A 225,141-nucleotide genomic window follows, 5' to 3' on the forward strand; every position below is an offset into this window, starting at 1 on the left:
CCTCGCAAGCGCCACGGCTTTCGCACCCCTGCCGAGATGCTCGAGAAGATACTGACCAAGACCGCTGACAACCACGGTGTTGCGTGACTACCTAGATTCCGCCGGTCGACGTAGGTCTTGAGGCGAGCGGTGGGTGCCCAGCTCTGGTGGTCGACGGCGATCAGCCGGCCCTCGGCGTCGGCCGAGAGCCGGACCCGCTGCGCGCTCGCCGGCCGGTGGCCGACGCTGCGGAACATCTGCTGGCGCGTCATCGCGTACTTCACCGGGCGGCCGGGCAGCAGCCGGGCGGCCATCGCGACCAGCACCAGGTGCGGGTGTGGCCAGCCCTTGGTGCCGAACGAGCCGCCGACGTAGGGCGAGACCACCTCGAGCTGGCCGGGCAGCAGGCCGAGGACCGGGCCGAGCAGCGCGCCGAGCAGGCCGGTGCCCTGGTTGGTGTCGAACAGGGTGAGCCGGGTGGCCCGCGGGTTGACGGCCGGGACGTCGTGCCAGATCGCAGTGACGGCGTGCGGCTCGATCGGGGAGTGGAACTCCATCGGCGTCGTGTAGTCGGCCTCGACGAGGATGCCCTCCTCGAGGCCCCGGTCGACGTCGCCGCGCTCGTAGTAGCCGTGCTTGAAGGCGTTGACCCGGCGCGGCACGAAGGACTCCGGGTGGTCGATGGCGAAGCCGAGCTCGGCCGGCTCCTCGTCGTACTCGACGTGGACCAGGCCGGCAGCCTCCCGCGCCACCTGCGGGGAGTCGGCGACGACGGCGCCGACGAGCTCGCCGCGGTAGGAGACCTTGGGCGACTGCAGGATCGTCAGCGCCGCATCGGTGCGCACCAGGATCCGCGGCGCGTTGGCGTGCGTGAGCACGAGGCGTACGCCTGGGAGGGCGCTCGCCGCCGCGTCGTCGATGCGGGTGATGCGACCGCGCGCGATCGTGGAGACGAGGGGGAAGAGGTAGGTGGGCTCCTCGACCGGCTGCTCGTAGGCGTAGGGCGCCGAACCGGTGACCTTGAGGGGCGCGTCGACACGCATGCGGTCGCTGCCGATGGCGGGCCGCGCCGTCTCGGCGGATGCGTCCGTCCGGACCGGGGGGAGGGTCGTGGTCATGCCGCGCTCCCCTCGGCCAGCCGGGCCAGCGTGTCGACCACCGTGTTGCGGACCAGCGGGACCTTGAACGCGTTGTCGCGCCCGGGGCGCGCCGCCTCGAGCTCGGCCTCGATCGCGCTGCGGTAGGCCACCTCGGTGGCGGGCTCCCCCCGCAGCGCGGCCTCGGCGACCAGCGCCCGGTGCGGTTTGTGCGAGACCCCGCCGAGCGCGAGCCGGACGTCACGCACCACGCCGTCCTCGACGTCGAGCGCCGCGGCGACCGAGACCAGCGCGAAGGCGTACGACGCCCGCTCGCGCACCTTGCGGTAGCGCGACCGGGTCGCCATCGGCAGCGGCGGCAGCTCCACGGCGAGCACCAGCTCGCCGGGCTCGAGCGTGGTGTCGAGGTCGGGCCGGTCGCCGGGCAGGCGGTGGAGGTCGGCGAACGCGATGCGACGCTCGCCGCTCCGGCCGGCGACCACCACCTCCGCGTCGAGTGCGGCGAGGGGCACGCAGAGGTCGGAGGGATGGACCGCGACGCAGTCGTCCGAGGCACCGATGAGCGCGTTGTGGCGGCCCAGGCCCTCGACCGCCGAGCAGCCGGTGCCGGGCTCGCGCTTGTTGCACGGTGTGGTGAGGTCCTGGAAGTAGACGCAGCGGGTCCGCTGGAGCAGGTTGCCGCCGGTGGTGGCCATGTTGCGCAGCTGCCCGGACGCGCCGGCGACCAGCGCCTGGGTGACGAACGGGTAGCGGGTGCGCACGAGCGGGTGGGCGGCGAGGTCGCTGTTGCGCACGCCCGCACCGATCACCAGGCCGCCGTCCTCGCGCTCGCGCACCTCGGCCAGCGGCAGGCGGGAGATGTCGACGAGGCGGTCGGCCTCGCGGACGCCGAGCCGGAGGTGGTCGACCAGGTTGGTGCCGCCTGCGAGGTACACCCCGCCGTCGGCGGCGAGCGCGATGGCGTCCTCGACCGTGGCCGCTCGCTCGTAGGCGAAGGGCTTCACGCCGCGCCTCCTTCAGACGTGGCGCCGGCGCGCGCCACGTCCTGGATGGCCTCGACGATGTTGACGTAGGCCCCGCAGCGGCACAGGTTGCCCGACATCCGCTCGCGCACCTCCGCATCGGTGAGCTCGACGCGGGTCTCGGCCACGTCCGGGCTGACGTGGCTGGGCATGCCGGCGCGCACCTCGTCGAGCATGGCGACCGCGGAGCAGACCTGGCCGGGGGTGCAGTAGCCGCACTGCAGCGCATCCCGGTCGGCGAACGCCTGCTGCATCGGACCGAGCCGGTCGGGAGTGCCGAGGCCGGCCGCCGTGGTCACCACCGCACCGTCGTACGACGCCGCGAGCGCGAGGCAGGAGACGATGCGCCGCCCGCCGGCGATCACCGTGCACGCGCCGCACTGGCCGTGGTCGCAGCCCTTCTTGACCGACGTCACGCCGAGCTCGTCGCGCAGGGCGTCGAGCACCGTCACCCGCGGGTCGAGGTCGAGCTGCCGGTCGGCGCCGTCGACGGTGAGCCGGACGCTCACCTCGTGTGCTGTCATCGACCGTTCCTCTCGAGGGTCTGTCGGTGGGACCACGGTAGAGGGGTGGTGGGCACTTATCAACTGTCTGGTTAGTTAGTATCTCGGGGGTCGCGCACCTGCGGGAAGGCTCGCATACTGGGGAACGTGGCAGTCGTCGACGACGTCCTCCCACTGGGTGACGAGCTCGAGCGGTCCTACGTCGTGCAGGTCAGGGGCCGCCTGAAGCTGCGCGTCGGCTCGATCGTCTATGCCGCCTTCTCGACGGACGGGTCGGTCATGGGCTTCGCGTTCCCCAAGGAGGAGCGGCAGGCCCTGGTCGACAGCGACCCGCGCTTCCAGCTGCCTGACGCCTCCGACATGCGCTTCAACTGGGTGCACGCGACCCTGGCCGAGCTCGACCCGGTCGAGGCGCGCGAGCTCGTCGTCGACGCCTGGCGGATGGTGGTGCCGCACAAGGTCTCCCGCGCCTACGACGAGGCGCACCCCCGGGGGCCGGGTCCGCCCCGGCCGGACCGCCAGCGCACGTCGTAGGCGGCCTCGATCCCCAGAATGGGGCAGGTCGACGCGATCGGACGGCCGGGACGTCGAGCGCTCCTACCGTGGCGGGGTGGAGGGGGACTCAGCGGCAGGCTCGGGGGGAGACGGACAGGGATGAAGGCCGCCGTCGTCGTGAGGCGCGTGCTCCTCGGTGCTGCCGTCGTGGCCGCCGTGGGGGCGGTGGTGCTCGTCCGCTTCTGGGGCCCGCGCGAGCCGCAGCCGGCGCCCGACACGGCCGCCGAGTCCGTCGCGCCCGGCGAGCTCACCGCGGCCGCGGGCCAGCGGGTGTTCCTCGGGCACATGTCGATCGGGTGGAACCTCCTCGACGGGCTGAAGGAGCTCTACGCCGACAAGGACGTGCCCGAGCCCGACGTGGTCCAGGTCGCCCTCGACGCCCCGCCGCCGGACCTGCCGGCCGGCCAGGGGGCGATCGTCCATGCCGAGATCGGCACCAACGGCGACCCGCTCGGCAAGATCGAGAACTTCGACACCGTGATGCGCGGCGGGATGGCCGACACCGTCGACGTCGCGCTGGTGAAGCTCTGCTTCACCGACATCACGGCCGGGACCGACGTCGACGCCGTGTTCTCGGCCTATCGCACGACGATGGACGACCTCGAGCGTGACTTCCCCGACGTGCGCTTCGTGCACACCACCGTCCCCCTGACGGCAGCGCCGTCGGGGATCAAGCAGCACCTCAAGGTGGTCGTGCGCGGCGACGACAACGCGGCGCGCGAGCGCTACAACACGCTCGTCCGCGAGGCCTACGGCAACGACGACCTCTTCGACATCGCGGCGGCCGAGGGCACCGCGGCCGACGGGGTCCGCACCGCCTCGCTCGCCACCGGCTGGGCCGACGGGGACCGCGAGCACCTCAACCAGGCCGGGTCCGCGATGCTCGCGGCCCGCTTCCTCGACGTACTCACGCAGACGGAGGACGGATGAACACCCTCGAGCTGACCGAGCCGGCACTCTTCCGGCACCACCTGGCCCGTCTCGAGGCCGAGGTGTCGATCCTCCCGGACCACCCTGAGGAGACGCCCGACTCGACGCTCCGCGCGCTGTGGTCGATGGCTGCCGGCACCCCGCTCTCGGTCGTGGCGGCCGCGGATCGCGACCTCGCTCCGCTCTCGGCCGAGGGCGAGCGCCTGCTCGCCGCACTGGTGGAGCGTCGCGTCACCGGCTCCCCGCTCGCGCACCTGACCGGGCGGCAGAGCTTCATGGGGGTCGAGCTGCTGGCCGGGCCGGAGGCGCTGGTGCCCCGGATCGAGACCGAGATCCTCGGTCGTACGGCGCTCGACCTGGTCCGCGCGACCGACGGGTCGACCGTCATCGACCTCTGCACGGGCGCCGGCAACCTCGCTGCAGGCGTGGCGGTGGCGGCCCCGCACCTCACCATCCACGCGGCCGACCTGTCGACCGCGGCCGTCGGTCTGGCGCGCGCCAACATGCTCTTCATCGACGCCGCCGACCGCGTCACCCTGCACGAGGGCGACCTGTTCGACGCGCTTCCCGACGACCTCCACGGCACCGCCGACGTGGTGATCTGCAACCCGCCCTACATCTCCTCGGCGAAGGTCGGCGAGATGCCCGCGGAGATCTCCGAGCACGAGCCCCGCCTTGCCTTCGACGGGGGCAGCCTCGGGTTGTCGATCGTCGGGCGGCTGGTGCAGGAGGCCCCCGCGTGGCTGCGGCCGGGTGGCTGGCTCTGCTTCGAGATCGGTCTCGGCCAGGGTCCCTACTGGCAGAAGAGGGTGCTCCGCTTCCCCGGGTGGGCCGAGGTCGGTGCGGTCGAGGACGACGAGGGCAACGTCCGGGTGGTCACCGCGCGTCGCGAGTGAGCCGCCTCAGCGCGACGCTCACGTCGCTGACACGACCAGCGCGGGCGTCCGGCGCAGGACCGTCACCATGGCGGCCGCGGCCAGGAGGAGCACGGTGGTGAGCGCAACGACACCGGGCCAGCCGGCGAGGGTCCAGGCCGTGCTGCCGAGGTTGCCGAAGACCGACGAACCCACGTAGTAGGCGAAGAGGTAGAACGCCGCCGCCTGCCCGGTGCTGGCGCCGGCGAGGTGGGCGCGCGCCGTGACCCAGCCGCTCGCGAGGCCGTGCACGCAGAAGAAGCCGACCGTCAGCACGGCCATCCCCAGCACGATCACGGGGAGCGAGCTGCTGAGCGTGAGCCACACCCCGACCAGGGCGAGCCCGCACCCGGCGGGGATCGTGGCCCGGCGCCCGATCCGGTCCGCGATGCGTCCGGAGGCCGCGGAGCTCACCGAGCCGAGGGCGTACACCAGGAAGACGAGGCTGATGGTGCCGACCGAGAGGCCGTACGGCGCCGAGCTGAGCCGGAAGCCGAGGGCGTTGAACACCGCGACCAGCGATCCGACGGCGCAGGCCCCCAGCAGGTAGAGGGCCAGCAGGGCGCGGTCGGCCAGCGCGCCGTGCGCCATCGCGAGGACGGCAGCGGGGCTCGCCGGGCGGGGCACGAAGTTCCTCGAGGCGGGCAGCATCCGGGCCACGACCAGTGCGCTGGCGAAGGCGAAGGCTGCCGCAGCAGCCAGGCCCCAGCGCCACCCGGCGAGGTCGGCGATCGGCGCGGTGACGAGCCGGCTGGCCATGCCGCCGAGGGCGGTGCCGCCGATGTAGAGGCCGAAGGCGCGTCCGTGCGCGGACGGGTGGACCTCCTCGCGCAAGTACGCCGTCGCCACCGCCGGCAGGCCGGCGAGGGTCACGCCCTGCAGCATGCGCAAGCCGACCAGCACGTGCCAGGTCGGCGCCAGCGCGCACCCGAGCGCGACCACCGCGGAGGTCCACAGGGAGACGTGGACCAGGCGGGTGCGCCCGACGGCCTCCGAGACCGGTCCGGCGACCAGGAGGGTGACCGCCAGCGCGGCCGTGGTCAGCGAGAGGGCGAGGGTGCTGTGGCTCGGCGACACGGCGAAGACGTGGACCAGGTCCGGCAGCAGCGCCTGGACGTCGTAGAGCAGCACGAAGGTGGCCATGCCGGCGGCGAACATCGCCGTCATCACCCGGCGGTAGCCCGCGGTCCCCGGCACGTACAGCGATGCCGCCGGGGCGGCCGGCACGGGGCGGGGACGGTGCGGAGCAGAGGTGGTCACCGCTCGATGGTCCGCGTCGAGAAGACATACGTCCAATGTCGTCTGCGGGTGATGTCCATACGTCAGGCGTATGGTGGCGCGCGTGCTGATCCGCGACCTCGAGTGGCTGCTGGCGCTGGCGGAGCACGGCCACGTCACGGACGCTGCGGCCGCGCTCGGCACCAGCCAGCCGACCGTGTCACGCGCGCTGGCACGCATCGAGGGCGAGCTCGGCGTCCGGGTCTTCGAGCGGGTGCCGACCGGCATCGTGACCACCGCCGACGGCGAGCTGGTCCTGGAGTCGGCGCGGGAGCTGGTCGCCGGCCACCAGCGGCTGCGGGCGACGCTGGCCAACCGGCTCGACCCCGACACCGGCGTCGTACGCCTCGCGTTCCTGGACTCGATGGCCACCACCGTGCTGCCGCGGCTGCTGCGCGGCTTCCACGAGCACGCGCCGCGGATCAAGGTCGTGCTGAGCCAGGAGCCCGCCCACGAGATCCGGCGCGACCTCGACCACGGGGCCGCCGAGCTCGGGCTGACCATGGCGCGCCCGGAGGACGGCTACGCCCGGCTGCCGGTGCAGGAGGAGCGCCTCGTCGTCGTCGTGCCGCCCACCCACCGGCTGGCCCGGCGCAAGCGGGTCGACCTCACCGAGCTCGCCGACGAGGAGATGGTGATGATCCCGCCGGGCTTCGGGCACCGGGCGCTCGTCGACGAGCTGCTCGCCGATGCGGGCGTCGCACCCCGGGTGTCCTTCGAGAGCGCCGACCTGGCCACCATCGAGGGACTCGTCGCCGCCGGCCTGGGCATCGGCGTCGTCCCCGTCGCGTTCGCCGGGGTCTCCGGCACCGTCGGGCTCACGCTCACCACCCCCGCCGCGCACCGCACCATCTCGCTGGTCTGGCGCACCGACCGACCCCTCGCCCCGCCCGCCCAGCGCTTCCTGGACTTCGTGCGCACCTGGGCCTGAGGCGGCGGACGCGCCCGGCACGTGCCTCCGGGCACATTGTGGGTAAAGCGGCGGCGGCTCCGGCCGAGGGGGTTCATTCGCGGCTCGGCTGTGGGTACGGTCACGAGGATCTCTCCGCCGTGAGGTGGATCGTGCCCCACCGGCAGCCGGCGTGGACCACCCCCTCCGCGCCACCACCGCGACGACGGTGACGACCCCTGTCTCGACGCGTGCCGCGTGGCGCTCGTCGAGGACGTCTGCGCGACCTCACCCCCACTGCAAGGAGCTCCACCATGTCCCCACTCAGGCGCTTCGGCCCTGTCGGCCTCGCGCTGGGCATCACTGCCAGCCTCTTCGCCGCCGTCGGGTACGCCGCCGCCCCCGCGGCGGCGCCCGTCCCCACCTGCGCGGAGCCGACGGGATCCATCTCCGTCGCCGAGCTCTACGCCTACGACCGCTGCCGCTTCGACCGGCTCGAGGCACTGCTGGCCAACCACGACGCACCCGAGGGCACCCCCACGCCCACCCCGACACCCACCCCAACGCCGACGCCGACGCCAACGCCGACACCGACGCCCACCCCCACGCCGACACCGACGCCCACCCCGACACCGACTCCGACCCCCACCCCCACGCCGACCCCGACCCCCACACCGACCCCGACCCCCACACCGACACCGACGCCCACCCCGACGCCCACCCCGACACCTACGCCGAGCCCGACGGGCTTCCCGAACGCGTCCAGCACGGGCGTCCCGGCCGGGGTCACCCTGGAGCCGTACACCGGGCCGTGCATCTTCCGTGAGTCCAACGGCTCGTCCGCGGTGATCGACGGCAAGGACGTCCGCGCGAAGTGCAGCGAGCTGGTCGCCTACCACCCGTTCGCACTCACCATCCGCAACAGCCGCGTGCCCCGCGTCGAGGTGACCGACAGCGGTCAGAGCCTCGACATCCGCGACAGCGAGGTCGTCGCCGGGAGCTGGTCGGACGGCGCGCTCTGGGGCTCGAACATCACCGCCACGCGGGTCGAGGTGACGGGCGGCCAGCACTCCGTGCACTGCATGGACAACTGCACCATCGTCGACTCCTGGCTCCACGCCCAGTACAACCCCGACGGCGGCAGCGCCCACACCAACGCCTTCCTCACCAACGGCGGGGAGGGGATGGTGCTGCGGCACAACACCTTGCACTGTGACTCGATCCTCAACCGGACCGACGGCGGCTGCACGGCCGACGTCTCCCTCTTCGGAGACTTCGGCCCCGTGCGGAACGTGCTCGTCGAGGACAACCTGCTGAAGGCGAACGACTCGTCCATCTCCTACTGCGCCTACGGCGGCTACTCCCCGAGCAAGCCCTACCCGGTCGCGACGCAGATCCGCTTCATCGACAACGTCTTCGAACGCGGCCCCAACCGCCGGTGCGGCGTCTACGGTCCCGCGACGTCCTTCCAGACGTCGGCAGCCGGGAACGAGTGGCGTGGCAACGTGTGGGACTCGGGAGAGCCCGTCCCCGCGGCCTGATCACGACCCGGTCGGCCCCAGCCACCGCCGGATGTAGGTGGCGGGGTCGACCGGTTCCGCGTGAGTTGCCCGGTTCTCCTCAGATCCCGCGCCGGCCTGCCGATCGTGAGTACGTGACTACCCTTCCGTTCGTCGACCCGGCGGACCTGCTGGCCTCCGCCGAGTCCGTCGAGCCGCTGCCCCACACCGTCGCGCGACTGGCCACGCTGGTCGCGGACCCGGACTCCGACATCCGCGAGATCAGCGAGACGGTGTCCCTCGACGTCTCCCTGACAGCCGACCTGCTCCGACGGGCCAACTCCGCGGCCCTCGGCCACCGCGGAGCCATCACGTCGGTGCGCGACGCCGTCGTGCGGCTCGGTCCCAGCACCCTGCTGTCCCTGACCCTGGCCTCGCGCGTCGGCAGCAGGATGCTCAAGGCGCTGCCGGCGTACGGCCTCCGGCCCGGCGCGCTCTGGGAGCGCTCCGTTGCCGCGTCGATCGCGGCCGAGGCGATCCGCTCCCGGGCACGCGTGCCGGTCCCGGCCGAGGCGGGGACCGCCGCGCTGCTGCACGACTTCGGCATGGTCGTGCTGGCCCAGCACTTCGGGAAGCAGATCCTGGACTCGCTGGCCCTGGCCGCCGCCACCGACGGCACGGACCTGCTCGAGACCGAGCGGGTGGTCTTCGGGCTCACCCACGCCGACATCGGCGGCACGGTCGCCGAGGCGTGGGGACTCCCGCTCTCGATCGTCGACGGCATCCGGGACCACCACGAGGCACGCGACGACCTCTCCGCCGTGAGTGCGGCCGTGGGGCTCGCGTGCGCGATGTCGTTCGAGATCACGACCCAGGAGACGGACCCGGAGGAGCTGGAGATCCAGGCGGCGCGACGACGCCGCGAGGCCGCACCCCTCCTGCGGGTCCTGAAGCTCCAGCCCGACGAGTACCACGACATCGTGGCGATCTCGCGTGAGCGCTACGCCGAGGTCGCCGAGCGCTACGGCGCCTGATTCCGCCACGCGGAGCCGCCGGCCTCCAGGGCGTGACGGGGGCGACGTCCTCCGGGCGCGCTCGGCGTGGAGAGGTGTGCTCACGCACGGTCGCGCGCGCCGTCGGTGTCAGCCCTGGGCCATGTCCACGAAGCGCGAGTAGTGGCCCTGGAAGGCGACGGTGAGGTCGCGGGTGGGGCCGTTGCGGTGCTTGGCCACGATCAGGTCGGCCTCGCCGGGGCGGGTCGACTCCTTCTCGTAGACGTCGTCGCGGTGCAGCAGGATCACCATGTCGGCGTCCTGCTCGAGGGAGCCGGACTCACGCAGGTCGCTCATCATCGGGCGCTTGTCGCCGCGCTGCTCGGGACCACGGTTGAGCTGGGAGAGCGCGATGATCGGGCACTCGAGCTCCTTGGCGAGGAGCTTGATGTTGCGGGAGAACTCCGAGACCTCGAGCTGGCGGGACTCGACCTTCTTGCCCGAGCTCATCAGCTGCATGTAGTCGATGACGATGAGCTTGAGGTCGTGGCGCTGCTTCAGGCGCCGGGCCTTGGCCCGGATCTCCATCATCGTCATGTTGGGGCTGTCGTCGATGAACATCGGCGCGCCCGAGACCTGGCCCATCTTGCGGGCGAGCTTCTCCCAGTCGTCGTCGCGCATCGTGCCGTTGCGGATGTGGTTGAGCGGGACCTTCGCCTCGGCCGAGAGCAGACGCATCATGATCTCGGAGCGCGTCATCTCGAGGCTGAAGAAGACGCTCGTGAGGTTGTTGTGGATCGAGGCGGCGCGGCAGAAGTCGAGGGCCAGCGTCGACTTTCCCATCGCGGGGCGGGCCGCGACGATGATCATCTGGCCGGAGTGGAGGCCGTTGGTCAGGTCGTCGAGGTCGGCGAAGCCGGTGGGCACGCCGTAGAGGCCGGCCTCACGGTTGCCGATGGCCTCGATCTCGTCGAGAACGCCGCTCATGATGTCGCCGAGCGGGGCGTAGTCGACGCTCGCGCGGCGGTCGGTGACCTTGTAGACCTCGGCCTGGGCGTTGTCGACGACGTCGTCGATGTCGCCCTCGCCGGCATAGCCCAGGGAGGCGATGCGGGTGCCGGCCTCGACCAGGCGGCGCAGGATCGCCTTGTCGCGCACGATCTCGGCGTAGTAGCCGGCGTTGGCCGCGATCGGCACGTTGGCCGAGAGGGTGTGGAGGTAGGGGGCGCCACCGATGCGCTGGAGCTCGCCCCGCTTCTGCAGCTCGGCCGCCACGGTGATCGGGTCGGCCGGCTCGCCGCGGCCGTAGAGGTCGATGATCGCGTCGTGGATCACCTCGTGGGCGGGGCGGTAGTAGTCGACGCCCTTGATCACGTCGACGACGTCGGCGATCGCGTCCTTGGACAGCAGCATCGAGCCGAGCACGCTCTGCTCGGCGGCGTTGTCCTGGGGAGGGGTGCGGTCACCCGCCGAGCGGGGCGACGCGCCGGGCTCGTAGGCCGCGGGACCGTCGCCCCAGGCCTCGTCGGTGTCCCCCTCGAAGGCGATGCTCACCGGTGCTCCTCTCACTGCCACTGACCGCTGACCACTGCCCACGACGGTAGGCCCGGCCACCGACATCCACCGTCCTCGAGGGACGGTCGAGCGGGTGCCCGGACCCGAGCGGACGGCATCGTCCGCTTCACTTCCGCGCGAGACCGTACGTGCTCGCACGGCGCCATGGGAAGTCGACGACACGAAGTTATCCACAGGAACTGTGGACAACGTGGGGAGGTGGGTGGACGACACGCGGCGGGCGGTGCACATGCCGTGGACACAGGTGTGGATATCGGCGTACCCCATCTGGGTCAACCGCCTCTGACCTGCACAAACGCATTCCACAGTCTGTGGAGAGAAAACTCTTGGCCCGTGGGTTCGTTCACCTGTCCGTCATCTGGAGGATGCCGGTTGCTTTGTCGACACGGGCAGGAGACGTCCGCCACTTCACCATCATCCACACGGATCTACACAGGTAGTCAGATCGGACTATGTACACCCCCGGCGCCCGTCAGTATGTGGAACGCGAGTGTGGGCTCGCGACCTGGAGTTCCTAGGGTTGGGCCGTGAACGCCACCGACCGGGAGATCCTGCGCCTGGCCGTGCCGGCGTTCCTGGCGCTCGTCGCCGAGCCCCTCTTCCTGCTCTCCGACGCCGCGATCGTCGGCCACCTCGGCACCCCCGAGCTCGCCGGGCTCGGCGTCGCCGCGGTGATCCTGCAGACCGTCGTCGGGCTCTGCGTCTTCCTGGCCTACGGCACCACCGCGAGCGTCGCGCGCCACCTCGGCGCGGGCGACCTGCGCGCGGCGCTCGCCCAGGGCATCGACGGGGTCTGGCTGGCGATCGTCATCGGTGCGCTCGCGACCGTGCTCGGCGTCGTGCTCACGCCGACCCTCGTCGGTGCCTTCGGCACCGGGACCGCAGTCGCCGGCCACGCGGAGACCTACCTGGCGATCGCCTTCCTCGGCACCACGCCCCTGCTCGTCATGCTCGCCGCCACCGGCGTGCTGCGCGGGCTCCAGGACACCCGGACCCCGCTGCGGGTCGCCGTCGTCGGCAACGGGCTCAACATCGTCCTCAACCTCGTGCTGGTCTACGGGCTCGACCTCGGCATCGCTGGCTCGGCCATCGGCTCGGTGCTGGCCCAGGTCCTCTCCGCGGCCTGGCTGGTGGCGGTGGTCGTCCGTGCGGCCCGCGAGCACGACGCCCCGCTGTTCCCCGACCTCCCCGGCATCCGCACCGCGGCCCACGCCGCAGTCGCGCTCGTCATCCGCACCCTGGCCCTGCGCGCCTGCCTGCTCGTCGGGACGTACGCCGTCACCCGCGTCGACAGCGGGGCCACCGACGTCAACGTCGCCACCCACCAGGTGGCGATCACCCTGTGGAGCTTCCTCGCCTTCGCCCTCGACGCGATCGCGATCGCGGCGCAGGCGCTCACCGGTCGCTCGCTGGGCCGTGGTGACGTCGAGACCACCCGCCAGCTGACGCGGCGGATGGTGCGGTGGGGGTGGGGCAGCGGGATCGTCGCGGGCGCGGCCCTGGCGCTGTCCTCGCCGTTCATCGGCGCGCTGTTCACCACCGACCCCGAGGTGCGCGACCGCCTCGTCCCGGTGCTCCTGGTCGCTGCCGTCGGGCAGCCCCTCGCCGGGCTCGTCTTCGTGCTCGACGGAGTGCTGATCGGCGCGGGCGACGGTGCCTACCTCGCCTGGGCCGGGCTCGTGGTGCTGGCGGCGTACGCCCCGGCGGCGCTCGTCGCGGCGACCCTCCCTCACGGGCTGGTGTGGGTCTGGGTGGCGATGACCGTCGTGTTCATGGGCGCGCGCGGCGTGCTGCTGTCGTGGCGGGCCCACGGGGACCGCTGGCTCGTAACCGGAGCGACGCCGGTGCGTTGAGCCTCACGGAGGGAGCGCGCACGGGTGCGCGCACCAGAGGGAGGGCACCATGACCACGCACCGCGTACGCCGCTCGGCGGGCGCAGCAGCGCTCGCGCTCGCGGCCTCGACACTGCTCACGATGGGTGCGGCACCCGCCGGGGCCACGCCGGGCTGCACCGACGAGAGCCAGCCGAAGGACCCGATCCTCGGCCTGCCGACCGGCGACGGCTGCGACGACGACACCCCGCCCGACACCCTGCTGACCGCGTCGGCGCCGCCCAATGCGGCCGGCCTGGTCGCCACCGCGTCGCAGACCTTCACCTTCGACTCCCGGGTGTCCGACGGCGACTCCGGACCGTTCGGCTTCGAGTGCAAGCTCACCGGCGGTCCGCAGGCCCACGACTGGCAGGCCTGCGCGAGCCCGGTGACCCTGACCGGCCTGGCCGACGCGTCCGCGGGCAGCTACGTCTTCGAGGTCCGCGCCGTCGACCTCGAAGACCGCTCCCGGACGCCGGACAACGTGCTCGTGCCGCCCACCGTCACCGACACCCCGGACGAGGACCCGACACCCGCCTCCGTCGCGTGGGGCCAGGACACCAGGGCGCCGTTCGTCTTCGTCAGCCGTGGGGCCTACGACGAGGACACCCCCACCCAGCCCGTGATGACCTCGGCCACCGTGCCGCTGCGCCTCAACAGCAGCGAGCCCAGCTCGACGTTCGAGTGCACGGACAACGGCACACCGACGACCTGCACCGGACCGAAGTGGGAGCTGGCCAGGCCGCGACCGGGCCGCCACGTCGTCACCGCGCGCGCCATCGACCGCGCCGGAAACGCCAGCGCCTGGTCGAAACCCGTCGAGTTCTTCGTGCCCGACAACCTGACCCGCAGCCGCGGGTGGCGCACGGTCCGCGGCGCCGGCTACTTCCGCGGCGACGCGCTCCGGACCGAGAAGCGGGGTGCCCGTCTCGTGCTGCCCCGCGCCAAGGTCGGTGAGCTGCGGCTGATCGCCCCGACCGGGCCGGGCCTGGGCAAGGTCCGCGTGCGGGTCGGCCGCCGGGACTGGCACGTCGTCGACCTCGCGGGACGCCGGACGGCACTCACGCAGCTCACGGTCATCGACCGCTACTCCGGGATGCGCTCGGGCCGGATCACGATCGAGTCGCTCAGCAGCAAGCCGGTCGTCGTCGACGCGGTGGTCGCACGCCCGAACCGATTCCCGCCAGCCGACTGAGCCGGGGGCACCCGGACATGCAGGACGGCCCGCCGCCTCCGAGGAGGCAGCGGACCGTCGTGTGCGTCAGTCGGCGATCAGGCTGTGATCAGGCCGGGACGACGTTGAGGGCCACCGTGGCGGACACCTCGTCGTGCAGCTTGACCGACACCTCGTGCGCGCCGAGCGTCTTGATCGGGTTGGTGACCACGATCGTGCGACGGTCGACCTTCTCGCCCGAGACCTCGGTGACCGCGTCGGCGATCTCCGCGGTGGTGACGGCGCCGAACAGGCGACCGCCCTCGCCGGCACGGACCTTCACGTTGACCGCGTTGGCCTCGAGCTTGGCCTTGACGTCCTTGGCGTGGTCCTCGTCGCGCACGGCGCGAGCGGTGCGCGCCGTCTTGATCGACTCGATGGTCTTCTCGCCACCACGGGTCCAGCGGATGCCGAGGCCACGGGGAACGAGGTAGTTGCGGCCGTAGCCGTCCTTGACCTCGACCACGTCACCGGGGGCGCCGAGTCCGTCGACCTCCTGGGTCAGGATGAGCTTCATGTCCCGTGCTCCTCTCAGCGACCGGTGGACGTGTAGGGCAGCAGGGCGAGCTCGCGCGCGTTCTTGACGGCGATGGCCACGTCGCGCTGGTGCTGGACGCAGTTGCCGGTCACGCGACGGGCGCGGATCTTGCCGCGGTCGGAGATGAACTTGCGGAGCAGGGTGGTGTCCTTGTAGTCGACACCGGTCGCCTTCTCCTTGCAGAACTGGCAGACCTTCTTCTTGGGCTTGCGCAGAATTGCCTTGGCCATTGTGGTGCTCCCTTTCAGTGAGCCCGGCCCTGAAGGCAATCAGGGACGGAATGGTGATGGATGTTTCAGGTGATCCGGATCAGTGGATCGACGACGTCCGTCAGAACGGAGGCTCGTCGTTGCCGCCGTTGACCCCGGGCGTGGCCCACGGGTCGTTGGCGGGCGCCGACTGGCCACCACCCTGGGACTGACCGCCCTGGGACTGGCCGCCCCAGCCGCCGCCACCCTGCGAGGGAGCCGGGCTGGCCCACGGGTCGTCGGCCGGAGCCGACTGCTGCCCGCCGCCACCGCCGCCGCCACCCGAGTAGCCACCGCCACCCGAGTAACCGCCACCGCCACCCTGTCGCGTCGTCTTGGTGACCTTGGCCGATGCACTGCGCAGCGACGGGCCGACCTCCTCGACGTCGATCTCGAAGACGGTGCGCTTCTCACCCTCGCGGGTCTCGTACTGGCGGGACTTCAGGCGACCCTGGACGATCACGCGCATGCCCCGCTGGAGGGACTCGGCAACGTTCTCCGCGGCCTGGCGCCACACAGCGCACGAGAGGAACAGCGTGTCGCCGTCCTTCCACTCGTTGCTCTGGCGGTCGAAGGTGCGCGGCGTCGACGCGATCCGGAAGTTGGCCACGGGGGCACCCGAGGGGGTGAACCGCAGCTCCGGGTCGTCGACGAGGTTGCCGATGACGGTGATCGTGGTCTCGCCTGCCATGTCAGGTCTCCTCTAGATGTCCTGCTGGTGCCGAACTGATCCGGGTGCTCCCGGTGATCCGCCCATCAAACAGGCACTCACCGACAGCGGGAAGGGTCTTTCCACAGATGCCCGCGCGGGCGATCAGTGGGCGTCGGGACGCATGACCTTCGTGCGCAGGATCGACTCGTTCAGCGTGAGCTGGCGGTCGAACTCCTTGACCGTCGCGGGCGTCGCCGTCAGCTGGATGACGGCGTAGATGCCCTCGGCGTTCTTCTTGATCTCGTACGCCATCCGGCGACGACCCCACACGTCGACGGACTCGACCGAGCCGCCGTCCTTGCGGATCACGTTGAGGTACTTGTCGAGCGACGGCTCGATGGTGCGCTCGTCGAGACTCGGGTCGAGGATGACCATCACTTCATAGGCACGCATAGCGGTCTCCACCTCCTCTGGGCTAGAGCGGCCACGGGCTTTCCGTGGCAGGAGGGACTGTGCGTTCGCGGCGAAAGTACGACGTGGGTCGTGCGCCGCGTCTGGTGCTGTGTCGCCTGGTGGCAACCGGGGAAGACTACCAGCGGCGCACGCGCCCGCCGGAATCGTCGTACGTCCCGGCGTCGGGCCTCCAGGGTGGCGGCGGGTCGCCGAAGAACAGACCGGGACGGCGCGATGTGCCGCCACCCTGCCGCTGCGTCACGAGGGCGCAGCGTCGAGCTCAGTCGGCCGAGCGGCGGACCGCGGCGAGCGCGAGCCCGGCGATCGAGGCGAGGAGGGCGAGCCAGTAGCCGAAGCCGTGACCCTGGTCGATCGCGTCGCAGACGGTGTTGCCGAGGAAGGTGTCGTCGCAGCTGCCGCCGGGGGTGACGAAGAGCGCGAGCACGGTGCAGAGGACGGCGCCGGCGAACAGGGCGAGGACGGTCGTGCGCACGGCGACCGGGAGGGCTACACCGAGCAGCTTGGCGACGAGCACCGCGGCCCCGGCGAGCGCGAGGAGCGCGCCGAACCACCCGAAGAAGCCGTGCCACGCGCTGGCAGAGTCGCTGGTCGAGGTGCCGAGGATGTCGACCGACACCGTGTAGTAGGGCAGGAGCGAGCCGAGGAACACCAGGACGCCGGCGCCGATGATGCCGAGGTCGAGGCGGTCCGCGGACTTCAGCGTCTCGACGGCTTGGTTGGCCGACGCGGAGTCGAAGGACGGGCGGGAGGACGGGCCGGATGACGTGGGGGCGGCGGGCGTCGGCTCGGGCGTGGGCTCGGCGCCGGGCGTGTGGTCGGACATGGGTTCTCCCCCGTTTCGGTGGCCCGTGGCGGGCCGATCAGCGGCGAGGATCCCGTACGCACCCCGGCGCGGCAACACGGCGGTCCAGACCGGAGCGCGGCCGGGACTGCGGCACTTGACCTCCGTCCCCGCCTGTGGAGGACGCCGGCAGGGCCTCGCGGACGCGGCTAGCGTCGGGTGGTGCCCGCGACCGCACCCTCCGGACCTGCCGTGGTGGCGGGGCGTTACGTGCTGCTCGACCAGATCGGCTCGGGCGGCATGGGATCGGTGTGGCGGGCGTGGGACGAGCGCACCCGGTGCCACGTCGCGGTCAAGGTCCTGGGCCGCCACAGCGCGGCCCTGCTCGCCCGGTTCGTCCGCGAGCAGGCGATCCGGGTCCGGCACCCCCACGTGGTCGCACCGCACGGCTGGGCGGCCGAGGACGACCTCGTGGTGCTCGCCATGGAGCTGGTGCCCGGCGGGTCGGTGGCCGACCTGGTCCGCGAGCACGGACCCCTCGACGCCGGCACGGCCGCGCTGCTCGTCGAGCAGCTCCTCCTCGCCCTCGCCGCCGTGCACGCGGCCGGCCTGGTGCACCGCGACGTCAAGCCGGCCAACCTGCTGCTCGAGGCGACCGGAGACGCGCCGCCCCACCTCCGCCTCGGCGACTTCGGGGTGGCCGCGCCCGTCGCCGACCGGCGCTTCACCACGGTGCCCGGCGCCATCGGGACCGACGGCTACATGGCACCGGAGCAGGCGCGCGGCGCCCTGCCCGAGCCGACCCAGGACCTCTACGCCGTCGGCCGCGTCGCGCTCGAGATGGTGACCGGGCTGCCTCCGCCGCACCAGCAGGCGATCCCGTCGCACCCGCTGCGACCGCTCATGGAGCGGCTGCTCGTGGCCGACCCGGCCCAGCGGCCGGCCTCGGCCGAGGCGGCGCTGCGCCTGCTCCGACGACTGCCCGTGCCGCCGGCGGACTGTCCGCCCGTCCCCGACCGGCTGGGCCCGCCCCCGCGCCGGCGGCGTACGACCGGCGCGGTGGACTGGCTCGGCTGGGCCGCCGTCGCGGTCCTGGCCGGCGTGGTCGCCGGGTGTCTGTGGCTGCTCCTAGGCTGGTCAGCATGAGCCTCACCCCACGACGTTCCGCTCCCCCGCTCCGCTCCTCCGAGCAACGCCGCGGGGGCCCCGAGTGAGCACGCAGCTGTCCGTGGGCGCCCACGTCGACCAGACCGACCCGATCGCGGAGGCCGTCGCGCGCGAGACCACGCTCGTGCAGTTCTTCCTCGGCGACCCGCAGAGCTACAAGGGGCCCGAGGTGCGGTTCGAGGGTGGCGCCGCGGCCCTGCGCGCGGCGGCCGAGGAGGCGGGCGTCGACCTCTACGTCCACGCCCCCTACATCGTCAACGTCGCCACGACCAACAACCGCATCCGGATCCCGAGCCGCAAGCTCCTCCAGCAGCACATGGACGCCGCCGCCGAGGTCGGCGCCAAGGGCCTGATCGTCCACGGCGGGCACGTCAACAAGGACGACGACCCGTCCGTCGGGTTCGACAACTGGCGCAAGGCGATCGAGGCCACCGACCTCAAGATCCCGCTGCTGATCGAGAACACCGCCGGTGGCGACAACGCGATGGCCCGCCACCTCGACAGGATCGCGGGCGTGTGGGACGCGATCTCCTCGGCAGAGGGCGCCGACGAGGTCGGTTTCTGCCTCGACACCTGCCACGCGTGGGCCGGCGGCATCGACCTCGGCGACGCGGTGGAGAAGGTGCGCGCGATCACCGGCCGCATCGACCTGGTGCACGCCAACGACTCGCGCGACGACTTCGGCTCCGGTGCCGACCGGCACACCAACTTCGGCCACGGGCACCTGCCCGCCGACGAGTTCGCGGGCGTCGTGCGTGAGGCCGGGGCACCCGTGATCTGCGAGACCCCGGGCGGCGCCGCCGAGCACCTGGCCGACTTCGCCTGGCTCCGCGACCACCTCTGACCGCGCTCAGCCGACGGGCTCGGCGCTGACGACCACGTTGCTCCGGTAGGCAGTGCCGTCCCAGTCCTCGCAGGTGACCAGGACCAGTCGGGGCGCGCCGACCTGCCTGAAGATGCCTGCGCTGCGGTGGGCCAGCTCAGCACGCGACAGCACCTCCACCGACCGCACCTCGTAGGCCACGGTGCCACCGGTGCGCCGCACGCGCACGTCGTCGCCGGGGACGAGCTCGTCCAACCGGTCGAACGCGCCGCCACCGGTATGCACCGTGTGTCCGGTCAGCACCGCGGTGCCCGAAGGGGCTCCCGGCCTGGCTCCCCCGGTCCACCAGCCGACCCGGGTGGGGTCCGCAGGCGGGGTGAGCGAGTGCCCGTCGAGCCCGATGGGCGCCACGGCCGCACGCACGCCCAGGGCAGGTACGACGACCAGTCGGGGCCGTGCCGCTCGGTGCGTCACTGCGCCACCGTCACGGACGGCCGCGCGCGCCGAGGCGGGGGTGGACGCCTGCGGGACGGCCACCGTCCGCGGCGACGTCGCGCGAGGGGTCGGCTCGCCCCGCATGCCGACCAGCACCCCGGAGAGGATGAGGACCGGCGCGGTCAGCGCCGCCCCCATGTGGAGGAAGCGCTGACCGCGACGACCGCCCGAGATGTCAGCCACGGGCCCGTCGGGTCCAGGCCAGGCGGCCGCTCACCGCACCCAGGAGCACGAGGAGCAGCCCGAGCAGGGAGGTGCCGGGGCTCGCCGGCGATCCCTCGCCGTTCGCACCGGCGTTGACGGCCGTGGGCAGTGCGCCGGCCTCCTCGGCCGGGGCCGCCGCGGGGGCGACGTGCGTGTCCGCGAATGCCTGCTCGCCGAGGACCTCCGCGTCATTCGGCTGCTCGTGCGTGGCGTGGTCCTGCGGGGTCGCCTGCCCGTGGTTCTCGTGGTCGCCGTGCCCGCTCTCGGCCTGCGAGGGGAGGACCTCGGGTGAGGTGGGCGTGGTGTTGGTCGGCGTCGGAGTGGGCGTGGTGGTGGTCGGCGTCGGAGTGGGCGTGGTGGTGGTCGGCGTCGGAGTGGGCGTGGTGGTGGTCTGCGTCGCGGGCGCACAGTCCTCGACCCAGAAGACCTTGGTCTTGGAGTCGTTGCCGATCGAGCCAGGCGTGTGGATGGTCAGCTTCACGTGGTAGCCCTGCTGCGGGTGCGGGGCGCCGGTGAAGGACAGCGTGTAGGCCTGCGTGCCGTCGAGCCCCGTCGGCGTACCGGCACCGCTCGCGGGGTCGCCGCCGACGAAGACCTGCGACGGCCCGTCGACCACCATGCCGACGCCGGTCGTCGGCGCCTGCTCGGCGAACGTCACCGTGGACACGATGTCGGCCCCCTCGTCGAAGCCGTACCACTCGACCTGGAAGGTGCATCCCGGGTGCGGTGAGTTGTTCGGGATGCCGTCGAGCTCGCCGAGCGGGGCGATCTTCACGGTGCCGTTGTTGCCGGCAGGGTCTCCGTCAGTGCCGCCCTGGGGACCGTTGCCCTGGGGACCGTTGCCCTGGGGACCGTTGCCCTGGGGACCGTTGCCCTGGGGACCGTTGCCCGGTCCGGAGTCCGCGGAGGACGTGTGGCTCGCGTTCCCGTTCCCGTTCCCGTTCCCGTGACCGTGACCGTGACCGGGCGACGTAGCGGCGGGATGGTGCGCGTGGCCGGGCCCGGAGGTCTGCGGGGCCTGCGGGGCCTGGGGTGCGGGTGGCGTCGTGCTCGGAGCAGTCGGCTGCGAGGCGGTGTTGCCGTTTCCCTGGGTGAGGCCGTACGCGTTCCCGTTGCCCTGTGCGTTGCCGTTGCCGGGGTCGGCCGCAGCCGGTGCGGTGATGCCGAGACCGATTCCCAGACTCGTGGTTGCGGTGAGGATGGCCGCGGCCGCGAGTCGGGTGTGCAACCGGACGTGGTGGCCGGTTGCCGAGGTGAATCCCATGATTGCTACCTCCCTGGTGCCCACGAGCATGCTCGTGGGCGACGGATCGAGTGACGGTGTGGTCACGAGTCCGTTGCTCCCCCCCGAGCGGTTGCAGGTCGGATCGTGCTGCAACGCTCAACCACCGTCGACGCACGGGGTTACGCACCCGCCACCCCAGGGGGTGGAACGCCTCGACCGCGCCCGCGCACCGCGGACCCGGGGCGGTCGAGAACACCTCTGACGGCGACGCGACCACGGGCACGTCGAGGACGGCCTCGCCGACGAGGGGGTGCGTTCGCTCGGCGACGTCCCCGGGACGCACGCAGGGCGCGGCGAGCCCGGAGGACCCGCCGCGCCCTGCGCGGTGCTGCTACGTCTGGGAGGGCGGCGGGGTCTCCCCGCAGTCCTGCACCCAGAACACCTTGGTCTTCGTGTCGTTGCCGTGCGAGCGCGGCGTCGCGACGGTCACTCGCACGTGGAAGCCCTGCTGCGGGTGGGGGTCACCGGTGAAGGAGAGGGTGTAGGTCTCCCGGGCGTCCAGCCCGGTCGACGTCCCTGCGCCGGTGGCGCGGTCCTCGCCGACGAAGACCTCCGAGGTGCCGTCGACGGCCAGGCCGACGCCTGTGGTGGGGTCCTGCTCGGTGAACGTCACCGTGGACACGACGTCCGCCCCGGCGTCGTAGCCGTACCACTCGACCACGAAGGAGCACCCGACGTGCGGGTTGTTCTCGGGCGTGGTGTCGCTGTCCTCGACCTGGGCGATCTTCACGGTCCCGTTGTTGCCACCGGGGTCCCCGCCGGCCTTGCCGCCGGGGGCAGCACCAGCGGGAGCGGCGCCGACGGTGACGGCGCCGAGGCACAGGAGAGCTGCCGCGGCGAGACGCGGAGCGCCAAGGACGCGGAGGGGCTGGTCGGGGCGCATGTGATCTCCTGGCTGGGGCGACGCGGGTGGGGTCGCTGGTGGGCCTCGATGGCCGGATGGAGGGTGAGATGCCACCCCGCGGACTTCCGGTTCGGAAAAGTTCCGGAGGGGACGCAACCAAATCCGCGCCCGCTGCGTCTGTACTCGCAAGGGACCGGACACGTACGGGGGTCGTGTCTGGTCCCTTGTAATGTCTCGGAGGTGACGACGCCCCTCTCGCTCCGCCCGATCTCTGCGCAGGAGCACCGCGACTTCATCGCCGGCCGGTCGTCCGCCAGCTTCCTCCAGACCCCGGCGTGGGCGCGTGTGAAGTCGGAGTGGCGCAGCGAGTCCGTCGGCTGGCACCGGGGCTCCGAGCTCGTCGGCGTCGGCCTCGTGCTCTACCGCCAGCTCCCGAAGGTCAAGCGCTACCTCGCCTACCTGCCCGAGGGCCCGGTCATCGACTGGTCCGGCGACGACCTCGGTGCCTGGCTCGCCCCCATGGTCGCCCACCTCAAGCAGCAGGGCGCGTTCGCGGTGCGGATGGGACCGCCGGTCGTCACGCGCCGGTGGTCGGCCGAGGAGGTCAAGGGCGGCATCGCCGACGACGCGGTGCGCTCGCTCGGCGACGTACCCCCGCTCGAGCGCTCGCAGGAGGGTGCGCGCGTGATCGCGCAGCTCCACGAGCTCGGGTGGCAGCACCAGTCCGCCGAGGGCGGCTTCTCGGCCGGGCAGCCGCAGTTCAACTTCCAGATCCCGCTCGTCGACGCCGACGGTGCCCCGCGCTCGGAGGACGACGTCCTCAAGGGCATGAACCAGCTCTGGCGGCGCAACATCAAGAAGGCCGACAAGTCCGGGGTCGAGGTGACCCTCGGCGACGCCACCGACCTCAAGGCCTTCCACGACCTCTACGCCCACACCGCCGAGCGCGACCACTTCACCCCGCGCCCGCTGTCGTACTTCCAGACGATGTACGACGCGCTCAGCGCCGAGGACCCCGACCGGATCCAGGTCTGGCTGGCCCGTCACGAGGGCGACCTCGTCGCTGCGACCATCGCGATCCGGGTGGGCACCCACGCCTGGTACTCCTACGGCGCCTCGTCGACCGAGAAGCGCGAGGTCCGCGGCTCCAACGGCGTGCAGTGGGCGATGATCCGCCACGCCCTCGAGGCCGGCGCCCACGTCTACGACCTGCGCGGCATCACCGAGACGCTCGACGCCGACGACCCGCACGTCGGGCTGATCCAGTTCAAGGTCGGCACCGGCGGCCAGGCCGTCGAGTACGCCGGCGAGTGGGACCTGCCGATCAACCGCGCCATCTACAAGGCGTTCCAGCTCTACCTCGCCCGGAGAGGGTGACGGAGCCGATGAGCCTCACCCTCTCGGTCGACGGCGAGCGCTGGCGTGCCCACCTCCTCGCGACCGCGACGAGGTTCCCCGGCATCGTCCCGGTGGCCAAGGGCAACGGCTACGGCTTCACCCTCGGCCGCCTGGCCCGGCGCGCGCAGTGGCTGGCCGAGCACGCCGACGAGACCGGGGCGGCCATCGACCTGCTCTCCGTCGGGACCTACGACGAGCTGCCGGAGGCCGCGTCGCGGTTCGACGGCGACCTGCTGGTGCTCACGCCGTGGCGACCGTTCGGGGCCGCCCTCGAGCTCGACGAGCGGACCGCGCGGCGCGTGATCCACACGGTCAGCCGGCCCGAGGACCTGACCGCCCTGCTGGAGCGCGACCCCGCCGCGCGGTTCGTGCTGGAGCAGCTGACCTCGATGCGACGCCACGGGATGACGCGCCGCGACCTGGCCACGGCCGCCGAGGTGCTGGGCACCGGCCGCAGCGGACTGCGCGGCGTCGCCATGCACCTGCCGCTCAACACCACCTCGCACCTCGGCGAGGTCAACCGGCTCGTCAACGACGTCGTCGCCTCCGGGCTGACGACCCGCACGGTCTTCGTCTCCCACCTCACCCACGCCGAGATCACCACGCTGGCCGGCAGCTACCCCGACTTCACCGTGCGCCCGCGGATCGGCACCGACCTGTGGCTCGGCGACCGGGGTGCGCTCGCCGTCCGGGCCACCGTGCTCGACGTGCACGAGGTGGACCGGGGCGACACCTTCGGCTACCGCGGGCGCAGCGCCCCCAAGCACGGGCACATCGTCATCGTCAGCGGCGGCACCGCGCACGGCATCGGGCTCGAGGCGCCGACCGGTGACCAGTCGCTCAAGGCCCGCGCCGCCACCCTGGCGCGCGGCGGCCTCGACGCGGTCGGCTTCGTGCGCTCCCCGTTCTCCATCGACGGCAAGCAGCGCCTCTTCGCCGAGCCGCCGCACATGCAGGCCTCGATGCTGTTCGTGCCCTCAGGCGCGCGGGTGCCCCGGGTCGGCGAGGAGATCGAGGTCCGGGTCCGCTTCACCGCGACCGACTTCGACCGCGTCGTCATCGGCTGAGGCGTCGCGCAGCACCGCGACGGCCAGCCACAGCAGTCCGACCACCCGCAGCAGGATCGCCAGCCAGTAGGCACGGTCGTCGTCGGTGACGGTCGGCGCCAGGGCGTCGCCGAGCCACCAGCCCGTGATCGCCCAGCTCACCAGCTGGCAGCCCTGCCACACGAGCAGGTCGCGCCAGCGCCGCAGGGCGAGGGCGGCCAGCGGGAGCGCGAGCAGGGCCAGCTCCGGCGGCGCCGTCGGCGACACCAGCAGCGCGGCGACCATCATCAGCAGCCCGACCTGCGCGCACGAGGTCACGGTCGGTCGGGCCGCCCGGCGGACCACCCGGACGGCCGCGGCCGCGGCGACGACGAGCACCACCAGCGACACCGTCATCCGGAAGGTCCGCGAGCCCGGTGCCCCGACCTGGTGGAGGAGGAGCCAGGTCGAGCCGACGTCGGGGTCCTCGACGTGGCCACGACCCGGGAGGGTCACCACGACGTACGCCGCCGCAGCCGCGACGAGCGCGTCGACGCGGTCGCGCATCCGGCCACCGACCGCCACGACACCGACGAAGGCGACTGCGACGGGCAGCGCGAAGGCGGCACCGATGCCGGCGCCCACCCCGGCGAGCCACGCGCGTCCGGTGGTCCACCCCCAGAGCAGCACCGCCACCCCGACCGCGGCCACCAGCTCCCAGGAGAGCCAGTGCACCAGCAGGACCGGCGACATCGCCCATCCCGCGGCCGCCCACGGTCGGCGTACGTCGACACGGACCAGCACGGCCGTGGCGAGCAGGGCCAGTGCCGCGAGCAGGACCGCCAGCCCGGCGGTGGTCGAGACCGTCCCGGAGCCCGGGAAGAGCCCGGCCAGGCTCTCCAGCCACGTGGCGACGTGCGGCGGTGTGCTGGAGTCGGCGGGACGACCGGCCAGGGAGGTCCAGCAGAGCTCGGCGTAGGGCTGGGTGTCCTTGCTCCAGCCCGACGACACGCAGGCGCCCTTGCTGAGCATGCCCGCGCCCAGCACCAGGGCGGTCGCACCCAGGAGCACCCGCGTCGGGCTCCACCAGGGGTGCCCGGCGGCGTGCTCGCCGACCGGTCCCCCGACCATCTCCGAGAGCGCGGCCGCGACCGGGTCGCTGCGCGTCGGGGCCTCGACCGGGTCCACGGCCTTGCTCAGGGTCGGACGTCCAGGACGCCGAGCCGCGGCTCGAAGCGACCCGTCGGGGTGGTCGGGACCGGGGTCGTCGGCACCGGCGTGGTCGGCACGGGCGTGGTCGGCGTGGGCGTCGGGGTGGGCGTGGGGGTGGGCGTGGGCGTCGGAGTCGGCGTCGGAGTCGGGGTGGCCGTCTCGGTCGGCGTCTCGGTCGGGGTCTCCGTCGGCGTCTCCGTCGGGATGCCGCCCGTCGCGGTCTTGGTGGGCTTGCTCGGCTTCGGCGGCGGGGGCGGGGGCGACGGCGGCGGGGTGTACTCGTGGCCGTCCTCGGGTGCGTCACCGTCGACGTAGGCCGGCTCCGGGAAGTCCTCGACCTCCATCCCGTCCATCACCTTCTGCATGATGCCGGTCCAGGTCTGCGCGGGGTAGACGGCGCCGAAGTAGGACGGCAGCCACTCGTCGATGCGGTCGTCGCCGTCGCCGCGGACGTACATCACCGCGGTGGCCATCTGCGGGGTGTAGCCGGCGAACCACGACGAGGAGACGTACTCCTCGGCACCGCCGGTGGCGGTGCCGGTCTTGCCGGCGGCCGGGCGGCCGAGCGCCAGCGCTGCCTGGCCGGTGCCGTTCTGCACGATCTGCTGCATGACGTACGACGTGTCGGCGGCGATGTCCTCGTCGACGGCCCGGCGGGTGGCGGGCTTCCACTCGTAGATGGTCTTGCCGTCCTCGTCGACGACCTTCTCCACGACGTGCGCGTCGGCACGCAGCCCACCGTTGGCGATGGTGGCGTAGGCGTTGGCCATGTTGATCGGGCTGACCCGGCCCTTGCCCAGCGTGATCAGCGTGTCGGACGGGCTGAAGTCGACCGACTTGTCGGGGATGCCGGGGAACTTCCGCGAGGGCGTCTCGCCCGGGATGCCCAGCGAGCGGGCCATGTCGTAGATGGCCTGCGGGCCGTCCTCCATGGAGTCGGACATGTCGACGAAGGCGGTGTTGATCGACTCCTCGCCGGCGGTCACCAGGCTGACGGACTCGCCGTAGTCGTTGCCGAGCCCGTCGGAGCCGGTGCCCTCGTTGCGGACCTCGGTGCCGTCGGGGAACTCGAAGGGCGAGTTGCCCTGGAACGTGTCCTCGATCGAGAAGCCCTGCTTGAGCGCAGCGGCGACCGTGAGCGGCTTGATGGTCGAGCCGGCCATGCCCCCGGTGGCCGCCCAGTTGATCTGCGACTGGAGGTAGTCCTGGCCGCCGTAGAAGCCCCGCACCGCGCCGGTGCCGACCTCGATCGTGGCGGCACCGATGTGCAGCTGCTTGTCGCCGAAGCCGTCGGGCTTCTCCTCCAGCACCCCGGCCTGGACGTCGGCCATGACCTCGGGGTCGAAGGTGGTGGTGATCCGCAGGCCACCGCCGTCGATCTCCTCCTCCGAGGCGATGCCCTTGGACAGCAGCTCCTGCTTGACCAGGGCCAGCATGTGCCCCTTCTGGCCGCCGAACTGGCTCTGGGTGGCGATCTTGGGGAACTTCGGGAGCCGCTTGAGCGCCTTGTCGCGCTCCTCGGGCGTGATCGAGTCGAGGTCGGCCATGCTGTTGAGCACGTAGGCGTAGCGGTCCTTGAGGTCCGCCTTGGCCTCCTTGCCGTTGCGCGGGTCGAACTTCGTCGGGTTGTTGAGCACCGTCGCGAGGACGGCGGACTCCCGCAGGCTCAGCTCGGAGGCCGGGTGGTCGAAGTAGGCCTTCGACGCGGCCTGGATGCCGTAGGCACCGCGACCGAAGTAGATGGTGTTGAGGTAGCCCTCGAGGACTTCCTTCTTGCTGAGCTTCTGCTGGATCTTCAGCGAGACGATCGCTTCCTTGATCTTGCGCTTGTAGCTCTGCTCGCTGGTCAGGTAGAGGATCTTGACGTACTGCTGGGTGATCGTCGACGCGCCCTGGCGATCGTTGCCACGCGCGTTGGAGAACAGCGCGCGGAGGATGCCCTTGGGGTCGATGCCCTTGTCGGTCCAGAACGTCTGGTTCTCCGCCGCGACGACCGCGTCCTGCATCGTCTGCGGCATCTCGTCGAGCGGGATCGACTCGCGGTTCTGGTCCTCGTAGTAGGTGCCGAGCTGCTGCTCGCCGCCCTTGTAGTAGACGAACGTCGTCTGGGCCTTGAAGGCCTGGTTCTCGTCGGGGATGTCGATGGCCTGGTAGAGCACCACCACGATCCCGGTCAGGACCAGGGCGCCGACGGCGGCGACGATCGCGAGGACCTTGGCGACCTGGGCCGCCCGCTGTCGCGGCGTACGCCGGGGCTTGGGACGCCGGGTCTGTGCCTTGCCCGGCTGCCTCCTCTTCGCAGTCACCGGGCAAGAGTACGGGGGCTGCGCCCGATCCCTGATTCGTCACCAGCGGATATATCGGTACGATAGGTCACATGGCACGTCGTGGCGACACCATCGAGCTCGCAGTCCTCGGACTGCTGCACGAGGGACCCATGCACGGCTACGAGCTGCGCAAGCGGCTCAACCTGATGCTGGGGTGGGGACGCGTGCTGTCCTACGGCTCGCTCTATCCCGCACTGAAGAAGATGCTGCGCGCCAACCTCATCACCGAGGTCTCCGCCACCACGGCACCGATCAGCCGTCGGCCGCGCATCGTCTACGAGGTCACCCCGGCCGGCAACGAGCACTTCCAGCGGCTCATGTCGGAGGTCGGTCCGACGGCCTGGGAGGACGACACCTTCGACATCCGGTTCGCGTTCTTCTCCTCGACCGACATGGAGATCCGGCTCCGGGTCCTGGAGGGGCGTCGCTCTCGCCTGCAGGAGCGCCTGGCGCGCGTGCAGGGCGAGCTCGAGCGCACCCAGGCCGAGGTCGACCGCTACGCCGCCGAGCTCCAGCGCCACGGCGTGGAGTCCGTCGAGCGCGAGGTCCGCTGGCTCTCCGACCTCATCCAGGCCGAGCGCGGCGGCGACGATCCACCCGCGCACCGCACGGCCGGCACCACCTGAGTCGTCGCGACGAGCGCCTCGGGCGGGCGTCGCGGACGACACGCAGCTGCACCAGATCACGCAACCAGTTCAAGCCCCCAGTAGAGAGAAGGAGAGCCCCATGGGTTCGGTACGAGTAGGGATCGTGGGTGTGGGCAACTGCGCCACCTCCCTCATCCAGGGCGTTGAGTACTACAAGGACGCGGACGCCTCTGCGACCGTCCCCGGGCTCATGCACGTGCGCTTCGGCGACTACCACGTCAGCGACGTGAAGTTCGTCGTCGCCTTCGACGTCGACGACAAGAAGGTCGGCAAGGACCTCTCCGAGGCCATCAACGCCTCCGAGAACAACACCATCAAGATCGCCGACGTCCCCACGCTCGGTGTCGAGGTCCAGCGCGGCCCGACCCTCGACGGCCTCGGCAAGTACTACCGCCAGACCATCGAGGAGTCCGCGGCCGAGCCGGTCGACGTCGTCCAGGCGCTCAAGGACGCCGAGGTCGACGTCCTCGTGTCCTACCTCCCGGTGGGTTCCGAGGAGGCCGACAAGTTCTACGCCCAGTGCGCCATCGACGCGGGCGTCGGCTTCGTCAACGCGCTCCCCGTCTTCATCGCCTCCGACCCCGAGTGGGCCAAGAAGTTCGAGGACGCGGGCGTCCCGATCGTGGGTGACGACATCAAGAGCCAGGTCGGCGCGACCATCACGCACCGCGTGATGGCCAAGCTGTTCGAGGACCGCGGCGTCGCGCTGGACCGCACCTACCAGCTCAACGTCGGCGGCAACATGGACTTCAAGAACATGCTCGAGCGCGAGCGCCTGGAGTCCAAGAAGGTCTCCAAGACCCAGGCCGTCACGTCCAACCTCAAGGGCGAGCTCGCCGACAAGGTCAGCGACCGCAACGTCCACATCGGCCCGTCCGACTACGTCGCGTGGCTCGACGACCGCAAGTGGGCCTACGTCCGCCTCGAGGGTCGCGCCTTCGGTGACGTCCCGCTCAACCTCGAGTACAAGCTCGAGGTCTGGGACTCCCCGAACTCCGCCGGCATCATCATCGACGCCGTGCGCGCCGCGAAGATCGCCATGGACCGCGGCATCGGTGGCCCGATCATCCCGGCCTCGACCTACCTGATGAAGTCCCCGCCGGTGCAGATGCCCGACGACATCGGTCGCGCCGAGCTCGAGAAGTTCATCGCGGGCGAGTGACACCCGCGTCCCGCACCGGAGACGGGCAGGACGCACCAGCACCACCAGCACGGCCCCTCAGGTCCACGTCCCGGACCTGGGGGGCCGTCGCCGTGCGCGCTCAGCCGATGGCGGCGGCCACGACCAGGGCGGCGGTCGCCTTGGCGCGCTCGGGCGCGTCCGGGGACGCCGCGAGCGCCCCGTCCGACAGCCCGCCGTCGAGCAGCAGCGTGAGGGACCGGGCCAGGCCGGCCGGGTCGCTCGCGCCGGCCCGCTCGGCCAACTCGCCCACCCAGGCGCGCACCTCGTCCTTGTGCCGCACCGTGCGCTCGTGCACGGGCGACCCGGGCAGGGACTCGGCGGCTGCGTTGATGAAGGCGCACCCGCGATAGCCGTCGCGCCGGCACGCCGTGCCGAGCGCGTCGAAGAGCGCGACCAGCTGGTCCGCCGGGTCGGCACCGCCACCAGCGGCTGCCTCGCGCAGCTGGCCGCTCCAGACGGTGTCGACCTTGTCGAGGTAGGCCAGGACCAGCTCGTCCTTGGCCGGGAAGTGCTTGTAGAAGGTGGCCTTGGCGACCCCGGACTCGGCAATGATCAGGTCGACACCCACGGCCCGGATCCCACGGGCGTAGAAGAGCTCGAACGCGGTCATGAGGATCCGGTCCCGGGCAGCTGAGGTCGCCATGCCTTGAGTGTAGACAGATCTGTCTGCTAGCGTCCCGTCGGTATCCAGACAGGTCTGTCTGGTACTGGCGGAAGGAACACCCATGGACATCGCAGTGCTCGGCACCGGCATGGTCGGACAGGCGCTCGCCGGCGGCCTCACCCGGATCGGACACGCCGTCGTCGTCGGCACCCGCGACCCGGATGCGACGCTCGCGCGCACCGACCCGGACGGCATGGGCAACCCGCCGTTCGCCACCTGGCACGCCGAGCACACCGACGTCGCCCTGGCGACGTACGCCGACGCGGCCGCGGGGGCGGATCTCGTCGTCCTGGCAGGCAACGGTGCCGCCGCACTCGACATGCTGGCCGCCGCCGGCGCCGACCACCTGGCCGGCAAGGTGCTCATCGACATCTCGAACCCGCTCGACTTCTCGGCCGGGTTTCCGCCGAGCCTGTTCGTCAAGGACACCGACTCCCTGGGGGAGCGGATCCAGGCGGCGTTCCCGGAGACGAAGGTGGTCAAGTCGCTCAACACACTCACCGCGTCACTCATGGTCGACCCCGCCCAGCTGCCGGAGGGCACCACGGTCTTCGTGTCCGGGGACGACGCCCGGGCGAAGGCGACGGTGAGCGACATCCTCACCGCCCTCGGTCACACGGACGTGATCGACCTCGGCGGCATCGAGTCCGCACGGGGCACCGAGATGCTGCTGCCGCTCTGGCTGCGCACCATGGGCGCGCTCGGCACCGGCATGTTCAACATCAAGGTCGTGCGCTGACCGAGCCGGCTCAGGTCTCGCCGAGACCGTGCAGGTCCTTGGCCGTCGGACTGGTCGCGACGGACGCCGGGTCGGGGTACGTGCCGAGCAGGCGGTCGCTGGTGCCCGAGGTGGTCACCGAGAACCAGTAGTGCTCGTTCTTGTAGTGATGCAGCCGATGGTTGCGCCAGATCGCCTTGTAGGGGCGCGTGCGCGGCTTGTAGTCGGAGTGGATGACGTAGTGGGTCCACTCGTAGACGAAGAGCGCCGCCGCGAGCGTGACCACGAACGACAGCCGACCCGGCAGGTCGGCGCCCAGCAGGCCGCCGACGACGACCGGCAGGACCACACCGGGCACCGCGATCACCCACACGAGGGCGCGCCACGGGATGAAGACGAGGGGTACGTCGCGCGGGTCGGCGTGGTGACGCCGGTGGTCGCGCGCGAGCAGCGTGTCGACCTCGACGCCGGCGATGCGACGCGGGCGCCAGTGCAGGATGAAGACGTGGATCACCCACTCCACGACGGGGAACAGCGCGACGAAGGCCCCCGGGGCCAGGAGGTCCGACCACGACCAGGACCCCACCGCGACCCGCGCCGCGACCGCGGCGAGCAGGAAGGTGCCGATCATCCACGGCGAGGGGTAGCGCCAGAACGCGCGACCGGCCTGCGCGAGGGTCACCCGCGGCCTGCGTGAGAGCTCGCGCTCCGCGCCCGCCAGCCGCTGCTGCGCCAGCGCCTCCACGACGTCGCGCGGCGTCCGTGCCCCGGCGTCGCTCACGACTCCTCCGCCCCGACCTGGTCGATGGCCTCGAGCAGGCTCGACGTGGCGGCGCCGAGGAGGTCGGCCGCACTGGCCCTTGCCTGCTCACCGTCCCCTGCTCCGACGGCCTGCGTCAGTGCGGCGTAGGCCTCGACCCGGTCGACCTCGGCCGCCATCAGCGGTGCGAGCGCCTCGACCAGCGGGAGGTAGGCGGCGCGCATGCTGTTGAACATCAGCCGGAAGGTGATCGAGTCGGCCGCCTCGACGAGGTGCTCCCAGAAGGCGAGCGCCACGTGCTGGCGGCGTACGGGGTCGGCGTCGTCGCGCAGCGCCTGGACCGTGACCTCGAGGTCGGCGACGACGGAGCTGCCCCCGCGCTCGGCAGCTAGCTCGGCGATCTTCGGCCCGACGTGCGCCCGTGCCTCGAGGATGCTGCGGGCGACGGCGAGGTCGAGGCCACCACGTGCGAGCAGCAGACGGGGCAGCAGGTCGAGCCCGCCGAGGCGCCGGAAGTCGCGGACGGTCGTCGCGTCCCCCTGGCGTACGTCGACGTAGCCGGCGTGGGCGAGCCGCTGCATCGCCTCGCGGACCGCGGGACGCGAGACGCCGAGCACCTCCGCGAGCCGGCGCTCGCTGGGGAGCGTCTCGCCGGGAGCGAGACCGCCGTCGAGGAGCTCGCCGAGCAGCTGGTCGTAGACCTCGTCGGGCACGGACCGGCGGGCGACTGGCGTGAGCGGCATGCCGTCGACGGTAGGCCGCCGCGGTCAGGTGGTCAAGTGGTCAGACCAGTCACTCCTGACGCAATGCCCACCACTCACGCAGGGCGGCCTCGGCGTCCTCCGGCGACTTCGGGCCCTCGTCCATCCGCAGCTCGAGGAGCCAGGAGTAGGCCTCGCCGACCTCGCGGCCCGGACCGATCCCGAGGATGCCCATGATCTGGTTGCCGTCGAGGTCGGGCCGGATCGCGGCCAGCTCCTCCTGCTCGGACAGCCGCGCGATGCGTTCCTCGAGCGAGTCGTAGGTGCGGCGGAGTCGATCGGCCTTGCGCTGGTTGCGCGTCGTGCAGTCGGCGCGGGTGAGGATGTGCAGCCGGTCGAGCTGGTCGCCGGCGTCGCGGACGTAGCGGCGTACGGCACTGTCGGTCCACTCGCCCGAGCCGTAGCCGTGGAAGCGCAGGTGCAGCTCGACCAGCTTCGAGACCGCGTCGATGTCGTGGTTGGAGAAGCGCAGGGCCTGCATCCGCTTGCGGGTCAGCTTGGCCCCCACGACGTCGTGGTGGTGGAAGGTGACGGTGCCACCGGACTCGAAGCGTCGCGTCCTCGGCTTGCCGACGTCGTGCATCAGCGCGGCGAAGCGGGAGACGAAGTCGGGACCACCACCGAGGCGCTCCTCGAGGTCGATCGACTGCTCGAGGACGGTGAGCGTGTGCTCGTAGACGTCCTTGTGGCGGTGGTGCTCGTCGCGCTCGAGGGCCAGCGCCGGCAGCTCCGGCAGGACGTGGGCAGCCAGCCCGGTCTCGACGAGCAGGGTGAGGCCCTTGCGCGGGTGCGGCGCGCACACCAGCTTCACCAGCTCGTCGCGCACCCGCTCGGCCGAGATGATCTCGATCCGGCCCGCCATCGCGGTCATGGCGGCGACCACCTCCGGCGCCACGTCGAAGCCGAGCTGGGCGGCGAAGCGCGCGGCCCGCATCATCCGCAGCGGGTCGTCGGAGAAGGAGTCCTCGGGCGCGCCGGGGGTGCGCAGCACCCGCTCCGCCAGGTCGACGATCCCCCCGAAGGGGTCGACGAACTCGCGTCCCGGCACCCGGACCGCCATCGAGTTGACCGAGAAGTCGCGCCGGCCGAGGTCGCCCTCGAGGCTGTCGCCGAAGTCGACGTCGGGCTTGCGTGACGACGGGTCGTAGGACTCCGAGCGGTAGGTCGTGATCTCGACCTGCCAGGGCCCCTTGCGGCAGCCGATGGTGCCGAAGTCGCGTCCCATGTCCCAGACCGCGTCGGCCCACCCGGAGACCAGCTTCTCGGTGGTCTCGGGCCGTGCCGAGGTGGTGAAGTCGAGGTCGTTCTGCAGGCGGCCGATCATCGCGTCGCGCACCGGGCCGCCGACGAGCGCCAGCTCCTCGCCCGCGTCGGCGAACCGCGCGCCGAGCTCGTCGATCACCGAGCCGATCCGGTCGAGCTCCGCGCCCACGCGGCGCTGGATCTCCACGATCGTGAGCGGGGGCACAGCAGCGTCGGACACGACGGGCCAGTCTACGTGCCGGTCCGGCTGCGCCCAGCATCTACCATCGGTGCGTGCCCCGCCCGTCGTCGTTCCGTGCTGCCCTGGCGGGGCTCCTGACCCTCGGCCTGGCGAGCGGATGGGCCCTCGCGCCCGCGACCGCCGCCCCGGCCGAGGAGGGCGACCCCCTCGTCGTGCACATCGACTCCATCAGCCCCGTGCTGCCGCGCACGGGCGACGTGGAGATCACCGGCACGGTCACCAACGTCAGCGACGCGACCTACACCCGCGTCAACCTGCACGCGTTCTCGTCCGCCTCCCCCATCCTCGACTCGACCCAGCTCGCCGTCTCGGCCGCCACGGAGGCCAGCGCGACCGTGGGCGACCGGGTCACGGTGCCGGGCACCTTCGACACCATCGACGAGCTGGCACCGGGCAGCACCGAGACCTTCTCCGACTCGATCCCGGTGGAGCTGCTCCCCGCCTCCGGCGATCAGGGCGTGTACTGGATCGGCGTCCACGCCCTCGGCGACACCGCCGAGGTCCCGCGCGACACGGTGGCCGACGGGCGCGCCCGCACGTTCATCCCGGCTCGTCCCACCGGCGGGCAGACGCAGGAGGCGTCGGTCATCCTCTCGATCCGCGGCCGGGTCTGGTATGCCGCTGACGGCTCGCTCGGCGGCACCGAGCGGTGGGCGCGACGTCTGGCCGAGGGCGGCAGCCTCGACGGCGTCCTCGACATGGCGGAGTCGGCCGGCTCGACGCCGTACACCTGGCTGGTGGACCCCGCGGTCCTGCACGCGATCGCCCGGCTCACCGGCGGCAACGTGCCGCGTGGGCTCGGTCCGGACACGTCCGTGCCGGGCCAGGAGCCGACGGAGGAGGAGCCGGCCGGTGACGGGGAGGAGACCCCCGCGCCCTCGCAGACGCTCGCCCCCGTCCAGCCCGGCCAGACCGGCTCGGCCGACGAGGAGCTCGTCGCCGCGGCGAACGACTGGTTCGCGCGCTTCACAGCCCTGGTCGGGACGCAGACGGTCCTGACCCTGCCCTACGGCGACCTCGACGTGTCCGCAGCGGTGCGCAACGACCCCGACCGCTACGACGAGGCGGTGGCCCGCGGCAGCGAGATCATGGGTGCGCTGTCGCTCCGCTCGCAGGCGGCGGTGGCTCCCCTCGACGGGCACCTGAGCCCCGAGGCGCTGGCGCGGGTGGCGCCCGGGACCACGGTGCTGCTGGCGGACACCGCCTTCGCGCCGCCGCCGAGCACGCCGAGCTCGGTGGTGCGGCTGTTCGGCCGCGAGGTCTTCGTCACCAGCAGCGGCGCCGAGTCGGGCGGACCGGGACCGACTGCCGCCGACGACCCCCTCGCCCTGCGGCAGAGGCTGCTGAGCGAGGCGGCGCTCCGCGTGACCAGCGGCGACGACTCCCCCCTGGTGGTCACCCTGCCCACGGTGTGGCGCGGCGAGGACGCCCAGCAGTTCTTCGCCGACCTCGACCAGCCGTGGCTCGACGTGGTGCCCTTCGAGGACGTGGCTGACGGGGTGCCGGTCGACGTGCCCGAGTCGGACCTCGCCTACCTCGCGACCGACGTCGAGGACGAGCTCTCCCCGACCAGCTTCAGCGCGGCGACACGCGCGAGCGACGCCGCAGCGATCCTCGAGGACGTGCTGACGCTCCAGACCACCATCGAGACCCAGGTGGGCGACGAGGTGCTGGTGACCCTCTCCTCGCAGCACCGACCGCGACCCGGCCTGGCGATCGCGGCGGCCGGCCGCACCGAGGACGCCATCCGTGCCGAGCTCGGCAAGATCACGGTCGAGGCACCCAAGGCGGTCACCCTCGCCAGCGACAACGGGCCCCTGGGCGCCACCCTGGTCAACGGACTCGACCAGCCGGTGACGGTCAAGCTTGTCGCCACCACCGACGGACAGCTCACGCTCACCGGGGGTGGCGTGCGCGAGCTCGGGCCCGAGGCGCGGAGCGCGGTGCGCTTCGAGGCCAGCACCCGCCAGGCCGGCGTCCACCAGGTCCGCCTCGCCGTGACCACCGTCGACGGCGTGCCGCTGGGATCGGTCGACGAGCTGCCGATCCGCGCCGCCCGGGTGAGCGCGATCATCTGGATCGTGATGGCGGTCGGCGCCCTCGTCCTCCTCGGCATGATCGGCTACCGGCTGCCGCGGCAGGTCCGCGCGCGCCGGGCCGAGCGCGCCGCCGCGGAACGCGCGGAGACCGAGCGGGTCGTCGACGGTGAGGCGCCCGACGAGGCCGGGACCGCCGAGGCCCCCGCACGCCCCAACCTCGAGCCCAGGCACCCGTGAGCGGGTCGGATGACTGAGCAGAGGATCCTGGCGTCCTCGGCGGTGATGGCCGCCGGCACCGTCTTCTCCCGCGCCTCGGGCTTCATCCGCAGTGCCCTGCTGGTCGTGGCGCTCGGCGGCGTCCTGCGCGCCGACCTGTTCTCGATCGCCAACACCCTGCCCAACATGGTCTACATCCTGCTGGCGGGCGGCATCTTCAACGCGGTGCTCGTGCCGCAGCTGGTCCGCCGCATCAAGGCCGACCCCGACGGCGGGGACGCCTACGCCAGCCGCGTCATCACGCTCTCGGCCCTCTTCCTCGCCACCGTCACCGCACTGCTGGTGGTGCTGGCGCCGCTGCTGCTGCGGGTCTACCTCAGCGACCGGTTCCTCGAGCCCGACCGCGTCGCCCACCTGGAGTCGATCGTCGACCTGACCCGGTGGTGCCTGCCGCAGGTCTTCTTCTACGGCATGTACGTCCTGGTCGGGCAGGTGCTCAACGCCCGCGGCCGGTTCGGTCCGATGATGTGGGCGCCGATCGCGAACAACGTCATCTCCGTCGGCATCCTGGGCGCCTACCTGGTGGTGTGGGGGCCGGTCGGGGACGGACCTGCCCGCTACGAGGCGCTGGGGAGCGGGCAGGAGCTGCTCCTGGGGCTCGGGTCGACCCTCGGCATCGTCGCCCAGTGCCTGGTCCTGCTCCCCTACCTGCGGGCGTCCGGGTTCACCTACCGGCCCCGCTTCGACTTCCGTGACCCCGAGCTGCGGCACACGCTGTCCCTGGGCGTGTGGACCGTGCTGTTCGTGATCGCGACCCAGACGGCGTACCTCGTGGTGGTCAAGCTCGCCTCCGGCGGCACCGCCGGCGGTGGCCCGGGCACCGGCTACACCATCTACTCCGCGAGCCTGCTCATCATGATGGTGCCGCACTCGATCGTCACGGTCTCGCTGGCCACCGCGATCCTGCCGCGGCTCTCGTCCTACGCCCACGAGGGCCGGCTCGCCGAGCTCGGCAGCACGGTCGGCTCCACGCTGCGCACGTCACTGGCGCTGGTCCTGCCCTTCGCGGTGGTGCTCCCCGTCGTGGCCGGCGACGTGGCCGGCTTCGCGTTCGGCTGGGCGGGCGCCGAGGACACCGCGGCGAGCTTCGCGCCCACCCTCGCGCTGTTCGGCCCTGCGCTGGTCTTCTTCACCGTCCACTACTTCATGCTCCGCGGGTTCTACGCCATGGAGATGACGCGGCTGGTCTTCTTCATCCAGCTCGCGGTGTCGGCCACCAACATCCTCGTGGCGACGACGCTGGTGCCTCGCCGCCCGCCGGAGGAGACCGCGCCGATGCTCGTCGTCGCCTATCTCGTGTCGTACGCCGTCGGGGCGGCGATCAGCTTCGTCCTCCTGCGACGCACGGTCGGTGGTCTGCAGACGCCGCAGCTGGTCCGCTTCCTCGTGCGGATGCTCGTCGTGCTGGCCGCAGCCGGGGCCGCGGCCTGGTCGGTCGAGTGGGCCCTCTCGGGCCTCGGCGAGCGCCCCGGCCCGTTCCTGGCCCTGCTCCGTGGGGGCCTCAGCGGCCTCGCCGGCGCGGTCGTGCTCCTCGCCGGGGCGCGTGTGCTGCGGGTCCGAGAGGTGACCTCCGTGGTCGACACCGTCGCGGCGCGGCTGCGTCGCGGCTGAGACTCCCTACGATGACCCGAGAGGCGCGCACCGTCAGGACGCGGCCGCGAACGTGGGGAACGAGGTGAACATGTCGACGTCGATGCAGGCCGGCGACGTGCTCGCCGACCGCTACCGCCTCGACGACCTGCTCGCCGAGAACGGGTCTGGCCGGTTCTGGCGCGCCCACGACCTGGTGCTGCACCGCCCCGTCGCCGTGCACATCCTCGGCGCCGACGACGAGCGCGCCGAACCGCTCCTCGAGGCCGCACGCCGGGCCGGGCCCGTGATCAACCGCCGGCTGCTGCGGGTGCTCGACGCGGAGGTCGCCGACGGCCGGTGCTACGTCGTCAACGAGTGGGGCCAGGGCGACTCCCTCGACATCCTGCTCACCCGCGAGGGACCGCTGGCCCCGCGGCGCGCCGCCTGGATCGTCGGCGAGGTGGCCGACAGCATCGCGGAGGCGCACGCGGCCGGGCTCGCGCACGGCCGGCTGTCCCCCGAGAACGTCCTGATCGACCAGCACGGCCAGATCCGGATCATCGGCTTCGGCGTCGAGGCCGCCCTCGCCGGACTGCCCCCAGGGCGGATCAGCGTCGACGAGATCGACCTCGCCGGGCTGCTCTACTGCGCACTCACCGGCAAGTGGGCCGGGGTGTCCCGCTCCGCAGTCCCACCTGCGCCCGAGGTGCACGGCGCGGTGCTGCGCCCGCGACGCGTCCGGGCCGGCATCCCGCGTCCGCTCGACCAGCTCTGCGACCAGGTCCTCAACCCGCACGCCACGGCCAGTGGCGACCCGGTCCACCACAGCGCCCGTGCGATCTCCGACATGCTCCTCGGCTTCGTGGGCGACCACACCGGCGCGCAGGTGCCGGTCCAGGGCGTACGACCCGCCGTGACGCAACCGCTCCTGCCGACCGTCGCACCGGATCCGGCTCCCGGCGCCGAGCGCACCGCGGAGACCTCGGTGGCGGCTACCGACACGGAGCCTGACGCGGATCCTGGAGCGGAGGAGGTGCCGGCGGCCTCTGACGGACCGGACACCACCGTCGTGGCGCAGGCCGTGCCGCCCGCCGGCGCTGCCGACCCCGCTTCCGTCCCCGCTGAGGCCCCGGAGACGCCGAGCGCCCCGACCTCGTCGACGGACCTGCCGACCGAGGCCGGGATGCCGGTCTTCCACGAGGACGACGAGGTCGACTGGCTGCGCGCCCGCAGCGACAAGCCCGCCCCGCCGCCGCCGCTCGACGACCTGCCGCCCAAGCCGCTGTTCGCGCCCGACCCGCCCGAGGGCGAGCCCGTACGCCGTCCGCGACCGGGCAGCCGGGCCGCGACCGGCTCCGGCAAGGACTACTGGCCCTGGGACGCCTCGGACTCCGGGGTCCGACCGGTCTCCCGCGACACCGGGGCCTGGGGCTCGGGGTCGTGGACCGACGACCGCTGGGGCACCGGTGAGAGCCTCGACGACACCGGTGACCGGGTGCCGGGCCGCAGCTGGTTCCGCCTGGCCATGATCGTCGCGGTCTGCCTGCTCGTCATGGTCGCCGCAGTGGCGGCCTACCAGCTCGGCCTCAAGCCGCCCATGCCCGGCTCGGACGACGAGCCGAGCACGTCGAGCAGCCCTTCGGCGGCCGCGCCGCCCACCGCGTTCACCGGTCTGAGCGCCGACGACTTCGATCCCCAGGGTTCCGAGCCCCGCGAGGAGAACCCCGACCAGGTGGCCAACGTGGTCGACGGCGACCCCAGCACGACGTGGAGCACGTCGTCGTACCTCCAGAACTTCGGCCCCAGCGGGCTCAAGACCGGTGTCGGGGTGGTGGTCGACCTGGGCGCCGCGAAGGGTGTGCGCCAGGTCGTGGTGACGACCGTGGGTGGCCAGACGTCGCTGGCGGCCTACGTCACCTCGACGGCGCCGACGGGCATCAGCGAGCTCACCCCGGTCGGCACCGCCTCCGGCACGGGTGAGCTCACCATCAGCGTCGACGAGGCCGTCTCCGGGCGCTACGTCACGGTCTGGCTGACCCTGCTGCCCGAGGTCGACGGGGAGTTCCGCGGCACCATCGCCGAGGTGCAGGTGCTGGGATGACCATCTCGTGGCCCCGGGTCGTGGCCTGCGGATGAGCGACGACCGCACCGACCACGCACTGCTGCAGGCACACCTCGACGGTGACGCCGAGGCGTTCGGCGTGCTCTTCTCCCGTCACCGCGACCGGCTGTGGGCGGTGGCCCTGCGGACCATGGGCAACCCGGAGGACGCCGCCGACGGGCTCCAGGACGGCATGATCGCCGCGTTCCGGCGGGCCGGCTCCTTCCGCGGCGAGGCCGCGGTGACCACGTGGCTGCACCGCGTCGTGGTCAATGCCTGTCTCGACCGGCTCCGGGCCGCGAAGATCCGGCGGTTCGACGCCCTCCCCGACGACGTCGAGGACCGCGGCACGCTCGTCGCCACCGCCGAGCACGACGACCAGCCGGACGTCGCGGCGGAGGACGCCGAGCGGCGGCGGCGCGTGCTGGAGGCGCTGGGGACCCTGCCGCCCGAACAGCGCGCCGCACTCGTGCTGGTCGACATGGAGGGCTACCCCGTCGCCGAGGTGGCGGAGATGCTGGGCTGCGCGGAGGGCACGGTGAAGTCCCGGTGCTCGCGCGGCCGCACCAGGCTGGCCGCCCTGCTCCTCGACCTGCACCACCCGCCCGGTGACCGGCCTCACGGGAACCCGCCTCCCGACGGTCCCGTCCAACCCATGCTCCGGCCACGCGGCCCGCCTGCGCCCTGACTGATCAGCCCTGCCCGTCTTCCCGACCCCCCGACCGCGAGGAGGTGACCCGATGACCGACTCCCCCGACCTGACGCCGGAGCACGACGCCGTACGCCGGCTGCTCGCCGACGCCCGGCACGTCGGGCCCACACCGCCCGAGGTCGTCGCCCGCCTCGACGAGGCCCTCGCCGCCCTGGTCGCCGACCGGTCGACCGCCACCGCTGAGGTCACGCAGGATCTCGCGGGCTCCGGGGTGGACGATGGTCCGCGCGCTCCGGTGGTGGACCTCGCTGCCCGCCGACGCCGGTTCGTGGGCACCGGCCTGCTGGCGGCTGCGGCCGTGGTGGTCGCCGGCGTGGCCCTCGGACAGGTGCTGCCCGGGGGGCAGGGCAGCGACGACGCCGGGTCGAGCGCCGGCGGAGCCGACCGGAGCACCTCGATGGCCGAGGACGACGCCGGCGCCCAGGCGGACGGCAAGGCCGGCGCCTCGTCGAGCCAGGAGATGGCGCCGCAGAGCAAGTCCGCCAGCCCCTCCCCGCTGGCCGCCGTGCCCACCCTGTCCAGCACCGACCCCGAGCTCGCGGAGCAGGTCGAGGCGCTGCGCTCGACGCCGTCCTCGCCCCGCGCCGAACGGCGTCAGACGCTCGACCTGATGCGAACCTGCAGCGTCCCGGAGCTGGGCAAGGGACGCCGGGTGACCGCGCAGGTCGACGGACAGCCCGGCGTGGTGCTGTTCCAGCCAGCCGACGGTGTCGCGCAGGGCGTGGCAATCTACGTCTGCGGCACCCAGGAGCCGGTGCGCACCCTCACGCTGCCCGCCCCCTGACCCGCCGGCACACGGCAGGAACAACGCTGGCCTACGATCGGTTGAGGAGGGTGCACGTCCGGCGTGCCCCCGGCACCGGATCCCCCACCGCAATCGCAGGAGCAGCTGAACGCCCATGAGCACCTCGTCCGCCCACGCCGATTCGACACCGCGCAACGTCATCATCATCGGCTCCGGACCCTCGGGATACACCGCGGCCGTCTACGCGGCGCGCGCCTCGCTCAACCCCCTCGTGTTCGAGGGCTCGGTCACCGCCGGTGGCGCCCTGATGAACACGACCGAGGTGGAGAACTTCCCCGGCTTCCGCGACGGCATCATGGGTCCGGCCCTGATGGACGAGATGCGCGCGCAGGCCGAGCGCTTCGGCGCCGAGCTGGTCTCCGACGACATCGTCGAGGTCGACCTCACGGGCGACGTCAAGGTCGTCAAGACCGCCACCGACACCTACACCGCGCGCTCGGTGATCCTCGCCACGGGCTCGGGCTACCGCAAGCTCGGCCTGCCCCGCGAGGAGGAGCTGTCGGGCCGCGGCGTGTCCTGGTGTGCGACCTGCGACGGCTTCTTCTTCCGCGAGCAGGCCATCGCGGTGATCGGCGGAGGCGACTCCGCCGTCGAGGAGGCGACCTTCCTCACCCGCTTCGGCTCGAAGGTCTACCTGATCCACCGTCGCGACGAGCTGCGCGCCTCGAAGATCATGCAGGAGCGCGCCTTCGCCGACCCCAAGCTCGAGATGGTCTGGAACTCCGAGGTCGCGGCGATCAACGGCGCCGACAAGCTCGAGTCGATCACCCTGCGTGACACCGTCACGGGCGAGGAGCGCGACCTCGAGGTCACCGGCCTGTTCATCGCGATCGGCCACGACCCGCGCTCGGAGCTGCTCACCGGGCAGGTCGACCTCGACGACGACGGCTACGTCCTCGTCGACCACCCCTCGACCAAGACCAACCTCCCAGGCGTCTTCGCGGCCGGCGACCTCGTCGACCACCACTACCGCCAGGCGATCACCGCCGCCGGCACCGGCTGCGCCGCGGCGCTCGACGCCGAGCGCTTCATCGCGGCGCTCGACCACGAGGCCTCCACGGCGGGAGACGCGGCCGCAACGGTCGAGGCGATCGCCGAAGAGGTGCAGACCGCGGGCGCCTGACCACCCCGTACGACCCGCTCCCCGCGGGTCACCGGCCTCTGCGTGCCCGGTCGTCGTCGCCCTGTGGCTCTGTCGACGACCACTGCCCGGTGAACTACCCCCCGTGCCGGCGGCGTCGGGAACAAACTGTCAGACGCGTGGTGTTGACTCAGGACATCACCCGATGACACCTGACTTCCTGAAAGGGGCAACCGCAGTGGCCGACATCGCCGCCGTGACCGACGCCGAGTTCGAGGCGCAGGTCCTCAAGTCCGACAAGCCCGTCCTGGTGGACTTCTGGGCGGAGTGGTGCGGCCCGTGCCGCCAGGTCGCCCCGATCCTCGACGAGCTCAACAAGGAGCACGGTGACAAGCTCACCTTCCTGAAGATGAACGTCGACGAGAACCCCGTCACCCCCTCGTCCTACCGCGTCACCGGCATCCCGACCATCAACGTCTACCAGGGCGGCGAGGTCGTGAAGTCCATCGTGGGTGCCAAGCCCAAGGCCGCGCTCCTCAAGGAGCTCGACGGCATCATCTGAGACACGCAGCCGACCACGAGGAACGAGTGGTCGGCGTGGGCGTGGCCAGGTTGAGCAAGCGACACGATTGAGCGAAGCGAAGTCGGACGAGCGCGTCGAAACCCCTCGTGGGAGGAACAGTCCTCCGAGACGGAGGGTTTCGAGGCACGCTCCGCTCGCACCTCAACCGCCAAGCCGGTTCAGTCGCCCGAGGCGGCCCGCACCGATCCGATCGGGCGGGTCGCCTTGTGCGTGGGACGTACGACGCCCCACATCCGCTCGAGCGCGAGCTCGACCTCGTCCTTCCAGGACACCGCGTTCCGCAGCTCCATCCGCATCCGGGGCGTCGTCGGGTGCGCCCGCTGGGTCTTGAAGCCGACGCTGCCGAGGAAGTCCGCCGGCAGCACGCAGCCGTCCGCGCGGCCCCGGGTGTCGCCGTACGCCTCGATCGCGGGGTGGCCGCGCTCGACGAGGTCGGCGGCCATCGCCTGCACCAGCAGGCGACCCAGTCCCCCGCCGCGCATCGACGGCTCGATCCACGCCGTCGCGGCGACGATCGCGTCCGGTGACGTCGGGGCGGTGGGCAGCGCGGCGGCGCCGGGCAGGCGCGCGGCGGGGGCGTAGACGATGTGGCCGACCGTGCGACCGTCGACGCGCACGACCCGACCGCACGAGCCCCAGTCGCGCAGCACGCCGGAGAGCCAGCTCTCCTTCTCGGCGATCCGCTCGGCCTCGTCGAGGCGCGCCCGGTCGACGGGCGCGAGCTCCCAGAACACGCACGCCCGCACCGGATCGGCCAGCTCCGCGAGGTGGTCGACCGTCAAGCGCTCGGTCTTGCGGGACACGTCCTCGATGCTAGCCGCGTCGTGGGCCTGCGAGGATGGTGACGTGCGCCAGATCCGACAGAGCAAGAAGCTGCAGGGCGTCCGCTACGACGTGCGCGGGCCCATCCTCGTCGAGGCCCAGCGACTCGAGGCCGAGGGCCACCGCATCCTCAAGCTCAACATCGGCAACACCGCACCGTTCGGCTTCGAGGCACCCGAGCAGATCCTCGCCGACATGATCCACCACCTGCCGCAGTCCCAGGGCTACGCCGACTCGCAAGGCATCTGGTCGGCGCGGACCGCGGTCATGCACTACTACCAGTCGCACGGGCTGCGCGACGTCGGCGTGGAGGACATCTTCATCGGCAACGGCGTCTCCGAGCTCATCTCGATGGTGCTGCAGGCGTTCGTCGACGACGGCAACGAGATCCTGGTCCCCGCCCCCGACTACCCGCTCTGGACCGGTGCGGTGACGCTCGCCGGTGGCATCCCGGTGCACTACCGCTGCGACGAGGACGACGACTGGAACCCCGACCTCGCCGACATCGAGTCGAAGATCACCGAGAACACCCACGCGCTCGTCATCATCAACCCCAACAACCCGACGGGTGCCGTCTACAGCGAGGCGACGGTCAAGGGTCTCGTCGACATCGCGCGGCGCCACCAGCTCGTGGTGATGGCCGACGAGATCTACGAGAAGATCCTGTTCGAGGACGCCGAGCACCACCATGCGGCGGCCTACGGCGGCAACGACGTGCTGGTCCTGACGTTCTCGGGTCTCTCCAAGGCCTACCGGGTGTGCGGCTACCGCGCCGGGTGGGTGATGATCTCGGGCCCCAAGGAGCTCGCGACGGACTTCCTCGAGGGCCTCACGCTCATCGCCAACATGCGCATGTGTGCCAACGTGCCGGCGCAGCACGCGATCCAGACCGCCCTCGGCGGCTACCAGTCCATCGAGGAGCTCATCGGTCCCGGCGGGCGCTTCTACGAGCAGTCGATGCTCGCGCACCGGCTGCTCAACGAGATCCCCGGCGTCACCAACGTGAAGCCGCGTGGCGCCCTCTACTGCTTCCCGCGGCTGGACCCGGAGGTCTACGCCATCGAGGACGACCAGGAGTTCGTCATCGACCTGCTGCGCGCCAAGAAGATCCTCGTCACGCACGGCACCGGCTTCAACTGGCCGGCACCCGACCACTTCCGGCTGGTCACGCTGCCCGAGGCGAGCGTGCTCGAGGAGGCGATCGGGCGGATCGCGGACTTCCTCGCCACGCGGCGCTGACGTCCTGCCCCGACGGCACAGGTGCCGTGAGTCACCCCAGTGGCGTCTGGTGGGGCCCACCTCCGGCTCCGTAGGCTCCCCCCATGCGTGACCTCACCTACCCGCCGATCATCTGGACGGCGCTCGCGGGCTTCAAGGCGCTCGGCCAGACCTTCCAGATGAGCGGCACGGACCACGTGCCCCGCGATGGTGGGGTCCTGCTGGCCTACAACCACGTCAGCTACGTCGACTTCATCTACGGAGGCTTCGCCGCGCATCCCTCGCGCCGACTGGTGAGGTTCATGGCCAAGCGCGAGCTGTTCGACCACCAGGCTGCCGGCCCCCTGATGCGCTCGCTGCACCACATCGAGGTGGATCGCGGCGAGGGCGTGGCGAGCTTCCACACCGCGGTCGACTACCTGCGTCAGGGCGAGGCGGTGGGAATCTTCCCCGAGGCGACCATCTCTCGGGCCATGGAGCTGAAGGAGTTCAAGACCGGTGCCGTACGCATCGCGGCGGCGGCCGGCGTACCTCTCGTGCCGGTCATCCTCTGGGGCACGCAGCGGATGCTCACCAAGGACCACCCGCGCGACTTCTCCCGCGGCAAGACCATCGCGATCACCGTGGGCGAGGCCATGCACCCGACCGGCGACGACCCGGTCGGCGACACCGCCGAGCTCCGGCGCCGGATGAGCGGCATGCTGGCTGAGACGATCGCGTCGTACCCCGCCGCCGAGCAGCCGCCCGGCTCCTGGTGGGTCCCGGCCTCCATGGGCGGTTCCGCCCCCACGCTCGAAGAGGCCGAGGCGCTCGACGCCGCGGAGAAGCGCGAGCGAGCCCGCAAGCGTGCCGAGAAGCGGGCAAAGCGACAGAGCGACAAGTAGATCTGTCGACAGGTCTCTATGTCGTTTTGTCGACATTGAGCGTGAAAGGGTCGGCCTGAAAGCATCCGCCGGGGGTTGAGGTGCGAGCGGAGCGAGCCTCGAGACCACCTGCCAGGATCCAGACCCTCGGTGGTTGAGGTGCGAGCGGAGCGAGCCTCGAAACCACGGCACCCCTCGGTGGTTGAGGTGCGAGCGGAGCGAGCCTCGAAACCACGTCACCCCTCGATGGTTGAGGTCCGAGCGGAGCGAGCCTCGAAACCACGTCACCCCTCGATGGTTGAGGTCCGAGCGGCTCGAGCCTCGAAACCACGTCACCCTCGGTGGTTGAGGTGCGAGCGGAGCGAGCCTCGAAACCACGTGTCCGCTCAGATGGCCCCGCCTCCCACGAGGGGCTTCGACGCGCTCGTGTCCCTTCGCGAGCTCAGGGACGTCGCTTGCTCAACCTGGCCGGACCCACGCGACCTGCTCGTACCTCGCAGGCCGCTGGCCGTCTCAGATGGGTCGGTCCTCGCGGTTGCGGGGGTCCATGACGTCCACGATCCGGCGCAGGTCCTCGAGGCTGGCGAACTCCACGGTGATCTTGCCCTTGGCCTTGCCCAGGTCGACCTTGACCCGCGTCTCGAGCCGGTCGGACAAGCGGTCGGCGAGCTCGGCCAGACCGGGGGCCACCGGCTTGCGCCGCACCACGCGCGGAGCGTCCTCGGCCTCGACGCCCATGGACACGATCTCCTCGAGACCACGCACGGAGATTCCCTCGGCCGTCACGCGCGACGCGAGCTTGTCCTGCAGCCCCGGGTCCTCGACGGTGAGCAAAGCGCGGGCGTGGCCGGCGGACAGCACGCCGGCGGCGACACGACGCTGGACGGCCGGCGAGAGCTTGAGCAGGCGGAGCGTGTTGGAGATCTGCGGCCGGGAGCGGCCGATGCGCTGGGCCAGCTCCTCGTGGGTGCACCCGAAGTCCTCGAGCAGCTGTCCGTAGGCAGCCGCTTCCTCCAACGGGTTGAGCTGGGAGCGATGGAGGTTCTCCAGCAGCGCGTCGCGCAGCATGTCGGTGTCGTCGGTCTCGCGGACGATCGCGGGGATCGTGTCGCGGCCGGCCTCCTGGGAAGCGCGCCACCGACGCTCACCCATGATGAGCTCATAGGAGTCCTCGCCGTCCTTGCGGACGACGACGGGCTGGAGCAGGCCCACCTCGCGGATCGAGTGGACGAGCTCGGCGAGCGCCTCCTCCTCGAAGACCTGGCGAGGCTGGCGGGCATTGGGCCGGACCTGGCTGATGGGCAGATCGGCGAAGTACGCCCCGGCGACGGTTCCCCCGCCCGGCGTGCCGGCGTCTGCTCCGTCGTGGACCCTCGTGGGCGATGACGCCGAGGTGCCGTTCGACGACGGTGCGGTCGTGGTCGCCGCCGGGTCGGCGGACTCCGAGGCCGGGGCCTGGGACGGGGCGGTCGGGATCAGCGACCCCAGGCCGCGTCCGAGTCCTCGGCGGGGCGGGTTGGCGTTCATGGGGTGTCCTCGTGAGGTGGTTCGGGGGAGCGGAGCGCGGGAGTGGCCCGCAGCGGGGTGCTCGTGCGGGCGTTCGTCACCCGGGGGCTCCCTTGCTGGCGATCTCCCGAGCCGCCTCCAGGTAGGAGAGCGCACCCGCCGACGCCGGATCGTAGGTCATCACGGTCTGTCCGTACGACGGCGCCTCCGAGACCCTGACCGAACGGGGCACGGCGGTCTTGAGCACCTGGTCACCGAAGTGGCTGCGCACCTCGTCGGCGACCCCGGCCGCGAGGCGGGTCCGGGCGTCGTACATGGTCAGCAGGATGGTCGAGACGATGAGCTCGGGGTTGAGGTGCTGGCGCACCATCTCCACGGTCTCCAGCAGCTGTCCGAGGCCTTCGAGGGCGTAGTACTCCGCCTGGATCGGGATGAACATCTCCCGGCCGGCCACGAGAGCGTTGAGGGTCAGCAGCCCCAGTGAGGGCGGGCAGTCCACGAAGACGTAGTCGAAGCGCTCGTCACCGACGTCGTCCGCCGACCCGATCTGGGGGTGCGCCGCGATCGCCCGCGCCAGGCGCTGCTCGCGGGCGACGACACTGACGAGCTCGATCTCCGCGCCGGCCAGGTCGATCGTGGCGGGCACGACCCAGAGACCCGGCAGGTCGGCGCACTCGGTCATCACCTCGACGAGAGGCTGCCCGTCGACGAGCATGTCGTACGTCGAGGGCACACCTCGGTGGTGCTCGATGCTGAGGGCGGTCGACGCGTTGCCTTGAGGGTCGAGGTCGATGACAAGGACCTTCTGGCCGAGCTGGGCCAGTCCAGCCGCGACGTTGACTGTCGACGTGGTCTTGCCCACGCCGCCCTTCTGGTTCGCCACGACGAACACCCGGGTGGCATCGGGGCGCGGAACACCGTGACGGCGCAGCCCGCCGGAACGAGCCAGCACCGAGTGCTGGGCCGCTTGGGCGAGCGGCGTGGCGTGGTCCGTGAAGTCGGGCCCGTCGACGGCGATGTCGGCTGCGGTCCGGACCTGCCATGCGGGGCGGGTTTCACGTGAAACATCGCGCGCGGGCGTTTCACGTGAAACATCCACGCCGCCGGGCACCTGTGGATGAATCGCGTCATCCTGTGGAGAAACCCGCTCAGCAGGCGTGCCGGAGCCGGTGGAAAACTTTCCATCCGCATTGCTCTCGGGACGCCAGTCCGCGTTCTCGGTGCGACCGTCGGTCACCTCAGACACCTCTCACTGTGCTGCACGCCGCGAACGCCTCGAAGGGCGCCGCTTGGACTCACGGGCAAGGGGCCAACCTATCTGCGTGGGATCGGCCCAGGGGACACGGACCACCGTCGTCGGTGGGTCCGCCACACCGATACCCACTTCGAACACCTCTGGAACGCCGCATCGCCATCTGTGGAGGAACTCCTCAGCCTCTTCGACCTCGTCCTGGACCGAGCGGCCCTTCATCGCCATGAGTGCGCCGGTCGGCGCGACCAAGGGCATCGACCACCCGAGCAGCCGCACCAAGGGTGCCACGGCGCGAGACGTCACGACGTCGAACGTCGACACCCCGTGCAGATGCTCCGCGCGGCCCCGGACGACCGTGACGTGGGACAGCCCGAGCTCCGCGATGACCTCGTCGAGGAAGGTCGTCCGACGCAGGAGAGGCTCGACGAGCGTCATCTGCAGGTCGGGACGCGCAATGGCAACGACCAAGCCGGGGAGCCCGGCACCGGTCCCGATGTCGCACACGGTGGCGTCTGCAGGAATCGCCTCAGCGAGGACCGCCGAGTTCAACACGTGCCGTTCCCACAGCCGAGGCGCCTCTCGCGGCCCGATCAGGCCGCGCAGGACCCCTTCGGTCGCGAGGAGCTCGGTGTACCGCGCCGCGAGGTCGAGGCGCTCGGACGCGAACACCCTCCGCGCCGCTTCCGGCACGGAGGGTGTTTCACGTGAAACGTCGTCGCTCACGCCGGGAGGATCACCACGTGGCGCTTCGGCTCGGCGCCCTCGGACTCGGACGTGAGGCCGGCTGCGGCGACGGCGTCGTGGACGACCTTGCGCTCGAAGGCGCTCATCGGCTCGAGCGACAGGGACTCGCCCGACTCCTTCACCTCGGCGATCGAGGTCTCGGCCAGGGCCACCAGGCGCTTGCGCTGCTCCGCACGGTGGCCGCCGACGTCGAGCATGAGGCGCGAGCGCTCACCGGTCTCGCGGTAGACAGCAAGGCGAGTCAGCTCCTGGAGCGCCTCGAGGACCTCACCGTTGCGGCCGACGAGCTGGCTGAGGTCGGCGCCGTCGATCTGCACGCTGGCGCGATCACCCTCGACGTCCATGTCGAGGTCGCCGTCGAGGTCCGCGATGTCGAGCAGCTCCTCGAGGTAGTCGGCAGCGATGTCGCCCTCGTGCTCGAGGCGCTCGACCTTCGACGGACGAGCAGACGCGCCCTCGGTGGGCTCGCCGGCATCGCTGTCAGTGCCTTCGGTGTCGGTGCTCTCGGTGTCCGCCGGCTCGGTCTCGACGGCATCCGCGCCGGTCAACTGGTCGCTCACGTGTGTCTCCTGCTTGTCGTTGCGTCGGCGGCACCGCACGCGGTCCGCCGTGGAAGTCTGGGTCAGCGCTTCTTCTTCTTGTTGCGCTGCGCCTTGGTCTGCCGCTGTGGCTGCGCGCGGGGAGCCTTGGGCTCCTCCACGACCACCTCGGGCTCGGTGGCCGCCTGACCGGCGGGGACCTTGCCCTTCGCCCGGTCGCGCTCCTCCTTGGCCTTCGCGGCCGGGGTGCCGGGCGCCGGGTTGTTGCGGATCACGTAGAACTGCTGGCACATGGTCCAGAGGTTCGAGACCGTCCAGTAGACGAGGACGCCGATCGGGAACGCGATGCCGCCGACCGCGAACACCACGGGCAGGACGTAGAGCAGCATCTTCTGCTGCTGGGCGTAGGGGCCCGAGAGTGCGTCGGCCGGCATGTTCTTGCTCATCAGCTGGCGCTGGGTCATGAAGGTGGTGGCGGTCATCGCAAGCACGAGCACCGCGGCGACGACCATGACGCCCGTGACGCCGTCGTTGTTGAGGAACGTGCCGGAGACCGGGATCTTGTCGAAGAGCCTGGAGTCACCGAACTGCTTGGCGAGCTCCTCGTCGAGGAAGCCGTGCGCCTTGCCCTTCTTCGAGGCCTGGTCGAGCATCCGGAAGAGCGCCAGGAAGATCGGCATCTGCAGCAGGATCGGAAGGCACGAGGCGAACGGGTTGGTGCCCGAGTCCTTGTAGAGCTTCATCGTCTCCTGGGCGAGCTTCTCCCGGTCGTGCCCGTACTTCTTCTGCAGCTCCCGCACCTTGGGCTGGATGAGCTGCATGTTCCGGCTGGACTTGATCTGCTTCACGAAGAGCGGGATCAGCGCGGCCCGGATGACCAGGGTCAGTCCCACGATCGACAGGATCCACGCGGCGCCACCGGCCGGGTCGAGGACCGTGGAGAGCATCTTGTGGATGCCGACCAGCACGAAGGACACCGCGTAGTAGAGCGGCACCATGATCGCGTGGCCGATGGATCCGAAGAAGTCGAGCACTCATGCTCCTCGTGTTGCAGGGGACTCCGCGGCCGGAGTGGCGCGGGAGGGGACGGGGTCGTAGCCGCCGGCCGCCCACGGGTGGCAGCGGCCGATACGGCGCAGCGAGAGCCAGGTTCCCCGCACCGCACCGTGCACGGTGACCGCCTCGAGGGCGTACGCCGAGCACGTCGGGTGGTAGCGGCACACCTGGCCGTAGAGCGGGCTGATCGCGAAGCGCCACGCACGGATGAAGGCGATGAGGACGTGCTTCATGGCCTGCTCACGCGCTCGAGCGTACGGCCGAGGTCCGCGCCGAGCGCCGAGTAGGACGCCTCGGCGGAGGCGGGCAGTGCCCGGACCACGAGAGCAGCACGACCCGGAAGCGCCTCCAGCTGTGGAAGGTGCTCCCGGGTCAGATGGCGAAGTCGTCTCTTCACGCGCGTGCGTGTGACGGCGTTGCCCACGGCCTTGCTGACCGTGAATCCCACCTGGGGAGGGCCGGCGTCGGCGTCGGGGTCCCACGCGAGGTGGACCACCAGCGTCGTCGAGCCGGCCCGTCGTCCGCTGCGGACAGCGCGACGGAAGCCGTCGCTGTCGGTCAGTCGGTTGACGGTGGAGAGCACGGCGGGGTGCCGTGAGCCCTGGCCGTCAGACGGCCAGGCTCTTGCGGCCCTTGCGGCGACGGCTGGACAGGATCGAGCGACCGGCGCGGGTCCGCATGCGGAGGCGGAAACCGTGCACCTTGTGACGGCGACGGTTGTTCGGCTGGTAGGTACGCTTGCTCACGGCTATTTCTCCGAAGGTTTCGAGGGATGTCCACTCCACAGCGAGTCGGTGCTGGCCTGGACCCGAGTTCCAGATTCGGCCGGCACCGCCCACCCACGCGGCCGCCGTGTGGCGGATCGTGGACATGCGGCACCCGTCGACAAGGAGCGACCGGCCAACGGTACGCGGTGGGGAAAGAGGGGGTCAAACCCACGGGACCTCCCTGCGGGCCGGCCTGTGGATGACGTCTTGCCCGAGGCCTCGCCGGGTTGTTACGTTCCCTGTCTCCGCGGTCTGCGAAAACCACGGTTCGTCCAGGGTCCGCAGTGCGCTGTGACCCGGGTCACATGGTGTCTGATTCCGCCTCTGACCTGCGCAAACGCTGGAAGGATCGCCGGCTGGAGCAGCGTGGGGAGCCCGGTCGCAGCGATCGGGCTCATCAGTTCACAGCTTGTGGACAACTCTGTGGACTCGGGCGCGGCGTTGCACCCGGTGTGACTCAGACTGTGACTCGAATATGAAACAGCGAAGGCGGTCCGGGTGGACGACCAGCAGGTAGATCTCGGAACGGCGTGGCAGCAGATCGTCGAGGACCTCCAGCCCAACCAGCGTGCCTGGTTGCGCCCGAGCGTGCCGATGACGCTCCACGAGAACACCGCGATCATCGCCGTGCCCAACGACTTCACCCGCAACCAGCTCGAGGGCCGGCTGCGCAACCACATCGAGGACGCCCTGACCGAGGGCTTCGGTCGCGAGATCCGGATGCTCGTCACGGTGAACCCCGCGCTCGAGTCCGAGGCACCGCCACAGATCGACGAATCGACAGATGGATCTATCGCTTTGTCGACAAATGACGCGCGTCCTCTCGAGCAGGCGCCGCCGGCGATGTCCGACCCCGAGCCCTCGATGGGCCAGGGTGAGCGCCGCCCGTCAGCGCTCGAGACCCGGCTCAACCCCAAGTACACGTTCGAGACCTTCGTCATCGGCTCGTCCAACCGCTTTCCGCACGCCGCCGCCGTCGCGGTCGCCGAGGCCCCGGGCAAGGCCTACAACCCGCTGCTCGTCTACGGCGAGTCCGGCCTGGGCAAGACGCATCTGCTGCACGCGATCGGGCACTACGTCCGCAGCCTCTACAGCAACGCCAAGGTGCGCTACGTCTCCAGCGAGGAGTTCACCAACGAGTTCATCAACGCCATCCGCGACGACCGGCAGGACCGCTTCAAGCGCCGCTACCGCGACGTCGACGTGCTGCTGATCGACGACATCCAGTTCCTCGAGGGCAAGACGCAGACGCAGGAGGAGTTCTTCCACACGTTCAACACCCTCCACAACGCCAACAAGCAGATCGTGCTGACGTCCGACCGCGCGCCCAAGCGGCTCGAGGCCCTGGAGGACCGGCTCCGCAACCGGTTCGAGTGGGGACTCATCACCGACGTGCAGCCGCCGGACCTCGAGACCCGCATCGCGATCCTGCGCAAGAAGGCCGCGATGGACCGGCTCACCGCGCCGCCGGACGTCCTGGAGTTCATCGCCTCGAAGATCCAGACCAACATCCGCGAGCTCGAGGGTGCGCTGATCCGCGTGACGGCCTTCGCGAACCTCAACCGCCAGGAGGTCGACATGACCCTGGCCGAGATCGTGCTCAAGGACCTGATCCCCGAGGGTGGCGAGCCGGAGATCACCCACGCGCTCATCATCGCCCAGACCGCGGCCTACTTCGGCGTCTCGCTCGAGGACCTCACCGGTCCCTCACGCGGACGGCACCTGGTGATGGCCCGACAGATCGGGATGTACCTCTGTCGCGAGCTCACCAGCATGTCGCTGCCCCAGATCGGACGTGAGTTCGGCGGACGCGACCACACCACGGTGATGTACGCCGATCGCAAGATCCGCCAGCTGCTCGCCGAGCGCCGCGCGGTCTTCAACCAGGTCAGCGAGCTCACCAACCGCGTGAAGATGCAGGCCCGCCAGGCCTGAGGCTGTGGTCCACCTCGAGCCGGGCCGCTCGGTGTGGAGAAGTTGTGGTTCGGTCCGCCGCGTCGTCCCCAGCCCCTGTGGACTCATGGGGACGAACCACACGGATCCGCTCGCCCGTCCACACCGCCACCAAGCCGCCCCCACGGCGTCCACACCCCGTGTGCACATGGGTGCGACCGCCTGACCTGCGCAAACACGAGTTCTCCACAGTTTCCACGGACCCTATGACCACTACGAACCTGAAGACTGGTCCGATCTCCCACCAACACCGAACCGCGCTCCCTCTGGGGAGAACCCTCCCGCCGTGTCGGAAGCGCGTGGCAGGATGCTCATCCCACGCGCCTGTGCGCGTCTTCTTGTCTGCCCGATCGCCCCGCCCTCTCCGCACCACCTCTCCCTGAGGAGACCCTTGTGAAGTTCCGCGTCGAACGCGACGTCTTCGCCGATGCCGTCGCCTGGGCTGCTCGCAGCCTCCCTGTCCGTCCCAGCTCGCCGGTGCTGGCCGGTCTGCTGATCGAGGCGAGCGACGCGGGCCTGATGCTCTCGACCTTCGACTACGAGACCTCGGCGCGCGCCACCCTCACCGCGGAGGTCAACGACGAGGGCAAGGCGCTGGTCAGTGGCCGGCTCCTGGCCGACATCTGCCGCAGCCTCCCGGCCAAGCCCGTCGAGCTCACCCTCGACGGCCCCCGCGTCTCGCTCACCTGTGGCTCCGCCCGGTTCAGCCTGCAGACCATGCCGGTCGCCGACTACCCGACGCTGCCCGAGATGCCGTCCGCCACCGGCACCGTCTCGAGCGCCGACTTCGCCCACGCCGTGTCCCAGGCGGTGACCGCCGCGGGCCGCGACGACATGCTGCCCGTGCTCACCGGCGTACGGATCGAGATCGACGGCTCCACCATGGCGCTGCTCGCCACCGACCGCTTCCGCCTCTCCCACCGCGAGCTCACCTGGAACCCGCAGTCCCCCGACGCCTCGGTGGCCGCGCTGGTCCCCGCGAAGGTGCTCGGCGACACCGCCAAGTCCCTGACCTCGGGCGCCGAGGTGACGATCGCGCTCAGCTCGGGCGGCACCGGCGAGGGACTCATCGGATTCGAGGGCACGGGTCTCGGTGGTGTCCGCCGCACGACTACCCGCCTGCTCGACGGCGAGTTCCCGAAGGTCCGCTCCCTCTTCCCGGCCGAGCACCTCACCGTCGCCAAGGTCAACAAGGCCGAGCTGATCGAGACCGTCAAGCGCGTCGCCCTCGTGGCCGAGCGCAACACCGCCGTGCAGATGAAGTTCGGCGACCACCAGATCGTGCTCGACGCCGGTTCGGGCGACGAGGCGATGGCGACCGAGGCCGTCGACGCCGACATCACCGGTGACGACCTGACCACCGGCTTCAACCCGCAGTTCCTCCTCGACGGCCTCACCGCCATCGACGGGGAGTTCGTCGACCTCGCCTTCACCCAGGCGACGAAGCCCGTCGTCATCTCCGGCACCGACGCGGACGACGACTCGAGCTCGTTCCGCTACCTCCTGATGCCGCGACGCCTGCTGAGCTGAGGCTTCCGGACCCAGGCTGCCAGGCACATCCCGGGGGTTTCGTCGCGCCGTCCCGACCTCGTTCCTCGGTCGGGCGCTTCCTCAACCTCCTCCGCTGCGCCGTGCACTCGTTCCTCCTGCACGGCTACGCTCCGGACATGGACATCGGACTCATCGGCCTCGGCAAGATGGGCGGCAACATGCGCGAGCGCATGCGGCGCGCCGGACTCACGGTGGTCGGCTACGACCGCAACCCCGACGTCAGCGACGTCGACTCGCTCACAGCGCTGGTCGAGGCACTGCCCAGCCCCAAGGTCGTGTGGGTGATGGTGCCCGCCGGCGACCCGACCCGCGCGACGGTCAAGGAGCTCGCCGACCTGCTCGGCGAGGGCGACGTGGTGGTCGACGGCGGCAACTCGCGGTGGACCGACGACATCGCCAACGCCGAGCTGCTCGCCGAGAAGGGCATCGGCTACGTCGACTGCGGCGTCTCCGGCGGTGTCTGGGGCCTCGAGAACGGCTACGCGCTGATGTACGGCGGCGACGCCGACGACGTCGCCAAGGTCCAGGAGGCCTTCGACGCCCTCAAGCCCGAGGGCGACTTCGGCTCGGTGCACGCCGGCAAGGTCGGCGCGGGCCACTTCAGCAAGATGGTCCACAACGGCATCGAGTACGCGATCATGCAGGCCTACGCCGAGGGCTGGGAGCTGCTCGACAAGGCCGAGCTCACCGACAACGTCACCGAGGTCTTCCGGTCGTGGCGCGAGGGCACGGTCATCCGCTCGTGGCTGCTCGACCTGATGGTCAACGCCCTCGACGAGGACCCCGGGCTGAGCAAGATCGCCGGCTACGCCGCAGACTCCGGCGAGGGCCGCTGGACCGTCGAGGCGGGGATCGAGCACGGCGTCGCCACCCCGGCGATCACCGCCGCGCTCTATGCCCGGTTCGTCTCCCAGCAGGACGACTCCCCGACGATGAAGGCCGTGGCCGCGATGCGCAACCAGTTCGGTGGCCACGCGGTGCGCTCGACCGCGCCCAAGGGCGGCGACGCCGAGGGCAGCACCGGCGCGGAGCAGTCCGAGACCGCCCAGAAGGCCGGCGCGGGCTCCGACCGGGAGCAGGGCGAGAGCTAGGCCATGACGTGCACGTCGCGCACCTGACCCTGCACGACTTCCGCTCCTACGCCGACCTCGACGTGGCCCTGGAGCCGGGAGCGACGGCCTTCATCGGTCGCAACGGCCAGGGCAAGACCAACCTCGTCGAGGCGATCGACTATCTCTCGCGCCTCTCCTCGCACCGCGTCGCCACCGACACGCCGCTCGTGCGGGCCGGTGCCGACCAGGCGATCGTGCGCGCCTCGGTCGTGAAGGAGGGACGCACGGCGCTGCTCGAGGTCGAGCTCAACCCGGGCCGGGCCAACCGGGCGCGGATCAACCGCTCACCGCTCCCCCGTCCGCGCGAGCTCATCGGTCTGGTGCGCACCGTCGTCTTCGCGCCCGACGACCTCACCCTGGTCAAGGGCGACCCGTCCGACCGCCGCAAGTTCCTCGACGACCTCCTGGTGCTCCGGGTGCCGCGACTGGCCGGGGTCCGGTCGGACTACGACCGGATCCTCAAGCAGCGCAACAGCCTGCTCAAGACCGCCGGCGTGGCCCGTGGTGGCTCGCGCGACGCGGCGATGTCGACGCTCGAGATCTGGGACGACAACCTGGCGCGGGTCGGCGCCGAGCTGCTCGGCGCGCGCCTCCAGCTGGTCGAGGACCTGCGCCCCTACCTCGGCAAGGCCTACGAGGCCGTGGCCCGCGGCGCCAGCCGCGACGACGCCGACCTCGACTACCGTGCGAGCCTCGAGGTGGCCGGCACCGACGACCTGCAGCAGGCGCTCCTCGACGCCATCGCCACCCGGCGCAAGGACGAGCTCGACCGCGGGATCTCCCTCGTCGGCCCGCACCGCGACGACCTGCTGCTCACCCTCGGGACGGGGCCCGATCCTGGCGACCTGCGCCTGCCGGTGAAGGGCTACGCCTCCCACGGGGAGTCGTGGTCCTTCGCGCTCGCGCTCCGGCTGGCGTCGTACGACCTGCTGCGCGCCGACGGCGACGACCCGATCCTCGTCCTCGACGACGTGTTCGCCGAGCTCGACGTGGAGCGCCGTAACCAGCTGGCCCAGCTCGTGGCCGGTGCGGAGCAGGTGCTGGTCACCGCCGCGGTCGCCGCCGACGTGCCCGACGCGCTGCAAGGTGTGCGGTTCGTGGTGGCCGACGGGCAGGTGACCCGTGACGAGTGACGAGCCGGAGCTCGTGACCGGCGACGCCGCGGCCCCGCGGAGCGAGTCGAACGGGCCGAACGAGTCGGTCGAGCACCGGCCCGACGGTCTCGACCTGGCCCGGGCCGCCGCCCGCGCGGCCGCTGCGAGCCCGGGCACCCCGGCCAAGCGGCGCCCGGCCGCCGCGTTCCGGAGGCGGACGACCACGACGTCGTCGGGGGCTCGACCCGACGACCGCGACCCCCAGCCGCTCGGGTCCGCGATGGGTCGGCTGATCGCCCAGCACGGCTGGGAGCTCGACCTCAAGGTCCAGGGCGTCTTCGGGCGTTGGGCCGAGCTCGTCGGCGACGAGGTCGCCGCGCACTGCACACCCGAGTCCTTCGCCGACGGTCGCCTGGTGGTGCGGACCGATTCCACCGCCTGGGCCACGCAGCTCAAGCTGCTCACCCCCACCGTCGTACGCCGCCTCAACGAGGAGCTCGGCCACGGCACCGTCACCGTGATCGAGGTGCTCGGCCCCCACCTGCCGACCTGGACCAAGGGTCGGCTCTCCAGCCGCGACGGCCGCGGGCCGCGCGACACCTACGGCTGAGCCGGCGCACCTCGGGACCCTGCGCGCCGGAGGCGCGATCTGCCGTTCTGGGAGCCTCCCGGACGTATGGGACCCCATCGCTCCCCCTGTTCGGCCCTGTGAACGGCCCCCATGAGGCCCCTGACGGCACATTTTCTGACGGATCCATCCCCCGGCCGGGGTGTGCCCTTCGCTTCAAGGCCGCTGGCGAGTAGTATGAGGGGACGAGTCGCACGTCGTGTTGCCACCGCAACCGCAGCGACTCGACTCATGTCGACCGCCCCCGGCGCAGATCCGGGGCGATGAGAAGAAGGCCGTGCCTTGAGCGAAGAGAATCCCGAGTCCACCGCAGCTCCGACCGCCGATTCCGCTCCTGACCCACAGCCCACCGAGACCGACCGCGCAGAGGCGATCGCCGAGGCCACCGCCGAGGTGGCCGAGGCGACCGTGGAGAAGCGGTCCATGTCCGCCGTCGACGGCAGTGTCGAGTACGACGCCTCCGCGATCCAGGTGCTCGAGGGCCTCGAGGCCGTGCGCAAGCGCCCCGGCATGTACATCGGCTCCACCGGTGAGCGCGGCCTGCACCACCTCATCTGGGAGATCGTGGACAACGGTGTCGACGAGGCGCTGGCGGGCTACGCGACCAAGATCGTGCTGACCCTGCAGTCCGACGGCGGCGTACGGGTGGAGGACAACGGGCGCGGCATCCCGACCGACACCGCACCCGGCCAGGAGATGCCGGCTCTCACGATGGCGCTGACGATGCTCCACGCGGGCGGCAAGTTCGGCGGCGGCGGCTACAAGGTCTCCGGCGGCTTGCACGGTGTCGGCGTCTCGGTCGTCAACGCGCTGTCGACCCGCCTGGTCGCGGAGGTCAAGAACCGCGGGCACCTGTGGCGCCAGTCCTTCCAGCTCGGCGTCCCCGACGCCGACCTCGAGCAGGTCCGCCCCCTCGAGGACGGCGAGGGCACCGGCACGACCGTGACCTGGTACGCCTCGTCCGACATCTTCGAGCACACCACCTACAACCTCGAGACCATCACCTCGCGCCTGCGCGAGATGGCCTTCCTCAACAAGGGCGTCGAGTTCGTGGTGCGCGACGAGCGCCCGGAGGCGGAGTCGCGCGTCGACGCCGTCGAGGACGACACGATCGACAACACCGTCGACAACGCCGGCCACGACGCGATCAAGCGGGCCGAGACCGGTGGGCTCGAGCAGGTCTTCAAGTACGACCGCGGCCTCGTCGACTACGTCGAGCACCTCAACCGCCGCAAGACCGTCGCCAACGCGACCGTCATCTCCTTCGAGGCCGAGACCGCCGAGGGCGCCACGGGCCAGCACATGAGCCTCGAGGTCGCGATGCAGTGGAACACCTCCTACACCGAGTCGGTCCACACCTTCGCCAACAACATCAACACCCACGAGGGCGGCACCCACGAGGAGGGCTTCCGCGCCTCCCTCACCTCCCTGGTCAACAACTGGGGCGAGGAGTGGGGCCTGGTCAAGAAGAAGGAGGACCGGGTCTCGGGCGACGACATCCGCGAGGGCCTCACCGCGATCATCTCGATCAAGCTCGGCGAGCCGCAGTTCGAGGGCCAGACCAAGACCAAGCTCGGCAACACCGAGGCCAAGGGCTTCACGCAGCGGATCATGAACGACCAGCTCGGCGCCTGGTTCGAGCAGAACCCTGCCGAGGGCAAGGAGATCGTGCGCAAGTCGCAGGCCGCGGCCAACGCGCGCATGGCCGCCCGCAAGGCTCGCGAGCTGGCCCGCAACCGCAAGGGACTGCTCGGCGGCGGCGGCCTGCCCGGCAAGCTCAGCGACTGCCAGTCGACCAACCCCGCCGAGTGCGAGGTCTTCATCGTCGAGGGCGACTCCGCCGGCGGCTCGGCCCGCCAGGGTCGCGACCCGCGCATCCAGGCGATCCTCCCGATCCGCGGCAAGATCCTCAACGTCGAGAAGGCCCGCATCGACAAGGTGCTCGCCAACACCGAGGTGCAGGCGATCATCTCCGCGCTCGGCACCGGCATCCACGAGGAGTTCAGCCTCGAGAAGCTGCGCTACCACAAGGTCGTGATGATGGCCGACGCCGACGTCGACGGCCACCACATCAACACCCTGCTGCTGACGCTGCTGTTCCGCTTCATGAAGCCGCTGATCGAGCACGGCTACGTCTACATGGCCCAGCCGCCCCTCTACCGGCTGCGCTGGAACAAGCCGGCCCAGCACGAGTTCGTCTACTCCGATGCCGAGCGCGACGCGCTGCTCGCCGACGGACAGGCGCAGGGCAAGAAGCTGCCCAAGGAGAACCCGGTGCAGCGCTACAAGGGTCTCGGCGAGATGAACGCCGACGAGCTGTGGGAGACCACCATGGACCCCGACGCCCGCCTGATGAAGCAGGTCACGCTGGAGGACGCCGCCCAGGCCGACGAGATCTTCTCGATCCTGATGGGCGAGGACGTCGAGCAGCGCCGTTCCTTCATCCAGCGCAACGCGAAGGACGTTCGATTCCTCGATATCTAGGTCGCTAGCCGCATCTACAGCCAGCCCTAGACATCGATAGAACGCAGAAGAGAGACACGCCATGACTGAGACCCCCACCGGCACCGGAGCAGGCGGCTTCGGGTTCGGCGACGACCGCATCCAGCCGATCGAGCTGCAGACGCTGATGCAGCAGTCCTACATCGACTACGCGATGACGGTCATCGTCGGGCGGGCCCTGCCCGACGTGCGCGACGGGCTCAAGCCGGTCCACCGCCGCATCCTCTACGCGATGTACGACGGCGGCTACCGCCCCGACCGCGGCTTCTCCAAGTGCTCGCGCGTCGTCGGTGACGTGATGGGTCAGTACCACCCCCACGGCGACTCCGCGATCTACGACACCATGGTCCGCCTCGCGCAGCCGTGGGTGCTGCGCGCGCCGCTGATCAATGGCCAGGGCAACTTCGGCTCGCCGGGCAACGACTCCGCGGCGGCCATGCGGTACACCGAGTGCCGGATGGCGCCGCTGGCCATGGAGATGGTGCGCGACATCGACGAGGACACCGTCGACTTCCGCCCCAACTACGACGGTCGCTCGCAGGAGCCGACCATCCTGCCCTCGCGCTTCCCCAACCTGCTCGTCAACGGCTCGGCCGGCATCGCGGTCGGCATGGCGACCAACATCCCGCCGCACAACCTCCGCGAGGTCGCCGAGGGCGCGGTGTGGGCGCTCGAGCACCCCGACGCCACCAAGGAGGAGCTGCAGGACGCGCTCGTCGAGCGGATCAAGGGCCCCGACTTCCCCAACGGCGCGCTCATCGTGGGCCGCCAGGGCATCGAGCAGGCCTACCGCACGGGTCGTGGGTCGATCACCCAGCGTGCCGTGGTGGAGATCGACGAGGACGCCAAGGGCCGCGTGATGCTGGTCATCAGCGAGCTCCCCTACATGGTCAACCCCGACAACCTCGCGCTGAAGATCGCCGAGCTCGCCGACTCCGGTCGCATCCAGGGCATCTCCGACGTCCGCGACGACACCAGCTCGCGCACCGGCCAGCGCCTGGTCATCATCCTCAAGCGCGACGCCGTCGCGCGCGTGGTGCTGAACAACCTCTTCAAGCACACCGAGCTGCAGTCGAACTTCTCCGCCAACATGCTGGCCCTCGTCGACGGCGTGCCGCGCACGCTGCCGATCGACCAGTTCATCTCCAACTGGGTCACCCACCAGATCGAGGTCATCCAGCGGCGTACCCGCTTCCGCCTCGCCGAGGCCGAGCGCCAGGCGCACATCTACCGCGGCCTGGCCAAGGCGCTCGACGCGCTCGACGAGGTCATCGCGCTGATCCGCCGCAGCCCCGACGTGGAGGAGGCCCGCTCGGGCCTGATGAGCCTGCTCGAGATCGACGAGATCCAGGCCAACGCCATCCTCGAGATGCAGCTGCGTCGCCTCGCTGCCCTCGAGCGGCAGAAGATCATGGACCGCCTCGCCGAGCTCGAGCGCGTCATCGCCGACCTCGAGGACATCCTCGCCAACGAGGCGCGCCAGCGGCAGATCGTCTCCGACGAGCTCACCGAGATCGTCGACAAGTACGGCGACGACCGGCGTACGCAGATCATCGCCGCCGACGGCGACCTCTCGATGGAGGACCTGATCCCCGACGAGGAGCTCGTCGTCTCGATCACCCGCGGCGGCTACGCCAAGCGCACGCGTGCCGACCAGTACCGCCTGCAGAAGCGCGGCGGCAAGGGCGTGCGCGGCGCGACCCTGCGCGGCGACGACGTGGTGCAGCACTTCATCGCGACCACCAACCACCACTGGCTGCTGTTCTTCACCACGGCCGGCCGCGTCTACCGCACCAAGGCCTACAACCTCCCCGAGGCGGCACGCGACGCGAAGGGCGGCCACGTCGCCGGCCTGCTGAGCTTCCAGCCCGACGAGGACATCGCCCAGGTGCTGGCGATCCGCGACTACGAGCAGGCCCCCTACCTCGTGCTCGCGACCCGCACCGGCCTGGTCAAGAAGACCAAGCTGGTCGACTACAACAGCCCGCGCCAGTCGGGCGTCATCGCGATCAACTTCCGCGAGGACGACGACCAGCTGATCGGTGCCGAGCTGGTCAACGGCGACGACGACATCCTGCTCGTCTCCCGCAAGGGCCAGTCGATCCGGTTCAAGGCCGATGACGAGCAGCTGCGCCCGATGGGTCGCGCCACCGGCGGTGTGCGCGGCATGAAGTTCCGCGACGGCGACTCCCTGCTGTCGATGTCGGTGATCCGCGCAGCGCAGGTGGCTGCCGAGGAGGCCGTCGAGGGTGACGCCGCCGACTCCGACGAGGTGAAGGAGCAGTACGTCTTCACGATCACCGACGGTGGCTTCGCCAAGCGCAGCCGCATCTCCGAGTACCGCCTGCAGTCCCGCGGCGGCATCGGCATCAAGGCGATGTCGTTGGCCAACGAGGACCGCGGCGGCCTGGTCGGCGCCTTCATCGTCGAGGAGGAGGACGAGGTCCTCTCGATCACCAGTGGCGGCCAGGTCGTGCGCAGCCCGATCGATGCCAACTTCCGGCCCACCGGCCGCTCCACCATGGGCGTGAAGTTCGTGTCCCCGAAGTCGGGCGACACCGTCGCGGTCGTGGCGCGTTCGGTCGAGGCCAAGGTCACCGAGGAGGTCGAGGAGCAGGCCGCCGACAGCGCGGCCGAGGTCGAGGCCGAGGCCCGCGAGGCCGCAGCCGTTTCGCCCGACGTGGTCGACGGTGCAACAATCGAGGGTCAGGACGCAGTCGAAGCTCCTGCCGAGACCCCCGACGAAGACACCGAGGAGTGATCCATGTCGGACCGCACCGCGACCTCGCGTCGTACGTCGGACCCTGAGCCTGCCCGCAGGTCGTTCACCGGGCGGATGCAGGACACGCTGTCCAACGCCGCCCAGGAGCACCGCGCCAACGCGGCGCCCGGGGCCGGCTCGAAGGGCCGTCGCACCCGCACGCCGGGCCGCCAGCCCCGCCGGGCCCGGCTGCGGTTGACGCGGATCGACCCGTGGTCGGTCATGAAGACGTCGTTCCTGCTCTCGGTCGCCTTCGGCGTGGTCACCTTCGTCGCCATCTTCATGGTGTGGTCGGTGCTCGGCGCAGCGGGCGTCTGGGACTCGATCAACTCCGCGGTCGCCAGCATCGTCGAGGGCGACAGCGGCAACTCCTCCTTCGACGTGACCGACTACGTCGGCATGTCGCGGGTGCTCGGCTTCACCCTGCTGGTCTCCGTGCTCGACGTGGTGCTGCTGACCGCGATCGCCACCCTGACGGCGTTCCTCTACAACCTCGCGGCTGCCCTGCTGGGCGGCATCGAGGTCACCCTCGCCGAAGACGAGAAGTGACCGTGACACCCCATCGGGACCTCGATTGGTCTCGGTCGCGGGGCGTCAGGTAATCTTCGGCGTCGCCGCTGGTGCGGCGAGTGCGGGCCTATAGCTCAGACGGTTAGAGCGCTTCCCTGATAAGGAAGAGGTCGGAGGTTCAAGTCCTCCTAGGCCCACTCCATCCCTTCCACCCGAGGAGAGAGTCCGCATGAAGAAGCTCCTGCTGGTCCTCCTCGCCGCGGCCGGTGCCGCGTTCGCGAAGAAGAAGATGGACGAGGGCAAGAACGAGCAGGCCCTCTGGGCCGAGGCGACCGACAACGTCGACAAGGCCTGATGCCTCCCGGCGCTCTCGCGCCACCCGCACGGGGCCTTGGCGCAATTGGTAGCGCACCTGCTTTGCAAGCAGGGGGTTAGGGGTTCGAGTCCCCTAGGCTCCACCACTTCCCAGCGGGGACTCCACGCTCTCGTGTGATCTCCCGCCCACTCCTCGGGAATCGTCGGCCGAGGGTCACCGGCGGTCCCACACTGGACATGTGCTGGGCATCACCGACCTCCCGACCTACCTCGTCGGCCTCGTCCTCATCGTCCTGCTCCCCGGTCCGAACTCGCTCTACGTCCTCTCCGTCGCGGCGCGGCGCGGGGTGCGCAGCGGGTACGCCGCAGCGGCGGGCGTGTGGACCGGCGACGCGGTGCTGATGACGCTGTCCGCGGCCGGCGTGGCCTCGCTGCTGCAGGCCAACGAGGCGGCCTTCGGTGTCGTGAAGTGGGTGGGCGCGTCGTACCTGCTCTGGCTCGCGGTCGGCATGCTGCGCGCCGCGTGGGGGATGTGGCGCTCGCGGCGGACCGTCGCCGAGCAGCTCGCCGACGCGACCATCGAGGCCGGGGTCGAGCCGAAGGTGCGCGGGGAGCGGCCCTACCGCCGGGCCCTGGTGATCAGCCTGCTCAACCCCAAGGCGATCTTGTTCTTCGTGGCGTTCTTCGTGCAGTTCGTCGACCCGGCCTATGCCCACCCGGCGATCTCGTTCCTGGCGCTGGGCACGCTGGCCACGCTCGCCAGCGCGGCGTACCTCAGCGTGCTGATCGTGAGCGGCACGCACCTGGCCGAGGCCTTCCGGCGCCGCAAGGCGCTCTCGGCGGGCGCCACGTCGGCGGTCGGTGCGGTCTTCGTGGGCTTCGCCGTCAAGCTCGCCCTCGCGTCGGCCTGACCGGCCGACCGCCGCTCACCGGGTGGCTGGGACAATCGAGCCCGTGACCGCACCTCGTCGACCCGGCCTGCTGACCGACCTCGGCGCCGCGGTCCTCGCGATCGTGCTGGTCGGCATCGCGGGCCGGCTGGGCATCTGGCAGTACGACGCCTGGCAGGCGCACCGCGACGCCGAGGCCCGCGACCTGACGGGCGTCGCCGCGGTGCCGCTGGCGGACGTGATGGGCAGCGACGACCCCTTCCCGGCGCCCGACCTGGGCCGCCCGGTGGAGGCGGCGGGCGAGTGGCTCGACGGCGGCTTCTGGGTCGCCGACCGGACCTACGGCGACACGGAGGGCTACTGGGCCGTCGCCCCGCTGCACGTCGGTGACGCAGCGGTGCTCGTCGTACGCGGATGGGCGCCGGAGCCCGACGACGCGCTGCTCGCCGCGACCGGCGACGCGGAGGTCGTCGGGTGGATCCAGCCGCCCGAGGGGACCCTGGTCACCGACGACGACCCCGACGACGACGTCTTCCCCGAGATCCGGGTCGCCGACGCCGTCCAGCGCGTGGATGTCGACCTCTACTCCGCCTACCTGATCAGCCAGGAGCCCGCGCCCGGACTGGAGCCGGCCGAGCTCGCGGCGCTGCCCGAGCCGGGCCGCTTCACCGGTGTGCGCAACCTGCTCTACGCCGTCGAGTGGTGGGTGTTCGGGGCGTTCGCGGCCTTCATCTGGTGGCGCTGGCGGCGCGACGCGACGGCTCCCGAGGTCCTCGACGTCGACCAGCCCGTGGCCCGGTAGGCGGCGCCGGATATCTTGGCCGCCGTGTCCCGCAACCTCACCGTCTACCGCGTCATGGCCACCATCGTCGGTGTCCTGCTCGTGGTGCTCTGCCTGATCGGCGTCCCCCTCGCCAACTTCGACGGCTCGCCGATGTGGGGTGTCTTCGACAGCACGCCGGCCTGGGTCTCGACCGGGTCGGACGCCAACCACCTCGGTGAGCTCATCACCACCTACCTCGGCATCGCGCACGGGTGGCTCTACATGATCTTCCTGTTCAGCGCGTTCCTGCTCTCGCGCCGCGCCCGCTGGGACTTCCCCTTCACCCTCGTGACGCTGGTCTGCGGCACCATCCCTCTCCTCTCCTTCTGGGCCGAGCACCGCGCCACCCAGCGGGTGAAGGCGGAGCACCCCGAGCTGGCGTGACCGGCACTGGCCCGGTTCGTGACGGGACGTCGTCCATCCTCGACCAACGGACGAACCTCTAGGGTCGTCCCATGACCACCGCGTTCGTGCTCGGCGGCGGCGGTGTCCTGGGCGCCGTCGAGGTCGGCATGCTGCGGGCGCTCCTCGAGCGGGGCATCGCCCCCGACCTGGTCCTCGGCACGAGCGTGGGCGCGCTCAACGGGGCGATGGTCGCGCGCCAGCCCGACCTGTCGGTCGTCGACCGGCTCACCGAGCTCTGGGCGGAGGTCGCGCAGAGCCGGGAGGTCTACGGCGACCGGGCGCTGCGCACGGTCCGGCGGGCGGTCTCCACCGGGACCCACATCTACTCCTCCAAGCCGCTGCGGCTGCGACTGGAGGAGGAGTTCGGCGAGACGCGGTTCGAGGACCTGCCGGTGACCTTCGGGGTCTGCGCCGCCAGCATCGAGCGGGCCGCCGAGCACTGGTTCACCTCCGGCCCGATCGTGCCCGCGATCCTCGCCAGCGCAGCCGTCCCCGGCCTGCTGCCCCCGGCCGAGGTCGACGGCGAGCACTTCCTCGACGGGGGGCTGGTGAACTCGATCCCGGTCGGTCGCGCGGTCGAGCTGGGCGCGACGCGCATCTTCGTCCTGCAGGTCGGGCGCATCGACCGCCCGCTCACGGTGCCGAGCCGGCCGTGGCAGGTGGCGCGGGTCAGCTTCGAGGTCGCCCGCCGGCACCGGTTCATGCGTGACATGGCCACCATCCCCGACGGCGTCGAGGCGCACGTGCTGCCGGCCGGTGGGACCTCGGCGCGCGACGACTCGCTGCGCGCGCACCGCGACTTCGGTGGCGTGCAGGCACGCATCGACGCGACGTACGACGCCTCGCGCGCCTACCTCGACGAAGCCCTGGACGACTAGTCGTGGGCGGCGCACCGGTCTGGGTCCTGCGGCGGTTCGTCGTCGCGCCCGCGGTGATCGGAATGACCGCGGTGCTCTGGGTGACCCTGCCGGCGTGGCTGCTCGTGGCGGCGGCGCTCTCGCCGGTCCTCCCCGGGCGTTGGCGGGCGCTCCGCCTGCTGTGGCTCGTGGTGCTCTACCTCACCTTCGAGACGCTGCTGCTCGCGGTGATGCTCGGGCTGTGGCTGGCGAGCGGGTTCGGCTGGCGGATCCGGTCGCCGTACTTCGCCGGCATCCACTACGACCTCGTGCAGGGGACGCTGATCGTCTTCTTCCGCGAGGCCCGGCGGGTGCTCGCGCTGCGGATCCGCACCGACGGCCCCCACCCACCGAGGTTCCCCGACGGGCCGGTGCTGGTGATGTGTCGCCACGCGGGGCCGGGCGACTCCTTCATCCTGATGTACGCGCTGCTGCACTGGTACCGCCGCGAGCCCCGCGTCGTGCTGAAGAACACCCTCGCCTGGGACCCTGCGATCGACGTCGTGCTGCGGCGCATCCCGGCACGGTTCATCTCCCCCAACCCGGAGGCCGGCGAGGACCTCGAGTCGCAGATCGCCGCCCTGGCCACGGGTCTGGACCACAACGACGCGTTCGTGATCTTCCCCGAGGGCGGCAACTTCACGCCCGCGCGGCGCGACCGCACGATCGCCCGGCTGCGCAAGCTCGGGCTGGAGCGGATGGCGGTGCGGGCCGAGGAGATGACCCACGTGCTGGCGCCGCGCCCCGGCGGAGTGGTGGCCGCGCTGGACGCGGCGCCCGCTGCCGACGTGCTGATGGTCGCGCACACGGGGCTCGACCACCTGGTCACGGTGAGCGACCTGTGGCGCGAGCTGCCGATGGACAAGCAGATCACCATGCGGTGGTGGGCGATCTCGCGCGCGGACATCCCGGAGGACCGCGACGCGCGCATCGAGTGGCTCTACGGCTGGTGGGAGCGCGTGGACGAGTGGATCGAGGACAATCGGGTCGTGGACACCTCCGTCTGACGCAGCCGCAGCCGCAGCCGCAGCGCAGCCCCACGCACGACGGGCGGTGCCCCGCCCCGAGGGGACGAGACACCGCCCGACGGCGATGCGGGTGTGGCTACTTCTTCTGCGGCACGTCGTCGATGTCGATGATCTCGGCGGGCTCGTCAGGGGTGGTGGCCGGGTGCGGCTCCTCGGCAGCGTCGCTGACCGCCTCACCCGGTGCGCCGCCGCCGATGTCGTCGGTGGCCGGCGGCTCCTCGGTGACCACGTCGTCCGCGGAGACGACGCCGTCCTGACCGAGCGGGTCGGTCAGGGGGTCGCCGGCCGCTGCGGTCGCCGGGGCTGCCGTCGGGGGCGTGGTGGCGGACGTCGTCGTCGGCGGGGCCGGCGGGACGTAGGTGGACTGCCAGTGGGCGTCCTCGTCCTGCTTCTGGCGCAGCTTGGCGAAGACGGCACCGCCGATGGCGAGCAGGCCGGTGATCAGCAGCAGCTTCTTGAGCCTGCCACCCTTCGGCTCGGGCTCGACACCGCGGAGCTCGTTGACCTTCGCGGCGGCCAGCTCCCGGCCCTCGGCCGCCCGCTCGGCGGCGAGGGACGCCGCCACGGAGGCCTTCTCGGCAGCGGTGGCGCGAGCCTCGGCCAGCAGGGGTGCGGCCTTCTCGCGGGCCTCGGCGCCCTTCTCAGCCGCGAGCGCGGCGGCGACGGATGCCTTCTCCGCGGCGGTGGTGCGAGCCTCCGCGATCAGCGGGGTCGCCTTGTCGCGGGCGTCGGTGATCGCAGGTCCGGCCTTCTCCACCGCCTGCTCCCAGGCCTGCTCCAGCTGTGGGATCACCGTCTCGGAGATCTGGTCCGAGATCTGCTCGACGTAGTCGTGGGCGCGGTCCATGAGGGACTTCTTGCGGCCGAAAGCCATGCGTGACCTCCTCAGTCGTTGTGGCTCCATCTCACCACGGCCACCCACACGCGACCAGCCCCGTCCGGGTGGAGGGCCGCGGCGTGGGCCCACATGGCAGGATCGAGGCGCACAAGCGAGACCCGCGAGCTCCCAGATCCGAGAGGCACATCCCATGGCCGACCCCAAGGCGACCTTCAAGACCAACCGGGGCGACATCGTCGTCAACCTGTTCCCGAGCCACGCTCCCGAGACCGTCGAGAACTTCGTCGGCCTCGCCGAGGGCACCAAGGACTACCGCGACGACGCCGGCCGCAGCGGCGAGAAGTACTACGACGGCCTCGGCTTCCACCGGGTCATCGACGGCTTCATGATCCAGGGCGGCTGCCCGCTCGGCACCGGCACCGGCGGCCCCGGCTACACGTTCAAGGACGAGATCCACCCCGAGCTCGTCTTCGACAAGCCCTACCTGCTCGCGATGGCCAACGCCGGCCCGGGCACCAACGGCTCACAGTTCTTCATCACCGTCGCCGCCACCCCGTGGCTCAACCGCAAGCACACGATCTTCGGTGAGGTGGCCGACCAGGCCAGCCGCGACGTCGTCGACGCCATCGCCACCTCCAAGACGGGTGCGATGGACCGTCCCGTGGACGCCGTGGTGTTCGAGTCCGTCACGATCGAGCGCTGACCGGCACCGACCGCGCCGCACCCGACCGACCCCGATGACCCAGCCCTCCGAGGGCCCGGCCGCGACCGGGGTGCCGACCTGCTACCGGCACCCCGATCGCGAGACCTGGATCCGCTGCCAGCGCTGCGAGAAGCCCATCTGCCCGGACTGCATGCGCGACGCGGCCGTGGGGTTCCAGTGCCCCGACTGCGTCAAGCAGGCCAACAAGGGCTCCCGGCAGAACCAGGCGATGTACGGCGGCGAGCGCAGCGCCGACCCGCGGCTGACGACGTACGTCCTGATCGCGATCAACGCGGTCGTCTGGCTGGCGATCACGGCTACGGGCGGGGCTCGCTCCAAGCTGTCGGACCTGCTGGCCCTCTCCCCGACGGGCCGGTGCATCTCGGAGTCGATGCCCGGCCAGTACTACCCCGGCCTCCACACCTCCGCGATCTGCGAGACCGGCACGCGCGGGGACGGGATCTGGCAGGCAGGCGTGGCCGACGGTGCCTGGTGGCAGCTCATCACCAGCGCCTTCACGCACGTCGAGATCTGGCACGTCGCGATGAACATGTTCGCGTTGTTCCTGTTCGGTCCCGCGCTCGAGCAGATCGTCGGCCGCGCGCGCTTCCTCGCCGTCTACCTCGTCAGCGCACTGGCCGGGTCGGTGCTCGTGCTGTGGCTCTCCTCCTCCGACGGGAGCACGGTGGGTGCCTCCGGCGCGCTCTTCGGCCTCCTCGGGGCGCTGCTGGTGACCGCCACCAAGGCGCGGCTCAACTCGCAGTGGCTGGTCCAGAACCTCATGCTGGGCGTGATCGTCACGGTCGTGGGGTGGCAGATGATCTCGTGGCAGGGCCACCTCGGCGGGTTCCTCGGCGGCGCCGCGGCGGCCGGGGTCATCGGCTACGCGCCGAAGACCCGTCGTACGACGATCCAGTGGGGCGGGCTGGCCGTGCTCACCGTCGTCCTGGCCGCCCTGGCCCTGGTGCGCATCGCCGCCCTCTCCTGAGCCGCACGCCGTCCGCACGCAGCCCCCGTCCGCAGTCGTACCGCGAGGTACGACGACCGGGCGGGGGCTGCTGCATTTCCCACAGGTGTGCACACAGCTGTGGATAACTACATGCGTGTAATTCCTCCACAGGAGTTCTCCACAGTGTGGAGAACTGCCCGGTCGCTGCAGCGATCCCCGGCTGACCGGGGATCGCTGAACATGTCGGCCCGTGCACGGCCTGACAAGCTCAGCGAAGGCCTGACAAGACGGCCTGACGAGCGGCCCCGAAATCGACTCGAGCGGTGAGAGAGACGCCTTCCCTTCCCCAGGAAGGCGCCTCACTCACCGCTCGAGGCGACGAATGACGTGACCGGTGCGACCGGTCGAGGGAGAACCTACTCCCACTTGGTCGCGAAGCTGAACCCGACTGCCATGAAGGCGATGCCGACGACGAGGTTCCACTGGCCGAGGTCGTTGAAGATCCACAGCTTGGAGAGGTCGTCGGAGAAGACGTAGAAGGTGCAGATCCAGAGCAGACCGATGAGGAAGCAGCCCAGCATGCCCACCACCACGCCGCGGCCGCGGCCGAGCGGGGTCGAGGGGTGCGCCGAGACCATCAGGCCGAGCATGAGGGCGCCGAAGCCGATGGCGTAGTTCCAGTCGCCGAGGTCGGCGACGGCCTTCGGCTTGCCCGCGACGGGCGGGAAGGCGAGCGGGTTGCCGCGCGGGCCGACGTAGTAGTAGGCCAGCCAGGCGATGCCCGCGACGACGAGCAGCAGGGCGATCACGAACCTGACGGAGAAGAGCTTGTCCTTCTCCGCGGGGATGACCGTCTGGGACTTCGACACTGCTGCTCCTGGGGCTCGGCTGGGTTCGTCGGCGTGCGGTCACGCTCGTCGGGGACGCTCGGCGCCCGCCGGGGGGTTAGCGTAGTCGCCATGTCGTCGCCGCCCCACTCGTCCCCCGGGCGTCGCCGTGTCTGGCGGGTGGCCACGCCGGTGGTCGTGCTGCTCAGCGGCGCACTGTTCGCGGTGAGTGCCGAGCAGAGCGACGGCATCGACCTGCGCGGCGGGCGGCTCACCGACCTCGCCTCGGTGGTGCGGGCCGAGCGCGACGAGGCCGGCGACCTGACCGCCGAGGCGGCCGATCTCAACGCACAGGTGGAGGCGCTCAGCGCCGAGCTCGGGGACCGGTCCGTGACGCGGGTCCAGGACGAGATCGCGACGCTCGTCGACCCGGCCGGGCTCACCGAGAAGTCCGGTCCCGCCGTGCAGGTCACCCTGGACGACGCCCCCGAGGAGTCGCGCCTGGCCTACGACGGCAATCCCAACGACCTCGTCGTGCACCAGCAGGACATCCAGGCCGTCGCCAACGCCATGTGGAATGCCGGTGCGGTCGCGGTGACGATCCAGGGGCAGCGGCTGATCTCCACGACGGGCATCAAGTGCGAGGGCAACCAGGTGACCCTCCACGGGCTGCCCTACTCGCCGCCGTACGTCATCGTGGGCATCGGCGACCCGGCCGCGATGGAGGCCGAGCTGACGACCGACCCGATCCTCGCGATCTACCGCGACTACACCTACATCCCCGGTGGCAGCGTCTCGTGGGACATGACCGCGCTCGACTCGGCCGTCGCGCCGGCGTACACCGGACTGCTCGACCTCACCTACGCCACGCCGATGTCGGACGCGGGCTGAGGGGTCTCGTGACGGGCGCGGGGCGCCCTCCTCGACCACCGGGTGTCGGTGGTCGTCGGGTCAGCCCGTGGGCGGCGGGGTGGTCGGGCTCTCCGTCGGCGGCGTCGGGGTCTCGGTGGGCGTCTCGGTCGGGAGGGTGGGCGTCTCGGTGGGGGTCTCCGTGGGTGTCACCGGCTCCTCGTAGGCAGAGACGAAGATGAGCACGGTCGAGCCCTGGTCGGCTGTGCCGCGCAGGGGGACCTGGTCGACGACCGTGCCCTTGGGCTCGGTGGAGGTCGCGTCGATGCGCACGTCGGGGACGAAGCCCGCCTCGCGGATCGTGCGCTCGGCCTCGCCCTGCTTCATGCCGCGGACGTTGGGGACCTTCTCGGGGCCGTCGGAGTAGAACACCGTCACGGTGGCGCCCTCGGCCACGGACGTGCCGGCGGCCGGGTCGGTGCGCAGGACCTGGAAGCGGTCCTCGTCGGAGTCCTCCTCCTGGAACTTCACCGCGAAGCCGGCGTCGGCGAGCGTCTGGCGGGCCTCCTTGCGCAGGCTGCCCACGACGTAGGGCACCTCGACCTCGGGCTTGCCGAGGGAGAGGACGAAGCTGATCGAGTCGCCCGGGTCCTTGTAGGTGTCGCGGGCGGGGTCCTGGCTGATCACCAGATCGACCGCGACGGTGTCGGAGGGCTCACGGTCCACGCGGCCGACGCTGAAGCCGGCGTCGACGATCTTGACCCGGGCCTCGTCCTCGGTCAGCCCGACGAGGTTGGGCACGGCCTCGCGCTGGGGGGCGTCGTCGAAGAGCAGGTCGTTCATCAGGTACGCGCCGGCGACCAGGAGCCCGACGAGCAGCAGCCCGGCCAGCACCCACCAGCCCGTACGGCTCCGCGAGGGCTCGTCGCGTCGCGGCGGCGGCGCGCCGGCAGCGAGCGTGGTGGTCGACTCGCCCGGCGGGACCGGGGGGACGTACTGCGTCTCGGCCGGGGGCGGCACCACGGCGGGGGCCTGGATGGGGTGGCCGGCGAGGTAGCGCTCGATGTCGGCCTTCATGGCCGCGGCGCTCTGGTAGCGGTCCTCGACGCGCTTGGCGAGCGACTTCATCACGATCGCGTCGATCTCGGGGTCGAGCTGGTCGTCGTGGTCGGACGGCGGCGAGGCCGGCTCGCGGACGTGCTGGTAGGCGACCGCCACCGGGCTGTCGCCGATGAAGGGCGGGCGGCCGGTGAGCAGCTCGTAGAGCAGGCAGCCGGTCGAGTAGACGTCGGAGCGCGAGTCCACGGTCTCGCCACGGGCCTGCTCGGGGGAGAGGTACTGCGCGGTGCCGACGACGGCCGCGGTCTGGGTCATCGTCGAGGACGCGTCGGAGATCGCCCGCGCGATGCCGAAGTCCATCACCTTCACGTCGCCGGAGGGCGTGAGCATCACGTTGCCCGGCTTGATGTCGCGGTGGATGATCCCCGCGCGGTGGCTGTAGTCGAGGGCGGAGAGGACGCCCGCGGTGATCTCGAGGGCCCGCTCGGGCAGGATCTTGCGGCCCTCGCGGAGGATGTCGCGCAGCGTGCGACCCTCGACGCACTCCATGACGATGTAGGGCTGGGCCACGCCCGAGCCGTCGGTGGCCATCTCCTCGCCGGTGTCGTACGTCGACACGATCGCGGGGTGGTTGAGCGAGGCCGAGGACTGCGCCTCGCGCCGGAACCGCGCCTGGAAGGTCGCGTCGCTGGCCAGGTCGGTGCGCAGCCGCTTGACCGCGACGGTGCGTCCCAGTCGCAGGTCGCGTCCCTTGCGGACCTCGGCCATGCCGCCTCGCCCGAGGAGCTCCGCGAGCTCGTAGCGGCCGCCGATCAGTGTCGGCTCGGACTGGCTCATCCGTCCTCGTCCTTCCGGTCGGTGGTGCTGGTCCGCCGTGAGGCCGCGCTGGGCGATGCGCTGGCGCTCGGGCTGCTCGCGGTGGTCTCCGACGGCGTCTGCGCCGGGCTCTGCGAGGGCGTCGCCGCGGGTGACTGCGTCGGCGTCTCGGTGGGCGACGTCGACGGCGTCGGAGTCGGTGTCTCCGTGGGCGTCTCCGTGGGCGTCTCGGTGGGCGTCTCGGTCGGCGTCTGCGACGGCGACTCCGAGGGCGTCTCGCTCGGGGTCTCGCTCGGGGTCTCGGTGGGCGTCTGGGTGGGGGTCCGCGTCGGCGTCCTGGTCGGGCTGGGCCTCGGCGTCGTCTCGCTCTGCTCGGGGGTCTTCGGCGTCTCGTCGGTGGGCGCGTCGTCGCCGCGAGCGCCGAGCCAGACCGCGAAGGCGACGGCTGCCGCGACGGCCACCAGTCCGACGATCGTTGCCCACGGCACGGCGCGTCGTCGGCGCGGAGCGGGCTCGGTGGGCCCAGGTGCCGCGGCGGGAAGAGCGGCGGCAGGAGCAGCGGGTGCGGCGGCCGGCATCACCTGCGTGTGGGACTCGTCGGCCACCGCCGGCGTGACCGCGGTCGCTGCGGCAGCCGCTGCTGCCGCTCCGCCGACGGCCGCTCCGCTGACCGACGCGGGGTCGCGCAGCGCTCGGGCGAAGGCGGTGCCGTCGGAGAAGCGGTCGCCGGGCGCCTTGGCGAGCGAACGTCGTACGGCCCGGGCGAGGTCGGCGGGCACGGCGTCCGGCAGCTCGGGCACCGGGTTGCGCAGGTGGGCGATCGCCGTGGCGACCGGGGTGTCGGCGAGGAACGGCTTGCGGCCCGCCAGGCACTCGAAGGCGACCACGCCGAGGGAGTAGACGTCGGAGGCAGCCGTCGCGGTGCCGCCCTCGGCCTGCTCGGGGGAGATGTAGGCGGGGGTGCCCATCACCTGCCCGGTCTCGGTCAGGGCCATCCCGTCGGCGGCGCGCGCGATGCCGAAGTCGGTGACCTTGACCCGCCGGTCGGGGGTGACGATGAGGTTGGCGGGCTTGACGTCGCGGTGCACGATCCCGGCCGCGTGCGCGGCGCCGAGCGCGTCGGCTGCCTGGGCGAGCAGGTCCTGCGCCACCGCGGGGTCCATGGGCGCGCTGGGGCGGAGCAGCGCGGACAGCGGCTGGCCCTCGACGAGCTCCATCACGAGGTAGGGGCGCGGCGTGGCCGAGCCGTCGTCGGCCGTGCTCTCGCCGAAGTCGAAGACCGCGGCGACCCCCGGGTGGTGCAGGGCGGCGGCGTGGCGCGCCTCGGTCTCGAAGCGGGCCCGGAAGAGCGCGTCGTCGGCGTACTCGGTCTTGAGCACCTTCACCGCGACCGCGCGGTCGAGGGTGGTGTCGCGGGCCGCCCACACCTCGCCCATGCCGCCGGTGGCGATGCGCGACTCGAGGACGTAGCGGCGGGCGGGGTCGACGTGTCCTCCGGGCCGGAGGGCGGTCACGGGGCGATCACCGCCTCCATGATCGCCTTGGCGATCGGGCCGCCGAGCAGGCCGCCGGCGATCTCCTCGCGAGCGGTGTCGCTGGACTGCACCAGGACGGCGACCGCGACCTTGGGGTCGTCCGCCGGGGCGAAGGAGACGAACCAGGCGTAGGGCGGCCGGTCGGCGGTCGACTGCGCGGTGCCGGTCTTGCCCGCCACCTCCACGCCGGGGATCTGGGCCGGGGTCGCGGTGCCGGTGTCGACGGTCGCGACGAGCATCTTGGTGAGCTCCTCGGCCGTGGTGCTCGAGATCGCCTTGCTGATGCTCTGCGGGTCGGTCTTGTCGAGGACGGACAGGTTGGGTGCGCGGACCTCGTCGACGACGTAGGGGCGCATCACGTCGCCGTCGTTGGCGATCGCCGCGGCGACCATCGCCATCTGCAGCGGCGTGGCGGTGACGCTGGCCTGGCCGATGCCCGACATCGCGGTCTGCGGGGCGTCCATGTCGCGCGGGTAGAGCGACGTCGCCTGGCCGCCGAGGTCCTCCAGCGACGTGGCGTTGAAGCCGAACTTCTCCGCCTGCTCGGCCATCGCGTCGTTGCCGAGCTCGTTGGCGAGCGACAGGAACGTGACGTTGCAGGAGACCTGCATCGCCTGGGTCATGGTGATCCGGCGACCGCCGCAGTTGCCGCCGTCGTGGTTGCGGATGGTGGTCGAGGACTGCGGGAGCTTGAAGCCGAAGCCGCCGGGGACCATCGAGTCGGCGTCGTAGTTGCCCGACTCGATCGCGGCCGCCGCGGTGACCAGCTTGAAGGTCGACCCGGGCGGCAGGGTCGTGCCGATGGCGCGGTTGATGAGCGGCTGCGACTCGTCGGCGTTGAGCTTCTTGCTGAGGTCGGCGACGGCACCGAAGTCGTGGGAGGCGAGGTTGTTGGGGTCGAAGGTCGGCGTCGAGGCCATCGCCAGCACGCGGCCCGTGGACGGCTCGAGGGCGACCACCGCGCCCTGGGCGTCGCCCGGAAGGTTCTCCAGGCCCTCCCAGGCGGCGTCCTGCGCGGCGGCGTTGACGGTGAGCTGGACGTTGCCGCCCTTGGGGTCGGTGTTGCTGAGCAGGTCGACGAGCCGCGTGACGAACAGGCGCGAGTCGTCGCCGGCGAGCACGCTGTTCTGCGAGCGCTCGACGCCGGTCTGGCTGAAGAAGGCGAAGTAGCCGGTGATCGGGGCGTACTTGAAGGGCTGGGAGTAGGTGCGCTGGAACTTGTACTGGTCGTCGGACGGCACGCTGCGCGCGATCGCCTCCTTGCCGACCAGGATGGCGCCGCGCTCGCGGGAGTAGGCGGCCGTGATGACCCGGCGGTTGCGCGGGTCCTGCGACAGGTCGCCGGAGCGGACGTACATCAGGTAGGTCGCGTTGACCAGCAGCGCGAGGAACAGCAGCAGGCAGAAGACCGAGACGACGCGGATGGGCTTGTTCACCGCAGCTTCACCACCTGGGTGCTCTCGCTGTCGGCGGCCGACTCGTCGACCGGGTCGAGGCGGGGCGCGGGACGGCGGGCCTGGTCGGAGATGCGGAGGAGCAGCGCGATGACGACCCAGTTGGCCACCAGCGACGAGCCGCCGTAGGACAGGAACGGCGTGGTGAGGCCGGTGAGCGGGATCAAGCCTGTCACGCCACCGATGACGACGAAGACCTGGAGCGCGAAGATCGCCCCGAGGCCGACCGCCATGAGCTTGCCGAACCCGTCGCGCGAGATGAGGGCGATGCGCAGCGCGCGCTCCACGATCAGGCCGTAGCAGAGGACGATCGCCATGACCGCGGCCAGGCCGAGCTCCTCGCCGACGGTGGAGAGGATGAAGTCGGAGTAGGCGAACGGCACCCGCTCGGGGAAGCCGTTGCCGAAGCCGCGGCCGATCAGCCCGCCCCAGCCCATGCCGAACAGCGCCTCGACGAGCTGGCCGCTTCCGGGCGAGGCGTCGTAGTAGTCCATCGGGTGCAGCCAGAAGTTGAAGCGGTTCTGCACGTTGCCGACGAAGGAGTACGCCGCGAGCGCCCCGGCGGCGAACAGCAGCCCACCGACGACGAGCCAGCCCGGCCGCTCGGTGGCGACGTAGAGCATCACGAGGAACAGGCCGAAGAAGAGCAACGAGGAGCCCAGGTCGTTCTGCTTGACCAGGATCAGCATCGAGACCCCGAACATCGCCAGGATCGGGCCGAGGTCGCGACCACGCGGCAGGTCGACGAAGACCACCCGGCGTCCGGCCAGGGCGAGGGCGTCGCGGTGCAGGACGAGGTAGCCGGAGAAGGCGATGACCAGCAGCACCTTGGCGACCTCGCCGGGCTGGAAGGAGAAGCCGGCGACCCGGATCCAGATGTTGGCGCCGTTGATCGGCACGCCGATGCCCGGGAGGAACGGCAGCACCAGCAGGACGATGCCGGCCAGGCCGGACGTGTAGGTCAGGCGCTGCAGCGAGCGGTGGTCGCGCAGGAAGACCAGCGTGGCGACGAACAGGACCACGCCCAGCGTCATCCAGGTGAGCTGCTGGCGGGCGAAGGTGTGCTGGTCGAGGCCGTTGGCCTCGTAGGTGAGGTCGAGCCTGCGGAGCACCGCCAGGCCGAGCCCGTTGAGCGCCGCCACGAGCGGCAGCAGCACCGGGTCGGCGTAGGGCGCGACGAGGCGGACCGTGACGTGGGCCGCCACGATCAGGGCGGTCAGCCAGCCGCCGTAGCCGACCAGGTCGGCCGGCACCTCGCCCTCGACGCCCAGCCCGACGGCGGCGTAGGCGCCGATCCCGACCGCGAGCGCGAGGAGGAGGAGGAACAGCTCCGCGCCCCGGCGCCGCCGGTGCACGAAGCCCATGAGGGTCCCGGTCTGACTCATCGCGTCACCCTGCGTCGACGTCCTGGCGCGCGGCGTAGTTGTCCACGGTGAGCCGGGCCTCGTCGAGGTCGTCGGCCTCGATGCCCTCGCGGACCGTCTCGGCCTCGATGTCGCTGAGCCGGTCGAGGTCGACGTCGGTGACCTCGTAGACGTGGGAGAGGGACACGCCGGGGAGGTCGGCGTTGAGGCCGCGGAAGATCGCGACCTTGCCGTCCTGCTCGCCGACGTAGAACTGCTGCTGGCTCCACGACCACCCGGCGGCGAGCACGATCCACGCCAGGCCGGCCAGGACGGCGATCACCAGCAGTCGGCGCAACCAGCGGTGGCGGCCGGGGTCGCGGGGGGCGTAGCGGGCGGCCTCGGCATCGATCGGGTCGCCGGGGAACGCGCCCTCGGGCACGTCGCCGGGGACCGGCGGGATCTCACCGGTGTCGCCCGAGCGGTGGCCGCGGAACAGGCCACCGACGGCACCGGCGAGCGGCATCCGTCGGGGCAGGTCTGCCGCGGCACCGACCAGCAGCGGGGCGAGGTCCTCGGGCGGCGCCTCCTCGGCGACGTCGGCGACCAGGCAGGTGACGTTGTCGGTGCTGCCGGCCTCGAGGCTGGCGCGGACCATCTCGACGGCCGCGAAGTCGGGGGTGCCGGTGGAGAGGATGTCGGCCATCCGCTCCGGGGTGAGCGTGCCGCACGCGCCGTCGCTGCAGAGGAAGATCCGGTCGCCCACCTCGGCAGGGACCTCGAAGAGGTCGGGCTCCTCGTGGCGGATGCCGTCGAGCGCCTTGAGGATGAGGTTGCGGTGCGGATGGCTCCGCGACTGCTCCTCGGTGATGCGCCCCTCGTCGATGAGCGACTGGACGAACGTGTGGTCGTGGGTGAGCTGGCGCAGCTCGCCGCGCCGGTAGAGGTAGGCGCGGCTGTCCCCGATGTGGCCGAGGCCGAAGCGGGTGCCGTCGAAGAGCGCGACGGTCGCCGTGGTGGACGTGCCGTTGAGGCCGGGGTCCTCCTCGACGAGCTCGGCGATGCGGTCGTCGGCACGGTGGATGGCGCCGGCGACCTGGCCGAGGATGTCCTCGTCGGGCTCCTGGTCGAGCTTGCGCAGCGCCTGCACCGCCGTGCTGGACGCCAGGTCACCGCGTACGGCACCACCGACGCCGTCGCACACGGTCAGCAGCCACGGACCGGCGTAGCCGCTGTCCTGGTTCTCGCGGCGCACGCGCCCGACGTCGGAGATCGCGGAGTAGTGGAGGTAGAGGCTCACTTCCGCAGCTCCAGGATCGTCTTGCCGACCCGCACCTGCACGCCGAGCCCGATGGTGGTGGGCTGGGTGATCCGGACCGGGCCGACGTAGGTGCCGTTGGTGGAGCCGAGGTCCTCGACGAACCACTCGTCGCCGCTGGCCGCGACGCGGGCGTGACGGGTCGAGACGTAGTCGTCGTCGAGCTTGATGGCGGCGTCGCTGCCGCGACCGATGAGGAGCGGGGCGTCGGCGAGCTCGGCACGGACGCCGGGGTTCTCCCCCTCGACCACCAGCAGGTGGGTCGGGGAGCCGCGGCGCGGCTTGCGAGCCTTGCCGCCCCCGCGACGCTCGGGGGCAGGTGCTGCACCGCGCGCGGTCTCGGGGACCCGGGCGCCGAACATGTCGGAGCGGATCACCGAGATCGCGGACAGCACGAAGATCCAGAGGATGGCCAGGAACGCCACCCGGATCAGGAAGAGGGTCAGCTCAGACATTCCAGCCCCCGGCCTCGTCGCGTCCGCCGTCGATGCGCACGGTCATCTCGGTGTGGCCGATCCGGATCAGCGACCCGTCGCGGAGCCGGGCGCGGGCCACCTTGGTGCCGTCGACCAGGATCCCGTTGGTCGAGCCGAGGTCGACCGCCTCGACGCCGTCGATGGAGACCTCGAGCTCGAGGTGGCGCCGGCTCACGCCGGGGTCGTTGATCCGCAGGTCCGCCTCGGTGCCGCGGCCGATGACCAGGCCGGGCGGGCGCAGCGGGTGGCGGGTGCCGTTGACCTCGAGCGTGGCGTGGGAGGAGCGCGTGCGGGTGCGCTGGTCGTTGTCGGTGACGCTGGCCTGCGCCTTGCTGCGGATCCGGAACCGCCCGGTGGTGAGGTCGTCGGCGGACTCGAACGCCACCGAGATCGGGCCCGTGAAGACGTAGCCCTGGGCGTCGGCGTGGTCCTGCAGCTGGTCGACGAGGTCCTGCTCCAGCGCGCGGCCGAGACCGACGATGCGGTCGAGGTCGGCGGGGCTCAGCTCGACGTGGAAGTCGTTGGGCACGAGGCGGCGCTGCCGGCTGAGGACCTGCGCGTTGTTGTCGCACTCGCGCTGGAGCGCCGCGGCGATCTCGACGGGCTGCACCGCGCTGCGGAAGGCGCGGGCGAAGGCGCCGGAGATGAGCTGCTCGAGCCGCTGCTCGAAGCGCTGCAGGGCGTTCACACAGGCCTCCTCTCCTCGCGTTGGTGGACGCATCGTTGTGGTGGTCGTCGCGGTGGGCAGGCACGATCGACCGCCCGGCCGGTGCCAGCGAGCGTACCGGCCGGTCGGCCCCGCGCCACGCTGCCGCCCCGCCGGAAGGATCATCACCCCCTCTGGAGGGTGACGGCCCGCGAACCCGCACCGCGTGGGGGCGGCCGGGCGATTGGGAGTGCGCGCGAGCCGTGGGGTAGCCTGAGCCCGCTTCAAGCGCGAGTGGCGGAATAGGCAGACGCGCACGGTTCAGGTCCGTGTGTCCGAAAGGACGTGGGGGTTCAACTCCCCCCTCGCGCACCACACCACGAAGGCCCCGGACATCGTCCGGGGCCTTCGTCGTTCCTCGCTCAGTCCCGGTAGCGGTCGGCCACGAGGTCCTGCTGGTCGACGGGTGATCCGCGCTCGATCGTCCAGGCGAGCCGCACCAGGCCGGCGTGCGACCAGGTGAGCGGGGTGGCGGCCCGCGTCCCCTCACCGGCGGGGCAGCAGGCCGCACCCGTGGGAGCGCGTCCGTCCCACACCTGCTCGGAGATCATGTCCCCCGCGCCGGCGGCGGCCGCCATGGTCGCGAGGTACGCCGCCGCGTCCTGCCCGGCCGTCACGGCGTACTCGCCCCGCTCGCCGGTGAGCAGCGGCCAGCCGCGACCGAGCGTCGTGCCGGTGTCGTCCTCGGTGATGTCCCACTGGTCGCCGTCGCGCGTCTCGCCGTAGCCGTCGAAGCTGAACCGGTGCCAGAACGGGCCGTTCGGGGTGTCGACGCGCAGCTCGGAGTCCACCACCGGCAGCGTCGAGAGCACGTCGGCGTCGTCGGCGGGGAGCAGGCCGAGGCGCACCAGGTCGAGGAAGCTCGGGTCGACGACCCGGCGCTGGTCGACCGCGGACGGGCCGCCGTCGCCGATGCCGTACTCGGTGCCGGTGTCGGGGCGACCGTTCTTGGTCAGCCGGAGGAAGTACGGGCTGTCGCTCAGCGGGCCGGTGGACGTGACGGTCCACCGCTTCACCCGCGCCTGCCACCGGTCGGCGAGCCGCAGCCAGCGCCGGGCCGAGGCCCGGTCACCGTTCTTCCGGGCCAGGTCGGCCGCGCACACCAGGCCGGCGACCTGCGCCGCGATCGTGCTGGGGGAGTAGCCGGACTGGTTCTCCCAGCGCTCCTGCGGTGAGTACGGCGCCCGGCGTCCGGTCTCCTCGTCGCGGAACCCGGCGAGGAAGTCGGCGGCCTTCTTCACCCCGCGGTAGGTGCGCGGGCCGTCGCGGCCGACGAGGTGCGCCAGGACGATCGGCAGCGCCACCTCGTCGAGCTGGAGCTCCGACCAGACCGGCGTGCCCCCGACATCGGAGTTCTGCGGGAACGAGCCGTCTGGCAGCTGCTGGACGTCGAAGAGCCAGTCGACGGTGCGACGGGCCGCGGCGCGGTCGCCCATCGCCCAGAGCGCGGTCCCGAACTGGTAGGAGTCGCGCGACCACACGAGGTGGTAGGCGCCGGAGGGCGAGGAGAGGTCCTTCACCTCGTCGCCCCACACCCACGGCGCGGAGGGGGACGCGACGAGCGCACCGGGGTTGAGCTTGTCCTCGGCGGCGGCCAGCACGAGGGCGGAGGCGAGGTACTGCCGGCGCACCGCCGCGGCGCTGTCCGGCACGCGCCTGAGCGTGCGCAGGTAGCGGTGCCAGCCACGGTCGTAGCGCGCAGCCGCCGTCCGGGCGCCGGCGCGGGCGGTCGTCGTCGCGGTGCGCACGGCACCGCGCCCGGCGTCGCCGAAGCCCAGCACCACGGTGGCGCGCTGGTCGCCCGGCAGGCCGGTGACGCCACGGACGCGGCCGGCCTGGACGACGTTGCCCGGCCCGGCCACGCGTCGACCGGGTGTCAGCCGGTGGTCGTCGTCCAGGTCGGCCCAGGCGTCGTCGCGGCCGAGGATCCCGGTGCTCGTGCGGTCGAACCGCGGCCGCGAGACCAGCGCCGAGGCGACCCGGTCGGAGCCGTCCGTGGCCACGAGGGCGTTGCCCATCGATCGGCCGGAGTCGTCCATGCCGGAGTTGGCGAGGGCGGGGTCGTGGACGGCGTAGAGCTGGTAGCGGCCGCCGTCGAGCGACTCCAGCCGCACCCGGACCACCAGGGCGTCGCGAGCCGGGTCGGTGACGTACTCCTGGGTGAGGCGGTACTTGCCGGACGCCGCCGTCGCGACCTGCTGGAACCGCAGGCTGCGCTCGTCGGGGCGCGTGGTGACGACCTCCATGTCCTCGGACGCGCGGTCGGTGAAGGTGCGCCCGTCGGTCACGACCAGCTCGAGCACGCGGGTGCTCGGCGTGGAGAGGTCGGGGTAGAAGACCTCGCTGACGCGGCCGTCCTGGAGGGTGAACCACACGTTGCTCCGGCGGGTGCGCGCCGTGCCGAACCCGGCCTTGTCCGCCTCGGTCCACGTGCTCTTCGTGCCGCGCGGCGGCGCGACGCGCTCCGCCGCCGCGGCCGACGCAGGAGGTGGTGCTGCGAAGGCCGTGGCCACCAGGCCGAGGACGATCGGACCGACGAGCGTGCGCAGTGCCATGGGGGGCCTCCCGGGATCGACTCATCCCGTCGTACTCCCGTGCGGTGCCGAGCAGCCACACCCCCGCGGGTGCCCGTACGACGGCCGCCACGCATCCAGACTGGGTCCCATGACCGCGCCGACCGAGTCCTCCAGCGACGACGAGAGGTGGCTGGTGGTCGACGGGCGGCGCTGGCGGCGCACCGACCCGGCGATCCCGGACGACGCACTGGAGCGGCTGAAGTCGCACCTGGGTCGCGGCAGGTCCGGCGTACGCACGGCGGGCTCGGAGGCCGAGCTGGCGGCCACCCGGCACCGGACCCGGCTGGCGAAGGTCGGGCTGGGGGAGCGAGGCGCGCCGTGGTGGGAGCAGACCGACGCCGAGCGGCGGCAGCGCTGGGAGTCGGCCCTCGTCGAGCTCGATGCATTGGACGAGTAGGCGTCGCGCGCAGACTTCGAGGGACCGCTGGGGGCACGGGTGATCCGTGGGGCGATACTGCGCGACGTGATCGAGGAGCAGCACGAGCAAGCACCGCAGCCCAGCGCCGCGGGCCTCGCCGAGCCGATGCGGTCGCGCTGGAGCGCGAGCGTGTACGACGACCGACACCGCCTCACCGACACGGAGGTCGAGACCCTGCTTCGCGCCGCGCAGTGGGCGCCGAGCGCCGGCAACAGCCAGCCGTGGTTGTTCTTCGTCTGCGTGCCGGGCACCGCCAACCACGACCGGCTCGTCGCCACGCTGAGTCGCGGCAACTCCAGCTGGGTGCCGCGCGCGTCGGGCGTCTTCCTCACCGCCGCCCATGTGCACTCGGGCGAGGACGCCGATGCGCCGGCGTACAGCGACTACGCCCTCTACGACGTCGGTCAGGCCGCGGCTCACCTGACCCTCCAGGCCCGGTCGATGGGGCTGCACGCCCACCAGTTCGCCGGTTTCGACCACCACGTCCTCGCCGAGTCGCTTGGCGTACCGGCGACGCACCGGCTGCTCACCGGCATCGCGGTCGGCGTGGCGGGCGACCCGGGCGACGTCGACGAGCGCACCGCGGCGCGCGACCACCGCGACCGGGAGCGCAGGCCGCTCGAGGAGTGGGTGCGGCACGGCCGCTACGAGGCCTGATCCGGACCTGCGCCGCGGACCGTGGTCCGTGCCTACTCTGGTCAGGGAGCGAACGACGAGGGAGGGAGCCATCGTGAAGCACCTGGTGCTCGGACGTCGGCACCTGCCGATCTCATCGGCATGGCTGTTGCCGGTCATCCTCTCCGCGATCCTGCTGGTCCTGGTGTCGGCAGCGGCGGCGGCGGCCATCGAGACCCGGACCGTCGACGGCTTCTGGCGGGGCCTGTGGTGGTCGACCAGCCTGATCACCACGGTCGGCTTCATCGGTGAGGCTCCCGAGACGACGGCGGGCGCCCTGCTCTCGGCACTCCTGATGATCGTCGGGTTCCTGACGCTGGCCTTGGTCAGCGCGTCCCTGGCCGCCCTCTTCGTGCGCGAGGAGGAGCTCCCGACGCGCGAGGAGGAGTCGTCGAGGGAACACGAGGTCCTCGACGCGCTCGAACGGTTCGAGCGTCGTCTCGACGCGATCGAGGCGAGGCTGGGGCCGCCCGGGACCTGACGGGAGGGCACCCCGCCGTGACGGTTGCCCCGGACGGAGCCGACGTGGTCGCCGATTTCGTGGGCGGGTCAGCTCTGGTCGTCGTCCCCTGAGCCGGCCGGCGGTGCCGGACGGGCTGGCAGACTCGGGGGCATGACCTCTCTCTCCGACTTCTCGGCGGCCGCGATCGACGGCACGGACACCGACCTGTCCCAGTACGACGGCAAGGTCGTCCTCGTCGTCAACACCGCCTCGCAGTGTGGCTTCACCGGCCAGTACAAGGGCCTCCAGCAGCTCCAGGACACCTACGCGGACCAGGGCCTGGTCGTCCTCGGCTTCCCCTGCGACCAGTTCGGCGGCCAGGAGCCGGGCAACGAGTCCGAGATCGCCGAGTTCTGCGAGCGCAACTTCGGGGTGACGTTCCCGCTCTTCTCCAAGGTCGACGTCAACGGCAAGGACGCGCACCCGCTCTTCGCGTGGCTCAAGGACTCCAAGGGCGGCCTGCTCGGCGACAAGATCAAGTGGAACTTCACCAAGTTCCTGATCGGGCGCGACGGGCAGGTCATCGACCGCTACGCGCCCACCACGGAGCCGGAGAAGCTGAGCAACGACATCGAGAAGGCGCTGTGACGAGGGCCGGTGCCCTCGTCGCGGCGGCTCTCGTCGCGGCACTGGCGCCGGCCACACCGGGAGCGGCGTCAGCGGCTCCGCTGGTCGAGGAAGGCGCTCCGGCGCCTGTCACGAGACCCCTCAGCCGAGTGGCCGACACCGTCGTCGGCACCGGCACGCCGGCCTCCTGCACGTCGCGTGCGGTGGTCCGGGCTGTCGCGAAGGGCGGTGTCGTCACCTTCGACTGCGGCCCGGGCCCGGTCACCATCGCGATGACGAGGACCGCCAAGGTGGTCAACACCTCCGCCCGTGTCGTGCTCGACGGGGGCGGGAAGGTCACCCTGAGCGGCCAGGGGCAGCGCCGCATCCTCTCCATGAACACCTGCGACCGGGCCCAGGTCTGGACGACCTCGCACTGCAACGACCAGGCCGAGCCGAGGCTCGTGGTGAAGCGGATGCGCTTCGTCGGCGGGAGCTCGGTGGGCGAGAGCACCGACGGCGGTGGCGGCGGCGCGCTCTTCGTCCGCGGCGGGCGGCTGAGGATCCTCGACTCCGTGTTCGCCGACAACCGGTGCGACCGCACCGGCCCCGACCTCGGCGGCGCTGCCGTGCGGGTCCTCGACCAGCACCGCGACCGTCCGGTCGTGGTCAAGCGCTCGACCTTCACCGGCGGGCGGTGCAGCAACGGCTCCGCGCTGAGCAGCATCGGGGTCTCGTGGCGCGTGGTCGACTCGACCTTCACGGACAACGCGGCCGTGGGCCGTGGTGCCAACCCCTCGCGGCCGGGCACACCCGGCGGCGGCTCGGGCGGCGCCATCTACATGGACGGCAACGACATCAACCTGGTCGTCGAGGGCTCGACGATGACCGGCAACCACGCCCGCGAGGGCGGCGGCGCGATCTTCTTCGTCTCCAACGACCGCACCGGCACGCTCACCATCCGCGGGTCGCGGCTCGAGGACAACCCGAGCGACGGCTTCGAGACCATCCCCGGGATCTTCTTCCTCGGCGCCAGCCGGACGGTCACCGACAGCGTCGTGCGGTGAGGGTCAGTCCTTGACCAGGTCGGCGTACTCGGGGTGCTTGTCGATGTAGGCCGCGACGTAGGGGCACGACGGCACGACCGAGAGCCCGCGCGAGCGCGCGTCGTCGAGCGCCGAGCGGGCGAGCGTCCCGGCGTGGCCCTGGCCGGAGTACTGCTCGCCGACCTCGGTGTGGACCATCGTGATGACGTCGCCGTGGAGGCGGTAGTCGATGAAGCCGACGAGGTCGTCGCCGGAGGTCAGCTCGTAGCGGCTCCGGTCGGGGGCGTCGGCGAACTTTATGTCCATATCGCAAACCTAGCCGGACATGACTTGCTGGTAACCCCAGCGGCGGGGGAAGGTCGTGGGCATGGCAGCAACCGCGTCGTCGTACTCGATCACCATGCGGTTGTACACCGCTCCGGACCACGGCGTCGTCGGCGCCGTCGCGACCGCGATCGCCTCGCAGGGTGGTGTGGTGACCGCCATCGACGTCACCGAGTCGCGGCACGACCGCCTCGTCGTCGACGTCACCTGCTCGGCGGCCGACGCGGAGCACTCGCAGGACCTGGTCACCGCGGTCGACGGCGTGGACGGGGTCACCGTCCACAAGGTCAGCGACCGCACGTTCCTGCTCCACCTCGGCGGCAAGATCGAGGTCAGCTCCAAGGTGCCGCTGCGCACCCGCGACGACCTCTCGATGGCCTACACCCCGGGTGTCGGGCGCGTCTCCATGGCGATCCACGACAACCCCGAGGACGTCCGCAAGCTCACCATCAAGGGCAACTCGGTCGCCGTCGTCACCGACGGCTCCGCCGTGCTCGGGCTGGGCAACATCGGGCCCGGTGCCGCGATGCCGGTGATGGAGGGCAAGGCGGCGCTGTTCAAGCGGTTCGCCGACATCGACGCGTGGCCGATCTGCCTGGCCAGCCAGGACACCGACGAGATCGTCAAGGCGGTCGAGATGATCGCGCCCGGCTTCGGTGGCATCAACCTCGAGGACATCGCCGCCCCGCGCTGCTTCGAGATCGAGAAGCGGCTGCGCGAGTCGCTCGACATCCCGGTCTTCCACGACGACCAGCACGGCACCGCGATCGTCGTCCTGGCCGCGCTCACCAACGCGATGCGGTGCGTGGACAAGTTGCTCACGGACGTACGCGTCGTGGTGTCCGGCGCGGGCGCGGCCGGCACCGCGATCGTCACCCTGCTGCTCGCTGCCGGCGCGCACGACGTCGTCGTGGTCGACCGTGAGGGCGCGTTGTCGGCCGACGACACCTCCCTGTCCGCGGCCCACGCTGAGCTCGCCGCCGCCACCAACCCGCGCCGGGTGACCGGTTCGTTGCAGGAGGTGCTCGCCGGGTCCGACGTCTTCATCGGCGTCTCCGCGCCCGGCATCCTCGACCACCAGTGGATCCCGACGATGGCCGAGAAGCCGGTCGTCTTCGCGCTCGCCAACCCCGACCCTGAGGTGGACCCGGCCGAGGCCGGCAAGTACGCCGCCGTGGTCGCCTCGGGCCGCTCCGACTACCCCAACCAGATCAACAACGTGCTCGCGTTCCCCGGCGTCTTCCGCGGCCTGCTCGACGCCGGCGCCTCGCACGTCACCACCGACATGCTGCTGCGCGCCGCCCAGGCCATCGCCGACACGGTCAGCGAGGAGGAGCTGCACGCCGCCTTCATCATCCCGAGCGTCTTCCACACCGACGTCACCAAGCGGGTCGCCTCCGCCATCAGCGGGCTCGGTTGAATGGCGCTGCAGAAGCGCACGGTCCTATGTCGAACGACGCAGAAGTCCGGTCGTGGCCGAAAGCAGTAGAGCTGCAAGGATCCACGCGCATCCTCGCAGGCCGAGGATGACGTAAGTGGTGGGTCCGGCCGGCGGCGCCCAGGCTTGATAACTTGCGGACGCAAGTGCTGGAACCGCAACGCTCGCTGAGTACAACACAGGGTCGAACTCCTGAACACTCCAACTCCGGTTCCAATCGCCCGAACGAACAAAGCCACCTTCCGATGCCCTGGTGCTCGTCGCCGTCGATACCGCGGATGCGTTGTCGGCGGGAGTGCTGAAGTCACTTCTTGCAGACGCCGAAACAGCGAGCGCCATGAAGAAGACGATGCCGAGGGACAGGAGCGCTCGGCCCGGGTAGTAGCCGTACCCCGCAAGATATTGGTACAAGCGGCGCCCCACTTGCCGCGACATCGAAATATTGCGAGTAGACCTGACAGCCGCGAGATATCGCATACGTTTTGCCGCGGTTGGATGCCCGTTATTCTCGTACGACGAAGCGAGTGCTTGCCACGGCTGCGCAGCGGCAATCGGTTCAAGCCACCTAGCAGCGGCACGGGCATCATCTTCCAATACTCCGCGCACCGCTCCGATATGCCAGCCGGGTCCGGTATCCGGATGCAGTGCAGGCATGGCGTCCTCACTCCATCCGACAAGCAGAGTTCCCGCATGGAGCCCATCGGCTAGAACCGGTCCGCAGGCTCCAGTATTCAGGAACAGAGTTTCGTTGACGCGGGTATGAGCGAGATTGATTCCATCGCTCTTCGCTCCCAACTCTAGCTCAGATATAGCGCACTGCCCGGACAGATGTGCCCCCGGTAGCCGCACTTCCCCACGTGAGAAAAGTCCAATTCCGAGGAAGTTGCCGCCAACCTTCAGTCTGTCCGCAGAAAGACTCTTGGGGTATCCCTCCAGGTGAGAACCCGATATTCCGAACTGACTGCCGACCTCGAGGCCGAGACATCGAAACTCGCCCGTCGCTTGAATTCTGTATGCGCGCACGCTTCCGGAAATCCGTGTCCCACTAAGGTCGATTGCGACATCGGGAGATCTAAGCCTCGCGCCGCCCAATCGGACATTGGCTCCCAGTGCTGCGCTGGTCAGGTTCAATGTGCCCTCACATGTAATCCCGTCCATGACCACGTCACCCGAAATACATGCTCCATCGAGAGAAAGGCTGTCTTCCAGACCTCTAAGGACTGCATTGGGAAGACCGAACTGATTACCAAACCTCGCACCTAGGAACCGGACCTCGCCGTTGGCCTCGAGTCCCGTTCCAAAGACGGTTCCCTTAATGTCCAACCTGTCCGCTGAGAGGGACGTCGTGCTGCCATTCAACTCCGCGTAGGAGAGGTCTAGAGTGGATCCGATCGTCCCGCCTAACAGGCGAACTTCGCCGTCAGCTGACATGTCCTGCAAGGAAGCACTTCCGCGAACTTCAATGTCGTCGGCTGCAAGGCTTATGCCAGAACCGTGTAACTGGGCGCCGTCGAAAATCAGGTTAGACTCGGTTCTCAGCCCCATCAGGTCGACTTGTCCGTACGCCTCGAGTCTAACTCCGGTGATTCCCCCGCGGACCGTGGTCAGTTCAGCAGACAGGCTCAGCGGTATGCCTCGCAGGGTTGCGCCGTTCAGATCAAGGACAGACCCGACTCTCGCGCCAACTATGCGCACTTCCCCAGCCGAAACAATCTGACTGGCGGCGAAGGAATGTGTCACATCGACGTCGTCGGCGGCGATGCTGACATCGGAGGCATGGAGGGTGCACCCGTCTAGCGCGAGGTCGTGAAGGTGCGAGGATCGTAGGATCAGGCGACCGAGGAAATGACAGCCGATGAAACGTAGCGGGTACGTGACGGTTGCGTGACTAAGGTCGAGGTCACCTCGAATCACTGATCCCGTCAGCGTGAGCCCGGTCGGGTCAGCATTGACGTGAGATGGGCTGGTGAGGAGCACCTCTCGAAGAGGCGCTGAAGGCAGCGACCGTTGGTAGTACGGATATTGCGTGAGTTGCGTTTGAGAAAGCCATGACGGCAGTGCGGTCCCGCCCAGGGGCCTACCAGTGTGGACAGCATCCTCGATCTCACGCTTGCCGATCGCCATGCATTAACAATGTCAGTAAGATGCGATCGGTGTCGTTCTATCCTCCGTTCGCCACACCTTGCGCGGCCACCAGAACTTCTCGCCGAGGGTCAGGGCGAGCGCGGGGACCAGGACCGTGCGGACGACGAGGGTGTCGAGCAGCACGCCGACGAAGATGATCGCGCCGAGCTGGGCGAGCACGACCAGCGGCAGCACGCCGAGGACCGCGAAGACCGCCGCGAGCAGGATGCCGGCGCTGGTGATCACGCCTCCCGTCGCGGTGAGCGCGCGCAGCATGCCCGTCCGGGTGCCGTGCTCGCGCGCCTCCTCCCGCGCCCGGGTCACCAGGAAGATGTTGTAGTCGACGCCGAGCGCCACCAGGAACAGGAACGCCAGGAGCGGCACCCCGGTGTCCATCGCGGCGAAGTCGAAGACGCTGCGGAAGAGCCACCACGACGCGCCCATGCTGGCGGCGTACGTCCCGACGACGGTCGCCACGAGCAGCAGCGGCGCCACGACCGAGCGCAGCAGCAGGACGAGCGCGCCGAGCACGAGCAGCAGGATGAACGGCAGGATCGTCAGCCGGTCCTTCGCGGCGTACTCCTCGGCGTCGACCGCCTCGGCGTCGCCGCCACCGACGTGGGTGTCGTCGAAGCCCGCGACGGCGTCGCGGACGTCGCCGACCAGGGCCTGTGCCTCGTCGCTGCCCGGGCTCGCGTCGGGGACCGCGTCGATCTGGGAGATGCCCTCGGCGCTGGACGTGATGCGCGCGGAGGTGACCCCCTCCACCTTCTCCACGGCGGACAGCACCTGCTCGCCGTCGGCCCGGGTGACGACCTGGACCGGGTCGCTGGTGCCGGCCGGGAAGGACTCACCGAGCCGCTCGGCGGCGGAGATCGCCTCGGGACGCTCGAGGAACTGGTCCGCCGGTCGGAGGCCGGTGCTGATCGACAGCGTGCCCGTGGCCAGGACGGCCAGCGCCGCGATGGTGCCGACGACGAAGGTCCGCGGTCGTCGCGCGACGGCCTCGCCGACGCGGTGCCACAGCGAGTTGGACTCGACCAGCACGGTGTCACCGACGTGCGGGACGCGCGGCCAGAAGACCCACCGGCCGAACACCACCAGCGCAGCTGGCAGCACGACCAGGGCGAAGGTCGCCGCGATCACGACGCCGACGGCACAGGCGACGCCGAGGCCGCGAGTGGTGGGGACGGTGGAGAGGACCAGGGTGAGCAGGCCCAGCACCACCGTGGTCGCGCTGGACACGACGGCCTCGAACGTGCGTGACAAGGCGTGCGCCATGGCCTCGAAGCGGGACTCGGTGGTCTTGAGCTCGTCGCGGTAGCGCGAGATCAGCAGGAGGGCGTAGTCGGTGCCGGCACCGAAGACCAGCACGCTCAGGATGCCGACCGTCGACTCGTCCCAGGCGATGCCGGTCACCTCGAGGACGTTAGTCGCCACGATCGCGGACAGGCGGTCGGCGATGCCGACGACCGAGAGCGGGACCAGCCAGAGCACGGGGCTGCGGTAGGTGATGATGAGCAGCAGCGCGACGACGGCGGCGGTCGCACCGAGCAGGCGGATGTCCGCGCCGTCGAAGACCTGGCCGATGTCGGCCTGGATGCCGGCCGGGCCGGTGACCGCGACGCTCACGCCGTCGGGGGCGTCGGCGCGCAGGGTGTCGCGCAGCTCCTCGACCTTGTCGATGTTGTCGGTCGCCGAGGCCGACGCGACGGGCACGGCGACGAACGCAGCCGTGCCGTCCTCGGCCACGACCACCGGTGATTGCGCGTCCCCGCCCGGCTTGCCGGAGCCCGCACCGCCCGCACCGCCCGCGGCGCCCGGGGGCGCCTCGCCCGAGCCACCGGCGCCCGACAGCAGGCCGACCGCCTGCTGGGTGAGGTCGCCCTGCACCGACTCCGAGAGCGTGCCCTCGTCGGCGGTCCACAGCACGATCGCGACCTGCCCCTCGTCCTCGGGCAGCTCGTCGAGGAGCTCGGCGGCGCGGGTGCTGTCGGCGCCGATCGGGGAGGTGTCGGTGCTGGTGGTCTCGCGCTTGCCCTCGGGGACCAGCGCCAGGACGGCCAGGGCGAGCAGGATCGGGACGAGGGCGACGAGCCAGGCCGTACGACGTCCGGCGATCAACCGGGCGGGGGCGGGGGTGCGGTGGGTGGACAACGAGGCTCCTCGACAGATCGCTAGGCCCGATGGTTGCTAAGCAAGTTACTCATCAAGTTAGCGGTATGGTGGGAGCGATGCAAGACGGGCGTCGCGACGTGCGGCCCGGGAGAGGTGGGTCATGACGGACCAGCCCTCGGCGCCGACCGCGCCGGCGTGGGTGGAGCGCGGGGCGGAGCGTCAGCAGCCGCCGACGCTGAGCGCCCTGCGCGACCTGATCGCGGCCGGCAGCCGGGTGAACCACGTCGTGTCGCGCCGCTCGGGCCTCAGCGAGACCGAGCTGGTCACCCTCGAGCACCTCAGCCGCGAGCAGATCGGGCCCGCCGAGGTGGCGCGACGCCTCGAGGTCTCCACCGCGGCCGCCACCGGCATCGTCGACCGGCTGGTCTCCCGCGGCCACGTCGAGCGCCGCCCCCACGAGGTCGACCGCCGGCGCACCGAGCTGCACATCACCGACTCCGGCCGTGGCGAGATCATCGGGCACCTGATGCCGATGTTCGCCGCGCTCGACCGGCACGACTCGTCCTTCACCGCGGAGGAGAAGGCGGTGGTGGAGCGCTACCTGCGCGGCGCGACCGCCGCCTTCGAGCAGGTCAGCGGCCCGGTGCCGCGCTCCTCGGACTGAGCGCAGCGAGCCGCTGACGCCGGTCGGGTGTCAGTCGTCGAGGCCGGCCTTGCGGTGCGCGACCAGGGCGGCGCCGACGATGCCGGCGCGGTTCTGCAGGGTCGCGGGCACCATCTCGGTCTCGACCTGGATCAGGTGGCCGAACTTCTCCCACGACTTGCTGACGCCGCCGCCGATGACGAACAGGTCGGGCGTGAAGAGCCGCTCCAGGTGCCGGAAGTACGTCGTCAGCCGCTCGGCCCACGCCTCCCAGGTCAACCCCTCGCGCTCGCGAGCGCTGGTCGCGGCGCGCACCTCGGCGACCTCACCGTCGATCTCGAGGTGGCCCATCTCGGAGTTCGGCACGAGCTGGCCGTCGAAGATCATCGCCGAGCCGATGCCGGTGCCGAGGGTGATCACCATGACCAGCCCCTGGCGGCCCTTCGCGGCGCCGTACTCCGCCTCGGCGAGGCCGGCGGCGTCGGCGTCGTTCACGACGTGCACCTCGCGGTTGAGCGCCTCGGTGAAGATGGCGTCGGCGTCCTCGCCGATCCACGACTTGTCGATGTTGGCGGCCGACAGCACGACGCCGCGGCGCACGATGCCGGGCACGGTCACGCCGACCGGGGTCGAGGACGGCTCGAAGCTGTCGACGATCTGCTGGAAGACGCCGGCCACGGCCTGCGGGGTCGCCGGCCGCGGGGTGTCGATGCGGACCCGGTCGTGCGCGAAGTCGCCCTGCTCGAGGTCGACCGGCGCGCCCTTGATGCCGGTGCCGCCGAAGTCGATGCCGAAGGGATGATCCATGGCGCACAACCTATCGCCCGCCCGCCGCCGGTGTGACGCGGGCAACAGCACCTGTGAGACGCCGGCCGGGAGACCCCAGCGCCCGGGATCCGGACCATCTAGCATCCGGACATGGCCGCCCACACCACGCGCATGCTGCTGCTGGGCGCGGTGGCGATGTTCGAGCCGGTCAACGGCTACCAGATCCGGCGCGAGCTGGTGTCGTGGCGCGTGGACGAGTGGGCGAACCTCGGACCGGGCTCGATCTACAGCGGACTGACGACCCTCGAGAAGCTGGGCCAGGTGGTGCGCCACGACCTCGCCGACGACGGTCGCACGGTCGCGGTCTACGAGATCACCGAGGTCGGCCGCGGTGAGCTCGCGCGGCTGCTGGGGGAGGGCCTGGAGACGGTCACCCTCTTCAACGCCGTCGCCTTCCACGCGGCCTTCGGCATGCTGCCCCTGCTCCCGCGGGACGTCGCCGTGCGCCACCTCGAGGTGCGCATCCACGAGCTCGACCGCTCGGTCCGGGAGTGGGACCCGGGCTCCGGCGAGCTGGCGCCGCCGCACGCGGTGCACGGCGTACGCCACTGGCTGGACCTGCTGGGGGAGGAGCGGGCGTGGCTGGTGGGCACCGTCGAGCGGCTGCGGGCGGGCGAGTTCGACCTCGCCGGGGAACCGTGGCGCTGGGTGCCGCCCGCGGACGACCCCGGCCGCCAGATGCAGGTCGACCGCGACCGCTACCGCCAGTTGCTGGACCAGGCTGCGGCGGACGCCCCGGCCTGACGCCCGCCCTGCCCGCGCGCGGTGCGGGCGTCGTACGCCATCGCGGCGTCGGTCGCTCTCGTAATGCGGTTGCAGCCGTGCAGGTGAGGCCGCACACTGGATGTTCAAGTTTGAACACCGAAGGACGGGGACCGATGATCAGAGCACGAGGACTCGTGCAGACCTTCCAGACCAAGGTCGGGAAGGAGAAGAAGGAGGTCCGCGCCGTCGACGGCGTCGACCTCGACGTGGCCGAGGGCGAGGTCGTCGGCTTCCTCGGCCCCAACGGGGCCGGCAAGACCACGACACTGCGGATGCTGACCACGCTGCTGCGGCCCGACGCGGGCACCGCGACCGTGGCGGGCTACGACGTGGTGCGCGAGTCGGTGCAGGTGCGCCGCTCGATCGGCTACGTGTCACAGGCCGGCGGGGTCTCCTCCTCCGCACGCGCCGGCGAGGAGGTGATGGACCACGGCATGCTCTACGGCCTCTCCCGAGCGCAGGTGGAGAAGCGGGGCAAGGAGCTGTTCACCCAGCTCCAGCTCGACGGCCTGTGGGAGCGGATGCCCAAGAACATGTCGGGCGGGCAGAAGCGGCGCCTCGACATCGTGATGGGCCTGATCCACGACCCGACCCTGGTCTTCCTCGACGAGCCCACCACGGGTCTCGACCCGCAGGCGCGCGCCAACCTCTGGGAGCACATCGCCCGCCTGCGGTCCGAGCGCGGAGCGACGGTCTTCCTCACCACCCACTACCTCGACGAGGCCGACGCGCTCTCCGACCGCATCGTCATCATCGACCAGGGCCGGATCGTCGCCTCCGACACCAGCGACAACCTCAAGGCGCAGGTGTCCGGCGACCTCGTCACGCTCGAGGTCGCCGCCGACCACGTCACGGTGGCCGCCGAGAAGCTCGCCACGGTCGCGCAGTCGGTCCGTACGTCCGGAACGCAGGTCTCCGGCCGCGTCGCCCGCGCCGGTCGCGTCGTGCCCGGACTCCTCCGCGACGTCGAGGCCGCCGGCGTGGCCCTCGAGTCGATCGAGGTGCACCGCCCCACCCTCGACGACGTCTTCCTCACCCTCACCGGACGCTCGCTGCGCGACGCGGAGTCCGAGGCCGGGTCGGAGTCCGAGGTCGGGCCCGATTCGGAGTCAGCCGCCCAGACCACCAGTGCCGACCAGGCCCGAGAGGACGTGAGTGCCTGATGTCCACCTTCTTCCGCGAGACCTACATCGTCTTCCGGCGCCAGCTCCGGATGAACCTGCGCAACCCGGCGTGGGTGATCATCGGCGCGCTGCAGCCGATCCTCTACCTGCTGCTGTTCGGACCGCTGCTCAAGCCGCTGGTGGGTCAGTTCGGCGCGACCAACGCCTACACCTTCCTGGTGCCCGGGCTGCTGGTGCAGCTCGGCATGTTCGGGGCGTTCTTCGCCGGCTTCGGCCTGATCGCCGAGTGGCGTGAGGGCGTGGTGGAGGCCGAGCGCGTCACGCCCGCCTCGCGCACCGCGCTGCTGATGGGCCGGCTGCTGCGCGACCTGCTCCAGCTGCTGGTGCAGGCGATGATCCTGATCGCGCTCGGCACCGCGATGGGCATGCGGCCGTCCTGGGGTGGCGTGGTGGCCGGCGTCGGCATCACCGTGCTGGTCGGTGGCGCCTGCGCCGCCGCCTCGAACGCACTGGCCCTCACCACGAAGTCCGAGGACGTGATGGCGCCGGTGATCAACATGGTGATGATGCCGGTCCTGCTGCTCAGCGGGATCATGCTGCCGATGACCCTCGGCCCGGCCTGGCTCGAGCGGATCAGCGACTTCATGCCGTTCCGCTGGATCGTCGACGGCGTGCGCAGCAGCTTCGTCGGCGACTTCGCCGCCAGCGGCGTCATGTGGGGCACGGCCTGGGCGCTCGCCCTCTTCGCCCTCGCCGTCTGGTGGGGCACGGCCACCTTCCGCAAGGAGAACGCCTGACGTCTCGAACTTGACACAGTGGTGCCTCTTGTCAACGAGGTTTACAGATCCTATGGTTCTGTAAACCCCCACGGCAGGAGGCAGCAGATGCCCGGCTACCCCACGCAGCACCCCGCCCGACTCGCGCCCAGCGGCACGGTGCCCGACGGCACGACCGAGCTGTGGACCGACCGCAAGCGCTACCTGTGGCTCATCGGCCTGGTCGTGCCGAGCCTGGCGTTCGTCGCCTTCGGTGGCTACCTGGCGACCGGCTGGTCGGTCTGGTTCTGGGTCGGTCCGATCGTGATCCTCGGCATCGTCCCGGCCATCGACCTGATCGCGGGGCTGGACCGCTCGAACCCGCCCGACGACGTGATCGAGGCGCTGGAGCAGGACCGTTACTACCGCTGGATCACCTACCTCTTCCTGCCCATCCAGTACGCCGGCTTCCTCGGCGCGATGGCGGTCGTCGGCGGCTGGGACGTCTTCGGCGCGCTGGCCGAGGACCCGCTGACGATCGTCGACAAGGTCGGCCTGGCCATCTCGATCGGCTGCATCGGCGGGATCGGCATCAACACCGCGCACGAGCTCGGCCACAAGAAGGAGGCCAACGAGCGCTGGCTGTCCAAGATCGCGCTCGCGCAGGTCTGCTACGGCCACTTCTACATCGAGCACAACCGCGGCCACCACGTCCGCGTCGCGACCCCCGAGGACCCGGCCAGCTCGCGGCTCGGCGAGAACTTCTACCAGTTCTGGCCGCGCACGGTCGGCGGCTCCCTGAAGTCCGCCTGGCGCCTGGAGAAGCGGCGCCTGGCCCGCCGCAAGCAGAGCCCGTGGCGCCTCGACAACGACGTGCTCAACGCCTGGCTGATGACCTTGGTGCTCTGGGTCGCCGTCCTCGCCGCGTTCGGCCTCGAGGTGGCGCCGTACCTCCTCATCCAGGCCGTCGTCGGCTTCTCGCTCCTCGAGGTCGTCAACTACATGGAGCACTACGGGATGCTGCGCCAGAAGGTCGGAGAAGGCGAGCGCCAGCGCTACGAGCGGGTGCTGCCCGGCCACAGCTGGAACTCCAACAACATCGCGACCAACGTGCTGCTCTACCACCTGCAGCGGCACAGCGACCACCACGCCAACCCGACCCGGCGCTACCAGACGCTGCGCGACTTCGAGGAGAGCCCGGTGCTCCCGACCGGGTACGCCGGCATGATCGTGCTCGCCATCGTGCCCGCCGTCTGGCGCCGGGTGATGGACCAGCGCGTCGTCGACCACTACGGCGGCGACGTGTCGCTCGCCAACATCAGCCCGCGCAAGCGGGAGGCGTACCTCGCCCGCTACGGCTCGACGAGTCGAGTGCGCAGCCCCGAGGGGACTGCTACGGCGAGCGCACACGACCCGGCGGGGGAGGTGCTGGCCGCCCGCTGTCCCGGCTGCGAGTACGTCTACGAGGTCGCCGCAGGTGACGAGCACGAGGGCTTCGCCGCCGGCACCGCGTGGGCCGACATCCCCGACGATTGGTGCTGCCCCGACTGCGGGGTGCGCGACAAGGTCGACTTCGTGCCCGTCGCGCCCGAGCGCTCGGTGGCCTGACGGCCCGGCCTCAGCCCACGACCTCGCGCCGGTCGTCCGGCAGCCGCCGGGTGCGGCCGGCGCGGTCGAGGTGATCGAGCAGCGGGAGCACCACCCGTCGCGTGGTCCCCAGCCGCTCGCGGGCCGCGCTCGTCGTGAACGGCTGGTCGAGGTCGCGGAGCAGGTCGACCGCACCGTCCACGGACGCGGGCGCCAGCACGATTCCCGGTCCGACCCGCTTCAGCAGCCCACCCCGCTCGGCTGCGCCGAGGGCCCGCTCGTCGAGGCCGAGCTCGCGGAGGCGGTCGGCGGTCGGCGCGGCGAACGGCGCCGCGGCCAGGTCCTGCAGGACCGCGTCCACCGCACGGCGTACGCCGTCGGGCAGGCCGGGCGACCCCGCACCGAGCACGCGGCCGTCGACCACCCGCAACGGCGGCCGGACGAGCGCGCGGACCAGCTCCGGCGAAGGCAGCCGGAGCCGCGCGGCCAGGACGGACAGCGGCACGGCCGGGTCCAGAGGGTGCGCGCGGGCGTGCTCGGCCACCAGGTCGGGCAGCCGGTCCGACAGGGCGCCCGCGACGGCAGCATCGACCAGCCACGGGCCGGCCGTCAGGTGGTCGCCGCGGTCACCCTCGACGCGCACGCCGAGCTGCCGCAGCCGGTCGGCGTGCGCCACGCCTCGGCGCCGCAGCTCGTCGGCCAGGCGGGGCGTGCCGTCGGCGCCGGCCAGCTGTGCGGCCCGGCGCGCGGCCGCACCGCGACGTCGCAGCCGCGGCGGGTCCGGGTCCAGCACGTCGACGCGCCACACCTGGCGCCGGCCGGGGTCGCGCAGCAGCGCCCGGTCCCCGACGCGCAGCGGCAGCGGGTGGGGCAGCGACAGCCGGGCCAGCCCCTCGCCCAGAGGACGGAACCGGACAGGGACGTCGGCGGCTCCGACGTGGAGCACCGGCGAGGTCGGCGGCTCGCCCGCGCCGCTCCAGCGGACGTCGACGACGTCGGTCTGGTGCCAGGCGCCCGGCGTGACGAGCACGCTGCCGCGCGTGAGGTCGTCCGTCCGGCCGCCGAGGTTGAGGGCAACGCGGGCGACCCCGCTCACCGACTCGCGGTCGCGGCCCAGGGCCTGCACCTCGCGGACCCGGAGCTGGGTGTCACCGAGGGTGAGGGTGTCCCCACGCCGCACGGTGCCTGCGGGCAGGGTGCCGGTGACGACGGTGCCGGCACCGCGCACGGTGAAGCGCCGGTCCACCCACAGCCGTACATCGGCGGCCGGATCGGGGTCGGGCAGGCTCGTCACCATCGCGACCAGCGCCGCGCGGAGGTCGTCGATCCCGGCACCGGTCCGCGCGCTGACCGCCAGCACGGGAGCCCCGGCCAGACGGGTGGCTGCGACCTCGGCGCTCGCCCGCGCGATCGCGGGTCCCGGGTCGGCCAGGTCGGAGCGGGTCACCGCCACCACCGCATGGCGTACGCCGAGCGCGTCGAGGGCGGCCAGGTGCTCGGCCGCCTGGGGCATCCACGGGTCGTCGGCCGCGACCACGAGCAGCGCGGCCGGCACGGGGCCGACCCCCGCCAGCATCGTGGTGAGGAACCGCTCGTGCCCCGGCACGTCGACGAAGGCGACCTCGCCGACCTCGGGCCACTCGGTCCAGCAGTAGCCGAGCTCGATCGTCAGCCCGCGCCGGCGCTCCTCGGCCAGCCGGTCGGGGTGGGTGCCGGTGAGCGCCTCGACGAGGGCGGACTTGCCGTGGTCGACGTGACCGGCGGTGGCCACGACGTGCATCAGCCCGGCTCCTCCGTCGCAGCAGCGACGCGTCGTACGGCGTCGGCGACCGCGTCGTCCTCGGACGGGTCGACGGCGAGGAGGTCGAGCAGCAGCCGGCCGCGCTCGAGGCGTCCGACGACGGGGAGGTCGAGGGCGCGCAGCGGCTCGGCGAGGCGCTCGGGCAGCGCGACCGCGGCACTGGGGAGCACGACCTCCGGTGCACCGCCGCCGCCCACCGCGCCGTCGCTGTCGACGACGGAGGCCTCGAGGCCCGCGGGGAGCGCCGCGACGATCGCCGCCGCACGCGTGCGCAGGTCGGCGACGGACCGTGCGAGCGCCGCCGCCACCGGCGGGACCGGGCCGGCGAGGGTCGCCTCGAGCGCGGCGAGGGTGAGCTTGTCGACGCGCAGCGCCCGCGCGAAGGGGTCGCGCCGGAGCCGCTCGACGAGCGCCGACCGGCCGAGCAGCAGGCCGCTCTGCGGTCCACCGAGCAGCTTGTCCCCGGACGCGGTCACCAGGTCCGCGCCCGCGCGCAGGGTGCTGGCCGCGTCGGGCTCGTCGGGCAGCCGCGGGTGCGGCGCCAGCAGGCCAGAGCCGATGTCGACGACCAGGGGCGCGTCGAGCCCGGCGAGCCCGGCGACCGGCACCGAGGAGGTGAAGCCGCGGACGGCGAAGTTCGAGGGGTGCACCTTGAGGACGAACGCCGTGGTCTCGTCGACGGCCTCGGCGTAGTCCTCGAGCCGCACCCGGTTCGTCGTGCCCACCTCGCGCAGGCGGGCGCCGACCGACTCCATCAGCTCGGGGATCCGGAAGCCGTCGCCGATCTCGACGAGCTCGCCGCGGGCGATGACGACCGAGCCGCCGTCGCGGCACAGCACCCGGGTGACCAGCGCGAGGGCGGCGGCGCCGTTGTTGACGACGTGGACCGCCTCGGCGTCCGGGACTGCGGCCGCGAGGGCCTCGAGGGTGCCGCGACCACGACGGCCGCGCCGGGCAGTCGCGAGGTCGAGCTCGACGTCAGTGGCGCCGGCGGAGGTGCGCAGCGCGTCGGCCGCCGCGGCGGACAGCGGCGCCCGGCCGAGGTTGGTGTGCACGACCACCCCGGTGGCGTTGACGACCCGACGCAGGGTCGTGGCCGAGGCCGGCAGGGCGGCGACGGCGAGGTCGGCGACCTGCTCGGGGGCCACCGCGCCGTCGCGGCACCGCTGCTGGGCAGCCACCACGGCCTGCTTCACGAGCGCGGGCCCGAGCCGGTCCGCGGCCTCGCGCAGGCGGGGGTCCGCGAGGAGGTGGTCGGTGCGCGGGACCGCCCGTCTGGGATCCGACACCCACCCCTCCTGCTGTCACGTGTGGCGGAGGCGGACGGGAATCGAACCCGCCTGGCCCAGGTGCTGGGCCACAACGGTTTTGAGGACCGCGTCCGTCACCAGACGAGAACCGCCTCCTCGATCACCCTAGCCGTGCGTGCCCGCGGTCCCGTCCGGCGACATACGCCGGGTTGGCGCGGACCCGCCCCGCCGTTCATGGCACCGACCCGCGGTCGGAGTCACGAACCACGACCTACATTGGCCGGGTGACCCTCGAGGAGAGCACCGCGATCCGCCTGACCCAGTACGCCGCGGGCGGGGGGTGCGCCTGCAAGGTGCCGCCCGGCGAGCTGGAGCGGGTCCTCGGCGGCCTGCCCGGTGGCCGGGCCGGCAGCACCGGGCACGGCGAACCGGGCGAGCTCGTCGTCGGCGTCGAGCACGGCGACGACGCCGCCGCGGTCCGGATCCACCCGGCGGCCGACGGCACCGGCCGGGTCGTCATCCTCACCACCGACTTCTTCACCCCCGTGGTCGACGACCCCTATGACTGGGGCCGGATCGCCGCCACCAACGCACTGTCCGACGTCTACGCCATGGGCGGCACCCCGGTCGTCGGGGTCAACCTCCTCGGCTGGCCTCGCGACCGGCTGCCCTTCGAGCTCGCCGCCGAGGTGATGCGCGGCGGGGCCGAGGCGTGCGCCGAGGCGGGCGCGCACCTGGCCGGGGGGCACAGCATCGACGACCCGGAGCCGAAGTACGGCCTGGCCGTCACCGGCCTCGCCGACCCCGAGCGGCTGCTGCGCAACGACGCCGCCCGGGCCGGACTGCCGCTGACCCTCACCAAGCCGCTCGGCCTCGGCATCCTCAACAACCGGCACAAGTCCACCGGCGAACGCTTCGAGGAGGCGATCGCGGTGATGAGCACGCTCAACAAGGACGCCTCGACCGCCGCGGTCGGCGCCGGCCTGCGGGCGGCCACCGACGTCACCGGGTTCGGCCTGCTCGGCCACCTGATGAAGATGATGCGGGCGAGCGGCACGAGCGCGGTCGTCGACGCCGCCGCGGTGCCGTACGTCGACGGCGCGCGGCGCTCGCTGGCCGAGGGGTTCGTGCCGGGCGGCAGCCGCCGCAACCTCGACTGGGTCCGGCCGCACCTCGACTCCGACGTCGACGAGGACGAGATGCTGCTCCTCGCGGACGCGCAGACCTCCGGCGGCCTGCTCGTCGTCGGCGAGCTTCCCGGGCACCCCGTGATCGGCGAGGTGGTGCCGCGCGGCGACACGGTGCTCCGCGTCCGGTGACCCACCCCCGCAGGTGGTGGACCGCGCTAGGAAGGGGTCGTAGGTTCGTCACCAGAGCATGAGCGGAGCATGGCGTGGCACCCCTCGGGGTACCCCGCAGGTGCACGACAGTGACCAGGAGGCACGGTGACGGAGCAGGCGGCACGCACGAAGCGCTCCCTCCTGCCGTGGCCGGTCCTGCGCCAGCTCGCGGACGGCGACATCCTCGGCCGTGGACGTTCCGTCCGGTCGAGGAAGACCGACGAGGTCGAGCCGCGCACCGCGACCGCGGACCGCGTCGCCCGCAGCGTGTGCCCCTACTGCGCGGTCGGTTGCGGCCAGAACGTGTTCGTCAAGGACGACAAGGTCGTGCAGATCGAGGGCGACCCCGACAGCCCGGTCAACCGCGGCCGGCTCTGCCCGAAGGGCTCGGCCAGCAAGAACCTCGTCACCAGCGAGCTGCGCCAGACCACGGTGAAGTACCGCCGCCCCTACGGCACGGAGTGGGAGGAGCTCGACCTCCACACCGCGATGGACATGGTGGCCGACCGCGTGGTCAGGACGCGCCGCGACTCCTGGCAGGACTTCGACGAGCACGACCGCAAGGTCCGGCGCACGATGGGGATCGCCAGCCTCGGCGGCGCGACGCTGGACAACGAGGAGAACTACCTCATCAAGAAGCTCTTCACCGCGATGGGCGCCATCCAGATCGAGAACCAGGCGCGTATTTGACACTCCGCCACCGTCCCCGGTCTGGGGACCAGCTTCGGACGCGGCGGCGCCACCGGCTACACGGCCGACCTGGCCAACGCTGACTGCATCGTCATCCAGGGCTCCAACATGGCCGAGGCCCACCCGGTGGGCTTCCAGTGGGTCGTGGAGGCGAAGAAGCGCGGCGCGCGGATCATCCACGTCGACCCGCGGTTCACGCGCACCAGCGCGCTGGCCCACCAGCACGTGCCGATCCGCGTCGGCAGCGACATCGCGTTCCTCGGCGGCATCATCAACTACGTCCTCGAGAACGAGCTGGACTTCCGCGACTACGTCGTCAACTACACCAACGCGGCGACGATCGTCAGCGAGGACTTCCAGGACACCGACGACCTCGACGGGCTGTTCTCCGGCTTCGACCCCGAGACCCGGACCTATGACCCGACGAGCTGGCAGTACGCCTCGGAGGACGACGGCGGGGAGCAGCACCGCTCGCAGGCGAGCACCTCCGGCGACCACGTGGAGCACCGCGACACCGCCGCCGGGATGCAGCACGAGTCGCACGGGCACACAGCCAGCGCCCACCCGCCGCGCGACGAGACGCTCCAGCACCCCCGCTGCGTCTTCCAGGTTCTCAAGCGGCACTACGCCCGCTACACCCCCGAGGTCGTCGAGCAGGTCTGCGGCGTCTCGCCCGAGGACTTCCTCGCGGTGTGCCGGGCGTGGACGGAGAACTCCGGGCGGGAGCGCACCACCGCGCTGGTCTACAGCGTCGGCTGGACCCAGCACAGCGTCGGCGTGCAGTACATCCGCGCCGGCGCCATCCTCCAGCTCCTGCTCGGCAACATGGGTCGTCCCGGCGGCGGCATCATGGCGCTGCGCGGCCACGCCAGCATTCAGGGCTCGACCGACATCCCGACGCTCTTCAACATCCTCCCGGGCTATCTCCCGATGCCCAACGCGGCCAGCCACCAGACCCTCACCGACTGGATCGACAGCGTCCGCAACCCGGGCGCGAAGGGCTTCTGGGCCAACGCCGGTGCCTACGGCGTCAACCTGCTCAAGGCCTACTGGGGCGACGCGGCGACGCCGGACAACGACTTCTGCTTCGACTACATGCCGCGCATCACCGGCGACCACGGGACCTATCGCACCGTGCTCGACATGATCGACGGCAAGGTCAAGGGCTACTTCCTGCTCGGGCAGAACCCCGCCGTCGGCTCCGCGCACGGCCGCGCCCAGCGCCTCGGCATGGCCAACCTCGACTGGCTGGTGGTCCGCGACCTGTTCGCGATCGAGAGCGCGACCTTCTGGAAGGACGCGCCCGAGATCGAGACCGGCGAGATCGTGACCGAGGAGTGCGCCACCGAGGTGTTCCTGTTCCCGGCCGCTTCCCACGTGGAGAAGGAGGGCACCTTCACCCAGACGCAGCGGATGCTGCAGTGGCGGGAGAAGGCGGTCGAGCCGCCGGGCGACGCGACGTCCGAGCTCTGGTTCTTCTACCACCTCGGCCGGATGGTCCGGGAGCGGCTGGCGGACTCCTCCGACGAGCGCGACCGCCCGGTCCTCGACCTCGCGTGGGACTACCCGCTCCACGGCGACCCCGAGCAGGTGGCCGCCGGCTGGGGCGAGCCCAGCGCGGAGGCGGTGCTCAAGGAGATCAACGGCTTCGAGGTCGCCACCGGGCGTCCGCTGTCGTCGTTCACCGAGATGAAGGACGACGGCTCCACGCTCGGCGGCTGCTGGATCTACACCGGCGTGTACGCCGACGGCGTCAACCAGGCCGCGCGCCGCAAGTCCCGCCACGAGCAGTCGCCCGTCGCCCCGGAGTGGGGCTGGGCGTGGCCGCTGAACCGCCGCATCCTCTACAACCGCGCGTCCGCCGACCCCGAGGGTCGGCCGTGGAGCGAGCGCAAGGCCTACGTCTGGTGGGACCCGGAGAAGGGCGAGGCCGGGGAGTGGGTCGGCGACGACGTGCCCGACTTCGAGAAGACCAAGCCGCCGTCCTACCGCGCTCCCGAGGGCTCCGACGGCGTCGCGGCCATCGAGGGCATCGACCCGTTCATCATGCAGGGCGACGGGAAGGGCGCGCTCTACGTCCCGCAGGGCCTGGTCGACGGCCCGATGCCGACGCACTACGAGCCGGTCGAGTCACCGTTCCGCAACCTCCTGCACGGCCAGCAGGCCAACCCGACGCGCAAGGAGTACCGCCGCGCGGACAACCCGCTCAACCCCGTGCCCGAGGACGGGCGACCCGACGTCTTCCCGTTCGTGTTCACCACCAGCCGGCTCACCGAGCACCACACGGCCGGCGGGATGAGCCGCTACCTCGAGCACCTGGCCGAGCTGCAGCCCGAGATGTTCGTCGAGGTGTCGCCGCAGCTCGCCGCCGAGCGCGGCCTCGAGCACATGGGCTGGTGCCACGTCATCACCGCGCGCTCCGCCATCGAGGGCCGCGTCATGGTCACCGAGCGACTGCGCCCCCTGCGCGTCGAGGGCCGCACCGTCCACCAGGTCTGGATGCCCTACCACTGGGGCCAGGGCGGCCTGGTGAGCGGCGACTCGGCCAACGACCTGTTCGGCATCTCGCTCGACCCCAACGTGCTGATCCAGGAGAGCAAGGTCGGCACCTGCGACGTGCAGCCGGGGCGGCGGCCCACGGGTCGGGCGCTCCGCGACTACGTCGAGGGGTACGCCACCCGCTCGGGCGCCGTCGACGAGGTCTCGACCCCGATCGTGACCGCCTCCTCCGACGCCGTACGCCGCTCGCAGGAGGCCCAGGACGAGGGCAAGGACCAGCACGCCCCGCACCAGGTGGAGGACCAGTGATCGGCCGCAACAGCCTCTACGGCCCGCTCGACCCGGCACCCGATGCCGGCTACGCGGCGCCGCCACCCCGCAAGGGCTTCTTCACCGACACCAGCGTGTGCATCGGGTGCAAGGCCTGCGAGGTGGCGTGCAAGGAGTGGAACGACGTCCCGGAGAACCTCTTCGAGATGCTCGGCACCTCCTACGACAACAGCCACTCGCTCAACGCCAACCAGTGGCGACACGTCGCGTTCATCGAGCGCCCGGGGACCGCGCCCGTTCCCGACCGCCCTGCCGTCGACCTCGGCATGCCGACGGTCGGCGCCGCGCCCAGCGACGTACCCGATGAGGCGAAGCCGGACTTCCAGTGGCTGATGTCCTCCGACGTGTGCAAGCACTGCACGCACGCCGCCTGCCTCGACGTGTGCCCGACGGGCTCGCTGTTCCGCTCGGAGTTCGGCACCGTGGTCGTGCAGGACGACATCTGCAACGGGTGCGGCTACTGCGTGGCGGCCTGCCCCTACGGCGTCATCGACCGGCGCCAGGGACCGGAGGGCGACCCCAAGGTGGGCATCGCACAGAAGTGCACGCTCTGCTACGACCGGCTGACCGACAACCAGCGCCCGGCGTGCGCACAGGCCTGCCCGACCGAGTCGATCCTCTACGGCGACGTCGAAGAGCTGCGCGAACGGGCAAACGAGCGGGTCGCGGCGCTGCACGAGCAGGGCGTGATGGACGCCCGGCTCTACGGCAACGACCCGGAGGACGGCGTCGGCGGCACCGGCGCGTTCTTCCTGCTGCTCGACGAGCCGGAGGTCTACGGCCTGCCGCCCGACCCGGTCGTCACGACCAAGGACCTGCCCATGATGTTCAAGCGCGCCGGCATGGCCGGGACCGCGATGCTGGTCGGGGCCGCGCTGTCCTTCCTGAGGAGGCCGCGATGACGGAGGTCCGCCACGGCGGGAGCCCCGGCCGTGCGCGCGACGGCGCCCCCGGCAGGAAGCGGGGCGGCAAGGGCGGGGCCGAGCAGGTCATGGTGCCGGAGGCGGACTTCACCTCCTACTACGGGCGACCGATCGTCAAGCCGGCGCCGTGGGAGAAGGACATCGCCTACTACCTCTTCACCGGTGGCGTCGCCGCGGGCAGCTCGCTGCTCGGTGCCGGCGCGGACCTCACCGGCCGACCGGGGCTGCGCCGGGTCGCACGGTTCGGCTCGCTCGGCAGCCTGGGCCTGAGCATCGGCTTCCTGGTCCACGACCTCGGCAAGCCGAGCCGCTTCCTCAACATGCTGCGGGTCGCCAAGCTCACCTCGCCGATGTCGGTCGGCACCTGGATCCTCAGCATCCACGGGCCGTTCGCCGCGCTGGCGTCGGGAGCGGAGATCGTGTCGCTGCTGCCCGCGAGCTGGCAGCGGGTCGGTCCGCTGCGCCTCGTGGCCGTCCTCGGGCGCCCCGCCGGCCTGGTCGGTGCGCTCACCGCGCCGCCGGTCGCGGCGTACACCGCGGTGCTGCTCGCCGACACGGCGACGCCCGCGTGGCACAGCGCCCACGAGGAGCTGCCCTTCGTCTTCTGCGGTTCCGCGGCCGCCGCGTCCGGTGGCCTGGGCCTGCTCGGCTCGCCGGTCGCGGAGGCCGGGCCGGCCCGCGCGTTCGCCGTCGGTGGTGCGGTCATCGAGCTCGCCGCCGAGCGGCGGATGGAGCAGTCGATGGGCCTCTCCGCCGAGACGCTCCACCGGGGCACGGCCGGGAGGTGGATGCGCGCCGCGACCGCGCTGACCGTCGCCGGAGCCGCGGGCGCACTGGTCGGTCGCCGCAGCCGGGTGCTGTCGATGGTCTCCGGCGCCGCCCTGATGGCCGGCTCGCTGTGCACGCGGATGGGCGTCTACGAGGCCGGCCTGGCGTCGGCGCGCGACCCGAAGTACACCGTCGTGCCGCAGCGTGAACGGGCGGATCGGTGGGTACCGGGGGACGACCGCCAGTAGGTCCGCCACCGGTGGGCCGCCTGACGGCGCCGGACCGGAGGAGGAACCATGAGCCAGACCCACCGCAGCGACACGTCACACCGGAGCGGCCCTCCGGACGGCGGTTCGTCACCGGGCTCCTTCCGCTGGCTCCTGGTCGCGGCGGGCCTGCTGCTGCAGTTCTCCATCGGTGCGGTCTACGCCTGGTCGGTCTTCGGCGGCGCGCTCGAGAAGGCGGAGCCGTGGCAGCTGGGCAAGGTGCGCGCGGCGATGCCGTTCGAGGTGACGATCGGGATGATCTTCATCGGCAGCTACGTCGGTGGCCGGCTCCAGGACGCCCGTGGCCCGCGGATCGTCGCGCTCATCGGCGGCGTCATCTACGCCGTCGGCATCCTGCTCGCGTCGTTGACCAACGGCGAGGGCGACTACTGGCTGCTGATCCTCGGCTACGGCGTGATCTCCGGCTTCGGTCTCGGTGTCGCCTACATCGTGCCGATCGCGATGCTGCAGAAGTGGTTCCCCGACCGCAAGGGCCTCATCACCGGCCTCGCGGTCGGCGGCTTCGGCTTCGGTGCGGTGCTCACCTCGCCGGTCGCGCAGGCCCTCATCGACCGCGCCCCGGACGACCCGACCAGCGCGTTCCTGCCCCTCGGCATCGCCTACCTGGTGATGTCCCTGGCCGGCGCCTCGGTCTTCCGCAACCCGCCGCAGGGCTACGTCGTGCCCGGCCACGAGCCGGTCACCGACGCCGCTGGCGGGTCCGAGGACAGCGGGAAGGACTACACGCAGGGCGAGGCGCTGCGCACGCCGCAGTGGTACCTCCTCACCGCGATCCTCACCCTCAGCGTCGCGGCCGGCATCTCGCTGATCTCGCAGGCCAAGGCCAGCGCCACCGACATCTCCGGCTACAGCGTGGGCGGCGCCGCCGCGCTCGTCGGCGTGCTCGCCATCTTCAACGGCGGTGGTCGCATCGTGTGGGCGGCGGTGTCGGACTACCTCGGTCGGATGCGCACCTTCGCGGCGATCCTGGTGCTCCAGGGCGTCTGCCTGCTCCTGCTTCCGCACGCCTCCAACATGGCCCTCTTCGCGGTGCTCGCCGCGATCGTCTACCTCTGCTACGGCGGCACCTTCGGCACCATGCCGGCCACCGCGGGCGACTTCTTCGGCGTCCGCAACGCCGGTGCGATCTACGGCCTGATGCTCGTCGGCTGGAGCCTCGGCGGCGTGATCGGCCCGCTCATCGCCTCCGCGCTCATCGGCGAGGAGAAGGCCTACACGGTGGCCTACACGACCATCGGCGTCATCGCGCTCGCCTCGGTCGCCCTCACCTTCATCACCAAGGTGCCGGCCGGACGGGACGTCGACCACACCTGACCTGCGAGACTGCCGACATGGCGAGCACAACGCGCGACCGCATCGTCGCGGCGGCGGTCGAGATGACGACCTCGTCCGGCTGGGCGGCCGTGACGATGGCGCGGCTCGCCGAGGAGGCCGGTGTCAGCCGCCAGACGGTCTACAACGAGGTGGGCTCCAAGACCGCGCTGGCCGAGACGATGATCCTCGAGGAGCTCGCCCGCTTCCTCGGCGTGGTCGAGCAGGCCTTCGACCACGAGCCGCGCGACCTCACCCGCGCCGTCGAGCGGGCCGTGTGCGACGTGCTCACCTACGCCCGCGCCAACAAGCTGCTGCACGCGGTGGTCAGCGCGACCCACGGCGCGGACACCGAGCTGCTCCCGCTGCTCACCACCAACGCGGGCTCGCTGCTCGGCGTGGCCAAGGAGGTCGTCAGCGTCCGCGTGGCGCCGTACGCCCCCGGCATCGACGCCGCGCACCTCGAGCCCGCGATCGACATGGTCGTGCGCGTCGTGCTCAGCCACGTCATGCAGCCCTCCTCCTCCCCCGAGCAGACCGGCGCCGACATCGCCTGGCTCTCCAGCCGCGTGCTGGGCTGATCGGCGCCGAAGCGAAGCGGAGGCGCAGGATGAGCACAGCGTGGGGGACGCCGACCGGGCGGGGGGTCGTGGCGGCGGCCACCCTGGGGTCGGGGCTGACGCTCCTGGACGGCACCGTGGTCAACGTCGCGCTGCGGACGATGGGCACCGACCTGGACGCGTCGTTGTCGCAGCTGCAGTGGATCACCAACGGCTACTTCCTCTCCCTCGCCTCGCTGATCCTGTTCGGCGGCGCGCTGGGTGACCGGCTCGGCCGGCGGCGGGTGTTCGTCATCGGCACGGTCTGGTTCGCCCTCGCCTCGCTCATGTGCGGCCTCGCCCCCGCCGCCGAGGTGCTGATCGTGGCGCGGGTGCTGCAGGGGATCGGCGGCGCGCTGCTGACCCCCGGCAGCCTGGCCATGATCCAGGGCGCCTTCCGGGCCGAGGACCGCAGCCGCGCGATCGGGGCGTGGTCCGGTCTCGGTGGCATCGCGGCGGCCCTCGGTCCCCTCGTCGGCGGGCTCCTCATCGACCACGCGTCGTGGCGCTGGATCTTCCTGATCAACCTGCCGCTCGCCGTGCTCACGGTGTGGCTGGCGCAGCGGTGGGTGCCCGAGACGCGAGACCCCCGAGCCCACGGGCGCTTCGACGTCGCGGGCGCGGCACTGGCCTCCGTGGCGCTGGCCGGGACGACGTGGGCGCTCACCGACGCCGGCGGACCGATGACGTGGTGGGCGACCGCGCTGGGCGTGGTGGCCGCGGTGGCGTTCGTCGTGGTGGAGCGCCGGGTGCCCGAGCCGATGGTGCCGCTCGGCCTCTTCTCCGACCGCACCTTCAGCGCGGCCAACGCGATGACGTTGCTCGTCTACGCCGCGCTGGGCGCGATCCTGTTCTTCCTCGTCCTGCAGCTGCAGACCGTCGGCGGCTATAACGCCCTCGAGGCCGGGCTGGCGACGCTCCCGATCACCGCCTGCATGCTCCTGCTCGCCGCGCGCGGGGGAGCCCTCGCCCAGCGCATCGGACCGCGCATCCCGATGACGTTCGGGCCGGCGGTGATGGCGGTCGGGACGTTCCTCCTGCTGGCGGTGGGACCCGGCGTGACCTGGTGGCGCGACGTGCTGCCGGGCCTGACGGTCTTCGGCCTGGGCCTGGCCCTGATGGTCGCGCCGCTGACCGCGACCGTGCTGGCCGCCGCGCCCGACGAGGTGACGGGCACGGCCAGCGGCATCAACAACGCGGTGGCACGCGCCGGCTCGCTGCTGGCGGTCGCCGCACTGCCGATGGCAGTGGGGCTCGGGGGCGACGACTACCGCGACCCGGCGCGATTCGACACGGCGTACGGCACCGCCATGGTCGCGTGCGCCGTGCTCCTCCTCGTCGGCGGGCTGATCTCCTGGGTGACGATCCCGCACCGGCTCCAGACCACCACGACCTAGGTCGTGGCCGGCAGCCCCATGGCCTGCTGCGCGCCGCCCGCCGCGCACGCTGGCTGCGTTGTCGTCAGTCGCCATGGCTCCGCCATGTCTCCCTCCTCCGCCTTGCCATCGCACACGCCGGACGACGCTCGCGACGGCCGAGGACTGCCGGCCACGACCTAGGGTCTCCCCATGCGCGTACGACGACGGGGGACGGTGGCGGCGACCGCTGCCCTCGCCCTCCTGCTCGGCGCGTGCAGCGAGCCGGGGACGGTGCCGGAGCCCGACCCGACCCCGGCGTCGGAGTCGAGCTCGACCGGCAGGCCGTCGACCCGCCCGACGACCCCGGTGGCCGACCCCGCCCACGCCGTCGACCCGCCCGGGAAGCGCAAGGACCGGCTCTGGAGCGCCGACATCCTGGTGCAGTGGGACCAGGCCCTCCCCGCCTCCACCATCGAGAAGATCGAGCGGTTGAAGGGCGTCGCCCACACCGAGCGGATCGGCCTGGGCCAGGTGTCGCTGGAGAACCGGGTGCTCACCGTCGCCTCGGTCGACCCCGGCGCCTACCGGCTGTTCACCCGCGCCGACGTCGCCGACTTCCAGGAGGCCTGGGACCGGGTGGCCGGCGGCGAGATGGCGACCGACAAGTCGATCGGCAAGCGGCTCGCCGACAAGGACGGGATGATCCGGCTCGGCTCGGACGACGCGGCACCTACCCTGCACGTCGGGGCGTACACCCCCCAGATCCCCACCATCGACATGGTCGTCAACACCGCGTGGGCCGACGACATCGAGATGGCCACGGACAACGGCCTGCTGATCTCCACCGACGACATCTCCCCGGCCTCGATCCGCACGCCGCTCGAGAAGCTCGTCGGCAAGGACGCGTCGGTGCAGATGCTCGACGTCGCCTCGCGCCTCGGCCTCGACCCCGAGGCGCGCCTGACCGCGATCCCGACCGGCGGCACCCTCGGCAGCGTGGTCGGCACCTACCGCTACCGCGTCATCGGCGGCGGGCGGATCGCCCCCGACCCCGCCTGGGTCGCCGCCAACATCCGCACCGAGGTGGTGCCGATCCTCGGCAGCGTCACCTGCCACAAGGACCTGTTCCCGCAGCTGCGCGCCGCCCTGCTCGAGGTGCAGCAGCTCGGCCTGGCCGGCGAGATCCACCCGGGCGAGTACGCCGGCTGCTACTACCCGCGCTTCATCGCCAACACCACGACGCTGTCCAACCACTCGTTCGGCCTCGCCCTCGACCTCAACGTGCCGGGCAACCAGCGCGGCAGCGTCGGGGAGATGAGCCGCGCCGTCGTGTCGGTCTTCAAGACCTGGGGCTTCGCGTGGGGCGGCGACTGGCGCTACACCGACCCGATGCACTTCGAGCTCGCCGAGGTCAAGCGCGTCGGCTCCGCGTCGGGGTAGTCCAGTGACACGTGGTCGCCAGGCTCGCCGTCGGACGACCACTCGCCACTGGACTACATAGGCTGCCCGTATGCGCGCAGTCCAGGTCGTCACGCCCACCGGTCCGTCCGACATCGAGGTGCGGGAGGTCGACCCGCCGGTCCAGGGCCACGACGACGTCCTGGTGGAGGTGCACAGCGTCGGGGTGTCGTTCCCGGACCTGCTGCTGAGCCGGGGTGAGTACCAGTTCAAGCCCGAGCCGCCGTTCACCCTCGGCGTCGACTTCGCCGGCGTCGTGCTCGACCCGGGGTCGCCGGAGTCCAGCGGCTTCACGGTGGGCCAGCGGGTCGCCGGCGTGAACCTCAACGGCGGTGCCGCGGAGCGGGTCGCGAACCCGGCGATCTTCACCTTCGCCCTGCCCGACGAGCTGTCGTTCGACGAGGGTGCCGCGATCCCGATGAACTACCTGACCGCCCTCTTCGCGCTCGAGGAGCGCGGGGGCCTGCGCGAGGGCGAGACCGTGCTCGTCCACGGTGCCGCCGGTGGTGTCGGCACCGCCACCCTGCAGGTCGCGAAGGGCCTCGGCGCCCGCACGGTCGCGGTCGTCAGCACCGAGGAGAAGGCTGCCTTCGCCCTCGCCGCCGGCGCGGACGAGGCGGTCGTCGGGCCCGACTTCAAGGACCGGGTCAAGGAGATCGCCGGCGGCCGCGGGGTCGACGTGGTGCTCGATGTGGTCGGCGGCGACGCCTTCACCGACTCGCTGCGCTGCCTCGCCGAGCAGGGCCGGATCCTGGTCGTGGGGTTCGCGGCCGGCCAGGGGATCCCCGAGGTCAAGGTCAACCGGCTGCTGCTCAACAACACCGACGTGCGCGGCGTCGGCTGGGGCGCCTTCGCGATGACCAAGCCGGGCTACATGCAGAAGCAGTGGCACCGCCTCGAGCCGATGTTCGCCTCGGGCGTGGTCAGGCCGCCGATCGGTGCGACGTACGACATGGCGGGCTTCGGGCAGGCGCTCGTCGACATGGACGAGCGTCGCACCCTGGGCAAGTCGGTCGTGCGGGTCCGGTGACGCTCAGCGCCGGCAGTGGCGTTCGGCAAGTCCGTCGTGCGGGTCCGGTGACGCTCGGCGCCGGCAGTGGCGTTCGGCAAGTCGGTCGTCCGCGTGCGCTGATGCCCGCGCTGGGCAGCGAGCGTTAGGGTCGACCGCGTGACGATCCTCGACTCCGCCCGCGAGGGCATGAACCCCGACATCCGCCCCCAGGACGACCTCTTCGGACACGTCAACGGACGGTGGCTGGAGGAGACCGAGATCCCGTCGGACAAGTCGAGCTGGGGTGCCTTCATCGCGCTCGCCGACGCCGCGGAGCAGCAGGTGAAGGACATCATCACCGAGCTCGCCGACCGGCCCGCCGACGAGCTGGACGCCGAGGAGCGCAAGATCGGCGACCTCTACGCCTCGTTCATGGACACCGACACCATCGAGGCCAAGGGCCTGCGTCCGGTGAAGGGCCTGCTCGACCGGGCGCACCGGATCGCCGACCTCCAGGAGCTCGCGGCCTTCCTCGGCATGTTCGAGCGGATCGGCGGACCCGGGCTGTTCGGGTCCTACATCACCCCCGACCGCGCCGATGCCTCGCGCAACATCGTCTACCTCGCCCAGGGCGGCCTCGGCCTGCCCGACGAGTCCTACTACGACGACGAGAAGTTCGCCGAGATCCGCACCAAGTACGTCGACTACCTCACGCACCTGCTCACCCTCAGCGATCACGACGACCCGGCCGGCGCCGCGGCGGCGGTGCTCGCCTACGAGACCCGGCTCGCCCAGGGGCACTGGGAGGCCGCGGAGACCCGCGACGTCCAGAAGACGACCAACCACAAGAGCCTGCAGGAGCTGCAGGAGCTCTGCCCGGCGTTCGACTGGGTCACCTACGTCACCGCGCTGGGCGGCACCGAGGAGACCCTGCGCACCACGATCGTGATGCAGCCGGACTTCTTCTCCCACCTGTCCTCGGTGCTCGACGAGACGCCGATCGAGACGTGGCGCGACATCCTGCACGCGCGCATCGTGCGCAGCTCGGCGCCGTACCTCCCCGACGAGTTCGTCCAGGCGAACTTCGACTTCTACGGCCGCACGCTCAGCGGCACCCCCGAGCTGCGGGCGCGCTGGAAGCGCGGCGTCGACTTCGTCGAGGGCGCGATCGGCGAGGCCGTCGGCCAGGTCTACGTCTCCCGCCACTTCCCGCCGGAGTCCAAGCAGAAGATGGACGACCTGGTGGCCAACCTGGTGACGGCCTACCGCCGCTCCATCGAGGCGCTGGACTGGATGGGCGAGGACACCAAGCAGAAGGCCTACGACAAGCTCGACCGCTTCTACCCCAAGATCGGCTACCCCGCGCAGTTCCGCGACTACAGCTCGCTGACGGTCTCGGCCGACGACCTGCTGGGCAACGTCGCGTCCGCGTCGTCCTTCGAGACCGACCGGCAGCTGGAGAAGGTCGGGCAGCCGGTCGACCGCGACGAGTGGCTGATGCTCCCGCAGACGGTCAACGCCTACTACCACCCGGGCACCAACGAGATCTGCTTCCCGGCCGCGATCCTGCAGCCGCCGTTCTTCAGCCCCGACGCTGACGAGGCCGAGAACTACGGTGGCATCGGCGCCGTCATCGGGCACGAGATCGGCCACGGCTTCGACGACCAGGGCGCGCAGTACGACGGCGACGGCAACCTCCACGACTGGTGGACCGCCGACGACAAGTCGGCCTTCGAGGCCAAGTCGCAGGCGCTGATCACGCAGTACGACGCCTTCGAGCCGCGCAACCTGCCCGGCGAGCACGTCAACGGCAGCCTCACCGTCGGCGAGAACATCGGTGACCTCGGCGGCCTGACCATCGCGCACAAGGCCTACGTGATCAGCCGTGGAGGTGAGGCGACCGTCGAGGACCGTCGCGCCCTCTTCCTCAACTGGGCCCACGTGTGGCGCACCAAGCGCCGCAAGGAGCAGGAGCTCCAGTACCTCACCATCGACCCGCACAGCCCCGCCGAGTTCCGCGCCAACATCGTGCGCAACCTCGACGAGTTCCACGAGGTGTTCGAGACCCAGCCCGGTGACGGCCTGTGGCTCGAGCCGGAGGGCCGCGTCCGGATCTGGTGATGCCGTAGGCGGTCGAGCCGTGAAGCAGCGTATCGAGACCCGGCGCGGTTGAATGGGCCCGTGGCACTGCCCGGGCACGACCAGTCGACCTACCGGCTCCGCGTGGAATGGGGCCCGACGGGCGCCGAGGCCGTCCCCGCGGACTACGCCGTGGTGGTCGACGTGCTGTCCTTCACCACCACGTTGAGCGTCGCGATCGAGCGTGGCATCGAGGTCTTCCCCTACCGCTGGCGCGACGCCCGCGCCGCCGAGCACGCGTTGCGCCACGGCGCCACCCTGGCGGTGGGCCGCTTCGAGGCCCTGTCGCGTCCCGGCGCCCGCCACGTCTCGCTGTCGCCCGCGAGCCTGTCGGAGGTGGAGGGCGTCGAGCGCCTGGTGCTGACCTCGCCCAACGGCTCGACCATCGCCTTCGCGCTCGCCGAGTCCGGAGCCCAGGTCGTGGGCGCGTGCCTGCGCAACGCGGCCGCGGTCGCCCGCTGGCTCGCGCCGAAGATGGTCGCCGGCGCCAGCGTGGTCGTCGTACCGGCGGGTGAGCGGTGGTACGACGACACCCTCCGCCCGGCGGTCGAGGACCTGTGGGGTGCGGGAGCGGTGCTCGCCGGCCTCGCCGAGGCCGGGGACCCGGCCGTGAGCCCCGAGGTGCGGATGGCGATCGCCGCGTGGCAGGCCGCCACCCTGCCGACGGACCTGCTGTCCTGCGCGAGCGGGCGCGAGCTCGTCGAGGCCGGCTTCGTCGCCGACGTGGAGATCGCGGCCCGGCAGGACGTCAGCGAGGTCGTGCCGCTGCTCGTGGGGGAGTCCTTCCGTGACGCCGCCGACCTCGGGCCGCCCGGGCCCCGGCTGCGCCGCGTCGGTCCCTGAGGCAAAACCTGACCGTTCGGTCTGGTCGCGGACGCCTGCCGGTCCCTAGTGTGTGATCGCGGTCACACTCGGGTGGCCCGACGTCTCGGAGGTCATTCGACGATGAAGCGCACGTCTGCACGCCTGGCGGTCCTCGGGTCCGCCCTGGTGGGCCTGCTCGGCCCCCTGCTCCTCCAGCCGGCCCAGGCGGCCGCGCCGGTCTACGTCGCCCTGGGCGACTCCTACGCGTCCGGCACGGGCACGCGCTCCTACCTCAGCGACGGCACCAGCTGCCAGCGCTCCACCAAGGCCTATCCCAGCCTGATCGCCGCCGCCCGCGGCTACGCCCTCAACTTCCGGGCGTGCTCGGGTGCGCGGATCGGCGACGTCACCTCCACCCAGCTGAGCGCCCTGACCACGGCCACGAACTACGTCACGATCTCCGTCGGCGGCAACGACGCGGGCTTCGCCGACGTGCTCACCGAGTGCGCCCTGCCGGGCTGGGCGAGCAACTGCAACGGCAAGATCAACACCGCTCAGGCCTACATCACCACCACGCTCCCGTCCGCGCTGGCGACGCTCTACGCAGACATCCGCAGCCGCGCGCCCTACGCCAAGGTCGTGGTCGTCGGCTACCCGCGCATCTTCAACGGCGAGGACTGCAACGCCCTCACCTGGTTCTCCCCCACCGAGGAGGCCCGGCTCAACCAGACCGCCGACCTGATCAACGCGCGCACCGCAACGGCGGCGGCCGCCGCCGGGTTCAGCTTCGCCGACCCGACGAGCGCCTTCGTCGGCCACGCGGTGTGCGACGACCCGGAGTACCTCAACGGCCTGTCCTACCCGATCTCCGAGAGCTACCACCCCAACGTGGCGGGCCACGCAAGCGGCTACACCCCGGTCGTGAGCACCACGGTCGGCGGCGCCTTCGCGGTGACCGCCAAGGTGCGCGCCGACGCTGCCGCCTCAGCCCGCAGCCAGGCGGCCCTCCAGCGGCAGTACGCCGCCGCTGACCGCAGCATCACCCCGGAGTCCTTCGTCGCCCCCGACCTCACCACCCGCGAGGTCCGCCTGGCCGCTCGCCGGGCCGGGATCGACCTGGAGAAGTTCATCGCCCGCAGCCGCCAGCGCTGAACCCGCCCCGCGCCCCGCTGGTCGAGGAAGGACACGTCTTCCGCTGGTCGAGGAAGGACGAAGTCCTGTCACGAGACCCGGTCACCCGGCCGGGCCTCGTGACAACCTTTCGTCGTGCCGGACCGTCGAGGGGACATGAGTGAGAGCGACCTGCTGACCCGGCTCGACGACGAGCTCGCCCACCTGCCGAGCGTCGCGGCGTCGTCGTACCTCCTGGAGGGGCGGCGCGCGCGCCGCCGACGCCGGGCGACCGCCGCCGTCGTCGCTGCGGCGGCCGCAGCTGCCGTGGCCGTGGGCGCGCTGCAGGTCCTCGCCCCGGGCGGCAGCGACCAGTCACGGATCGCCGAGGACCCGACCCGCACCAGCGAGGCGCAGGTCGACCTGTCCACCGACCCCGACTTCGTCGCGCCCGAGCCCAACAACCCGCTCGAGGCGCAGGACGGCCTCGACGGCGTCGACTGGTTCACCACCACCGACATCCCGTCGTGGGCCGAGGAGCACGGCAACCACGGCCCCGTGGCACTCGCGCCGGACGGCCGGCTCTGGGTCGCGCCCGACGCCACCGTCCGCCGGATCGTGGTCGACCCGTTCACCTACGGCAAGGCCGGCGACACCACCTCGTACGCCGTCGAGGCGGTGTGCCCGTGCGCCCCGGAGGACATGACCGACGACGTCGTCTGGGTGTGGCTGTCGTCGGACGGCGCCGGGTTGATGGACGTCCCGGGCTGGACCACCGACGACTTCGAGCTGTGGGTCGACGCCGCGACCGCCCACGAGCAGGGGCGGCCCTCCCTCGCCGAGCGGTTCGCGCACTTCGCCGGACCGGGGTCCGGCCGGATGGTCGCGGGAGCGCCGGAGGTGACGCTGGTCGACCAGGTGGCCGACCCCGACCTCGGCTCCGGGCGCGTGACGCACACCCGCGCGGGCGCGGCCGAGGTGGAGTACGCCGGGCAGACGTTCTACGTCGTCGGCGTCGATCCCGAGGAGGGTGCGCCCTGGTACCGGTTCTGGCCGGGCGACACGCAGCCCGACTTCACGTCGTTCCTGACGATGCTGCGGGGCAACTGGTGAGCGCCGCGGACGAGGGCTACGTCGAGTTCGTCGAGGCCCGCCAGGCGACGCTGCGTCGCATCGCCTACGCCGTGTGCCGCGACGACGCCCGTGCCGAGGACGTGCTGCAGGAGGCGCTGGTCAAGCTCTACCTCGCCTGGACCCGGGTGCAGGGCACCGGCCGTGAGGAGGCCTACGCACGGCGGATCATCGTCAACGCCGACCTCGACCAGCGCCGCCGGCCGTGGCACCGGCGCCGGTCCGGGGTGCCGATCGAGCTGCTCGACGAGCCGGCGCGCGCGGGCGCGAGCACGGAGGACCGGATGCAGCTGCTCGCCGAGGTCCGTGCCCTGCCGCCGATGCAGCGACGCACCGTGGTGCTGCGCTACTGGCTCGGCATGTCCGTCGAGGAGACCGCCGCCGAGCTGTCGATCAGCACCGGCACGGTGAAGAGCCACGCCTCGCGCGGCCTCGCCGCGCTCCGGGAGCGGCTGGGGGAGTCCGTCGACGCCGGCTGAGCGTCCGTCAGATCCCGACCCCCGACCGGGCTCCTGTGGACGGCCGGGCGCACATCGTCGGCGGCGGTTGGTAGACAGGTGCCATGACAAGCACCACCGACCCGGCAGTCACCGACGACGTACGCCACTCGGCCCGCGAGGCAGCCGAGCGGCACCTCCGCGCGCTCGTCGGACGCGACGACGCGACCCTGCGCGAGGACCAGTGGCACGCGATCGAGGCGCTGGCTGTCGACCGTCGCCGCGCCCTGGTCGTGCAGCGCACCGGGTGGGGCAAGTCGGCGGTCTACTTCGTGGCGACCAAGCTGCTGCGCGAGGCGGGTGCCGGCCCGACCGTCATCGTCAGCCCGCTGCTCGCGCTGATGCGCAACCAGATCGCGGCCGCCGAGCGTGCCGGCATCCGCGCGGTCACCATCAACTCGACCAACATCGACCAGTGGCAGCCGATCCACGACCAGATCCACGCAGGCGAGGTGGACGTGCTGCTGGTCAGCCCCGAGCGGCTCAACAACCCCGGCTTCCGTGACGAGGTGCTGCCCCGCCTCGCTGCCACCTGCGGCCTGCTTGTCGTCGACGAGGCCCACTGCATCTCCGACTGGGGCCACGACTTCCGCCCCGACTACCGCCGCCTCCGCACCCTGCTGGCCGAGCTGCCCGCCGGCATCCCGGTGCTCGCGACCACGGCCACCGCCAACGCACGTGTGACCGACGACGTCGCCGAGCAGCTCGGCGTCCAAGGGGCGACCGACTCGCAAGCCGCGTTGGTCGAGGAGGGCGCGCAGCGCCCGTCACGAGACCCCTCAGCCCTGACCGGGGTCCTCGTCCAGCGCGGCACCCTCGACCGCGAGTCGCTGCGGCTGGGCGTGGTGCAGCTGAAGACGCCCGAGCAGCGCCTGGCCTGGCTGGCCGACCACCTCGCCGAGCAGCCCGGGTCGGGCATCGTCTACTGCCTGACCGTGGCCGCCACCCAGGAGGTCGCCGGCTACCTCCGCGACCGCGGCGTCGAGGTCGCGGCCTACTCCGGGCAGACCGAGGCCGACGAGCGGCACGCCCTCGAGCAGGCGCTGGTGGACGGGCGGGTCAAGGCCCTCATCGCGACGAGCGCGCTCGGCATGGGGTTCGACGCCAGCCTCGGCTTCGTGATCAACCTCGGGGCGCCTGCATCGCCGGTCGCCTACTACCAGCAGGTCGGCCGCGCCGGCCGCGGCACCGACGAGGCCACCGTCGTGCTGCTCCCGCAGATCGAGGACCGCGACATCTGGGCCTACTTCGCCTCGCTCGGGTTCCCGCGCGAGGAGCAGGTCCGCGAGACCCTGGCGGCCCTCGCCGAGTCCGAGCGCCCGATGTCGACTGCCACCATCGAGACCCGCGTCGAGCTCGGGCGCAACCGGCTGGAGTCGATGCTCAAGGTCCTCGACGTCGACGGCGCCGTCCAGCGCGTGCAGGGCGGCTGGGTCGCCACCGGGCAGCCCTGGACCTACGACGCCGAGCGCTACGCCCGCGTCGCCGAGGCGCGCGAGCGCGAGCAGCAGGCGATGCTCGGCTACCTCCGCACCACCGAGTGCCGGATGCGCTACCTCCGCGAGCAGCTCGACGACCCCGACGCCGCCGACTGCGGCCGCTGCGACAACTGTGGCGGGCTCACCCTGTCGACCTCGGTGAGCGAGACCGCCGTCGCCGAGGCCGGCGAGCGGCTGTCCCGCCCCGGCGTCGTCCTCGAGCCGCGCCGGATGTGGCCCACCGCGCTGACCAACCTCGGCCTCGACCTCAAGGGCAAGATCGCCGAGGGGGCCGAGCCCGGGCGGGTCGTCGCCCGGCTGACCGACCTCGGCCACGGCCAGGCGCTGCGTGCGCTGTTCCGCGAGGACACCCCCGACGGGCCGGTCCCGACCGGGCTCCGCCAGGCCGTGATGGACGTGATGAAGGACTGGTCCTCGGAGTGGAGCTCGCGGCCCGACGCGATCGTGGTGGTCGAGTCGGCCACCCGGCCCACCCTCACCCGCGACCTCGCCGACGGCCTGGCTCACGTCATGCAGGTCCCCGTCGTCGGCACGTGGGCGATCCGCGACGACTCCGTCCCGCCCCGCGCCGGCCAGTCCAACTCGGCGCAGCGGGTCTCCGCCGTACGCCGCCGCGGCGGCCTGGTCGCCGAGGTCCCGCCCGGTGCGACCGTGCTGCTCGTCGACGACCAGGTCGCCACCGGGTGGACGTTGACCGTCGCCGCCACGGCGATCAGGGCCGCCGGTGCGGGTGCCGTCCTCCCGCTCGCCCTGGCCTCCCAGGGCTGAGCCTGCCGGCGGGCCGGGCTGCCCTCCCCCACCGCCCGGATCCGTCATCCCAACCCGAACGCATGGGTGCGGGAACGGATGACGGATCGCCGCGCTCCGGGAGGGGAGATCTCAGGAGCCGTCGTCCAACGGTCGGGAGTGCAGCCGACGGGTGAGCAGCCGCCGCTCGGCGTCGTTGGCGGTCAGCTCGAGCGCCCGCCGGTTGGCGGCCGCGGCCTCGTCGTCGCGGCCCACCGCGGCGAGCAGCTGTGCGCGGGTGGCGTGGAAGAGGTGGTAGCCCGCGAGCGGCGCGGCCAACGACTCGAGCCGTCGCAGCGCGTCCTCCGGCCCGGCGACCTGCGCGTGGGCGACGAGCTGGTTCAGCCGTACGACCGGCGAGGCGTCGTACCTCGCCAGCTCGTCGTAGAGCAGGGAGATCTGGAGCCAGTCGGTCTCGGCCCAGCTCGCGCCCGTGGCGTGCACGGCGGCGATGGCGGCCTGCAGCTGGTAGGCCCCGGGCCGGCGCAGCGACGCGGCCCGCTCGATCATCCGCTCGCCCTCGGCGATCGCCTCGTGGTCCCAGAGGCTGCGGTCCTGGTCGCGCAGCAGCACCAGCTCGCCGTCGGCGAAGCGCGAGCGGCTGCGGGCGTGCTGGATGGTCAGCAGCGCGGCCAGGCCCCACGCCTCCGCCTGGTCCGGCAGCGACGTGGCGACGACCCCGGCCAGCCACACCGCGTCGGCGGCCAGGTCACGGTCCTGGGTGGGACCGGTCGAGGACACGAACCCCTCGTTGAACATCACGTAGACGACCGCGAGCACGTCGGACAGCCGCTCGGCGCGCTGCGACTCCGGCGGCACGGTGAGCGTGATGCCGGCCGAGACGATCTTGCGCTTGGCGCGTACGACGCGCTGCGCCAGCGTCGTCTCGTTCACCAGGAACGCCCGGGCGATCTGCGGCGTGGTGAGCCCGACGACCGCGCGGAGCGTCAGCGCGAGCCGGGCCTCGGGCGCGAGGGCGGGGTGGCAGCAGGCGAAGAGGAGGGCCAGCCGGTCGTCGGTGTCCTCACCGGACCCGTGGTCCGTGGGTGGGTCGGCGCGCGCGGCGAGGGCGCGCTGCCGGTCGCGCAGCCGCAGCGCGTCCATCGCGTTGCGGGTGGCCGCGACCTGCAGCCACGCACCCGCGCGATCCGGCGGCCCGCTGCGCCGCCACGACGTCAGTGCCTCGACCACTGCGCCCTGGACGGCCTCCTCGGCCACGTCGAAGTCCCCGAAGCGCCGCGAGAGCCGGGCGACGAGCGGCCCGGCCTCCTCGCGCAGGGTCCGCGCGAGGAGGTCGTCCGTGGTGGTCATCGACGTGTCGTGGCTCGCGCCGTCACTCGAACTGCGAGTAGTCCTCGACCATCGGACGGATCTCGACGGCCACGCCCGGCAGGTCGAGCATCGGCCAGGTCTTCACCACGGCGATGGCGGCGTCCATGTCGGACACGTCGATGACGCTGAAGCCGCCGATCACCTCCTTGGCCTCGTTGAACGGCCCGTCGACGACGACCGCGCCGTCCGACCCGTGCCTGACGGTGGTCGCGGTCTCGACGCCGAGCAGCTCGGCGCCGGAGTCGGCCATCACGCCGGCGTTCTCGCCGAACCACTCGTAGACCCGCTTGTAGACCGCCTGCGCGGCCTCCGGGTCGGTGGAGGCGTCCAGGTCGGGGCGGGAGGTGTACATCAGGACGTACTTCATGGCGGTGCCTCTCGTGCTGGGCCCCGTGGTCCGGGGCCGCTCATCACCTCGTCGCCGCCCGCTGCCGGAAATCGACAGCCCGCGGAGAACTTCCCGACATCATCGCGCGAACGGCGCGCGGACGGGACCCACCCGGTCGTCAGCGGGCGGACCGGACCGCCTCCTCGAAGTAGTCGCGCTCGAGCTCACCCCGGAGCAGCTCCGGCCGGTCGGCGACCTCCGCCTCGAGGCGCCGCAGGAGGGGCTGCAGCGACTCGACGTACAGGCGGGACACGAGGATCGAGCCGCGTCCGGTCCGCATCGGGCCCGAGAGGAAGATCTTCTCCTTGGGCATGAGGTTGCCGCCGTTGCCGGTGTAGCGCACCTTGACCTCGGTCAGGTCGTCGAAGGCGAGCTGCTGGCGCAGCTCGCCGCCCGAGACCACCGACACCGCCTCATCGGAGACGTAGGTGTGGCGGGCGGTGATGCTGCGCGCGATCAGCAGGGGGACGACGACGAACAGGAGCACCATGACCACCGTCATCGCCGAGCCGCCGGCCGCCGCCCTGCCGGACTCGCGCATCGCCTCGACGGCGGTGCTCACGACCGGCACGGCGAAGAACAGCGTCATGAGGAGCAGCACCCGTACGTAGGTGGGGCGCTGCGGCAGTTCCGTCCCGAGCTCGTCCACGTCTCGCAAGCATAGGGAGTGACGACAGGAGGCGTGGACCCGTCACGCCGTCCACGGCCCCGCCCTCGAGGTGATCTCGGCGTGCGGACGGGCCGGGTCAGTGACCCATCATCGCGGTCGGGTCGACCGGGGCCACCTTCCTGCGGGGCAGGAAGAAGGCCGGGATGAGGCAGCAGGCGACCAGCACCGTCGCCACGATGAAGACCGTGGCGAAGGCGTCGGCCAGGTCGCTCGTGGCGAGCGCCTGGAGGTTCTCCAGCTGCGCGGGCGTGATGCCGAACTTCTCCATCACCGCAGCGACGGCGGACTGGTCGCTCCCGGCCTCGTTGAGGGCCTGGCCGGCGGCGACGAACTTCGAGTCCTTGATCTCGTTGGTGAGGATCACCGAGAACAGCGCCGTACCGATGGAGGCGGCCACCTGCTGGGTGATGTTGAGCAGGGTCGAGCCGCGGGCCACGTTGTGCGCGGTGAGCGTCGCGAGCGCCGCGGTCATGATCGGCATCATCGTGGCGCCCATCCCGAGACCCATGATGAAGAGCGCGCCGAGGATGTAGGCGTAGGAGGTGTCCGCACCGATCTGGGTGAACATCGCCATGCCGGCGGTGATCACGGTGACGCCGGTCAGCACGATCTTCCCGGGGCCGATCTTGTCGGCCAGGATGCCCGCGATCGGCATGGTGATCATCGCGCCGAGGCCCTGCGGGGCCAGCAGCCAGCCGGTGTCGAGGGTGCCCTCGCCGCGGACCTGGATGAAGTAGAGCGGGAACAGCAGCGAGGCGCCGAAGAAGGCGATCGCGAACAGGCTCATCGCGATGATCGCGACCGTCATGTTGCGGTTCTTGAACAGGCGCAGCTCGACCAGCGGGTGGATGTTGCGCTTGGCCAGCGCCCACGGCACGAAGGCGACGATCAGGAGCGCGCCGACGACCATCGGGACCAGCACGCGGGCGGCCATCGCGGTGCCCTCCTCAGGGATGGAGCTGACGCCGTAGAGGAACGCGGCGAGGCCCGGGGACAGCAGGACCATGCCCAGCCAGTCGAAGGTCTCCGACGGCTCGACCTCGTCCTTGGGCAGCACGATCCAGGCGTAGACGATGGCGAGGATGCCGATCGGCAGGTTGATCAGGAAGATCCAGTGCCACGAGGCGCTCTCGATGAGGGCGCCACCCAGGATCGGGCCGAAGATCGGGCCGAGCAGCATCGGGATGCCGAGCACGGCCATCACGCGGCCGACGCGCTCGGGGCCGGCGGCGTGGGTCAGGATCGTCATGCCGAGCGGCATCAGCATGCCGCCGCCGAGGCCCTGGAGCACGCGGTAGACGACCAGCAGCTCGAGCGAGGTGGCCGTCGCGCAGAGCACGGAGCCGGCGGTGAACAGCGCGACCGCGATGAGGTAGAGCCGCTTGGTGCCGAACCTGTCGGCGGCCCAGCCGGTCAGCGGGATGACGCTGGCCAGGGCGAGGGTGTAGCCGGTCATCGTCCAGGCGACCTCTGCCGCAGTGGCGTTGAACTCCTCCTGGAAGGTGTTCAGGGCGACGGAGACGACGGTGATGTCGAGGATCGACATGATGGCGCCGAGGACGACGACGCCCGCCACCATCAGGACGCCCTTGTCGAGCTTGTCGGAGCTGTCCGGCTGGATCTCGCCGGGAGAGGTCTGGGTGCTGGTCACCGCACAACGGTATTGGTTGCGACTGACAACGACCCAATCCTTTTCGCAGTGGGTCGGGTCGCCCGGGCCCGGGTAGTCCAGTGGGAAGTGGCGGTCGGTCGACACCTCGGACGACCGTTGGCCACTGGACTACCGAGGTACGGCGTCGAGGTCCTCGATCCGCGCCAGGCTGGGGCCACGCGTCGCCCGGAGCTCGCCGGCGCGGTCCTCGACCTCGCGCATCACCCGCAGGACGTTGCGGCACGTCAGCGCGGCGAGGTCGTCCTCGGACCAGCCGCGGTCGGCGAGCGCGGAGAGCAGCACGGGATAGGTGGACACGTCCTCCAGGCCCGCGGGCAGCACCTCGACCCCGTCGTAGTCGCCGCCCAGCCCGATGTGGTCGATGCCGGCGACCTCGCGGACGTGCTCGCAGTGCGCCACGACGTCGTCGAGCGTCGCCGTGGGCTGTGGGTGGTCGACGGTCCATGCGGTCTCGAACCCGGCGAACCGGACGCCGTCCGCCTCGGGGATGCCCTCCGCCTCGGCCGCCGCGACCATCTCGCGGTGCCAGTCGGCGCAGGCCGCGTTCACGAACTTCGGCACGAACGTCACCATGCACACGCCGTTGCCCCGTGCCATCAGCTGGAGCACGTCGTCGGGCACGTTGCGCGGGCTGTCGGTCACGGCTCGCGCCGAGCTGTGGCTGAAGATCACCGGCGCCTCGGCGACCTCGAGCGCGGCGCGCATGGTGTCGGCCGAGACGTGCGACAGGTCGACCATCATCCCGACCCGGTTCATCTCGCGGACCACCTCGCGACCGAAGGCGGTGAGCCCGTTCGCGACCGGACGGTCCGTCGCGGAGTCCGCCCAGGGAGTGTTCGCGTTGTGGGTGAGCGTCAGGTAGCGCACGCCGAGCTCGTGCAGCTGGCGCAGTGTGCCGAGCGAGCAGCCGATCGAGTGACCGCCCTCGGCGCCCATCAGTGAGGCCATCCGGCCGCTTGCCCACGCCTGCTCGACCTCGTCGGCGGTGGTCGCCCACGCCAGCTGGTCGGCGTACGTCCGGGTGAGGTGGCGCGCGGCGTCGACCTGCTCGAGCGTCGCGGTGACGGCGGCGTCGCCGGTCAGTCGGGTCGGGACGTAGACCGACCAGAACTGCGCGCCCATCCCGCCGGCGCGCATCCGCGGCAGGTCGGTGTGCGTGGGCGTGCCGCCGGCGCCGACGTCGAGGCGGGTGAAGTCGTACGCCGCCTGCACGCGCGCCTCCCACAGCAGGTCGTTGTGCCCGTCGATCACGGGGTGCGCGGCGAGCAGGCGGGCGACGTCGACGGAGGTGGTCATGCTGGCCGACGCTAGCAACCGGGAACTCCGTGTCGGTGCCACGCGTTACCGTCCCTGGTGCCCGCTGTCCGAGCGAGCACGGAAGGGTCGCCTGCATGAGCTTTGTCCCGGTCACCGGTCCCGCCAGGTTGCTGGTGGGGGAGCCGCCCCGGGAGGGCTCGATCGAGTTCACCGACGACCGCCGCACGATCGTGATGCCGATCCGTGGCGCCCTGCCGGTGCTGGCGAAGGTGCGCGACCAGGACGACCTCCACCCGTCGGTGGCGCTGCTCGCCGGCGCCTCGCTGCTCGGCCTCCAGCTGGTCGCCGCCGGCCGCCTCGCCCCCGACCCGGAGGGCCGGCACTGGCAGGTCGCCGGCCTCGACGCCCACGACGAGCGCCGGATCGTCGAGCTGGCGCGGGCGCGCGCGCACGAGGGGTCGGACCAGGCGACGGCCGAGGGCACGGTCCGTGCGCTGCTGGACGCGGTCGCCGACACCGTCCCTCGCACCACGCCCGGCAACGCCCGGCGACGACCCGCCCCCAGCTCCCGTCCCGCGCCGACCACGAGCCCCGACGACTTCAGCGACCAGCTGCAGCAGCGGATCGCGCGGCTCCGGGCGCGCGGTCGCGACGACCGCCCCCACCTGGTGTCGGTGTCGTTCCGGATCGAGGCCGACGAGGAGGAGCTGGTCGCCGGTGCGGTGCGGCTGGTCGTGCAGGTGCACGCGGTCGACAACGCCGCCCACGTCGCGGACGCGGTCGAGCTGTGGTCCGACACCGGCCCCGACGCGGCCCACGGCTTCGGCGAGCGGGCCCGCACGCATGCGGCCATCGCGCTGCGCAGCGCCGCCGACGCGTGGCCGGTGCTCGACCGGCTGCTCGACCTGCGCGTGCCCGACGAGATCACCCTCGACTCCGACGAGATCCTCTCGCTCCTCGACGAGGGCGCCGCGGCGCTGACCGAGGCCGGCCACCAGGTGATGTGGCCCAAGTACCTCGACCGCGAGGTCACCCATCGCGTCGAGCTGGGCAGCAGGGCGCCGGCCGGTCAGCGTGAGGAGGCACTCCAGGACGGCCTTTTCGGCCCGCAGGCGCTCTTCGGCTTCGAGTGGCAGCTCTCCCTCCACGGCGAGGAGCTGACCGAGGAGGAGATGGACGAGCTGGCCCGCACCACCAGCCCGGTCATCAAGCTGCGCGACAACTGGATCGCGGTCGACTCCGGCGTCATCAAGCGCGCCCGCAAGCGACTGATCCGCACCGTCACGCCGGTCCAGGCGCTGGCCGCGACCCTCACCGGCGTCGTCGACATCGAGGACGTCCCCTACGAGGCGGTCGTCGGCGCCAGCCTGCTCAAGGTCCGCGACCGGCTGCAGGAGGCGGTGACCGGTGACCTGGTCGAGGTGCCCGCCGCGCTGCAGGCCGAGCTCCGCGACTACCAGCGGCGTGGGTTGTCCTGGCTGGCCGAGCTCACCTCGCTCGGCCTCGGTGCCTGCCTGGCCGACGACATGGGACTGGGCAAGACGATCACCCTCATCGCGCTGCACCTGCACCGCGGCGGTGGGCCGACGCTCGTGGTCTGCCCGGCGTCGCTGCTCGGCAACTGGGAGGCCGAGATCCGGCGCTTCGCCCCGGGAGTGCCCGTGCGGCGCCACCACGGCAGCGCGCGCGACCTCGGCGGTGTCGCCGGTGGCGCAGGAGCGTTCGTGCTCACGACCTACGGCACGATGCGCAACGACGCCGCCCTCCTCGCCGAGGTGCCGTGGGACCTCGTCGTCGCCGACGAGGCCCAGCACATCAAGAACTCCCGCTCGGCCGCCGCCCGCGCGTTGCGCACCATCCCCGGCACGGCGCGGGTGGCGCTGACCGGCACCCCCGTCGAGAACGACCTGACCGAGCTCTGGTCGATCCTCGACTGGGCCATCCCGGGCCTGCTCGGCAGCCGCAACGCCTTCCGCAAGGTGTGGGCGGGCCCGATCGAGTCCGGCCTCGAGCCCACCAAGGCCCGGCAGTTCGCCGACCTGATCGGACCCTTCCTGCTGCGCCGGCGCAAGTCCGACCCCGGCATCGCCCCCGAGCTGCCGGCCAAGACCGAGACCGACCACGTCCTCGGCCTCTCCCGCGAGCAGGTCGTCCTCTACGAGACGCTGGTCCGCGAGTCGATGCGCCGCATCGAGGAGGCCGACGAGGAGACCCGCCGCGGGCTGGTGCTCAAGCTGCTGACCGGGCTCAAGCAGATCTGCAACCACCCGGCCCACTTCCTGCGCCAGGCCAACCCCAAGCTGCGCGGCCGCTCCGAGAAGCTCGAGCTGATCGACGAGCTCGTCGGCACGGTGGTGTCCGAGGACGGAGCGGTCCTCGTCTTCACCCAGTACGTCGCCATGGCGCGGCTGCTCGAGCGCCACCTCGGCACGACCGGGGTGCCGCACCAGTTCCTGCACGGCGGCACTCCCGTGCGTGACCGCGACGCGATGGTCGCGCGCTTCCAGGCAGGGGAGGCTCCCGTCTTCCTGCTCTCCCTCAAGGCCGGTGGCACCGGCCTCAACCTCACCCGGGCCGACCACGTGATCCACTTCGACCGCTGGTGGAACCCTGCCGTCGAGGACCAGGCGACCGACCGGGCCTACCGGATCGGCCAGACCAAGCCGGTCCAGGTGCACCGGTTCATCACGCAGGGGACGATCGAGGAGAAGATCGCCGAGCTGCTCGCACGCAAGCGCTCCCTCGCCGACTCCGTCCTGGCCCGCGGCGAGACCGCGCTCACCGAGCTCTCCAACGACGAGCTCCGCGACCTCGTCGAGCTGCGCAGATGAACGCCACGACGCATCCCCGGCTGCCCGCGCGGCGCGGTGGGGGAGCAGGCACGTGGTGGAGCAAGGCCGTGCTCCGAGCGGTCGAGGAGGCCGCCTTCGGGGAGAAGGAGCTCCGCGCTGGACGGGCGCTCGCCCGCTCGGGCGCCGTCGGGTCGATCACCGTGGAGGAGGGCGGCGCCGTCGCGGCGGTCACCGAGGGGCAGGACGCCTTCACCGTCGAGGTGACCCTGCCTGCCCTCGACGAGAGTGATGCGGCGGCGTTCACCGAGCTGGTCGCGGCGGAGTCGGGCCGGATCGGCGCCCTGCTGGCCGGGCAGCTGCCGCACTCCTTCGTCGAGGCGGTGGAGGAGGCGGGCGTCGAGCTGCTGCCGTACGGCGGCGAGCTGGGCTCGGCCTGCTCGTGCGACTCCTGGCTCGACCCCTGCCCCCACGCCCTCGCCGTGTGGACCCAGCTCGCCTGGCTGATCCAGGCGGACCCGTTCGTCCTCACGCACCTGCGCGGACTGTCTCGCGACCGGGTGCTGCGCGACCTGCACCACCTGACCAGGCCGCGTCCCCCGGACGCCGGACTGCCCGGGGACTCGGCCGGACCGGCCGACGACCTCGACGACCTCGCGGTCGCGGAGGACGCCGCGGCCCGCGCCGCCCGGCTCCTGGAGCAACCGTCCGACACGTGGTGAGCGGTCGGGTGGGCGAAGGGGAGCTGGCTCCGGTCCGTCAGGCGAGGCCGAGTGCGCCGTGCGCCATCTCGCGCAGCACGTCGTGCATCTGCGGGTCGGGCAGCCGGCCGCTGTGCGGCGTGGAGTTGAGCAGCCCGAACAGCACGTGGGCGCGCGTGCGGGAGGTCTCGGGGCTCAGCCCGGGATCGAGGAGACGGACCTGGGTGGCCCACACGTCGACGTAGGAGCGCTGGAGCGCGCGCACCTTCTCGCGTGCCTCGTCGGGCAGGCTGCTCCAGTCGCGGTCCTGCACGACGATCAGCGCGCGATGCGCGAGGGCGAACTCGATGTGCCACTCGACGAGGGCCTCGAGGGCCGCGCGCGGTCCCTCGGCGCTCTCGACGCGGCTGCGGCCCTCGGCCAGCAGGGTCTCGCTGATGGAGACCAGCATCTCGGCGAGCATCGCGTCCTTGGACTGGAAGTGCTTGTAGAGCGCAGGCCCCGAGATCCCGCAGGCCGAGCCGAGCTCCGCGACCGAGACACCGTGGAACCCGCGCGCCGCGAACAGCTCCGCGGCGATGTCGAGGATCTGCTGACGTCGTGGGGTCACGAGGTCGAGGTTAGTGGTGGTTAACCACTGCCACGACCCGCGCGGGCTCGGGAGCGTCATCGAGCGCTCCGGCGCTTCCCACATTGCCAGCGGAATCATGTGGCCTCCCCAGCCTTCAGGAGCCCGACCGAGCCCACCCGAGATGTGGTGCATTCAGTGGGCCGCACCCCCGCACGGCCCACTGACTCCCAAGATTCGTGCACCAACCTCCCGAAGTCTGGCGCCGTCGCCCGACGATTTCAGTGGTGCCAGCACCACATTCGATCTGGACGAGCGTCAAGAGAATCCGGCCGGCGACGGAATCCGGTGTGTGGTGCCTGCTCTACCGACACGACGGCGACCGCGTGACTACAGTGCGCGGCATGCCGCAGATCAGAGTCGTCCTCGCCGAGGACGGTGACCTGCTGCGAGCCGGCGTGCTCGCCCTGCTCGAGGCCTACGACGACATCGACGTGGTGGCCACGGCGACCAGCCTGCCGGAGCTGATCAGCGCGGTGGCCGAGCACCGGCCCGACGTCGTGCTCACCGACATCCGGATGCCCCCGGACTTCACCGACGAGGGCATCCGCGCGGCCGGCGAGCTGCGCCGCACTCACCCGGGCACCGGGGTCGTCGCGCTCACGCAGTACTCCGACGTCGAGTACGCCCTCGACCTGGTGCGCGACGGGTCCGACGGTCGCGGCTACCTCCTCAAGGAGCGGGTGGCCGACGTCGACGAGCTGGTCGCCGCGCTCCGCACGGTCGCCGCGGGCGGCTCGGTGATCGACCAGATCGTGGTCGACGCCCTGATGGCCACTGGCACGCGGCGCCACGACTCGATGCTCGACCGGCTCACGCCGCGCGAGCTCGAGGTCCTCGCCATGGTGGCCCGCGGGATGACCAATGCGGCGATCGCTTCCGAGCTGGTCGTCACCGACCGGGCCGTGGAGAAGCACATCAACTCGATCCTCACCAAGCTCGACCTGCCCTCCGACGCGCCCGTGCACCGCCGCGTCGCCGCCACCCTCGTCTTCCTGAGCGAGGCGGGAGTGGGCGGCGGGGTCGCGCCGCGCACATGACGCGGTTCCTGGCCGGCTGGGACGCCCTCGACCCGGCCCTGCGCTGGATGCTGCGGATCAACCTGATCGCGCTCACCGCCGCGACGACGCTGCTCGCGGCGGCGTACCTCCTCGGCTTCAAGCACACCGCGGTCGAGGTGGACCTGGCGGTGCTGGCGGTGTCGCTCGTGCTGATGCTGGTGACCCCGCCGCTCTCGAAGCGCTACGGCGCCACGGCCGCGATCCTGGGCCTCACCCTCTCGGCGCTGCTCTTCGCCATCGGCGGCACCTGGGCCACACCGGTCCTCTCGCCACTGACCGCGCTGCTGACGATGGTGCCGCTGCTGGTGGCCTACCCCTATCTCTCCGCTCGCTGGGTGCACGCGCTGATGGTCGTCGCGGTGGTGGGCAGCGCCGCGATCGTCGCGCTCGGTGAGTGGCGGCGCGTGGAGAACATCGAGGACCTGTGGTGGGTCAACGCGCTCGTGGTGGCCTCATCGCTGCCGCCCGGCGTCCTCGTCGTGGTGCTCCTCGTGCGGGGCGCCTACGCCCGCGTCCAGGAGCAGTCCCTCCAGCTGGCCGAGTCGCGCACGCGCATCGTGGAGGTGGCCGACGCGGCGCGTCGCAGCCTCGAGCGCGACCTCCACGACGGCGCCCAGCAGCGCCTCCTCGCCATGAGCGTCACGATCGAGCGTGCCCGCAAGGAGCTCGAGGCGGGCCGCCAGGACAGTGCGACCACCCTGCTCGGGCAGCTGTCGGGTGACACGCGGGAGATCCTCGTGGAGCTGCGTGAGCTGGCGCGCGGGATCTACCCGCCGCTGCTCACCGAGCGAGGGCTCGTCGCGGCGCTCCAGTCGACCGCCCGCCGCTCGACGGTGCCGGTCACCCTCGACGTCGCCGACTTCCAGCGACCCAGCCGCCAGGTGGAGGCGGCCGCCTACTTCTGCATCCTCGAGGCGCTGACCAACGCCGCCAAGCACGCCGGCGCCACCGAGGTGCTGGTGACGGTCCGTGGGCTGCCCCACCTGTCGTTCAGCGTGTCCGACGACGGCAGTGGCTTCGACCACGCGCTGGTCGCGGCCGGCGGCCTGCTGGGCATGGAGGCGCGCGTCGCCGCCGCCGGCGGCACGCTCCGCCTGGAGAGCGCGCCCGGGCGCGGGACGACGGTCCGCGGTGAGTTCCCGCCACTGGACTCCGCGGGTTAACGATCGCTAACCTGAGGCGGTGTCCGAGCCCCAGACGTCACCCACCATGCGCGAGCTCGTCGACGACCTGCGCGCCCGGCTGGCCCGGGTCCGCCAGGGCGGGTCGGAGAGCGCGCGCCGCAAGCACACCGACCGCGGCAAGCTGCTGGTCCGCGACCGCGTCGACCGGTTGCTCGACCCCGGCAGCCCGTTCCTCGAGCTCGCGCCGCTGGCGGCGTACGGCATGTACGGCAGCGGATCGGGGGGAGACGGCGACGACTACGCCGTGCCCAGCGCGAGCATCGTCACCGGCATCGGCCTGGTCCACGGCCGCCCCGTGATGGTCATCGCCAACGACGCGACCGTGAAGGGCGGCACCTACTACCCGATGACGGTCAAGAAGCACCTGCGTGCCCAGACCGTGGCTGCCGAGAACCGGCTGCCCTGCATCGCGCTGGTCGACTCCGGTGGCGCCTTCCTCCCGATGCAGGACGAGGTCTTCCCCGACCGCGAGCACTTCGGCCGGATCTTCTTCAACCAGGCCAACCTCTCCGCGCAGGGCGTGCCGCAGCTCGCTGCCGTGATGGGCTCGTGCACCGCGGGCGGCGCCTACGTCCCGGCGATGTCGGACGAGACCGTGATCGTGCGCAACCAGGGCACGATCTTCCTCGGGGGTCCGCCGCTGGTGAAGGCGGCAACCGGTGAGGTCGTGAGCGCGGAGGACCTCGGCGGCGGCGACGTGCACGCCCGCACCTCGGGCGTGGTCGACCACCTCGCCGAGGACGACGCGCACGCGCTGGCGATCCTGCGCAGCGTCATCGACACCCTGCCGGCGCCGGAGCCGTCCCGCGTCGACCCGGCCTCGGTCGAGGAGCCGCACGAACCGCCGGAGTCGCTCTACGACGTCGTGCCCACCGACACCCGTACGCCCTACGACGTGCGCGAGGTGCTCCGGCGCCTCGTCGACGGCAGCCGCTTCCACGAGTTCAAGAAGCTCTACGGCGACACGCTGGTGTGCGGCTTCGCGCGCATCCACGGCCACGAGGTCGGCATCGTCGCCAACAACGGCATCCTGTTCAGCGAGTCCGCGCTCAAGGGCGCCCACTTCGTCGAGCTGTGCAACCAGCGCCGGATCCCGCTGGTGTTCCTGCAGAACATCACCGGCTTCATGGTCGGCCGCGAGTACGAGAACAAGGGCATCGCGCGCGACGGCGCGAAGCTCGTCACGGCGGTCGCGTGCAGCGTGGTGCCGAAGCTCACCGTCGTCATCGGCGGCTCCTTCGGTGCCGGCAACTACGGCATGAACGGCCGGGCCTACGACCCGCGGTTCATGTGGATGTGGCCCAACGCGCGCATCTCGGTGATGGGCGGCGAGCAGGCCGCCGGCGTGCTGGCGACCGTGCGCCGCGACGGCCTCGAGAAGGCCGGCGAGGAGTGGTCGGCCGAGGACGAGGAGGCCTTCAAGGCGCCCATCCGGGAGCAGTACGAGACGCAGGGCTCGCCCTACTACTCGACCGCCCGACTGTGGGACGACGGCGTGATCGACCCCGCCGACACCCGCCGCGTCCTCGGCATGGCGCTCTCGGTGACCTCCGCGGTCCCGATCCCCGAGCCCAAGTACGGAATCTTTCGGATGTGAGGCGCGCAGTGACGAGCGAGGAACGAGCGCGTCGCGTGGGCGCGACCAGGTTGAGCAAGCCTCGCGACCGAGGCACGAGGTCGCGACGGGCGCGTCGAAACCCCCTGATGGGAAAGATGTGATGAGAACTCTTCTGATCGCCAACCGCGGCGAGATCGCGATCCGCGTGATGCGTACGGCGAAGCGGCTCGGCTGGCAGACCGTCGCCATCCACACCGACCAGGACGCCGACGCGCCGCACGTGCGGGCCGCCGGCCGCGCGGCCGCGGTGTCGTCGTACCTCGACATCGACGCGGTGGTGGCGGCCGCCCGGGAGACCGGCGCCACGCACGTCCACCCGGGCTACGGCTTCCTGTCCGAGCGCGCGCCGTTCGCGCGGGCGCTGGCAGAGGCGGGCATCACGCTCGTCGGTCCGAGCGCCGAGGTGATGGACGCGATGGGCCGCAAGGACGCCGCGCGCGAGATCGCGGTGACCGCCGGGGTGCCGGTGGTGCCGTCGTACGCCCTCGACGCCGACCCGGCGTCCTTCGCCTACCCCGTCCTCGTCAAGGCCGCTGCCGGCGGTGGCGGCAAGGGCATGCGCGTCGTCCGGACCGCGGCCGAGCTGCCCGAGGCGATGGCGGCCGCGGCGCGCGAGGCGGCGAGCTCCTTCGGCGACGACACGCTGCTGATCGAGAAGTACGTCGAGTCCGGCCGCCACATCGAGGTGCAGGTCCTCGGCGACACCCACGGCCACGTGCTGCACTTCTTCGAGCGCGACTGCTCCACGCAGCGGCGCCACCAGAAGGTGCTCGAGGAGGCGCCCGCACCGACGATCTCCGAGGCGCAGCGGGAGTCGATCACCTCGGCCGCGGTCGCCCTCGCCCAGCAGGTGTCGTACACCAACGCCGGCACCGTGGAGTTCCTGCTCGACAACGCGACGGGCGAATTCTACTTCCTGGAGATGAACACCCGGCTCCAGGTCGAGCACCCCGTGACCGAGGAGGTCACCCGGGTGCAGACGGATCGGGGCCGGGAGCGGGTCGACCTCGTCGAGCTGCAGCTGCGGGTCGCCACCGGCGAGCCGCTCGACATCGACCAGGCCGACGTGACGCTGGAGGGCCACGCCATCGAGGCCCGGGTCTACGCCGAGGACTCCTTCAACGGCTTCCTGCCGCAGGCCGGGCGCACCTCCATCGTGCGGTGGGCGAGCAGCGTCCGCGTCGACCACGCCCTCGAGCCGAAGCAGGAGGTCAGCACCTCCTACGACCCGATGCTCGGCAAGGTCATCGCCTGGGGCCCGGACCGCGAGAGCGCCCGCGCGGCGCTGGTGGCGGCGCTCGACGAGACCGCCGTCCTCGGCATCACCACCAACACCGGCTTCCTGCGCGCGCTCGCCGCCTCCGACGAGTTCCGCGACGCGACCATCGACACCGCCTGGCTCGACCGCCACGAGGTCCCGGCGCCCGACGCCGGACTCGCGCGCGTCTTCGGCGCCTGGACCGAGGTGCTGCTCGACACGGCCTCCGACCGCGCCGGCACCGGGCCGTGGCAGGCCGACGGCTGGCGGATGGGCGCCGACCCGGCGCCCGCCACGGTCGCCCTGGGTGACGACCTGATGGTGGTCGACCGCGCGCGGGGCCGGGTCACCGGCGGCGGGCGGAGTCACGACGTACGCATGGTCGACGCCGCGGACCACGCCGTCCACCTGCTCGTCGACGGTGTCGCCGAGCACGCGGTCCTCGACGTGCAGCGTGACGCCGTCGACGTCGTGCACCGGGGCCAGCGGTGGGTGTGGGAGCGACCCGACCCGTTCAGCGACCACGCCGCGTCCGCCGGTGACGGCACCCTCGTGGCGCCGATGCCCGGCACCGTCCTGGCGGTCAACGTCGCCGAGGGGCAGGTCGTGGCCGAGGGTGAGACGCTGGGGGTGATGGAGGCGATGAAGATGGAGCTCGCGCTCAAGGCACCCTTCGCCGGGGCGGTCACCACGGTCGGTGCCTCGCCCGGTGACCTCGTCAAGCTCGGCGCCGTGCTCTTCGTGGTGGAGGCGGACGCATGAGCGGGCTGCCGATGCAGGTCCGCGCCGACGGCCTGCCCGAGCGGGTGACGATCTACGAGGTCGGTCCCCGCGACGGCCTGCAGAACGAGAAGGCGATCGTCCCCGTCGAGGTCAAGGCCGAGTTCGTACGCCGCCTCGTGTCCGCCGGGCTCCCGATGGTCGAGGCGACCAGCTTCGTCCACCCGACGTGGGTCCCACAGCTCGCGGACGCCGCCGAGCTGATGGCCGACCTCGGCGAGCAGGGCCGGCACCTCCCCGTCCTGGTGCCCAACGAGCGCGGCCTCGACCGGGCCCTCGAGCTCGGGCTGGAGCACATCGCGATCTTCGGCAGTGCGACCGAGACCTTCGCGACCAAGAACCTCAACCGCACCTTCGACGAGCAGTTCGCGATGTTCGAGCCGACCGTGGCGCGTGCCCGCGAGGCCGGCATGGACGTGCGCGCCTACGTCTCGATGTGCTTCGGCGACCCGTGGGAGGGCGCCGTCCCGATCGACCAGGTCGTGACCGCCGGCACCCGGCTCCTCGACCTCGGAGCCAGCCAGCTCAGTCTCGGTGACACCATCGGCGTCGCGACGGCCGGGCACGTGAAGGCCCTCGTCGCGGCCTTCGCCGAGGCGGGCGTCGGCACCGACCGGCTCGCCATGCACTTCCACGACACCTACGGCCAGGCCCTCGCCAACACCTTCGCCGCGCTGCAGGAGGGGATCACCACCTTCGACGCGAGCGCCGGTGGGCTGGGCGGCTGCCCCTACGCCAAGTCGGCCACCGGCAACCTCGCCACCGAGGACCTCGTGTGGATGCTGACCGGCCTGGGGATCGACCACGGCGTCGACCTCGACGCCGTGGTGGGCACCAGCGTGTGGATGGCCGGACAGCTCGGCCGCCCCAGCCCGAGTGCCGTCGTACGCGCCCTCGGCTCGGCCGGGTAGTCCGGTGGCGAACGGTCGTCACGACCGCCCGACGGCAGCCACGTCCCACTGGACGACCCCGACTCGGGCACAATCAGCGCCATGACCCGCGTCGTCCACCTCCACATCGGGGCACCCAAGACCGGGACGACCTACCTCCAGGACCGGCTGGACCTGAACCGCGCCTCCCTGGCGCGGCACGGCGTGGTCATCCCGGCACCGCGGTCGGGGCACTCCGACATGTTCCACTTCCGCGCCGCGCTGGACCTGCTCGACCAGGACTGGGGTGGCACCCCCGGCCACGCCCACGGCTCCTGGGACGCGATGGTGCGCCGGGTCAACCGCGCCGACGGCACCGTGGTGATCAGCCACGAGATCCTCGCCGGCGCGAAGCCCGACAAGATCGCCAAGGCGATGAACGACCTCGCCGGCAACGAGGTCCACGTCGTCTACTCCGCGCGCGACCTCGGCCGCCAGCTGCCGGCGGCGTGGCAGGAGTCCATCAAGCAGGGGCGCAAGTGGCCCTTCAAGCGCTTCCTGACCAAGGTCGAGCGCGGACAGACGTGGTTCTTCAACGCGATGGACCTGCCGCGGGTGCTGTCGCAGTGGGGCGCCAAGCTGCCGCCGGAGCGCGTCCACGTCGTCACCGTCCCGCACGACCGCGGCCCCAACGGCGACGAGCTGTGGCTGCGGTTCTGCCGCGCCTTCGGCATCGACCCGGCGTGGGCGCCGCTCGACTCCGAGCGTGACAACCGCTCCCTCGGCATCGCCGAGACGTCGCTGCTGCGCAAGCTCAACCGGCGCCTCGAGCTCGGGGTGCGGCGCGAGCCGGTCTACGACAACCTCATCCGCGAGCAGCTCGCCCAGGAGGTGCTGGTCTCCCGGGAGGCGATCCCGGTCCGGCTGCCGCCCGACCGCTACGACTTCGCCGAGCAGCAGGCCGAGCGCTGGATCGAGTGGATCAAGGGCAGCGGCGTCGACGTCATCGGCGACGTGGACGACCTGCGTCCGCGCCGGCCCGCCGAGGGTGTGGAGTGGCGCAACCCCGACCGGGTCCGGGCCAAGCTCGAGCTCGGCGCGGCCCTCGACGCGCTGACGGTGATGACGCAGGAGGCCGCCAACCGCGCCACGGCCGACACGGTGGGCGCTCGGCTGCGCGACACCGCCCGCCGGCTGCGCGACCGTTGAGCGGGCGCGCGCAGAGCTGGGTCGCCCACCTGCGCCAGGGCGGTACGACGCCGTGGCTCGCGTGGCGCGGCGACCCGTCGTCCGACCGGGCCGGTGACGGTGTCCTGCCGGGCGCCCAGCAGCTCGAGCTGCTGCGCCGGATCAACCTCGCGCGCGAGTCGGGTGCGCAGCCCCGTGCCCGCCACGACCGTGAGGGCACCCGGCTCGCCGACCGGGTTCTCGCCGCACCGGCCGCCGGGCGCGGCAAGGCCGACCTGCCCCTCGTCGGGGTGGAGACCCCGGCCTTCGGCCCGCAGCCGGTCGACCCGGCCACGGTGGGTGCCCACGAGCTGCTCCGCGTCGCGAGCGTGCTCCTCGCCGACGACCTGGTCGCCCTCGGTCCCGACCCGGTCCGCACCGCCTGGGCCCGCCCCTGGCGGTTGCGCTTCCGGCTCGTCGGCGACCCCGTCCTCGTCGCCGGGTGGCGGGAGGACCTGGCCTCCCGCGGTCGACCCGAGGGCGGACCCCGGCCCTTCGTCGTCGCCGTCGGCCGGCCCCTCGACGAGCTCCTGGCCCACACCTGGACCCAGCGCTGCTTCGAGACCGGCAGCACGCCGTGGGTGGAGTGGCTGCGCTTCTGGCGCGAGCGCGACCAGCTGCCCGCCCGCGCCGACCTCCCCGCGAGCGTCCGGCGCTGGCACGCACGGCGGCCCCTCGTCCGTATCGTCACCGACCTCGACCGGCTGCCCAGGCAGCTCGGCGTACGCCGCCTGCCCGCGGTGCGGGTTCCCGGGGCCGACCAGGCCGAGCTGGCCCGCCGCATCGCCGCGGTCGTCGGCATCCGGGTCCCTGCGGAGGAGCGCCCGGCCCTGATGCGCACCCTCCAGCGCCGGATCCCCGACACCGGCACCGACCCGGTCGTCGTGCCCGCGCGTGAGCGGGAGTGGGTCGCGGCGTCCGCGGCACGCACGACGCGGGAGGTCCGCCGCGCTGGCTACGCTGTCGTCGGCGACCTCGCCGGGCTCGCACCACGGACCGAGACGCCCGCCGCGACCGGCGCGGGCGCCGCGGACCAGCAGGTGCTGGACCTGGCGATCCGCATGGTCGTGGATCCCGGCTGGCGCACGGTCGGCCACCCGAGGGCCGGAGCAGAGAGGAGCGTGGAGCAGTGAGCAGGCGAGTGCTGCTGCACGTGGGCTGCCCCAAGACCGGCACCTCCTACCTGCAGGACGTGCTGTTCCGCAACAAGGCGGTGCTCCAGGAGCACGACATCCTCTACCCCGCCGACCGGTTCGACGCGCACTTCCTCGCCGCGCTCGACCTGATGACGCTGCCGTGGGGCGGCCTGGAGACCGAGGCCGTCGGTGCCTGGGACCGGCTCGCCGAGCAGGTGCGTGAGTGGCACGGCACCGCGATCATCAGCCACGAGATCTTTGCCCGCGCGACGCCGACCCAGGTGGAGCGCGCGATGGCGTCGCTGGGCGACGCCGAGGTGCACCTGGTGCTCTCCGTCCGCGACCTGGTGCGCCAGATCCCCGCGGAGTGGCAGGAGAACGTCAAGCACCGCAGCAACATCACCTACGCCCGGTTCCTCGAGACCATCCGCGACCCCGCACGGGACTCGAGGATCGGGTCGTGGTTCTGGGCCGTCCAGGAGCTCCCCGACATCCTGGCCCGCTGGGCCGGGTCGCTGCCGCCGGAGCGGGTCCACCTGGTCACCGTGCCGCCGTCCGGGGCCGACCGGGGCGAGCTCTGGCGGCGCTTCTCGCGCACGTTCGGCCTCGACGACCTCGACCTCGACCTCACCGCCGAGCGGGAGAACCCGTCCCTCGGCGTGCCCGAGACCTCGCTGCTGCGCACCATCAACCAGCGGGTCACCTCGATCATCTCCCCGCCCGACTACCGCCCGCTGGTGCGTGAGCTGCTCGCCCACCAGACCCTCTCGCGCGGCGTCGCGTCGGCCCGCCTGCGGCTCCCGCCGGAGGACCACGCGTGGGCGCAGGACCTCTCCCGCAGCTGGGTGGGCGCCATCGCCGACCGGGGCTACGACGTCGCCGGCTCGCTCGACGACCTCGTCGGCCCCGAGCCGGGCACCTTCGTCGACCCCGACACCGTCACCCCCGACCTGCTGCTGCCGTCGGCGCTCGACGCCATCAGCGCGCTGCTGGTCGAGTCCGCGCGGCTGCGCGCGGTCGAGGAGCGGCTGCACGAGGAGGTCCGCGAGGCGCACGCCGAGCGCGACCGGGCCCGCGCCACGCCGACGTACCGGCTCAGGCGCAAGGTCGTCCGCACCCTCGAGGACAGCCCGGCCGGACGCGGCACCCTCGACGCCTACCGTCGGGTGCGCGGGCGCGCCCGTCGGTAGCCCCGGGGTGACCTTCGCCTCTGACGCGCGGCGGAGCGCCCGCCTAGCGTGAAGGTCGAGGGCACCTGCCCGAGCGCCGGACAGGCCCTCGGGAGGTGAGCTCGATGAACGTGCGCCCGGTCCTCGCCCTCGCCGGCGTGGCGGTCCTGCTGCTGGGCGGGTGCGGCAGTGACGACCCCGACCGGGCGTCGGACTCGCCCGGCTCGCCCTCCTCGTCCTCGCAGACGACGGTGCCCACGCCCGAGCAGCTGGCGGCCACGCTGGTGTCGGCCGACACCTATGACGGCACGTGGACCGTGAACGTCCCTCCGGACGAGCAGGCCGTGACCGACGGGGTGGTGACCGAGGACCAGCGGGCGTTCCTGCCGAGGATCGAGCTGTGCGGCAAGGCCAGCGAGGAGTCTCGTGCCGCCGTCGCCGCACTGCAGTGGCAGGCCTTCCGGCAGCTCGACCAGACCGAGGACGATCCCATCGACATGGCCGCCGGCGATCGCTCGGGCCACCTGGTCTTCGTCCAGGAGTTCCTCATGGCAGGCGATCCCGCCGACGTCGAGGCGACCTTCGAGGCGCTGCGCGACGGCCTGCGCGCCTGTGAGGGCGACTTCCCCGCCGGCATGGAGGGCCCCGGCACCACCGAGCCGATGGCGGTCCCGCCGGTGGGTGACGACCGGTTCGGCGAGCTGACGACGATGGAGGAGGCCGGGGGACGCGCCTACTGGCTGCTGCACACCTCGTGGGTGCGCCAGGGCCCTGTCCTGGTGAACCTGCAGGTGGTCGACATCGTGATGGGCAAGGGCGTACGGCCCGTGTTCACGGCCACCGACGTCGACGCCTTCCTCACCACGGCGGTGGACCGGCTCCCGTAGGACCGGCGACGGGGGTGCCGGTGTGGCACCGGCGCGTCGTCAGCGTGGGCGGGGCAGCAGCTCGCGATCCGCGTAGCGGCCGATCTTCCAGGTCGCGAAGCCGTCGGCTCCGGCGCCGACGACCCCGCCGACGACGGGGATCTTGCGCCCGACGGTGGTCGCCAGCCGCTTGCCGGCGACGCGCGTGATCAGGTCGGTCGCGACGACCGCCGAGATGGTGGTGTCGAGGGTCGGGTCGTGGGCCGGCGCGGTGGCGAGCGCCATCGGCGTCGCAGGGAGCTTCTTCTTCTTGACCAGCTCGCCGACCTGCTCCTCGCCGAGGAGCAGCGCGAGGATCGCGTTGCGCACCCGCGGGTCGTCGAGGTCGTGGCCGCGCAGGTGCGCGATGCCGGCGACCATGCGGCACTGGACCAGCGCCAGGCCGGTGACGTTGGCGGGGATCGTCACCGCCATCGTGACCAGCCCGCCGATGTTGGTGATGAAGCCCTGGGCGCCGGCGATGCGCACGTTGTTCTCGATCACCTCGTGGATCGCCCGGTCGACGTTGCCCCGCTGCTCGGTGAGCTGCTTCGCGGCGGCCTCGGCGGCGGGCGCCAGCGGCCCGACCCCGTCGATGGCGCGGTGCAGCGCCTCACGGACGAACCCGGTCGTCAACCCGGGCGCCAGATCCTGGATGCGCGGCGCGAGCTGCCGCCCGACCGTGTCCTTCAAGCCCATGGTGCGATCGTACGGCCGGGGTGGGGGACGAGTCGCTAGCGTGAGAGGCGTGCCCCTCGCGCCCGACCCCACGCCATGGGCGTTCCCGCACCACTCCACGTGGGATCCCGACGACGACCTCGTCGCGCTGGGCGCCGACCTCGAGGCGGGCACCCTGCTCACGGCCTACAGCCTGGGCCTGTTCCCCATGCCGGTCACGCTGGACCGCGAGGAGCTCGGCTGGTTCTCGCCGGTGGAGCGGGGCGTGCTGCCGCTCGCGGGGCTCAAGGTCTCGCGCTCTCTCCGACGCGCGGCCCGTGACTTCGAGATCCGCGTCGACACCGCCTTCGACGAGGTGATGGCGCAGTGCGGCAGCCCCGTCCGGCCCGACGGCTGGATCACCCCGGAGTTCGTCCGCAGCTACACCCGCCTGCACCACCTCGGCTGGGCGCACTCGGTCGAGGCGTGGCGCGACGGGCGGCTCGCCGGCGGGCTCTACGGCGTCAGCATCGGCGGCCTGTTCGCCGGGGAGTCGATGTTCCACCGCGACCGTGACGCCTCCAAGGTCGCCCTGCTCGGCCTGGTCGAGCTGCTCCGCGACGAGCACGCCGACGAGCGGGTGCTCGACGTGCAGTGGCAGACACCGCACCTGGCCAGCCTCGGTGTCGTACGCCGTCCGCGGGGGGAGTACCTCGAGGCGCTCGAGCGCTGCCTCCACCTTCCGCTGCCGGCGGCCTTCCGAATGGACGACTGAGCCGCGTCACGACAGGATCGGCACCCGATGGCGTCGGCGACCGCCGCGTCCGTGCGAAGGGGACCCCATGACGATCCGTACCCGCCTCACCATGAGCAGCGCGATCCTGCTGGTCGGCGCAGTGACCACGGCGTGCGGCGGCAGCGGTGGCGGTGCCCCGGCCGACGCGAGCAAGGACGACTTCTGCACGGCGCAGTCCAGCCTCTTCACCGACCTCGACCTGGACTTCACCGACCCCGAGGCGGCGCTGCCGAGCGAGAAGGAGATGGCCGACGCCATGCACTCCTGGGCCGACAGGATGGACGAGGTCGGCACGCCGGAGAACATCTCCGACGAGGCGCGCGACGGCTTCGAGGAGACCGTGAAGGCCGCCGGCGACATCTCCGAGGCCGACCTGAAGTCGCCCGACCTCGACGCCCTCGAGAGCAACATGTCCGAGGAGGCCCAGAAGAAGGTCGAGGCGTTCACCACCTACGTCAACGACACCTGTGGCTCGATGTTCGGCGACCTCGACGTCCCCGAGGTGCCGTGAGGCACTGCTCCGCGCCTTCCCCCGGCTTCGCATTTCGGCCGGTAGGATCGAGACGTCGGACAAGGACTCTCGGGGAAGGAGGGCCGCCGCATGGCCATCACCCGTGAGGGTCGGATCTGCTCGTTCTGCAGCACGCCCGGTGGCCCCGGCACCGACGTGCCCCTGATCGGCGGGCTCGGTGCGCAGGTCTGCAGGTCGTGCGTCGACACGTTCCACGAGATCTTGCACGACGAGGCGCGGGTCGCCTCGGTGCGCGCGACGATGCCGTGGGAGCGGATGTCCGACGCCGAGGTGCTGGCCACGCTCCCGCAGATCCTGGCCTCCGCCGAGCAGAACGTCTTCTTCGCCCAGGAGTGGGTCGAGATGATGCGCGAGCGCGGGATCACCTGGGCCGAGATCGGACGCGTCCTCGGCGTGACCCGGCAGGCCGCCTGGGAGCGGTTCGCGAAGAAGTCGGCGTCCAAGAGCGCCACTGCGTGACGAGAGGCACCACCGTCAAGGTAGCCTTGACAGTGGTGCTGGTCGGACCGTCACGGGGGTGGGTCCGACCGGCACCGTCCTCGTGCGGTCGGCACGAGCTCACTTCAGGAGCTTGGACAACCGTCGGTCGGCCAGCGGCTTCCCGCCCGTCTGGCACGTCGCGCAGTACTGGAGGCTGGAGTCGGCGAAGGACACCTCGCGCACCACGTCACCGCACACCGGGCACTTCTGGCCGGTCTTGCCGTGCACGGCGAGGTTGCTCTTCTTCTCGCCCTTGAGCTCGCTCATCGCGACCCCGCTGGCGCGCTGGACAGCGCCGGTCAGGGTGTCGCGGATGGCGTCGTGGAGCGTCTGCAGCTCGGTGTCGTCGAGGCTGTTGGCCGGCTTGAACGGCGACATCCTCGCGGCGTGCAGGATCTCGTCGGAGTAGGCGTTGCCGATGCCCGCGACGATCGACTGCATGCGCAGCACGCCCTTGATCTGCTTGCGTCCCTCGGCCTCGAGGATGGCGCGCAGCGACTCGATGGTGAAGTCGTCGGCGAGCGGGTCGGGTCCGAGCCGGGCCACCCCGGGTACGTCGGCGGGGTCGCGCACGACGTAGATGGCCAGGCTCTTCTTGGTGCCGGCCTCGGTGATGTCGAGGCCGACCTCGTCGTCGATGACGATCCTGGCGGCCAGCGGGTTCTTGCTGTTGGGTCGCGCGGGGAGGGCCGGCACCTCGTCGCGCCAGCGGATCCAGCCGGCGCGCGCGAGGTGGATGACCACGTGCACGCCGCTGGCGTCGATGTCGAGGAACTTGCCGTGGCGCGTCACGTCGTCGACCAGCGTGCCGTGCAGTGCCTGCAGCGGCGGGTCGAAGGTCTTCAGCGCGCTGAAGGCCGCGAGGTCGACGCGGGTGATGACCCGTCCGGTCAGGCGCCCGCGCAGGTCCTGGACGAGGGCTTCGACCTCCGGCAGCTCGGGCACGGTCGTGAGTCTAGGCAAGCCCTTGCGCGAGAGGCCAGAATGGATCATGGCCCGACAGCGCACCCAGCGGACCGGGGCGGTCTTCCTCGACCCCCGCGGTGAGGACCGCTCGCTGCGCGTCACGTGGCACCAGGAGTCGCTGCTCGTCGTCCTCTCGCTGTGGCGCGACAACGTGTGCGCCGGCACCTTCCGCCTCGCCGCCGACGAGGTGCCCGACCTCATCGAGATGCTCCGCAAGGGGCTCGACGAGTCCTACGACGCTGCGCGCGAGCGGGTTGCCCGGGCGGACGAGGCGGGCTGAGGTCCCGCGACTCGCGGACTATCCGGCAATCTAGGGTTGCACCTAGATTCACCGATAGCGTCCGATCGTGGACCCCATCCGGAACCCGTACGCCCCCGGTGCGGGCCAGCGCCCGCCCGAGCTCGCCGGTCGCGACGAGCAGCTCGCCGCCTTCGAGGTCGTCCTGGAGCGGGTGTCGAAGGGGCGTCCGGAGCGCAGCCTCGTGCTCACCGGGCTCCGCGGCGTGGGCAAGACGGTGCTGCTCAACGCCCTGCGCGGCGCCGCGGTGCGCAAGGGCTGGGGCACCGGCAAGCTCGAGGCGCGACCCGGGCAGGGGCTGCGCCGGCCGCTCAGCAGCGCGCTCCACCAGGCCGTGCGCGAGCTGGGGCACCGCGACGAGGAGTCCCTCGACCACGTGCTCGGCGTGATCAAGTCCTTCGCGCACCGCGACGCGGGCGCGGGGGCCAAGCTCAAGGACCAGTGGAGCCCGGGGATCGACGTACCCGCCGTGCGGGGGCGGGCCGATTCCGGCGACATCGAGATCGACCTCGTGGAGCTGTTCACCGACCTCGGTGGCCTCGCCGCCGACGCCGGCAAGGGCATCGGCGTGTTCATCGACGAGATGCAGGACCTCGGACCCGACGACGTCTCCGCACTCTGCGCCGCGTGCCACGAGCTCAGCCAGTCCGGCCTCCCGGTGATCGTGGTCGGCGCCGGCCTGCCCCACCTGCCGGCGGTGCTGAGCGCGAGCAAGTCCTACAGCGAGCGGCTCTTCAGCTACCAGCGCATCGACCGGCTGACCCGCGACGCCGCCGACCGCGCCCTCGAGGCACCGGCGGCCGACGAGGACGCGGCCTTCGAGCCCGACGCGCTCGCCGCGATGTACGACGCCACGGGCGGCTACCCCTACTTCATCCAGGCCTACGGCAAGGCCGTGTGGGACCTGGCCCCCCGCTCGCCGATCACCGCCGCCGACGTCGCCGTGGCCGCCCCGGAGGCGCAGTCGGAGCTCGCCGTCGGCTTCTTCGGCTCGCGCTACGAGCGGGCCACGCCGGGGGAGCGCGACTACCTCATGGCGATGGCCGACGTCGCGGCCGCCCAGGACCCGTCCGGGACCGACCCCGACTCCGACGCCGTGCTCAGCGCCGACGTCGCCGCGGCCCTCGGCAAGAAGCCGCAGTCCCTCTCACCCGCCCGCGACTCGCTGCTCAAGAAGGGCCTCGTCTACTCCGGCGAGCGCGGCCGCATCGCCTTCACCGTCCCCCACTTCGGCCGCTACCTCCGCGAGCGCGGGTAGGGAGCGGAGGTGTTTGGCGCCGCCGCGCCGCGGACGGCACCACCGGCCGGAACCGACGGACCCGGGCGGGGATTGAATTGACGTCAAGTCAATCCGGGCGGGGCCCGGCCGACGCCGCCGACCAGTCGGCTGGTGTTTCGTCGCGGCGCGCCCGGGAGTGGAGGAGGAGGGGTGCGGTCGGAGGAGCGAAGCGGGGGAGGGCGCAGCAACGACGACGAACGAGCGGGTTACGAGCGCCGCGACACGCGTCGAAGCGAAGCGGAGACGCCATCAAGCACGAGGCCGGCGGAACTCCCGCGGCAGATCCTCGAGGAGGCGGAGGTAGAGCTCGCTCGCGGTGGGGTACGACGCCACGGCGTGGCGCAGCACGTGCACGGGAACGTCGCCGACGATCGCGACCGTGGCGGCGTGGACCAGCTCGGCCACCTCGGGACCGACGAAGGTCGCCCCCAGCAGCAGGTGGGTCTGCGCGTCGACGACGAGCTGGGACTGCCCGGCCACGTGGTCGCGCAACAGGCCGGTCCCGGCGGCCGCGGACGTCGGGACCCGGGTGATGACCACGTCGTGCCCGGCGTCGCGGGCCTCGGCCTCCGTCATCCCGACGCTGGCCACCTCCGGGTCGCTGAAGACGACCTGCGGGACCGGCGCAGCGCGGTCCGGCTCGTAGGCCACCTCGCCCGCTGCCGCCGCGGCGATCCGTGCGCCGACGACCCGGGCCTGGTGCTTGCCCCAGTGGGTGAGCGGCGGGACCACTGGGTCTCCCACTACGACGACTCGGGACAGGTGTCCTGGGCCGAGGGCGCCGGCCTGGCGGTGGTCCGCGGGCACGGACGTCTGAGCGCCCGATGGCGAGCAGCAGCTCGTCGGCCTCGATCTCACCCCGGGTGGTGGAGACGGTGACCGTGCCGCCGTGGAGGCGTCCCACCCCGGTGGCGGCCGGGTCGGCCCGGCGCACGTCGGTCACGTCGCAGCCCAGGTGCACCGTCACGCCCCGCTGGCGCAGGCCCTCGAGCACGGCCTCGCCCGCGAACGGCTCGGACCGGCCCAGCAGCCGGCCGCGCGAGAGGAGCGTCACGGACGAACCGAGGGCGGACATCCAGGTCGCCGCCTCGCACGCGACGACGCCGCCGCCGATGATGAGCAACCGGTCGGGGACCTCCACCACCCCCGTCGCGTCGCGCGAGCCCCACGGGAGCGCGTCGGCGTAGGCCTCGGGCACGTGCGGCGCGCTGCCCGTGGCGATGACGACGGCTCGCCGCGCGCGGACCAGCACGTCGTCGCCGCCGGTGGAGGCGACCCGGACGGTGCGCGCGCCGGCCAGACGTCCGTGCCCGCGGACCACCGCCAGGCCGGCGCCCTCGGCCCAGGACACCTGTCCCGAGTCGTCGTAGTGGGAGACCCAGTGGTCCCGCCGCTCGTGCGCGGTCGAGACGCCGGGCAGGTCGGCCGTCACCGCCGCCACCGCGACGGGTCGCAGCAGCGCCTTGCTCGGCATGCACGCCCAGTAGCTGCACTCCCCGCCGAGCAGCTCGCCCTCGATGATCGCGGCGGTCATGCCCGTGCCCTCGACGGCGTACTGCGCCGCGTTCTCGCCGACCGGCCCACCGCCGATGACGACGACGTCGTACTCGCGTGTCTCCATGCCCGATTCCATGCCCGTGACACTACGGCCCGACGCTCGGGATGGCGGACCGGTTGCGCGGTCAACTACACTCACCGGCGAGGGGAGTACCCCACCAACCTCCGCCGGTCACTACGGCGCCTCCACAGGCGCCTCGGCGGGGACCGGCTCTCAGCACGACGAGGCGGCGGGGGAGACCTCAGGACACTCATCCTGAGGAGACCCATGTCGTCCATCGCGTCCCCCACCCTCTGGTTCCTCACCATCGGTGTGGTGCTCGCCCTGCTCGTCGTCGACTTCGTCGCCACCCGGCGACCCCACGAGGTGTCGATGAAGGAGGCGCTGGCCTGGTCGGCGTTCTACGTCGCCCTGCCGCTCACCTTCGGCCTCTATGTCTGGAACGCCCACGGCGGCGACCGCGGGCTGGAGTACTACACCGGCTACCTCGTCGAGAAGACGTTGAGCGTCGACAACCTGTTCGTCTTCATGCTGCTGCTCGCGGCCTTCGCCGTGCCCGAGGTGCTCAAGCAGCGGGTCCTGCTCTACGGCATCATCGGCGCGCTGGTCCTGCGCGGCATCTTCATCGCGCTCGGCGCCGCCGCCCTGTCCCGCTTCGACTGGGTGTTCCTGGTGTTCGGCGGGGTGCTGCTGGTCACCGGCCTCAAGCTGCTGCGCGACGCGATCCGCGGCCAGGAGCACGAGGTCGACGTCGCCGAGATGCGCATCGTGAAGGTGCTGCGTCGTTTCATGCCGGTCAGCGACGAGTACGAGGGCGCGAAGCTCACCGTCGTGCGGAAGGGCGTGCGGATGCTGACGCCCTTCGCGCTGGTGACCGCTGCCGTCTTCGCCACCGACATCGTCTTCGCCGTCGACTCGGTGCCCGCGGTCTACGGCATCACCGGCGACCCCTACCTCGTCTTCGTGACCAACGCCTTCGCCCTGCTCGGCCTGCGCGCGCTCTACTTCGTGCTCGAGGGCGCGCTGAGCGCGCTGGTCCACCTGAGCTACGGCCTCGCCGCCATCCTCGGCTTCATCGGCGCCAAGCTGGTGCTCCACTGGGCGCACCTGGTGTGGCCGTCGGTGCCCGACGTGCCGACCCTCGCCTCGCTCTTCGTGATCGTCGGCATCCTCGCCGTCACGATCACCACGAGCCTGGTCGCGAGCAGGCGGCAGCGGTCCGACGACGAGCCCGAGGTCGTGGGCACCCACTGACGCACATCAGCACCAGCGGCGTACGCCGTCCGGGGTGAGGTCGCGGTCGCGGAGCACGACGGCCAGCAGGTCGCCGTGCTCCCGGCACGTGGCGGCGAAGTCGCGGGCGCGGTACTCGATGACGAGCACCTGGTCGCCGTAGGCGTCCACGTAGCGCCCGCACTCGTCGTAGCGGCCACACTCCTCGGCGACGGCGAAGTCGTAGCCGGCGCGGGTGCCGTCCCAGCCGGCCCAGTTCTTCTGGCCGGCGGCCAGGCCGCTCGCGTGCGCCTGCGCAGTCAGCAGCCGGGCGTACGCCTTGGCGTCGCGCGCCCGGATCAGCCCGCGGCTGCGGGAGAAGGAGTCGAGGTTGTCGTACTCGACGGCGTCGAAACCGGCGCGCGCGCAGCCGGCGGTCCAGCGTCCGACGATGCGGGCCAGGCGCTCGCGCCGGTCCGGCGTACGGATGTCGAGGAGCCGCTCGCCCCACGCCTCGTCGACCACGGGCCGGCCGCCGTCGCTGAGCAGCAGGTCACGGTGGCGGCGCCAGAACGCCAGCTCGTCGGGCTGGGTCTGGAAGCCGTTGACGTAGCAGACGTTGTAGGCGCCCGGCGCCGGCGTCTCCGTGCGGTCACGCACCACGATGCCCACGTTGTCCGGGACGTAGGCAGGGCCGCCGAGCTGGTAGTCGACGTCGGTCCCGGTCGGGAGCGGGCGCGGTTCCGCGGCGGCCGGTGCAGCGAGGGCGACCAGCAGCAGGAGTGACGTCAGGAGGGTGCGCATGACCCGCACCCTAGGCGCGGGTGCCGCCCGTCCGCCTCACTCGGCGGCGAGCATGGTCGCGCCCAGGCCGATCATCATCGTGCCGCCGGTGGCGCTCAGGGCGTCGAGGCGCGAGGGCCGACGGGCGAACCAGTCGCGGGCCTTCGACGCCGCGATCGCCCACGCGCCGTCGGACACCGCAGCCATGACACCGAAGACCAGGCCGAGCAGCATCGTCTGCACCGCCACCGGGCCGCTGGGGTCGGTGAACTGCGGCAGGAAGGCCACGAAGAACACGATCGTCTTGGGGTTGGTCGCGCCGACGGTGAAGCCGATGCGCACCGGGTGCCCGCGCCGCGCCGGCACGGCAGCCGCCATCGCGAGGCGTGCGTCGCTGCGGTGGCGGATCGACTGGATCCCGAGCCAGATGACGTAGCCGGCCCCGGCCACCTTGATGGCGGTGTACGCCGTCGCGCTGGCGGCGACGACGGCGCCGAGGCCGAGCGCCACCAGGGCGACCTGGGCCGTCAGGCCGAGGGCGTTGCCCAGCACGGAGAGCAGCGCCTCGCGCCGGCCGACGGTCAGCGCCCGGCCGATGGTGAAGAGCAGGCTCGGGCCCGGCACCTGGATGAACAGGATCGAGGCGACCAGGAAGGCCACCCACTGGCTCGACGACGGCATGGCCCCAGTGTGGGGCCGACGCGCGGCGCTGTCGCGATCATTTCACCCGTCGGTCGGGAGGGACCGGTGTCAGCAGCCGCAGCTGTAGTAGGTGATGTCCCAGTGGTTGCTCTCGCGGGCGTAGATGTTGCCCGAGGCCGCGCGGTACATCGTGGCACCGTCGCTGCGCACGCCGTAGTAGGCGTAGTGGCTGGTGATGTAGCTCGAGACGCAGGTCGTGGGGCTGATGTCGACCTTGTAGCCGTTCCAGTGGCTGTAGGTGCCCGAGGCGTGGCCGGTCTCCGTGCCGCCGGTGATGGTGACCGCGCAGCCGCTGATCGAGCGGAAGGTCCTGATCCCGCTCACGGTCTCCTGGTTGATCTGGTCGTACGAGGTGCAGGTCGAGGTGTAGCGGCTGGTGCAGCCGCCGCTCGAGACCCGGCTGATGCCGGACGCGGACAGCTGGCTCGCGGCCTGGGCGTCGGTCAGCTTGGTGACCGCGTGCGAGGGGCTGGCCAGCCCGGCGACCGCGATCAACGAGCCGAGGAGGGCGAGAAGGAGACGGTGGGACGACAGGTGCATGGGCATGACTCCGTGGTCGTGACGAGACCCCCGATGGGCTCGTCGCTGCCTCCACCCGAACCGATGTCGACCGCTCCGGTCAACCCCACCCGGGGTGGAGCACAAAGCGCTTGGCCCGGCCGGTGGGTCTTTGGCAGACTCACCACCCAGGGCGCCGTCCAGCGCCCAGCCCGCGCGTCGGCCTCAGTCCGTGCGAGGTGGCGAAGGGGAGCAGATCCTCGGGCGCACTCCATGGATCGCACGTCGAACGCCCGCTGCAGCGGCGTACTGGGGACGCAGCGCAGCAGAGGTGATCACGGATGACCAGGGACAGTGACTTCAAGCAGGTCGTGCGCGCCCGCATGGCCGAGACCGGTGAGAGCTACACCGTCGCCCGAGCGGCCGTGCAGGCAAGCGCGACGCCCCGCGAGGCGGCGTACGACGCGGCGCGCGCCGAGCAGGAACGACTCGTGGGCCGGCTCTTCGTCGACGGCCGCATCGAGCGCGTGCCGGCGAAGCGCAAGGTGCGCGCGGCCGTGCTGCTCGAGGTGGTGAGCAGGTTCGAGCCGGGTCGGGAGTACGCCGAGAGGGAGGTGAACGAGGTGCTGCTGGGGGTGCACGAGGACTTCGCCTACCTGCGGCGCGAGCTGGTCAACTACCACTACCTCCAGCGCGAGCACGGTCGCTACCGCACCGCCGGGCGGGCTCCGGTCCGCTCCGCCGTCGAGCAGCAGGAGATCCCCGCGTGGGAGGCGCACTGGCTGCCGGCCTTCCTCGCGGGACGCGGACAGGGCAGGGTGGGGTCATGAGCGACCCGACCCCTGCAGGCATCGATCCCGGGGTGGCCCCGTCCGGCCCCGGGTGCGTGGAGTGCGAGGAGGCCGGCGGCTGGTGGGTGCACCTGCGCCGGTGCGCGCAGTGCGGCCACGTCGGCTGCTGCGACAGCAGCCCCTCCCAGCACGCCACCGCCCACTTCCGTGCGACCGGTCACCCGGTCATGCAGAGCTACGAGCCGGGCGAGGACTGGTTCTGGGACTTCGCGCGGTCCGTCGGCATCGTCGGCCCGCGGCTCGCCGACCCGCAGCACCACCCCGAGGACCAGCCGGTCCCCGGGCCCGCCGGCCGGGTGCCCGACGACTGGCGGGACCACGTCCACTGACGCGTGTCAGCAGCCCCTGGCGGTGAAGGTGGAGTCGCTCCGACAGCGGCACCGCCGCTGGAGGATGCCGAGCCCCGCTCGCCCGCAGGGATGCGTCGTGCGGGCCAGATGTCGTGCCATGCTCGACCCATGCGTCGTACGTCGCGCACCCGGCGCGCCCGTCAGGGGACTCGTCCGCAGGTCGTCGCCCATCGGGGGAGCAGCCACGACACCGCCGAGCACACGCTCAAGGCCTACGTGAAGGCGCTCGACGAGGGCGCCGACGCCCTGGAGTGCGACGTCCGGCTGACCGCCGACGGGCACCTGGTCTGCGTCCACGACCGCAACCTGCGCCGTACGGCCGCGGTCCCGGGCCTTGTCTCGACGATGAACCTGGCCGAGCTCGACGAGCTCGACTTCGCGTCGTGGAAGAACCCGTGGTCCGAGATGGACGACGAGGCGCCCGAGCGCGACCCCGAGCACGGCAAGGTGCTGACGCTGCGCAAGCTGCTGCAGATGGTGGCCGACTACGACCGGCACGTGGAGCTCGCCATCGAGACCAAGCACCCGACCCGCTACGGAGGGCTGGTGGAGCGGCGCCTGGTGGAGACCCTGGGTGACTTCGGCTGGGACCGCGCCGGGTCGCCGGCGCGGATCATGAGCTTCTCCCTCAACGCGATGAACCGGGTGCGCAAGCTCGCGCCCGACCTCGACGTGGTGATCCTGGTGGACAAGGCCCACCACTGGCCGGTGCTGCGCCCCGTCGTCGGCGACGACTGGATCATCGGCCCCGGGATCGAGGAGCTCCGCGACCACCCCGGCCTCGGCAAGCACCTCGTCAAGGCGGGTCGGGAGATCCACGTGTGGACCGTCAACACCGCCGACGACCTGCAGATCTGCCTGGACCTCGGCGTCACCGCGGTCATCACCGACCGTCCGGCCCACATGCTGGAGCTCCTCGGCGACTGACCGCCCCGTGAGCGGGCCAACTAGGCTCCGCGCATGGCCAAGAAGTCCCGCAACCGCACCCAGCCCACCGCGTCCGCCCCCGGCGAGGTCGGTCCCCGTCAGCCCTGCCCCTGCGGCTCGGGCAAGCGCTACAAGGCCTGCCACGGCGCGGCCGGCGGCGCCGCCCCGACCTTCGTGGCACGCCCGTTCGAGGGGATGCCCAGCGAGTGCGACGTGATCGCGCTGCGCGAGCTGGTCCCCGCCGCGACCGCTCCGCTGACCCTGAAGGAGGGCTCGCGCACCGTCCGGCTCGCCACCCTCCTCCCCGGTGCCGCGCCGGCGATGGTGCGCGACTCCGGCGACATCTGGCTCGGGCTGCAGGTGCAGCACTCCTACGGCAACCCCGCGCGCGACCTCGGCGCCGTGCTCGAGGCGGCCCTGGCCACCGAGGAGCCGGGCATCGTCGGCCTGCCCACCGCGCCGGGCGAGGGCCCGAGCATCCAGGACCTGATCAGCGACACCGCGCTCGACATCACGGTCCACGACGGCTTCGACTACTGGATCGACGACATCCCCGAGCGGGACGCGAGCATGGAGGCGGCCCTCGAGCAGGCCAACGGCGGCGTGATGCCCACCTCGCGGCTGACCTCGGTCGAGGCGGCGTACTGGACCAATGTGGGCACCAAGGAGCACCTCCGCTGGGTCATGCCCCACCCGGAGGACCAGCTGCTCGACGCGCTGGCCCGGCTGCACGCGGCCGGCCAGGACTCGGTGGCGGACGGGTCCCGGTTCGTGGGCATGTTCCGCGCCCACGGCCTGCTCGCCCCGGTCTGGGACCTGCCGCTCGGCACGGGCGCGGACGTCCTGGAGGGGCCTGCGAAGGCCTTCGCCGCCGACCTCGAGAAGGCGCTGGAGGGCGGCGACCTCACCGCGGCCGAGCGCTCGGCCCGCGCCGGTCTCGCCAACCGGCAGGTGACGATCCGGTAAGCAACGGGCCACGTCCGTTCCACGAGGCGAACACAACCCCCGGGACTGTTGTGCGCGCGCTCGCCAGCGGAGTAGATTGGGCGAGCCCGGTCGTTGTTGTTTCCCCCGTCAACAACGACCGGGCTTTCACATGTCCGGGTCCGGCTCGCCGTCGTGCGCCGGCCGCACCCGCCAGGCCTCCAGGTGGGCGAAGCCCTTCGCCGAGACGCGCCTGAGCCGGCGGAACCGCCACTGGTCCTCCGCCTCGGCCAGGGCCTCGTGGACCCCGGCGTCGACCAGCACGGACCCGGGTCGCGCGGCCGAGGTGAGCCTGGACGCCGCGTTGACCGTGGACCCGAAGACGTCCCCGAGACGGCGTACGACCGCACCGTGCGCGACGCCGGCCCGCACCCGCGGGAAGGGGTCGTCACCGTCGTCCCCCCGGGCGGTGAGGGTGTGGGCGACGGCGACCGCGGCCGCCGGGTCGGCCACGGTGAAGAGCACCTCGTCGCCGATGGTCTTGATGACCTGCCCGCCGTGGTCGACCACGAGCGCCGTGGTGTCGTGCTCGAAGCGGTCGACCCACGCGACGAGCTCCGCACCGTCGAGGCTGCGGCTCTGGGTGGTGTAGCCGACGATGTCGACGAAGCACACCGCCAGTCGGGTCTCCGTGCGCGCGAGCGCGCCGGCGTCCTCCAGCAGGTGCTGGGCGGCGCTGGCGAGGTGCCGGCGCCAGACGTAGGTCTGCAGGGCCTCCACGCGCGGCAGCACGTCGCCGGCCAGCGTGGTGAGCCGCGAGGCCGGGTCCTCGCCCTCGACGGCGAGACCGGCGAGGAGGGTGGTCTGCCACTCCGCCAGCCGCGCGTAGCTGCGACCCCAGGTGCGCACCAGCGCTGCCTGGGACTCGGCCGGCAGGATGCCGAGCTCGACGAGGTCGGCGCTGAGGCGGAGGGCCTCGACGTCGCTCTCGGCGAAGGCCACGTCGTCGTCGTCGCGGTGGGGGAAGCCGAGCTGGTGCCAGAGGGTGACCGCCAGGTCCAGGGGCACGCCGGCGCGCTGGGCGACCTCGACCCGCGTCAGGGTGGGTGCCCCGCCGAGCAGGAAGGACTCCAGGACCTCGCCCGCGTCCGGCGGCAGCGGTGGCTCCGGCGGCAGTCCCGACTCGATGGCCACCGGTGGCTCAGCTCCCCTCGAGCCGGTCGGCCGCCGCAGCGCGCAGCGCGTCGCCGAAGGCCGGGACGTCCTCGACCAGCTCCTGGACCTGCTCGCGGGTGAAGTGCACGACCTTGAGCGGTGTCAGCGCGACGATCGTCGCCGAGCGCAGGGTCTTGTTGACGATGGCGCCCTCGCCGACGACCGCGCCGGGACCGAGGGTGGCCACCTCGGTGCCGCCCTTGCGGACCGACACCTCACCCTCGGTGATCAGGTAGGCCTTGTCGGCCGGGGTGCTCTCCGCGATGGGGGACCATCCCTGGGGCAGGGTCAACGCGCGTCCGGCGGCCAGGACCCGCCGCGCGTCGGCGGGGTCGAGGGCGTCGAGGATCGATGAGGTCATGCCTGCTCAACGATCCGGCCGGGCGAACGTGATGCCCACCGGGTCGGCATTCGTCGATGCCGGAGTGGTCAGTCGACGGGCAGGGGCTCGCGGGAGATCGGGCAGCTCATGCAGCGCGGGCCACCGCGACCGGAGCCGAGCTCGGAGCCGGCGATCCGGACCACCTCGATGCCTGCGTCCTCGAGCCGGTCGTTGGTCTCGTCGTTGCGCTCGTAGGCGACCGCCACCCGCGGCGCCAGCGCGAGGGTGTTGTTGCCGTCGTCCCACTGCTCGCGCTCGGCGGTGACCGGGTCGAGGCCGGTGTCGATCTGGTGGAGCGTGTCGATCTGCATGGCCTTCGCCGCGGCGACCAGGAACGGCTCGGACTCGCTGACGCTCAGCGTCAGGTCGGACTCGTCGGAGCCCTGGTCGGCCAGCGTGACCGTCACGGCGCGCAGCGTGTCGGCGACGTTGGGGTACATCACGACCTTGTCGACGTCGACCATGGTGCACACGGTGTCGAGGTGCATGGTCGCGCGCTCCTGCGCGATCGGGACCGCGAGCACCGTGTGGGCGAGGTCGGCGTGGAAGACCTGGCGGGCCAGCCGCTCCACGCCGGCGGGCGTCGTACGCTCCCCGACGCCGACCGCGATCACGCCCGGCGCGAGCAGCAGGACGTCGCCGCCCTCGACGTGCTCGTTGTGCCAGCCGTGGATCTTGCGGGTCCCGGCGAAGCGCGGGTGCTCGGTGTAGATCAGCTCGGTCAGCTGAGTCTCGCGCTTGCGCGCGGGCATCGCCAGGCTGGTCACGGCGACGCGGTCGCGGACCCAGACGCTGGAGTCGCGGGTGAACAGCAGGTTGGGGAGCGGGTCGATGAGGAAGTCGTGCGGGTCGAGCAGGCTGGTCACCAGGCCGTGGCCGCCCCTGACCTCGTCGTTGCGGATGCCCGCGGTCAGCACGTCGGTGAGCTCGGCGGGCGACAGGTCGCGCAGCGCGGTCGCGAGGTAGTGCCGCATGGTGTCGCCGAGGTGCAGTCCGGACAGCGCGCTGGTGATCGCGTGGTTGCGGGCGAGCTCGGTCTCGAGGGTCTCGGTGAGCAGCTCGGTCAGGTAGAGCACCTCCACACCGCGGCTGCGCAGCGTCTCGGCGAAGGCGTCGTGCTCGTCCTGCGCGCGGCTGACCCAGGGGATGCCGTCGAACAGCAGCCGGTCGTTGTTGCGCGGCGTCAGGCGCTTGAGCTCGTTGCCGGGGCGGTGGAGCATCACGGTGGCCAGGCGGCCGACCTCGCTGTCGGCGCCGTGGGGAGTGGAGACCATGGGCGCGACTCTACTGGTCGTCGGCGATGCACTGGTACGTGGAAGCGGCGTCGCCCGAGCGCGCACGTGCGGCGGTTCTGGCCCCGCTGTCCGACATCCCAGGGCCACAACCGCCGCACGTGCTCACGCGGCGTCGGCGTGGCCCGGGAAGTGCGCGCGCCACGCGTCATCGAGACGCAGAGGGGTGCCGGGGAGGCCCCGGGCCAGCAGGACGCGGTGGACCCGTCGGAGCGTACTCCCCGGCGTGGCGTAGATGCCCGAGCTGATGACGGGGAGCAGGCGCCACCCGGAGTCGTCGATGTCATCGCGCCGTTCGAGGTCCGCCTCCCACGCACCCGGCACGAGCACGTGGACCTTGCCGTTGAACTCGATGGCCACGCGGACGACCGGGTAGGAGAGGTCGTACTTGCGGATGACCTCGCCGTCCTCGTCGCGCACGGTGAGGTTGACCTGGGGCTCGGGCAGGCCGGCCAGGACGATCAGCATCCTCAGGCGTGTCTCCATCGGTGAGTCCACGTCGCGTCGGACGTACGCCGCCCCTGACCGCGCTCGTGAGGCCGCCTTGTGCCGGACCGACGCGCAGAACCTGACCAGCTGTTCAGGCGTGACCATCCTTCGGCGGACCATGGCGTCCCCGAGGACCACGAGGTCGACCAGCGTGAGCAGCTCGGCCATCTCGACGAAGAGCATCAGCGGCGCGGTGACCCGCACGCCGCGGACGACCGTGGTGGCTCGGTGGCGTCCGACGTGCGCCCTCACGCCTCGGTGGCACCGGCGGAGGCCCGCCCTCGGGACGCTCACGTGCTCGTCGGCGATCGTCGGGATCGGCAGGTCGTGGACGCGCGCCGCCGTGGCGTGGCTCGCCCAGGCCTCACCGTCGTACGGCAGCAGGGCGGCCCGCGCGCGGACCAGCGGGGTGACGATCGTCGTGGCGGCCACGTAGGTGCCCGGGAGCACCTGCCGGAACCCCGGCCCTCGCAGGGCCTTCGCGCTCACCCCGGCGGCGAGGGCGGACTGGCGGCGGAATGGCGTCCGGGTATCGAGATCCATCCCCGGATGGTGCCGCGATCGCGGTCCGGCCTGCACCCGCCGTCCACAGGCCCGCGCACGTGCGGCGGAGGTGGCCCCTCAATCGCGATTCCAAGGGCCAAAACCGCCGCACGTGCGGCGGTCAGGACTGCTGCGCGCGCCACTCCTCGCGGAGGAGGGCGTACTCGTAGGAGTCGGTCCACCGGCCCTTGGACCAGAAGTCGCCGAGGCGGTGGGTCTCCCGGCGCATCCCGAGGCGCTCGCAGAGGGCGGCGGAGCGGTCGTTGCGGGCGTCGAGGTTGGCCACCACCCGGCGCAGGCCGTAGTGCTCGAACGCCATCCGGAGGACCGCGCGCGCGGCCTCGGTGGCGTAGCCCCGGCCGGTGTGCCGCGGCAGCACGGTCCAGCCGATCTCGCCCTCGCTGAGCCCGGTGCCCTGGAGGATGAGGAGCGAGTCCCCGACGACCTCGCCGTCGTGCTCGGCCACGAGACCGACGAGCATCCCGTCGCCCGGGTCGGAGCGGCGGCGCACCATCTCGGCGACCTCGGCGGCGTTCTGGGTGCCGGTGAGCAACAGGCTGACGTAGTCCTCGTCGGCCCAGGCCTCGGCCAGCGCGGCCTCGTCGCCGGCGCGCCAGGGGCGCAGCAGCAGCCGCTCGGTGCGCAGCGGCCACACCGGCGCGACCGGGGTGAGGAACTCCCGCCGGGGGCCGTCGACCCAGGTCTCGCGCACCGTGGGCCCGCCGAACCGCAGCCGGTCGTAGGCCGTCATCGGCAGCAGGATCGCGTCCAGCCCGGGCACCGCGAGCACGCCGTCGACGGCCTGGCCGATCAGGCCGCGGCCGATCTCGTCGTGCGGGTCGCGGCGCAGGCGCTCGATCGCCGCCGCAGCCTCGGCGACGCGCGCGGTCTTCATCCGGATCCGGATCGGCGAGACCTCCTTCAGGCAGACGTACTGCCCGGAGAGGTAGTGGCCCCACTCGGCCTCCGCGGTCGCGGCGTCGTCGGGCCAGAAGGCGACGAACCAGTCGTGGAGCGCGTCGACGCCACCCGCGACCTCGGCGAGGGCGCCGTGGGCTGCGGGCACCATCGGCGTCCCGTCGGAGAGGAGGTACGACGGCAGCGGGAGCCGGTCCTCGAGCATCAGGCCCATCGCCTCGGGCGTCGCCTCGACGAAGTGCCTCCGGACGTACGCGTCGTCGTCCTCGGTCATCGGGTGGTCGCCGTTGACCGCGAGGTAGCGCCGGCGGACCTGCTCGATCAGCGTGTCATCTCCCACACGGTCAACAGTGCCATCAGCACGCAGACCGTCGCACCCACGTAGTGGAGGACCGATTCCTTCACGTGCTGGAGCAGCACGCGGCCGACGATCACCGCGAGGCCGGAGACCGTGAGCAACGCGCCCCACGCCCCGAGGAACACCGACACCGGGTCGTCGTACTTCGCGACGAGCGAGATGGTGAGCAGCTGGGACAGGTCGCCCCACTCCGCGGCGAAGAGCACCAGGAAGGACGTCACCACGACCTTCATCCCGTGGGCCGTGGCATCGGACTTGGCGGCGTACTCGGCCTCCTGCTCGGCCTCCTCCTCGTCGGCCGACCTGGCCTCGCGCAGCAGGATCACCGCGCCGATCACGAACATCAGCGCGGCAACCGTGTGGATCAGCTGCTCGGGAAGGAACGAGGCGACCTTGCCGACGCCGACCGCGACGCCGGTCTGCACGAGGAACGCCAGGCCGACGCCGATCCACACGAAGAGCGGGCGCATCTTCGTGGACATCACCAGCGTGGCGATGAAGGTCTTGTCGGGCAGCTCGACGACGAAGATGGCACCGAAGGCGAGGGCCACGACCAGCAGATCGATCACCGGGCGAGTGTGTCCTACCCCGCGCGGAAGGCGTCGGCCGGGTAGACCCCGAGGACCTTGACCTCGGTGGTGAAGAACTCGAGCTCCTCGAGGGCGTTGCGGACCGGCGTGTCGTCGGGGTGGCCGTCGACCTCGGCGAGGAACTGCGTGGCGGTGAAGTGCCCGCCGACCATGTAGCTCTCCAGCTTGGTCATGTTGACGCCGTTGGTCGCGAAGCCGCCGAGCGCCTTGTAGAGCGCGGCGGGCAGGTTGCGGACGTTGAAGATGAAGGTCGTCACGACGGGGCCGTTGCCGGCGGGTGCCTGCTCGAAGTCGCGGGAGAGCACCACGAAGCGGGTGGTGTTGTGGTCCTCGTCCTCGATCTCCTCGCGCAGCACCTGCAGCCCGTAGATCTCGGCGGCGAGCGGCGGGGCGATCGCCGCCTGGGTCGGGTCGCCCGACTCGGCGACCTCGCGCGCGGCCCCGGCGGTGTCGCCCGCGACGACGGGGGTCAGTCCGAGCTCGCGGATCACGCCGCGGCACTGGCCGAGCGCGTGGACGTGGCTGTGCACGGTGCGCAGGGAGTCGATGCTCGCCTCGGGCAGGGCCATCAACGAGAACTGGATGCGCAGGAAGCGCTCACCGACGATGTGCAGCGACGAGGTCGGCAGGAAGTGGTGGATGTCGGCCACACGACCCGCGATCGAGTTGTCGATCGGGATCATCGCGAGGTCGGCGTCTCCGTTCTCCACCGCGGCGAAGGTGTCCTCGAAGGACGCGCACGGCAGCGGCTCCCAAGCGGGGTAGGCCTGCTGGCAGATGATGTGACCGTTGGCTCCCGGCTCGCCCTGGTAGGCGATCCGGCGCGGCGAGGAATTCACCGGGCGAGTCTGGCACGACCGGCCGTGTCCGACCGGCCGTGACCGCCACCCGAACATAGGGTCGGGGAGTGCTCGATCTGGTCGCCGTCGTCCTTGCCGCCCTGGCCTGCGTGCTCGCCGCGCTCGCCCTCCGTCGTACGCCGTCCCGGCCGACCGCCGACGGCGTCGACGCCCTGCCCGAGGACGTCCACGGGCTGCGGCAGGAGGTCGCTGCCCTCAAGGCGGAGAACGCCGACGCGCTCCGGCACCTCTCGGTCGTGCGCTACGACGCGTTCGGCGACGTGGGCGGCCACCTCAGCTGGAGCCTCGCGCTGCTCGACGACGCCGGGCACGGGGTCGTGCTGACCTCGATCCACGGCCGCAGCGAGGCGCGCACCTACGCCAAGTCGATCGCCTCCTGGTCCTGCGAGCAGCAGCTCTCGCCGGAGGAGGAGGAAGCGATCGAGCACGCGCGTCCCCTTGGCAGCTGAGACGCGAGCGGAGCGAGCACTCAGGTGCCTGAGGAAGACCCCGAACGTCAGCGCGGCACGCGCACGAGCAGCTTCCCGTGGATGCACTCCATCCAGAGCTCGCGACCTTCACCGATGGAGTCGCCGTCGAGCTGGCGGGGCGTGTCGGCGGAGGCCTTGATCCGCACCCGGGAGCCGGTGCGGCGGTCGAGGGTCTCGTCGACGATCGCGCTCTTGCGCAGCACCCGCAGCGCCACCGTGATCCACGACAGGAACTGCCGGGGGTGGATGATCACGACGTCGAGCACGCCGTCGTCGATGGTGGCGTCGGGCAGCAGCGGCATGCCGGCTTGGAGGAAGCCGACGTTGCCGACCACGACCGTGCGGGCGCGGTGGACGGTGGGCTCCTCGTCGTCGACCTGGATCTCGACCTTGATCGCGGGGAACATCAGCGACTTGAGCCCCGAGATGATGTAGGCGACCCAGCCGATCTTCTTCTTGATCTCCTCGTTGACGCCCTCCATGATCGCGGCGTCGAAGCCCATCCCGGCCATGACCATGAAGTGGGTGTCCTCGATGTTGTCGCCGCCCACCCGGACCAGGTCGATGGCCCGGTCCTGGCCGTTGAGCGCGACGTCGATGGCCGAGCGCAGGTAGAGCGGGACGTCGAGGTTGCGGGCCAGCAGGTTGCCGGTGCCGGCAGGGATGATGCCCACCGGGATGCCGGTGCCGGCGAGCTCGGCGCAGACCTCGCGCACCGTGCCGTCGCCGCCGCAGACGATCACCAGGTCGGCCCCCGAGACCGCGGCCTTCTCGGCCATGCCGGTGCCGGGGTCCTCGATCGTCGTGTACTGCCACGTCGGCTCGGACCAGCCGGACTCCTTGGCCATGGCGCCGACGATCGCGCGGAACTGGCCGACGTCCTCGACCTTGATCGGGTTGAGGATCACCGCGAGCTTGCGCTCGGAGGCGTAGACCTCCGGCAGCGGCTCCGTCCTGGCGGCGGTCGAGCGCGGCCGCGGGTCGATGAAGGCGAGGGCGAGCAGGAAGACCCCGATGCCCAGCAGCGAGCCGGCGATGACGTCGGTGGGGAAGTGCCGGCCGAGCAGCACCCGGTCCAGGCACACCGCGAGCCACCAGCCGATCGCGAGGACCGTGCCGAGGCGGCGCAGGCTGGCGCGGCGTACGAACAGCACGAGCAGCATCACCAGCAGGCAGGCGTACGCCGCCGTCGAGGACGCGTGCCCGGACGGGAAGCTGTAGGAGCTGAGCAGGCCCAGGTCGCCCTGCCACTCCGGCCGGTCGCGGCCGAGCCAGATCTTGAGACCTGAGGTGGCCAGCGAGGTCACCACCATGACGACCGTGGCCAGCAGCGCCGCCCAGCGGTGGCGCCGCAGCAGCAGCCCGAGGACGAGGATGACGGTGAGGATCGTCATCCCGGCGGTGCCGAAGGCGATCTCGACGACGCGCAGCACGTCGATGAAGAACGAGGAGTTGTCGGCCCAGTCCTCGAGCTGCTTGCCCTCGACGTCGAAGGAGTCGAGGGGAGCACGGTCACCGGTCACGAGGTAGCCGAGGACGGCGAAGGCGGCGAGCGCCACGACGGCCGAGGCGAGACTGCGGGTGCGAGAAGCGGGGGTCACCCGCGAAGTATGCCCAAACCGGATCGCAGGCCCCACGCCCCTGCGGATAGCCTCTCCGTTGTGATCGATCCCCGCCTGCTCCGTGACGACCCCGACCGCGTGCGTGCCGCCCAGGCCAAGCGCGGCCTGTCCGACGACGTGGTGGACCGGGCGCTGGCGGCCGACTCCGCGCGCCGGCAGGCGATCGCCGACTTCGAGGCCAAGCGGGCCGAGCAGAAGGCCAGCGGTGCCTTGGTCGCCAAGGCGCAGGGCGAGGAGAAGCAGACGCTGCTCGCCCAGGTCAAGGAGCTCGCCGCGGGCGTGAAGGCCGCCGAGGCCGCCCGCAACGCCGCCGAGGCCGCCTGGGACGAGGCCATCAAGGCGATCCCCAACCCGGCCGCTGACGAGGCCCCGGCCGGCGGCGAGGACGACTTCGTCGTGCTCGAGCACGTCGGCACCCCCCGCGAGTTCGACTTCGAGCCGCGCGACCACATCGAGCTCGGCAAGATGCTCGGCGCCATCGACCTCGAGCGCGGCGCCAAGGTCAGCGGCTCGCGGTTCTACTTCCTCACCGGTGTCGGCGCGCAGCTCGAGCTCGCGCTGGTCAACATGGCGATGGACCAGGCCCGCAACGCCGGCTTCACGCAGGTGATCGCCCCGTCGCTGGTCAAGCCCCGCGCGATGGAGGGCACCGGCTTCCTCGGCCAGGCCGCCGACGACGTCTACCGCATCGAGGGCGAGGACCTCTACCTCGTCGGCACCAGCGAGGTCGCGATGGCGGCCTACCACTCCGACGAGATCCTCGACGCCGCCGCGCTCCCGCGCCGGTACGCCGCCTTCAGCCCGTGCTTCCGCAAGGAGGCCGGCAGCCACGGCAAGGACACCAAGGGCATCATCCGGGTGCACTGGTTCGACAAGGTCGAGATGTTCGTCTACACGACCGTCGAGGAGTCCTACGCCGAGCACGAGCGGCTGCTGGCCTGGGAGCGGGAGTTCCTCGACAAGCTCGAGCTCGCCTACCGCGTCATCGACGTTGCCGCCGGCGACCTCGGCCTGAGCGCGCAGCGCAAGTTCGACTGCGAGGCCTGGATCCCGACCCAGGGCAAGTACCGCGAGCTCACCTCGACGTCGAACTGCACCGACTTCCAGTCGCGCCGGCTCGACATCCGCACCCGCGCCGACGGCCAGACCGTCCCGGTCGCCACCCTCAACGGCACCCTGACCGCGATCACTCGCGCCATCGTCGCCGTGCTGGAGACCCACCAGAACGAGGACGGCTCGGTGACCGTGCCGCAGGCGCTCCGCCCCTACATGGGCGGCTTGGAAGTGATCAAGACCCTTGTCTGACTGGCAGCCCAAGGTCGTCGCGCTCGACATCGACGGCACCCTGCTCGCGTGGGTCGACGGGCAGACCGAGGACTACGAGACCATCACCCCCGCGGTGTACGACGCCGTGCACCGCGCCCTCGACGCGGGCGCCCACATCGTGCTGTCCAGCGGCCGCTCGCCGCACGGCATGACGCGCATCGCCGACATGCTCGACGTGCCGCGCGACGGGCACGACCGGCTGTGGATCGTCGCGTCCAACGGCGCCGTGGTGTTCCGCTACCCGCCGATGGAGGTCGTCCACGAGGAGACCTTCGACGCCGCACCCGCCGTCGCGGCCGTGCTCGAGCACCACCCCAACGCGCTGGTGGCGGTCGAGGAGCGCGGGGTCGGGGGCTACCGCGTCAACCGGGTCTTCCCCGAGGGCGAGATCTCGGGTGAGCAGATCATCACCGAGGTCGACGACATCGTCGGTGAGCCGGTCAGCCGCGTGATCATCCGCGACCCCGAGGCCACCGCGCAGGACTTCGTCGACCTCGGCGCCCGCCTCGGCCTGCACGGCACCGACTACGTCGTCGGCTGGACGGCATGGCTCGACCTCTCCCCGGTCGGCGTCTCGAAGGCCTCCGGGCTGGCGCACGTGTGCGAGGCGCTCGGCCTCGAGGCGAGCGACGTCCTGGCCATCGGCGACGGGCGCAACGACATCGAGATGCTGCGCTGGTCCGGTCGCGGGGTCGCGATGGGCCAGGCCGTCGAGGAGGTCAAGGCGGCCGCCGACGACGTGACCGCCACCGTCCACGACGAGGGTGCCGCGGTCGAGATGTCGCGGTGGTTCCCGCCCGTCGGTGCCTGAGGTGGGCGCCGGGTCCTTCACCTTCACGGCGCCGCTGTGGCGCTGGACGGCGCGTACGACGTCGCGTGAGGAGTCGGGGGACACCGGCGCGTGGAGCTTCGTGAGCCTGCCGGCCGACGTCGCCGACGAGGTGCGGGACTCCGCGGGCGAGCCGCGTGGTTTCGGCTCCGTGCGGGTGCACGTCGAGGCGGCCGGCCAGGCCTGGGACACCAGCGTCTTCCCCGATGCGAGGTCCGGCAGCTTCGTGCTCCCGGTGAAGAAGGCCGTCCGGAAGGCGGCGGGTGTCGGCGAGGGCGACGACCTCACGGTCACGCTCTCGGTGAGGGACGGCCGGTGACCGCTCCCCGCCTGGTCGCGACCGACCTCGACGGCACGCTGCTCGACTCCGGGGGGCGGGTGTCGGCGCGGACCCGTGCGGTGCTCGACGAGCTCGACGCCACCGGCGTACCGGTCGTGTTCACCACCGGACGCCCCGTGCGGTGGATGGAGGAGCTCTGGGACGCGGTCGGCGGGCACGGCCTGGCGATCTGCAGCAACGGCGCCATCGTGTACGACGTCGCGCGTCGCGAGGTACGCGACCACCGGCCCGTCACGCGGGAGGTCGGCCTCGCCCTCGCCGAGGCGGTGCGCGCTGCGATCCCCGGCACCACCTTCGCCATCGAGCACACCGAGGGCTGGGCGAGCGAGGTGGCCTTTCCCAGGCACCCCGACGACGTCGCCGTCCGCACCCAGGGGGCCTGGGAGGACATCTTCCGCGACGACGTCGTGAAGGTCCTCGCCGTGCACCGCGACCTGGACCCCGAGGACTTCTGGGACCAGGTGGCGCGAGCGGTCGGCGACTCGGCGGTGACCACCTGGTCCTCCTCCTTCGCACTCGTCGAGATCAGCGCGGCCGGCGTCACCAAGGCCTCCACGCTGGCGTCGCTGGCGGCGGAGATGGGGTTCGGGGCCGACGACGTGGTCGCGTTCGGCGACATGCCCAACGACCTGCCGATGCTGGAGTGGGCCGGGACGTCGTACGCCATGGCCAACGCGCACCCGTCCGTGCGCGATCTGGCCGACCACCTCGCGCCCCGCAACGACGACGACGGGGTCGCGACGGTGCTCGCCGACCGCTTCGGCCTGTCTCGCTAGGCTGCCCGCCATGACCCCCGTCGCCCGACTCGCCGCTGCCCTGCTGCTCGCGTGCGTGGGGCTGGTCGTCACGGTCAGCGCGCCCGCCTCGGCGGAGTGCACCTGCAAGCAGGGCCAGCTCGCCCAGCAGGTGAAGAAGGCCGACGTCGTCTTCATCGGCACCGTCGACGCAGTCGCCACCGAGGGCCAGGACCACACCTACACGGTCACCGCGTCCCGCGCCTACCAGGGGGCACCGGAGCGCTCGACGATGGTCGAGTCGGCCGGTGGCCGCAACGCCTGCGGTCTCGGCGCGCTGGGCGTCGGCACGACCTACGTCTTCTTCGCCACCGGCACCGCGGCCCCCTACGCCGCCGACAGCTGCGGCGGCACAGCCGTCGCCAACCCGACCAAGGTCCAGAAGATCGAGAAGCTCCTCGGCGAGGGCACGCCGGTGGAGCCGCCCCCGCCGCCGGAGGCGGTGTTCACCAAGGTCGAAGGCTCCGCGCCGCCGGGCTTCGCGCGGATGGCCGCGCCCGGAGCGGCCGCGGCGATCATCGGGCTGCTCGGCCTCGTGCTCGTACGCCGCCTCGGTCGGCGCCAGCGGACCGGGTCCTAGAGGTACATCCCGCCGCTGCCGCCCTGGCCGTCCTCGGACTGGTCGGGCCTCATCTGCGGCACGCCCATCGGCGGGTGGCCGCCCTGCTGGCCGGCCGGGAGCGCGCGGCGGATCTGCTCGAGCTGGGCGCGGGAGGCCACCTGCTGGGCGTAGATCGCGGTCTGGATGCCGTGGAAGAGGCCCTCGAGCCAGCCCACCAGCTGGGCCTGCGCGATCCGCAGCTCGCCCTCGGACGGCGTGCCGTCCTCGGTGAAGGGCAGGGAGAGGCGCTCGAGCTCCTCGACCAGCTCGGGTGCCAGGCCGGACTCGAGCTCCTTGATCGAGGCGGCGTGGATCTCCTTGAGCCGCTGACGGCTGGCCTCGTCGAGGGGAGCAGCCTTCACCTCCTCGAGCAGCTGGCGGATCATGCTGCCGATCCGCATCACCTTCGCGGGCTGCTCGACGAGCTCGGTGATGTGCCGCTCGCCGTCACCGTCCTCATCGGAGCCGGGCGCCTGGCCCATGGGCGGGAGGGCGCTCGCGGGGATGGTGCCGATGGGCTGGCCGTCCGGTCCGACGACGACGACCTGGTCCTCCTCGCCGGCGGCGGGAGTGGCGGTCGGGTCGGACTGCTGCTGCTCCGTCATGTCCGCAACCCTATGACCCGGTCGGTGGGAGTCAGAGGGTGAGCACGATCTTGCCGGTGTGGCTGCCGTCCTCCATGAGCTGGTGCGCGGTGGCGACGTCCTCGAGCGGCATCGTGGTCTCCACGATCGGGCGGATCGCTCCCGAGGCGACGAGCGGCCAGACGTTCTCGACGACGCCGCAGCAGATCGCGGCCTTCTCCGCCAGCGGGCGGGCGCGGAGCGACGTGGCGGTGACCGAGGCGCGCTTGCGCAGCAGGGCGTTGATGTCGAGCTCGCCCTTGGTGCCGCCCTGCATGCCGATGATCACCAGCCGGCCGCCTGTGGCGAGCGCGTCGACGTTGCGCGCGAGATAGCTCGCCCCCATGTTGTCGAGGATGACGTCGGCGCCCCCGGCCTCCTTGAGCACGGCCACGAAGTCCTCGTCGCGGTAGCTGATCGCTCGGGAGGCGCCGAGCGAGCGGCACATCTCCAGCTTGTCCGGCGACCCGCCGGTGGTGAAGACCTCGGCGCCGCGCGCGGCTGCGAGCTGGATCGCCATGGTGCCGATGCCGCCGGCGCCGCCGTGCACCAGGAAGCGCTCGCCCTTGGCGAGGTGGGCGGTCATGAAGACGTTGGACCACACGGTCGCCGCCACCTCGGGCAGGGCGGCCGCCTCGACAAGCGAGACGCCGGCCGGGACCGGCATGACCTGGCCGACCGGCACCGCCACGCGGGCGGCGTACCCGCCACCGGCGAGGAGGGCGCAGACCTCGTCGCCCACCGACCAGCCCTCGACGCCCTCGCCGAGTGCGGCGATCCGGCCGCTGCACTCGAGCCCGATGGTCTCCGGCGCGCCCGGCGGCGGCGGGTAGAAGCCCTTCCGCTGGAGGGTGTCGGCGCGGTTGACCGCGGTCGCGACGACGTCGAGGAGGACCTCGCCCGCGGCGGGGGTGGGCTCGGGGACGTCGCTTACGGACAGGACGTCGGGACCGCCGGCCCCGGAGGCAACTGCTGCACGCACGCGGTCAGTCCTCGTACTCGTCGTCGGTGTGGTCGACCGTGGAGTCGTCGGGCACGTCGTCGTCGATGTCGTCGGGGTCGGGGGCGTCGGCAGGGCGGTCCCAGCTCTCGGCGAGCTGCTGCGCGCGGGCGGCCAGCCGCTCGACCTCCTCGGGATCCGCGTCAGCAGCTCCGGCGGCGAGGCCGAGCATGTAGGCCGTGATGGGTGCCGACTTCTTCTCCACGTTGCGCGCGGACACGCGGGCCAGGTCGAGGATCAGCGCCTCGTCGACCTCGGCCTCGACGTCGAGCACGTCGGCCAGCTCGTCGATCCAGTCGTGAAGGTTCACGACCCCAATGTCTCGCACCCGACCCGCGTGCGGCAAGGAACCGGGCGGGAACGGGCCGGTCCGGGCGCGCCTACGTGCTCAGGTCGCGCAGGTCGGACCACGTGTCCACGTCGACCGCCTCCTCGCCCACGGCGGGGACCAGGGCCAGGTCGAGCGGGGCCAGCAGCCGGTGCAGCGGCATGCCGTGCTGCCCCTCGAGGTCGGGGCGCACCTCGGCGAGCCGGGCGGCGTCGAGGACGCCGGCGAGCTGGCGCCGGCCGGACGGATCGGCGAGGAACGCCCCGTCGTGACCGGCGCAGGCCTCGCGCAGCCGCCGCATCGTGCCCGCCGTCGTCCGCGGCATGTCGACGGCCAGCACGCCGACCAGGCGAGGACGCCGCAGGAGGGCGTCGACGCCCGTCAGGAGCCCGGCGACCGGGCCGCCGCGCGGGGGGTCCTCGCAGACGAAGGTCACCGGCCGGGTCGTCGGGACCGGCGTCGGGGCGACGACCACGACCTCGTCGGCGTCGAGGAAGGCGTCGATCGCGATCTCGAGCAGGGTCCGACCGCCGAGCTCCACGCTCCCCTTGTCGGTCCCGCCCATCCGCGCAGCGGTGCCGCCGGCCAGCACGACGCCGCAGAAGCCGGCCGCGGTGAGGTCGAGGTCCATGGGGGCATCCTTCCAGTGAGTGGTCTCGAGGCTCGCTCGCTCGCACCTCAACACCGAGGGGCGGGCGGCCTACGCTGGAGCCATGGCCGACCAGCTCCGCGTGCGTGTCCACCAGTGGGCGAGCGCGCTCGACCCCGCGGCGAACCGCGCGCGACTGGCCGAGGGCGTGACGTCCGGCGCCGACCTCGTGGTCCTCCCGGAGGCCTTCGCCCGTGACTTCGGCCAGGCCGGTTCGGACGTCAGCGCCTTCGCCGAGCCGCTCGACGGACCGTTCGCCCACGCGCTCTCCCGCGCCGCAGACGAGGCGTCGACGACGGTGGTCGCGGGGATGTTCGAGGTGGCCGAGGACCCCGCCCGGCCCTACAACACCCTCGTGGTGGGCGGCGCGACCAAGGCGTCCTACCGCAAGATCCACCTCTACGACTCGTTCGGCTACCGGGAGTCCGACCGGCTCACCGGCGGCGCCCCGGAGCCCGTCGTGGTCGAGGTCGCAGGGTGGCAGGTCGGACTGATGACCTGCTACGACCTCCGCTTCCCCGAGCTGGCCCGGCGGCTCGTCGACGCCGGTGCCGAGGTCGTCGTCGTACCTGCTGCGTGGCTGCCGGGCGAGCGCAAGGTCGCGCACTGGCGCACGCTCCTCGCCGCCCGGGCGATCGAGAACACCTGCTTCGTCGTGGGTGCCGGCCAGCCCGAGCCCCGCTACGTCGGCCACTCGGCCGTCTACGGGCCCCTGGGCCAGGAGCTGGCCGCCGCGGGCGCGGGCGAGGAGGTCCTCGAGGTGGTCCTCGACCGCGTGGACCTCATTGAGGCGCGCCGCACCAACCCGTCCCTGGCCAACCGTCGGCTGTAACCTCGTCCGACGTGTCTTCCCCCACCTCCAACCGTGCGCGCGGGTCGTCCCGCGGCAAGCGGGCGGCCGAGCGGCCGCCGTCGCGGCTGCGGCGTCCCCGCAAGGAGGAGCCGCGACGCACCGGCGCGCCGGTGCCTGCGGCGCCGGAGGCCCCGGCCACCCGGACCGGGGACACCACGCCGGCCTTGGCCGGCCCGTCGAAGAAGGTCGTCGCGCTCTGGCTCGCGCTCCTCGCGCTGGGCACCCTCGCGCTTCTCTGGGCGGCCGTCGACGGAGCCCTGAACCGGAGCGACGGGCTCAGCGACCTCGTCCCCGTGCCCGGCTGGCTCGACGGCGCCGGTGCGGTCGCCGTCGTGACCTCGCTGTCGTGGCTCCTCGCCACCCGCACCGCCGGCCGGTCGCTGGTGTCGGCCGGCCTGGCCCTCTTCCTGGGGGCCGCGTCGGTGTTCGTGGGCGGCGAGATCCTGCCCACCGGGGCGGCCGTGATGACGTGCGTCGTCGGCAGCGTGTACGCCGTGATGGCGACCGTGCCGGCCGTCACCTGGTGGAAGGCCGTCCGTGAGGTGCTGCTCGCGACCGCCGTCGCAACCGTGACCTCCCTGGCGGCCGTGGGCTTCGAGCCGACCGTGGCCACCGAGCGGTTCGACCTCGCCGCGCTGGTGATGGCCCTCGGCCTGGTGTTCACGATCGTCTACCGCCTGGGCGCGGGCCTGCACGGCCTGGGGCGCAGGGGCATGATCGTGGTGGCCATCGGCCTGGCGCTGCTCCTCGTCACGCTGGCCTACGCCGAGCTGCTGCGCCGCTACGGCGCCCAGACCTTCGTCTCCTCGGTCCTCGACTTCGTCGACGCCACCTCCGACCGCATCGGGGCGTTCCCGCGGCCGCTGGTCGTGCTGCTCGGCATCCCCGCGCTGGTGTGGGGCACCCACGTGCGCGCCCGCCGGCGGCAGGGGTGGTGGGTGTGCGCCTTCGGCGTCGCGGCGACCGTCCCCCTGGCGACCGGCCTGGTCGCCCCCGACAGCTCCTACCTCGAGGCCGCGCTGCGAGCGGCGTACTCCCTCGTGCTCGGCCTGCTGATCGGCTACCTGGTCATCCGGGCCGACCTCGCGCTCACCGGCCCGAAGGGTCGGCGTGGGCGCCGGGCCGAGGAGGCCGGACCCCACCGGCCCGAGCCGAGCCGGTTCGCCGAGCTCTGACGTCGGATCGGTGGCTACGCCCGGGTAACCGCTAGCGTCGACCGCATGGCCCGCACCAAGTCGCTCGAGATCGTGTCCGAGCTGGTCGCCAACGTGCTGACCATCGAGGTCGCCGAGGGCGACCACGTCGAGGCAGGCGACACCGTCGTGCTGCTGGAGTCGATGAAGATGGAGATCCCGATGCTGGCGGAGCGCGCCGGCACCGTGAGTGCCGTCAAGGTGACCGTCGGCGACGTGGTGCAGGACGGCGACGTGCTGGTCGTCCTCGACTAGCGCCCCTACGCTCCTGCCATGACTGCAGCCCGCGCGCGGACGGCCCACCTGGTCGTCGCGGCGGTGGCGTGGTTCGCGCTGGTCTTCCAGCTGGTGCTCGTGGTCTCCGGCGAGGCGATCCTCGTCGAGGACGACCCGCCGGGGCTGGTGGCGCGCACCTACCGCTACTTCGCCTACTTCACGATCCAGAGCAACGTCCTCGTGGCCCTGACCTCGACCGTGCTGGCGCGCCGCCCGCGCGAGGACCGCATCGGCTGGCGCGCCGCCCGCCTCGCCGGCGTCGTCGGCATCACGGTCACCGCGCTCGTCTACTTCGTCCTGCTGCGCGGCCTCATCGAGCTCGAGGGGGCCAACCGGCTGGCCGACGCGCTGCTGCACATGGTGGTCCCGGCGCTCGCCCTCGTGGTCTGGGCGTGGGTCGGACCCCGCCCCCGCATCGGCGCACGCGAGGTGGCGTACGCCTTGGCGTGGCCGGTCGCGTGGCTGGCGTGGACCCTCGTGGTGGGTCAGGTCGACGGGTGGGTGCCCTACCCGTTCCTCGACGCCGGCGACGACGGATGGGGTGCGGTCGCGATCGCCTGCACCGGCATCACGACGGTCTTCCTCCTGCTGTTCGCGCTCTACGCGTGGCTCGACCGAAGGCTCCCACCGGCCCCTCGCTAGTGTCGGAGGAATGGAATTCCGATACCTCGGCAACAGCGGACTGAAGATCTCCGAGATCACCTACGGCAACTGGCTCACCCACGGATCCCAGGTGGAGAACGACGTCGCCACGCAGTGTGTGCGCGCCGCCCTCGACGAGGGGATCTCGACGTTCGACACCGCCGACGTCTACGCCAACACCGCGGCGGAGACCGTGCTCGGCGAGGCTCTGAAGGGCGAGCGCCGTGAGTCGCTGGAGATCTTCACCAAGGTCTACTGGCCGACCGGCCCCAAGGGCAAGAACGACACCGGCCTGTCCCGCAAGCACATCATGGAGTCGATCAACGGGTCGCTCCAGCGGCTGCAGACCGACTACGTCGACCTCTACCAGGCCCACCGCTACGACGTGGAGACCCCGCTCGAGGAGACGATGCAGGCCTTCGCCGACGTCGTGCGCCAGGGCAAGGCGCTCTACATCGGTGTCAGCGAGTGGACCGCCGACCAGATCCGCGCCGGCGTCGAGCTGTCGAGGGAGCTCGGCTTCCAGCTGATCTCCAGCCAGCCCCAGTACTCGATGCTGTGGCGCGTGATCGAGGACGAGGTCGTCCCGGCGTCGAAGGAGCTCGGCGTCTCGCAGATCGTCTGGAGCCCGATCGCGCAGGGCGTGCTCACCGGCAAGTACAAGCCGGGCGCCGAGCCGCCGGCCGGCTCCCGCGCCACCGACACCAAGGGTGGCGCCGACATGATCTCGCGCTGGATGAAGGACGACGTCCTCACCGCGGTCCAGGGCCTCGAGCCCATCGCCCAGGACTGCGGACTGACCATGGCGCAGCTCGCCGTGGCCTGGGTCCTGCAGAACGACAACGTCGCCGCCGCCCTCGTCGGCGCGTCCCGCCCCGAGCAGGTCGCCGACAACGTCAAGGCCGCCGGTGTCACGCTGGACGCCGACGTGATGAAGCGCATCGACGACGCCATCGGTTCGGTCGTGATCCGCGACCCGAAGCTCACCCAGGTGCCGGAGGGGCGCGCGGTCTGAGGTCTGGCCCGGGTGCGCCCGCGACCGTAGCGACCGCACGTGCGGCGGATGTTGCCGCCGTGCGGCCCGGCGAGGGGCCAGAACCGCCACACGTGTCCGGGTTCTTGCCCTCAGGACTGCCGTCCGAGGGCGAGCTCTCGGACACGTGTGGTCAGGCGGCGACCGGGCGCGTCACCCGGTAGCGGACGAACGCCGGTACGGCGAGCGCGGCGAGGACCGTGAAGACCACCACGAGCACGCCGCCGCCGGCCGCGGCGACGGCGGCGCCGGTCGCGGCCGCGGTCGCGCCGTGGGCCACGTCGGCGACGCGCGGACCACCGGCGACCACGACGATGAAGATGCCCTGGAGGCGGCCGCGGACCGAGTCGTCGGCGGCGGCCTGCAGCATCGACGTACGGAACGCGGCGGACGCCATGTCGGCGGCACCGCCGATCGCGAGCATCAGCACGGCGACGCCGAGCATCACGGCGGGCGCGAGCGAGGCCAGCATGGCCGCGACGCCGAAGCCGAGCATGGCCAGCCCCCAGACGACGATGGCGACCATCACGGCGAGTCCCTGCCGCTCGACGCGCGAGACCCAACCGGACAGCACGCCGCCGACGACGGCGCCGGCCGGGATCGCGGCGAAGAGGAGGGCGAAGGCCAGACCGCCCTCGGCGGGGCCGCCGAAGTCGACGTCGGCCATCTCCGGGAAGAGGGCGCGCGGCATGCCGAAGACCATCGCGATGATGTCCACGACGAACGACATCATCAGCACCGGCTGGGTCCGGAGGTAGCGGAAGCCGTCGACGACGGCGCCGATGCCGGGCGTGACCGTCGCTCCCATCACCGGCAGCGCGGGCAGCCCGACGACGGCGCCGAGGGTGGCGAAGAGGGTGATCGTGTCGACGAGGTAGAGCCACGAGAAGCCGACCAGCGGGATGAGCGCCCCGCCGACCATCGGGCCGGCGATGCCGCCGGCCTGCATGACCGTCATGTTCAGCGAGTTCGCCGCCGGCAGCAGGTCGGCCGGCAGCAGGCGCGGCAGCAGGGCCGAGCGCGTCGGCTGGTTCACCGCGAAGAAGGCCTGCTGGACCGAGAACAGCCCGAGCAGCAGCCACACGTCCTCGGCGCCGAGAGCCGCCTGGAGCCAGAAGCCCGCGCTGGTGACGATCAGCCCGACGGTGGTGATCATCAGCAACGTACGACGGTCGAAGACGTCGGCGAGCGCACCGCCCCACAGCCCGAAGACGACGAGCGGCACCAGGCCGAAGACGCCGGTGAGCCCGACGTAGGCCGACGAGCCGGTGATGGCGTAGATCTGGGCGGGCACCGCGACGACGGTCAGCTGCGCGCCGACGACCGTGACGATGTTGGCCAGCCACAGCCGCTTGAAGTGCGGGTTGGCGAGGGGACGGGTGTCCGCCAGCAGTCGCCTCTCCACGTCGGCAGGCTAGGTCACCGTGGCGCTGCCTCCCGCGCCAGGTCCACGGGCACTACTTCGACGAGACCTGGTCGCCCCAGGCGGCCCGGGCGCCGGAGTCGCCGACCCGGTAGACCTGCACGGACGTGGCCAGGGCAGCGACCACCGCCAGCACCGCGACGGTACGGACGACGCCGGCGCTCGCCGTGCGCGCCGAGCCGACAGCACCCGTGGTGAGGCTGCGGCGGTCGAGCCACCACAACGCTGCCGCGAGCAGGAGCATCGGGATCGCGAACCAGATCAGCTGGTCGCCGAGCTCGGCGTGCTCGCCCGGGTTGCCGACGCGCTCCTCCAGCGCCTCGCCGCTGGAGGTCGCGACCGGGAGCAGCGCGGTCGCCACGGCCGTGCACCCCACCACGAGCAGGCCGTAGGGGCGCCGCCACGCCGGACGCACGGCGATCGCGATGGTGCCGAGGGTCGCGAGCGGGAGCAGGACGACGACAGCGTGGACGACCAGCGGGTGGACCGGCAGGCCGTTGATGAGATCGAACATGTCCGCGACGCTAGGGCCACCGACCTGCACGCCACCTGACTGCCCACGTGCCCAGCCGCTGTCAGGCTGTGTGCAGGAAGCGCGTGGCACGGTGGAGGCGTGACCCGTACGACCGGAACGAGGACCCAGGCATGGCGCGGGTAGGGCTCTGCGAGGACGACTCCACGATCCGCCGTGTCGTCGGTGACGCCATGCAGTTCGCGGGGCACGAGGTGGTGGCCGCCCACGACGGCGGTGAGGCGCTGAGGCTGTTCGTCGCGGACGACGACCTCGACGTCCTCATCCTCGACATCGGGCTCCCCGACGCCGACGGCCGTGACGTGTGCCAAGCGCTGCGTTCCGCCGGCCAGCCCGCGCCCGTCCTCTTCCTGACGGCGCTCGGCGCGGTGCACGAGCGGCTGGCCGGCTTCAGCGCGGGCGCGGACGACTACCTCGCCAAGCCCTTCGACGTCCGCGAGCTCATCGCGCGCGTGGAGGCGCTCGCGAAGCGGGGCCGCCTGGTCGTGGCGGCCGCACCCACCGACCTGGTGCTCGACCCCGCCCGGCACTCGGTGGCCTGCAACGGCCGGGAGGCGATGCTGACGCCCACCGAGTACCGGATGCTCGCGGCGATCACCTCGCGTCCGGGAGAGGTCGTACGCCGTCGGGCGGTCGTCGCGGCGGCCTGGCCGGAGGGCGGGATCGTCAACGACAACACCGTCGACTCCTACGTCCGCCGGATCCGGGTGAAGCTCCGCGAGGTCGACTCACCCCTGGAGCTCACCACGGTGCGCGGCGTCGGCTACACACTGAGGTGATGGACGAGGACGAGGACCTGGACGGGCTCCCGGCCGGCCGGCTGCGCCGGCTCGCGCCGCGGTCCTTCCGTGCCTCGATCGTGGCCTCGACGGTCGGGCTGATGACGGTGGCGATGGTCCTGGTGGTCCTCGGCATCCAGGTCGTCCTGGAGTACGCCGCCCAGCGGGACATCGAGCAGGTGCTCGCGGACCGCTCGCAGGCGATGGTGGGGGTCCTCCAGCAGGCCTCGACCGACCGGCTCACCGTCCCGGACGAGGCGCTGCAGCCCGGGATGGTGGTCTACGACGCGTCGGGCGCCCGGGTCGCGGGGTCGGTGGCCAGCGAGGTGCGCGCCGCCGCCGATCGGCTCGCGACCACGGACGAGGTGCGCACGGTGAGCGGTGCCGAGGACGACGACCGCCTGCTCGCCACCCCCTTCACCACGGCCGGGGGCGACACCGGGGTGCTGGTCGTCAGCCAGGAGACCGCACCCTACGAGCGCTCCGAGCTCTACGCCCTCCTCGCCGCGACCGTCCTGGGTGTGCTGGTCGTCGCCGCGACCGCCTTCATGGCGCTGCGGGTGACCACCCAGGCCCTGCGTCCGGTCGCGGTCATGGCCGACCGGGCCGCCGACTGGAGCGAGCACGACCTCTCGCACCGCTTCGCCCTCGGCCCACCGACCAACGAGCTGGCCGCGCTCGGCGGAACGCTCGACGCGCTGCTCGACCGGGTGGCGTCGGCGATCCGCTCGGAGCAGCGGCTGACCTCCGAGCTCGCGCACGAGCTCCGCACACCGCTCACCGGGATCCAGGGCACGGCCGACCTCGCGCTGCTGCGCGGGGTGTCGGACCCCCGCGTGCGCGATGACCTCGAGCAGATCTCGGCGTCCGCGCGGGAGATGGGCGCGGTGATCACCACGCTGCTCGACCTCGCCCGGGACGGTACGACGTCGGGGCGCGAGCAGTGCCGCCTGGCCGACGTCGTGCCGACGCTGGTGACCGCGGTCGGTCGTGACCTCGCGGTCGTCGACCGGACCTCCCGGTCGACAGCGACGGTTGCCGCGCCGGCCGCACTGGTCACCCGAGCTGTCTCGCCGCTGGTGGACAACGCCTCGCGGCACGCGCGCTCGACGGTCGTGCTCGAGGCGACCGACCACCCCGACCACGTCGAGCTGGTGGTCCGCGACGACGGTGACGGCGTCGCCCCGGAGGTCCGCGACAGCCTCTTCGAGCCGGGCGTGTCCCACGACGGCGGCGGTGCCGGCCTCGGCCTGGGCATCGCCCGGCGGATCGCCCGCTCCCTCGGCGGCGAGGTCACGCTCGGCCCGGACCCGGGTGGCGCGGTCTTCGTCGTCCGGCTGCCGCGTCGCTGACAGTCAGGTTGTCGGCAGGTGGGACGCGCCACGCTGGTGGTGAGCGGGCCCGCATCCCCCCGTGGCGGGCCCGCTCACCAGCACGACTCGTGGGGTGGTGCGGGAGGCGGCCTGCGCGTGCTGATCGCCCAGGACGACGTACGCCTCTTGGCACTGCTGGTGCAGGCACTGACCGAAGCGGGCTGGGACGTCGAGGCAGCCCTCGTCGAGCACCTGGTCGGCCGGACGGGCGGCGAGCTGCGGCTGTGCCACGGCGGCCACCACGTCACGACGGGGACCTCCGCCGACGTGCCCTGCCAGCACGACGAACGGATGACGGCGACGGTGCTCGTGCCGCTCGGGTAGCGGCTTCATCGTCCCTTCATCGTCGGATTCCTACGGTGCAGCCATGACCACTCACACCCAGGTCGACGCGGCGGTGGACATCGCCGGCGTCACCAAGAGATACGGCTCGCTCGTGGCCGTGGACGACGTGTCCGTGCGCGTCGCGCCGGGGGAGGTGTACGGCGTCCTGGGACCCAACGGCGCCGGCAAGACCACCCTGCTGCGGATGCTCTTCGGCCTGATCCGGCCCGACAGCGGCACCATCCGCGTCTTCGGCCGGACCTGGCACGAGGCCGGCGTCCACACCCTCGACGGCGTCGCCGGCTTCATCGAGAGCCCGAAGTTCTACCCCTACCTGACCGGGCGGCAGAACCTCGAGGGCCTCGGCCTGCTCGACGGCTCCACCGACGGCCGGGACCTGTCCGCGCGGATCGAGGAGGTCCTCGACGTCGTCGACCTCACCGGTCGCGACCGCGACAAGGTCGGGGGCTACTCCTACGGCATGCGGCAGCGTCTCGGCGTCGCGGCCAGCCTGCTGCGCAGTCCCCGCCTGCTGGTGCTCGACGAGCCGGCCAACGGCCTCGACCCCGCCGGCATCCGCGACATGCGTGCCGTCGTGAAGCGCCTCGCGGCCAGCGGCCTGACGGTGCTGCTGTCCTCGCACCACATGGACGAGGTCGAGGAGATCTGCGACAACGTCACGATCATGAACCGGGGGTCCGTGGCCTTCCACGGCACCATCGACGACCTGCGCGCGATGGCGCCGGACCCCGGCCACCTGCTGCGCACCGGCGACGACCACGAGGCCCTCGCCATCGGGCGCGTCGGTCACCCCCGCGTGCTCGTCGAGCCCGGCCCCGACGGCGGCCTCGTCGCCACCGGACCCGAGCACGAGCTGTCGGCGTACGTCGCCGACCTGGTCCGCGCCGGCGTGCCGCTGCGGGCGTTCACCCCGACCCGTACACCTCTGGAGGCACTGTTCTTCATGCTGACCGACGACGAGCGGGAGGCCGTGCGATGACCACCGCCACCCTCACCCGGCCCGAGCGCAGCGACGTGCGGGGCACCGCCGGCGGGGCCGGTCTCGGTGCCGCCGTCCGCTGGGAGGTGCGCAAGCTCCGCGCCCAGCTGCGGAGCAAGGCGCTCCTGCTCGGAGCGGTGATCGCCCCGGTCGCGGTCGTCATCGTGGTCGGCGCCCAGTCGCGCCCGCCCAAGGACACGCTCTTCGGACGCTTCGCCACCGACAACGGCTTCGCCATGGCGCTGCTCGTGCTGGGCTTCGCCAGCCAGTGGATCCTGCCGCTCGTCACCGCGGTCGTGGCCGGCGACATCTTCGCCAGCGAGGACCAGCACGGCACCTGGAAGACCGTGCTCACCCGGTCGGTCAGCCGGTCACGACTGTTCTGGGCGAAGGTCGTCGTGGCCGTCGCGTTCGGGCTCCTCGCCCTCGTGCTGCTGGCCGCCGCGACCATCGGGGCGAGCCTGCTCCTCGTCGGGCACCAGCCGCTGCTGGGCCTGTCCGGACAGGTCATCGAGCCCCGCGCGGCGCTCGGGCTGGTGACATGGAGCTGGGTCACGATGGCACCGCCGCTGGTCGCCTTCACCTGCCTGGCGCTGCTGTTCTCGGCCTGGTCGCGCAATGCCGCCGTCGGCATCGCCGGCCCGGTCGTGCTCGGGATGGTCATGCAGCTCGTCGGATCCCTCGGCGGCATCGAGGCCGTCCGCCCCTATCTGCTCACCACCCCCTTCGAGGCCTGGCACGGCCTCCTCGCGGAGCCCCGGTTCACCGGCCCGCTCCTGGACGGCCTGCTGACTAGCGCCGTCTGGAGCGTGGCCAGCCTGGCCGCCGCGTTCCTCGTCCTTCGCAACCGCGACATCACCGGAGGTTGACCATGCGCCGCTTCGTCATCAGTCTCATCGCCGCGATCGCCGTCGTGCTCGCGGTCGGGGGCGCCGTCGTCGCCGGGTCGGGCGGCAGCAGCACCGTCACCCGTGCCCGCCTCGAGCGCTCCCTGCCCACCGAGTTCGCGAACCTCTACGCCGCCCAGGCCACGCTCCTCGGACACAAGGGCGTCACGCCTGCGTCGCTCGGCGCCACGGCGATGTGTGACAAGGGTGGCGCCGTCGAGCCCGACGTCGGTCCGGGCAGCAACTGGAACTGCCTGGTCAGCTGGACCGACCCGGACAACCCGATGCCCCCCGAGGGCTACGGCAAGTTCGAGCTCGACGTGCACACCAACGGCTGCTACACCGCCGGCGGTCCGAGCAAGCTCGTCGGCTACGCCACGTTGACCGACACGAAGGGACGCGAGGTGCCCAACCCGGTCTCCGAGTTCGACGGGTGCTTCGACCCGCAGGGTGACGACACGGCCACCGGGGTCGAGTTCCCCTCGCTGCTCAACGTGACCACCACCGCACTGCGGCCCGACGCACAGCGCCACGTCTCCGTCCAGACCACGTGCGGCACCGGCGCCGGTGGCTGCCAGGGCGAGGTCACCGCGACCGCGGGCACGACCGACCTGGGCACCGTCCCGCTGCAGGTCGACGAGGAGCAGACCGCCACGCTCGACTTCCCGAAGGCCGTCCCCGCCGGTGAGTCCGAGGTGACCTTCACCTTCCACGTCACGCAGGGCGTCGGCCCGTCGAAGCCGGTCACGTTGGAGATGCCGGGCTGAGGCGCGCGAGGGGGATCCGTGGTCGAGCGGCTGGCTCGACCGTGGATCCCCTCCGCCCGACCGCGGTGCCTCAGGCCTCCTCGTCGGGGCGGAAGAGCTCACCCACCAGCTCCACGACGTCGGCGATGGAGTCGACGACGCGGGTCGGCCGGTAGGGGAAGTCCTCCACCTGGTGCCGTTCGGTGGCACCGGTCGCGACGAGGATGGTGCGCAGGCCGGCCTCGAGGCCGCTGATGATGTCGGTGTCCATCCGGTCGCCGATCATCACCGTGGTCTCGGAGTGCGCCTCGAGCCGGTTGAGCGCGCTGCGCATCATCAGCGGGTTGGGCTTGCCGATGAAGTAGGGCTGGCGACCCGTCGCGGTGCTGATCAGCGCCGCCACCGACCCGGTCGCGGGGAGCATGCCCTGGGCGCTCGGCCCGCTCGGGTCGGGGTTGGTCGCGATGAACCGGGCTCCGGCGTTGACCAGGCGGATCGCCCGGGTGATCGCCTCGAACGAGTAGGTCCGGGTCTCGCCGAGCACGACGTAGTCCGGGTCCTGGTCGGTCATCACGTAGCCGACGTCGTGCACCGCCTGCGTCAGCCCCGACTCGCCCACGACATACGCCGACCCGCCCGGGCGCTGCTCGTCGAGGAACTGGGCGGTCGCGAGGGCCGAGGTCCAGATCCGGTCCTCCGGCACGTCGATGCCGCTGCTGCGGAGCAGCCGCACCCGCAGGTCGCGCGGGGTGAAGATCGAGTTGTTGGTGAGCACCAGGAACGGGATGTCCCGCTCCCGGAGGGCGGCGATGAACTCCTTCGCACCCGGGATCGGGTCCTCCTCGCGGACGAGCACGCCGTCCATGTCGGTGAGCCAGGTGAGGACGGGTCGACGATCGGTCACAGGGACAGTGTGACGGTCGTAGGCTCGAGCCGTGGACGAGGAGACTCCCGCGACCCGGGCCCTGGCCGCCTCCGGCATCGCGCACACGGTCACCCGGCACGGCCGCGTCGGCTCACTGGCCGAGGCGGCAGCGGTGCGCGGCGTGGACCCGTCGGCGGTCGTGAAGACCATGGTCGTGCGCCGCGGTGAGGGCGACCACCTCCTCGTGCTGGTGCCCGGTGACCGCCAGATCTCCTGGCCCAAGCTGCGCGCCCTGCTCGGCGTCAACCGGATCTCGATGCCGGACGCCGACGCCGCCCGCGAGGTCACCGGCTACGAGCGCGGCACGATCACGCCGTTCGGCGCGCAGGGCGACCTGCCGGTCGTCGCCGACGAGCGCCTGGTCGGGCGGACGATCTCGATCGGCGCGGGTGGCCACGGGGTGGCGGCGACGCTGGCGGCCGACGACGCGATCGCCCACCTCCAGGCGCAGGTCGCGGACGTCACCGAGCCCGCCTGAGCGGCGCGGCGCGGCACCTGGGCGAGTGGTCGAAGATCACACCCTTCAGGGATTGGATCGTTCCAATGAAGTCGTCACACTGGAGGTACCGACGCTCATCCGAGGAGACCCGCCATGCGTCTGATCGACGAGCTCAACGAGCTCCACGCCCACTACGCCCGCATGATCGAGGCCGCGATCGCCGCCGACGACCTGGTCCGGGCCGACGCGTTCGCCCAGGCCTACGAGGACGAGGCCGTCCAGCTGATGGCCGAGCGCGAGGGGCTGACCCACCTGCTCCCGCTGCCCCGGTTCGGCACGCAGGAGAGCGCGTTCCGCAGCCGCGTCCGCCGCCTCGTGCACCGCGCCGCCTGATCCCGCTCCCCGTCGCGGACGCCGGACCCGCAAATGACGATCAGGCCGGCCCGCGAGGGACCGGCCTGATCGGCTGGCGGTGACGGAGGGATTTGAACCCTCGGTGGACTTGCGCCCACAAACGCTTTCGAGGCGTTCTCCTTAGGCCGCTCGGACACGTCACCGCGCCGAACGTTACCGGAGGGTGGTCCGCAGTCGAAAACCGCGGTGGTCCCACGAACTGGGCCGAGGCCGTGGTCAGGGAGCCCGCGCGAGGGTACGTTTCGGCGCACGCCTGTGCTCGCGCCGAGGCGCGTGCGGGAAGGAGGGGCTGTGGCTGTCGTCCGACGTGCCCGGGACCTCGCCCGCGCCGCGCTGCCGAGGAGCGTGGGGGAGCGGCTGCCGGCCGCGCCGCCGCGCGAGGTCACCGAGCTGATCCACGACAAGCGCTTCCAGCGCGCCGTCGCCGCGCAGGCCGAGGAGCAGGGCCGCCCGGAGGAGGAGGTCTGGGAGGAGGTCAAGGGATACCTCCACGAGATGGCCGCCGCCCACGACGACCGCACCTCGCAGGGCTGGGCCCGGCTGGGCGAGTGGTTCCTCAGGGCGTACGACGTCCTGGTGGACGAGGACGCCATGCAGCAGCTGCGGCGCGTCGACCGCGACCACAGCCTGGCGCTGGCGTTCAGCCACCGCTCCTACCTCGACGGCATGGTCATCCCCAACGCCCTGATGTCGCGGCGCTTCTCGCCGACCTACACCTTCGGCGGCGCCAACCTCAACCTGCCGGTCATCGGCTCGGTGGCCAGCCGCACCGGCATGATCTTCATCCGGCGCGCGACCCACGAGATCCCGGTCTACCGGCTGGCGCTGCGCTCCTACATCCGCCGGATGGTGACCAACAAGCGCAACCTCGCCTGGTCGATCGAGGGCGGTCGGACCCGCACCGGCAAGCTCCGCCCGCCGGTCCACGGCATCCTCAAGTACCTCACCGACACGGTGCAGGGCGAGGGAGAGGGCGACCTCGCCCCCGACGTGCAGGTCGTGCCGGTCTCGGTCGTCTACGACCAGCTGCACGAGGTCTCGCTGATGACCGAGGAGGCGCGCGGTGCCAGCAAGACGCCGGAGGACTGGCGCTGGCTCGTCCGCTTCGCCCGCCTCCAGCGCAACCGCCTCGGCCGCGCCTACCTCACCGTCGGCGAGCCCTTCTCGCTGCGGGAGAAGATGGAGGAGCTCGCCGCCGAGGGGGTCACCGGGCACCAGGCGGTCGAGCGGGTCGCGCTCGACATCTCCCACCGCCTCAACCGGGCGACCCCCGTGACGGTGACGGCCATCGTGAGCCTCGCGCTCCTCGGGGCCGACCGGGCGATGACGATGGACGAGGTGCTCGACACCGTGGAGCCGCTGGCCACCTACATCGAGGCCCGCCACTGGCCGGTCGCCGGTGCCGCCGACCTGCGCGACCGCGCGACGATCCGGCGGGCGCTGGCCGAGCTGTCGCGCAGCGGCGTGCTGACGGCGTACGACGGGGGGACGGAGCCGGTCTGGAAGATCGGGGACGACCAGCACCTGGTCGCTGCGTTCTACCGCAACACCGTCATCCACATCCTCGTCGAGCGTGCCATCGGTGAGCTGTCACTGCTGACCGTCAGCGAGCTCGAGCCGGGCGCGGAGATGCCCGCGGGCGGCGAGCTGCAGGTGGGTTGGGAGGAGGCCAAGCGGATGCGCGACCTCCTCAAGTTCGAGTTCTTCTTCCCGAGCCGGGCGGGCTTCGAGGACGACCTGCGCACCGAGCTGCAGCTGCTCGTCGGCCAGGACGTCACTGGCATGACGCCCGAGCGGGCGCACGAGCTGCTGGTGACCGCGCGGCCGCACCTCGCGCACCTCGTGCTGCGGCCGTTCCTCGAGGCCTACCTCGTGCTGGCCGACCGACTCGCCGACCGCGGCGACGGCGCGGTCGACGAGGACGACCTGCTCGCCGACTCGCTCGCGGTCGGGCGCCAGTGGGCGCTCCAGCGCAAGGTGGCGAGCGAGGAGTCGATCTCGCTCGAGCTCTTCCGGACCGCGCTCGCGCTCGCCCGGCACCGCGGCCTGCTGGAGGGCGGCGACGGCGTGGGCAGTGCCCGCGAGGCGTTCGCGGCCGAGCTGCGCGACTCCGTGCGCCGGGTCAACGTCATCGGCGCGATCGCCGGCGAGCCGACGCCGTCCGTGCCCGAGCCGCGCCACCGGCAGGAGAGCCGGTGAACACCCCACGACGTTCCTCTCCTCCGCAACGCTTCACCCCACAGCCTCCTGCTTCCCCCGCTGCGCTCCTCCAGCACGAGCCTGCGGGGGCCCCGAAGCGCTCCCCCGGGCAACGCCGCGGGGACCCCGTATGAGCGGACTGTCCCCCGACGTCGAGGCGGCGGTCGCGGCGATCGAGTCGGGACCGCAGGGACCCGAGGTCGGTGCGTTCTTCGACCTCGACGGCACCCTGGTGGCCGGCTACACCGCCGCCACCTTCTACGGCGACCGGCTCCGGGGCCGCGAGGTGTCGCCCGCGGAGTTCCTGCGGACCGTCGTGACCGCGGTCGACGGGGAGCTCGGCGGTGACCCGACGGCGATCGCGCACGTGGCCTTCGCCGCGATGCGGGGTGTGTCCGAGGAGTCCTTCGCCGACCTGGGTGAGCGGCTGTTCCGCTCCAAGATCGCCGGCACCGTCCGCCGCGAGTCCCGGGCACTGGTCGCCGCCCACCAGCGTGCCGGCCACACCGTCGCGATCGCCTCGGCCGCCACCCGCTACCAGATCGGGCCGGTGGCGCGCGACCTCGGCGTCGAGCACCTCGTGTGCACCCAGCTGGTCGTCGAGGACGGGCAGTTCACCGGCGCCACCGACGGCCCGATGCTGTGGGGCCGGCACAAGGCGACCGGCGTACGCACGTTCGCGCGCGGGCACGGCATCGACCTGGCGCAGTCCTACGCCTACGGCAACGGCTACGAGGACGTCGCCTTCCTCTCCTCCGTCGGGCACCCCACTGCGCTCAACCCGCACCGCGACCTGCGCGCCGCGGCCGCGCGCCTCGGCTGGCCGGTGCTCGACCTGAGCGACCCCGTCGGTGGATCGCTCGTCGCGGCCGGACGCACGGTGGCCGCCCTGGCCGGCATGAACGCCGGTGTCGCCGCCGGGATCGCCTACGGGCTCGCCCGGGGCGACCGGCGCGAGGGCCGCAACCTCGCGGTGAAGCTGGCCACCCACATCCCGATGGCCGTCGCTGGGGTGTCGATGGACGTGCTCCACCAGGAGCGCCTCTGGACCCACCGCCCGGCGATCTTCGTCGCCAACCACCAGAGCTCGCTCGACATCCCCGTGCTCGGCCGGCTGCTCGAGCGCGACTTCACGATCGTGGCCAAGAAGGAGGCGCGTTGGGACCCGCGCGCCGTCGTCGGCTCGGTGGTGATCGACCCGGCCTACATCGACCGCTCCGACTCCGCCTCGGCGCGCGCCACCCTCGACGGGGTCGTCGAGCGGATCCGCGGCGGCACCTCGCTGATGATCTTCCCGGAGGGCACCCGGTCGGCGACGCCGGTGCTCGGCCCGTTCCGCAAGGGCGCGTTCCACCTCGCGGCGCAGGCCGGCGTGCCGGTCGTGCCGGTCGTGCTCCGCAACACCGGTGAGCTGATGCGCCGCAGCTCGCTGGTGCTCAACCCCGGCGTCGTCGACGTGTGCGTCCTCGAGCCCGAGACCGACTGGAGCGCCGACGACATGGGCGAACGGATCGCCGCGCTGCACGCGAAGTTCGAGGAGACGCTGGCGAGGTGGCCGTCGCCATGAGCCCGTCCAACAGGGGTGCCGAGGACTTCGAGCGGTGGGGCGGTGCCGCCGCCTGGTCGACCGGCTCCGAGCTGACGCCCATGCAGACGCTGCTGTGGCGCTCCGAGCGACACCCGGTGCAGTCGTCCACCTCGACCGTGGTCATCGACCTCGACCGGGCGCCGGACTGGGAGCGCTTCGTCGCCGCGACCGACTGGGGCACCCGGCTCGTACGCCGCCTGCGCCAGCGCGTCGTAGACCCGGTCGTCCCGACCGCGCCGCCGACGTGGGCCGACGACCCGACGTTCGACCTCGCCTACCACCTGCGCCGTGAGCGGGTCGCCGACCACGACGAGATGCTCTCGCAGGCCGCGCAGATCGCGCTGCGGCCCTTCGACCGCTCGCGGCCGCTGTGGGAGGGCGTGCTCTTCGAGGTGGGCGAGGAAGCGGCGTACGTCCTCAAGATCCACCACGCGCTCGCCGACCCGCTCGGCACGGTCCAGCTGCTGTCGATGCTGCAGTCCGGCAAGCGCGGGCACACCGCTCGCAAGCCGCTCGCCGAGGACGTCGCGGCGGTGGGCGTCGACCCGGTCGAGCTCGCGGTGTCCGGTCTGCGTGCCGACGTGGCGGCCCTCCCCGAGGTGGCGGCCACGACCCTGCGCAACCTCGGCCTCGCGGCGACCCGGCCGCAGTCCGCGGTCGCCTCGGCACTGCGCTACGGCGCGTCCGTTCGCCGGCTCGTCACCCACGCCGCACCGCCGTCGCCGGATCTCACCCCGCGCACCGGGCGGATGTGGACCTTCCTCACCTTCGACGCACCGCTCGAGCCGCTGCGCGCGGTCGCCCGGCAGGGCGGCGGCACCCTCGACGACGCCGCGGTGGCGCTCGTCCTCGGCGGGTTGGGCCGCTACCACGCGCGCCGCGACAGCCCGCTGCTCGAGATCCCCGTCGGCGTCCGCGTCTCGCTCGACCGGGCCGACGACCTCGGCAACCGGTTCGCCGGCGCGCTGATCTCCGGACCGCTGGCGATCGAGGACCCTGTCGACCGGGTGGCCGCGGTGCGTGGCGAGATCCTGTCGCTGCACACCGAGCGGGCGCTGACCGTGCTCGACGCCGCGGCCCCGCTGATGAACCGGCTGCCCTCCTTCGTCGGCGCCTCGGCGCTGCGCAGCGCAGCCGTGCCCGACGCCTTCGTCCTGACCCTCCCCGGTCCGCCACGCAAGCGCTTCATGGCCGGTGCCGAGGTCCGGGGGATGTACGTCCTCGGGCCCCTCCCGGGCGCCGCGCTCACCGCCTGCCTGGTGACCGTTGCTGACACCGCCTGCCTCGGCGTCAACGTCGACGCCAGTGCCGTCGCCGACCTCGCCGGGCTCGAGCAGTGCCTCGCCGAGGAGATCGCGGCGTTCACGACCGGGTAGGTGGCCGTCGTTGGCGCTCCTCGCACCTCAACCAGCGGGGCTGGCGCGGGTCGGACCGACGTAGCAGAGCATCCGGTGGTCGACACCGGCCTCGATGTTCACGAAGCCGTGGCGCTCGTAGAAGCGGCGGGTGTCGAGGTCGACCTCGTCGACGTTGATGTGCATCTCCGGCGCGCCGGCCTCGCGGACCAGTCGTCGGGAGAGCGCGAGGACCTGCGTGCCGATGCCGTGGTCGCGGAGACCGGGCACGACGTAGAGCTCCTCGAGCTGGGCGACCGGCCCGTCGAACCAGATCGCCGGCCGGAGCGTCAGCAGGGCGAAGCCCACCGCCTGACGGTCGTCCTCCGCGACCACGGCGACGACCTCCGGCAGCCCGAGCAGCCGCGCGAACCGCTCGGCGAGCACCGGCACGTCGTCGGTCTCGGTCTCGAACTCGGTGTTGAAGTCCCACAGCATCCGGGCGAGCACCTCGGCGTCGTCAGCGCTGGCGCGGCGTACGTCGGTCACGTCGGTCTCCTCCTCTCGGCCGGGGTAGTTAGGGACGAAGACGTCGTTGATCGGCCCGGATCTCCTACGAGAACGTCCCTAACTACCCCGGGAGTCGGCCCGGTGGCGGGCGAAGAACTGGTCGAGGAGGGCCGTGGACTCGTCGGCGAGGACGCCGGCGAGGACCTCGGGCCGGTGGTTGAGGCGGCGGTCGCGCACGACGTCCCAGAGGGAGCCGACCGCGCCCAGCTTGTCGTCGTACGCCCCGAAGACGAGGCGGTCCACGCGGGCGAGCACGAGGGCGCCGGCGCACATCGTGCAGGGCTCGAGTGTGACCACGAGGGTGCAGCCCGACAGCCGCCACTCGCCGCGGGCGGCCGCCGCGGCGCGCAGGGCGACGACCTCGGCGTGACCGGTCGGGTCGCCGTGGGACTCGCGGGTGTTGCGTCCGGTGCCGATGACGGCACCCGTCTCGTCGACGACGACGGCGCCGACCGGTACGTCGTCCCCGGCGAGCGCGGCCTGCGCCTCGGCGAGGGCCAGGCGCATGGGGTCGTCCCACATCATGCGGGGGCGTTCCTCATGCAGACGTCAGCCCGACGGCGTCGTCGAAGAGCTTGCCGAAGCCGAGCTGGCGCGCGATCTCGGAGAGCATCTCGTCGGGGTAGAGCTCGACGTCGTCGAGCAGGGCGCCCATGTCGATGGCGTGCAGCCCCAGGTCGGCGAGCAGGTCGAGGTCACCGGCGGGCACCTCGACGTCGTCGTCCTCGGGCGGCGGCAGGCCCAGGAAGTCGATCGCCGACTGGGCGAGCTCCCACTGGTCGGCAGCCGTGACGTCACTGAGCAGCACGCGGGTCGCGGTGCCGTCCACGCGCACGAGCACGAAGAAGTCCTCGTCGACGGCGACCATCCCCACCGCGCCGGCGTCGCCGGACAGGCGGCGGAGCGCGTGGCTCAGGGCCTCGATCGACTCGAAGGCCGGGGTGGCGATCTCCTGCAGCTGCCACTCGCCGTCCTCGTGGAAGGCGGCCAGCGCGAAGTCGACCTCGCCGTTCGGCTCGGACATCGAGAGCGACCTCCCCACGGTCTGCGGTGCACCTGCTCCTGTAGAGCCAATGTCCCAGACTGGCGGGGCTTCGCCAACCCCGTTTCGGACTCGTTCGGCGACCCGGCGGCCCACTAGGGTGACCCCCATGCGCCTGCACGTGGTGAACCACCCCCTCGTCTCCCACAAGCTCACCGTCCTCCGGGACGAGGACACCGACTCGCCGACCTTCCGTCGCCTGACCGACGAGCTGGTCACCCTGCTGGCCTACGAGGCGACCCGCGAGGTGCGCGTCGACCCCAAGCCGATCACCACCCCCGTCGGGCCCACCACGGGTGTCTACCTCGCCCAGCCCAAGCCGATGGTGGTGCCGATCCTCCGCGCCGGCCTCGGCATGCTGGACGGGATGATGCGGCTGCTGCCGACCGCGGAGGTCGGCTTCCTCGGCATGGTGCGCAACGAGGAGACCCTCGAGGCGTCGACGTACGCCGAGCGGCTCCCCGAGGACCTGTCCGGGCGCCAGTGCTACGTCCTCGACCCGATGCTCGCGACGGGCGGCACCCTCGCGGCCGCCATCAAGTTCCTCACCGACCGCGGTGCCGACGACATCACCGCGATCTGCCTGCTGGCCGCCCCCGAGGGCGTCGCCAACCTGGAGAAGGGCCTCGCCGACCTCGACGTCCCGGTCACCGTGGTCACCGCTGCGCTCGACGAGAAGCTCAACGACAAGGGCTACATCGTCCCGGGCCTCGGCGACGCCGGCGACCGCCTCTACGGCGTCGCGCAGTAGCCCCCGTCTCAGTCGAGTGCGCTCGCGGTAGCAGTCCCTGCACAGCCGCGCACTCAACCCACCGTGGGTACGCCGAGTGCGACGAGGTCCTGCATGACCTCCCACGGCTCGTGCCGGAGCTCCCAGGCGGAGCACTGCACCACGACCCGCGTCGCCGTGGTCAGCTGACGGTTGCGTCGGCGGTCCGACGTCGACTGGGCAGGGTCGTCGTGCCAGCCGCCGTCGACCTCGAGCACCAGCGCGCGACCGTCTGGCAGGAGCCACTCGGCGTCGGTGTAGCGCCTGCGGCCGCGGTTGTCGGTCCGGGTCCGCTGTGACCGGGGCAGCTGGACGCCGTAGGTGCGGCAGGCCTTCCGCAGGTCGACCTCAGCCATCGAGTGCGCGCCCTGCGACACGTCCTCCAGCAGGGCCCGCAGGTCGCGCGACCGGCGCAGCGGTGCCAGCCGGTCGATCCACTCGACGAGCGCCTCGGCGGTCGTGAGGCGCTGCTGCACGGTGGCGGCGACCGCGCCCAGCGCCGTACGCAGGTGTGGCTCGTGAGCCGCGAACATCAGGACCGCAGGCTCGAGACGACACGCGGGCAGCTCGCCCGGACCCAGCAGGACCTTGTACGGGCGACGGGTACGGAAGAAGCGGTAGCCGGGCAACGGCTCGAAGCTCATCGGGTTGCTGACCAGGATCGTCACCTCGTCACGGCCCCATCGCGCGAGCCCGCGCACGGAAGCCGCGCTGAGCGCCCCGACCATCGCGCTCGGGCCGCCGTGCAGGACACCCAGCCACAGGGCTTGATCGGTTGAGAGCGGTCCGGTGGTGGTGCTCACGACCTCGCCCGAGCGTACGGCCCAACGCCCCACCCGGACGTGGTTGCGGATCTCGCCGCGACCGACCCCGAGCTCACGCAGCTGTCGATGGCTGATCAGGCCTGACTGGGCGTCGGCGAGCTGCTCCCAGAGTCGGTCCCCCATCGGGGCAGTCTGTGGGCCGCGTGGCCCTCTACGCGCGGCTCATCCACAGGCACCCGCAGGTCGAGTGCGCAGCCCCGCGGCGACGACTACCGCGAGCGCACTCGACCGGGACTGGAGGATCAGTCGGCGACCAGCACCACGTGGAGGGTGCGCGGCCCGTGCACGCCCTCGACCCGGTCGAGCTCGATGTCGCTCGTGGCCGAGGGGCCGCTGACCCACGTCAGGGGGCGGGCGGGGTCGAGCAGCTCGATCGCGTCCGGTACGTCGGCCACGACCTGTGCCGCGTCGACGATGCAGACGTGCCGGTCGGGCACGAGCGTGATGATCCGGCGGCCCTGGCCGGGGCCGTGGTCGAGCACGATCGTCCCGGTCTCCGCGATGCCGACGGCGGCCCGGGTCACCACGCAGTCGATCGCGTCGAGCTCGGCCGCGGTCAGGCCGTCGTCGACCACCGCACCGGGGATGTCGAGGTCGAGGCCTGCGGGCACCACGACCGTCGCGGCGCCGACGGCGCGGGCCACGACGTCGGCGAGGTCCGCGCGCGTGGTGGCGGTGACGACGGCGCGGTAGTCCTCGACCCTCTCGGTGAAGAGGTCGACCAGGTCGTCGCGGGCGGCGGCGCGCGGGGCCGGCGGGACCTCCACCGCGGGGGAGACGCCGGACAGGGCCGAGCGGACCCGCCCGAGGACCTCGTCGCGGGCGCCGCCACCGGGTGTGGACGTCACGACCGGCCTCCGTCCGTGCGGTCCCACCACTCGCGGAAGGACTCCGGCGGCGGGGCCGGCAGGTCGCGCGCGCCGGTCCAGGCGGCGCCCGGCCCGGGCAGGCGGCCGGCGGCGGCACGGCCCCCGGGCAGCGTCGTACGGGAGAACCGGCCCAGCACGCGCCCCGCGAGGCCGGACGCGCGCTCGGCCCAGCCGAGCCGGCGGGCGTCGGAGAAGGTCCAGGCCGCGGCGCGCATCGCCACCGCCTCCTGCCAATGAGATCCACGCCGGGGGATCCGGTCGCCGCGGTGCGCGTCGACGACGGCGGCCCGCTGGTCGACCAGCACGGACGGGATGTCGATCCGCACCGGGCAGACCTCGAAGCAGGCACCGCACAGCGAGGAGGCGTAGGGGAGGGAGGCGGTCTGCTCGTCGGAGACGCCGCGCAGCAGCGGGTTGAGGATGGCGCCGATCGGGCCGGGGTAGACCGAGCCGTAGGCGTGCCCGCCGACGCGCTCGTAGACCGGACAGACGTTGAGGCACGCCGAGCAACGGATGCAGCGCAGCGCCTGGCGGCCGACGTCGTCGGCGAGGGCACGGGTGCGGCCGTTGTCGAGCAGCACCACGTGGACCTCCTGCGGCCCGTCGCCGGGCGTGACGCCGGACCAGGTGGAGGTGTAGGGGTTCATCCGCTCGCCGGTCGAGGAACGCGGCAGCAGCCGCAGCATCGGGTCGAGGTCGGACCAGGTCGCGACGACCTTCTCGATGCCGACCACGCTGACGAGCACCTCGGGCAGGGTCAGGCACATGCGTCCGTTGCCCTCGGACTCGACGACGACCAGGGTCCCGGTGTCGGCGACGGCGAAGTTGGCGCCGCTGACCCCGACCTTCGCGCGCAGGAACTTCTCGCGCAGGTGCTCGCGTGCGGCACCCGCGAGGACGGCCGGCTCGTCGGTCAGGTCGTCGGGGGCGGGTCGGCCCACCGCGCCCATCCGACGTCGGAAGATCTCGCGCACCTCGGCCCGGTTGCGGTGGATCGCCGGGACGAGGATGTGGGACGGCAGGTCCTCGCCGAGCTGGACGATGAGCTCGGCCAGGTCGGTCTCCCAGGCGGCGATGCCCACGGCCTCGAGCGCCTCGTTGAGGCCGATCTCCTGGGTGGCCATCGACTTGACCTTGACCACCTCGTCGGCGCCGTGCCGCTTCGCGATCGCGGCGACGATCGCGCACGCCTCCTCGGCGTCGCGGGCCCAGTGCACCGTGGCGCCGGCCCGGGTGAGCGCGGCCTCCAGGGTCTCGAGGTGCGTGGCCAGGTCGCGCAGCGCCGCCTCCTTGACCCCGGCGCCGGCCAGTCGCAGCTCCTCCCAGTCCTCGACCTCGGCGACGACGCGGGCGCGCTTGTCGCGGATCGTGTGGGTGGCGTGGGCGAGGTTGCGGCGCAGCTGCGTGTCCCCGAGCGCCGCGCGGGCAGCGGTCGGGAAGGCGGGCATCCCCACGAAGGTGCCGCTCATGCGCCGGCCTTGCGGGCACCGACGGCGGGTCCGCTGGAGTCGCCTTCCGAGTCCTCGGTGGCGACGAGGACCTCGGCCAGGTGCATGACGCGTACGCCGGCCCGCTGGCGCGAGAGGACGCCGCCGATGTGCATCAGGCACGAGTTGTCGCCGGCGACGAGGACCTCCGCGCCGGTGTCGCGCACGTGCCGGGCCTTGTCGGCGCCCATCGCGATCGACGTGTCGGCGTTCTTCACTGCGAAGGTGCCGCCGAAGCCGCAGCACTCGGTGTCGTGCGGCAGGTCGACGAGCTCGATGCCGCGCACCTGCTCCAGCAGCCGCAGCGGCCGGTCGCCGACGCCGAGCATCCGCAGGCTGTGGCAGGTCGGGTGGTAGGTCACCCGGTGCGGGAAGTAGGCGCCGACGTCGGTCACGCCGAGCACGTCGACGAGGAACTCGCTGAGCTCGTAGGTGCGCGGGGCGATCTGGGCGACGGCGGCCACGAGGGCCGGGTCGCCGGACCGCTCCGCCACGATCGAGTGCTGGTGCCGGGCCGAGCCGGCGCACGACCCCGACGGCGTGACGATGGCGTCGTAGCCGGCGAAGGCGTCGACGAAGGTCCGCACGACGGGCACGGCCTCGTCGAGGTAGCCGGTGTTGACCATCGGCTGGCCGCAGCACGTCTGGGCCCGCGGGAACTCCACGTCGACGCCGAGCCGCCTCAGCAGCCGGACGACCGCCTTCCCCGTGTCGGGGAACATGGCGTCGTTGACGCAGGTGATCTGGAGGGCGACTTTCATCGCTTCGCATCCTGCCACGCGCTGGTGCGCGCACCGTGACGCGCGTCACCTGAGACACGGGCGCCCGGGGGGCGGCGTTCGGTACGTTGTGCGCGGCCCGCACGCCGTCGGAGGTCTGTCCACAACACCCGGCCCACCCAGGAGGCACCAGTGCGCATCGGCATCCCGCGCGAGTCCCGACCCGGCGAGACGCTCGTCGCCGCCACGGCGAAGACCGCGACCCAGCTCGCCGCCCTCGGGTACGACGTCGTGGTCGAGGCGGGTGCCGGCGTCGCGGCCGACCAGCCCGACACCGCCTTCGCGGAGGCCGGCGTCCAGGTCGGCTCCGCCGAGGACGTGTGGGGCAGCGACGTGGTGGTGAAGGTCAACGCGCCCACCGACGACGAGGTCGCCCGGCTGCGGCGTGGCGCCACGGTCATCAGCCTGATGGCACCGGCCCGCAGCCCGGAGCTCGTCGAGCGGCTCAGCGCCGCGGGTGTCACCGCGCTCGCCATGGACGCGGTGCCGCGCATCTCCCGCGCCCAGTCGATGGACGTGCTCTCCTCGATGGCCAACGTGGCCGGCTACCGCGCCGTCATCGAGGCCGCCCACGAGTTCGGGCGGCTCTTCACCGGCCAGGTCACCGCCGCGGGCAAGGTGCCGCCGGCGCGGGTCTTCGTGGTCGGTGCGGGAGTCGCCGGGCTCGCCGCCATCGGCGCCGCGGGGTCGCTTGGCGCGGTCGTCCGCGCGTTCGACGTACGCCCCGAGGTGGCCGAGCAGGTCGAGTCGATGGGTGCGGAGTTCGTCACGGTCGACATGGAGCAGGAGGTCTCCTCCGACGGCTACGCCAAGGAGATGACCGCCGAGCAGGAGGCCGCCACCGCCGCGATGTACGACGAGGAGGCGCGCGCCGCCGACATCGTCATCACCACGGCGCTGATCCCCGGCCGCCCCGCCCCGCTGCTGGTGACCGCCGAGACCGTCGCCGCCATGCGACCCGGCTCGGTGGTCGTCGACATGGCCGCGGCCAACGGCGGCAACGTCGCCGCCACGGTCACCGACCAGCGCGTGGTCACCGACAACGGGGTCACCGTCCTCGGCTACACCGACCTCGCCGGCCGGCTGGCCGCGCAGACGAGCCAGCTCTACGGCACCAACGTCGTCAACCTGCTCAAGCTGCTCACCCCGGAGAAGGACGGCCGGCTGACGCTCGACCTGGACGACGTGGTCCAGCGCGGCATCACCGTCACCCGTGACGGGGAGACGCTCTGGCCGCCGCCACCCGTGCAGGTCTCGGCGGCACCGAAGGCCGAGGTTGCCGTGACGGCCGAGCAGGAGAAGCCGAAGGTCGAGCTCACCGCCCGGGCGAAGACCTTCCTGGTGCTCGGCGCCATCGCCGTCTTCGGCCTCGTCAACGCGCTCGCCCCGACCGAGGACCTGCGCCGGCACTTCACCGTGCTGATGCTGTCGATCGTCATCGGCTACTACGTCATCGGCAAGGTCGCCCACGCGCTGCACACGCCGCTGATGTCGGTCACCAACGCCATCTCGGGCGTGGTGGTCGTGGGTGCGCTGCTGCAGATCAACAGCGAGGACGACACCGTGCTGGTGCTGTCGACGATCGCGGTCCTGCTGGCGTCCATCAACATCTTCGGCGGCTTCGCGGTCACCCGTCGGATGCTCGGCATGTTCAGCAAGGGAGCCTGACGTGGACATCGTCTCCGCAACGAGCGCGACCTACATCGCCGCCTCCTTGCTCTTCGTCCTGTCCCTGGCCGGGCTGTCCAAGCACGAGTCGGCCAAGAACGGCCTGACCTACGGCATCGTCGGCATGGCAGTGGCGCTCCTGTTCACCGTCATCGCCGTCATCGACGCCAACCGTGACTCCACCGCAGGCACCGGCAGCAACCTCGCGGTCCCGCTCATGCTGGTCGCGATCGCGGGAGGTGCGGCGATCGGCCTGTGGCGCGCCCGCATCGTCGAGATGACCGGCATGCCCGAGCTGATCGCGGCGCTGCACTCCTTCGTGGGTCTGGCCGCGGTGCTCATCGGCATCAACGGCCACATCGAGGGCTCCCACTACCCGCTCGCCAGCCTGAACGACATCCACGAGGCCGAGGTCGCGATCGGCATCTTCGTCGGCGCGGTGACGTTCACCGGCTCGATCGTGGCGAACCTCAAGCTCTCGGGCCGGATGAAGTCCGACCCGCTGATGCTGCCGGGCAAGAACCTGATCAACCTCGGCTCGCTCGCGCTGTTCGCGGTGCTCACCGTCGTCTACGTCTCCGGCGACGGTGGTCGTGGCCACGACGTCGTCCTGGGTGCGCTCACCGTCCTCGCGCTCGCCCTCGGCTGGCACCTGGTCGCCTCCATCGGCGGCGGCGACATGCCGGTCGTGGTCTCGATGCTCAACAGCTACTCGGGCTGGGCCGCGGCCGCGTCGGGCTTCCTGCTCGGCAACGACCTGCTGATCGTGACCGGTGCGCTGGTGGGCTCCTCGGGTGCCTACCTGTCCTACATCATGTGCAAGGCGATGAACCGGTCGTTCATCTCCGTGATCGCCGGCGGGTTCGGGATCGCCGCCCCGGCCGAGGACCGCGACTACGGCGAGCACCGCGAGATCCAGGCCGACGAGGTTGCCGACCTCCTCGCGCACGCCTCGTCCGTGGTCATCACCCCCGGCTACGGCATGGCCGTCGCGCAGGCCCAGTACCCGGTCGCGGAGATGACCAAGAAGCTGCGCGAGAAGGGCGTCGAGGTCCGCTTCGGCATCCACCCGGTCGCCGGCCGGCTGCCCGGGCACATGAACGTGCTGCTGGCCGAGGCCAAGGTGCCGTACGACATCGTGCTCGAGATGGACGAGATCAACGACGACTTCCCCGACACCGACGTCGTGCTCGTGATCGGCGCCAACGACACGGTCAACCCTGCTGCCCTGGAGGAGCCCGGCTCCCCGATCGCCGGCATGCCGGTGCTGGAGGTCTGGAGGGCCAAGGAGGTCATCGTCTTCAAGCGCTCGATGGCGACCGGCTATGCCGGCGTGCAGAACCCGCTGTTCTTCAAGGAGAACACGCAGATGCTCTTCGGTGACGCGAAGGACAAGGTCAACGAGATCGTCGCCGCCCTGGGCTGAGCGACAGGGGGCCGCCGCTCAGCCCTTGGTGCCGCCGGCGGTCAGGCCTGCGACCAGGTGGCGCTGGGCGAAGAAGAACACGACGGCCGCGGGGATGAGGATCAAGATCGCGGCCGGGGTGAGCAGCTCCCACCGCTGGTTGAACTGCGGCACGAACTGCTGGAGGCCGGCACCCAGCGTCAGCTTGCTGTCGGTCTGGATGAAGGCGATGGCATAGGCGACCTCGCCCCACGCGGTGAGGAAGGTGTAGAACGCGGTGACCGCGATGCCCGGCTTCGCCAGCGGCAGGATCACCCGGTAGAAGGTCGCGAACGGTCCGAGACCGTCGAGGGCCGCAGCCTCGTCCAGCTCCTTGGGGATCGTCTCGAAGTAGCCCTTCATCATCCAGGCGCAGAACGGCACCGCGGTCGAGCAGTAGGCGATGATCAGGCTCAGCTTGGTGTCGATCAGGCCCAGGTTGGCCATGATCGTGTAGATCGGCACGATCAGGATGGCCACCGGGAACATCTGCGTGATGAGGAAGACCCACATCAGGCCGCGCTTGCCGGCGAAGTTGAACCGCGCCAGGGCGTAGCCGGCGCTGGCCGACATCGAGATGCCGATGACCATCGTGAAGCCGGCCACGATCACCGAGTTGAGGAACCAGGTCGGGAAGTTCGTGTCGGTGATGACGGCCCGGTAGTTGTCGAGGGTCGGGCTGTTGAAGAGCTCGATCTTGGAGCGGACGATCTCCGTGCGCGGCTTCAGCGAGCTCAGCAGCACCCACACGACGGGGAAGAGGGCGATGAAGACCGCCACGACCAGCGTGGCGTGCAGTCCGATGGAGGCGAGGACGCTGCGCTCGCGGCGCCGTCGTACGGTTCGGGGGCGCTGGTCGCGGGGGAGCGCCTCGTCGACGCGTGCCGTCTCGATGCCGGCGGGAACCATCTCGGTCATCAGAACACCTCTCCCTGGGTCTTCATCGCTCGTCGGTAGGCGGTGGCGAACACGACCAGCAGCGACAGGATGATCACGCCGTAGCTCGCGGCGAGCGAGTAGTTGCGCAGGCCCTCGAAGGCGGCGCGGAAGGCGCCGGTCACCAGGATCTCGGACTTGCCGGCCGGCTCACCGCCGGTGACGAAGAAGATGATCGGGAACATGTTGAAGGTCCAGATCGTGCCGAGCAGGATCACGGTCGCCGAGACCGGACGCAGCCCCGGCAAGGTGATGTGGCGGAAGCGCTGCCACGGGCTCGCGCCGTCCATCTCAGCGGCTTCGTAGACGTCGTCGCTGATGGACTGCAGGCCGCCGAGGATCGCCACCATCATGAACGGGACGCCGAGCCAGATGTTGGTCACGATGGCGGTGAACAGCGCGGTCCAGCGGTGGGCGAACCACTCCACCGGGTCGAGCCCCACGCTCCTCAGCACGGCGTTGATGAGCCCGAAGTTCTGGTTGAACAGGAACCGCCACGCGAAGGCGGAGACGAAGGCGGGCACGGCCCACGGGACGATGAGGAGCACGCGGTAGATGCCTCGTCCCCTGAACCTGCGGTTGAGCATCACCGCCAGCCCCAGCCCGATCGTGTAGTGGAAGAACACGCACGAGACGGTCCACACGATCGTGTTGGTGAACTGGAGCCAGAAGTGCCCGGTCTCCCCGGTGAGGATGCGCTTGTAGTTGTCGATCCCGACGAACTTCTGCTCCTTGGGGTTGGGCTTGCACTCCTCGCCGCCACCCAGGGTCTTGGTGCAGATCTCCGAGGACTGGTTGCCCTCGTTGAGGTTGGTGAAGGACTGGTAGACGCCCTGGACCAGCGGGAACAGGACGAGCACACCCAGCACCACGACGGTGGGGATGACCATCGCCCAGGCGAACCAGCTGCGGTCGTAGGCACGGCGCATACGACCGCGGGACCCCGCTGGTGTCGGCGGCTTGTCGTCGACCTGCACAGGCGCTGTGGTGGTCATGGGCGCTCCTCGTCGTACGGCGCGTGCCGGCGCACGGCACTGTGCCAGAAGGTGCGCGGCGGGGGCCGAGCCGGTGGGCCCGGCCCCCGACGCGCGGATGACTCTCAGTCAGTCGGTCGTCACTCGGAGTAGTCGGGGACGACGTCGGACTTCAGGGTGTTGGCAGCCTCGTCGAGCGCCTTCTGCGGGTCGACGCCCTCGACCATCACCTCGGTGGCCATGGTGTCGAGGGGGGCGAAGAACTGACCGCCCTCGGGGATCCACGGACGCGGCTGGGCGACGTCGAGCGCGCCCTTCCACGCGGTGACCTTGGCGTTGTCGCCGATGAGGTCGTAGGCGTCGGAGTTGCCCGGGAGCAGGCCGAGCTCGTCGGCGATGAAGGCCTCCGACTCGGCGGAGCTCATGAACTTGACGAAGGCGATGGCAGCCTCGGCCTTGGCGTCGTCCATGCCCGAGTAGACGACGTAGTTGTGGCCGCCCACCGGGGCGCCAGCCGCGGCGGAACCGGCCGGGACGGCGGAGATGCCGAGGTTCTCGAACCCGCCGAACTTGGGGTCGGACTCGATGTTGGCGACCTCCCACGGGCCGTTGATGATCATGCCGACCTTGCCCTCCTTGAAGAGGGTCATCATGGTGCCGTAGGAGTCGGCCGCGTCGGGCTTGGGAGCCGCGCCGCTCTTGACCAGGTCGACCGCCGTCTCGATTCCCGTGACCGCCTCCGGGGAGTTGATCAGGATCTTCTGGGCGTCGGCGTCGACGATGTCACCGCCCTCGCCGTAGATGAAGGGGAGCATGAAGTAGCCGGCGGCGTTGACGTAGATGCCGTCCACCTTCGCCTTCGACTTCAGCGCCTCGGCCGCGGTCTTGACCTCGTCCCACGTGGTGGGCGGGTTCTCCGGGTCGAGGCCGGCCTTCTCGAAGAGGGCCTTGTTGTACATCAGGCCCAGGGTGTCGGTGACCTGCGGGACGCCGTAGGTCTTGCCGTCGTAGACGTTGCTGGAGAGCGGCGTCTCGAGGAAGTTGTTGTCCAGGAGCTCGGTGTCGTCGAGGGCGTAGAGGTAGCCGAGCGAGGCGAACTCCGGGACCCAGGCGACCTCGGCGCGCAGGATGTCGGGGGCGCCCTTGCCGGCCTTGGCCGCGGTCTTGAAGTCGTTCTGGGCGCTGCCGAAGTCGACCGACTGGTAGTTGATCTTGACGTCCGGGTACTCCGCGTTGAACTTCTTGATGAGCTCCTTGAACGCCGGACCCTCGTTGGCCGGGTCCGAGGTGTCCCACCACGTCAGCTCGGCGCTGAGGTCGGTGGAGCCGCTGGATTCGCTGTTGTCGGTGTTGCTGTCCGAGTCATCGCTGTCGCTTCCGCACGCGGCGAGCGTGAGGGCGAGGGCGGCCACGGCGACGCCGGCGGTGCCGGCCTTGAGTCGACGCATTGGTTCTCCCAGTGAGTGCGCGCCTGTGAGCAAGGCGCAGTGACGGTGGTCACCGGACCGTAGCAAGGACATGCAGGAAATGAAAGACCTTGCAACGTGGCTGCAAGGGTGCTTTCATTCGGCGCATGGCAACCCTGGCCCAGATCGCCGCCGAAGCCCGCGTCAGCGAAGCCACGGTGAGCCGGGTGCTGAACTCCAAGCCGGGTGTCAGCGACAGCACGCGCCAGGCGGTGATCACGGCGCTGGACGTCCTGGGCTACGAGCGCCCGGCCCAGCTCCGGCAGCGCAGCGCCGGCCTCGTCGGCCTGGTCGTGCCCGAGCTGGAGAACCCCATCTTCCCGGCGTTCGCGCAGGTCATCGAGGACGCCCTGGCGCGGCGCAGGTTCACCCCGGTGCTGTGCACGCAGTCACCCGGCAGCCTGTCGGAGGACGAGTACGTCGAATCCCTCCTCGACCACGGTGTCGCCGGCATCATCTTCGTCTCCGGCAAGCACGCCGACACCCGCGCCGACCACGGGCGCTACCAGGCACTGCTGGAGCGCGGGCTCCCCGTGGTCTTCATCAACGGCTACGTCGACGGGGTCGACGCGCCGTTCATCTCCGCCGACGACCACGTCGCGATGGACGTCGCGGTCGCCCACCTGGCCCACCTGGGGCACCGCAAGATCGGCCTGGCCATCGGCCCGGCGCGCTTCATGCCCTCGGCCCGCAAGCACGAAGGCTTCGTCACCGCGCTCGGGACGCACCTCGGACTGGGGGAGCGCGAAGCCCGGGGCTGGATCGCGGAGACCATCTTCTCCGTGGAGGGCGGCGCGGCCGCCACCCGGCAGCTGCTCGAGCAGGGCGCGACCGCCATCGTCTGCGGCTCCGACATGATGGCGATCGGAGCCATCCGGGCGGCCCGGGCCGAGGGGCTCACCGTCCCGGGCGACGTCTCCGTCGTCGGCTTCGACGACTCGCCCCTGGTCGCGTTCCTCGACCCGCCGCTCACCACCGTGCGCCAGCCGGTCGCCCAGATGGGCGGCACCGCGGTCTCGGCGCTGGCCGACGCGATCGGGGGTGACCCGGTCGCCTCGCGGGAGTACCTGTTCGCGCCCGAGCTGGTGCTGCGGGCCTCGACCGGTCCGGCGCCGGACCGGGCAGAGCACTGACCGGATCCCTGGTCAGGCCCTGATCGGACCTCTTGTCAGATCCAGATCAGAGCTGCGTGCCCGCGAGCATGCCGATCAGGTAGGTGACGCCCATGGCGAGCAGGCCGCCGGAGACGTTGCGGACCATCGCGGGGACCCTCGGGCTGTAGCCGATGCGGGCGCTGACGAAGCCGGTGAGCGCGAGGGCAATGGCGACGCTGAGCACGGTGACCAGCACCCGCGCGCTGTCGGGGACGAACGCCACGATGAGCAGCGGCAGCAGGGCGCCGACGGTGAAGGCCACCATCGAGGCCCACGCGGCGTGCCACGGGTTGGTCAGGTTGTCGGGGTCGATGCCGAACTCGATGTCGGCGTGCGCGCGCAGGGCGTCGTGCTCGGTGAGCTCGCGGGCCACCTGCTTGGCGGTCGCGGCGGAGAGGCCCTTGTCCTGGTACATCTTCGCCAGCTCGCCCTCCTCCGTCTGGGGCATCCGCTCGAGCTCGATCGCCTCGAGCTGGAGCAGCGACTTCTCGGAGTCGCGCTGGGTGCTCACCGAGACGTACTCGCCGGCGCCCATGCTGAGCGCGCCTGCGGTCAGGGCGGCGATGCCGGCGATCACGATGGCGCCGCTGTCGTCGGTCGCGCCCGCGACACCCATCACGACGCCCGCCGTGGAGACGATGCCGTCGTTGGCGCCGAGCACCGCGGCACGCAGCCAGTTCAACCGGGTGCCGACGTTGTCGCCCAGGTCGTCGTGGAAGTGCTGCGGGTCCTCGTCCGTTCCGATCTCCAGGCTCACACCCCGATCCTTCCTCGCAGGCCAGCGCCCTGCAACGTAGGACAGCCTCGGCTCACCGGGCACGTCGTCCCCGTCCCGCACGCTGACCGGCGTCAGGACGGGGAGGAACCGCCCGGTCGGGAGAGGTCGTACGACGCCACCACCTCGTGGCGGGGCCGGCCCCGTGGCCCCTCGCCGAGGTGCGAGGCCACGAGGGCGACCTCGTCGACGACCCATTCCGGTCCGCGGTAGGCGTCGAGCAGCCGCACCCACGACGTGACGTTCTCGGGGTGGCCGAGCCGGCCCAGGGTCAGGTGCGGGCGGAAGCGCTGCCCGTCGGCGCGGACGCCGGCGCGGGACAGCGCGGCGCGAGAGCTCGTGGCGAGGCGGTCGAGCTCGGTGCGGGCGTCGTCGTCGGCGTCGAGCCGGCCGAAGAGCACCCGGGCCCGGTCGGGGTGCGGGAAGGCGCCCCCGCCGGCGACCCGGAGCGTGAAGGCGTGCCGCTTGGCGGCTGCCCGGGTCAGTCGCGCGTCGAGGTCGTCGAGGCTGCGCTCGGGCACGTCGGCGGCGAAGGCCAGTGTGAGGTGCCACTGCGACGGGTCGGACCAGCGGAAGGCCGCCGCGTCACGGCGGGGAGCCAAGAGCTCCTCGAGGTGCTCGACGACCTCCGCCGGCGGGACGACCGCCACGAACATGCGCGTCATGGGTCCACCCTCCCGCCTCTTCTCGGTGGTTGAGGTGCGAGCGCAGCGAGCCTCGAAACCACGCTGCTCTGCGCGGCTTCGAGGCTCGTCGCTGGCGCTCCTCGCACCTCAACCACCGACGGATGGGCCGTCAGAGGCCCAGGTCGCGCCCGATCAGCATCTTCATGATCTCGTTCGACCCGGCCCAGATCTTGGTCACACGCGCATCGCGCCAGGCGCGGGCGACGCGGTACTCGTTCATGTAGCCGTAGCCGCCGTGGACCTGGACGCAGTGGTCGAGGACGTCGTTCTGGACCTGCGAGGTCCACCACTTCGCCTTGGCGGCGTCGACCGGGGTCAGCTCCTTCCTGGTGTGCGCGACGACGCACTGGTCGACGAAGGCCTGGGTGACGTCGACGCGGGTGACCAGGTCGGCGAGCAGGAACTGGGTGTTCTGGAAGGCGCCGATCGGCTGGCCGAAGGCCTGGCGGTCCTTGGCGTACTGGACCGTCTCCTCGAGGATCTGCTTGGCGTGGGCCAGGTTGGTGATGGCCGAGCCCAGGCGCTCCTGCGGGAGGAACTGCATCATCGAGATGAAGCCGGTGTCCAGCGGGCCGACGAGGTCGTCGTTGCTGACCCGGACGTCCTCGAAGGAGAGCTCGGCGGTGTCGGACTCGTCCTGGCCGACCTTGTCGAGCACGCGCCCGACGCTGAAGCCGTCGAGGGTGGTGTCCACGGCGAACAGCGAGATGCCCTTGGCCTTCTTCTCCGGGCTGGTCCGGGCCGCGACCAGCACGATGTCGGCCGAGCCGCCGTTGGTGATGAACGTCTTGGACCCGTTGATGATCCAGTCGTCGCCGTCGCGCACGGCCGTGGTCTTGAGGTTGGCGAGGTCGGAGCCGCCGCCCGGCTCGGTCATGCCGATCGCGGTGACGATCTCGCCGGTCGCGCACTGCGGGAGCCAGCGCGCCTTCTGCTCGTCGTTGGTGAGGTGGACGAGGTAGGGGACCGTGATGTCGGCGTGGATGCCGACGCAGCTGGGCAGGGTCATGTTGACCTTGGCGAGCTCCTCGGTGAGCACCGCGTTGAAGCGGTAGTCGCCGGCCTCGGAGCCGCCGTGCTCCTCGGGGATCTCCAGGCCTAGGAACCCCTGCTTGCCCGCGGCCAGCCAGAAGTCGCGGTCGAGGCCGTGCCCGGCGGCGTACGTCTCCAGGTGCGGGGTGACCTCGCGGTCCAGGAACTGCTTCACCGAGGCGCGGAAGGCCTCGTGGTCCTCGTCGTAGATGTCACGCTTCATGCGGCTATGTTACCCGCGAGTCACGAAGGCTCGGGCACCTTCTCGTGGAACTTCCACCGCGGACGCCGCATGGCACGTAACCTCGCCCGAACTCACTCGTTGCGGGGGGCGGGAGCGCAGTGGCAGCGAACGGATCGACGTGGATGCGTCCACGAGGACAGGCGTGGGGCAACGAGTCCCAACGCGCTGTCCTCCATGCCATCGCCGAGGAGGTGGTGCGGCGCTCGGGCTACAAGGTCGCCGCCATCGAGGCGCTGCGCTCGGACGGCAACCTCGAGTTCGTCGCGATCGCCGGTAGTCCCGAAGCGAGTGCCCAGCTGCTCGGCATGGCCGCCCCGTTGCAGATGAGGAACATCGTCGGCTTCGGTTTCGAGATCGAGGGTTGGCTCCACGTCCCCGAGGAACGGGTCGACGACGAGACCCGTGAGTGGATCAGGCAGTACGGCCACACGCCCGACATCCCGGAGAGCGACCTCGAGGACGCGTGGCACGCCCAGGACCGACTGGTGCGGCTGCTGGAGAACGACGACGGCGAGCTGCGCGCCACGCTCTACCTCGACGAGCCGCTCTCCGGACGACGTCCGACGACCGGGTCGATCGCCGCGATGAACGCCGAGATCGAGGTGATGTTCGACGCGGTGGTGAGCATCGTCGAGCGTGAGCTCTACGGCGAGCAGGTGCGCATGGTCAACCAGGCTCGTGCGGCGATGCGGACCACGACCCCGGGCGGCCGGCTGCGTGACGTGCTGGCGCAGATGACCAGCGCCATGGTCGAGCGGATGAACGTCGACAGCGTCGACGTGGTGCTGCAGGGGAATGCCCTCCGCGCGTTGCGGCCCGACCTGCCCCGGCTCGAGGACGTGATGATGCAGGTGTGGCGACGTCGCGGGCACGTGGTCGTCGAGCGAGGTCACACCTGGGGCACGCAGGAGGGGGCCGTGCCGACGCCACCCGCACTGGTGGCGGAGATGGAGGAGCGCGGCCTGGTCTCGTGGTTGCTCGTCCCGATCGGGCTGGGTGACGACTTCCTCGGGACGCTCGGTCTGGGCCGCTCCGCAGACGCCCCCCGCTGGACCGACTCCGAGATCAACGCGGCGTCCGTGGTGGCGACCGACCTCGCAGGCATGCTCCTCGACGCCCGCGTCGTCGAGCGCGAACGCAAGCTCAACGACGAGCTCCGGGCCCTCGACGACTACCGGCGCGACATGGTCACCACGCTCGCTCACGAGCTCCGCAACCCGCTCAGCGTGATGTGGACCAACCTCGACCTCGTCCGCGAGGAGGACCTGCCTGCACGGGTGACCGGGCCGCTCGACGCGATGGGTCGCGCGGCACGCCGGATCGAGGACATGGTCGAGGACCTGATGGCGCTCGCCACGGCCAGGGATCCTGCGAAGGCTTCGTTCGGTCCGGTCGACGTGTCCGCCTGCGTGCACGAGTGCGTGGAGTTCCTGTCCCCGCTCGCCGATGCCGAACAGCTCGAGGTGCGGGTGAGGGTCACCGACAACGTGGTGGTGACGGGGGAGGATGCCGGCGTCCGCCGGCTGCTCACCAACCTGGTCTCCAACGCCATCAAGTACACCCCCGCGGGCGGCACCATCACGCTCACCGTGGCTACGGAGACTGTCGCGGGCAGAGACGTGCTGCGCTTCGAGTGCGCCGACACGGGCATCGGGATCGACACGGACGAGCTGGAGCACGTGTTCACGCCGTTCTTCCGCTCCGCGAGCCCGGATGCCCGCCGCCGCCCCGGCACGGGGCTGGGCCTGGCGATCGTCCAGCAGGTGGCCAGGCTCCACGACGGCGACGTCGAGGTGTCCTCCGTGCTCGGCGAGGGCACCACCTTCACCGTGCGGCTCCCCCTGGCCACGCCCGGCGACGTACGTTGAGGGGATGTCGGTCGACGGTCTGCTCGTCGCGCTGGTGCACCTGCTGCTGACGATGAGCGCGATGCCGGTGCCGCCAACTCCAGCCGTGGTGCCCGCGGCGGTCGTCAGCACCGATGGCACGCAGCCCGCTGCCGCCACCGGACCCGGCAGCCTGCCGCCGCGCTGGCTCGGCACCCGCGAGCTGCCCGAGGACCCGGCGACCGGCAACGGCCGGGTCCGTCCGACGCCCCCCGCCCTGCGGCACCGGCGCTGGACCGTGCCCGACTCGGTGCGGATGCTGCCCGGCAGCGGGTACGCCAGCCGGGTGGCGGTGCCGGCGCCGCGGCACGTCGTGCGCCGCTCGACCTGGAAGCCGGGGTGCCCCGTTGCCGCGTCCGACCTGGCGTGGGTGCGCCTCACCTTCTGGGGATTCGACGCCCGGCGCCACACGGGCGAGCTGCTGGTCCACCGCGACGTCGCGCAGGACGTCGCCCGGGTCTTCGGCGTGCTCTACCGCGAGCGGTTCCCCCAGGAGCACGTCGGCATCGTGCGGAGGTGGGACCCCGACGCCCCGACGACCGGCGACGGCAACGGGACCGGCGCCTTCGTGTGTCGCGCCTCGACCGGGTCGTCGTACTTCTCCCAGCACGCGTACGGGCTGGCCATCGACGTGAACGCCTTCCAGAACCCGTACGCCAAGGGGCGGGTCGTGCTGCCCGAGCTCGCCTCGTCGTACCTCGCGCGCGGTCGCGTGCGGGCCGGGATGGTCACCCCGGACGGACCGGTCGTGCGCGCCTTCGCGCGCATCGGCTGGGAGTGGGGCGGGGCCTGGCGACAGTCCCACGACTACATGCACTTCAGCCGCAACGGGCTCTAGCCCCAGCTCCGGTCGGGGTGCTCCGCCCGATGGCCCAAGCGGGTGGTTCGGCAGGGAAAGCACCCCAGGCTTGACGATGCCTGCCTACCATCCTGGTGGCGATGGGGAGGCGACGCCATGGAGCAGGCAAGGAGCAGAGACCGCTACACGCGGGACCTGAGCTGGGGTGACGCGCGAGCGCGCGACCTCATGCTGGCCCTCGCCAAGGACGCGGCGGAGCGCACCGGCTTCGGGATCTGCGCGATCGAGGTCGTCCGCCCGCAGGGCCTGCTCGAGTTCGTGGCCATCCACGGCGACGATTCGGCCGCCGAGGAACGGCTCGGCACGGCCTCCCGACTGGGCGACATGCTCCGCGCGTTCGCGGACGGCGAGAGCCACGGCCCCTTCGTGTGGATCCCCGGGGAGAAGTTCACCGCGCCTGCGCTGCAGCAGCTCGAGGGCTACGTCGTGGTCCCCGACGTCCCCGAGACCGACGACCCCGCGGCGTGGCACGCGATGGACATGCTGGTCGTGCGGATCAACGACGAGCGGGGCGACCTGCGCGCCCTGCTCTACCTCGACGTTCCCGACGACCTGCGCCGCCCCGACCTCGCCCGCCTGCTCCAGCTCGCCGACGACCTCGCGATGACGATGCGCTCGGTGGTCACCGTCATCGAGCGCGAGGAGTACGTCGAGCACATGCGTGTCATCCGCGCCACCCGGCGACTGGTGCGGTCGGAGGCCGCACGGCACGACGTCGGCCACCTGCTGCGCGAGGCCCGCACCACCCTGCTCGGCGTCCTGTCGGTCGACGAGCTGGAGATCCACGTCTTCCACGACGGCGCCGAGGAGAACCCGGACAGCCTCGGGCTCGGCATGGCCCCAGAGGTGCGGAGGGCGCTCGACGAGGCCGCCGCTCGGGCATGGGCCGAGCAGCGGGTGCTGATCATCGAGCCGGAGGCCGTGTGGGGTGACACGGAGCTCGCCGCGGCGTACGGCGACTGGTTCGCGGTCGCGCTCGCCAAGGCGGACCTCGAAGCCCTCGTCGTGGCCCCGGTCGGCGTGGACGACGAGGTGCTGGGGATGGTGATCTTCGGCCGCCGGACCGGATCGCGGCGCTGGACCGACGGAGAGGGTGTCGCCGCGCTCGAGCTCGGCCACGACCTCGGCCGCGCCATCGCGAACGCCCACGCCACCCAGCGTGAGCGCCGGCTCCTCCGCGAGCTGCGCCAGCTGGAGGAGGCGCGCCACAAGTTCCTCCAGGTGCTCACCCACGAGATCAACAACCCGATGACGGTGATCGCCGCCAACGCCGAGCTGCTGGCGATGAACGACACGGCCGACGAGCGCGACCTCCAGCGGGCGGAGGCGATCCTGCGCGGGACGGAGCGCCTCGGCGGCCTGCTCGAGAGCCTGACCATGCTGTCGCGGATCAGTGACCCGCAGCAGCCGCCCTCGACGACGCGCCTCGACCTGGTGCCGGTGGTGACCGACACCGTGGGCTCCATGGCGGCCGTGGCGGAACAGGCCGGGGTGACGCTCCACCTCGCCGGCGAGTCCGGCTGGCCTGCCGAGGCGTGGGTGCTGGGCGACCCGAGCGAGATCGCGGGGGCGGTCACCAACCTGGTCGACAACGCGGTGAAGTACTCCGACCCCGGCGGCGAGATCTGGCTCAGTGTGGCGCGCTCGGCCGACGGCGGGGTGACCTTCACCTGTCGTGACGAGGGCATCGGCATCTCGCAGGAGGACCAGGCCCAGCTCTTCACGCCGCTCTTCCGGTCGACCAACCACGACGCGCTGCGCCGACCGGGCACCGGGCTGGGCCTGGGCATCGTCCGGGAGATCATGCAGCGTCACGGCGGCACCGTCGATGTCGACTCGCACCTCGGTGTCGGCACCCGCGTACGCCTCGACTTCCCGCCGCTGCCGCACCACTGACCGCGGCCCGACGGTCCGCGCCGGGCTAGGGGCGGACGACGTCCCCGCGGTCCGGCACCTCGACGCGGACCTCCCGGTTGAACTCCGAGAGCGTCAGCGAGCCGCCGTCGTTCGCCACTGCGGACTCCACCCGGACGACGTAGTGGGGCGCGTCGCTGAGCACCCACACCACCTCTCCCGTGTCGGCACTCAGCCTCACCACGCGCTCGCCGTCGACGGACTCCTCCGCCTCCACGGTCACGTCGCTCGCCGCGTCGGAGGTGTCCCGGGCCGCCTTGCCGGCCCCGTCCACCAGGTTCACGACGCGGAACGACTCGAGGTACCCGTCGAGCTCGCACAGGTCGAGGATGCTGCGGTCGTCCGCCGCGATCCAGGACGTGCTCAACCGGGTCAGGACCTGCGGGGGGAGCGCCCGGTCGGACACGCTGTTGTAGACACCCTCGTCGCCCTTGATCCAAGCGCGGGCGCCCACGCGACGGATCGCGATGTGGCTCCCGCCCGCGCGGAGGGTCCCGGTGCAGCGGCCCTTCGGCCCCATGCTCAGGTCGAGGAGGACCTGGGTGCCCCTGGCGACCACCTGGCCGGTGAGCCGCATGCTCGTCACGTCGGCCATCGCCTTCCCGGCGGCGGACACGATCGCGGCCCCGTCCTCCTTGGCGAAGTCACTCGTGCGGAAGCTCTCCCAGGCGCCGCACCCGCTCAGGAGGGTCGTCAGGACCAGGAGCGCTGCTGCGGTCCTCGTCGTGCGCATGGCGGAGCTCCTGCCTCTGGTCGGCCCGGACGATCCCACCACCGATGGGGCGCACCGCGCGGCCGAACGCGACAACCCGCGACGTGCGAGGCGTCACCCGCCAGGACCCGATGGCCCGAACGGGCCATGGAGGAGGCGCGGGGTGACTACCCGGCATGACCAGTTCAGTGGGACGGGGACCCGATCGCTCAGGTGGCCACAGGTGAGGCCGATGGGGGCTCCATCAGGACGCGAAGAGACGGAGACGCGCGTGGATGCCATGGATGGCTTGGACGAGATCATCGGGGAGTTCCTGGTCGAGAGTCACGAGAACCTCGACCAGCTCGACAGCGACCTCGTCGCGTTGGAGCAGGACCCCGGATCCACTGCGCTGCTGGCCAGCGTGTTCCGCACGATCCACACGATCAAGGGCACGAGCGGCTTCCTCGCGTTCTCGGTCCTGGAGTCGGTCACCCACGTCGGCGAGAGCCTGCTGGCGCGGCTGCGTGACGGCGACCTGACCCTGACCCCCGGGCTGACCAGCCTCCTGCTCGAGGTCGTCGACGCGGTCCGCGCGCTGCTGACCGACATCGAGCGCACGGGCGCCGAGGGCGACCGGTCCTACGACGACCTGGTCGCCAGGCTGACCGCGGCGCTCGAAGGCGAGGAGCCGGCCGCCCCGGCCGCGACCGGCGCCGAGGACGCCATCGAGGTGGGCCCCGAGGGGCCCGCCGAGCTGCCCGAGGCGGACGACGACGTCCCGGTCCTCGAGGTGGTCCCGGACGAGGCGCCACCCGCGCCGGTGCGAGCGCTCGCGGTCGCCGAACCCGATCCCGTCGCCGAGCCCGCCGCCGAGGAGCGTCCCGAGGCGACCGAGCCCGCTGAGGGCCGTCGCTCCGTCGCCGACAGCACGATCCGGGTCGACGTCACCCTGCTCGACTCGCTGATGAACCTCGTGGGCGAGCTCGTGCTCACCCGCAACCAGATGCTCCAGAACGCCGCCGCCCGCGAGGACGTGGACCTGGCCCGCACCACGCACCGGCTCAACCTGGTGGCGGGCGAGCTGCAGGAGGGCGTCATGCGCACGCGCCTGCAGCAGATCGACACCCTGTGGAGCAAGCTGCCGCGCGTCGTCAGGGACCTCTCCATGCAGCTCGGCAAGACGGTCCAGCTGGAGATGGTCGGGCGCGAGACCGAGCTCGACAAGACCATCCTCGAGGCGGTCCGCGACCCGCTGACCCACCTGGTGCGCAACAGCATCGACCACGGCATCGAGTCGCCGGCCGACCGCGCCGCTGCCGGCAAGCCGGCAGAGGGCACGCTCACGCTCCGCGCCTTCCACGCCGGTGGCCAGGTCAGCATCGAGATCACCGACGACGGCGCCGGCATCCACCCCGACCGCCTGCGCGACAAGGTGGTCTCCAAGGGGCTGATGAGCCGGGAGGCCGCAGACCGCCTGACCGACCACGAGGCCACCGCCCTGATCTTCATGCCGGGCTTCTCGACCGCCTCGGCGCTGACCAACGTGTCCGGCCGCGGCGTCGGCATGGACGTCGTCAAGACCAACATCGAGCGCATCGGCGGGTCCATCGACCTGTCCAGCGACCCGGGCCGCGGCACGACCGTCCGGATCCGGATCCCGCTGACCCTCGCGATCATCCCGGCGCTCGTCGTCACCGCGGCCGCGAACCGGTTCGCCATCCCGCAGGTCAACCTGCTCGAGCTGGTGCGGCTCGACGCCGCCCAGGCCGCCACCGCGATCGAGAACGTGCACGGCGCCCCCGTCTACCGCCTGCGTGGCCGGCTGCTGCCGCTCGTCGACCTGCGCGAGCAGCTCGGCCTCGACGCCGTGGAGCGCGAGACGACGTACGTCGTGGTGCTCCAGGCCGACAACCAGCAGTACGGCCTCGTCGTCGACGACATCCTCGACACCGAGGAGATCGTGGTGAAGCCGCTGGGCAACCAGCTGCGCCACCTGCCGCTCTACGCAGGGGCCACGATCATGGGCGACGGTGCCGTGGCGCTGATCCTCGACGCGACCGCCATCGCCCGCAAGGTCGGCATGGCGCTGGAGTCCGAGCTCAACGCCGGCGCCGATCTCGATGCTGCCGAGGCGGGCGACGTGGCGTCCGTGCTCGTCGTCGAGCTCGGCGGCGGCCGCCGGGCCGGCATCCCGGTCTCCGCGGTGGACCGCCTCGAGGAGATCGCCCTCGACCTCGTCGAGCGCGCCGGCCACCACGAGGTCGTCCAGTACCGCGAGCAGATCCTGCCGCTCGTGCGCCTGGACCACGTCCTCCACGGTGACGGGGCGTACGGCGAGGACGCACCCCTCCAGGTGGTGGTGTGCCGCAAGGGCGAGCAGCGTGCGGGCGTCGTCGTGTCGGGGATCCTCGACATCGTCGAGACCAACCTGTCCATCCGCACGGCCCTCGACTCCAGCGGCGGCGACGGCTCGGCCGTCATCGCCGGCCACGTCACCGAGCTCGTCGACATCGACCAGGTCTTCGCCGGCCTCCCCGGCCACGACCGACTCGCCCGGACGGCCTGAGGAGCGCGCCATGTCCCAGTACTGCACCTTCACCCTCGACGGCCACCTCTTCGGCGTCCCGGTCTCCTCCGTCCAGGAGGTGCTGCGCGCCCAAGCCCTCACCAGCGTGCCGCTCGCTCCCTCCGAGGTGGCCGGACTGCTCAACCTGCGCGGCCAGATCGTCACCTCGCTGGAGCTGCGGGCCCGGATGGGCCTGCCCCCGCGCGAGGCCGACGCGCCGTCGGTCAACGTGGTCGTCAAGACCGCCGACGGCAGCGCCGTCAGCCTCGTCGTCGACGAGATCGGGGACGTGATCGAGCCCCCGCGCGAGGCGTTCGAGGCGCCACCGGAGACCGTCCCGTCCTCCGTCCGTGCGCTCGTGAGCCGCGTGTGCAAGCTCGACCGCCAGCTGATGCTGCTGCTCGACACCGAACGCGCCGCACAGGTGCTCGAGCCGGCCTGACCCACCCCGGCCCGACCCACCCGCCCCCGCACCGGCCCTTCCCACCCCTGATCCCATCCGCGAGACCCGTTCGGGCGGACTCGCCTGCCACCCATCCACAGCCCACCCGCCCGGAGGAACCCATGACCACGCTCGCCCCCCCGCCGCCCGACTACGCGCAGCAGGCCGTCGCTGCGCCCGCGCCCGTCAGCGCCGCGCCCGCCGCCCCGACCCCCCCGTCGCGGTCCCGCAAGCCGCTCTCGCGCGTCCTGGGCAACCTCAGCACCGGGCGCAAGCTGCTCGTCCTCGCTGTCGCCTGCCTCATCCCCACCGTCGTGCTCACGGGCGTCGTGCTCCGTGGACTGTCCACGCTCAGCGCCGGCAAGGAGAAGGTCGACGTCCTGGCACAGACCTCGGCCAAGCTCTACCACCTCGACAACCGCAACAGCGAGATCAAGGCCGACGGCTTCCGGGCGCTCATCGGCGCCGACCCCGAGGCGGTCGTGACCGACACCGCCGACGACATCGCCAGCGCCGAGGAGATCTACGACGAGGTGCTCGGCTACGACCTGCCGGCCGAGCTGGTCGACGACATCGCGATGAGCCGCGTCTCCGCCCAGTCCTTCTACACCTACGTCGAGGCGTTCGTGGAGAACCCGAACGGCGCCGGGCGCACCGACGCCGAGGGCGAGGTCGCCCTGGTCGACCAGAACCACGACGTGGACGGCCGGCTCGAGGCGCTCCGATCGACGATCGACGAGGCCGTCGCCGAGGCGGACGCCGCCTACGAGAAGACCGAGAGCCAGCAGCGCACCACGCTGTTCATCGTCCTGGCCGTCGCGCTGGCCGTCGCCACCCTGCTCTCCATCGTGATCACCCGGCTCATCACCCGCCCCCTGCGGCGCGCCGTCAAGGCGCTGGACCGCGTCGCCGAGGGCCACCTCGACGAGCGCCTCGACGTCTCCTCCACCGACGAGGTCGGCCAGATGGGCCAGGCCCTCAACAACGCCCTCGAGCGCCTCAGCGAGGCCATGGGCCAGATGGACCACAACGCCCAGTCGCTCGCCTCGGCCTCCGAGGAGCTCTCCTCGGTGTCCGGGCAGATGAGCGCCTCCGCCTCCGAGTCCTCCTCGCAGGCCGGTCTCGTCTCGGCGGCTGCCGAGCAGGTGTCGCGCAACGTGATGACCGTGGCCACCGGCACCGAGGAGATGTCGGCGTCGATCCGCGAGATCGCCCAGAACGCGTCCAGTGCCGCCGGTGTCGCCGCCCAGGCCGTCGTCGTGGCCGAGTCCACCAACGCCACCGTCGCCAAGCTCGGCGCCTCCTCGGCCGAGGTCGGCAACGTGATCAAGGTGATCAACTCGATCGCCGAGCAGACCAACCTGCTCGCCCTCAACGCGACCATCGAGGCCGCGCGTGCCGGCGAGGCCGGCAAGGGCTTCGCCGTCGTCGCCACGGAGGTCAAGGAACTGGCGCAGGAGACCGGGAAGGCGACCGAGGACATCGGCCGGCGGATCGAGGCCATCCAGGCCGACACCGAGGCCGCCGTGACCGCGATCGCCGAGATCGCCGAGATCATCGGCCAGATCAACGACACCCAGGCCACCATCGCCTCGGCCGTGGAGGAGCAGACCGCCACGACCAACGAGATGAGCCGCAACGTCGCCGAGGCGGCCACCGGGTCGACCGACATCGCCCAGAACGTCACCGGCGTGGCGCGTACGGCGTCGGACACCCAGGCGGCTGCCAACAGCACCAGCCAGGCAGCCGACGAGCTCGCCCGGATGGCGGCCGACATGCGCACGCTCGTCGGCCGGTTCCGGTACTGAGCACCGACGCGAGCGAGAGGTAGTCCGATGTCGAGGCAGATCAGGGTGATGGTGGTCGACGACTCCGTCGTCGTCCGCCGCCTGGTCAGCGACGTGCTGTCCGCCGACCCGACGATCGAGGTCGTCGCGACGGCGGCCAACGGCAAGGTCGCGCTGGCGAAGATCGACCAGGTCAACCCGGACCTGATCACCCTCGACATCGAGATGCCGGTCATGGACGGGCTGGAGACCCTGCGCAACCTGCGCAAGGACCACCCGCGGCTGCCGGTCGTGATGTTCTCGACGCTGACCGAGAGGGGCGCGTCGGCCACCCTCGACGCCCTCGAGCTCGGCGCGAGCGACTACGTCACCAAGCCGGCCAACGTCGGCAGCGTGCAGGCCTCGATGGAGGCGGTCCGCGAGCAGCTCGTCCCGCGGATCCGTGGCCTGTGTCGCGGCGTCGTACGCCCGACCCCGTCCGCGCCGCCCGCAGGTGCGCCCGTCGTGCCGGCACGCACTGCCGGCGCGCCGCAGAAGTCCTCGCGGATCGACGTCGTCGCGATCGGCGCCTCCACGGGTGGTCCGGACGCACTGTCGACGGTCCTCGCGGCGCTCCCGGCCGACCTGCCCGTGCCCGTGGTCATCGTGCAGCACATGCCGCCGGTCTTCACGCGCCAGTTCGCCGACCGGCTCAGCGCCAAGGTGCCCTTGCGGGTCGCCGAGGCCACCGCGGGGATGCCGGTGCAGCCGGGCCTCGCGGTTGTCGCCCCAGGTGATCACCACATGCGCTTCCGTGGCACGGCGAGCACGGGGCAGGTCACCGCCACCCTCGACCAGGGCACGCCGGAGAACTACTGCCGGCCGGCCGTCGACGTGATGATGCGCTCCGTCGTCGACACCTGGCGGGGCAACGTGCTCGCCGTGGTGCTCACGGGCATGGGGTCCGACGGCGCCAGGGGTTGCGCGGAAGTCGTCGCAGCCGGCGGCTCCGTGCTCGTGCAGGACGAGACGTCGTCCGTCGTGTGGGGCATGCCCGGGGCCGTCGTCGCAGCCGGCCTGGCCCCGTCCGTCCTTCCGCTGCACCAGATCGGGCCCGCCATCGTCGAGCGCGTCCGCGCCGGCCGGGGTGCGCCCGTCCCGCTCAGACGACCCGCAAGAGAGGTGTCGCTGTCGTGACGCTGTCCCCCTCCGCCTTCGCCTACGTCGCCGACCTGGTGCGTCGTGAGGCGGCGATCGTGCTGGAGACCGGCAAGGAGTACCTCGTCGAGGCTCGTCTGCACCCGCTGGCCCGGGCCGCCGGCCTGCCCGACGTCACGGCGTACGTCACCCACCTCCAGTCGCCCGTCGGCCGGGTCCACCGGGCCGCCGTCGTCGAGGCGCTGACCACCAACGAGACGTCGTGGTTCCGCGACCGGGAGCCCTTCGACGTGCTCGTCTCGCACGTGATCCCGGACCTGCTCGCCCGGACCGAGGCCCGGCGCAAGATCACGATCTGGTCGGCGGCCTGCTCCAGCGGGCAGGAGGCCTACACGATCGCGATGCTGATGGCCGAGCACGTCGTGCCGAAGGGCTGGCAGGTCGAGATCGTGGCGACCGACATCGCCCCGAGCATGGTGCGGCGCACCCAGGAGGGCCGCTACAGCCAGCTCGAGGTCGGACGCGGCCTGCCGGCCCCGCTCATGGTCAAGCACTTCCAGCGTTCGGGCACCCAGTGGCAGGTCTCCGACCAGCTGCGCTCGATGGTCCGCGCCCAGACGCTCAACCTGGCCGCGCCGTTCCCGCTGCTGCCGGTGTTCGACCTGGTCTTCCTGCGCAACGTGCTCATCTACTTCGACCAGCCGACGAAGCACGGGGTCCTGTCCCGGGTCCGCCGGGTGATGTCGCCCGACGGCTACCTCTTCCTGGGCGGTGCCGAGACCACGCTCGGTGTCGACGAGACCTGGCACCGCACGGCGGTCGGCCGGTTCACCCTCAACCGCCCGCGACCCCAGGTCGACGGCCCACTCCCTCCCGTCCTGCCGCACCGCACGCCGCGGACGCTCACGGGCGCCCCCCTCACCTCGACGTTGCTGTCCACACAGAGAGCGAACTGACATGCAAGCACTGGTCATCGACGACTCCCGCACGATGCGGATGGTCCTGCGACGACAGCTGGAACTGCTGGGCTACGGCATCCTGGAGGCCGGGGACGGTCAACAGGCCCTCGAGGTCCTCGCCGCCCACGCCGACGCGCCTCCGGTGCTCGCGACCGTGGACTGGAACATGCCGGTCATGAACGGGCTCGAGTTCGTCAAGGCCGTCCGGGCCGAGGCCGCCCTGCGCGACGTCACCTTGATGATGGTGACGACCGAGTCCGAGCACGGGCAGATCGTGCGTGCGCTGGCCGCCGGCGCCCACGAGTACCTCATCAAGCCGTTCACGAGCGACGCGCTGGTCGACAAGCTCGACTACCTCGGGCTCAACCCGCAGAGGAGCGTCGCATGAGCGTCATCGCACCCGAGTCGCCGGTCACCGCCCACGACCTCCAGGTCTTCGGGGAGGAGGTGCTGACCGCCTTCCTCCTCGAGCAGGACCTCCCCGCCACGACGCAGCCGGACGCTGACGCCGGCTGGGTCCACGCCTCGATCGCCGTCACCGGTGGGTGGACCGGCCACATCACCCTCGAGGTCTCCCGGGCCGGCGCCGACGTGCTCACCCGCCGGATGCTGCTGGCGGAGGAGATCTCGCCCGAGGACGTCACCGACGCCGTCGGCGAGCTCGTCAACGTCCTCGGCGGCAACGTCAAGGGCCTCCTCCTCGAGGAGAGTGCCCTCGGCCTGCCCCAGGTCCACACGTACGACGAGCCGGCCCCCCGCCGTGCCGCCGTCGAGGTCTGCCACGCCGAGCTGGTGTGGGCAGGCCACCCCGTAGACGTCCGCGTCTGGCTCGACGAGCAGGACGACACGACCCCAGGAGACAACTCATGAAGATCCTCATCGCCGACGACAGCCGTGTCATGCGGCAGATCGTCATCCGCACCTTGCGCCAGGCCGGCTACGACGGCCACGAGCTCATCGAGGCCGGCAACGGCGCCGAGGCGCTCGACCTGGTCCAGAGCGAGGCTCCGGACCTCGTCCTGTCGGACTGGAACATGCCGGAGATGACCGGCATCGAGCTGCTGCGGGCCCTGCGCTCGGCGAACCAGGACGTGCCGTTCGGCTTCGTCACCTCGGAGGGAACGCCCGAGATGCGCACGATCGCCGAGGAGTCGGGAGCGCTGTTCCTGCTCGCCAAGCCCTTCACGCCCGACTCCCTGCGCGACCACCTCGACGCGGTGGTCGCATGAGCACCGCCTCCGAGTGGGTGCTGACCCCCGTCCCCACCCCGCTCGACGCCCGCGAGCTCCTCTCCGGCCTCCTCGGTCGCGAGGTCACCGTGCAGCAGGTGACGTCGGCCTTCGTCGGTGACGTCGGCGCCGGGACGACGTACGCCGTCTACCAGGACGACCAGGCGCGCACCCGCGCCGTCGCCGTGATGGACCTGAAGATGTCGGCGTACGCCGGTGCGGCGATCGGCCTGATGCCGGTGGGCGCCGCCGAGATCGCGATCGAGGAGAGCGAGCTCCCGCCGGTCATGAAGGAGAACCTCTACGAGGTGCTCAACGTGCTCGCCGCGCTGCTCAACGCCCCGGACTGCCCCCACGTCAAGCTCACCTCGGTGACGCACGTCGGCGCCTCGCCGGAGGCCGAGGTGGCGGCGCACGCCACGGCGGTCGGCCGCCGTCTGGACCTGGAGGTCTCGGTGCCGCAGTTCGGCACCGGGAAGCTCTCGATCGTCGGGCTCAAGTAGCCGCCATCTGTCCCTGGGGACCGTCACCCGTAGGGGTGGCTCGGCTGGAGGCATCTGCGGGCCTCCGGTAGACAGGCGCCATGACGGATCTGGGAGGGACGTCGGAGTCGGTCTCGTTCGTGGGCGAGTGGCACGGACCAGTCGTGGCCACGTCGGTCCACGCGGGACACGAGCTCCGGCCGGAGATCGCAGAGGCGATGGTGCTCGACGAGGCCGAACGGTTCCGCGAGGAGGACCCGCACACCGACCGCATCGCGTCGGTCGTGCCCGACCGGGTGCTGACCGCGCGCTCGCGCTTCGAGGCCGACCTCAACCGCCCGCGGCGCGAGGCGGTCTACCGCACGCCCGAGGACTGCTGGGGGCTCGAGGTCTGGCGCGACGGCACGCTGTCCGACGAGCTCTTCGAGGGCAGCCTGGCGACCTACGACGCCTTCTACGACGCCCTGGCCCCGCGCCTCGACGCGCTGGCCGAGCGCGGTCCCTTCGTGCTGCTCGACGTGCACTCCTACAACCACCGGCGTGACGGCGCCGAGGCACCGCCCGCCCCGCCGGAGGACAACCCGGAGGTCAACGTCGGCACCGGCAGCCTCGACCACGAGCTCTTCGGGCCGCTCGTCGAGCGGTTCATGCACGACCTGCGCGACGCCTCGCTGGGCTGCGGTCCGCTCGACGCCCGCGAGAACGTCGCCTTCGAGGGCCGCAACCTCGCGTGGTGGGTGCACGACCGCTACCCCCGGGTGGGCTGCGTCCTGGCGCTGGAGTTCAAGAAGACGTTCATGGACGAGTGGTCCGGCGAGCTCGACGAGCGCCGGCTCCGGGCCGCCCAGGACGGGCTCTCGGCCGCGCTGCCCGGGCTGCACGACGAGCTCGAGCGGCTGAGGTGAGCGCGCCGTGAGCGAGGAGCCCGGGCATCCCGGGCCCGCGGCCGCCGACCTCGCCGTCGACCACCGGCTCTCGCTGCTGGCGCAGAGCTTCCGCTTCCTCCTCGACATCACCCCCGTCGACGCCGACGACCTGCGCGACGGCTTCCTCGAGGGCCACGACGACGCGCCCGAGTTCACCTACCGCGAGCTGGAGGCGGACCCCGCCGTCGTACGCGCCGAGCTCGACGACATCGACCCCGGCACGGTCGAGGACCCGGTGCTCGGGCAGCTGCTGCGGGCCAAGCACCGCGAGATGGAGCTCCAGCTCGACATGCTCGAGGCCCGCGACACCGACGACTTCCTGCCCCTGAGCGTCGAGCTCTACGGCGGTGTCTCGCCGTCGCTGCGCGACCAGGCCGAGGCGCTGCTCGCCGGCATCACCCGCACCGAGCCGACCGACGAGCCCCTGGACGCCGCGGAGTTCCTCGCGCTGGCCGAGGCGGAGATCGCCCACTACCGCGAGGCGGACCCCGACCTCGCGATGCACGCCGAGGTGCGGCCCGACGTCAACGGTGTGATGGTGTCCGGCGACGTGCTGCTGATCGGCCCGGAGACCAAGGTGCAGCGCGCCCGGGCCCAGGCCCTGCTCCACCACGAGGTCGGCACCCACCTGGTCACCCAGGCCAACGGCAGCCACCAGCTGATCAAGGTGCTCGGTGTCGGCCTCGCCGGCTACGACGAGACCCAGGAGGGTCTCGCGGTGCTCGCCGAGATCGCCTGTGGCGGCCTCACCGCCTTCCGCCTGCGCCAGCTGGCCAGCCGGGTCCTCACCGTGCACCGGATGATCGGTGGCGCCACCTTCGCGGAGGCGCACGAGGCCCTGGTGGCCGACGACTTCCCCGCCGCGAGCGCCTGGACGACGGTCATGCGCGTCTACCGCTCGGGCGGGATGACCAAGGACGCGATCTACCTGCGCGGCCTCGTCGAGCTGCTCGAGCACCTCGGGGCGGGCGGCTCGCTCGACCAGCTCTGGCTCGGCAAGTTCTCGCTGCGCGACCTGCCCCTGATCGGTGACCTGGAGTCCCGTGGCCTGCTGCGGCCGCCACGGGTGCTCCCCCGCTACCTGCACGACCCGACGTCGCACGCCAACCTGGCCCGTGCCGCCGGCACCCATGATCTCGGGACACTCCTGGAGGGACACGCATGAAGATCGGATTCGTCGTCAACGACATCGAGACGGAGAAGGCGGAGTACACCACCAACCGCCTCGCGCTGGCCGCCAAGGAGATGGGGCACGAGGCCTGGTACATGGGCATCGGCGACTTCGCCTACGAGCCCGACGGCTCGCTGAGCACCAAGGCGCGCGCCGGCCACGCCAAGTCGTACCGCTCCCTCGAGCGCCACCTGGCCGACGTGCAGAAGCCGGACGTCGAGCAGCTCATCGGGATGGACGAGTTCGACGTGGTGATGCTGCGCAACGACCCGGCCGACGACGCCGAGACCGACCCGTGGCGCAACAACGCCGGCGTGGCCTTCGGCCAGCTGATCGCCACCTCGGGAGTGCTCGTCGTCAACGACCCGACGAGCCTGGCCAACGCGCTGTCCAAGGCCTACTTCCAGCACTTCCCGGAGATCGTGCGCCCGCGCACGCTCATCTCGCGCGACGAGGACATGATCGAGGCGTTCATCGGCGACCTCGGCGGCAAGGCAGTGCTCAAGCCGCTGCAGGGCTCGGGCGGCACCGGGGTCTTCCTCATCGACCGCAAGGAGTCGCCGAACCTCAAGCAGATCATCGAGGCGATCTCGCGCGACGGCTACGTCGTGACGCAGGAGTTCCTGCCCGAGGCCGTCAACGGCGACGTACGGCTCTTCGTGATGAACGGCGAGCCGCTGGAGGTCAACGGTGAGTACGCCGCCTTCCGGCGCACGCCCTCCACCAAGGACATCCGCTCCAACATGTCCGCCGGCGGCAAGGCCGAGAAGGTCAAGGTGACCGACGAGATGCTGCAGATGGTCGAGGTCGTGCGGCCCAAGCTGGTGGCGGACGGGATGTTCCTCGTCGGCCTCGACATCGTCGGCGACAAGCTGATGGAGATCAACGTCTTCAGCCCCGGCGGCCTCGGCAGCGCGCAGAGCCTCTACGAGACCAACTTCGCCCCGGCGATCATCGCCGAGCTCGAGCGGAAGGTGAACATCCGCCGGCACTACCCGGAGATCGACAACCGGCGCCTGGCCACCAGCTGAGGCAGCGGCCTCAGCGCATGAGCGGCGGGTGGAGGGTCCGGACGGCGCCGACCCGGTAGAGGCGGGCCGGTCGACCCCCGTCGCGTGTGGTGGTGGCGCCGGTGGGCTCCAGGAAGCCGTCGGTCCCGGTGACCTTGCGGTGGAAGTTGCGCGGGTCGATCTCGACGCCCCACACCACCTCGTAGACCCGCCGCAGCTCGGTGACGGTGAACTCCGGCGGGCAGAAGGCGGCCGCGAGCGGGGTGTACTCCAGCTTGGCGCGGGCGCGCTCGACGCCGTCGCGCAGGATCGTCGCGTGGTCGAAGGCGAGAGCGTCGTCGGCGGCCAGGTCGGCGACCGGCTGCCAGCGCGCCTCGGCCGCGTCGCTGCCGGCCGTCGGGGTCGGCAGGTCGGCGGCGAGGGCGACGTAGGCCACGGTCACGGTGCGCATGCGCGGGTCGCGGTGCGGGTCGCCGTACGACGCGAGCTGCTCGAGGTGGAAGTGGTCCGAGGTCAGCCCGGTCTCCTCCAGCAGCTCGCGGGACGCGGCGGTGGCCAGGTCCTCGTCGGGCTGGAGGAAGCCACCGGGGAGCGCCCACTCGCCGGCGAAGGGCTCCTCGCCGCGACGGACGGTGAGCGCCTGGAGCCGGTCGTCGCGGACCGTCAGGACCACGAGGTCGACGGTCACGGCGACGGGAGGACGGGCGGTGGACATGGGGCGAGAGTACCCCTTCTTGTCAACTTGACGTTTAGGGCCGCGGACCTTATCGTCATAGTGACATTAATCGACGAGGAGGCACTCATGGCCCACATCTCCCGCTACCCGTTCGTGCGGCACCTGCGCGGGTCCGGCACGACCTACGTGGAGCAGATCCGCAACGGCCGGACGATCCGGGGCGGCGTCGGTGCCGCCTTCTGGTTCCGGCCGCTGAGCGCGGTGCTCAACGAGGTGCCGGTCGACGACCGCGAGCTGCCGCTGCTCTTCCACGCCCGCACCAGCGACTTCCAGGACGTCACCGTGCAGGCGACCGTCACCTACCGGGTCACCGACCCGGCCGTGGCGGCCGGCCGCATCGACTTCTCCCTCGACCCCGAGAAGGGCACCTGGCGCGCCACCCCGCTAGAGCAGGTCGCCGGGCTGCTGGTCGAGTCCGCCCAGCAGTACGCCATCGACCTGCTCGCCACGGTCGACCTCGCCGCTGCGATGGCGGGCGGCGTCGGTCCGGTGCGCACCGTCATCGCCGACGGGCTGCGCGGCGACGAGCGCCTCGCCGAGACCGGCATCGCGGTCGTCGGCGTCCGGGTGGTGGCGCTGCGCCCGGAGCCCGAGGTGGAGAAGGCGCTGCGCACCCCGACCCGCGAGCAGGTCCAGCAGGAGGCCGACCGGGCGACCTTCGAGCGCCGCGCGGTGGCGGTCGAGCGTGAACGGGCCATCGGCGAGAACGAGCTGCAGACCCAGATCGAGCTGGCGCGCCGGGAGGAGCAGCTGGTCAGCCAGCGCGGTGCCAACGCCCGCCGTGAGGCCGAGGAGAGCGCCGCCGCCGGCGCGATCGCGGCCGAGTCGGAGGCACGTCGGACGGTGACGCTGGCCGAGGCCCGCGCCGAGGGCACGCGGCTCGCCGGTGCGGCGCAGGGTGAGGCCGAGGCGGCCCGCGTGGCGGCGTACGCCGACGTCTCCGAGGCGGTCCTGATGGCCCTCGCCGTCAAGGAGCTGGCCGCCAACCTGCCCCGGATCGAGTCGCTGGTGCTGAGCCCCGACCTGGTCACCCGGGCCCTCACCCAGCTCGGCAGCACGAAGGCGGGAGCGGGGGCGGAGTCGTGAGCCTCGCGCCCCGGGTGGTGGTCGTGCACCGCCGCACGGAGTACGACGAGCTGCTCGCCACGCACGGCACCCGGGGCCAGGCGGCGTTCTTCCTCGGCACCCGAGGCCGCGACATCGCCGAGCTCGAGGACCGGCACCGGCTGACGCAGCGGGCGCTCGACGCCGCCGCAGCGGCGGTGCCTGTCGACTGGCGGCGCGGGAGCGTGGAGCGGGCCGACGTGTCCCGCTTCCTGTTCTCGCCGGACGACGTCGTCGTGGTCGTCGGGCAGGACGGGCTGGTCGCCAACGTGGCGAAGTACCTCGACGGCCAGCCTGTGATCGGCATCGACCCCGAGCCGGGGCACAACGCCGGGGTGCTGGTCGCCCACACGGTCGGCGACCTGGGCGACCTGCTCAGGTCGACCGACCACGTGACCGAGCGCACGATGGTCCGCGCCGAGCTCGACGACGGGCAGCGGCTGCTGGCCCTCAACGAGGTGTTCCTCGGCCACCCCAGTCACCAGACCGCGCGCTACGAGCTCAGCGTCCCGGGTGCCGGCGCCGAGGCG

217 protein-coding genes, 5 tRNA genes and 1 pseudogene (1 of these 223 only partly in view) are annotated in these 225,141 nt (G+C 71.9%); 134 read left to right on the top strand and 89 right to left on the bottom strand.

Translation table 11 applies throughout. The features are described from left to right. The 3 genes from ASC64_RS18450 to ASC64_RS18460 all read right to left on the bottom strand — a co-directional run. The coding region (locus ASC64_RS18450; protein ID WP_156385290.1) for a xanthine dehydrogenase family protein molybdopterin-binding subunit at positions 1 to 1,097 on the bottom strand (1,097 nt) is incomplete at its 3' end. Continuing rightward, positions 1,094 to 2,080, bottom strand: a complete 987-nt coding sequence (locus ASC64_RS18455; protein ID WP_056909032.1) for an FAD binding domain-containing protein — start codon at positions 2,078 to 2,080, stop codon at positions 1,094 to 1,096. The genes ASC64_RS18450 and ASC64_RS18455, both read right to left, overlap by 4 nt. Next, positions 2,077 to 2,622 carry a 2Fe-2S iron-sulfur cluster-binding protein gene (locus ASC64_RS18460; protein WP_056909033.1) on the bottom strand — a complete coding sequence of 182 codons (546 nt, stop codon included), beginning with the start codon at positions 2,620 to 2,622 and terminating at the stop codon, positions 2,077 to 2,079. Before ASC64_RS18460 ends, ASC64_RS18455 begins: the two co-directional genes overlap by 4 nt. A 126-nt stretch (positions 2,623 to 2,748) precedes the next feature. Here ASC64_RS18460 and ASC64_RS18465 point away from each other — a divergent pair, with 126 nt between their 5' ends. The 3 genes from ASC64_RS18465 (at position 2,749) to ASC64_RS18475 (ending at position 4,982) form a co-directional block, all read left to right on the top strand. After that, positions 2,749 to 3,135 (top strand): MmcQ/YjbR family DNA-binding protein, encoded by a 387-nt coding sequence (locus ASC64_RS18465; RefSeq protein ID WP_056909034.1) that lies wholly within the window; start codon positions 2,749 to 2,751, stop codon positions 3,133 to 3,135. A 120-nt stretch (positions 3,136 to 3,255) separates the two neighbouring features. Next, positions 3,256 to 4,086, top strand: coding sequence for a hypothetical protein (locus ASC64_RS18470; RefSeq protein WP_056909035.1), 831 nt, complete (start codon positions 3,256 to 3,258; stop codon positions 4,084 to 4,086). Further along, on the top strand, positions 4,083 to 4,982 hold the full coding sequence (locus ASC64_RS18475) for a N5-glutamine methyltransferase family protein (RefSeq protein ID WP_056909036.1): 900 nt from the start codon (positions 4,083 to 4,085) through the stop codon (positions 4,980 to 4,982). The genes ASC64_RS18470 and ASC64_RS18475 overlap by 4 nt, the downstream gene beginning before the upstream one ends. An 18-nt stretch (positions 4,983 to 5,000) precedes the next feature. On the opposite strand, the gene ASC64_RS18480 is transcribed toward ASC64_RS18475, so the two are convergent. Next, complete coding sequence (locus ASC64_RS18480) at positions 5,001 to 6,260, bottom strand: MFS transporter (RefSeq protein WP_200937889.1); 1,260 nt, start codon at positions 6,258 to 6,260, stop codon at positions 5,001 to 5,003. 82 nt (positions 6,261 to 6,342) lie between these two features. On the opposite strand from ASC64_RS18480, the gene ASC64_RS18485 reads away from it, so the two are divergent. From ASC64_RS18485 to ASC64_RS18500, 3 genes are all read left to right on the top strand, one after another. Then, positions 6,343 to 7,209 (top strand): LysR family transcriptional regulator, encoded by an 867-nt coding sequence (locus ASC64_RS18485; RefSeq protein ID WP_056909223.1) that lies wholly within the window; start codon positions 6,343 to 6,345, stop codon positions 7,207 to 7,209. Between the two features lie 272 nt (positions 7,210 to 7,481). Next, the gene (locus ASC64_RS22575; RefSeq protein WP_200937890.1) at positions 7,482 to 8,708 is read left to right on the top strand and encodes a hypothetical protein; all 1,227 of its coding nucleotides are present in this window, start codon (positions 7,482 to 7,484) and stop codon (positions 8,706 to 8,708) included. A 113-nt stretch (positions 8,709 to 8,821) separates the two neighbouring features. Then, the gene (locus ASC64_RS18500; RefSeq protein ID WP_056909039.1) at positions 8,822 to 9,700 is read left to right on the top strand and encodes an HDOD domain-containing protein; all 879 of its coding nucleotides are present in this window, start codon (positions 8,822 to 8,824) and stop codon (positions 9,698 to 9,700) included. Between the two features lie 108 nt (positions 9,701 to 9,808). On the opposite strand, the gene dnaB is transcribed toward ASC64_RS18500, so the two are convergent. Continuing rightward, a complete protein-coding gene (gene dnaB / locus ASC64_RS18505; protein WP_439956835.1) occupies positions 9,809 to 11,206 on the bottom strand; it encodes a replicative DNA helicase in 1,398 nt (465 codons plus the stop codon). 554 nt (positions 11,207 to 11,760) lie between these two features. Here dnaB and ASC64_RS18510 point away from each other — a divergent pair. Then, positions 11,761 to 13,086, top strand: coding sequence for an MATE family efflux transporter (locus tag ASC64_RS18510; protein ID WP_056909041.1), 1,326 nt, complete (start codon positions 11,761 to 11,763; stop codon positions 13,084 to 13,086). Between the two features lie 49 nt (positions 13,087 to 13,135). After that, a complete protein-coding gene (locus ASC64_RS18515; RefSeq protein ID WP_056909042.1) occupies positions 13,136 to 14,299 on the top strand; it encodes a hypothetical protein in 1,164 nt (387 codons plus the stop codon). An 88-nt stretch (positions 14,300 to 14,387) separates the two neighbouring features. Here the strand turns inward: ASC64_RS18515 and rplI are convergent, their stop codons facing one another. The 5 genes from rplI to ASC64_RS18540 all read right to left on the bottom strand — a co-directional run bounded on the left by rplI (position 14,388) and on the right by ASC64_RS18540 (position 17,052). Beyond that, positions 14,388 to 14,834 carry a 50S ribosomal protein L9 gene (gene rplI, locus ASC64_RS18520; RefSeq protein ID WP_056909043.1) on the bottom strand — a complete coding sequence of 149 codons (447 nt, stop codon included), beginning with the start codon at positions 14,832 to 14,834 and terminating at the stop codon, positions 14,388 to 14,390. A gap of 14 nt (positions 14,835 to 14,848) precedes the next feature. Beyond that, positions 14,849 to 15,085: a 30S ribosomal protein S18 gene (gene rpsR, locus ASC64_RS18525; RefSeq protein WP_056603689.1), complete on the bottom strand. Its 237-nt coding sequence runs from the start codon at positions 15,083 to 15,085 to the stop codon at positions 14,849 to 14,851. Positions 15,086 to 15,185: 100 nt separating this feature from the next. Continuing rightward, a complete protein-coding gene (locus ASC64_RS18530; protein WP_056909044.1) occupies positions 15,186 to 15,794 on the bottom strand; it encodes a single-stranded DNA-binding protein in 609 nt (202 codons plus the stop codon). A 123-nt stretch (positions 15,795 to 15,917) separates the two neighbouring features. Continuing rightward, positions 15,918 to 16,208, bottom strand: a complete 291-nt coding sequence (gene rpsF, locus ASC64_RS18535) for a 30S ribosomal protein S6 (protein WP_056909045.1) — start codon at positions 16,206 to 16,208, stop codon at positions 15,918 to 15,920. Positions 16,209 to 16,488: 280 nt separating this feature from the next. After that, complete coding sequence (locus tag ASC64_RS18540; protein WP_056909046.1) at positions 16,489 to 17,052, bottom strand: hypothetical protein; 564 nt, start codon at positions 17,050 to 17,052, stop codon at positions 16,489 to 16,491. Positions 17,053 to 17,232: 180 nt separating this feature from the next. Between ASC64_RS18540 and ASC64_RS18545 the strand changes: the two genes are divergently transcribed. Together ASC64_RS18545 and ASC64_RS18550 are read left to right on the top strand one after the other, a co-directional pair. After that, entirely contained in the window at positions 17,233 to 18,156 is a 924-nt protein-coding gene (locus tag ASC64_RS18545) for a serine/threonine-protein kinase (RefSeq protein WP_235563823.1), read from the top strand. 64 nt (positions 18,157 to 18,220) lie between these two features. Beyond that, positions 18,221 to 19,021: a deoxyribonuclease IV gene (locus ASC64_RS18550; protein ID WP_056909048.1), complete on the top strand. Its 801-nt coding sequence runs from the start codon at positions 18,221 to 18,223 to the stop codon at positions 19,019 to 19,021. 6 nt (positions 19,022 to 19,027) lie between these two features. Here ASC64_RS18550 and ASC64_RS18555 read toward each other — a convergent pair whose 3' ends face one another. From ASC64_RS18555 to ASC64_RS18565, 3 genes are all read right to left on the bottom strand, one after another. Further along, positions 19,028 to 19,678 (bottom strand): class F sortase, encoded by a 651-nt coding sequence (locus ASC64_RS18555; protein WP_056909049.1) that lies wholly within the window; start codon positions 19,676 to 19,678, stop codon positions 19,028 to 19,030. Continuing rightward, positions 19,671 to 20,963: a hypothetical protein gene (locus tag ASC64_RS18560; protein ID WP_056909050.1), complete on the bottom strand. Its 1,293-nt coding sequence runs from the start codon at positions 20,961 to 20,963 to the stop codon at positions 19,671 to 19,673. Before ASC64_RS18560 ends, ASC64_RS18555 begins: the two co-directional genes overlap by 8 nt. A gap of 352 nt (positions 20,964 to 21,315) precedes the next feature. Continuing rightward, positions 21,316 to 21,867 carry a hypothetical protein gene (locus ASC64_RS18565; RefSeq protein WP_056909051.1) on the bottom strand — a complete coding sequence of 184 codons (552 nt, stop codon included), beginning with the start codon at positions 21,865 to 21,867 and terminating at the stop codon, positions 21,316 to 21,318. Between the two features lie 201 nt (positions 21,868 to 22,068). Between ASC64_RS18565 and ASC64_RS18570 the strand changes: the two genes are divergently transcribed. Both ASC64_RS18570 and ASC64_RS18575 read left to right on the top strand, forming a co-directional pair. Beyond that, on the top strand, positions 22,069 to 23,205 hold the full coding sequence (locus ASC64_RS18570) for a lipid II:glycine glycyltransferase FemX (protein ID WP_056909052.1): 1,137 nt from the start codon (positions 22,069 to 22,071) through the stop codon (positions 23,203 to 23,205). An 8-nt stretch (positions 23,206 to 23,213) separates the two neighbouring features. Continuing rightward, positions 23,214 to 24,293, top strand: coding sequence for an alanine racemase (locus tag ASC64_RS18575; protein WP_056909225.1), 1,080 nt, complete (start codon positions 23,214 to 23,216; stop codon positions 24,291 to 24,293). On the opposite strand, the gene ASC64_RS18580 is transcribed toward ASC64_RS18575, so the two are convergent. Both ASC64_RS18580 and ASC64_RS18585 read right to left on the bottom strand, forming a co-directional pair. Beyond that, positions 24,204 to 25,439 carry a hypothetical protein gene (locus ASC64_RS18580; protein WP_056909053.1) on the bottom strand — a complete coding sequence of 412 codons (1,236 nt, stop codon included), beginning with the start codon at positions 25,437 to 25,439 and terminating at the stop codon, positions 24,204 to 24,206. The two genes, ASC64_RS18575 and ASC64_RS18580, sit on opposite strands and share 90 nt — an antisense overlap. 8 nt (positions 25,440 to 25,447) lie before the next feature. Continuing rightward, a complete protein-coding gene (locus ASC64_RS18585) occupies positions 25,448 to 27,769 on the bottom strand; it encodes a transglycosylase domain-containing protein (RefSeq protein WP_056909054.1) in 2,322 nt (773 codons plus the stop codon). A gap of 71 nt (positions 27,770 to 27,840) precedes the next feature. Between ASC64_RS18585 and ASC64_RS18590 the strand changes: the two genes are divergently transcribed. Both ASC64_RS18590 and ASC64_RS18595 read left to right on the top strand, forming a co-directional pair. Then, positions 27,841 to 28,416: a PadR family transcriptional regulator gene (locus ASC64_RS18590; RefSeq protein WP_056909055.1), complete on the top strand. Its 576-nt coding sequence runs from the start codon at positions 27,841 to 27,843 to the stop codon at positions 28,414 to 28,416. A gap of 100 nt (positions 28,417 to 28,516) precedes the next feature. Then, complete coding sequence (locus ASC64_RS18595) at positions 28,517 to 29,599, top strand: inositol-3-phosphate synthase (protein WP_056909056.1); 1,083 nt, start codon at positions 28,517 to 28,519, stop codon at positions 29,597 to 29,599. A gap of 100 nt (positions 29,600 to 29,699) precedes the next feature. On the opposite strand, the gene ASC64_RS18600 is transcribed toward ASC64_RS18595, so the two are convergent. After that, positions 29,700 to 30,263: a TetR/AcrR family transcriptional regulator gene (locus tag ASC64_RS18600; protein ID WP_056909057.1), complete on the bottom strand. Its 564-nt coding sequence runs from the start codon at positions 30,261 to 30,263 to the stop codon at positions 29,700 to 29,702. Positions 30,264 to 30,345: 82 nt separating this feature from the next. Between ASC64_RS18600 and ASC64_RS18605 the strand changes: the two genes are divergently transcribed. Then, on the top strand, positions 30,346 to 31,023 hold the full coding sequence (locus ASC64_RS18605; protein ID WP_056909058.1) for an NADPH-dependent F420 reductase: 678 nt from the start codon (positions 30,346 to 30,348) through the stop codon (positions 31,021 to 31,023). A 10-nt stretch (positions 31,024 to 31,033) separates the two neighbouring features. Here ASC64_RS18605 and ASC64_RS18610 read toward each other — a convergent pair whose 3' ends face one another. From ASC64_RS18610 to ASC64_RS18620, 3 genes are read right to left on the bottom strand one after another with little or no spacing between them, the layout of a single operon-like run. After that, positions 31,034 to 31,783 carry a sterol desaturase family protein gene (locus ASC64_RS18610; RefSeq protein ID WP_056909059.1) on the bottom strand — a complete coding sequence of 250 codons (750 nt, stop codon included), beginning with the start codon at positions 31,781 to 31,783 and terminating at the stop codon, positions 31,034 to 31,036. Further along, positions 31,780 to 32,505: a FadR/GntR family transcriptional regulator gene (locus ASC64_RS18615; RefSeq protein ID WP_056909060.1), complete on the bottom strand. Its 726-nt coding sequence runs from the start codon at positions 32,503 to 32,505 to the stop codon at positions 31,780 to 31,782. Before ASC64_RS18615 ends, ASC64_RS18610 begins: the two co-directional genes overlap by 4 nt. Positions 32,506 to 32,554: 49 nt before the next feature. Beyond that, complete coding sequence (locus tag ASC64_RS18620; protein ID WP_056909061.1) at positions 32,555 to 34,006, bottom strand: CCA tRNA nucleotidyltransferase; 1,452 nt, start codon at positions 34,004 to 34,006, stop codon at positions 32,555 to 32,557. A gap of 53 nt (positions 34,007 to 34,059) precedes the next feature. Here ASC64_RS18620 and ASC64_RS18625 point away from each other — a divergent pair, with 53 nt between their 5' ends. The 7 genes from ASC64_RS18625 (at position 34,060) to trxA (ending at position 43,175) form a co-directional block, all read left to right on the top strand. Continuing rightward, a complete protein-coding gene (locus tag ASC64_RS18625; RefSeq protein ID WP_056909062.1) occupies positions 34,060 to 36,303 on the top strand; it encodes a DUF6049 family protein in 2,244 nt (747 codons plus the stop codon). A gap of 9 nt (positions 36,304 to 36,312) precedes the next feature. Then, positions 36,313 to 37,953 (top strand): murein biosynthesis integral membrane protein MurJ, encoded by a 1,641-nt coding sequence (gene murJ / locus ASC64_RS18630; protein WP_056909063.1) that lies wholly within the window; start codon positions 36,313 to 36,315, stop codon positions 37,951 to 37,953. A gap of 70 nt (positions 37,954 to 38,023) precedes the next feature. Continuing rightward, positions 38,024 to 40,015, top strand: a complete 1,992-nt coding sequence (locus tag ASC64_RS18635; RefSeq protein WP_156385291.1) for a protein kinase family protein — start codon at positions 38,024 to 38,026, stop codon at positions 40,013 to 40,015. A 7-nt stretch (positions 40,016 to 40,022) separates the two neighbouring features. Next, positions 40,023 to 40,703: an RNA polymerase sigma factor SigM gene (gene sigM / locus ASC64_RS18640; protein ID WP_235563824.1), complete on the top strand. Its 681-nt coding sequence runs from the start codon at positions 40,023 to 40,025 to the stop codon at positions 40,701 to 40,703. 52 nt (positions 40,704 to 40,755) lie between these two features. Next, positions 40,756 to 41,511 carry a hypothetical protein gene (locus ASC64_RS18645; protein ID WP_056909066.1) on the top strand — a complete coding sequence of 252 codons (756 nt, stop codon included), beginning with the start codon at positions 40,756 to 40,758 and terminating at the stop codon, positions 41,509 to 41,511. A 115-nt stretch (positions 41,512 to 41,626) separates the two neighbouring features. Beyond that, positions 41,627 to 42,655: a thioredoxin-disulfide reductase gene (gene trxB / locus ASC64_RS18650; RefSeq protein WP_056909067.1), complete on the top strand. Its 1,029-nt coding sequence runs from the start codon at positions 41,627 to 41,629 to the stop codon at positions 42,653 to 42,655. A gap of 196 nt (positions 42,656 to 42,851) precedes the next feature. Next, on the top strand, positions 42,852 to 43,175 hold the full coding sequence (trxA, locus tag ASC64_RS18655) for a thioredoxin (protein WP_056909068.1): 324 nt from the start codon (positions 42,852 to 42,854) through the stop codon (positions 43,173 to 43,175). Between the two features lie 179 nt (positions 43,176 to 43,354). Here the strand turns inward: trxA and ASC64_RS18660 are convergent, their stop codons facing one another. Beyond that, positions 43,355 to 43,999, bottom strand: coding sequence for a GNAT family N-acetyltransferase (locus ASC64_RS18660; RefSeq protein WP_056909069.1), 645 nt, complete (start codon positions 43,997 to 43,999; stop codon positions 43,355 to 43,357). Positions 44,000 to 44,042: 43 nt separating this feature from the next. Here ASC64_RS18660 and ASC64_RS18665 point away from each other — a divergent pair, with 43 nt between their 5' ends. Together ASC64_RS18665 and ASC64_RS18670 are read left to right on the top strand one after the other, a co-directional pair. After that, the gene (locus ASC64_RS18665; RefSeq protein WP_056909070.1) at positions 44,043 to 45,257 is read left to right on the top strand and encodes a pyridoxal phosphate-dependent aminotransferase; all 1,215 of its coding nucleotides are present in this window, start codon (positions 44,043 to 44,045) and stop codon (positions 45,255 to 45,257) included. An 83-nt stretch (positions 45,258 to 45,340) separates the two neighbouring features. Continuing rightward, positions 45,341 to 46,120, top strand: coding sequence for a lysophospholipid acyltransferase family protein (locus ASC64_RS18670; protein ID WP_056909071.1), 780 nt, complete (start codon positions 45,341 to 45,343; stop codon positions 46,118 to 46,120). A gap of 492 nt (positions 46,121 to 46,612) precedes the next feature. Here ASC64_RS18670 and ASC64_RS18675 read toward each other — a convergent pair whose 3' ends face one another. From ASC64_RS18675 to rpmH, 8 genes are all read right to left on the bottom strand, one after another. Then, positions 46,613 to 47,626, bottom strand: a complete 1,014-nt coding sequence (locus tag ASC64_RS18675; protein WP_056909072.1) for a ParB/RepB/Spo0J family partition protein — start codon at positions 47,624 to 47,626, stop codon at positions 46,613 to 46,615. Positions 47,627 to 47,702: 76 nt separating this feature from the next. Then, complete coding sequence (locus ASC64_RS18680) at positions 47,703 to 48,842, bottom strand: ParA family protein (protein WP_327152690.1); 1,140 nt, start codon at positions 48,840 to 48,842, stop codon at positions 47,703 to 47,705. Between the two features lie 12 nt (positions 48,843 to 48,854). Beyond that, complete coding sequence (gene rsmG, locus ASC64_RS18685; protein WP_056909074.1) at positions 48,855 to 49,580, bottom strand: 16S rRNA (guanine(527)-N(7))-methyltransferase RsmG; 726 nt, start codon at positions 49,578 to 49,580, stop codon at positions 48,855 to 48,857. Continuing rightward, positions 49,577 to 50,161 (bottom strand): Jag family protein, encoded by a 585-nt coding sequence (locus tag ASC64_RS18690; RefSeq protein ID WP_156385292.1) that lies wholly within the window; start codon positions 50,159 to 50,161, stop codon positions 49,577 to 49,579. The genes rsmG and ASC64_RS18690 overlap by 4 nt, the downstream gene beginning before the upstream one ends. A 62-nt stretch (positions 50,162 to 50,223) precedes the next feature. Then, the gene (yidC, locus tag ASC64_RS18695; protein WP_056909075.1) at positions 50,224 to 51,174 is read right to left on the bottom strand and encodes a membrane protein insertase YidC; all 951 of its coding nucleotides are present in this window, start codon (positions 51,172 to 51,174) and stop codon (positions 50,224 to 50,226) included. Then, positions 51,175 to 51,429, bottom strand: coding sequence for a membrane protein insertion efficiency factor YidD (gene yidD / locus ASC64_RS18700; protein WP_056909076.1), 255 nt, complete (start codon positions 51,427 to 51,429; stop codon positions 51,175 to 51,177). After that, entirely contained in the window at positions 51,426 to 51,779 is a 354-nt protein-coding gene (gene rnpA / locus ASC64_RS18705) for a ribonuclease P protein component (protein ID WP_056909077.1), read from the bottom strand. Before rnpA ends, yidD begins: the two co-directional genes overlap by 4 nt. 25 nt (positions 51,780 to 51,804) lie before the next feature. Further along, entirely contained in the window at positions 51,805 to 51,942 is a 138-nt protein-coding gene (rpmH, locus tag ASC64_RS18710) for a 50S ribosomal protein L34 (RefSeq protein ID WP_056156542.1), read from the bottom strand. Positions 51,943 to 52,461: 519 nt separating this feature from the next. On the opposite strand from rpmH, the gene dnaA reads away from it, so the two are divergent. From dnaA to ASC64_RS18785, 16 genes are all read left to right on the top strand, one after another. Then, complete coding sequence (gene dnaA / locus ASC64_RS18715; protein WP_056909078.1) at positions 52,462 to 53,898, top strand: chromosomal replication initiator protein DnaA; 1,437 nt, start codon at positions 52,462 to 52,464, stop codon at positions 53,896 to 53,898. 411 nt (positions 53,899 to 54,309) lie between these two features. After that, on the top strand, positions 54,310 to 55,446 hold the full coding sequence (gene dnaN, locus ASC64_RS18720) for a DNA polymerase III subunit beta (RefSeq protein WP_056909079.1): 1,137 nt from the start codon (positions 54,310 to 54,312) through the stop codon (positions 55,444 to 55,446). A 137-nt stretch (positions 55,447 to 55,583) separates the two neighbouring features. Next, positions 55,584 to 56,558, top strand: coding sequence for a phosphogluconate dehydrogenase (NAD(+)-dependent, decarboxylating) (gene gnd, locus ASC64_RS18725; RefSeq protein ID WP_082550657.1), 975 nt, complete (start codon positions 55,584 to 55,586; stop codon positions 56,556 to 56,558). Between the two features lie 8 nt (positions 56,559 to 56,566). Beyond that, the gene (gene recF, locus ASC64_RS18730; protein ID WP_056909080.1) at positions 56,567 to 57,712 is read left to right on the top strand and encodes a DNA replication/repair protein RecF; all 1,146 of its coding nucleotides are present in this window, start codon (positions 56,567 to 56,569) and stop codon (positions 57,710 to 57,712) included. Further along, complete coding sequence (locus ASC64_RS18735) at positions 57,702 to 58,283, top strand: DUF721 domain-containing protein (RefSeq protein WP_082550635.1); 582 nt, start codon at positions 57,702 to 57,704, stop codon at positions 58,281 to 58,283. The genes recF and ASC64_RS18735 overlap by 11 nt, the downstream gene beginning before the upstream one ends. A 441-nt stretch (positions 58,284 to 58,724) precedes the next feature. Beyond that, on the top strand, positions 58,725 to 60,785 hold the full coding sequence (gene gyrB / locus ASC64_RS18740; protein WP_056909228.1) for a DNA topoisomerase (ATP-hydrolyzing) subunit B: 2,061 nt from the start codon (positions 58,725 to 58,727) through the stop codon (positions 60,783 to 60,785). A gap of 61 nt (positions 60,786 to 60,846) precedes the next feature. Next, positions 60,847 to 63,564, top strand: coding sequence for a DNA gyrase subunit A (gyrA, locus tag ASC64_RS18745; protein ID WP_056909081.1), 2,718 nt, complete (start codon positions 60,847 to 60,849; stop codon positions 63,562 to 63,564). Positions 63,565 to 63,567: 3 nt separating this feature from the next. Next, on the top strand, positions 63,568 to 64,113 hold the full coding sequence (locus tag ASC64_RS18750) for a DUF3566 domain-containing protein (protein ID WP_056909082.1): 546 nt from the start codon (positions 63,568 to 63,570) through the stop codon (positions 64,111 to 64,113). An 84-nt stretch (positions 64,114 to 64,197) separates the two neighbouring features. Next, positions 64,198 to 64,271: transfer RNA gene (locus tag ASC64_RS18755), tRNA-Ile, on the top strand. Positions 64,272 to 64,303: 32 nt separating this feature from the next. Continuing rightward, positions 64,304 to 64,429, top strand: coding sequence for a DLW-39 family protein (locus tag ASC64_RS22865; RefSeq protein ID WP_235563825.1), 126 nt, complete (start codon positions 64,304 to 64,306; stop codon positions 64,427 to 64,429). A gap of 30 nt (positions 64,430 to 64,459) precedes the next feature. Further along, a tRNA-Ala gene (locus tag ASC64_RS18760) sits at positions 64,460 to 64,535 on the top strand. Between the two features lie 93 nt (positions 64,536 to 64,628). After that, positions 64,629 to 65,300, top strand: coding sequence for a leucine efflux protein LeuE (gene leuE, locus ASC64_RS18765; RefSeq protein WP_056909083.1), 672 nt, complete (start codon positions 64,629 to 64,631; stop codon positions 65,298 to 65,300). Positions 65,301 to 65,343: 43 nt separating this feature from the next. After that, the gene (locus tag ASC64_RS18770; RefSeq protein WP_056909084.1) at positions 65,344 to 66,081 is read left to right on the top strand and encodes an SURF1 family protein; all 738 of its coding nucleotides are present in this window, start codon (positions 65,344 to 65,346) and stop codon (positions 66,079 to 66,081) included. 24 nt (positions 66,082 to 66,105) lie between these two features. Beyond that, complete coding sequence (locus tag ASC64_RS18775) at positions 66,106 to 66,486, top strand: DUF3817 domain-containing protein (protein ID WP_200937897.1); 381 nt, start codon at positions 66,106 to 66,108, stop codon at positions 66,484 to 66,486. Positions 66,487 to 66,557: 71 nt separating this feature from the next. Next, on the top strand, positions 66,558 to 67,385 hold the full coding sequence (locus ASC64_RS18780) for a patatin-like phospholipase family protein (RefSeq protein ID WP_056909085.1): 828 nt from the start codon (positions 66,558 to 66,560) through the stop codon (positions 67,383 to 67,385). 2 nt (positions 67,386 to 67,387) lie between these two features. Continuing rightward, positions 67,388 to 68,410: a 1-acyl-sn-glycerol-3-phosphate acyltransferase gene (locus ASC64_RS18785; RefSeq protein WP_156385293.1), complete on the top strand. Its 1,023-nt coding sequence runs from the start codon at positions 67,388 to 67,390 to the stop codon at positions 68,408 to 68,410. A gap of 97 nt (positions 68,411 to 68,507) precedes the next feature. Here ASC64_RS18785 and ASC64_RS18790 read toward each other — a convergent pair whose 3' ends face one another. Then, positions 68,508 to 69,305: a hypothetical protein gene (locus ASC64_RS18790; RefSeq protein ID WP_056909086.1), complete on the bottom strand. Its 798-nt coding sequence runs from the start codon at positions 69,303 to 69,305 to the stop codon at positions 68,508 to 68,510. A 154-nt stretch (positions 69,306 to 69,459) separates the two neighbouring features. Here ASC64_RS18790 and ASC64_RS18795 point away from each other — a divergent pair, with 154 nt between their 5' ends. Both ASC64_RS18795 and ASC64_RS18800 read left to right on the top strand, forming a co-directional pair. Further along, complete coding sequence (locus tag ASC64_RS18795; protein ID WP_056909087.1) at positions 69,460 to 69,972, top strand: peptidylprolyl isomerase; 513 nt, start codon at positions 69,460 to 69,462, stop codon at positions 69,970 to 69,972. Positions 69,973 to 70,006: 34 nt separating this feature from the next. Beyond that, a complete protein-coding gene (locus ASC64_RS18800; protein WP_056909088.1) occupies positions 70,007 to 70,960 on the top strand; it encodes a rhomboid family intramembrane serine protease in 954 nt (317 codons plus the stop codon). Positions 70,961 to 71,337: 377 nt separating this feature from the next. On the opposite strand, the gene ASC64_RS18805 is transcribed toward ASC64_RS18800, so the two are convergent. After that, positions 71,338 to 71,790 carry a cell division protein CrgA gene (locus ASC64_RS18805; RefSeq protein WP_056909089.1) on the bottom strand — a complete coding sequence of 151 codons (453 nt, stop codon included), beginning with the start codon at positions 71,788 to 71,790 and terminating at the stop codon, positions 71,338 to 71,340. A 90-nt stretch (positions 71,791 to 71,880) separates the two neighbouring features. Between ASC64_RS18805 and ASC64_RS18810 the strand changes: the two genes are divergently transcribed. After that, positions 71,881 to 72,639, top strand: a complete 759-nt coding sequence (locus tag ASC64_RS18810) for a DUF881 domain-containing protein (protein WP_082550637.1) — start codon at positions 71,881 to 71,883, stop codon at positions 72,637 to 72,639. A 60-nt stretch (positions 72,640 to 72,699) separates the two neighbouring features. On the opposite strand, the gene pknB is transcribed toward ASC64_RS18810, so the two are convergent. The 7 genes from pknB to ASC64_RS18845 are packed head-to-tail and all read right to left on the bottom strand — an operon-like array spanning position 72,700 to position 81,286. Beyond that, positions 72,700 to 74,493 (bottom strand): Stk1 family PASTA domain-containing Ser/Thr kinase, encoded by a 1,794-nt coding sequence (pknB, locus tag ASC64_RS18815; protein ID WP_056909091.1) that lies wholly within the window; start codon positions 74,491 to 74,493, stop codon positions 72,700 to 72,702. Beyond that, on the bottom strand, positions 74,490 to 75,986 hold the full coding sequence (locus tag ASC64_RS18820; protein ID WP_056909092.1) for a serine/threonine-protein kinase: 1,497 nt from the start codon (positions 75,984 to 75,986) through the stop codon (positions 74,490 to 74,492). The genes pknB and ASC64_RS18820 overlap by 4 nt, the downstream gene beginning before the upstream one ends. Continuing rightward, the gene (locus ASC64_RS18825) at positions 75,983 to 77,443 is read right to left on the bottom strand and encodes a peptidoglycan D,D-transpeptidase FtsI family protein (RefSeq protein ID WP_056909093.1); all 1,461 of its coding nucleotides are present in this window, start codon (positions 77,441 to 77,443) and stop codon (positions 75,983 to 75,985) included. Before ASC64_RS18825 ends, ASC64_RS18820 begins: the two co-directional genes overlap by 4 nt. Then, on the bottom strand, positions 77,440 to 78,846 hold the full coding sequence (locus tag ASC64_RS18830) for an FtsW/RodA/SpoVE family cell cycle protein (protein ID WP_056909094.1): 1,407 nt from the start codon (positions 78,844 to 78,846) through the stop codon (positions 77,440 to 77,442). The genes ASC64_RS18825 and ASC64_RS18830 overlap by 4 nt, the downstream gene beginning before the upstream one ends. Before the next feature lie 4 nt (positions 78,847 to 78,850). Continuing rightward, complete coding sequence (locus ASC64_RS18835) at positions 78,851 to 80,104, bottom strand: PP2C family protein-serine/threonine phosphatase (protein WP_056909095.1); 1,254 nt, start codon at positions 80,102 to 80,104, stop codon at positions 78,851 to 78,853. Beyond that, complete coding sequence (locus ASC64_RS18840; protein WP_056909096.1) at positions 80,101 to 80,577, bottom strand: FHA domain-containing protein FhaB/FipA; 477 nt, start codon at positions 80,575 to 80,577, stop codon at positions 80,101 to 80,103. The genes ASC64_RS18835 and ASC64_RS18840 overlap by 4 nt, the downstream gene beginning before the upstream one ends. Beyond that, entirely contained in the window at positions 80,570 to 81,286 is a 717-nt protein-coding gene (locus ASC64_RS18845) for an FhaA domain-containing protein (protein WP_156385294.1), read from the bottom strand. The genes ASC64_RS18840 and ASC64_RS18845 overlap by 8 nt, the downstream gene beginning before the upstream one ends. A gap of 246 nt (positions 81,287 to 81,532) precedes the next feature. On the opposite strand from ASC64_RS18845, the gene ASC64_RS18850 reads away from it, so the two are divergent. After that, positions 81,533 to 81,619 (top strand) — tRNA-Leu (locus ASC64_RS18850). 47 nt (positions 81,620 to 81,666) lie between these two features. Here the strand turns inward: ASC64_RS18850 and ASC64_RS18855 are convergent. Continuing rightward, positions 81,667 to 83,859, bottom strand: a complete 2,193-nt coding sequence (locus tag ASC64_RS18855) for a glycoside hydrolase family 15 protein (RefSeq protein WP_082550638.1) — start codon at positions 83,857 to 83,859, stop codon at positions 81,667 to 81,669. A gap of 109 nt (positions 83,860 to 83,968) precedes the next feature. On the opposite strand from ASC64_RS18855, the gene ASC64_RS18860 reads away from it, so the two are divergent. From ASC64_RS18860 to ASC64_RS18880, 5 genes are all read left to right on the top strand, one after another. Beyond that, complete coding sequence (locus ASC64_RS18860) at positions 83,969 to 84,277, top strand: hypothetical protein (RefSeq protein ID WP_056909098.1); 309 nt, start codon at positions 83,969 to 83,971, stop codon at positions 84,275 to 84,277. A 66-nt stretch (positions 84,278 to 84,343) separates the two neighbouring features. Continuing rightward, positions 84,344 to 84,955: a nitroreductase family protein gene (locus ASC64_RS18865; RefSeq protein WP_235563826.1), complete on the top strand. Its 612-nt coding sequence runs from the start codon at positions 84,344 to 84,346 to the stop codon at positions 84,953 to 84,955. Between the two features lie 73 nt (positions 84,956 to 85,028). Further along, on the top strand, positions 85,029 to 85,454 hold the full coding sequence (locus tag ASC64_RS22405) for an ion channel (RefSeq protein ID WP_056909099.1): 426 nt from the start codon (positions 85,029 to 85,031) through the stop codon (positions 85,452 to 85,454). A 132-nt stretch (positions 85,455 to 85,586) separates the two neighbouring features. Continuing rightward, positions 85,587 to 86,063, top strand: a complete 477-nt coding sequence (locus ASC64_RS18875; RefSeq protein ID WP_056909100.1) for a glutathione peroxidase — start codon at positions 85,587 to 85,589, stop codon at positions 86,061 to 86,063. A gap of 128 nt (positions 86,064 to 86,191) precedes the next feature. Continuing rightward, positions 86,192 to 87,088, top strand: coding sequence for a hypothetical protein (locus tag ASC64_RS18880; protein WP_056909101.1), 897 nt, complete (start codon positions 86,192 to 86,194; stop codon positions 87,086 to 87,088). Positions 87,089 to 87,091: 3 nt separating this feature from the next. Here the strand turns inward: ASC64_RS18880 and ASC64_RS18885 are convergent, their stop codons facing one another. Further along, on the bottom strand, positions 87,092 to 87,373 hold the full coding sequence (locus tag ASC64_RS18885; protein ID WP_056909102.1) for a GNAT family N-acetyltransferase: 282 nt from the start codon (positions 87,371 to 87,373) through the stop codon (positions 87,092 to 87,094). 61 nt (positions 87,374 to 87,434) lie between these two features. On the opposite strand from ASC64_RS18885, the gene ASC64_RS18890 reads away from it, so the two are divergent. Continuing rightward, complete coding sequence (locus ASC64_RS18890; RefSeq protein WP_056909103.1) at positions 87,435 to 88,811, top strand: NAD-dependent malic enzyme; 1,377 nt, start codon at positions 87,435 to 87,437, stop codon at positions 88,809 to 88,811. Positions 88,812 to 88,835: 24 nt separating this feature from the next. On the opposite strand, the gene ASC64_RS22220 is transcribed toward ASC64_RS18890, so the two are convergent. After that, positions 88,836 to 90,953, bottom strand: a complete 2,118-nt coding sequence (locus tag ASC64_RS22220) for a hypothetical protein (RefSeq protein ID WP_156385295.1) — start codon at positions 90,951 to 90,953, stop codon at positions 88,836 to 88,838. Positions 90,954 to 90,965: 12 nt separating this feature from the next. Further along, positions 90,966 to 93,110, bottom strand: coding sequence for an MMPL family transporter (locus ASC64_RS18895; protein ID WP_056909104.1), 2,145 nt, complete (start codon positions 93,108 to 93,110; stop codon positions 90,966 to 90,968). A 121-nt stretch (positions 93,111 to 93,231) separates the two neighbouring features. Here ASC64_RS18895 and ASC64_RS18900 point away from each other — a divergent pair, with 121 nt between their 5' ends. Beyond that, complete coding sequence (locus ASC64_RS18900) at positions 93,232 to 93,735, top strand: MarR family winged helix-turn-helix transcriptional regulator (RefSeq protein WP_056909105.1); 504 nt, start codon at positions 93,232 to 93,234, stop codon at positions 93,733 to 93,735. 30 nt (positions 93,736 to 93,765) lie between these two features. Here ASC64_RS18900 and ppgK read toward each other — a convergent pair whose 3' ends face one another. Continuing rightward, positions 93,766 to 94,521 (bottom strand): polyphosphate--glucose phosphotransferase, encoded by a 756-nt coding sequence (ppgK, locus tag ASC64_RS18905; RefSeq protein ID WP_056909106.1) that lies wholly within the window; start codon positions 94,519 to 94,521, stop codon positions 93,766 to 93,768. Positions 94,522 to 94,632: 111 nt separating this feature from the next. Between ppgK and ASC64_RS18910 the strand changes: the two genes are divergently transcribed. From ASC64_RS18910 to ASC64_RS23105, 4 genes are all read left to right on the top strand, one after another. Beyond that, positions 94,633 to 95,286, top strand: a complete 654-nt coding sequence (locus tag ASC64_RS18910) for a PadR family transcriptional regulator (RefSeq protein WP_056909107.1) — start codon at positions 94,633 to 94,635, stop codon at positions 95,284 to 95,286. A 134-nt stretch (positions 95,287 to 95,420) separates the two neighbouring features. Further along, the gene (locus tag ASC64_RS18915; protein ID WP_056909108.1) at positions 95,421 to 96,470 is read left to right on the top strand and encodes an ATP-binding cassette domain-containing protein; all 1,050 of its coding nucleotides are present in this window, start codon (positions 95,421 to 95,423) and stop codon (positions 96,468 to 96,470) included. After that, the gene (locus ASC64_RS18920; RefSeq protein ID WP_056909109.1) at positions 96,470 to 97,228 is read left to right on the top strand and encodes an ABC transporter permease; all 759 of its coding nucleotides are present in this window, start codon (positions 96,470 to 96,472) and stop codon (positions 97,226 to 97,228) included. The genes ASC64_RS18915 and ASC64_RS18920 overlap by 1 nt, the downstream gene beginning before the upstream one ends. An 87-nt stretch (positions 97,229 to 97,315) precedes the next feature. After that, positions 97,316 to 98,794 carry a fatty acid desaturase gene (locus ASC64_RS23105; protein WP_056909110.1) on the top strand — a complete coding sequence of 493 codons (1,479 nt, stop codon included), beginning with the start codon at positions 97,316 to 97,318 and terminating at the stop codon, positions 98,792 to 98,794. Between the two features lie 10 nt (positions 98,795 to 98,804). On the opposite strand, the gene ASC64_RS18930 is transcribed toward ASC64_RS23105, so the two are convergent. From ASC64_RS18930 to ASC64_RS18940, 3 genes are all read right to left on the bottom strand, one after another. Beyond that, a complete protein-coding gene (locus ASC64_RS18930; protein WP_056909111.1) occupies positions 98,805 to 100,553 on the bottom strand; it encodes a selenocysteine-specific translation elongation factor in 1,749 nt (582 codons plus the stop codon). After that, entirely contained in the window at positions 100,553 to 101,863 is a 1,311-nt protein-coding gene (gene selA / locus ASC64_RS18935) for an L-seryl-tRNA(Sec) selenium transferase (RefSeq protein ID WP_056909112.1), read from the bottom strand. Before selA ends, ASC64_RS18930 begins: the two co-directional genes overlap by 1 nt. 22 nt (positions 101,864 to 101,885) lie before the next feature. Continuing rightward, a tRNA-Sec gene (locus ASC64_RS18940) sits at positions 101,886 to 101,980 on the bottom strand. Between the two features lie 128 nt (positions 101,981 to 102,108). On the opposite strand from ASC64_RS18940, the gene selD reads away from it, so the two are divergent. The 15 genes from selD to ASC64_RS19020 all read left to right on the top strand — a co-directional run bounded on the left by selD (position 102,109) and on the right by ASC64_RS19020 (position 122,326). After that, the gene (selD, locus tag ASC64_RS18945; RefSeq protein ID WP_156385296.1) at positions 102,109 to 103,143 is read left to right on the top strand and encodes a selenide, water dikinase SelD; all 1,035 of its coding nucleotides are present in this window, start codon (positions 102,109 to 102,111) and stop codon (positions 103,141 to 103,143) included. Positions 103,144 to 103,269: 126 nt separating this feature from the next. Further along, positions 103,270 to 106,662, top strand: coding sequence for a formate dehydrogenase (gene fdh, locus ASC64_RS18955; RefSeq protein ID WP_248809673.1), 3,393 nt, complete (start codon positions 103,270 to 103,272; stop codon positions 106,660 to 106,662). Further along, positions 106,659 to 107,585 carry a 4Fe-4S dicluster domain-containing protein gene (locus ASC64_RS18960; RefSeq protein WP_056909115.1) on the top strand — a complete coding sequence of 309 codons (927 nt, stop codon included), beginning with the start codon at positions 106,659 to 106,661 and terminating at the stop codon, positions 107,583 to 107,585. Before fdh ends, ASC64_RS18960 begins: the two co-directional genes overlap by 4 nt. After that, on the top strand, positions 107,582 to 108,622 hold the full coding sequence (nrfD, locus tag ASC64_RS18965) for an NrfD/PsrC family molybdoenzyme membrane anchor subunit (protein ID WP_056909116.1): 1,041 nt from the start codon (positions 107,582 to 107,584) through the stop codon (positions 108,620 to 108,622). The genes ASC64_RS18960 and nrfD overlap by 4 nt, the downstream gene beginning before the upstream one ends. A 48-nt stretch (positions 108,623 to 108,670) precedes the next feature. Continuing rightward, positions 108,671 to 109,975, top strand: a complete 1,305-nt coding sequence (locus ASC64_RS18970; protein WP_056909117.1) for an L-lactate MFS transporter — start codon at positions 108,671 to 108,673, stop codon at positions 109,973 to 109,975. Between the two features lie 17 nt (positions 109,976 to 109,992). Continuing rightward, a complete protein-coding gene (locus ASC64_RS18975) occupies positions 109,993 to 110,553 on the top strand; it encodes a TetR/AcrR family transcriptional regulator (protein ID WP_056909118.1) in 561 nt (186 codons plus the stop codon). Between the two features lie 29 nt (positions 110,554 to 110,582). Beyond that, on the top strand, positions 110,583 to 111,968 hold the full coding sequence (locus ASC64_RS18980) for an MFS transporter (RefSeq protein WP_056909119.1): 1,386 nt from the start codon (positions 110,583 to 110,585) through the stop codon (positions 111,966 to 111,968). 171 nt (positions 111,969 to 112,139) lie between these two features. Further along, entirely contained in the window at positions 112,140 to 113,369 is a 1,230-nt protein-coding gene (locus tag ASC64_RS18985; protein ID WP_082550641.1) for a M15 family metallopeptidase, read from the top strand. Positions 113,370 to 113,439: 70 nt separating this feature from the next. Then, entirely contained in the window at positions 113,440 to 114,417 is a 978-nt protein-coding gene (locus ASC64_RS18990; RefSeq protein WP_056909121.1) for an NADPH:quinone oxidoreductase family protein, read from the top strand. Positions 114,418 to 114,555: 138 nt separating this feature from the next. Next, entirely contained in the window at positions 114,556 to 116,499 is a 1,944-nt protein-coding gene (locus ASC64_RS18995) for a M13 family metallopeptidase (protein WP_056909122.1), read from the top strand. Between the two features lie 60 nt (positions 116,500 to 116,559). Further along, positions 116,560 to 117,360 carry a 2-phosphosulfolactate phosphatase gene (locus tag ASC64_RS19000; protein ID WP_235563827.1) on the top strand — a complete coding sequence of 267 codons (801 nt, stop codon included), beginning with the start codon at positions 116,560 to 116,562 and terminating at the stop codon, positions 117,358 to 117,360. A gap of 102 nt (positions 117,361 to 117,462) precedes the next feature. After that, positions 117,463 to 118,473 (top strand): SGNH/GDSL hydrolase family protein, encoded by a 1,011-nt coding sequence (locus ASC64_RS19005; RefSeq protein WP_056909123.1) that lies wholly within the window; start codon positions 117,463 to 117,465, stop codon positions 118,471 to 118,473. A gap of 135 nt (positions 118,474 to 118,608) precedes the next feature. Beyond that, a complete protein-coding gene (locus ASC64_RS19010; RefSeq protein ID WP_056909124.1) occupies positions 118,609 to 119,544 on the top strand; it encodes a hypothetical protein in 936 nt (311 codons plus the stop codon). After that, entirely contained in the window at positions 119,541 to 120,041 is a 501-nt protein-coding gene (locus ASC64_RS19015; RefSeq protein WP_235563828.1) for a SigE family RNA polymerase sigma factor, read from the top strand. The genes ASC64_RS19010 and ASC64_RS19015 overlap by 4 nt, the downstream gene beginning before the upstream one ends. Positions 120,042 to 120,124: 83 nt before the next feature. After that, positions 120,125 to 122,326, top strand: coding sequence for a RecQ family ATP-dependent DNA helicase (locus ASC64_RS19020; protein WP_056909125.1), 2,202 nt, complete (start codon positions 120,125 to 120,127; stop codon positions 122,324 to 122,326). A 111-nt stretch (positions 122,327 to 122,437) separates the two neighbouring features. Here ASC64_RS19020 and ASC64_RS19025 read toward each other — a convergent pair whose 3' ends face one another. The 5 genes from ASC64_RS19025 to ASC64_RS19045 form a co-directional block, all read right to left on the bottom strand. Beyond that, complete coding sequence (locus ASC64_RS19025) at positions 122,438 to 123,655, bottom strand: RNA polymerase sigma factor (RefSeq protein WP_056909126.1); 1,218 nt, start codon at positions 123,653 to 123,655, stop codon at positions 122,438 to 122,440. 22 nt (positions 123,656 to 123,677) lie between these two features. Next, on the bottom strand, positions 123,678 to 124,043 hold the full coding sequence (locus ASC64_RS19030) for a YciI family protein (protein WP_056909127.1): 366 nt from the start codon (positions 124,041 to 124,043) through the stop codon (positions 123,678 to 123,680). 139 nt (positions 124,044 to 124,182) lie between these two features. After that, positions 124,183 to 124,713: a hypothetical protein gene (locus ASC64_RS19035; RefSeq protein WP_056909128.1), complete on the bottom strand. Its 531-nt coding sequence runs from the start codon at positions 124,711 to 124,713 to the stop codon at positions 124,183 to 124,185. 97 nt (positions 124,714 to 124,810) lie between these two features. Beyond that, the gene (locus ASC64_RS19040; protein WP_056909129.1) at positions 124,811 to 126,385 is read right to left on the bottom strand and encodes a DHA2 family efflux MFS transporter permease subunit; all 1,575 of its coding nucleotides are present in this window, start codon (positions 126,383 to 126,385) and stop codon (positions 124,811 to 124,813) included. A gap of 129 nt (positions 126,386 to 126,514) precedes the next feature. Then, on the bottom strand, positions 126,515 to 127,702 hold the full coding sequence (locus ASC64_RS19045) for a dipeptidase (RefSeq protein ID WP_056909130.1): 1,188 nt from the start codon (positions 127,700 to 127,702) through the stop codon (positions 126,515 to 126,517). A gap of 95 nt (positions 127,703 to 127,797) precedes the next feature. Here ASC64_RS19045 and ASC64_RS19050 point away from each other — a divergent pair, with 95 nt between their 5' ends. Beyond that, positions 127,798 to 130,494, top strand: a complete 2,697-nt coding sequence (locus ASC64_RS19050) for a DEAD/DEAH box helicase (protein ID WP_056909131.1) — start codon at positions 127,798 to 127,800, stop codon at positions 130,492 to 130,494. Continuing rightward, on the top strand, positions 130,491 to 131,174 hold the full coding sequence (locus ASC64_RS19055; protein WP_056909132.1) for an SWIM zinc finger family protein: 684 nt from the start codon (positions 130,491 to 130,493) through the stop codon (positions 131,172 to 131,174). Before ASC64_RS19050 ends, ASC64_RS19055 begins: the two co-directional genes overlap by 4 nt. 37 nt (positions 131,175 to 131,211) lie before the next feature. Here the strand turns inward: ASC64_RS19055 and ASC64_RS19060 are convergent, their stop codons facing one another. Further along, a complete protein-coding gene (locus ASC64_RS19060; RefSeq protein ID WP_056909133.1) occupies positions 131,212 to 131,763 on the bottom strand; it encodes an SACE_7040 family transcriptional regulator in 552 nt (183 codons plus the stop codon). Positions 131,764 to 132,125: 362 nt separating this feature from the next. On the opposite strand from ASC64_RS19060, the gene ASC64_RS19065 reads away from it, so the two are divergent. From ASC64_RS19065 to ASC64_RS19105, 9 genes are all read left to right on the top strand, one after another. After that, positions 132,126 to 132,821: a response regulator transcription factor gene (locus ASC64_RS19065; protein WP_056909134.1), complete on the top strand. Its 696-nt coding sequence runs from the start codon at positions 132,126 to 132,128 to the stop codon at positions 132,819 to 132,821. After that, positions 132,818 to 134,005, top strand: a complete 1,188-nt coding sequence (locus tag ASC64_RS19070; RefSeq protein ID WP_056909135.1) for a sensor histidine kinase — start codon at positions 132,818 to 132,820, stop codon at positions 134,003 to 134,005. The genes ASC64_RS19065 and ASC64_RS19070 overlap by 4 nt, the downstream gene beginning before the upstream one ends. Positions 134,006 to 134,024: 19 nt before the next feature. Continuing rightward, on the top strand, positions 134,025 to 135,623 hold the full coding sequence (locus ASC64_RS19075) for a carboxyl transferase domain-containing protein (RefSeq protein ID WP_056909136.1): 1,599 nt from the start codon (positions 134,025 to 134,027) through the stop codon (positions 135,621 to 135,623). A 121-nt stretch (positions 135,624 to 135,744) separates the two neighbouring features. Next, the gene (locus ASC64_RS19080) at positions 135,745 to 137,664 is read left to right on the top strand and encodes an acetyl/propionyl/methylcrotonyl-CoA carboxylase subunit alpha (RefSeq protein WP_056909137.1); all 1,920 of its coding nucleotides are present in this window, start codon (positions 135,745 to 135,747) and stop codon (positions 137,662 to 137,664) included. Continuing rightward, positions 137,661 to 138,593: a hydroxymethylglutaryl-CoA lyase gene (locus ASC64_RS19085; protein ID WP_056909138.1), complete on the top strand. Its 933-nt coding sequence runs from the start codon at positions 137,661 to 137,663 to the stop codon at positions 138,591 to 138,593. The genes ASC64_RS19080 and ASC64_RS19085 overlap by 4 nt, the downstream gene beginning before the upstream one ends. 81 nt (positions 138,594 to 138,674) lie before the next feature. Then, positions 138,675 to 139,760 (top strand): hypothetical protein, encoded by a 1,086-nt coding sequence (locus ASC64_RS19090; protein WP_056909139.1) that lies wholly within the window; start codon positions 138,675 to 138,677, stop codon positions 139,758 to 139,760. After that, positions 139,757 to 140,911, top strand: coding sequence for a hypothetical protein (locus ASC64_RS19095; protein WP_056909140.1), 1,155 nt, complete (start codon positions 139,757 to 139,759; stop codon positions 140,909 to 140,911). The genes ASC64_RS19090 and ASC64_RS19095 overlap by 4 nt, the downstream gene beginning before the upstream one ends. After that, on the top strand, positions 140,908 to 142,104 hold the full coding sequence (locus tag ASC64_RS19100) for a hypothetical protein (RefSeq protein ID WP_056909141.1): 1,197 nt from the start codon (positions 140,908 to 140,910) through the stop codon (positions 142,102 to 142,104). Before ASC64_RS19095 ends, ASC64_RS19100 begins: the two co-directional genes overlap by 4 nt. Before the next feature lie 104 nt (positions 142,105 to 142,208). After that, positions 142,209 to 142,970 carry a hypothetical protein gene (locus ASC64_RS19105; protein WP_056909142.1) on the top strand — a complete coding sequence of 254 codons (762 nt, stop codon included), beginning with the start codon at positions 142,209 to 142,211 and terminating at the stop codon, positions 142,968 to 142,970. 39 nt (positions 142,971 to 143,009) lie between these two features. Here the strand turns inward: ASC64_RS19105 and ASC64_RS19110 are convergent, their stop codons facing one another. After that, positions 143,010 to 143,687 carry an EcsC family protein gene (locus ASC64_RS19110; protein WP_056909143.1) on the bottom strand — a complete coding sequence of 226 codons (678 nt, stop codon included), beginning with the start codon at positions 143,685 to 143,687 and terminating at the stop codon, positions 143,010 to 143,012. 49 nt (positions 143,688 to 143,736) lie between these two features. On the opposite strand from ASC64_RS19110, the gene aat reads away from it, so the two are divergent. From aat to ASC64_RS19125, 3 genes are all read left to right on the top strand, one after another. Then, on the top strand, positions 143,737 to 144,420 hold the full coding sequence (aat, locus tag ASC64_RS19115) for a leucyl/phenylalanyl-tRNA--protein transferase (RefSeq protein ID WP_056909144.1): 684 nt from the start codon (positions 143,737 to 143,739) through the stop codon (positions 144,418 to 144,420). 67 nt (positions 144,421 to 144,487) lie between these two features. Further along, positions 144,488 to 144,952: a hypothetical protein gene (locus ASC64_RS19120; protein ID WP_056909145.1), complete on the top strand. Its 465-nt coding sequence runs from the start codon at positions 144,488 to 144,490 to the stop codon at positions 144,950 to 144,952. A 90-nt stretch (positions 144,953 to 145,042) separates the two neighbouring features. Further along, entirely contained in the window at positions 145,043 to 145,432 is a 390-nt protein-coding gene (locus ASC64_RS19125; RefSeq protein WP_056909146.1) for a hypothetical protein, read from the top strand. 99 nt (positions 145,433 to 145,531) lie between these two features. Here ASC64_RS19125 and ASC64_RS19130 read toward each other — a convergent pair whose 3' ends face one another. Continuing rightward, a complete protein-coding gene (locus tag ASC64_RS19130; protein ID WP_056909147.1) occupies positions 145,532 to 146,398 on the bottom strand; it encodes an Fpg/Nei family DNA glycosylase in 867 nt (288 codons plus the stop codon). 46 nt (positions 146,399 to 146,444) lie between these two features. Between ASC64_RS19130 and ASC64_RS19135 the strand changes: the two genes are divergently transcribed. Both ASC64_RS19135 and ASC64_RS19140 read left to right on the top strand, forming a co-directional pair. Beyond that, positions 146,445 to 146,699, top strand: a complete 255-nt coding sequence (locus ASC64_RS19135) for a hypothetical protein (protein ID WP_056909148.1) — start codon at positions 146,445 to 146,447, stop codon at positions 146,697 to 146,699. Between the two features lie 67 nt (positions 146,700 to 146,766). Further along, positions 146,767 to 147,975 (top strand): ATP-binding protein, encoded by a 1,209-nt coding sequence (locus ASC64_RS19140; RefSeq protein ID WP_056909149.1) that lies wholly within the window; start codon positions 146,767 to 146,769, stop codon positions 147,973 to 147,975. A gap of 270 nt (positions 147,976 to 148,245) precedes the next feature. Here ASC64_RS19140 and ASC64_RS22880 read toward each other — a convergent pair whose 3' ends face one another. After that, complete coding sequence (locus ASC64_RS22880) at positions 148,246 to 148,740, bottom strand: hypothetical protein (RefSeq protein WP_235563829.1); 495 nt, start codon at positions 148,738 to 148,740, stop codon at positions 148,246 to 148,248. 130 nt (positions 148,741 to 148,870) lie between these two features. Beyond that, a pseudogene (locus tag ASC64_RS22885) lies at positions 148,871 to 149,629 on the bottom strand (FAD-dependent oxidoreductase); the annotation flags it as partial. Positions 149,630 to 149,821: 192 nt separating this feature from the next. On the opposite strand from ASC64_RS22885, the gene ASC64_RS19150 reads away from it, so the two are divergent. Beyond that, positions 149,822 to 150,808, top strand: a complete 987-nt coding sequence (locus ASC64_RS19150) for a TerC family protein (protein WP_056909150.1) — start codon at positions 149,822 to 149,824, stop codon at positions 150,806 to 150,808. A 6-nt stretch (positions 150,809 to 150,814) separates the two neighbouring features. On the opposite strand, the gene ASC64_RS19155 is transcribed toward ASC64_RS19150, so the two are convergent. The 3 genes from ASC64_RS19155 to ASC64_RS19165 all read right to left on the bottom strand — a co-directional run bounded on the left by ASC64_RS19155 (position 150,815) and on the right by ASC64_RS19165 (position 152,797). Further along, entirely contained in the window at positions 150,815 to 151,570 is a 756-nt protein-coding gene (locus ASC64_RS19155; RefSeq protein ID WP_156385297.1) for an endo alpha-1,4 polygalactosaminidase, read from the bottom strand. A gap of 36 nt (positions 151,571 to 151,606) precedes the next feature. Then, complete coding sequence (locus ASC64_RS19160; protein ID WP_056909151.1) at positions 151,607 to 152,230, bottom strand: LysE family translocator; 624 nt, start codon at positions 152,228 to 152,230, stop codon at positions 151,607 to 151,609. Between the two features lie 69 nt (positions 152,231 to 152,299). Continuing rightward, the gene (locus ASC64_RS19165; RefSeq protein WP_200937899.1) at positions 152,300 to 152,797 is read right to left on the bottom strand and encodes a hypothetical protein; all 498 of its coding nucleotides are present in this window, start codon (positions 152,795 to 152,797) and stop codon (positions 152,300 to 152,302) included. Between the two features lie 293 nt (positions 152,798 to 153,090). Between ASC64_RS19165 and ASC64_RS19170 the strand changes: the two genes are divergently transcribed. The 4 genes from ASC64_RS19170 (at position 153,091) to ASC64_RS19185 (ending at position 155,843) form a co-directional block, all read left to right on the top strand. Then, complete coding sequence (locus ASC64_RS19170) at positions 153,091 to 153,579, top strand: DUF2087 domain-containing protein (protein WP_056909152.1); 489 nt, start codon at positions 153,091 to 153,093, stop codon at positions 153,577 to 153,579. Then, positions 153,576 to 153,929, top strand: a complete 354-nt coding sequence (locus ASC64_RS19175) for a UBP-type zinc finger domain-containing protein (RefSeq protein ID WP_056909153.1) — start codon at positions 153,576 to 153,578, stop codon at positions 153,927 to 153,929. Before ASC64_RS19170 ends, ASC64_RS19175 begins: the two co-directional genes overlap by 4 nt. Before the next feature lie 129 nt (positions 153,930 to 154,058). Beyond that, positions 154,059 to 154,877 (top strand): glycerophosphodiester phosphodiesterase family protein, encoded by an 819-nt coding sequence (locus ASC64_RS19180; protein WP_056909154.1) that lies wholly within the window; start codon positions 154,059 to 154,061, stop codon positions 154,875 to 154,877. 33 nt (positions 154,878 to 154,910) lie between these two features. Continuing rightward, positions 154,911 to 155,843, top strand: a complete 933-nt coding sequence (locus ASC64_RS19185; protein WP_056909155.1) for a DUF5926 family protein — start codon at positions 154,911 to 154,913, stop codon at positions 155,841 to 155,843. Between the two features lie 126 nt (positions 155,844 to 155,969). On the opposite strand, the gene ASC64_RS19190 is transcribed toward ASC64_RS19185, so the two are convergent. The 7 genes from ASC64_RS19190 to ASC64_RS19220 form a co-directional block, all read right to left on the bottom strand. Next, positions 155,970 to 156,995: an adenylate/guanylate cyclase domain-containing protein gene (locus ASC64_RS19190; RefSeq protein ID WP_235563830.1), complete on the bottom strand. Its 1,026-nt coding sequence runs from the start codon at positions 156,993 to 156,995 to the stop codon at positions 155,970 to 155,972. Between the two features lie 7 nt (positions 156,996 to 157,002). Beyond that, positions 157,003 to 157,377 carry a cyclic nucleotide-binding domain-containing protein gene (locus tag ASC64_RS19195; protein WP_056909156.1) on the bottom strand — a complete coding sequence of 125 codons (375 nt, stop codon included), beginning with the start codon at positions 157,375 to 157,377 and terminating at the stop codon, positions 157,003 to 157,005. Between the two features lie 68 nt (positions 157,378 to 157,445). Further along, the gene (locus tag ASC64_RS19200; protein WP_056909157.1) at positions 157,446 to 158,672 is read right to left on the bottom strand and encodes an arginine deiminase; all 1,227 of its coding nucleotides are present in this window, start codon (positions 158,670 to 158,672) and stop codon (positions 157,446 to 157,448) included. A 123-nt stretch (positions 158,673 to 158,795) separates the two neighbouring features. After that, a complete protein-coding gene (locus ASC64_RS19205) occupies positions 158,796 to 159,722 on the bottom strand; it encodes a hypothetical protein (RefSeq protein ID WP_082550644.1) in 927 nt (308 codons plus the stop codon). A 121-nt stretch (positions 159,723 to 159,843) separates the two neighbouring features. Then, complete coding sequence (locus ASC64_RS22580; protein ID WP_200937903.1) at positions 159,844 to 160,980, bottom strand: GNAT family N-acetyltransferase; 1,137 nt, start codon at positions 160,978 to 160,980, stop codon at positions 159,844 to 159,846. After that, a complete protein-coding gene (locus tag ASC64_RS19215; protein ID WP_235563831.1) occupies positions 160,962 to 161,567 on the bottom strand; it encodes a TMEM165/GDT1 family protein in 606 nt (201 codons plus the stop codon). The genes ASC64_RS22580 and ASC64_RS19215 overlap by 19 nt, the downstream gene beginning before the upstream one ends. Positions 161,568 to 161,581: 14 nt before the next feature. Continuing rightward, the gene (locus ASC64_RS19220; protein ID WP_056909240.1) at positions 161,582 to 162,427 is read right to left on the bottom strand and encodes a prephenate dehydratase; all 846 of its coding nucleotides are present in this window, start codon (positions 162,425 to 162,427) and stop codon (positions 161,582 to 161,584) included. Between the two features lie 68 nt (positions 162,428 to 162,495). Here ASC64_RS19220 and ASC64_RS19225 point away from each other — a divergent pair, with 68 nt between their 5' ends. Beyond that, entirely contained in the window at positions 162,496 to 162,897 is a 402-nt protein-coding gene (locus tag ASC64_RS19225) for a DUF4446 family protein (RefSeq protein ID WP_056909159.1), read from the top strand. A gap of 47 nt (positions 162,898 to 162,944) precedes the next feature. Here the strand turns inward: ASC64_RS19225 and ASC64_RS19230 are convergent, their stop codons facing one another. Then, entirely contained in the window at positions 162,945 to 164,519 is a 1,575-nt protein-coding gene (locus ASC64_RS19230) for a YegS/Rv2252/BmrU family lipid kinase (protein WP_235563832.1), read from the bottom strand. 60 nt (positions 164,520 to 164,579) lie between these two features. On the opposite strand from ASC64_RS19230, the gene serS reads away from it, so the two are divergent. From serS to ASC64_RS19255, 5 genes are read left to right on the top strand one after another with little or no spacing between them, the layout of a single operon-like run. Then, positions 164,580 to 165,845 carry a serine--tRNA ligase gene (serS, locus tag ASC64_RS19235; protein WP_056909161.1) on the top strand — a complete coding sequence of 422 codons (1,266 nt, stop codon included), beginning with the start codon at positions 164,580 to 164,582 and terminating at the stop codon, positions 165,843 to 165,845. Beyond that, a complete protein-coding gene (locus tag ASC64_RS19240; RefSeq protein ID WP_056909162.1) occupies positions 165,838 to 166,677 on the top strand; it encodes an HAD family hydrolase in 840 nt (279 codons plus the stop codon). The genes serS and ASC64_RS19240 overlap by 8 nt, the downstream gene beginning before the upstream one ends. Then, on the top strand, positions 166,670 to 167,014 hold the full coding sequence (locus ASC64_RS19245; RefSeq protein WP_235563833.1) for a DUF1905 domain-containing protein: 345 nt from the start codon (positions 166,670 to 166,672) through the stop codon (positions 167,012 to 167,014). Before ASC64_RS19240 ends, ASC64_RS19245 begins: the two co-directional genes overlap by 8 nt. Next, positions 167,011 to 167,811 carry a Cof-type HAD-IIB family hydrolase gene (locus ASC64_RS19250; protein ID WP_056909163.1) on the top strand — a complete coding sequence of 267 codons (801 nt, stop codon included), beginning with the start codon at positions 167,011 to 167,013 and terminating at the stop codon, positions 167,809 to 167,811. Before ASC64_RS19245 ends, ASC64_RS19250 begins: the two co-directional genes overlap by 4 nt. A gap of 10 nt (positions 167,812 to 167,821) precedes the next feature. Further along, on the top strand, positions 167,822 to 168,409 hold the full coding sequence (locus ASC64_RS19255; protein WP_056909164.1) for a hypothetical protein: 588 nt from the start codon (positions 167,822 to 167,824) through the stop codon (positions 168,407 to 168,409). Here the strand turns inward: ASC64_RS19255 and ASC64_RS19260 are convergent. The 4 genes from ASC64_RS19260 to mobA all read right to left on the bottom strand — a co-directional run bounded on the left by ASC64_RS19260 (position 168,406) and on the right by mobA (position 171,012). Next, positions 168,406 to 169,035, bottom strand: coding sequence for a bacterial proteasome activator family protein (locus ASC64_RS19260; protein WP_056909165.1), 630 nt, complete (start codon positions 169,033 to 169,035; stop codon positions 168,406 to 168,408). The two genes, ASC64_RS19255 and ASC64_RS19260, sit on opposite strands and share 4 nt — an antisense overlap. 31 nt (positions 169,036 to 169,066) lie before the next feature. After that, positions 169,067 to 170,035 carry an NAD(P)H-quinone oxidoreductase gene (locus ASC64_RS19265; RefSeq protein WP_056909166.1) on the bottom strand — a complete coding sequence of 323 codons (969 nt, stop codon included), beginning with the start codon at positions 170,033 to 170,035 and terminating at the stop codon, positions 169,067 to 169,069. Positions 170,036 to 170,039: 4 nt separating this feature from the next. Next, positions 170,040 to 170,363, bottom strand: a complete 324-nt coding sequence (locus tag ASC64_RS19270; RefSeq protein ID WP_056909167.1) for a DUF6457 domain-containing protein — start codon at positions 170,361 to 170,363, stop codon at positions 170,040 to 170,042. A 70-nt stretch (positions 170,364 to 170,433) separates the two neighbouring features. After that, a complete protein-coding gene (mobA, locus tag ASC64_RS19275) occupies positions 170,434 to 171,012 on the bottom strand; it encodes a molybdenum cofactor guanylyltransferase (RefSeq protein ID WP_056909168.1) in 579 nt (192 codons plus the stop codon). An 82-nt stretch (positions 171,013 to 171,094) separates the two neighbouring features. Between mobA and ASC64_RS19280 the strand changes: the two genes are divergently transcribed. The 5 genes from ASC64_RS19280 to ASC64_RS19300 are packed head-to-tail and all read left to right on the top strand — an operon-like array spanning position 171,095 to position 175,009. Next, the gene (locus ASC64_RS19280; protein ID WP_056909242.1) at positions 171,095 to 171,862 is read left to right on the top strand and encodes a carbon-nitrogen hydrolase family protein; all 768 of its coding nucleotides are present in this window, start codon (positions 171,095 to 171,097) and stop codon (positions 171,860 to 171,862) included. A gap of 11 nt (positions 171,863 to 171,873) precedes the next feature. After that, positions 171,874 to 173,058, top strand: a complete 1,185-nt coding sequence (locus ASC64_RS19285) for a hypothetical protein (protein ID WP_082550646.1) — start codon at positions 171,874 to 171,876, stop codon at positions 173,056 to 173,058. A 45-nt stretch (positions 173,059 to 173,103) separates the two neighbouring features. After that, on the top strand, positions 173,104 to 173,331 hold the full coding sequence (locus ASC64_RS19290) for a biotin/lipoyl-binding carrier protein (protein WP_056909170.1): 228 nt from the start codon (positions 173,104 to 173,106) through the stop codon (positions 173,329 to 173,331). 18 nt (positions 173,332 to 173,349) lie between these two features. Then, positions 173,350 to 173,994, top strand: coding sequence for a Pr6Pr family membrane protein (locus ASC64_RS19295; protein WP_056909171.1), 645 nt, complete (start codon positions 173,350 to 173,352; stop codon positions 173,992 to 173,994). A 10-nt stretch (positions 173,995 to 174,004) separates the two neighbouring features. Then, positions 174,005 to 175,009, top strand: a complete 1,005-nt coding sequence (locus tag ASC64_RS19300) for an aldo/keto reductase family protein (protein ID WP_056909172.1) — start codon at positions 174,005 to 174,007, stop codon at positions 175,007 to 175,009. A gap of 151 nt (positions 175,010 to 175,160) precedes the next feature. Here the strand turns inward: ASC64_RS19300 and ASC64_RS19305 are convergent, their stop codons facing one another. Together ASC64_RS19305 and ASC64_RS19310 are read right to left on the bottom strand one after the other, a co-directional pair. Further along, positions 175,161 to 176,432: an MFS transporter gene (locus tag ASC64_RS19305; RefSeq protein ID WP_056909173.1), complete on the bottom strand. Its 1,272-nt coding sequence runs from the start codon at positions 176,430 to 176,432 to the stop codon at positions 175,161 to 175,163. A 52-nt stretch (positions 176,433 to 176,484) separates the two neighbouring features. Continuing rightward, a complete protein-coding gene (locus tag ASC64_RS19310) occupies positions 176,485 to 176,964 on the bottom strand; it encodes a DUF2231 domain-containing protein (RefSeq protein WP_056909174.1) in 480 nt (159 codons plus the stop codon). A 131-nt stretch (positions 176,965 to 177,095) separates the two neighbouring features. Between ASC64_RS19310 and ASC64_RS19315 the strand changes: the two genes are divergently transcribed. The 6 genes from ASC64_RS19315 to ASC64_RS22225 all read left to right on the top strand — a co-directional run bounded on the left by ASC64_RS19315 (position 177,096) and on the right by ASC64_RS22225 (position 182,112). Next, positions 177,096 to 177,761, top strand: a complete 666-nt coding sequence (locus ASC64_RS19315; protein WP_056909175.1) for a response regulator transcription factor — start codon at positions 177,096 to 177,098, stop codon at positions 177,759 to 177,761. Further along, on the top strand, positions 177,761 to 179,113 hold the full coding sequence (locus ASC64_RS19320) for a sensor histidine kinase (RefSeq protein ID WP_056909176.1): 1,353 nt from the start codon (positions 177,761 to 177,763) through the stop codon (positions 179,111 to 179,113). The genes ASC64_RS19315 and ASC64_RS19320 overlap by 1 nt, the downstream gene beginning before the upstream one ends. Positions 179,114 to 179,230: 117 nt before the next feature. Further along, positions 179,231 to 179,458, top strand: a complete 228-nt coding sequence (locus ASC64_RS19325; RefSeq protein ID WP_056909177.1) for a hypothetical protein — start codon at positions 179,231 to 179,233, stop codon at positions 179,456 to 179,458. A gap of 43 nt (positions 179,459 to 179,501) precedes the next feature. Next, a complete protein-coding gene (locus ASC64_RS19330; RefSeq protein ID WP_056909178.1) occupies positions 179,502 to 180,458 on the top strand; it encodes an ABC transporter ATP-binding protein in 957 nt (318 codons plus the stop codon). Continuing rightward, entirely contained in the window at positions 180,455 to 181,327 is an 873-nt protein-coding gene (locus ASC64_RS19335; RefSeq protein ID WP_056909179.1) for an ABC transporter permease, read from the top strand. The genes ASC64_RS19330 and ASC64_RS19335 overlap by 4 nt, the downstream gene beginning before the upstream one ends. Before the next feature lie 2 nt (positions 181,328 to 181,329). Next, complete coding sequence (locus tag ASC64_RS22225; protein WP_156385298.1) at positions 181,330 to 182,112, top strand: hypothetical protein; 783 nt, start codon at positions 181,330 to 181,332, stop codon at positions 182,110 to 182,112. Between the two features lie 70 nt (positions 182,113 to 182,182). On the opposite strand, the gene ASC64_RS19345 is transcribed toward ASC64_RS22225, so the two are convergent. Then, entirely contained in the window at positions 182,183 to 182,956 is a 774-nt protein-coding gene (locus ASC64_RS19345; protein WP_235563839.1) for an HAD-IIA family hydrolase, read from the bottom strand. A gap of 70 nt (positions 182,957 to 183,026) precedes the next feature. Between ASC64_RS19345 and ASC64_RS19350 the strand changes: the two genes are divergently transcribed. After that, on the top strand, positions 183,027 to 183,494 hold the full coding sequence (locus ASC64_RS19350) for an aminoacyl-tRNA deacylase (protein ID WP_056909181.1): 468 nt from the start codon (positions 183,027 to 183,029) through the stop codon (positions 183,492 to 183,494). Positions 183,495 to 183,608: 114 nt separating this feature from the next. Further along, on the top strand, positions 183,609 to 183,848 hold the full coding sequence (locus tag ASC64_RS19355) for a hypothetical protein (RefSeq protein WP_056909182.1): 240 nt from the start codon (positions 183,609 to 183,611) through the stop codon (positions 183,846 to 183,848). A 74-nt stretch (positions 183,849 to 183,922) separates the two neighbouring features. Here ASC64_RS19355 and ASC64_RS19360 read toward each other — a convergent pair. After that, a tRNA-Ser gene (locus ASC64_RS19360) sits at positions 183,923 to 184,012 on the bottom strand. A 148-nt stretch (positions 184,013 to 184,160) separates the two neighbouring features. Between ASC64_RS19360 and ASC64_RS19365 the strand changes: the two genes are divergently transcribed. The 3 genes from ASC64_RS19365 to ASC64_RS19375 all read left to right on the top strand — a co-directional run bounded on the left by ASC64_RS19365 (position 184,161) and on the right by ASC64_RS19375 (position 189,032). Continuing rightward, positions 184,161 to 186,068 (top strand): lysophospholipid acyltransferase, encoded by a 1,908-nt coding sequence (locus ASC64_RS19365; protein WP_056909183.1) that lies wholly within the window; start codon positions 184,161 to 184,163, stop codon positions 186,066 to 186,068. A gap of 130 nt (positions 186,069 to 186,198) precedes the next feature. Beyond that, positions 186,199 to 187,635 carry an HAD-IB family hydrolase gene (locus tag ASC64_RS19370; RefSeq protein ID WP_056909184.1) on the top strand — a complete coding sequence of 479 codons (1,437 nt, stop codon included), beginning with the start codon at positions 186,199 to 186,201 and terminating at the stop codon, positions 187,633 to 187,635. Beyond that, positions 187,632 to 189,032, top strand: coding sequence for a wax ester/triacylglycerol synthase domain-containing protein (locus tag ASC64_RS19375; protein ID WP_156385300.1), 1,401 nt, complete (start codon positions 187,632 to 187,634; stop codon positions 189,030 to 189,032). The genes ASC64_RS19370 and ASC64_RS19375 overlap by 4 nt, the downstream gene beginning before the upstream one ends. Before the next feature lie 27 nt (positions 189,033 to 189,059). Here ASC64_RS19375 and ASC64_RS19380 read toward each other — a convergent pair whose 3' ends face one another. From ASC64_RS19380 to ASC64_RS19390, 3 genes are all read right to left on the bottom strand, one after another. Then, on the bottom strand, positions 189,060 to 189,539 hold the full coding sequence (locus tag ASC64_RS19380) for a GNAT family N-acetyltransferase (RefSeq protein WP_056909186.1): 480 nt from the start codon (positions 189,537 to 189,539) through the stop codon (positions 189,060 to 189,062). A gap of 78 nt (positions 189,540 to 189,617) precedes the next feature. Continuing rightward, on the bottom strand, positions 189,618 to 190,067 hold the full coding sequence (gene tadA, locus ASC64_RS19385; RefSeq protein WP_056909243.1) for a tRNA adenosine(34) deaminase TadA: 450 nt from the start codon (positions 190,065 to 190,067) through the stop codon (positions 189,618 to 189,620). 31 nt (positions 190,068 to 190,098) lie between these two features. Then, positions 190,099 to 190,584, bottom strand: coding sequence for a tRNA adenosine deaminase-associated protein (locus ASC64_RS19390; protein ID WP_056909187.1), 486 nt, complete (start codon positions 190,582 to 190,584; stop codon positions 190,099 to 190,101). Between the two features lie 127 nt (positions 190,585 to 190,711). Between ASC64_RS19390 and upp the strand changes: the two genes are divergently transcribed. Then, positions 190,712 to 191,353, top strand: a complete 642-nt coding sequence (gene upp / locus ASC64_RS19395; RefSeq protein ID WP_056909188.1) for a uracil phosphoribosyltransferase — start codon at positions 190,712 to 190,714, stop codon at positions 191,351 to 191,353. Positions 191,354 to 191,406: 53 nt separating this feature from the next. Here the strand turns inward: upp and ASC64_RS19400 are convergent, their stop codons facing one another. The 4 genes from ASC64_RS19400 to ASC64_RS19415 form a co-directional block, all read right to left on the bottom strand. Further along, positions 191,407 to 192,318, bottom strand: coding sequence for a hypothetical protein (locus tag ASC64_RS19400; protein ID WP_056909189.1), 912 nt, complete (start codon positions 192,316 to 192,318; stop codon positions 191,407 to 191,409). 119 nt (positions 192,319 to 192,437) lie between these two features. After that, on the bottom strand, positions 192,438 to 193,043 hold the full coding sequence (locus tag ASC64_RS19405; RefSeq protein ID WP_056909190.1) for a LutC/YkgG family protein: 606 nt from the start codon (positions 193,041 to 193,043) through the stop codon (positions 192,438 to 192,440). Next, complete coding sequence (locus ASC64_RS19410; protein ID WP_056909191.1) at positions 193,040 to 194,533, bottom strand: lactate utilization protein B; 1,494 nt, start codon at positions 194,531 to 194,533, stop codon at positions 193,040 to 193,042. Before ASC64_RS19410 ends, ASC64_RS19405 begins: the two co-directional genes overlap by 4 nt. Then, positions 194,530 to 195,312 carry a (Fe-S)-binding protein gene (locus tag ASC64_RS19415; RefSeq protein WP_056909192.1) on the bottom strand — a complete coding sequence of 261 codons (783 nt, stop codon included), beginning with the start codon at positions 195,310 to 195,312 and terminating at the stop codon, positions 194,530 to 194,532. Before ASC64_RS19415 ends, ASC64_RS19410 begins: the two co-directional genes overlap by 4 nt. 150 nt (positions 195,313 to 195,462) lie before the next feature. On the opposite strand from ASC64_RS19415, the gene ASC64_RS19420 reads away from it, so the two are divergent. Next, complete coding sequence (locus ASC64_RS19420) at positions 195,463 to 196,998, top strand: Re/Si-specific NAD(P)(+) transhydrogenase subunit alpha (RefSeq protein ID WP_056909193.1); 1,536 nt, start codon at positions 195,463 to 195,465, stop codon at positions 196,996 to 196,998. Between the two features lies 1 nt (position 196,999). After that, positions 197,000 to 198,424, top strand: a complete 1,425-nt coding sequence (pntB, locus tag ASC64_RS19425) for a Re/Si-specific NAD(P)(+) transhydrogenase subunit beta (protein WP_056909194.1) — start codon at positions 197,000 to 197,002, stop codon at positions 198,422 to 198,424. A gap of 18 nt (positions 198,425 to 198,442) precedes the next feature. Here pntB and ASC64_RS19430 read toward each other — a convergent pair whose 3' ends face one another. The 3 genes from ASC64_RS19430 to ASC64_RS19440 all read right to left on the bottom strand — a co-directional run bounded on the left by ASC64_RS19430 (position 198,443) and on the right by ASC64_RS19440 (position 201,800). Next, complete coding sequence (locus ASC64_RS19430) at positions 198,443 to 199,360, bottom strand: sugar ABC transporter permease (RefSeq protein ID WP_082550647.1); 918 nt, start codon at positions 199,358 to 199,360, stop codon at positions 198,443 to 198,445. Continuing rightward, a complete protein-coding gene (locus ASC64_RS19435; protein ID WP_082550648.1) occupies positions 199,360 to 200,373 on the bottom strand; it encodes a carbohydrate ABC transporter permease in 1,014 nt (337 codons plus the stop codon). The genes ASC64_RS19430 and ASC64_RS19435 overlap by 1 nt, the downstream gene beginning before the upstream one ends. Before the next feature lie 119 nt (positions 200,374 to 200,492). After that, positions 200,493 to 201,800 (bottom strand): extracellular solute-binding protein, encoded by a 1,308-nt coding sequence (locus ASC64_RS19440; protein WP_056909195.1) that lies wholly within the window; start codon positions 201,798 to 201,800, stop codon positions 200,493 to 200,495. A 125-nt stretch (positions 201,801 to 201,925) separates the two neighbouring features. Between ASC64_RS19440 and ASC64_RS19445 the strand changes: the two genes are divergently transcribed. Beyond that, entirely contained in the window at positions 201,926 to 202,951 is a 1,026-nt protein-coding gene (locus tag ASC64_RS19445) for a LacI family DNA-binding transcriptional regulator (RefSeq protein ID WP_056909196.1), read from the top strand. Between the two features lie 46 nt (positions 202,952 to 202,997). On the opposite strand, the gene ASC64_RS19450 is transcribed toward ASC64_RS19445, so the two are convergent. From ASC64_RS19450 to ASC64_RS19460, 3 genes are all read right to left on the bottom strand, one after another. Then, positions 202,998 to 203,729 (bottom strand): VIT1/CCC1 transporter family protein, encoded by a 732-nt coding sequence (locus ASC64_RS19450; RefSeq protein ID WP_200937919.1) that lies wholly within the window; start codon positions 203,727 to 203,729, stop codon positions 202,998 to 203,000. Between the two features lie 92 nt (positions 203,730 to 203,821). Beyond that, on the bottom strand, positions 203,822 to 204,412 hold the full coding sequence (gene thpR / locus ASC64_RS19455; protein ID WP_056909197.1) for an RNA 2',3'-cyclic phosphodiesterase: 591 nt from the start codon (positions 204,410 to 204,412) through the stop codon (positions 203,822 to 203,824). A gap of 130 nt (positions 204,413 to 204,542) precedes the next feature. Further along, a complete protein-coding gene (locus tag ASC64_RS19460; protein ID WP_056909198.1) occupies positions 204,543 to 205,688 on the bottom strand; it encodes an acyl-CoA dehydrogenase family protein in 1,146 nt (381 codons plus the stop codon). Between the two features lie 143 nt (positions 205,689 to 205,831). Between ASC64_RS19460 and ASC64_RS19465 the strand changes: the two genes are divergently transcribed. From ASC64_RS19465 to ASC64_RS19475, 3 genes are all read left to right on the top strand, one after another. After that, positions 205,832 to 207,577 carry a sensor histidine kinase gene (locus ASC64_RS19465; RefSeq protein ID WP_156385301.1) on the top strand — a complete coding sequence of 582 codons (1,746 nt, stop codon included), beginning with the start codon at positions 205,832 to 205,834 and terminating at the stop codon, positions 207,575 to 207,577. A gap of 4 nt (positions 207,578 to 207,581) precedes the next feature. Beyond that, positions 207,582 to 208,433, top strand: a complete 852-nt coding sequence (locus ASC64_RS19470) for a M15 family metallopeptidase (protein WP_056909200.1) — start codon at positions 207,582 to 207,584, stop codon at positions 208,431 to 208,433. Between the two features lie 117 nt (positions 208,434 to 208,550). After that, positions 208,551 to 210,350 carry a sensor histidine kinase gene (locus ASC64_RS19475; protein WP_082550650.1) on the top strand — a complete coding sequence of 600 codons (1,800 nt, stop codon included), beginning with the start codon at positions 208,551 to 208,553 and terminating at the stop codon, positions 210,348 to 210,350. 25 nt (positions 210,351 to 210,375) lie between these two features. On the opposite strand, the gene ASC64_RS19480 is transcribed toward ASC64_RS19475, so the two are convergent. Then, on the bottom strand, positions 210,376 to 211,101 hold the full coding sequence (locus ASC64_RS19480) for a hypothetical protein (protein WP_056909202.1): 726 nt from the start codon (positions 211,099 to 211,101) through the stop codon (positions 210,376 to 210,378). Between the two features lie 259 nt (positions 211,102 to 211,360). On the opposite strand from ASC64_RS19480, the gene ASC64_RS19485 reads away from it, so the two are divergent. The 12 genes from ASC64_RS19485 (at position 211,361) to ASC64_RS19540 (ending at position 222,792) form a co-directional block, all read left to right on the top strand. Then, the gene (locus ASC64_RS19485) at positions 211,361 to 213,628 is read left to right on the top strand and encodes a chemotaxis protein CheA (protein ID WP_056909203.1); all 2,268 of its coding nucleotides are present in this window, start codon (positions 211,361 to 211,363) and stop codon (positions 213,626 to 213,628) included. A gap of 10 nt (positions 213,629 to 213,638) precedes the next feature. Continuing rightward, entirely contained in the window at positions 213,639 to 214,070 is a 432-nt protein-coding gene (locus ASC64_RS19490; RefSeq protein ID WP_056909204.1) for a chemotaxis protein CheW, read from the top strand. Positions 214,071 to 214,192: 122 nt separating this feature from the next. After that, positions 214,193 to 215,878, top strand: a complete 1,686-nt coding sequence (locus ASC64_RS19495) for a methyl-accepting chemotaxis protein (RefSeq protein ID WP_056909205.1) — start codon at positions 214,193 to 214,195, stop codon at positions 215,876 to 215,878. A 27-nt stretch (positions 215,879 to 215,905) separates the two neighbouring features. Next, positions 215,906 to 217,033: a protein-glutamate methylesterase/protein-glutamine glutaminase gene (locus tag ASC64_RS19500; RefSeq protein WP_056909206.1), complete on the top strand. Its 1,128-nt coding sequence runs from the start codon at positions 215,906 to 215,908 to the stop codon at positions 217,031 to 217,033. After that, positions 217,030 to 217,950 carry a CheR family methyltransferase gene (locus tag ASC64_RS19505; RefSeq protein WP_056909207.1) on the top strand — a complete coding sequence of 307 codons (921 nt, stop codon included), beginning with the start codon at positions 217,030 to 217,032 and terminating at the stop codon, positions 217,948 to 217,950. Before ASC64_RS19500 ends, ASC64_RS19505 begins: the two co-directional genes overlap by 4 nt. A gap of 1 nt (position 217,951) precedes the next feature. After that, positions 217,952 to 218,341, top strand: a complete 390-nt coding sequence (locus ASC64_RS19510) for a response regulator (protein ID WP_056909208.1) — start codon at positions 217,952 to 217,954, stop codon at positions 218,339 to 218,341. After that, positions 218,338 to 218,823, top strand: coding sequence for a chemotaxis protein CheX (locus ASC64_RS19515; RefSeq protein WP_056909209.1), 486 nt, complete (start codon positions 218,338 to 218,340; stop codon positions 218,821 to 218,823). Before ASC64_RS19510 ends, ASC64_RS19515 begins: the two co-directional genes overlap by 4 nt. Further along, on the top strand, positions 218,820 to 219,182 hold the full coding sequence (locus ASC64_RS19520) for a response regulator (RefSeq protein WP_056909210.1): 363 nt from the start codon (positions 218,820 to 218,822) through the stop codon (positions 219,180 to 219,182). The genes ASC64_RS19515 and ASC64_RS19520 overlap by 4 nt, the downstream gene beginning before the upstream one ends. Beyond that, entirely contained in the window at positions 219,179 to 219,685 is a 507-nt protein-coding gene (locus tag ASC64_RS19525; protein ID WP_056909211.1) for a hypothetical protein, read from the top strand. Before ASC64_RS19520 ends, ASC64_RS19525 begins: the two co-directional genes overlap by 4 nt. A gap of 80 nt (positions 219,686 to 219,765) precedes the next feature. After that, positions 219,766 to 220,569, top strand: coding sequence for an N-formylglutamate amidohydrolase (locus ASC64_RS19530; RefSeq protein WP_056909212.1), 804 nt, complete (start codon positions 219,766 to 219,768; stop codon positions 220,567 to 220,569). A 7-nt stretch (positions 220,570 to 220,576) separates the two neighbouring features. Then, positions 220,577 to 221,755, top strand: a complete 1,179-nt coding sequence (locus ASC64_RS19535; RefSeq protein WP_056909213.1) for a flavohemoglobin expression-modulating QEGLA motif protein — start codon at positions 220,577 to 220,579, stop codon at positions 221,753 to 221,755. Further along, positions 221,752 to 222,792 carry a glutathione synthetase gene (locus ASC64_RS19540; protein ID WP_056909214.1) on the top strand — a complete coding sequence of 347 codons (1,041 nt, stop codon included), beginning with the start codon at positions 221,752 to 221,754 and terminating at the stop codon, positions 222,790 to 222,792. The genes ASC64_RS19535 and ASC64_RS19540 overlap by 4 nt, the downstream gene beginning before the upstream one ends. Positions 222,793 to 222,802: 10 nt before the next feature. Here the strand turns inward: ASC64_RS19540 and ASC64_RS19545 are convergent, their stop codons facing one another. Beyond that, a complete protein-coding gene (locus ASC64_RS19545) occupies positions 222,803 to 223,486 on the bottom strand; it encodes an NUDIX hydrolase (protein ID WP_056909215.1) in 684 nt (227 codons plus the stop codon). A gap of 87 nt (positions 223,487 to 223,573) precedes the next feature. Between ASC64_RS19545 and ASC64_RS19550 the strand changes: the two genes are divergently transcribed. Further along, a complete protein-coding gene (locus tag ASC64_RS19550) occupies positions 223,574 to 224,593 on the top strand; it encodes an SPFH domain-containing protein (protein WP_056909216.1) in 1,020 nt (339 codons plus the stop codon). Further along, positions 224,590 to 225,141, top strand: partial view of an NAD(+)/NADH kinase gene (locus ASC64_RS19555; RefSeq protein ID WP_056909217.1) — the 5' portion only. The gene runs 327 nt beyond the window's last position; the window shows 552 of its 879 coding nt (coding positions 1-552); it begins with the start codon at positions 224,590 to 224,592; its stop codon lies off the right edge, out of view. The genes ASC64_RS19550 and ASC64_RS19555 overlap by 4 nt, the downstream gene beginning before the upstream one ends.

The organism is Nocardioides sp. Root122 (assembly GCF_001425025.1).
Classification (GTDB): domain Bacteria; phylum Actinomycetota; class Actinomycetes; order Propionibacteriales; family Nocardioidaceae; genus Nocardioides.

Bases quoted from the DNA above. Each gene is read 5' to 3' on its own strand.
- ASC64_RS18460 (WP_056909033.1), bottom strand. From the start codon at position 2,622: ATGACAGCACACGAGGTGAGCGTCCGGCTCACCGTCGACGGCGCCGAC.
- ASC64_RS18470 (WP_056909035.1), top strand. From the start codon at position 3,256: ATGAAGGCCGCCGTCGTCGTGAGGCGCGTGCTCCTCGGTGCTGCCGTC.
- ASC64_RS18475 (WP_056909036.1), top strand. From the start codon at position 4,083: ATGAACACCCTCGAGCTGACCGAGCCGGCACTCTTCCGGCACCACCTG.
- ASC64_RS22575 (WP_200937890.1), top strand. From the start codon at position 7,482: ATGTCCCCACTCAGGCGCTTCGGCCCTGTCGGCCTCGCGCTGGGCATC.
- ASC64_RS18515 (WP_056909042.1), top strand. From the start codon at position 13,136: ATGACCACGCACCGCGTACGCCGCTCGGCGGGCGCAGCAGCGCTCGCG.
- rplI (WP_056909043.1), bottom strand. From the start codon at position 14,834: ATGAAGCTCATCCTGACCCAGGAGGTCGACGGACTCGGCGCCCCCGGT.
- rpsR (WP_056603689.1), bottom strand. From the start codon at position 15,085: ATGGCCAAGGCAATTCTGCGCAAGCCCAAGAAGAAGGTCTGCCAGTTC.
- ASC64_RS18530 (WP_056909044.1), bottom strand. From the start codon at position 15,794: ATGGCAGGCGAGACCACGATCACCGTCATCGGCAACCTCGTCGACGAC.
- rpsF (WP_056909045.1), bottom strand. From the start codon at position 16,208: ATGCGTGCCTATGAAGTGATGGTCATCCTCGACCCGAGTCTCGACGAG.
- ASC64_RS18540 (WP_056909046.1), bottom strand. From the start codon at position 17,052: ATGTCCGACCACACGCCCGGCGCCGAGCCCACGCCCGAGCCGACGCCC.
- ASC64_RS18560 (WP_056909050.1), bottom strand. From the start codon at position 20,963: ATGGGATTCACCTCGGCAACCGGCCACCACGTCCGGTTGCACACCCGA.
- ASC64_RS18565 (WP_056909051.1), bottom strand. From the start codon at position 21,867: ATGCGCCCCGACCAGCCCCTCCGCGTCCTTGGCGCTCCGCGTCTCGCC.
- ASC64_RS18575 (WP_056909225.1), top strand. From the start codon at position 23,214: ATGAGCCTCACCCTCTCGGTCGACGGCGAGCGCTGGCGTGCCCACCTC.
- ASC64_RS18590 (WP_056909055.1), top strand. From the start codon at position 27,841: ATGGCACGTCGTGGCGACACCATCGAGCTCGCAGTCCTCGGACTGCTG.
- ASC64_RS18595 (WP_056909056.1), top strand. From the start codon at position 28,517: ATGGGTTCGGTACGAGTAGGGATCGTGGGTGTGGGCAACTGCGCCACC.
- ASC64_RS18600 (WP_056909057.1), bottom strand. From the start codon at position 30,263: ATGGCGACCTCAGCTGCCCGGGACCGGATCCTCATGACCGCGTTCGAG.
- ASC64_RS18605 (WP_056909058.1), top strand. From the start codon at position 30,346: ATGGACATCGCAGTGCTCGGCACCGGCATGGTCGGACAGGCGCTCGCC.
- ASC64_RS18615 (WP_056909060.1), bottom strand. From the start codon at position 32,505: ATGCCGCTCACGCCAGTCGCCCGCCGGTCCGTGCCCGACGAGGTCTAC.
- murJ (WP_056909063.1), top strand. From the start codon at position 36,313: ATGACTGAGCAGAGGATCCTGGCGTCCTCGGCGGTGATGGCCGCCGGC.
- ASC64_RS18635 (WP_156385291.1), top strand. From the start codon at position 38,024: ATGTCGACGTCGATGCAGGCCGGCGACGTGCTCGCCGACCGCTACCGC.
- ASC64_RS18645 (WP_056909066.1), top strand. From the start codon at position 40,756: ATGACCGACTCCCCCGACCTGACGCCGGAGCACGACGCCGTACGCCGG.
- trxB (WP_056909067.1), top strand. From the start codon at position 41,627: ATGAGCACCTCGTCCGCCCACGCCGATTCGACACCGCGCAACGTCATC.
- ASC64_RS18670 (WP_056909071.1), top strand. From the start codon at position 45,341: ATGCGTGACCTCACCTACCCGCCGATCATCTGGACGGCGCTCGCGGGC.
- ASC64_RS18675 (WP_056909072.1), bottom strand. From the start codon at position 47,626: ATGAACGCCAACCCGCCCCGCCGAGGACTCGGACGCGGCCTGGGGTCG.
- yidD (WP_056909076.1), bottom strand. From the start codon at position 51,429: ATGAAGCACGTCCTCATCGCCTTCATCCGTGCGTGGCGCTTCGCGATC.
- gnd (WP_082550657.1), top strand. From the start codon at position 55,584: ATGGACATCGGACTCATCGGCCTCGGCAAGATGGGCGGCAACATGCGC.
- gyrB (WP_056909228.1), top strand. From the start codon at position 58,725: ATGTCCGCCGTCGACGGCAGTGTCGAGTACGACGCCTCCGCGATCCAG.
- gyrA (WP_056909081.1), top strand. From the start codon at position 60,847: ATGACTGAGACCCCCACCGGCACCGGAGCAGGCGGCTTCGGGTTCGGC.
- ASC64_RS18750 (WP_056909082.1), top strand. From the start codon at position 63,568: ATGTCGGACCGCACCGCGACCTCGCGTCGTACGTCGGACCCTGAGCCT.
- ASC64_RS22865 (WP_235563825.1), top strand. From the start codon at position 64,304: ATGAAGAAGCTCCTGCTGGTCCTCCTCGCCGCGGCCGGTGCCGCGTTC.
- ASC64_RS18780 (WP_056909085.1), top strand. From the start codon at position 66,558: ATGACCACCGCGTTCGTGCTCGGCGGCGGCGGTGTCCTGGGCGCCGTC.
- ASC64_RS18790 (WP_056909086.1), bottom strand. From the start codon at position 69,305: ATGGCTTTCGGCCGCAAGAAGTCCCTCATGGACCGCGCCCACGACTAC.
- ASC64_RS18795 (WP_056909087.1), top strand. From the start codon at position 69,460: ATGGCCGACCCCAAGGCGACCTTCAAGACCAACCGGGGCGACATCGTC.
- ASC64_RS18800 (WP_056909088.1), top strand. From the start codon at position 70,007: ATGACCCAGCCCTCCGAGGGCCCGGCCGCGACCGGGGTGCCGACCTGC.
- ASC64_RS18810 (WP_082550637.1), top strand. From the start codon at position 71,881: ATGTCGTCGCCGCCCCACTCGTCCCCCGGGCGTCGCCGTGTCTGGCGG.
- pknB (WP_056909091.1), bottom strand. From the start codon at position 74,493: ATGAGCCAGTCCGAGCCGACACTGATCGGCGGCCGCTACGAGCTCGCG.
- ASC64_RS18830 (WP_056909094.1), bottom strand. From the start codon at position 78,846: ATGAGTCAGACCGGGACCCTCATGGGCTTCGTGCACCGGCGGCGCCGG.
- ASC64_RS18840 (WP_056909096.1), bottom strand. From the start codon at position 80,577: ATGTCTGAGCTGACCCTCTTCCTGATCCGGGTGGCGTTCCTGGCCATC.
- ASC64_RS18855 (WP_082550638.1), bottom strand. From the start codon at position 83,859: ATGGCACTGCGCACGCTCGTCGGTCCGATCGTCCTCGGCCTGGTGGCC.
- ASC64_RS18860 (WP_056909098.1), top strand. From the start codon at position 83,969: ATGACCGCGCCGACCGAGTCCTCCAGCGACGACGAGAGGTGGCTGGTG.
- ASC64_RS18875 (WP_056909100.1), top strand. From the start codon at position 85,587: ATGACCTCTCTCTCCGACTTCTCGGCGGCCGCGATCGACGGCACGGAC.
- ASC64_RS18885 (WP_056909102.1), bottom strand. From the start codon at position 87,373: ATGGACATAAAGTTCGCCGACGCCCCCGACCGGAGCCGCTACGAGCTG.
- ASC64_RS18890 (WP_056909103.1), top strand. From the start codon at position 87,435: ATGGCAGCAACCGCGTCGTCGTACTCGATCACCATGCGGTTGTACACC.
- ASC64_RS22220 (WP_156385295.1), bottom strand. From the start codon at position 90,953: ATGGCGATCGGCAAGCGTGAGATCGAGGATGCTGTCCACACTGGTAGG.
- ASC64_RS18900 (WP_056909105.1), top strand. From the start codon at position 93,232: ATGACGGACCAGCCCTCGGCGCCGACCGCGCCGGCGTGGGTGGAGCGC.
- ppgK (WP_056909106.1), bottom strand. From the start codon at position 94,521: ATGGATCATCCCTTCGGCATCGACTTCGGCGGCACCGGCATCAAGGGC.
- ASC64_RS18910 (WP_056909107.1), top strand. From the start codon at position 94,633: ATGGCCGCCCACACCACGCGCATGCTGCTGCTGGGCGCGGTGGCGATG.
- ASC64_RS18915 (WP_056909108.1), top strand. From the start codon at position 95,421: ATGATCAGAGCACGAGGACTCGTGCAGACCTTCCAGACCAAGGTCGGG.
- ASC64_RS18920 (WP_056909109.1), top strand. From the start codon at position 96,470: ATGTCCACCTTCTTCCGCGAGACCTACATCGTCTTCCGGCGCCAGCTC.
- ASC64_RS23105 (WP_056909110.1), top strand. From the start codon at position 97,316: ATGCCCGGCTACCCCACGCAGCACCCCGCCCGACTCGCGCCCAGCGGC.
- ASC64_RS18930 (WP_056909111.1), bottom strand. From the start codon at position 100,553: ATGCACGTCGTGGCCACCGCCGGTCACGTCGACCACGGCAAGTCCGCC.
- nrfD (WP_056909116.1), top strand. From the start codon at position 107,582: ATGACGGAGGTCCGCCACGGCGGGAGCCCCGGCCGTGCGCGCGACGGC.
- ASC64_RS18970 (WP_056909117.1), top strand. From the start codon at position 108,671: ATGAGCCAGACCCACCGCAGCGACACGTCACACCGGAGCGGCCCTCCG.
- ASC64_RS18975 (WP_056909118.1), top strand. From the start codon at position 109,993: ATGGCGAGCACAACGCGCGACCGCATCGTCGCGGCGGCGGTCGAGATG.
- ASC64_RS18980 (WP_056909119.1), top strand. From the start codon at position 110,583: ATGAGCACAGCGTGGGGGACGCCGACCGGGCGGGGGGTCGTGGCGGCG.
- ASC64_RS18985 (WP_082550641.1), top strand. From the start codon at position 112,140: ATGCGCGTACGACGACGGGGGACGGTGGCGGCGACCGCTGCCCTCGCC.
- ASC64_RS18990 (WP_056909121.1), top strand. From the start codon at position 113,440: ATGCGCGCAGTCCAGGTCGTCACGCCCACCGGTCCGTCCGACATCGAG.
- ASC64_RS19005 (WP_056909123.1), top strand. From the start codon at position 117,463: ATGAAGCGCACGTCTGCACGCCTGGCGGTCCTCGGGTCCGCCCTGGTG.
- ASC64_RS19010 (WP_056909124.1), top strand. From the start codon at position 118,609: ATGAGTGAGAGCGACCTGCTGACCCGGCTCGACGACGAGCTCGCCCAC.
- ASC64_RS19020 (WP_056909125.1), top strand. From the start codon at position 120,125: ATGACAAGCACCACCGACCCGGCAGTCACCGACGACGTACGCCACTCG.
- ASC64_RS19025 (WP_056909126.1), bottom strand. From the start codon at position 123,655: ATGACCACCACGGACGACCTCCTCGCGCGGACCCTGCGCGAGGAGGCC.
- ASC64_RS19030 (WP_056909127.1), bottom strand. From the start codon at position 124,043: ATGAAGTACGTCCTGATGTACACCTCCCGCCCCGACCTGGACGCCTCC.
- ASC64_RS19045 (WP_056909130.1), bottom strand. From the start codon at position 127,702: ATGACCACCTCCGTCGACGTCGCCCGCCTGCTCGCCGCGCACCCCGTG.
- ASC64_RS19050 (WP_056909131.1), top strand. From the start codon at position 127,798: ATGAGCTTTGTCCCGGTCACCGGTCCCGCCAGGTTGCTGGTGGGGGAG.
- ASC64_RS19055 (WP_056909132.1), top strand. From the start codon at position 130,491: ATGAACGCCACGACGCATCCCCGGCTGCCCGCGCGGCGCGGTGGGGGA.
- ASC64_RS19065 (WP_056909134.1), top strand. From the start codon at position 132,126: ATGCCGCAGATCAGAGTCGTCCTCGCCGAGGACGGTGACCTGCTGCGA.
- ASC64_RS19070 (WP_056909135.1), top strand. From the start codon at position 132,818: ATGACGCGGTTCCTGGCCGGCTGGGACGCCCTCGACCCGGCCCTGCGC.
- ASC64_RS19080 (WP_056909137.1), top strand. From the start codon at position 135,745: ATGAGAACTCTTCTGATCGCCAACCGCGGCGAGATCGCGATCCGCGTG.
- ASC64_RS19085 (WP_056909138.1), top strand. From the start codon at position 137,661: ATGAGCGGGCTGCCGATGCAGGTCCGCGCCGACGGCCTGCCCGAGCGG.
- ASC64_RS19090 (WP_056909139.1), top strand. From the start codon at position 138,675: ATGACCCGCGTCGTCCACCTCCACATCGGGGCACCCAAGACCGGGACG.
- ASC64_RS19105 (WP_056909142.1), top strand. From the start codon at position 142,209: ATGAACGTGCGCCCGGTCCTCGCCCTCGCCGGCGTGGCGGTCCTGCTG.
- ASC64_RS19110 (WP_056909143.1), bottom strand. From the start codon at position 143,687: ATGGGCTTGAAGGACACGGTCGGGCGGCAGCTCGCGCCGCGCATCCAG.
- ASC64_RS19120 (WP_056909145.1), top strand. From the start codon at position 144,488: ATGACGATCCGTACCCGCCTCACCATGAGCAGCGCGATCCTGCTGGTC.
- ASC64_RS19125 (WP_056909146.1), top strand. From the start codon at position 145,043: ATGGCCATCACCCGTGAGGGTCGGATCTGCTCGTTCTGCAGCACGCCC.
- ASC64_RS19135 (WP_056909148.1), top strand. From the start codon at position 146,445: ATGGCCCGACAGCGCACCCAGCGGACCGGGGCGGTCTTCCTCGACCCC.
- ASC64_RS19150 (WP_056909150.1), top strand. From the start codon at position 149,822: ATGTCGTCCATCGCGTCCCCCACCCTCTGGTTCCTCACCATCGGTGTG.
- ASC64_RS19155 (WP_156385297.1), bottom strand. From the start codon at position 151,570: ATGCGCACCCTCCTGACGTCACTCCTGCTGCTGGTCGCCCTCGCTGCA.
- ASC64_RS19160 (WP_056909151.1), bottom strand. From the start codon at position 152,230: ATGCCGTCGTCGAGCCAGTGGGTGGCCTTCCTGGTCGCCTCGATCCTG.
- ASC64_RS19165 (WP_200937899.1), bottom strand. From the start codon at position 152,797: ATGCCCATGCACCTGTCGTCCCACCGTCTCCTTCTCGCCCTCCTCGGC.
- ASC64_RS19170 (WP_056909152.1), top strand. From the start codon at position 153,091: ATGACCAGGGACAGTGACTTCAAGCAGGTCGTGCGCGCCCGCATGGCC.
- ASC64_RS19175 (WP_056909153.1), top strand. From the start codon at position 153,576: ATGAGCGACCCGACCCCTGCAGGCATCGATCCCGGGGTGGCCCCGTCC.
- ASC64_RS19180 (WP_056909154.1), top strand. From the start codon at position 154,059: ATGCGTCGTACGTCGCGCACCCGGCGCGCCCGTCAGGGGACTCGTCCG.
- ASC64_RS19185 (WP_056909155.1), top strand. From the start codon at position 154,911: ATGGCCAAGAAGTCCCGCAACCGCACCCAGCCCACCGCGTCCGCCCCC.
- ASC64_RS19195 (WP_056909156.1), bottom strand. From the start codon at position 157,377: ATGACCTCATCGATCCTCGACGCCCTCGACCCCGCCGACGCGCGGCGG.
- ASC64_RS19200 (WP_056909157.1), bottom strand. From the start codon at position 158,672: ATGGTCTCCACTCCCCACGGCGCCGACAGCGAGGTCGGCCGCCTGGCC.
- ASC64_RS19205 (WP_082550644.1), bottom strand. From the start codon at position 159,722: ATGGATCTCGATACCCGGACGCCATTCCGCCGCCAGTCCGCCCTCGCC.
- ASC64_RS19255 (WP_056909164.1), top strand. From the start codon at position 167,822: ATGACCCCCGTCGCCCGACTCGCCGCTGCCCTGCTGCTCGCGTGCGTG.
- ASC64_RS19260 (WP_056909165.1), bottom strand. From the start codon at position 169,035: ATGACGGAGCAGCAGCAGTCCGACCCGACCGCCACTCCCGCCGCCGGC.
- mobA (WP_056909168.1), bottom strand. From the start codon at position 171,012: ATGGACCTCGACCTCACCGCGGCCGGCTTCTGCGGCGTCGTGCTGGCC.
- ASC64_RS19280 (WP_056909242.1), top strand. From the start codon at position 171,095: ATGGCCGACCAGCTCCGCGTGCGTGTCCACCAGTGGGCGAGCGCGCTC.
- ASC64_RS19290 (WP_056909170.1), top strand. From the start codon at position 173,104: ATGGCCCGCACCAAGTCGCTCGAGATCGTGTCCGAGCTGGTCGCCAAC.
- ASC64_RS19295 (WP_056909171.1), top strand. From the start codon at position 173,350: ATGACTGCAGCCCGCGCGCGGACGGCCCACCTGGTCGTCGCGGCGGTG.
- ASC64_RS19300 (WP_056909172.1), top strand. From the start codon at position 174,005: ATGGAATTCCGATACCTCGGCAACAGCGGACTGAAGATCTCCGAGATC.
- ASC64_RS19310 (WP_056909174.1), bottom strand. From the start codon at position 176,964: ATGTTCGATCTCATCAACGGCCTGCCGGTCCACCCGCTGGTCGTCCAC.
- ASC64_RS19315 (WP_056909175.1), top strand. From the start codon at position 177,096: ATGGCGCGGGTAGGGCTCTGCGAGGACGACTCCACGATCCGCCGTGTC.
- ASC64_RS19320 (WP_056909176.1), top strand. From the start codon at position 177,761: ATGGACGAGGACGAGGACCTGGACGGGCTCCCGGCCGGCCGGCTGCGC.
- ASC64_RS19330 (WP_056909178.1), top strand. From the start codon at position 179,502: ATGACCACTCACACCCAGGTCGACGCGGCGGTGGACATCGCCGGCGTC.
- ASC64_RS19335 (WP_056909179.1), top strand. From the start codon at position 180,455: ATGACCACCGCCACCCTCACCCGGCCCGAGCGCAGCGACGTGCGGGGC.
- ASC64_RS22225 (WP_156385298.1), top strand. From the start codon at position 181,330: ATGCGCCGCTTCGTCATCAGTCTCATCGCCGCGATCGCCGTCGTGCTC.
- ASC64_RS19345 (WP_235563839.1), bottom strand. From the start codon at position 182,956: ATGGACGGCGTGCTCGTCCGCGAGGAGGACCCGATCCCGGGTGCGAAG.
- ASC64_RS19355 (WP_056909182.1), top strand. From the start codon at position 183,609: ATGCGTCTGATCGACGAGCTCAACGAGCTCCACGCCCACTACGCCCGC.
- ASC64_RS19370 (WP_056909184.1), top strand. From the start codon at position 186,199: ATGAGCGGACTGTCCCCCGACGTCGAGGCGGCGGTCGCGGCGATCGAG.
- ASC64_RS19375 (WP_156385300.1), top strand. From the start codon at position 187,632: ATGAGCCCGTCCAACAGGGGTGCCGAGGACTTCGAGCGGTGGGGCGGT.
- tadA (WP_056909243.1), bottom strand. From the start codon at position 190,067: ATGCGCCTGGCCCTCGCCGAGGCGCAGGCCGCGCTCGCCGGGGACGAC.
- ASC64_RS19390 (WP_056909187.1), bottom strand. From the start codon at position 190,584: ATGTCCGAGCCGAACGGCGAGGTCGACTTCGCGCTGGCCGCCTTCCAC.
- upp (WP_056909188.1), top strand. From the start codon at position 190,712: ATGCGCCTGCACGTGGTGAACCACCCCCTCGTCTCCCACAAGCTCACC.
- ASC64_RS19400 (WP_056909189.1), bottom strand. From the start codon at position 192,318: ATGGGGGACCGACTCTGGGAGCAGCTCGCCGACGCCCAGTCAGGCCTG.
- ASC64_RS19410 (WP_056909191.1), bottom strand. From the start codon at position 194,533: ATGAGCGGCACCTTCGTGGGGATGCCCGCCTTCCCGACCGCTGCCCGC.
- ASC64_RS19415 (WP_056909192.1), bottom strand. From the start codon at position 195,312: ATGAAAGTCGCCCTCCAGATCACCTGCGTCAACGACGCCATGTTCCCC.
- ASC64_RS19430 (WP_082550647.1), bottom strand. From the start codon at position 199,360: ATGACCGAGATGGTTCCCGCCGGCATCGAGACGGCACGCGTCGACGAG.
- ASC64_RS19435 (WP_082550648.1), bottom strand. From the start codon at position 200,373: ATGACCACCACAGCGCCTGTGCAGGTCGACGACAAGCCGCCGACACCA.
- ASC64_RS19440 (WP_056909195.1), bottom strand. From the start codon at position 201,800: ATGCGTCGACTCAAGGCCGGCACCGCCGGCGTCGCCGTGGCCGCCCTC.
- ASC64_RS19445 (WP_056909196.1), top strand. From the start codon at position 201,926: ATGGCAACCCTGGCCCAGATCGCCGCCGAAGCCCGCGTCAGCGAAGCC.
- thpR (WP_056909197.1), bottom strand. From the start codon at position 204,412: ATGACGCGCATGTTCGTGGCGGTCGTCCCGCCGGCGGAGGTCGTCGAG.
- ASC64_RS19460 (WP_056909198.1), bottom strand. From the start codon at position 205,688: ATGAAGCGTGACATCTACGACGAGGACCACGAGGCCTTCCGCGCCTCG.
- ASC64_RS19465 (WP_156385301.1), top strand. From the start codon at position 205,832: ATGCGTCCACGAGGACAGGCGTGGGGCAACGAGTCCCAACGCGCTGTC.
- ASC64_RS19470 (WP_056909200.1), top strand. From the start codon at position 207,582: ATGTCGGTCGACGGTCTGCTCGTCGCGCTGGTGCACCTGCTGCTGACG.
- ASC64_RS19475 (WP_082550650.1), top strand. From the start codon at position 208,551: ATGGAGCAGGCAAGGAGCAGAGACCGCTACACGCGGGACCTGAGCTGG.
- ASC64_RS19480 (WP_056909202.1), bottom strand. From the start codon at position 211,101: ATGCGCACGACGAGGACCGCAGCAGCGCTCCTGGTCCTGACGACCCTC.
- ASC64_RS19485 (WP_056909203.1), top strand. From the start codon at position 211,361: ATGGATGGCTTGGACGAGATCATCGGGGAGTTCCTGGTCGAGAGTCAC.
- ASC64_RS19490 (WP_056909204.1), top strand. From the start codon at position 213,639: ATGTCCCAGTACTGCACCTTCACCCTCGACGGCCACCTCTTCGGCGTC.
- ASC64_RS19495 (WP_056909205.1), top strand. From the start codon at position 214,193: ATGACCACGCTCGCCCCCCCGCCGCCCGACTACGCGCAGCAGGCCGTC.
- ASC64_RS19500 (WP_056909206.1), top strand. From the start codon at position 215,906: ATGTCGAGGCAGATCAGGGTGATGGTGGTCGACGACTCCGTCGTCGTC.
- ASC64_RS19510 (WP_056909208.1), top strand. From the start codon at position 217,952: ATGCAAGCACTGGTCATCGACGACTCCCGCACGATGCGGATGGTCCTG.
- ASC64_RS19515 (WP_056909209.1), top strand. From the start codon at position 218,338: ATGAGCGTCATCGCACCCGAGTCGCCGGTCACCGCCCACGACCTCCAG.
- ASC64_RS19520 (WP_056909210.1), top strand. From the start codon at position 218,820: ATGAAGATCCTCATCGCCGACGACAGCCGTGTCATGCGGCAGATCGTC.
- ASC64_RS19525 (WP_056909211.1), top strand. From the start codon at position 219,179: ATGAGCACCGCCTCCGAGTGGGTGCTGACCCCCGTCCCCACCCCGCTC.
- ASC64_RS19530 (WP_056909212.1), top strand. From the start codon at position 219,766: ATGACGGATCTGGGAGGGACGTCGGAGTCGGTCTCGTTCGTGGGCGAG.
- ASC64_RS19540 (WP_056909214.1), top strand. From the start codon at position 221,752: ATGAAGATCGGATTCGTCGTCAACGACATCGAGACGGAGAAGGCGGAG.
- ASC64_RS19545 (WP_056909215.1), bottom strand. From the start codon at position 223,486: ATGTCCACCGCCCGTCCTCCCGTCGCCGTGACCGTCGACCTCGTGGTC.
- ASC64_RS19550 (WP_056909216.1), top strand. From the start codon at position 223,574: ATGGCCCACATCTCCCGCTACCCGTTCGTGCGGCACCTGCGCGGGTCC.